The following is a 230,686-nucleotide window of genomic DNA, read 5'->3' as shown; positions in this document are numbered from 1 at the left end:
TGCCATGAGCACATTAGAGTATCGCATGAGCCTATCTCCTGTGCCGGAGCTGAGCCTGTTAGACCCTGCCCCACCCAAAAAAACCACTTATACCCCAGAAGAGCTAGAACGTCTATCAGAGCTTTTAGAGATTAAACTTCAAGAATTTAATATTAATGCCAAGGTGATGAGTGCGATTGTTGGACCTGTGGTAACTCGCTTTGAAGTGGAGTTGGCGGCAGGCATCAAGGCAAGTAGAGTTACCAAAGTCGCCCAAGACCTTGCCCGCTCCATGTCTATGACGTCCTTACGTGTGCTGCCTGTGATTGCAGGCAAGCCTTATATTGGCATTGAAGTACCCAACCGCCATCGTGAGATTGTTGGGCTGATTGAGCTTTTGCAGACAGATGACTACCAAGACCCCAACGCTGGCATCAGCATTGCCATCGGTCAAGACATCAGTGGCAGAGCTGTGATTGCCGACCTTGCCAAAGCACCACACATGCTTGTGGCAGGCACAACAGGCTCAGGTAAATCGGTGTTGGTCAATTCCTTTTTGCTGTCTATGCTCTTAAAATACACCCCTGATGAGCTAAAACTGGTTTTGATTGACCCCAAACAGCTAGAACTTGCCAACTATGCTGACATACCCCATCTGCTGACACCTGTCATTACTGATATGACAGAAGCCACCGCCGTCCTAAATTGGTGTGTTGATGAAATGGAACGCCGTTATCAGCTGATGAGTCTTTTACGAGTGCGTAAATTATCTGAGTTTAATAAAAAAGTCAGCTTTGCTAAACAGTCGGGTGAACCATTGTTTGACCCCTTGTGGAATCCCAATGACAGTGTTAGCACCTCATCTGCCCCCAAACTCAAACCTTTGCCACAAATTGTGGTGGTGGCTGATGAGTTTGCCGATATGATTATGCAGCTTGGCAAAACTGCCGAAGAGCCGATTGTGCGTCTTGCCCAAAAATCACGAGCCGCAGGCATTCATTTGATTTTGGCAACCCAACGCCCTGTCGCCAGTGTGGTTACTGGTTTGATTAAATCAAACATTCCTTCACGAGCTGCTTTGCGAGTAAACTCTGCTGTTGATAGCCGTATCATCATTGATGAAGCTGGGGCAGAAAATATGCTTGGTCATGGGGATATGATGTTTTTGGCACCGGGCAAAAACTTTACCGAGCGTGTGCATGGGGCTTATGTCAAAGACGATGAAGTCAATCGCATTACTGACGCTTGGCGAGAACGTGGTAAACCTGATTATATTGATTTGTCAAGCAATTACACCTTTGAAGGTGAAGGCTCAGGGGATACATCAGCACATTCAGATGATGAAGCATATTACAATCAAGCGTTGGCATTTTTTGTAGAAAGTAAAAAAGTCTCCATATCCAGCCTACAACGCAAATTATCCATTGGTTATAATAAAGCCGCTCGTTTGGTGGATTTGATGGAAGAGCGTGGCGTGGTCAGTGCGCCTGACAGCCGCAATAAACGCCAATTACTCATCTAGGAGATGGTATGAGCTTGGGTTTTTGGGTGGTGGTTGTGGTGATGGGATTTTTTATTGGCAGCATTATGGGTTTAAAACCCAAAATGTCTGATGTCAGATTGGGCAAATGTCGCCTGTTTGCTCGCACCATACAGCTACACCCCAAACTTATCCCCACACCTGCCTTTATCAACACACCCAAAAAAATGACAGCAAGTTATACGGTCATAGATGATACATGGCGACTGCCTTTTGCTGAACTTATCGCCAAAGATGGCACATGGCACAGCGATACGCCCCACCCTTTATCATCGGTAAAGATAGAGCATGAATTATCCAAATATTTTTTGGGTTTAACCATCAAAGCAAATAGTGTCAGTCTATTTTGGCAAGATGATACCTATGTGAAAAGCTATGCGGTGCGTGATGATAATGCTGACATACAGATACAACAAGATTTACAAACTTTAAAGGCCTATTTGATACAGATTGCCACAAGCCACAAAACATGACTTTTTCACGAATTTTTAACCAGTTAAAAAGCACACTTGTCTATGTGCTGATATTTTTGGTCATTTATTTTGCCATCAATGCTTACCGCTCGCCCATCGCCCCACCCCAGCTACAACTCAATGACAGCACAGACATCATCACCCAAAGCCATCACCGCCCTGTACTGGTGTATTTTTGGGGGTCATGGTGTGGCGTGTGTCGCACCATTTCCCCAAACATTCAAACACTACACGCCCAAAACTACCCTGTCATCAGCGTGGCAGTCTCATCGGGCAATCATAATGAAGTCGCACAATACATGAAACAACATGGCCATCAGTTTGATGTCATCAATGATGAAGATGGCTCATTGTTTCAAACTTGGGGCGGTCAAGTTGTACCATCTTTTGTGGTTATCCGTGATGGTCAAGTGGTACAAAGTTTTACAGGATTTGCCCCTTTGTGGTCGCTGAAACTGCGATTGTGGCTTGCTTCTTAGCCATAAAAAAGGAGCATTCGCCCCTTTTTTTCTACCAAATCCCTGATTTGACCTTATCTTTCATGACATCATGCTCATCTAGCCTAAACACTGGCTCTTGACTGCCTGCTTTGAGCTGTTTGGTGTAGTCCTGCACCAAAGCAAACACATATTTTGACAACAGCACAATCGCCATCAGGTTAATAATTGCCATCGTTCCCATGGTCAAATCGCCCATATCCCAAACAACTTCCACCTTGGTAACCGCCCCAAAATACACAAAGCCAAGCACCAAAAGACGAAACACAACAATAACCGCTGGGTGGTTTTTCAAAAACTGCATATTGGACTCAGCATAAGCATAATTACCAATGATGGTAGAAAATGCAAACATAAACAACATCACCGCCAAAAAGTGCTGACCCCAACCGCCCACGTGCATTTCAAGAGCTTTTTGAGTGATTTGCACGCCTGTCAAATCCGTAGCACTATCTGGCATTGCCAACAATATCACAAATGCCGTACACGAACAAACAATGATGGTATCTACAAACACCCCAAGCATTTGTATCACACCTTGCTCCACAGGGTGCTTAACACTGGCAGCGGCTGCCGCATTGGGGGCAGAACCTTGACCTGCTTCGTTGGAGTACAAACCCCGTTTAATACCCAACATCATCGCCTGCGAGATGAGCGAACCAAACAAGCCACCGCCTGCTGCTTCAAAGGTGAATGCCTTTTGAAAAATCAGCCCAATGACCGCAGGCACATTGGCAACATTGGTGATGATGATAAACGCCGCCACCAACAGATAAATGAACGCCATCACTGGCACAATAATCTCAGCAATTTTTGACACACGAGCAATCCCCCCAAAGATGATGGGAGCGGTCATAATGACCAACATTGCCCCAACCACGTGCTTGTAAATCTGCCAATCACCTTGACAAGCATCGCTTGCTCCTGTACAGCCAACGGCTGATTGCAGTGCTTGGGTGATGGTGTTAGACTGAATGGACTGGTAAACAAAACCAAAGCAGACAATGAGTGCCACAGCAAATACCACACCAAGCCATTTTTGCCCCAAGCCTTGCTCTATGTAGTAAGCAGGACCACCCCGAAATTTACCAGTTACAGGGTCTTTGATTTTAAATAACTGTGCCAAACTAGACTCAGCCAATGCCGAACACATACCAATCAGGGCAATCAGCCACATCCAAAACACCGCTCCTGCACCGCCCAAGCTAATCGCTATCGCCACGCCTGCAATATTTCCCACACCCACACGACTTGCCAATCCTGTGGCAAACGCCTGAAATGCGGTAATACCTTGCCCATCATGCCCCTGACGGCTACCCAACATCGTCTTGATACTTCGCCCAAACAGTCGCACTTGGGCAAATCCTGACCCTATTGTAAAAAACAGTCCAATCCCCACCAATAGCCACACCAACACGTCCCACAGGGGGCTATTTAAGGATTTGACCACGCAATGCAAGCCTTCTACAAAGCCTGCTTCTGCACCACATGAAAATGGATTGTCATACATTACAAACCGCTCCTAAACCAAAATAATCGCCACACAAAATAAAAGCAACACAATAACCGCTTGTGTTGCCTGTCGCCTGATGGCAATGGGTAAACCGCCATTATAAAATAATGCGGTTAATTATACACGATTTTTTACAGTTGAGTTACATTTACGCATATTAAGACATTCACTTTTTTAGACAAAATGGCATTTTATCGTTAAAATATTCCCATTTATCAGTCAGGAAAAATCATGACCGCCCCATCTTATCATCTAAGTTTTGACAAATATTATGACCATCTGGTGCGTGTTCACCTAGAATTTATCGCTCCTATCGACCATGTTCGCTTATGGTTGCCCACTTGGATAGCAGGCAGTTATTTGGTGCGTGAGTTTAGCAAGCACATCGCCCAAGTCAGCTATGTCATCAATAACACACACCATATCGCTCAAAAAACAAGCAAAAACACCTACGTCCTGCCCCACACCCACCAACATGATAAAGTTAGTGTGCATTATGATGTGTACTGTCATGACTTGTCTGTGCGTACTGCTTTTGTGGACAGCACACGTTTGTTTGGCAATTTTACTTCTTTGCTGATGATGGTGTCGTCATTAGAACAAAATTTGTGCAATATCACTTTATCCGTGCCTAAGGCTTTTTTACAAAAAAATCCCAACGCCACCCTTGCCATTGGATTGCCTTATGACACACACACTCATGATGATGGCGTGGATTTTATTTTAAATAACATCGCCGCTTTTGACAGCTATGATTATCCTTTTGAAATCAGTCAGCAGACGTATTTTGATTTTAATGTCAAAACAAACGCTCGCCCCGTTCATCACCGCTTTTTTATCACAGGTCGCCACAATACCAACATACACCGCCTAAGCGATGATGTCCAGATGATTTGCCAAAGTTATGTAGATTGGCTGGGTGATGTGCCATTTGATGATTATACCTTTATGACTGTGGCGACAGGGAGTGAATATGGCGGACTAGAACACATCAGCTCCACCGCACTTATCACCCCACGCACTGATTTGCCAAGTATCTTGGAACAAGACGAACCGTCAGCAGATTATCAGCGATTTTTGGGCTTGTGTAGCCATGAGTATTTTCATGCATGGTGGGTCAAATCAGTACGCCCTGATGTGATGATGGATAATGATTTGACTGCCGAAAGTTATACGCCACTTTTGTGGGTATTTGAAGGCTTTACAAGTTATATTGATGACTTGATGCTGCTGCGTGCTGGGGTCATCAGCAAAGACAGCTACCTAAAACTCATCACCGCTCAGCTCAACCGCTACGCCCAAACCGATGGTAAAGCACATCAAAGCGTGGCAGAGTCTAGTTTTGATGCTTGGATAAAACTGTATCGCCCTGACGAAAACACCACCAATCAAAGCATCAGTTATTATAACAAGGGGGCTTTGGTCGCTCTTATCTTGGATTTGATGTTGATAAAGCACGGTCATCGTTTGTTTGATGTCATCAAGCATTTTTATGACTTATCAAAACACACATCAAACAAACGCTATGGGCTGACCACCGATGAGCTGGGCAAAGTCATCAGCAAGATGATGGGGGCGGACAATTGGCAAGATTTTTATGACAATTACATCATTGGCACAAAAGATTTACCCATTCAAACACTATTAAGCCCCCACAACATCACCATCATCACCAAAGACCGTGCAAAACAATGGGGCATGACCTATAAAGATGACCCCCTTGGGCTAAAAATCAGTCATTTACAACGTGATAGTGTCGCCAGTCGTGCAGGACTGTCTGTTGGTGATGTCATCATCGCCATAGACAGCATTAAAGCCAGCAAAGACCAACTAAATCGCACCATTGCCCTGACTGGCGATGATATTTGCGTTCATGTTTTTCGCCGTGATGAACTGATGGTATTTGATGTCAAAGCAGGTAAGCTGTCAAGACATAGCGAATACTTCCTATCAGGTGATGGTGGTGCGTGGCTTGATTTTGGGTAAAGGTGGGTGGCTGATGAGCTTGTTGGGATTGACCGCCAAGCGAACAAACTGCCCCACACCCAGCTCCCCAAGTGTCCATATACCCACCTGATGGCGAATAAGGCGTAAGCATGGCAAACCCACATGAGCGGTCATTCGCCGAACTTGGCGGTTTTTACCTTCAAAAATGGTGATGGACAGCCACGCCGTTGGTATGGTTTGACGCTCTCTGATGGGCGGTTGTCTTTGCCACAGAGCAATAGGGAGCGTGTCTAGCACTTTGACAATGGCAGGTAAAGTCTTGCCATCTTTTAGGGTAACGCCTGCTCTTAAAGCATCAATTTGTGCTTGTGTGGGGATATTTTCCACTTGAACAAGATAAGTTTTGCCCCATCTTTTATCTGATTTTGGCGTGGTGATGGCATGGTTAAGCCGACCATCATCAGTCAAAACAAGCAAGCCTTCACTGTCTTTATCCAGTCGTCCTGCCACCCTTAATGTTTTATCATCAAAAAAGTCCGCCAATGTTGCCATATTTTCATGGTCTTTGCGAAACTGGCTATGCACACCATAAGGTTTGTTAAACAAAATCACACTTGCCATCATTTTTCTCATTTAAAACGCCATAAAAAATCCAAACGACTAATCATGACCGTTTGGATTTGCGCCACATGATTACTTGGCATCAGCTTGTTTGGCAGGTGCTTCGTCAGTTTTGGTGGCATCGCTGGCGTTGGCATTTGCATTAGCGACAGCTTGACTGTTGTCAGCATTGCCCACGGCAGTTATCGTGCCATCTTTTTCAATGAGCGTAAATTCAATACGGCGGTTTTGGAAACGCCCTTGCTCGGTGGCGTTAGATGCCACAGGCTCATCAGAGCTTGCCCCAAAAATCTCAATCTGTTCATTTGGCACGCCCTTAGACACCAAATACTCACGCACCGCATTGGCACGGCGTTCAGAAAGTTTTTGGTTATAAGCATGGTTGCCCTTGTTGTCAGTATGACCAGTGATTTTTAGGCGAGCTTTTGGCAAGCTGGTCAATTTGGCTGCTGCTGTATCCAAAATCACTTTGTTTTCATCAGGGACAGCATGAGACGCTGTGGCAAAGTTGATGATTTGTAGGTTAAGTGCTTCTACCACATCTTCGGCAGTTGCCGTCTCAGTTAAACTGTCTAGGGCAGTTTTGGCAGACTCTAAGCTGGTTGTTACCGCCGTTTGAGCGTCAATCTGTGGCTCAGCTTCCACCACAAAATCACTTGGCACAATGCCTTTTACGCCATCAATGAGTTTTTGCAAAGCCACAGGGTCGGTAGAATTTAGGCGAATGTTTTTGTCATTAACGGTCAAACTGGCATTTGGCACGCCTTTCATCAGCCCAAAAATCGCAGGCAAATGCTCACCAACTGGCAACATATCAGCATGCTCTTTTGAAAAATTTAGCTCACATTTGTCCGTTGCACCAAACACGCCTGCCAATGCAGTGCGAATGGACGCGAACACACCTTCACCACCTGCTTGACCTTGACAAGCATAAACTGCATTACCTGCTTCATCAGTAGATAGGCTAAATGTGGCAGGTTTTGCGTTTTCTGGGGCAACACTTGCAGGAGCTTCTTTGGTGGCAGGTGTGTCAGCAGGTTTTGCCACAGGTGCAGGCTTGTCTTGACAGCTACGTAACAGTAGCCAAATAAGACCTGCCAAAATAATAAGACCAATGATGGGCAATAAGCTCTTTAAAAAACCACCGCCTTTTTTGGCAGTTTCAGCCACTTCATGACTGACATTGGATGTTGCAGAGCTGACACCACTTGCCACAGAACTGACAGCACCTTTTGCCCCATCAGCAACATTGCTTGCCAAGTTACTTGCGCCCGTTGCCAAATCTGATACCGCATCTTTGGCGGTGCTTGCCACAGAACCTGCCACGCCTGCAATGCCAGCCAACAAACCCATTGGCAATAATGCTGTCGCCCAGCTTGGCAAAAGAGCCACAAAATCTTCTAATTTATCTTTTAGGTAGGCAGAGATAGAACCAGTACCTGCCAAACCTTTAAACTGTTCAAGCACCAAGGGTGTGGCAGTTGTGAGTGTGGCACTGGTGGTGCTTTCAGGCAAATGATACTCTTTGGCAAGCTCGCCTGTCAGTAGTGGCACTTGTGATTTGCCATGCTCATCTTGAAGCAATGTATCCAACAGTTTTTTGCCATCGTGTGATGCATCTGCATCATTTTTAATCAATGATTCTACACGCTCAACTGCTGACTCATCTGACAAACGAGCCCCCAAAATCCCATAGATGGAAGTCAAAAGCTGTCGCTTGCTCTCATCATCACCTGTATGATGTTTAACAAGCTCCAAAACTTTGGGGGTGATGAGCTGATGAAGTTGTTCAATAATGTTCATGACAAAATTCCCTAACTAAAACAGATGCCAAATACCACGCATCTTTATACGAAAAAATACCAAACACAAATCAGATGAATGATTAATCACACATCAAATACAGTTTGACAGTTAAGATGTATTGTCGTTAATTTGACCGCAGAAAAAAAGAGCTGGCAACAATAAATAACAAAAACTCACATAAAACACATAAAGCCCAAGCGTTATTTGCGAATCTCATAAGATGGTCCACGCATGACCCCATCAGAACCAATGGACGTCTCTGACAGCTCCAACAGCTCTTGGGGAATGTTGCTATTTGTATGTGCTGCATTGGGCGTGCTTGGTTCAGGCAATGTTTCTGATGATGCACTTGTTTCACCATCTACATCACCCATCTCATAAGCAGGTGGTGTGTGCTGTGGCACAGGGGCAGACTGAGCAGAACTCTGCACAGGCTCAGGCAACATGGCAGGGGGCATGCCATTAACAGGCATGGGGGCTACTGCATCGCTTGGCACATAAGGGGCAGATTCTACCATTTGCGGGCGTTCGTAAGGGGCAGGGGTGGTGGTAGCTATCTTATTGGTCTTATCAGATAACATGGTCATCATCGCTTCATCAAACACCAAAAACTCCACACGGCGGTTTTTAAATTGCCCAGTTGCAGTTACATTATCACTGATGGCAAAAGCATGACCCACGCCTTTGGCGACCAACTGAGATTCAGGCACACCCGATTGTACCAAAAAATCTTTGACCGCTTGGGCTTGGGCTTGGGAAAGTGCCACATTTGCCGTGCCATCAGGATTATTGGCATCTGTGTGGCTGGCAATGATAAGTTTGATGGTGGGATTTTGGATAAGTTTTTGAGCAAACAACCCAAGTGGGGCATGATACTGAGCGGGCAGTTCGGTCGTACCATAAAAATCCAAATGCTGTAAATTAATCGCTCGCACCAACTGATATGGTGTTGATGTGGCGGTTAGGGCGTTGATGGCGTCTGTTGCTTTGGCAATGCTGGCATTGATGGCACCTGCCCTATCCAAAGGCGGTACTGCTTGTACACTAAACTGTGGTGCAAGCAAACCAATGTCGCCCACCAGACGATTTAAAACGTCTGTTTTTGGGTGATTGACCATGATTTGCCCACCAACAATCTCAATGCTGGTAAAAGCTTCTGATTTTATCATTGCAATGATACTTTCTAAGCGTTCAAGTCCCACCAACGATGAGCCAAAAGCACTGTCTATGTCAATGATACAATCCACTTGACCGAAGTTTTTTTGCACAATCTGCATGAACTGTGCTTGTAAGGCATTATCCCCCACTTCCGCCAAACAGCCATACAATGTGCCATTTTCGCCTGTGGTTAAAAGCAGACGTGGTGGATTGAGCGTGCTGTTTGGTGCATTTTGTGTCGCCACAGGTGTTTCTTTGTTGGACTGATACACATACCAAGCACCCATTGACAGCCCCACCAGTGTTGCTAATGCCAACACACCCAACCCCCAAGCGATTGGGCTTGTTTTTTTGGGTTTATGGTGCGATGGTTTGATGTGTGCGGTCTGTTTACTAAGTACTGTCTCGTTCTCATCATGCTCATCTGACTGCTCATCATCACTCGCCCCGTCATCACTAACGTCATGAGAATAAACAAATTGACTGCTGATAAACTCGCCTGCCCATGCTGGCAAATACAAAGCACTGACACCCAAGCCTAACACATATTGCCAAGACTGACCTTCAAGCAGTCCTGACAACTCCGCCATCATCATGGGCGTGGCTTGGTTGAGTTGTGTGGATAGGTCATGGGGCGACACATGAAAACTGCGTGATAAACGCTTGATGAGAGCTTGTGTCTGCTCCCCCCAAAGACCCAAAATATCCGTCTGTTTAGACACATCAACGTCAGTCTGTGCCATGTGGCAGACACTTAGTGCATAATACTGCTTTAACAAATCAGCCTGAACATCTTCGCCTAAATTTGGCGACACCAAACCGTGCAAATATTGTACAATATCCATCAAACAACTCGCTATATTTTAGTTCTATTATAGCGTATTTTTAAGCAAAAAAGGCGTGGGCTGTCTTGCCTGATACGCCTTTTGTCGCCTTTATGCATCAACACTCATCAGTCGTCATTGGCGGATTTTTGTTTGATTTTGGATTGCCCATCAATCACCGTTCTTTGACCAAAACCACCAAAACCGCCTTGTCCAAAGGGGTTGCCTTGTCCAAAAGGATTGTTTGGATTGACATTTGCTCCCATGTTACCAAACATACCTGTGCCACCCATTTGTTTTGCCATCATTGCCATCATTTTTTCTTGATTATTCATGGCATAATTTTTGGCTTTATTGGTCAAAATCTTTTGAATGGCAGGCAGTAGGATTAATAATGCCCCCACATCGGTCAACAACCCCGGTAGCAAAAACAGCACTCCCGCCAAACCTGTGGCGATAGATTTGGTAATCACGTTTTCAGGGGGCTGATTGGCAGGATTTGGAATGGTGCCGTTTTTCATTTGCTGAGCCATTGGGTTTAGCGTGCCAACAGTTTTTTTAATCAAACCAATGCCAATCACAGCCGCCACAATAAACCAAATAAACACCAACCAACCGCTAATAAATTGAGCAATCAGATACCAAAGCAACATCTCAATGATGAACCAAACCAGTGCAATGCCAACGACCACGCCCATAATTTTTCCTTAACTTAATACAAATGATGAATTTTGACATAAAATAGGTTATAATTCAATGTTTGTTCAAATGCTAATTTTTCAAGGCTTTGAACGTAATTTATCTTTAATTTTTGGCAAAATCATGACTTTGATTATCGGCATAGACCCCGGCTCACGCATGACAGGTTACGGCGTTATTCGTGCCGTAGGCGACCATTTGACCTTTTTGGATGCAGGTACGATACGCACTGACAGCACCGAGATGCCCAAGCGGATTAGTCAGATTTTTGGGGGAATTGCTCGGATTGTACAGCACTACCAAAAATACCATGATGAGCCAATACATTCTGCCATTGAGCAAGTATTTATGGCAACCAATCCTGATTCTGCTTTAAAACTTGGTCAAGCTCGTGGGGCGGCGATTGCTTCTTTGACTGCACAAGGTTTGACCGTATCAGAATATACCGCTCGTCAGATAAAACAAGCCGTCTGTGGCTATGGGGCGGCAGATAAAGAGCAAGTTACTGCCATGGTATGTCGCATTTTGGCTTTGGAAGTGATTCCACAAGCGGACGCATCTGATGGTTTGGCGTGTGCGATTTGTCATGCTCATTCTAGCCACTCCATGCACAAACTGCTTGGCAACACCGCCTTAAAAGGACGCTCTGCCAGCAAAAAAAAGGGGCGATGGCGACTGTCTGAAAGTGATTTAATTATTCCCAAATCCTAAGCGATGATTGTTAGTTATCGCTTTTTTTGGGCTGATGATTTTTAGATTTATCATGATGGGATTTATGGATATTTATAATTTTCATTCACATCTTTGATTTAATAAAACACCACACAGTTATAGTAAAGCACAATAAAGGTAAAAATATGTCTTGGTTTCCCAAATTTTCTGCCTATCAGGGCAATATTGCCACCAATCCTGTCAAAACACACGAATATCTGCCACCCACCCAAACCATCATGCTTGGCATTCAGCACGTCCTTGCCATGTTTGGGGCGACCGTGCTTGCTCCGATACTGATGGGCTTTGATGCCAATCTTGCCATCATGATGAGCGGAATTTGTACGATTTTATTTTTTGTGATGACAGGTGGACGAGTACCAAGTTATTTGGGGTCTTCCTTTGCGTTTATTGGTGTGGTGGCAGCGGCAACCGCTCACGCCACAGGCTCTGGGGCAAACCCCAATCTTGGTGTGGCGTTGGGGGGCATTATTGCCTGCGGTGTGCTATACGCCATCATTGGCTTTGTGGTGATGGGCACAGGCACTCGGTGGATTGAGCGACTGATGCCCCCTGTGGTAACAGGTGCGGTGGTCATGATTATCGGTCTTAATCTTGCCCCTGTAACTGTATCAACGGTTGCAGGCAAACCATTTGAGCTTACCATGACTTTGGTAACTGTCTTATGTATGAGTGGTATTGCCGTCTTTGCCAAAGGTTTTATCAAACGGCTGTTGCTACTTTTAGGATTGGTGCTTGCTTATGTGATTTATGTGATTGTTACTAATGGTCTTGGCATGGGTTCGCCCATTGATTTTGCTGTGATTGGGCAAGCAAAATGGTTTGGCATACCAAATTTTTCATCCCCTGTTTTTGATGTCAATGCCATGCTGATTATCGCCCCTGTGGCATTTATTTTGGTGGCAGAAAATTTGGGGCACATCAAAGCCGTTGGTGCGATGACGGGCGAAAACCTCACCCCACAACTGGGGCGGGCATTTGTGGCAGATGGCGTGGCAACGGCGTTATCGGCTGGCGTGGGTGGCACAGGCATGACCACTTATGGTGAAAACATTGGCGTGATGGCAATCACTCGGGTTTATTCCACCTTGGTATTTGTGGTGGCAGGGGCGTTTGCCATTTTGCTTGGACTGTCGCCTAAATTTGGTGCATTAATCCAAACCATTCCCAGTCCTGTACTGACAGGAGCATCCATTGTGGTGTTTGGGCTTATCACCATTGCAGGGGCAAAAATCTGGATTGATAATAAGGTGGATTTTTCAGACAACAAAAACCTGATGGTCGCCGCCGTTACCATCATTCTTGGCACGGGCAATTTTGGTTTGATGATTGGTTCGTTTGATTTGGGTGGCATTGGCACAGCAACCTTTATGGCAATATTTTTAAATTGGGTGCTTGGTTTACAAAAACATGATAATCAAGCGACATAAATGACTTTTGTCAAACGCATCGTTCATCTACCTTTAAAGATAACACATGACGAAAATGATAAACTTTGTTATAATACGCCGGTTTTTGGTGTCTTAGGCAACAAAAACATTTTTATTATTTTATAGGAATTATTTTATGACAGTCATCGCACAAGATACCGTGGTAAAATTTCATTATACTTTGACCAATGATGCAGGTGAAGTGCTTGATAAATCAAAAGATGCACCCCTTGCCTATCTGCATGGTCATCACAACATTATCCCCGGTCTTGAACAACAACTGCTTGGCAAAAGTGCAGGCGACAAATTCACCGCCACCATCGCCCCTGCTGATGCTTATGGTGAGTACCTTGCCGAAGCAGTGCAGGAAGTCCCCCGTGCCAACTTTCAAGGCGTACAAAACATTGAAGCAGGCATGCAGTTTCAAACCCAAACTGATGATGGTCATGTCATGCTTGTTACTGTCAAAGATGTGTCTGATGATGTCGTTGTTGTAGATGGCAATCACCCCCTAGCAGGTGTTGCTTTGACCTTTGATGTGGAAGTGGTGGACGTGCGAGCTGCTACTGATGAAGAGATTGCTCATGGTCATGCTCACGGTGAAGGCGGTCATCACCACTGATTTGCCATGACAGCTTTTGACAAAAACCCAAACATCGCTTTGGGTTTTTTGCTTTTAATCACCAACCAACTTTTTTATCATTATCATTACCCGCATAAAGCCGTGGCTAAATCATAAAATTTAGATTATGTTTGCCATTTTATTTAAAAATAATACTTGACTTAGTTCTTAAAAAAAGTTAGGAAAATCATTAAAAATATGGCATAATAAGTCTTATTTTTGGTTAATTGTGAACATTTGTTTATTTTTATATTGTCAAACAAAGAAGCTCAACGCCATCAAAATAACCACGAACACCTATTGCAAAAGAATTTGCAACATTTCCACCATCTAAACTTGGAGTTTTTATGAGCAAATCTACCATTGTTTATACTTATACCGATGAAGCCCCAGCCCTTGCCACGCATTCGCTACTACCCATCATCAAAGCATTTACCAAAAGCTCAGGGATTGAGTTTGCTGTCAGCGACATTTCTTTGGCAAGCCGTATTTTATCGCAATTTCCAGAATTTTTAAAAGAAGACCAACAGCAAACAGATGCTCTTGCCGAGCTTGGCGAGCTGGTTACTCGCCCTGATGCCAACGTCATCAAACTGCCTAACATTTCAGCCAGTATGCCCCAGCTACTTGCCACCATCAAAGAGCTACAAGATGATGGTTATGGGATTCCTGATTATCCCACCAACGCCCAAACAGACGAAGAAAAAGACATTCAAGCTCGCTATGACCGTGTCAAAGGCTCAGCGGTAAACCCCGTGCTGCGTGAAGGCAACTCCGACCGCCGTGCTCCCAAAGCAGTCAAAAACTTTGCCAAAAAATTCCCCCACTCTATGGGTGCATGGTCAAAAAGCAGCAAAACGCACGTCGCCACCATGAGCGATAACGACTTTTTTCACAACGAAAAATCTGTTACTGTGCCTGATGCCACCACCGTGCGTATCGTCTTTACTGACAAAGATGGCAACAGCCACGACCTAAGAAAGCCCCTAGCCCTAAAAGCAGGTGAAATCCTAGATGCCACCTTTATGAGCAAAAAAGCGTTGGTTGAGTTTTTGGACGAACAAGTAACAGACGCCAAAGCCAAAGACGTGCTATACAGCCTACACATGAAAGCCACCATGATGAAAGTGTCTGACCCGATTATCTTTGGTCATGCGGTCAAATCATTCTTTAAACCTGTGTTTGATCAATATGGTAAAGAGCTAGAAGCAGTTGGCGTGAATGTCAATAACGGCTTTGGTAATTTACTTGCCAATTTGGACAAATTAGAGCCAAATGTCAAAGCTGACGTAGAAGCTCTGATTGCTGACACTTATGCCAACAACCCTGATGTGGCGATGGTGGATAGCGACAAAGGCATCACCAATCTACACGTCCCATCTGATGTCATCATTGATGCGTCTATTCCTGCGATGGTGCGTACGTCAGGTCAAATGTGGAACAAAGACGGCAAACAACAAGACACCAAAATTATCATTCCTGACAGCACCTACGCCCCCTTGTATCATGCGGTGGTAGAGTTTTGTAAAGAGCATGGTGCGTTTGACCCCACCACTATGGGCACAGTGCCAAACGTGGGCTTGATGGCTCAAAAAGCAGAAGAATACGGCAGTCATGACAAAACCTTTGAAATCACCGCTGATGGTAAGGTAGAAGTGATTGACGAACAAGGCAATGTTCTACTTAGCCACGATGTAGAAGCTGGCGACATTTGGCGTGCCTGTCAAACCAAAGACGCCCCCATCAAAGACTGGGTAGGTTTGGCAGTCAAACGAGCTCGCCTATCTGACACGCCTGCGGTGTTTTGGTTAGATGAAAAACGTGCTCACGATGCCCAGCTGATTAAAAAAGTCAAAGCCTATCTTGCCGAGCTCGATACTGATGGATTAGAAATTCACATTTTGCCACTGGTAGAAGCGACCAACTTTACCCTACAACGCCTAAAAGACGGCAAAGACACCATCGGTGTTACTGGTAATGTCATGCGTGATTATTTGACTGACCTGTTCCCCATCTTGGAGCTGGGTACTTCTGCCAAAATGCTCTCTATTGTGCCACTCATGAACGGTGGCGGTATGTTTGAGACAGGAGCAGGTGGCTCAGCACCCAAACACGTTCAGCAGTTTAATAGCGAAAACTATCTACGCTGGGACAGCTTGGGTGAGTTTTTGGCGTTGGCGGTGTCTTTGGAGCATTTGGCAGAACGTGAAGGCAACAACAAAGCCGCTGTACTGGCAAGCACCCTAGATAAGGCCACCGAAGAGCTACTACTCAACGACAAATCGCCACAACGTAAACTTGGCTCGCTAGATAACCGTGGCAGTCATTTTTATTTGGCTTTGTATTGGGCAAACGCACTAGCCAAGCAAACAGACGACAAAGCCTTAGCTGATGAGTTTGCTCCTATTGCCGCTGCTTTAAATGAAGCTGAAAACCAAATCGTCAGCGAGCTAAACGGCGTACAAGGTAGCCCTGTTGAGACCGAAGGCTACTACTTTGCCAATCGTGAGCTACTGGATAAAGCCATGCGTCCAAGTACCACCTTTAATGAGATTATCGCCAAACTTGGCTAACCCATCTCACAAATACCACCTAGCGATAGGTGGTATTTTTTATCAAAAATCAACATCACCAATTTAAAGTTATTTTGTTTGACTTACAAATCATCAATCAAGTAATATGTTTTAAATTTCACTCTTGACAGAAATATCAAAAATATATAAACTAAACTCATCTTTGTGCCAAGCACCAAACTCTTATGAAACTTAATCCCACCACCGAAAAATTTGTGCTACATTGGGGCGAAATGGGCAGCAAATGGGGTGTCAATCGCACCGTCGCCCAAATCCACGCCCTACTGTATCTAATTGGCAAGCCGATGAATGCCGAAGAGATTGTGGAAACACTTGGTGTGGCTCGCTCTAATGTTTCTAATAGCATTAAAGAGTTACAAAGCCTAAATTTGGTGCAGACCACCCACATTTTAGGCGACAGACGCGATTATTTTACCACCAATACTGATGTGTGGGCATTGGCTCGTGTCATCATGGAAGAGCGTTACAAACGTGAGCTTGCCCCAACGGTCGCCTTTTTAGATGAGCTGATACACTCACCAGAGTTTAGCCACGAAAACAAAGAAGTACAAGGGCGTATCAAAGACACTCATCTGTTTATGGAGAGCATTTCTACATGGCTTAATGAAATCATCAAGCTCTCCACGCCCACACTCGCCAAACTTTTAAAACTAGGCACAGCCGTACAAAAGTTTTTAAAATAACCCAAAAATCATACACAATGCGTCATTGCGTGTGGTTCTAGCAAATATTAAAAATTTTAATCATTTATTTCTGTATTTACAGAAATTTATAAATAAAAGGACAGTTAAATGGACACTAAGCTCCACCAAAACAACTCTGCTTTATTTATCATCATCGCTTATACCATATTGGGTGTGCTTGTGGGGACACTGCTTGTTTTTGGGGTTACGCTGATCATCAATATCATCAATGACAGACTGATTGATACCTTGCCAGACACCTTGGCTTTATTGCCTTTATTTTTGTTGTTTGGGGCAATACTTGGGGGCGTGCCTGCTTTATTGACAGGCATGGCGGTGGCATACAGCAAAAGACTCAACCATCACAACATACCTGCCATCATATTACAGCCAGCCGTTATCAGTTTTGTCATCAGCTTACTATGTGCGTTAGTAGTGTGTTTAAGCCATCTGCACGCATTAGAAGCACTCACAACAAGTTTGATGTTTGCCTGCGTGGGTGGATTTTCAGGATTTGTGGTGAGCAGATTTATCAAATAATCCCACATAAACAACCTTAACTACACTTATCAGGACACACCATGAAAAAAGAAACAAGACGTACGCACAAAAACAGTTTTTCTTATCCAATATATGTACCTTTGGCTTTTGTTTTGCTTGGTGGTTTTATTGGTGGGTGTATCATTGGTTTAATAAGCAGTATCATGGCAATATCTAATTTTAACAACATAGATATTTCCTATCTTTTTATGGTGGTTATCTTTGGTGTCTTTGGCATTGTTTTTGGTTTTATTCCTGCTTTATTGATGGGGGTTTATGTGGCTTATCGGCGGTTTATTATTGTTGATTGGCATGATTATGTGCATTTATATGTTGTTGGCACATTCATATCAGCGATTTATTTTTTGTGTTGGTCAAATATGGCATTAAATGAGCCATCTGATATGGCAAAACTTTGGGCAATGGGTTCTATTGGTGGCATATCTGCCATGCTGATTGGTAAATTATTTATTCCAAAAATCAATCCAAAAGATTTTAACACATCAAAGGAACATCATGAAACCGCCTAATTATTTATATCATTCTCTTGCCCTATTGTGGTTATATAGTGGTATGATTTCTTTGCATTATCAAGACATTGGTATTGATTTATTGGCACATATGGGGTTTCATCATCAATTTTCTTTATGGTTATTATATGGTGCGTCATGTTTGGACATATTATTTGCCATACTCATCATGACAAAGCTGCGTCAAACGCCTTTATTGTGGCTGATACAGCTCATCTGCGTGATTACTTATAATGTGTTGATATTTGTTTTTCTACCAAAAACATTATTGATAGAGCAACTCATACACCCTTTTGCCCCAATCATGAAAAATCTGCCCATCATGGCAATGTTATTGTATTTGTATCAATATCATCAAACGACATAAGGAACACAGATGGACAGTTTATTGCTTTATCAGTTTGTCAAAACTTTGCACATTTTATCTGCGGTCATCATCACTGGCACAGGGTTTGGCACGGCATTTTATTTGTTTGTGGTCAATCGCAGTGGCTCTGTTTCTGCTCAATCGGTGGTCAGCTACTGGGTGTGCAAGGCAGATTTTTGGTTTACCACGCCTTGTGTGATTTTTCAGCCCATCTCAGGGGTGTGGCTGATGTCAAAACTGGGTATCCCTTGGTCAGCGACATGGATTTGGGTGAGTATTGGGCTGTATTTATTTGTTGGTATGTTGTGGCTGCCTGTGGTATGGTGGCAACTACAAATGAAAAACATCGCCAAACACGCCTGCGACACAAGCAGTACACTACCCCAAAGCTACTGGCAATACGCCAAAAAATGGGAGCTGGCAGGCTATCCTGCGTTTTTGGCAGTCGTGGTGATATTCTTTTTAATGGTCATCAAACCAATGTAAGCATTTAAATTAACCATGATAAAAATAGGAGTAATGATGAAAATTTTAATCACAGGTGGCAGTGGGTTTTTGGGTCAGCGACTGAGCATGGCGTTGTTAAATTTAGGGCATCAAATCATTTGGGTAAGCCAAAATCCAAGTAGCATCACACCGCCCAAAAACATCAAAGTCATTGATTACCAAACGCTTAGGGGCTTTAAAAAGCCCGTAGATGTCATCATCAATCTGGCAGGAGCAGGCATCGCCGACAAACGATGGAGCAAAACCAGAAAATCCGAGCTACTAAACAGCAGAATTTTGCCCACGCAGGCGGTTTTGACATACATCAATCAGCTTGATACTAAGCCAAAACTGCTCATCAGCAGTTCAGGTCTTGGCTATTATGGCACGGCAAAGCACTCGGTCATCTTTGATGAGCACAGCAAGCCAAACACAGAAGATTTTGCTAGCAAGCTATGCCAAACATGGGAAACTTTGGCACTCACCGCCAACACGCAACACATCGCCATCATTCGCACAGGTGTGGTACTGGACAATCATGGCGGCATGTTAAAACAGCTTTTACCTGCGTTTAAGCTGGGCTTGGGCGGGCGACTTGGCACAGGCGAGCAGTCATTTAGCTGGATAAGCGTGCGTGATTGGGTTAATGCCATCATATTTATCATACAAAAAAATATCAATAGCACCCTACCTGCACATCAGTTTTATAATCTGACCAACCCAAATGCCATGACCAACCACAGCTTTACTTTGGCTCTTGGTCAATTATTAAAAAGACCCACCTTGTGTCATTTACCGTCTTGGCTTATCAAACTGCTTTTTGGTGAAATGGCAATATTGTTGATTGATGGACAACGTGTTTATCCCAAACAGCTATTAGAGCTTGGATTTACATTTTATGATAATGACCTAAATTTTTTAAAAACGTCTTAGGATATGGTATTTTTTCATGATAATCTATTAACACCGATGAATGTTTTATTATTTGGTCATACAGGGTTTATTGGCAGGCATATTTATCATGCCATCAAACCATTATTTAATGTCAAAACCCTATCCTCACGCTCATTGGATTTTAATGAGCCAACTATCATGCCTGATTTGTTTGCTGGCATTGACCTTGTCATCAATGCCATTGGGGTGATGAGCGATGATAAACGCATGGAAACCATCCATCACCATACCCCCAAACAGCTTGCCACCATCGCCAAACAGCAAGGGGTCAAACGCTGGATAAACCTATCTGCATTAGGTGCAGACAGTCAGCATCCCATTGGGTTTTTGGGCAGCAAAGGGCGTGGCGATAAAGCCATTCTTGATTTGACTGATGATGATTTTAAGGTCAGTATCATACGCCCATCACTGGTATTTGGCAAAGGCGGTGCCAGCACCAGATTGTTTGTAACCCTTGCCAAGTTGCCAATTTGGATACTGCCTAATGACGGTCGCTTTATGATACAGCCCATTCACATTCATGATGTTTGTTTGGGTGTTTTAAACATCATCACTCATCATAAAAATGGCGTGTATGATTTTGTTGGCAAGCCCATTTTATTAAAAGAGTATTTAAAAATTTTGGCAAATAATTTTTATCACAAACAGCCAACAATGATTTTACCCATCAATAGTTATCTTGCTCAATGTTTATTATCTATCATACATCCACTTTTAAATAATCCTTTATTCAATCCTGATAATCTTACCTTATTACAAAATAGTCAGCTCATCAATCATCAAATCATGACAAAGGTATTAGAGCGTGAGCTGACAGATATGGATAATTTTTACTTTGACTAAAATTTTAATGAACGTCATTCATCCTTGATTGAAAATATTTTTTTGTTTATCAGCCCTTTTTTAATAAAAATCATGTATAATTCACCCCCAAATATCTACATAAATGATAGATATTCTCGCCTTACGATTTTGGGCATTGCCTGTTCTGTCAAGCCTAGATTTGCCATTTTATCGTTTTATCTTTCATCAAGGCAAATGATGAAAAGCCACCAGAATGTCGTAAGTTTTTTAATTTAAATTGTGAAAATCCTATGAATTATCAACTATTTACCTCAGAGTCTGTCTCAGAAGGACACCCCGACAAGATGGCAGACCAAATCTCTGACGCTCTGCTTGATGAGATTTTAAGCCAAGACAAAGACGCTCGTGTGGCGTGCGAAACATTGGTAAAGACAGGCGCGGTGGTGCTGGCCGGCGAGATTAGCACGCACGCCAACATAGACGTAGAAGCCATCGTTCGCCGTACAGTCAATAAAATCGGCTATAACCACAGTGATTTGGGCTTTGATGGCAGCAGCTGTGCGGTGATTAACATGATTGGCAAACAGTCGCCTGAAATCGCCCAAGGCGTGGACAGACAACGCCCAGAAGACCAAGGTGCAGGCGACCAAGGCTTGATGTTTGGCTATGCCTGCAACGAAACCGATGTACTCATGCCTGCTCCCATTGAACTGGCTCACCGCCTAATGGAGCGTCAAGCCAAACTGCGTAAAGATGGCACACTGCCTTGGCTACGCCCTGACGCCAAAGCTCAGGTAAGTTTGCGTTATGATGACGCTCATCGCCCACTTGCCATTGATGCTTTGGTGCTCTCCACTCAGCACGCCCCAGAGATTAGCCAAAGCGACTTACACGAAGCGGTGATGGAAGAGATTATCAAACAAGTAATCCCTGCTGAGCTTTTGCACGCCGGCACCAAATATCACATCAATCCCACAGGCAAATTTGTCATCGGTGGACCTGTGGGCGACGCTGGCTTGACAGGGCGTAAAATCATCGTAGATACCTACGGCGGTATGGCTCGCCACGGTGGTGGGGCATTTAGTGGCAAAGACCCATCAAAGGTTGACCGTTCGGCAGCTTATGCGGGGCGTTATGTCTCCAAAAACATCGTGGCAGCAGGGCTTGCCGAGCGTATTGAAGTGCAAGTGTCCTACGCCATTGGTGTGGCTGAACCAACTTCCATCTCAGTCAATACCTTTAATACTGGCAAAGTCTCCAATGATGAAATCATTCGCCTGATTCGTACCCATTTTGACCTAAGCCCCTACGGCATTACTCGTATGCTAGATTTACTGCAGCCAATGTATGAAGTTACCGCCAGTTACGGGCATTTTGGTCGTCATGGCACAGACCACGCCTTTACGTGGGAAAAAACTGACAAGGCAGACATCTTAAAAGCGGATGCTAAGTGGTAGTTTGCCATCACATCAAATAAAAGCCAGTCTGTGATTGGCTTTTTTAATCATATCAAGCCAACCTATTTTTAAATTTTAGGAAATACCATGACAACCATCAACGAGCAAATCAGCGAAAACACCGCCCAACTTCCCACTGATGCCAACGCTTTTTTTGAGCGTGCGGACAGCATCATCACCCTTGCCAACAGTCAGCTATCACCAAACTCACACGCAGGTCAAGTGGCCGCCAGTCTCACCTATGCTGCTGCTCGTTTTGCGGTATCTGCTGCCAGTATTGGTTTTGTCAAAGGCGATGACTTTGCCAAAGAAAAAGCGGACATCATTGAGTTTTATACCAAGCAATACCAAAAAATGCTTGCCGACAATATCGATGACTATGCTCAAAATTTTAAGAAATATACAGGGATTACAAAGTGATTACCCAAACTTGGTTATCATCAATTGATTGGTTTTTGTATTTTACTTAGATTTATGGCGCTGATTTATGAATGTTTAATGATGCGTCATGATTTATCTTACTTTTAATAGGCATTATTTGATGAATGGATAGCTCATAAAACATATTAAGACTTGGCAGGGCTATTTTTTTGGGCTACAATCTTTTTAAATTTGCACCCAATGATGTCATGACTTTTATCAAAAAACGTAAACTCACCCAAAACCAAACACGCCAAATCCAAAAAAATCACCAAAGCATTGATGATGGCGTGCTTGCCACAGGGGTGGTCATCTCCCACTTTGGCAAACAGCTAGATGTGCAAACAACCATACCACCAAAAACCACAAACAGCACACAAACAGGTGATGTGTGGCGTTGTCATGCTCGCACCACGCTACCGCCCTTGACGGTTGGTGATGTTGTGGGTTTTACCACCGATACCACCACAAACACAGGCGTGATAGAGTCCGTGTTGCCACGCACCACGCTCATTGCTCGTCCTGACCGTTACCACAAAATTAAACCTGTTGCCAGCAATATTGCCATGCTTGTGGTGGTGTTTGCCCCTCTGCCCAAACCTGCTACCGAATTGATAGACCGCTATTTGCTGATTAGTCGCTTATCAAATGTAAATCCATTATTGGTATTAAATAAAGCAGACTTGCTTGCCGAGCACCCTACCAGTCTTAAAATTTTACAAGAATATCAATCACTTGGCAAAAAATATCACTTTGATGTCATCACCACATCTGCCAACGAACAAATAGGTCTTGATGAGCTACGCCAGCATATTGATGGTAAATTGGTCATTTTTGCAGGACAATCAGGGGTTGGAAAATCCAGTTTAATCAATCACTTATTACCCCACGCCATGCAAGCAACCAACATCATCTCACAAAACTCACAACTTGGTCAGCACACCACCACCACCAGCCGACTGTTTGCTTATGACCCTGCTAATCTTGATAAAGGGGGCATCATAGACAGCCCCGGCATTCGTGAATATGGCATTTGGCACCTACAAAGTAATGACATTTTAAAAGGTTTTGATGAGCTCAATGATTTGCATGGGCAGTGTCAATTTAGAGACTGTAATCACAGCCAAAGTGCTAAGGGCTGTGCCTTTTGGCAAGCGGTGGCAGATGGCAAAGTGCTATCACGGCGAGTGGAAAGTTTTAATACCTTGGTTGCCGAAGCAAACCATCACCCCAAAGCCAAACATTACTAACTATTTCATACTCAACGTAATTTTGAAAAACAACTGCCATTATGTTGCCAAATCATTACCTATTTGTAAAATGTGTTATCAACTCTCAACACACCCGATGATTTTAGGGTATAATAAATAGTTTGTACACAGCTTTGGAGTAAATGTGGAACGCTGGTTTGAATTTATGGGCAATCACCCCATATTATTTGGGATTTTATTTGTGCTTGCCATCATGTTTTTTACCTTAGAAAGCAAAAGAAGTGGCAAAAAAGTTGCTCCCAATGCCTTAGGTATGCTCATGAACAATGAAAACGCCCAAGTCATTGATATTCGCCCTGCCAAAAAATTTGCCACAGGACACATTGCAGGCTCTCGCAACATTCCTTTTACCGAGCTTAAAACCCATTTACCTGAGCTACAGACCATCACCACACCCATCATATTTGTGTGCGATATGGGCATGCAAGCGGGCATGGCAGTACAGCTTGTGGGCAAACCCAATGCCATGCGACTAGAAGGCGGTATCATCAACTACCAATCATCAGGACTGCCCTTAACCACACCAAAAACTGCCAAAAAATAGCACCTTTTTATTACTGATGTTTTAAGTTGAATTCATGATTTAGGGCAGTTATAATAACAGTTTGTGTATAGGAAACTTTTATGAAACCCGTAACCATCTACTCAAAAGCCACTTGCCCCTACTGCATTAGTGCCAAGCGACTGCTTGACCAAAAAGGCGTGGCTTATACAGAGATTGATGTTTTTGGCATGAGTCAAGCTGAAACAGACGAAGTGGCGGTTAAAACCAATCATTACCGCACCGTGCCAAAGATTTTTATCGGTGATACGTTCATCGGTGGTTTTAGCGACCTTGATGCCCTAAACCGCCAAGGCAAACTTGATGAACTGTTAGCCAACTAATTTTCCATTCACCATTAGGAGCAATCCATGTCAGATGAACAAAACGCCCCACAGCTTGGTCTTGAACGTATCTACGTTAAAGACATCTCGCTAGAAGTGCCTAGTGCCGAAGTATTCACCAAAGAATGGCAACCTGAGCTTGACATTGGTCTGACCACCGCAAGTTCTGACCTTGATGAAGACCACAAAGAAGTCGTCCTAACTGTCAATGTTACCGCCAAAAATGCTGGTAGTACCGCTTTTGTTGCCGAAGTTCAACAAGCAGGGATTTTTGTACTACGCAACATCCCAGAAGCTGATATGCCACATCTGCTCAATGCCTATTGCCCAAATGTGCTTTTCCCTTATGCTCGTGAAGTCATCAGCGACATTGTTGCTCGTGGCAGTTTCCCACAGCTGTTGCTTGCCCCTGTTAATTTTGAGCAAGCATTCTTGCAAAGCCAAAACGAAGGCAACGCTTAATACTTACCATACACAGCACCCAAAAATCATGTGGTTTTTGGGTGTTTTTGTATCAAACACACCAACCAATAACAACCAAAACCAGTTGATGTTTTAACTTTTATCACCCATTTATTAGCAAAACTTATGGATAGAAACATCAAAAATTTGATGTATTTTATCAATCTTTAAACAATCATCATCAATTAATCATCAGGGCAAATCATGAACAGCGTTCAAGTTAAAATTTTAAATCCAAAAATCGGTACAGACCCCAATTTTCCCCTGCCCACTCGTGCCACCGATGGCTCAGCAGGCATTGATTTGCGTGCGTGCATTGATGAGCCGATGGTCATCCGTGCAGGACAGACCTGTCTTGTTGGCACAGGGCTTGCTGTTTATATTGCCAACCCAAATTATGCAGGGATGATTTTGCCACGTTCAGGGCTTGGGCACAAACACGGCATTGTTTTAGGCAATCTGGTGGGTCTGATTGATGCGGATTATCAAGGTGAGCTAATGGTGTCGCTATGGAATAGAAGTGATACAGACTTTACGCTAAATCCTGCCGAACGTATGGCTCAATATGTGGTTGTGCCTGTGGCTCGCCCCAGCTTTGATGTAGTTGATGAATTTAGAGACAAAAGCGAGCGTGGTGCAGGTGGTTTTGGCAGCTCTGGAATAAAATAAAACGTATTTTGATAAATTTACCATCAACACTCCCATCCAATCAAAAATCTCATGAACAGGAAAAAATCATGCAACACAAAGCCCTAACCCTTGATGAAGCCAAACACACAGCAGAAGTCATCACCACCGCCCTGCCTTATATTCAGCGTTATAAAGACAAACTTATCGTCATCAAATATGGTGGCAATGCCATGACTGACCCTGTGCTTGAAAGCTCATTTGCTCGTGATATTGTGCTATTAAAAACCGTGGGCATTCACCCTGTGGTGGTGCATGGTGGTGGTCCGCAGGTGGATACTTTAATGGCACAGCTTGGGCGCGAATCTGACCGCATTGATGGCATGAGAGTTACTGATAAGGCAACCATGGACGTGGTGGAGATGGTGCTTGGTGGCTCGGTCAATAAATCCATCGTCAATCTCATCAACAAGCATGGCGGTCGTGCCATTGGTTTGACAGGTAAAGATGCCAATCTCATCAAAGCCACCAAACTTGCCATGAATGACAAAGACGGCAACCCCATTGATTTAGGGTTTGTTGGTGAAGTTGCCCACATTAACACAGACGTTATTGATATGCTGATTCATAGTGATTTTATTCCTGTGATTGCCCCATTAGGTGTGGATGCAACTGGTGAAACTTATAACATCAACGCCGACCTTGTGGCAAGTCGTGTGGCAGAATTTTTAAACGCCGAACGCTTGCTACTACTCACCAACATCAAAGGCGTACTGGATAAAAACGGCAACGTACTCACCAGTTTATCGCCCACAGATGTGGATAATCTTATCGCAGATGGCACCATTAGCGGTGGCATGATACCAAAAATCGCAGGTGCGTTAGACGCCGTTAAAGCAGGGCTAAGAAGTGCCACCATTGTAGATGGGCGAGTGCCACACGCTTGTTTGCTAGAAATTTTTACCGAAGAAGGGGTGGGAACACAGATTTTAAGAACTGCCTAAACTGACAAATAAAAAGCCAAGCATTTCACTTGGCTTTTTTGATACTTTATTGCTTGGTTGCCCCAAAAGCACCACCTGCTTCCAGACCTGTTTTAACATTTTTATGATAAAACACGCCCGCCATCTCTTGGGCATCATCTCCAAAAAACGCTCCTGAAATTTTAGTATCTTGATGATTGCCTGAAAAAGTACTTCCTTGAATCTCACCAGCAACCTGCAATGTTGTCCCCAAAGCCGACAGTAAACCTTTTAAAGATTTTTCACCAAAATTCACTTCAAATGATGATTTACCTGAGTGATACTCATTACGACAAACTAACTCATCATTACAACTAGCCACCAAACCGCCTTCATATTTTGCTACGCCTGACTTTGGCATATCAACCGTACGATTGCCTTGATAATAGGCATATTCCATGCGAGACCGAGCATAATCATCAATCAGACCATAGCTGACATGGTTTAAATTATAGGTATGTTTATCCACACCAGCATAATCTCCTACTGCACCCAAACTAAATTTATGTCCATTGATAATCAGTGTTTTTATATCTGATACATTAGGTATTTCTTTGAGCATATCCTCAGAAACACTTTGACCTTTTGGCTGAGCGATGACTTGACCGTATTTAGTGGTCTTTAACTTTGATGGCGGGGTAATATTTTCATTTAAATCATTAGTATTTGTGTTATTGTTCTCAGGAGAGCCATTCTCAGGAGAGCCATTCTCAGGAGAGCCATTCTCAGGAGAGCCATTCTCAGGAGAGCCATTCTCAGGAACGTTGTTGTTTGCTCCATTATTTGTTGTATTGTTATTCACCGTAGGCTTGCTATCCAACAACGCATCTCTAACAACACCACTACTGCCAGAGCCACCACCGCAAGCAGTCAACAATGAACCAACCGCCAATGTTAATACGCCAAGTGCATGTTTTTTCATAAAATCACTCCATACTAAGTTACATTTTTATATCATGATGATACATGAATACTTATTTGTGAACAAAAATTAACATAAAAATTTTAAAACACCAACATAAACACGATAAATGTTCACAAAAATCAGATAAAAGCATAAAATTTCATCACTAGCCCCATTCACCCTTATGCCAATATACGATTGATTTTAAAGTAAAAATTCGTTATATTATCCAAAAAACTTGGACATTGCCATGCATAAATCTGCCCTGCTCTTATGTATCCTATTTATCTTATCTGCTTGCTCAAAAGCTCCTGAACATGAATTTGCCGAGCAAGCTGTCGCTGAAAATACCACCGAACACGCTGCACTACAACAAGACAACAATTTGCTAAATAGCCAAAGCACCATTCAAGATGAACAAACTCATTTGGCTGATAAACGGTTTGTTGTTAATGTGAAGGTGCATTTTGGCACAACAGATGTGGTTAAAACAGTGAAAACCCTTGAAGATTTAACGCTAAATACGGGCGGATATTTACAAAAAGTGCAGATTTTTAATGAAATTACTGACAAACACAGCTATCCCATTGGTGATGGCAAAATTAAAACGCTGACACATTTCGTGCGTCAAAGCCAAATGACCGTACGCATTCCCAAAGAACGTGTGAACGAATTTTTAAACCACGTACAAGAACAAATGGTGTTTTTGCATGAACAAGAATACATCGCCAAAGATGTGGCACTAGACTTACAGCGTGAACTACTACACGCTCAGATAGAAGCCCAAAAACAGGCGGATCTGGAACGCCTTAATCCCGCCAAGACGGACGATTTGACAGACAAATCCGCCCATATAGACAGCATTGCCCAATCAAAATACCGTCAAGCCCTTGCCGAGCTAGACAGAAAAGCACTTGCTGAACAAGTGGCATTTAGCACCATCAGCCTAACTCTTTATCAAGAACCGCAAATTTTTGAGCAGATTATGCCCGATACAAATGCCCACATCGCCAAAGATAATCGTGCTAATTTTGGACATAAATTTATCCAAAGCCTATATGCAGGGTGGGGATATTTCTTGGCGTTCATCTTGTGGCTAAGCAGTCTTTGGGCATTCATACTTGGTATGATTGTGCTGGTTGTTCTTTGGCGAGTTAAAAAGTGGCGGTTTAGACCAGTATTACGCACCACTAAAAACAGCCAAAAAACACGCCAAGATGACACCAAAGATAACACACCATAATCAATTAAGTTTTTCACCCATAAAAAACCCCCAATATTGGGGGCTTTTGGTTAATGTTTGTTGGTTTTTTTGTTGGTGGATTTGGCAGGTTTTGATGTTGATTTTTTGGTTTGTGGCGTGGTCGCTTGGGCAGGCACATGCTTCTGCTGATTTGCCTGATAAATCGCCATATTTTCAGGCAATAACTTTTCCATCGCTTTGATGCGGTTGTCATTATTGGGGTGAGTGGACATGATGTTGCCAATGACTGTATTGCCACTTGAATCCTTGGCGTTCATTTTTTTCCAAACGTTGATGGCGTCTTGGGGGTTGTATCCAGCTTGTGCCATCAGTTTCATGCCAATGGCATCTGCTTCATACTCATGATTACGAGAATAAGGTTTGTCCAAACCATATTCATGCAATAAATCCGCCCCCAAATTCACCGCACCGGCACTATATCCTGTCTTAGACTGAATGGCTGCTGCTCCTATCTGCACCGCCAGTCCTGATAACACACTGGCTCCTGCTTGTTTTTTGGAATGTTCTTGTAAGGCATGACCCATCTCATGACCAACAATCGCAGCAATTTCACCTTCGGTCAAATTGAGATTTTCAGCAAGCCCTGTATAAAATGCCATCTTACCACCCGGCATCGCCCACGCATTCTCCGTATTTGAGCGAACAACGGTCATTTTCCAATCAAACTTAACGCCTGTCTTGTTCATCGCATCTGCATAAGGACGCAGTCGCATAAAAGCACGCTGTACTGTTTTGGCAGTGGCAGATGTGGTGTCTATTGATTCACCGCTTAAAATTTTTTGATAATCTGAGCTGGCTTGGGCATTTAAACTGGTGCTGGTATTACCTGTCAAATCCGCCACCGTAGCACAGCCAGAAAGCATTAAAGTGGCACTCACAACCGCCATAGAAAAACGTTTCATTGCATCTTCCTTTATCCTAAAAAACTCATACTATTTTAGCAAAAGTTTTTGACAAATGTTATCAATAAATACAAACAAGCCATCAGCACCGAAACATTCCGATAAAAGGCATAAAATTTAGGATAATAGGATAAACTGCCCACATGGTCAAACTGCTAAGCACATGACAAATCACCACACATCACGCCAACACTTGCTCCCACTCATCACCAAAACCAATCAATGCCACCTCTTTGCCTTGATATTCTCCCATCACCATTGGGCGTTTGAGTACGCTTTGATTGTCCTTAATAATCTCATAAATAGCAAAAGTGTCATCACTCATCAATACCGCCTTGGTGTCATCATCAAATTTGCGGTAGGTTGTGCCTTGTTTGTTGATGACTTTATCGCCAAATAATACGACAAACTTATCAAAATCCGCCTTTGGCAGCACTGACTTTTTATAATCAAAAAATTCATACGCCACGCCTTTATCATTTAAAAAATCAAAGGCTTTTTTCATGGTATTGCAATTTTTAATGCCATAAATGGTCAGCATGGCTCACTCCAAAATCTGTAAAAATATTGGCAAATTATAACAAAAATCAGCTATAATAGTCTGTTATTTTTTATGATGATTGCTTTGAGATACTATGCACCAAGATTATGATTTTAGCACCATAGAACACGCCCAGCAAGCCAAATGGCACGCCGACAATCGCTATCACACCGACAACGAAAACCACGGCAAACCTACCCGTTATATGCTCTCCATGTTTCCTTACCCAAGCGGAAAATTACACATGGGTCATGTGCGTAACTATGCCATCACTGATGTGCTAAGTCGCTATTATCGCCAAAAAGGTCATGATGTCATGCAACCGATGGGTTGGGACGCTTTTGGTTTGCCCGCTGAAAACGCCGCCATCGCCAATGCCGTTGCCCCCCATGCGTGGACGATGGCAAACATCAAGCACATGCGTGAACAACTAAAATCTTTGGGGCTGTCTATTGACTGGTCTCGTGAGTTTGCCACCTGCTCACCTGAATACTACAAATGGGAGCAATGGCTGTTTTTACAACTTTATAAAAAAGGCTTAGTATACAAAAAACTTGCCACCGTAAACTGGGACCCTGTAGACAACACCGTTCTTGCTAATGAACAAGTCATTGAAGGGCGTGGCTGGCGGTCTGGGGCAGTTGTTGAAAAACGCGACATTCCCATGTATTACTTTAAAATCACCGATTACGCCGACGAACTTTTAGAAGATTTAAAACTTCTAGAAGGCAAATGGCCAAAACAAGTGCTGACCATGCAACATAACTGGATTGGCAAAAGTCATGGCATGGAGCTTGATTTTACTTATGACATTGACGGACAAACAGACAAACTCACTGTATTTACCACCCGTCCTGATACCATCATGGGTGTCAGCTATTTGGCGGTTTCTGCCGAGCATCCCCTTGCCAAATATGCCGCTCACAAAAACCCAGCGATTGATGAGTTTTGCAAACTGTGCAAACAAGGCTCTGTCGCCGAAAGCGAGCTTGCCAAAGCCGAAAAACTTGGCATGGATACAGGACTGACTGCCAAACACCCCATCACAGGGGACGATGTGCCTGTGTGGGTCGCCAACTATGTGCTGATGAGCTATGGTTCAGGGGCGGTGATGGGCGTGCCTGCTCATGATGAGCGTGATTTTGAATTTGCTCACAAATATGGCTTACCCATAAAGCAAGTCATTGAATTTAAAGATAAAATTTACAATATCCAAAAATGGCAAGACTGGTATTCTGACAAAGATGGCGTGTGCATCAACTCAGGGGTGATTGATGGCTTAAATAAAGACGAAGCCACCGCCAAAATCGCCACCATCGTCAGCGAAAAAGGGCTGGGTAAAGCCACCACACAATATCGCCTGCGTGATTGGGGCGTATCTCGCCAACGCTATTGGGGCTGTCCAATTCCGATGATTAACTGCGAATACTGCGGTACAGTGCCTGTGCCTGAAAGTGATTTGCCTGTGGTGTTGCCCACCGATGTCATACCTGATGGTCGTGGTAACCCTTTAAAAAACATACCAGAATTCATCAATTGCACTTGCCCTAAATGCGGTCAGCCTGCCGAGCGTGAAACTGACACGTTTGACACTTTTGTGGAGAGCAGTTGGTACGCCCAAAGATTTACCACACCGCATGATGACACACAAATGGTGGGACGAGCTGGGGCAGACAAATGGCTGTCTGTCAATCAATATGTGGGCGGTATTGAACATGCCATTTTGCACCTATTATACGCCCGCTTTTTTCACAAAGTCATGCGTGATGAAGGGCTTGTGGGTGGCTCTGAACCCTTTGAATGTTTGCTTGCACAAGGCATGGTTTTGGCGGGGACGTATTATCGTGAAAATGATGACGGCTCAAAGACTTACTTTTTCCCCCACGAAGTACAAGTATCAGGCGATACAGCCACACTCATCGCCGATGGTCAGCCTGTGGTGATTGGCAAGATTGAAAAAATGTCAAAATCCAAAAATAATGGTGTGGACCCCGAAACCATCATGAAAGAATACGGTGCAGATACAGTGCGTTTGTACACCATGTTTACTGCCCCTGCCGACCAAACGCTTGAATGGTCAGACTCTGCCCTAAAAGGTCCACACAACTTTATCAAAAAAGTGTGGCGATTGTCGCACGAGCATTTAACTAGCATTCAAGATGTGGACAAATCCGCCCTTGATGTGGCAAAACACACTCTGTCCAAGCCTGCCAAAGATTTACGCCGTAAAACACATGAGACCATCGCCAAGATTGATGTTGCCTTAGGTGAACATCTGGCACTAAACACACCCGTGTCGTCTTTGATGGAGCTTGCCAATGAGATTGGTGCGTTTAAAGTCCATCATGATGGCGATTTGGCGGCACGTCATGAAGCGATTATCACCCTGCTGACTTTGCTTGCTTTATACGCACCACACGTTGGTGAATATGTGCTTGAAGCCTTTGGTTTTGATGGTCGCCTACTCACTTTCCCAGCACTGGACAAATCCGCTTTGGTCAGCGACAGTATTGTCATGGCGGTACAGGTCAATGGCAAAGTACGTGGTGAGATTGAAGTACCCACAGGCACAGACAACGAAACGATTAAACAGATGGCTCTTGGTTGTGATAATGTCGCCAAATTCATCACCAATGAGCCCAAAAAAGTCATCATCGTACCAAATAAACTGGTGAGCGTGGTTGTTTGATTGTTTTAAAGGCAAGTTGGGTGATGATTGCACCCAACTTAAAGCTTGCCATTTTTGATGTTTTACCATGCCAAAAACCAAACTGATTCACCTGCTTTCCAACATTGCCATTTTAAGTAATTTGGTGGTGGGGTTTTTACAAATTCATTGGGCGATAATTGTTGCCTTTATCATCATTCACACCCTATTGCGTTTGGCGTACGTCAAAGCTGACCGCCACAACACCACCCAAAACAACATCGCCCCACCTGCCATTACCACCATCGCCAGCGTGATTACTGCTGTCATTTTGGCATTGGTGATTTATGGGATTGGCTATGGTGTGGCATTTTTATAAAATAATTTTAAATTATTTTTACCCACAAAAACAGGGAAAATCATGCAAAAACTACTCTCCACCACTTTAATTTTCTTATCTTTAATTAGTCTGACAGGGTGCGGTTTTGCGTTGCGTGGCACAGATAAAGCGGTACAGCTTGCTCCTAAGCACCAAGCTGTACAAATATCCACCGATGACACGCCAGATGCTTTTGCCCTAAAACAGCCACTCATCAAGCATCTGCAAATGCGTGGTATTCACGCCACGTCCGCCACCAACAACATCACCATAAAAAACATACGCTTTCGCCGTTATGATTTGGTTGGCACACTCACCGAAGTTCGTCTTGTGCTGATGGCAGATGTGGCATATCACATCAATGAACAAATATACACATATCCTTTGCAAGTAGAACACAGCTATCAATACAATGAAGCCAGCGTTGCCACCACAGATGGGCAAGGAGACACAGCAAGAACATGGCTGTATGACAGTCTTGCTGAACGGATTGCTGAGCAGTACCGAGCGATTGCCCAAAAACACCAAAATACTCCATAGCTTACTGATATGCAAACACGCCTGTTGCCTTTGCTGTATGACTTAGAGAAAAACGCCACGTCTTGCTATGGGTTGTGGCTTGTACATACTGATGAGCCGTTGGTGGTGGATTGGTTGATTGATGGCTGTCGTTCCATTTGGTCAAATAACAATCAAATTATCAACCGCATGGAGCTGTCATCGCCCAAATCTTGGTACGATGTAGCAAATGAATTATCTAGCCTAAACCTATTTGGCGAACATACCGCCTTGATTGTTACAGGCAAACACAAACCTGACATCAAAGATAAAACTCTGATGACATCGCTGAATCAGTTTGCCAAAGATGTGGCAAATGGATACAGCCAAAACCATTTGGTTTGGTGCTTACCCAAACAAGACAAAAAATCCCTTGCCACCAAAGCGATACAGTTTTTTAACCAAGAAGGCTTGTTGATTGATGGCAATATTTATGATGAAAAACAGCGTGGCGAGTTTTTAAAATTTAAAGCTCAACAACTTGGGCTTAGGCTTGCTCCTAATGCTTGGCAAATGCTCCTACACGCCACCGAACAGCATTTACTTTCTGCCTATCAGACACTTTGGCGATTGTCTTTTTTGCCCCATGGCGACACAATAACAACAGATGAGTTGGAGCAAGCACTTGTGGCAGGCGCGGATTTTAATGTATTTGATTTGTCAGATGCACTCATCAGTAGCAACGCGCCCAAAGCACTTAATATCCTACACCATCTAAAACACACCGACACCGCCCCAAGCGTTGTCCTATGGGCTGTTGCCAAAGATGCTCGGCTCATCACCCAAATCCAAGCAGGTAAAGACCCTGCCACACTTGGCATTTGGTCAAATAAAATCCATCTATACACCCAAAGTGCCCACCGCACAAACGCAATAAGTGGTACATGGCTCACCGAAATTTATGCCCTTGACAAAATTATAAAAGGCGTATCAGCAGACAATGTGTGGTTTGGGTTAGAACGGTTGTGTCTAAAAATCTGTGGTATTACTGCCGTTTAGGTGCGATTGTTACAATTTTTCATATCTCCTTAACAAAAAACCATAAAGTCTTATAAAGTTTTATCTTTTTTAAAAAAAGTTTTGTTAAAATATTCACAATCCTAAATGGTTGGTTTATAAAGTTTATTTAAACATTTTTACCACACAGCCCATTTCTTAATCACCTTCCTTACGTTTGGAAAAATCATGTCTGTTGTCGCTAAAAAACCCAAATTTCCCATCAAATGGGTTGTTGTCATTGTGTTACTTATCTTGATTGGCTTTGCCCTTTACCATTTTTTAACACCCAAGCCCACCCCACCTGCCTACCTAACTGCCGAAGCTGTCATGGGCGACATTGAGACCACCATCATGGCATCAGGCAAAATCCAAGCCATTGATAGTGTCAATGTTGGGGCTCAGGTATCAGGTGAAATCATCAAATTGCACGTGGATGTTGGTGATGAAGTCAAAAAAGGCGACATCATTGCCCAAATCAGCGAAGTGGAACAAAAAAACACCGTCTCCAATGCCCAAGCCAATCTAAATCAAGCCCAAGCCAGCCTTGCTCAGGCACAGGCAAGTTTGGCAAACAGTCAAGGCATGATTGCCAGCCAACAAGCCACTTTGCAAGCACGTCTGAGTGAGCTTAAAAAGGCAGAACAAAACTTTGCTCGCATGGCACAGCTCATCAGCATTGACGCGGTCAGTCGCCAAGATTATGATGATGCCAAAATCGCCGTAGAAGTCGCCCAAACAAACGTGGCTGTTGCTCGCACCAACATTCAAAACGCCAAAAACGACGTTGCAAATGCCAAAGCCAACATCGCCAGCCAAAAAGCAAGCATTAACAAAGCTCAAAATGATTTATCTACTGCCAGCGAAAAGCTTGGACACACCACCATCATCGCCCCCATTGATGGCACGGTGGTTTCGGTCAGCCAAAAACAAGGAACGACCGTAAACGCCATGCAATCTGCTCCGACCATCGTTACGCTTGCCAATTTAGACAAATTGCGTATCAACGCCCAAATCTCCGAAGCTGATGTGATTCATGTCAAAGTTGGTATGCCCGCCCGCTTTAACATCATCGGCACACCCAACCAAAGCCAACAGGCAGTTTTATCAGGCATAGAACCAACCGCCAACACAGTCAGTTCATCAACATCTGGCACGTCAGCCATCTATTATGTGGGTCATTTGGACATTGATAACAGCGAACGCAAATATCGCATTGATATGACCACACAGGTAAATATCGTTGTTGATACGGTCAAAAATGTGCTGACCATTCCAGCATCTGCCCTAAAAAATAACAACGGCAAATACAGTGTCAATGTCATTGGTAGTGATGGTTTTGCCAAACCTGTGGACGTACAAATCGGTCTAAATAACCGTGTTAATGTTGAGATTAAATCAGGTCTAAGTGCAGGCGATAAAGTCATCATCAGCGAATCAAGCGACAAAGCCAACGACCGCAAAAACCGCCCACCAAGATTTTAATATTATGACAACACCCAAAACCCCCCTAATCTGTATCAATCAGCTAACACGAGATTTTCCCACAGGTGATGGCAGTATTCGCATTTTGCATGGCATTGATTTGACACTTTATCAAGGTGAGATGGTCGCCATCATCGGACAATCAGGCTCTGGCAAATCCACCTTGATGAACATTTTGGGCTGTTTAGATAAGGCAACATCAGGCAGTTATACCATCTTTGGCAAATCGGTTGATGAGATGGATAATGGTGAGCTTGCCAAACTTCGCCGTGAGCATTTTGGTTTTATTTTTCAACGTTATCATTTGCTTGGCGACATCAGTGCTTTGGATAATGTAACTGTACCTGCTGTGTATGCAGGGGCAGACACCACTTTGCGTAAAGAGCGAGCCACCAAACTACTTACCCAACTTGGCTTGGGAGAAAAAATCCACAACCGCCCCAATCAGCTTTCAGGCGGTCAGCAACAACGAGTGTCCATCGCTCGTGCTTTGATGAATGGCGGAGATGTTATCCTAGCAGATGAACCCACAGGAGCCTTAGACAGCCAATCAGGCAAGGAAGTCATGAACATCTTGCACGACCTAAAAAACCAAGGTCATACCATCATCATGGTAACACACGACCCCAGCCTTGCTGCCCAAGCCCAACGTGTCATTGAGCTAAAAGACGGACACATCATCAACGATTATTATACCAATAACAACCACTATCAAAAAACCACGCCACCCACCACTCACATCACAAACAACAAAAACGCCCTATTTGGCTTTTTTGACAGGCTCAAAGAAGCTTTTAAAATATCCATCTATGCCATGAAAGCCCACAAAATGCGTACTTTGCTCACCATGTTGGGGATTATTATTGGTATTGCATCTGTTGTTTCTATCGTAGGGCTCGGGCAAGGCTCACAAGCCAAAATCCTAGAAGACATCAACAAACTTGGCACCAACACCATCACCGTCATTGATGGCTATCCTTTTGGCGACCCACGTCGGCGTTTTGGTTATGACAATCTGACCGCCGAAGACGCCCAAGCGGTTGCCACTCAGCCTTATGCCAAATCTGTCAGCCCACAAGTGGATACCAATGTTACCATTCGTTATAAAGACGCAGAATCAACAGGCAGCATTAATGGCGTTGGCAAAGACTATTTATCTGTAACAGGTGAAACGCTTATGATGGGGCAAGGTTTTAATCAAGACAGCATTGACACACTCGCCCAAGACATCATCATTGACCAGAACGCTTATAAAACCTTTTTTCACGGGCAAGGCGACCCAATCGGTCAAGTACTGATGGTTGGCAGTGTACCCGGGCAGGTGATTGGCGTGCTGTCTGATAAAGATTCTAGCTTTGGCAGAACAACCAACACGCCACAGTTGTATATGCCTTATAGCACCGTCATGCACCGCATGCTTGGCACAAGCTACATTGACCGCTTTGTGGTGCTGATACATGATGACACACCATCAGACATCGCCGAAAATGCCATCAGCGACCTAATAACATCTCGTCATGGCACAGATGATTTTGACATCATTAACACTGACAGCATTAAAGAAACTGTTCAATCTACCACCAACATCATGACCATGCTTATCTCGTCCATTGCCATCATCTCGCTTATCGTCGGTGGCATTGGCGTGATGAACATCATGTTGGTGTCTGTTACTGAACGCACCAGCGAAATTGGCGTGCGTATGGCAGTTGGGGCACGACAATCTGACATCATGCAACAATTTTTGATAGAAGCGGTGTTGGTATGCGTACTTGGTGGGGCACTGGGGATTTTGCTGGCGTTTGGGGTTGGCTCTTTGATAAATAAATTTGGGGGTGAGAATGTGGGGGTAATTTACTCGCCCTTAGCCATTGTGGTTGCCTTTGTCTGCTCCACACTCATCGGTGTCATCTTTGGCTTTTTACCTGCTCGTAATGCATCACGACTTAACCCTGTGGACGCATTGGCACACCATTAAAAACAAAAAAGGGCGACCATCATCGCCCTAAGTTTACTCTAAAATTATAATGAATGACCATCTTTTTAATTACAAACATTTATAAAGATATGTCATTTTAGGTAAAAAATTTAATTAATTATATTATAATTTTGCACTTAGGCTGCCTATATTTTTTAAAAATATAAAAACTATTTATTATTTTTATATAAAAATTTATCAAATAAAAATGGGCAAATCCATTTCATTTGCCCATTACCACCAAGCCGACAAATTAAAACATCACGGCACTTGTAGCTTTAATAACACCGCCCAATTTTGCCGATTTAGGTTGCAGGCGTTTTCATTATTGTGATGGCAATCACCCTTAGTTACAGGCAGGGTCATCAAACCATCATCGCCCAAAGGAAGTTTTCTGAGCATGACCGTATTCATGACATTGCCACCAATCAGCCACACATCATCAGCATTCACATCAACCACAATATCACAGTGGGCGGTTAGCCAGTGGCTTTGGGTGTGCAGATACTCACTTAGCCCATCAAAGCCTGCCACGCCATTTTTTCCCCGCACATAACACAGCATATCGCCCACCTTGGGAGCGGTGCTCTTGGGATTGGTATAAGCATAGGGCGTGCCATGTTGCCATGCGTGTTTAATATAATCAAAATGTCTGGGAGAACCAATAAAATCTGCCACGCCTGCCTGAGTCATCACATAAGAGACAAACACCGCTGACCATGCACTGTCCATCACAAAAACTCGGCATTTATTGACATCAAGACCGCCAACCAAGCAGTTTTGACGTTCGGACAGCTCTGCCATACCGCCACTATCTCGCCAATATGCCATCACCCTTTGCCATGCAGGAGCACCATCGGTCAGCAAAAACCGTTCAGCTTCACTGATTTGATAACGACGAATCCCACCTTTTGCATCTATAAAAGAGCCATGCCATGCCTGATGCTCACGGTGAGCAATGGCTCGGATACGCTCGGCTGTTGTCATACCATCAGCAAAAACAGGCTTGGGTGATTGCCATAAAACAGGCGTGTTTTTGTTCATATTGGGCGACACACAAGCGGTCAATGTCAATAACAAGCCGCCCAGCACCCCATATTTTATACTCTTCGCCATGTCGTCCCTGCCCTACTGTCTTCTAGCTCAATACCTTGCTCTTTTAGTTCAGCTCGGATTTGGTCAGCAAGGGCATAATTTTTATCGGCTTTGGCTTGGTTGCGTGCATCAATCTTCGCCAAAATCTCCTCTTGGCTTAACCCATCATCGCTCAAACTTGCTTGCAAAAACTCACTGGGGTTTTGCTGAGCGATATTAAGTGGGTAAGCCAGCGTTTTTAGCATAGTGGCAAAATACAAAGCCTGCTTATCATCGCCTGCCTTAATGGCTTTATTGACCTCGCCTGCCAAACCAAACAGCACGCTCATCGCCTTGGCGGTATTAAAATCATCATTCATCGCCTGAGTAAAGGCTTGCCCATATTCGCTATCCCACACGCCATCATCAATCACCACCCTCTCAAAAGACTTTAAAGCGTGATATAGTCGTGATAAGGCGGTGTGAGCTTCTTTTAGAGCGGTGTCAGAGAAGTTAATCGGACTGCGATAATGGCTAGACAAAATAAAAAAGCGAATGGTTTCGGCATGAAAATCTGCCATCACTTCACGAATGGTAAAAAAGTTATTCAGCGATTTGCTCATCTTTTCACCATCCACATTGACAAAGCCGACGTGTAGCCAGTTGTTGGCATAGGTTTTGCCAGTCGCTCCTTCGCTTTGAGCGATTTCGTTTTCATGGTGGGGAAACTGCAAATCATGTCCGCCACCGTGAATGTCAAAACTCTCGCCTAGACAGCAAGTGCTCATCGCCGAGCATTCAATGTGCCAACCAGGGCGACCCACTCCCCACGGACTGTCCCAATGCGGCTCGGACGGTTTGGCAGATTTCCATAAGACAAAATCAAAGGGATTGTGTTTATCATCACTTTCGCCCACACGCTCGCTTGCTCCTGCTTGCATATCGGCAAGTTTTCGTTTGGAGAGTTTGCCATAACTTGGGAATTTATCCACTGCATAATAAACATCACCACCTTGACCTTGATAAGCCAAGTCTTTGTTTTGTAAGGTAGTTATCATCTCTAACATCTGTGAAATATGCTCAGTGGCACGTGGCTCGCTATCTGGTCGCACACAGCCTAGGGCATCGGCATCTTGGTGCATAGCCTTGATAAACCGCTCGGTCAAATCCCCAATGCTTTCACCATTTTCATTGGCTCGTTTGATGATTTTGTCATCAATATCTGTGATGTTACGCACATAATTGACCTCATAACCAATCTGTCTTAGCCAACGCACAATCACATCAAAACCCACCATCACCCGAGCATGTCCAATATGACAATAATCATACACCGTCATACCACACACATAAATCCCCACTTTGCCTTCATGAATGGGTGTAAAGGGGCGTTTTTGAGCGGTTAGGGTATCATATAAATGCAAAGTCATGATGTGCCTTTTAAATTTTTGAGTAAATCGTTTATCATATCAAAATTTACTAAAAAGTGCTACAATCCAAAAAATCTTACAATTGATATCTTTAATACACTCACATTTAAGGAAAATCATGGGCAACCGACTTTCAAAAATCTACACTCGTACTGGTGATAATGGCACATCGGCACTATCTGATGGCAGCCGCCTACCCAAAGATGATGCGGTGTTTGTGGCAATGGGTGATGTTGATGAGCTTAATAGCCATCTTGGCATGATATTAGCACTACTACCAACTGCCAATTTATCCCAAAAGATAGACAAAAACACACTTTGCCATGAGCTGACAGTCATTCAACATTTGCTGTTTAATCTAGGTGGTGAGCTTGCCATGCCACATTTTATTGGCATTGAATCAAAGCATATCCATTGGCTTGAACAAAAAATTGACCGCATGAATGCCACTTTGTCGCCATTAAAAGACTTTATTTTACCCAAAGGCTCGCTCATTGTTTGTCAAACTCATCTGGCAAGAAGTGTGTGTCGGCGAGCTGAACGTGCCACCACCACCTTAAAACAGCAAGAGCCTAAACGCCTAGGTCATGATGGCTTAATATTTTTAAATCGCTTATCTGACTATTTATTTGTTCTTGGGCGATATTTGACTGATGATAGGCACATCAGCGAAACTTTATGGCAAAAGGAGATTCTGGCAGATTTATAACGTCTGCTGATTTAATCCCCTTTTTTGCTCAATCAGTAAGTTTCATTGCTCTCAACAATGGTAATCTCAGAGCTGGTGTCTTGAACAGTCGGCTTAGGTTCAGATTTAGGCTCTGTCTTGGGTTCTGCTTTTGGCTGTGGTTTTGGTTCAGGCTTGGGCTCTGCTTTTGGTTGTGGCTTGGGCTGAGATTGGGCTTGAATTTGACTTCGCTCTTGGTCAGTAATCGGCGGTTCGCCACTTGGGGTAGGTGCTGGCTGAGTTTCACGACTTGGCACATCTTCTGGGCGAAGTACAGCGGTCTCAGGCGTTGGGGTGCGACGTTGCACCTGTGGCTCAACAGGACGTGGAACTGGTGCAGGACGAACCGCAACAGTAGGTGGTGGCGTAATATTTGGGGCTTGGTAAGAACTGCCCGAATCACGACGTGCGGTTGCTTGATTTTGCTGATAAGTGGCGATGGTTGCCTGAGCCAAGCCCTTTGACGCCACCAAAATGGCAGGATTTGATGTGTTGATGGCCACAGCATTACCATCTACTTGATACACAAAATTTGCCACCAAACGATTATCACCAAGCAAACTCACCCCATTTTCCAAAGCACGCTCATCCAAACTTGCCACACGAGCGGTTTTAAATGCTTTATTGGCAGCCGCCACATCTTGGGGGTCTAGGCTAATATGCAACTCGCCATGACACTCGCCATTTTCATAGCGGATGTTTTGGACGTCCACCTGAGTTTGAGCAAGGCGAGATTTTAGATGTTGCTCTAAGGCAGACAGATTTTTAGGATTGCCAAGTGCTTCAATGGATGCCACCAAAAGCTCATCTTGAACCAAACCAACCACACGATTTTTAGTAGCAATATCATCACACACCACCGAAGGACGTTCTGTAACAACAGGCTGAGCTGTCTCTTGTGATTTGGGTGCTTCTTCGGTTTTTTCTTTTTTGCCACACCCTGCCAATGCCAGTGCCACCAAAGACACACCAAAAATAAATTTTATGTGCTGTTTCATAGGATACTCTTTTTGCGTTTTGTGCCATCACCCAAGCAATTATCTTAAAAATAAGTTACAATAGGCAAATTTTTGGCATTATAACACAGGCGTTTGTTGTTGCTATACCGCTCATACTATTTTTTTACATCAATTACAAAACTTATCATTTTATCTTAAATTTATGACCGTTCATCTACACAATTTGACAAATAATGACCGCAATTTTGATGATATTGCTGACCATTTTAGCAAAAAAGTCTATGGCAGTCTCAAAGGTCAAATCCGCCTTGCCATCCTAAAACGAGACTTGGCAGAGCATTTGCCCAGCCAACGTTTAAAGGTGTTGGATGTGGGAGCGGGACTTGCTCAGATAAGCCTATCGCTTGCCACTCATCACGATGTCATCATCAGCGACATCTCACAAAACATGATAAACAAAGCCAAATTATCCGCCAATGAGCTGAATGTAACACCCCAATTTATCGTATCGCCCTATCAAAAGCTCCATCAACATTTACACAAACAAAAGTTTGATGTCATACTGTGCCATGCTGTGCTAGAATGGCTGTCCGACCCCAAGCAAATCATGGCATTTTTTGATGAGTATTTGGCAGATGATGGCGTGTTATCGCTGTGTTTTTACAACCCTGCCAGCTTGGTATATCGCAATTTGGTGATGGGAAATTTTTATCAATTAGACAAACCAAAACCTGCCGACAACAAAAGTCTCACGCCAAACAATCCTGTGGCATATCAAGACGTACAACATTGGCTGTCCAAACAAGGCTACGTCATACTGTGCCAATCTGGCATACGGGTATTTTCTGATTACGCCCCCTTAAAGCGTGGCGGACTTAACAATCCTGATGATGTGGTGGCGATGGAATTAAAATACTCACAAACACACCCTTTTTGGCAAATGGGGCGGTATTTACATATTTTGGCAAAAAAGCAAAGAAAATAAAAAAGACCAATTGAGCATTTGGTTTGACAATCATTGAATGTTTTGCTGATTTATCATAATTGCCCGAGTTTCATCAAATGCATTTAAGGTATTTATCATCATCACTTTTTGATATTGCCAAATGTCATCTTTTTTAATGGTGGCTAATTGTATTTTTTTATTATCCAGCAAATACGCTCTTTGTGTACCTTTCAATAATGGTGTATCTGGCGTGTACCAAATATTATCTTTTAAAAATATCAGATTACCAATAGAACAATCGGTAACAAAGCCATTTTTGATAATGATAATTTCATCGCATTTATTCTTTTGTGATAACAAATGATTTAATACATTTCTATCATCATATTTATACTCATAGGCTATCTTATCACATTCTATCAGTTTAAAAGAGCAAATATTTTTTGGTATATAATCAAAATATGCCACTTTAACATCATCTTTATCATAAGTAACACGGCAACGAATCAGTTTTTTGATACCAATGTCTTTGGGTAGTGTGATTAATTTTGCTATATCATCAATAACATTTTGACGATTTAAAAAAACTTGCCCTTGTCTAAATCGCTGATTATGATAATGTAAATTTAAGATATTCCCATGTTGCATTGCCAAAGTTTCAAATAGTGTCATTATTTTTAACCACGTTATTTATCTTGCACCCAACCAATCTCTTTGGCGGTTAATTCACCTATCATTGTTTGGTTTAACGCTCGTGCCATGACAAATTTAGTTTCACTGGTGGGAATATGCACCGCCATCAGCTCTGCATATTTTTGTGGATAAAGCGGATTTTGAGCAGGATTGGCATAGCCATCTGGGTAATTAGGAATGCCATTTGCCAAATTATATTTATCCGTTGCCCCAAAGCCATGTAAGCTTTCATGAGCAATCACCACGTTGTTATTTGTGGTTTTATCGCCACTGGCAAATAAATTGACCACGCCAATGCGACCGTTTTGCAGGGCAGTAGAAGTCTCAGTCAAAATACGCTTATCCGTGTGATGGTACTGCAAAAATAGCCGTAAATTGGTCGGTACACCCACATCTGTGGCGTTTTTATGGGCATAATAGCGAAATTTTAAACTCCACATCATCGCACTTATCACACCACTATTTTTGGGAACAACAGGGGGCAAGGCTTTGACTTCATCACCCAAACGATAATAAAAATGGACATTTTGACCGTATTTTTTGCTTTGGGTGTTTAGATAGCCTTCTATCTCTTTAAAATCTTTATCAGACAAAGCATGGATATAGCTGGCAACTTCAGGTGAGCCATCCACATTGACAGGATAAAGTGCCACGTACACTGGCTGTGTCCAGTTGTGATGATGGTCTTGATAGGCATTAACCGCCACCACCAACAAGACACCTAGCAAGATGACGACGCGTAGTGTTTTGAACATGGATTATTTACGCTTCTTATCTCGCTTTTTAAACTCGGCAATGCGTTTTTTGTCTCGCATTTTTTTGGCTTTGTTTTTGATGACGGGATTTTTTTTGCCTTCATAAGGGTTGGCATTTTGTTTAAACTCAATATGCAAAGGTGTGCCTTCTAATTTAAATACGTCCCGATAAATATTTTCAAGATACCGCTGGTAGCTTTTTGGTAAGGCAGATGTTTGATTGCCATGAATGACAATCACAGGGGGATTATGCCCGCCAAGATGAGCATAGCGAAGCTTAATCCGACGACCACCGACCATGGGGGGCTGATGGTTTTCTATGGCATCCTGTAAGATTTGCGTCAGGCGACTTGTGGACACCTTAAACATAGATGCGTCATAGGCTTTGTGAATAGATGGATACAGATTGCCCACGCCGTTGCCATACAGTGCTGAAATCAAATGAATTTTTATCCAAGGCACAAAATGAAACCGCCGCTCCATCTCCATCTTGACAATTTTCTTTTGCTCATCAGACAGGTTGTCCCATTTGTTAATGGCAATGACAATCGCTCGCCCAGCGTCTAGGGCATAACCAAGCATATGCAAATCTTGGTCAACAATGCCTTCATGAGCGTCCACCACCAGTACCACAACATTGGCATCTTTGATGGCTTGTAAGGTTTTGATAACGCTAAACTTTTCTACTTTTTCATCAATACGACCACGCCGTCTCACCCCTGCGGTGTCAATCAGCGTATAATTTCGTCCTTCTCGCTCAAAAGGGATATAAATGCTGTCTCGTGTCGTCCCCGGCATATCAAAAACCACCACTCGCTCTTCACCAAGCAAGCGATTGACCAGCGTGGATTTGCCGACATTGGGGCGACCAATAATCGCCATTTTTAAGCCGTCTATCTCTTGAACCGCTTGGTCATCTTCTGGCATATCTGCTGTTAAGGCTTCCAACAAATTGGTAACGCCCTTACCATGGCTGGCAGCTGTGGGAAAAGGTTCGCCAAAGCCTAAAGCAAAAAACTCACCGATTGCCGCTTCATGCACGCCATCAGTTTTGTTTGCCACCAAAAACACACGTTTACCCAACGTATGCAAAAATTGGGTAATCTCCTCATCGCTAGGTGTCAGTCCTGCTCGTGCGTCCACCACAAACACCACCATGTCTGCCTCATGAATGGCGGTATAAGACTGGCTTGCCATATAGTCATCAATATTGCCACTGCCGTCATCCGCCTCGCCGATACCACCTGTATCAATGACAATAAATGATTTGTTTTCAAAATGCACATCGCCATATTGACGGTCTCGGGTCAAGCCTGCTAAATCTGCCACAAGTGCTTGGCGAGATTTGGTGAGCTGGTTAAATAGCGTGGATTTGCCGACATTGGGGCGACCAATCAGGGCGATGACGGGTTTTAAACTCATATAATACTCGTTATAAAATCTTTGATAAAACTGATTATTTTAGCATAAATGGGGCATTTGCTAAACTATTTATCCAAATATGATGATAGATGTTTAACATAGTATTGATGACAGACATACGCCACCTGACTCACAACACAACTTAAAGCCATCAATTATCATACATGAAAGATACCACATGGATTTGACAAACCCATCTTTTGTATGGCTTAATAGTTCATAAAACAAGGAGCTAGTGGTTTATGACTGATACTTTATTAAATATGAAACCCAGCCAAGCGGTTGTCTTGGCAATATTGATTGTCGCTGTGCTTGGCATCACCATGATTGCATGGGGCTGGGTGCCACATCTGTCGCTGATTTTGGTGATTGTGGGCTTGCTGATGTTTGGGCTTATCAAAAAAGTCAAATTTGACGACATGCAAACACACATGGCAAACGGCGTGATGACTGGCATTGGGGCGATTTATCTGTTTTCATTTATTGGGCTTTTGGTTTCGGCTTTGATGATGGCAGGCACCATCCCAACGCTGATTTATTATGGCTTTAATGTGCTTTCACCCAGTACCTTTTATTTGTCCGCCTTTGTCTTGGCTTCGGTCATTGGGGTGGCTTTGGGTAGCGGTTTTACCACGTGTGCCACGGTGGGCGTGGCGTTTTTGGGTATGGCAAGTGTCTTTGACGCCAATCCTGCCATTGTTGCTGGTGCGGTGGTTTCTGGAGCGTTATTTGGCGATAAAATGTCGCCATTATCAGACACCACCAGCATTGCTGCATCCATCGTAGGGATTGATTTGTTTGAGCATATCAAAAACATGATGTATACCACCGTGCCTGCATGGGTGCTAAGTGCCATCATTTTTTGGATGCTATCAGGGCAAAGCAGCGGTAGCGATTTATCAGACATTGCCACCTTGCAACAGCAGCTCATTGATAGCGGGCTTGTGCATGGATATTCGCTCATTGCTTTTGTGGTGCTTGTGGCACTGGCGGTAATGCGAGTCAATGCCATCTATACCATCACCGCTACCATTGCTGTGGCTGTTGTGCTGACTTATCTTCATAGCACGCCTAGCCTTGCCGATTTGGGTGGTTGGTTTTTTGCAGGCTATGCACCCGCCCAAGAGTTGGATTTGGGAGCGGTGGGCAAACTGGTTTCTCGTGGTGGTCTACAAAACATGTTTTTTAGCCAAATCTTGGTGATTTTGGCGTTGAGCCTTGGTGGGCTGTTGCATGCTTTGGGTATTTTGCCAGCACTGCTAGATGGTGCTAGACACTTACTCACCAAAGCCAGCCGTGGCGTGATGGCAGCTGCCTTTACTTCATTTGGCATCAATGTGCTTGTTGGCGAACAGTATTTAAGCCTATTGTTATCTGGCAACACGTTTTTACCAGAGTTTAAGCGTCTAGGTTTGCACCCAAAAAATTTGGCTCGCACCATTGAAGATGCTGGCACCGTCATCAACCCCTTGGTGCCTTGGGGCGTGTATGGGGTGTTTTTGGCAGGCACATTTGGCATGCCTGTGGTGGATTATCTGCCTTATGCTTTCTTTTGCTATCTAAGTCTGGCACTGACGCTTATTTTTGGCATGACAGGATTTACCATCAGTCGCATCGAGCCACAGCACTCATAAACCAAACCAAAAAAGGGATTGCAAAATCTCTTTGCTTATTATCTGTTTATGCTTAATGATAAATTTAAAAGACAAACTCAGCCATCAAAACGCCTTGTTTTAATCACGCCAACAGTCATGATTGACACTACTTTAAATACTCATTTTCAAAAACATCTGCCTTTGTGTCATAAAGCTCATCACCTTTGGCACTTTGCAAATCACGGATGTTTTTTTGAATGGTAATCACCGCAAACAGCGACAACGTAAACGCCATGAAATAATAACCCTTTTCACTTGGCATGAGCGTTGCGTTCCACAGACCCACAGTAATCAGCACCAATGCCAAAGCCAATGCCAACCAACTAATGCCATAATAAATGCCTGACACAGGGATGTTTTCTGCTTTATCACGAATGGTTTTTTGTAAACTGATTGCCGCATATAGCCCCAACGCAAGCACCGCAACATAATAACCCTTTTCATTTAACTGCATTTGAGCATTATAAAGCCCAATCAAAAACCCCAACACTCCCACACCAAGTACCGCCCAAGACGCCCCAATATAAGCAGAAGTTGGTTTGTTTATGGTAATCATGGCATTTCCTTAATAAACGGTTGTACTAATTTCATAATTTAGCAAAATTTATCATACTTGACAAGCAAAAACACCCCCACCCCTTGCAATTTAGCACACCCACCACCATAACAGGCTGACATTATAAGAATTTGGAGTTTATCATGTCTGATAACCAAACCCTGCCTTTGCTTGCTGTGCGTGATGTCGTGGTTTATCCGCACATGCAAATCGCCCTATTTGTGGGTCGCAAAAAGTCCATTCGTGCCATTGAGATTGCCCAAGAACAACATGACGGCATGATTTTGGTCGTCTCCCAAAAAGACTCACTCACCGAAGAGATTGAACTTAACAACCTACACCCTTATGGCACGCTGTGCAAAATCGTCAGCATCATGCCCCATGATGGCGATGACAAAACTTTAAAAGTACTGATTGAGGGCTTATCTCGTACCAAAGTCCAAGACATTACCGATGATGAGATTTTTGTTGCCACATTTAACAAAGAACAAGTCATTAACACGCTTAATGACAGCGACCAAGATGCCCAAAAATCGCTACTTTTGGGGCGGTTTAATGATTATGCCGAAGCCAATTTGCGTAATGCTCGTGAGTTGACTCGTGTGGCAGGTCGCATTGATGATTTGCTTGAACTGATTTATTTTGTTGCCACTCGCACCGCCATGCCCCTAGATGACAAACAAAAAATCCTAACTGGCAATGATGTGCATGAGTATTTAGACATTTTAAATGACTATTTTATCAAAAACCAAACCGAACAATCCATTGAAAACGAGCTACAAGAGTCTGTTCGCAAACAGATGGAAAACAATCATCGTGAGTACTTTTTAAATGAAAAAATGAAAGCGATTAAATCGGAGCTGTCTGATTTAAATAATGGCGAAGATGACGAAGATGGCGAGCTTGAAAAACGCCTAAACGATGCCGATTTGCCTGATGATGTCCGCAAAAAAGCCCAAACAGAATTTAAAAAATTAAAACAAATGCCTTCTAATTCATCAGAAGCATCAGTGGTGCGTGGCTATATAGAGTGGATTTTGGACACGCCTTGGAAAAAGACCAGCAAAACATCTGCCGACATCAAAAAAGCCAAACAAATCCTAGATAAGGACCATTATGGGCTTGATGATGTCAAAGACCGCATTGTGGAGTATTTGGCGGTGCAATCTCGTGTCAAAAAAATGCGTGGTCCTATTTTGTGCCTTGTTGGTCCGCCGGGGGTGGGCAAAACATCGCTTGGTGAAAGCATTGCTCGTGCCACAGGGCGTAAATTTGTGCGTATGGCATTGGGCGGGGTGCGTGATGAAGCTGAGATTCGTGGTCATAGACGCACTTATATTGGGTCTATGCCCGGCAAAATCGTGCAATCTTTGGCAAAAGTTGAAGTTAAAAATCCGCTATTTTTGCTAGATGAGATTGACAAAATGGCACAAGACTACCGTGGCGACCCAGCGTCTGCCTTGCTTGAAGTTTTGGACCCATCACAAAACAACAGCTTTAACGACCATTATTTAGACCTTGATTTGGATTTGTCGGAAGTGATGTTTATTTGTACTGCCAACAGTATGAACATTCCGCCTGCCCTGCTTGACCGCATGGAAGTGATTCGCTTACCCGGCTATACCGAAGATGAAAAACTCAATATCGCCAAAAATTACCTAACCCCCAAAGCCTTGGAGCAAAATGGACTGGGTGAAAACGAACTTGACATCACAGATGAAGCGGTCATCAGCATTATCCGCCACTACACCCGAGAGTCAGGTGTGCGTAATTTGGAGCGTGAGATTAACAAAATCAGCCGTAAAGCCGTACGTTCACAAGTAGAAACCTACGGTGTTAAACCCAAAAAAGGCACAACCATCCAGTCCATCAGTATCAATGATGACAACATTGCCGATTACCTTGGCGTCAAGCCGTTTGATTTTGGCTTGGCAGAAAAAGAGCCAGAAGTTGGGCGTATTACAGGGTTGGCATGGACATCAGTGGGCGGAGAGCTTTTAACCATTGAAACTGCGACCATGCAAGGCAAAGGCGAGCTCACCTTTACAGGTTCATTGGGCGATGTCATGAAAGAGTCAATCCGTGCCGCCATGAGTGTGGTGCGTGCAGGGGGAGACAGATTTGGTATCAGTTATGATAAATTTAAAGAAACTGACATTCATGTGCATATGCCAGAAGGTGCCACACCCAAAGATGGACCATCAGCAGGCATCGCTTTGACGACCGCCATTGTTTCTGCATTTACAGACATACCAATCCGAGCTGACATTGCCATGACAGGTGAAGTAACACTGCGTGGCAAAGTCTTACGCATTGGCGGACTTAAAGAGAAACTCTTAGCGGCTCATCGTGGCGGTATTAAACATGTGCTAATCCCCAAATCCAACGAGCGAGATTTGGCGGACATTCCTGATAATGTCAAAGACGGCCTGACCATTCAGACCGTTGAGAGCATTGATGAAGTGTTTAGCACCGCCCTAACATCACCGCTCATACCCCTAAAGCCAAGCGTGATGGTTAAAACTGACGAGCAAACACTAAGAAACTGATGTAACTGCCAACAAACCCAGCCTTGTGCTGGGTTTTTGCTGTGTAATACACCAAAGATATTATTTAAAATTCTGTAATAAAATCAAAAATTTGGCAAGAATTTTCTACCAAACACTCCCACACAGTTAGAAAATTTTATCTATACTACACTAATGGCAATCACACCCAGTTATTTGGAGACCTTATGAAAATTCTCACACCCATTGCAACTTTGCTTGCTTTGAGCTTAACTGCTCCTGCCTTTGCTGATGGCACTTATCACCACCCACACCACAAAAACCACGCCACACCCCAATCACAAGTACAAACCAATGTTACCAAAACGCCTGATGCACAATTTGACATCAGCCAACAAACACACCATCACTCACAAGCCCAACACAAACGACATGGCAAAGCACACCCACACCACCCAAAACACGCTCATCACAGATAATGCCAAACCGCTCATTTGGGCGGTTTTTAATCATTTTTAAAAAACCCAAACAAAAAGCTGATTTTTCCTACAAAACCATGTAAAATATGGCGTTTAAATCACAAGATAACCCCATGAAATCCTTACTTGATTTTTTGCCACTCATCATCTTTTATGTTTTATATAAAAACACGGACAAAGCAGATGCAAATCACCCCTTATTAAGCCTTTTTGGGCTGTCTGGTGGCGTGAATAATAATCATGTTTTGGTGGGAACGCTTGGGCTGGTACTGGCAACCGTGCTGGTTTATGGCTATTTATTTATCAGCCAAAAATTTCGCCTAGAAAAACAGCAGTGGCTTGTGCTTATCATGACGGTAGGTTTTGGCGGTCTCACCTTAGCACTCAGTGATGATTATTATATCCGCCTAAAAGCGGTGCTAATTAACCTTGCATTTGCCCTAGGGATTGTCATCTCGCCTGTATTTATCAAAAATAAAGAGCCTGTCGTCAAAAAATTATTTGGACCGGTTTTGGCACTTTCACCACAAGGCTGGATACGATTAAACTGGGCTTGGGCGGGCTTATTTGCACTGATGGCGACACTACATGCCTTTTTTGCCTTTGTGTTTATGGGGGGTGAATATTGGGGAGAATTTACCGCTTTTGGCGACATCATTGTGATGATGACGTTTATGATAATCATGTTTGTGGTATTACGCAAACATTTTAAATTAAATGAACACGCCTAAAAATAATTTTAAATCAATAGCAAATCACATCACAGATTAAATTTAATCAGTTTATTAGGAATAACCATGCCATTATTTGCCATCATCGGTCATGACGTTGCCGACAGTAGTGCCAAACGCACCGAAATTCGCCCTGCTCACTTAGCACGAATCCAAGCCCTACACGCCCAAAATCGCCTTGTTGTCGCAGGTCCAACACCTATCGCACACGGCGAACCTGCCATGAGCGGCAGCCTGATTGTGGCTCATTTTGATGATTTGGAACAAGCTCGTACATGGGTCAATGATGAGCCTTATTTGCATGGCGGTGTGTACAGTCATGTGGACATTAAACCCTTTATCCAAGCCCTACCCAAGGCAGATGACCATGAATAAGACATTGATAATACTGCTTTTTTTATCAATATCCATCGGTGCCACAGCACAATCTACACCGCCATCAACAGCGACAGCCACAGCAGAGCCTGTTGCCAATAAAACCACCCCCATCCCCCAAGAAAACACCACACCACCTGTCAACACCCCACCTGATACTGATACTGCCGCACCCACAGAAACACCCACCAATGGTGAAGGCGAGACGACAGGCACGCCACCGCCAACAAGCCCACATGACCCCAACGCTCCCACACTTGCCCAACTACAATCCCCCAAAGAAAGTGAGCTATCGGCTGCCAACACCGAACTGCTTGCCAAAAACGCCGAGCTTGAAGGACGCATTGCTGAGCTGACCACGCAGGTTAATGTACTGGTCAATGAAAGAAGTGGGCAGCTTTATTTATACGGGGCTTTGACAGTCATCGTCTCCTTGTTGATGGGCGTACTAGGAACATGGTTCATTCTTAACAAGAAAAAATCGGATTGGTAATGAACCACCAAAGCACCCTAAAAAACGCCACCATCACTTGGCAAACCGACCATACAGGCAATACCACGCCCATCTCCACCGCTTTTGATGATGTCTATTTTTCAAAAGCAGGTGGGCTAGATGAGACTCATTACGTCTTTTTGCAAGGCAATGGGCTGCCAACACGCTTTGGTAATCTGACCGACCATCAAAGTTTTGTCATCATGGAGACAGGCTTTGGCACAGGGCTTAACTTTTTGGCAACTTGTCTGTTGTGGTCAAAAACTGCCCCACCCACCGCTCGCCTATACTTTGTCAGCACCGAAAAGCACCCACTGTCTGCCAGTGATTTACAAAAAGCCCTACACATCTGGCAAGACCATGCAGAGCTAAAAGAGCAGATTGACAAGCTACTCACCCAATACCCAATGGCACTGTCAGGCTGTCATCGCTTGCATTTTGGGGCGATTACGCTGGATTTGTGGTTGGGGGACGCTTATGAAAGTTTTTGTCAAATGCATACAAAGACAGGCTTGGCGGACGCTTGGTTTTTAGATGGCTTTGCCCCCAGCAAAAACAGCGAGCTGTGGTCGCCACAGATTTTTGAGCAGATTGCTCGGCTATCCAAACCAAATGCCACCCTTGCCACCTTTACCAGTGCTGGCTTTGTCAAACGAGCCTTGCAGTCCATTGGCATGACGGTGGTCAAAACCAAAGGCTTTGGGCGTAAGCGAGAGATGATTACCGCCCATTTTAATCAGCCCGCCACACACACGCCCGCACCACGCACCGCCGCCGTCATTGGAGCAGGCATTTCGGGGCTGTTTAGTGCCTACGCATTGGCACGCCGTGGCGTATCAGTAACGCTCATTGACAAAACCGCTCCCATCGCAGGGGCGTCAGGCAACCCAAAAGCCCTATTCGCCCCCAAACTAAGCCTACCAGATGGCGTGGCTCATCATCTGCCTACGGTTGGTTTTTTGTACGCTCATCGCATTTATAAAGCACTTAATGAGTGGTCAAATACAACGATTTTTGAACAAACAGGGGTGGTGGATTTTTTATTGCCCACCCAAAAATCGTACGACAAACTTGCCAAACTGGTCAATAGTTATCCTGATGAACTGATTTATCAGTTTAATCATGAGCTAAATTCAGATAATGACGATTTTAATCAACACACCATCAACACCTTTATTCAAAAAGCGGGGTTAATAGATACCCAAAATTTAGCAGATGTTGTGTTATCGCACCCTTTGATTGATTTTAAAAAATTTAATGTCATTTCCATTGACACTTATCATCAAAAAACCATCATCAAAGACGAACAACAAACGCTCACATCAGACATTGCTGTGATTTGTGCAGGCTTTGAAAGTCATTTATTAAACGGTCAATTATTTAATCCACGCAAAATCCGTGGTCAAGTCTCTTTTTTATCTATCGCAAACAAAGACGATACAGCAAAGACGGCATTAGCCACCCCCATCAAGTACGATGGTTATTGTGCCAGTTTCAATGACACCTTGCTGATGGGAGCAAGTTTTGTGCGTAACTGCACCGACACAGAAGTCAAAGCTGACGAACACGCCTTTAACTTACACAAATTTAGCCAAGCCTTACCCACACTTGCTCAAAAACTTAACATCAACCCTGCTGATTTGCAGGGACGTGCTAGCATACGAGCCCAAACGCCTGACTATCACCCCCTTGTTGGCAAGGTGGAAGGACAGATTTACACCATCTATGGCATGGGCTCAAAGGGATTTAGCTTTACCCCTTTATGTGGTGAAATTTTGGCAGACATGGTGTGTCATACGCCCATCTGTGTCAGCCAAGCTCTACTAGACAAGCTCTTGCCTGCACGCCCACGACTACAAAACCCCATTGACCAAACTTGCTAACAACACTCATGAAAGCCCACACCGCAAACACCCACATCTATGATTGTACGATTTTTAGTCATAAAAATTATGAGCCAACCAACACACGCCCCATCACCATAGGCATTGATGAAGTGGGGCGTGGCTCACTGTTTGGTCAAATGACGGTGGCTGCGGTGATTTTGAGCGATGAGCTAACGGGCGAATTTGGGCAGATTGATTTGACAAACACGCCACTTACCGCCATCAACGACAGCAAACAGCTCTCAGAAAAAAAGCGAGATAAGCTTTTTGAGCCCATCAAAACCACCTGCCAAAGTTATACCATCATTGACATACCTGCTTTTGTGATTGATAAAATTGACATCTATCAAGCGACACTTTTGGGCATGAGACTAGCAATTGAGCAGCTGCTCACTGTCAATGAGCTTTACCCCCATGATGATATCCGTATTTTGATAGATGGCAATGCCACGCCAACACTGTCGCCAGACTTTGCCGACTTTCAGCACACCATCAACACCCTAATAAAAGGCGATACCAAACACAGCAGTATCGCTTGTGCCAGTATTTTAGCAAAGGTACACCGTGATACTGCCATGTGTGAATTTGCCAAACGCTACCCACAGTATCATCTTGATAAACACAAAGGCTACGCCAGCAAAGCCCACACCACCGCCATCTATAAGCATGGGATATTACCAGAACACCGCAAAAGTTTTAATCCCATGCGAACCATATTACAAAATCAGCTTTTTAATCACCCATCAGATTTTTAATCAAAAAACCTGTCATCAATAATTTTGCCAATCGCATTTTACTGACAATCACTAATAGGACTTTTTTAAAAATAACTTCATCAGTTTGCGGTCTTTTTTGTGGCGTGTTTTGGGATTATCTTTGTCATGGACACCACCCTTTTTTAATAACGGACTTAGGGCGGATAAATTGCGTGCTTTGGGCATATTTACCCCACCCATATAAGATTTTTCGTTTTTTAATTGCTGTTTTAAACTCATGTTTTCACCCATTTTTAGTCATCAATTAACCTTTGATGCACATCACTTGTTTTAAGGTATGCACCACTTCCACCAAATCACGCTGATTGTCCATCACCACATCAATGTCTTTGTACGCTTGTGGGATTTCATCCAACACGCCTTTGTCTTTGCGACATTCCACGCCTGATGTTTGTGCTTTTAAATCATCCACGTTAAACTGACGCATTGCCTTGCCACGACTCATCGCTCGCCCTGCCCCATGCGAGCACGAACAAAAGCTCTCACGATTGCCCTTGCCACGCACGATATAAGATTTTGCTCCCATGCTACCGGGGATAATGCCCAGCTCACCATCATAGGCACTAATCGCCCCTTTGCGAGTAACATAGACATCTTGCCCAAAATGCGTCTCTTGGCTGACGTAGTTGTGATGGCAGTTAATCGCTTCTTTGGTGATGGTAAAGTGTGGAAAATGAGCGTCTTTGGATTGTAACGCCTTGATAATCAATCGCATCATCTCTTTACGGTTTTCCATCGCATAATCCTGAGCCCAGCCCACCGCTTCTATATAATCATCAAAATACGCCGACCCTTCGGCAAAATAGGACAAATCACGGTCAGGAATGTAGCCTAAGCGTGTTTCGTTTTCTTTTTTGGCAAGGGTGATAAAATACTCACCAATACAGCTGCCAATGCCACGACTGCCCGAGTGGAGCATAATCCAAACGTCTTGATTTTCGTCCACACACAGCTCAATAAAATGGTTGCCACCGCCGAGCGTGCCCAGCTGTTTTGCCCATGTTCGCTCAAAGTTATTTAGCATTTTTAGTAAGCCCTTATGCTTATCGGTAATGCGTTTTAGGCGGATTGCCAAGGGGTCAAGCGTACTCATCTTTGCCATGATTTGTTTGTGCTTGGCAAAGCCCACAGGCACATGTTTTTCAATGGCAAGACGGGCTGTTTTTAAGTTATCAGGCAGCTGACACGCTTTGATAGACAATCGCAGGGCATTCATGCCACAACCAATGTCCACGCCCACCGCCGCAGGGATAATCGCCGATTTGGTTGGTATCACACTGCCCACCGTCGCCCCTTTGCCTGCATGCACATCAGGCATCACCGCAATGTGCGAGTGAATAAACTGTAACTGACTTAACGCATACAGCTGATTGAGTGCTGACTGCTCCACATCGGTGGTATAAATCTTGACAGGCACGCCGTTTTTGGCATGTTCATTTAAAATAAGTTGAATACTCATATTGATATTTCTCTAACAAATTGACTTGGTAGGTCTATTAAAAAAAAGACAATAAACCCCCTTACCAAAAATTAACCATTTTTAGCAATTCATCAATTAAAAAGACAATAATTCCCCCATCACTTTTTAAATAAAAAAGCGACAAGATTGATTTATAAAAAAAGAAAAAACCGAATAAGACGTTTAAATTAAACCATGGTATTTGACTACCAATAGTTTAATAAAATTTGGGCAATAAAAAACGGTGTCAGCCTTGATATAACAGGCTTTAACACCGTAAGATGAATGGGGTTATTTTATGAAAGTTAAATAAAATAAACCTTGCCCAAACAATCAATACGGCTTGTCTTATGTGTTGTAAAATTAAGAACAGACATTGTTTTACTCCTATTGCTGTTTGGGTGAATGACAAATTATCCATAAAAGATAATCAACGATACGCATATAATAAGACTTTAAAATAAAAAGTCAAGATATTTTTAAAACATTTAAATAAAATCCCCATAAAAAAGGGCAGAATATCCGCCCTTTTCTTTAATGCCACTTAGTCCACTTGTGCCAACTGCACCACCAAAAAATCGGCATCCACATCAGGCAAAATGCTGTCTGCGGTCGCTCCTGTCAGCCACGCTGACAACCCTGTGCGTTTGTGGCGACCGATGATAACTAAGTCAATGGCGTGGCTTTTGCAGTAATCTATGATGCCTTTACGTCCTGAAATGGCGGTTTTGATTTTGGCATCGTGGGCTTGCAGATTGTTTCTTGCCAAAACTTCCGCCAAACGAGTGCGAGCCATACGACAACGCTCATCGTCAATCTCTTCATGTAAAGCAGTCGCAGGGATAAGCTCGTAACCAAAGCCCAACATGGTCTCCTCTACCACGTGAAGCACAGAAAGCTGTGTGGCAGGCGATGATTCCAAAATCCATTTGGCTTTTTGGGCAACCAAATCGGTATCATCGTTTAAATCAGTAACCATTAAAGCGTGTTGATACATGAAAAACTCCTTAATGTAATTAGGGTCTTTTTAGTATAAGCAAAAATCAACAAAATAACAAGCAAAATCACAAAATAAAACTTGACGTATACTTAATGCTAACTGTTTGATTTTAAACAATTTATAAAATACACGCCAAATTTCGCCTGATGATGATTTTTAAGTGATTTATGATGCTCAACTGCGTTTTACAGACCATCTTGTAAATTTGACCGCATTTAACAAGATGATGTCCAATCTTAATCATCAATCAGAATACAGGTAGGTAAATACCAAGGTGTCTTTGGTGATCTTTCCTGTGGCACGGCAACCTTTTGCGTATTTTTCACGCGTGCCGATTAGGGTGATTTTGGTTTGGTTTGGGGAAACATTGCCCGAAACGCCATAGGTCAAAGGCTCTTGGCAGTATTGTGAAAACACTCGTGCCGTACCATGATAGTGATTGCCCTGCTTAGTACCATCAAACAAAAGCTCACCTGCATAAACGCCCGCTTTTTGCATTTTGTCCGAAGGCTGATGATAGTAAAAATAACGCTGATTGCCCTCAGCCACCAATCTCATGACCGAGCCATTATGATTCCAATAGCTGTCCGCTAGGGCGGTTTGAGCCAAACAAAGCAGACCAACACCTACCAACATTCTAAGCATAAACACGCTCCCATTTTGATGGATTCATATTGATGTCTTATTCTATCATGCCCAAAAATCACGTACAAGGATTTGTACTTAATGTTTGTCATGGGGGAAAATAGATTATTTATTGTTATTTATCGTGATGTAAGCATTGATGATTGAATGATTGATAGACGAGACGTCAAAAACGGTTCATGAACCACCATGAACCGTTTTATTTAATATGGGGTGAGTAATGGGACTTGAACCCACGACAACCGGAATCACAATCCGGGGCTCTACCAACTGAGCTATACCCACCATAATGATTTGTTTTGTAACAGGCAAATGGCACGCCTGGCAGGATTCGAACCTGCGACCACCCGCTTAGAAGGCGGATGCTCTATCCAACTGAGCTACAGGCGCTCGGTATTTACTAACAAAAAAAGCCTAACTAGGCTTAAATGGTCGGGGCGGAGGGATTTGAACCCCCGACCCTCTGCTCCCAAAGCAGATGCGCTACCAAGCTGCGCTACGCCCCGATTTACTTAGCAACATGAAGTTGTTGTTAGTGGTGCGTATTATAGCCGAAATTTAATAAGTGTCAATGAGTTATTTTAAAAATTTGATAAAAAATTTATAAGCCATTGATTTTAAATTTATTTTTCTTTTATCAGCTCCCAACCTAATGCAGCCGCCCCACGAGTGCCACCTGTCAGATGAACATAGGTGCGAGTGGGGTCAAGGCTTTCTAGCAGCTCACAAGCTCGCCCTGCTTTTGTGCCACCACCACACAACACATAAATGTCGCCACAAGTTTGTGCCAGCGTTGTTTCATTGATACACTCAATCGGCATATTGACCGCATAAGCGATATGCCCTTCTTGATATTTATCCGTATCTCTGACGTCCCAAATCGCCAAATCAACCGTTGGCTTAAACTCATCAATAGGCTGAGTTTTAATCATATCACTCCCCGAAATATCCATAAAAATAAGTGCAAGTTTAACAAATTTGCGGTATGATGACAATTTAAAAATTATTAAAGCAAAAACCATGACCCATATTCAGCGTTGCCCGTGGTGTTTATCTGACCGTATGTATATGAATTATCATGACACACAATGGGGCAAAGTGGTAACTGATGATAAGGTATTATTTGCCTGTTTGTGTTTGGAGAGCATGCAATCAGGATTGAGTTGGATGATTATTTTAAAAAAGCGTGATGATTTATATCAAGCCTTTGATGGATTTAATCCCGATAAAATTGCTGATTATGATGATGATAAAATCAATGAGCTGATGAATAATAAAGACATTATTCGTCATAAAGCCAAAATACAAGCCATCATTCATAATGCCAAAATATATTTATCCATCACAAAACATTGCTCTTTTTATGATTATTTATATCAAATCATTAATCAATATGACAGTTTTCCCAAGGACAATCAGCCCATAAATGTCGCTGACATTCCCACCAAAACAGATGTCAGTTTGGCATTATCCAAACAATTAAAAAAGGACGGATTTAAATTTATAGGAGCAACAACATGCTATGCGTTTATGCAAGCGGTTGGCATGGTCAATGACCATCTATTAACCTGTCAATTTAGATAACTATCACAAGGCGTGTTATGGCAATATTATTCGGCATATTATATTTGATGGTGGCATTATGGGCGTGTTTGGCATTGTGGGTGCATCTGCCTTTGGGGAATGCCACCTATCTCATCATATTTTTCACATTTATTTTGGCAATATTATCAATACATCAAATTAAAAGTATTTATCAATTATCATGGATAACACCGACCAACATTCGTATATTATTTTGGCTGATGATTGCAATGGTGTTTGTTTGGTTTATGATGATGACACCAAGCAACAACAGAGCGTGGCAAGATGAGTTTCGTCATCAATTCACCCATCACAAACAAGGGGATATGATTAGCATTCATCATGTGCGTAATTTTCATTGGCATGATGATGGTTATACTGAGCAATGGGAAACTCGCAACTATGATATGCGACAGCTTAAATATTTGGATATGATTAGCACAACTTGGGGGAGCGATGACATTGCTCATATCATGCTGTCATTTGGCTTTGAAAATGACAATGGCAATATAGACAGATTGGTGTTGTCGGTAGAAGCTCGTAAAGAGACTCACGAAGATTTTTCTACCATTGGTGGGTTTTTTCGCTTATATGATTTATCCATCATTGCTGGGGATGAGATGGATTTGATTTATACTCGCACCAATATCCGCAATGAACAAGTGTCCATTTATCCAATCAACTATCCCCAAGATAAAATCAAGCAATTATTTTTAACTTATTTAAATTATGGGCAAACATTATATGACACGCCAAAATTTTATCATTCTTTAATCAGTAACTGCACCACGGTGATTTATGACATGATTAAAGGGTTTGATAAAATACCCATGGATTATCGCATTGTGGTTTCAGGGCGATTGTCATCTTATTTGTATGAGCATGGAGCGATTGATAACACCCATCCGCTAGATGTTTGGCGAACACACGCTCATGCTAATCCCAAAGTGGCTCATTTGGGCAAAAACAGCCACGTCTCATCATCAGAGTTTTCGCAGCTTATCCGTCAGGGGCTGCCCACATCTAATAAACCTGATGTGGGGGCAACTTTTTGACCTTGGGGGTTAATGTGATGTAGCAGACCTTCACTCATCACCATCGCCACGCCATCCACAAAAGCACTGGCAGTATCGTAATTGATGGGCAACACCACATCGCCCTGAGCATTGATATAGCCAAATTTGGGGGCGTGGCTGTTTATTTTATTTAGTCCCACGACCGCCATATTTTCACTAAATCCATCAGCGACATCATAAATAAATGGGATTTTGGTTTTGCCTTGTTTATCAATAAACCCCCATTTATTGCCTTTTTTGGCAGGAATGAGCCCATTTTCAAACCAAATCCCCATGTCATCATAGACAGGCTTGATGGCAAATTTACCTGTTTTATCTATAAAACCATGTTTGCCCTGCTGTATCACTTTGGCTTGACCGTCTAAAAATCCCCATGCGTCATCATAAATGGGCTTGATGGTAAATTTGCCTGTGGCATTAATGTAGCCATATTTACCGCCTGCTTTTACCAATGCCAACCCTTCATCAAAGCCGTACGCCATCTCAAAACGTGGGGCTATTTTAATGTCGCCTTGGGCATTGGCATAGCCATAAAGCTCGCCTGCTTTGATGGGCGTGAGATTTTGGTCGTACTGACAATCTGGGGTAAATTCGCTAAATGTGTAGCCTTGTGGCAATGTGATGGTGTTTTCGCAGGCGTTTTTTTCGTCCACTTCATAAAAGTTGGCAGACGCCACCGTTGCCCAAACAGCACCAACAAGAAAAATAAATCGCTTCATGATTATGATGGTTAAATGCGTATTATTTTAAAAGATTTAGCCCAAAACCGCAACCAAACCCATCTTTAATTCATCAAGCCTGTCATCACTTAGGGTTTTGCCATGCTCATCGCTGATATAAAACACATCTTCGGCACGTTCACCCATGGTCGTAATCCTTGCTTTATGTACTTTAATGTCGTGTTGGCGAAATACTTGACCCACTTTGGCAAGCAAAGCAGGACGGTCTTTGGCAACAAGATTTAAAACGTGATGACCAATATGAGCATGGCTTTTGGCAGGGCTGATGTCTATCTTAGTTGGCACAGTAAAATGCCGAAGCGTGTGATTTTCTAGGCTGGTGCTAACTTGGCAATCATGACCATCAAAGGCTTGACATAAAGCAAGTTTTAGCTCGTCCTGACGGCAGCGGTCGCTTAAAAAATCACTCATAAGAGCACCTTTATCATCACGTTTGGCAAAGCGGTCAATGACAATGTAGCTGTCCAAGGCACACTCAAAGCCAGCAATATGTGCGGTCAAAATATTAGCATCTAGTACCGATAATCCCAATTTATCCAGCACACAAACGATGGTGGCAAACAAATCATCTTGGTCAGGCACACAGATAAATAATAAAATCGCATCTAACGCCAAATCGCTGTGGGGCTTTAAGCTGATGATGGGAGCGGTGGATAATGTGTGTGCATGGCGTAAAATCTCGGTGGTTTGCCAAGCGATGTCGGTGGATTTTTGGGTCAAAAAGTATTCATCACCAAAACCCTGCCACAGCTCATCAAGCACAGTTTTTGGGGTCTGCGTGATGGCTTGGGTATTGACTTTACGGCGATGAATGATGGTTTGTGGGTCGCCCATCTCGCCCATGAGTGCCTTGTGCGTGCTAAGATAAAGCTGTTTTAACAAACTGGCTCGCCACGTATTCCAAAGCTGGCTGTTGGTGGCATTCATATCAGCGACCGTCAGCACATACAGATGGTTTAGACGAGTAATGCTCCCCACCAAACGAGCAAAATGACCAATCACATCAGGGTCATAAATGTCCTTTTTTTGAGCAGTCAGCGACATGGTCAGATGATGACGAACCAACCACGACGCAAATTCGCTGTCATCTTGACTCATGCCATGACTCATACAAAACTCATAGACATCTACCGCCCCAAGCTGGCTATGGTCGCCATCTCGCCCTTTGGCAATGTCATGAAATATGGCACAGATATTTAAAATGTCCTTGCGGTGAATGTGCTGGTAAATCTGACTGACCAAACCAAATTTTTGTTGATATTCATCATTATCAAGGTCGCCAAAACGGTGCAAAATACGCACCAAATACAACGTATGAGCGTCCACCGTATAACAATGAAACAAATCATACTGACTAAGCCCCATAATATCCCTAAACGCAGGCAGATACGCCCCCAACACCCCAAAGCGTTTCATCAGGCGTAGGCGATGAAACAGGTAGTTATTTTCTTGCAAATTTGCCAAAAATAACGCCTTATGGGTAGGGTTGGCTCGATAATCATCATCTATCAAATGTACGGCAAGTGATAAGTGTGTTAGTGTGTTGGCTTGGATTTTTTTAATGCCAAATTGACCCATCGCCAAAAAAATCCTAAGCATGGCAGATGGCTTTTTGATGAACAAATCCCCATCTTGTATGGCAATTTGTACGTCATCTTTGACAGTAAGCTGATAAAAATCGTCATCTAGCACAAGCGTTTTGCATGGTAAGCCCAAATATTTCTCAGCAAAATCATCACACATCAACTCTGATAAACTTGCTGTTGTCATTGCATGATGATAATACTGTCGCATGAGTGCTTCGGCATGGGCGTTGGGGCTTGGATTGTCTTTTAGGATACCTAAACGCATGGCAATTTTGGGTTGTTTGTCAAAATGTATCACTTCATTAGGGCGAGCAGATAAGGCGTGCAGATGATGACGCACCACCCAAAAAAAGCGTCTGGCATTATCCAATGTTAAAGCATGATGAGTGATATTTAGATTGGGGCGTGGCTTGTGGCACAAAGCATAAAAACGGTTTAGCCAATGAATGATGTGAAGGTCTCTAAGTCCGCCCACGCCGTTTTTGATATTGGGTTCTAGGTGATACTCAGTACCGTAGTGCGACAGATGGCGAGCTTTGGCTTCGTGGATTTTGGCATGATAAAACTGCTGTATCGTCCAAAGTTTGCTCAGCGTATTTGTTGGTGTGTCTGCCAAACTGGTGTTGCCTACGATAAAACGCGTATCAAGCACCGCCGTGGCAAAGCTTGGCTCATTCATGCCATCTGCCAGCGTATCTGTGCTGTGTACAGAGATGGCAGGCGTGATACCAATATCCCAAAGCGTTGCCACAAAGCGTTCGATGGCAGCTTGGTGTTTTTGTATGTCTTTGCCCAGTATCAACATATCCACATCAGAATAAGGAAAAAGCTCCCCACGCCCATAGCCACCTATGGCAAACAAAGCAAGTTCATCTGATAAAACCTGAGCAAATACCTGAGCGAGCATGTCGTCCATTGTTTGTGTGCGAAGCTGTATAAACTGGTCAATGTTTTCTACTGCTTGCAATCCCAACAAAGTGATTTGGTGGTCTATGCTCTCATTAAGTGTGTGCAGATGGTTTTTGTAGTCTGCGGTGCTAAATGGTGGTAAAGAAGGTAAAAAATGAGATGAAATCATACTATTTTTAAGTAAAAATTAAAAAGTGTTATCAAATATGGGTAATTAACAATAAATTTATCTAAAACTATCCAAAAACTAAATTAATAAAATTATGCTCATATAAAGCACCGTGTTCATCAAGGCATATTTTGCTAACAAACAAATAATCAATCCAATCAGTATTTGGTAATAGCTTGTTTAGCTCATTAACAATATCCATCTCTGATTTGTATTGAAAGTTTCTTTGTAATAAATTATTCACCAAAGAAATGACATATTGGTCTCTTTTATATTCATCAGACAGTTGATATTGCTCAATTTTATCAAAAAATACATGACTAACAAAGCCATCATTTGAATCAAAACAATCATTGCTCCAAAAGATATAATCGCTCCATTTAGGGTCAATGATGAGTTTATCAAGCTTAGTATAAATCCTATTTATTTCTTCTTCTGAATAATCGCCTTTTATCAGCTCATTGATTAAATGGGTGATTGTTTCTTTTTGAGCGTTATCCATGTTGTCTTATTATCCTTTTTTAATCAAATTTAATATAAAAAATAAAATGCTCAATCTTCACAGATAATTTAATCATGACGATTTATTAAAGCAAAAACATTAAAAAGGACAAGACTGACTTGCCCTTTATTTGCTTAGCTTTTCACCCAACTTAAATCTTCATCAGGTCTGCCTGTGGTGATGATACAGCCATTGTCAGTAACAATGAGCGTATGCTCCCATTGGGCGGAGAGCTTGCGGTCTTTGGTAATAGCAGTCCAGCCGTCTTTCATGATTTTGGTTTGCCAAACCCCTTGGTTAATCATCGGCTCAATGGTCAAAGCCATGCCTGTTTTTAGGATGGTGCCTGTGCCAGCTTTGCCATAATGTAAGACTTGGGGCTCACAGTGAAATGACTTACCAATACCATGCCCACAAAACTCACGCACGATACTAAACCGCTCAGGCTCAACCACTTTTTGAATGGCAGCCCCAATATCACCAAGGCGTGCACCATTTTTGACCACGCTAATGCCTGCATAAAGAGCGTCTTGGGCGGTTTTACACAAGCGTTTTGCCATGATGGAGCCTTCACCAATAATCCACATCGCTGATGTGTCGCCATAGTAGCCATCTTTGATGACAGTAACGTCAATGTTGATGATGTCGCCATCTTTTAACACACGCTCATGGTCTGGCATACCGTGGCACACCACATGATTGATGGACGTGCATAGGGTATAAGGATAGCCTTTGTAGTTTAGGCAAGCAGGTATGGCGTTTTGTACTTCGGTGATGTGTTTGTATGCCAAGTCATCCAAAAATCCTGTGCTAACACCTGCTTTGACGTGGAGGTCTAGGATTTGTAGTACTTCGGCGGCAAGTTGTCCTGCCACTTTCATTTTTTCTATGTCATCTGCATTTAGCAAAGGAATGTTTTGATTAATCATAAAATTTCTCAATAATTTTTTACAATCAGCCGTCATTAAAAATCATTTGGGTCATCACTGATGACAGGCTCTGTATGCTCTGTTTTTGGCAAATCACTGGGCTGCTGTTGGGGCAAATACAACGCCCCTTTTTGTCCGCAAGCGACCAAACTTGTGGCAATGATGGCAAAAATAATGGCTTTCATGGTATGGTTTAAGGTGGTTAATTTGGCGTATATTGTAGCACAAATCAGCCCACAAACGAAATCTTGACCCAGCGACAAAATTTACCACGAAACCCCAAAAAAAGACTAAAAAAACCCAACAACTAGTGTTATAATGCCTTTGCTCTGATGATTTTGGAGCAAATTGGCTCATCATTTTATCTGTCGGTGAGCTTAGCTAAACCAGCCCAGACCGCTTAAAAAAGGAAATTTTATGACTTTAACCAACCCAACCTTAGTACTAAATTGTGGCTCGTCATCCATCAAATACGCACTCATCAGTGAAGATGGTAATACACGCATTGAAGGCTTGGCAGAAGCCCTAGGGAACAATGATGCACGCATTAAACACACACATCTTGATGGCACCAAAGAAGAGATTAGCCTACCTGGGGCTACCCATCAGCTTGCCCTACAAAAAATCCTAGCACTCATTGAGCAATATCACCCCGTAGCGGTTGGTCATCGTGTGGTACATGGCGGTCGTGAGTTTTCATCGGCAGTTAAAGTTGATGACCATGTATTAAGCGAAATCAAACGCCTATCTATCCTTGCTCCATTGCACAACCCTGCTAACGCTGCTGGCATTGAAGCGGTGCTTGCCATCTATCCTGATTTGCCACAAGTGGCGGTATTTGATACAGCATTTCACCAAAGCATGCCCGATGTCGCTTATCGCTATGCCATTCCCAAAGAGCTTTATGAAAAAGACCGCATTCGCCGTTATGGCTTTCATGGCTCATCACACGCCTATGTCTCAAATCGTGCCAGCGAATTGACCAACCAAGAAGGCACGCACGGCTGGTTGGTGGCTCATTTGGGTAACGGCTGCTCAGCCACCGCCGTTTATAATGGTGAAAGTTTAGACACTTCTATGGGTCTGACGCCACTTGAAGGCTTGATGATGGGCACTCGCTCAGGTGATGTGGACCCAAGTTTGCACATTCATCTGCATCGCACACTTGGTTTATCCATTGAAGAGATTGATACCTTGCTCAACAAAAAAAGTGGGCTTTTGGGTGTCTCTGGTCTTTCTAATGACATGAGAACCGTAGAACAAGCCGCCAAAGAAGGCAATCAAGATGCCGCTCTTGCCTTAGAACTGTTCGCTTATCGGGTGGCAAAATACTTGGCAGGTCTAAGCTGTGCCCTACCAAGTCTCACAGGCATTGCGTTTACAGGTGGCGTGGGCGAAAACGCCGTTGGTATGCGTACCAAAATTTTAAGCCATTTGCGTCATTTTGGCATTGTGCTTGATGAAGCCAAAAACGCTGAGCTGTCTCGTGGAGCAGAAGGCAGTTTCCATGCCGATGATTCAGCCGTTGAGCTGTGGGTTATCCCAACGGACGAAGAATACCAAATCATGAGTGAAACTCGTGCGGTGCTAGGTCTATAAACCAAAAAGTTGGATGATTATCTGACTTTTAGCTGATATATTTTTAATACATAAAGGACATTTTATGAAAACATTACTTTTAGTGCCTACTACTGGTAATATCAACATGGACACACTTGCTCAAAATGTCGCCAAACTGGTGGACGCTGAGCTACTTGCCACCCCAAGCCATGATGAGCTCAGTGCTGCCATTGGTGATAACAACCTAGATGATTTGCTAGAACAAGTGGTGGCTCGTCAAAGTGCTCCTGTCAGTGTGATGGTGGGTGTGCTGGTGGATGAAAACACCCCTTTTGCCAACAGAGTAAACCGTGAGCTTGCCACAGGTTTTGATGCTGATGTCATCATGGTGGGTGATGATTTTGCTCGTTTGCCTGTGTTTGCTTCTTTGTTTGGTGGGCTAAAAGGCAAACGCATTTGGGGTGTGATTGGCACCGAAGAGTTGTCAGGTAAAGTGCAAGTACTGGCACGTACTGACAAAGGTGGTAACCTATCTGAGATTGATACAGGGGCTTTTGATGCCTACAAAACCGCTGACCGCACCCAAAAACTCTCACCCTATGCGTTTCGCAACCAAGTGGTTCGCCTTGCCCAAAACGCCAAAAAACGCATTGTTTTGCCAGAAGGTGATGAGCCACGTACCATTGAAGCGGCGGCAATTTGCCAAAGCCGTGGTATTGCCCAATGTGTGTTATTAGGCGACCCTGCCAAAATTCGTGCCGTTGCCGAAGAACGTGATGTTACGCTACCTGATGGCATTGAGATTATTGAGCCTAGCACAGTGATTGAAAAATATGTCGCCCCCATGGTGGAACGTCGCAAGGGTAAGCTAGATGAAGAAGGTGCAAGAGCTGCTCTACAAGACACCGTCTATCTTGGCACCATGATGTTACAAGTGAGCGATGTTGATGGTTTGGTCTCTGGTGCGGTACACACCACGGCTGACACCATTCGTCCAGCCTTTCAGCTCATTAAAACTGCCCCAGAGTATAGCTTGGTATCTAGTGTGTTCTTTATGCTATTGCCTGAGCAAGTGGTGGTGTATGGCGACTGTGCAGTCAATCCAAACCCCACTGCCGAACAGCTTGCTGAGATTGCCATTCAATCTGCCCAGTCCGCCCAAGCCTTTGGCATTGACCCCAAAGTGGCACTGATTAGCTACTCCACCATGAACTCAGGCTCTGGCGAAGATGTGGAAACTGTCAAATCCGCCCTACAAATCGTCCGTGAAAAAGCTCCTGAGCTAAAAGTTGATGGCCCGCTACAATTTGATGCTGCCAGCGTGCCAAGCGTGGGCAAACAAAAAGCCCCCAACTCGCCTGTGGCAGGTGAAGCCAATGTGTTTATTTTCCCTGATTTGAACACGGGTAACACCACTTATAAAGCCGTACAACGTACCGCAGGTGTCATCAGCGTAGGTCCTATGCTACAAGGCTTAAACAAGCCTGTCAATGACCTATCTCGTGGCTGTTTGGTGGATGACATTGTTTACACCATTGCTTTGACTGCCATTCAAGCGGTTGGTGATAACGCATAACACGCCCACAAAAAAAGCAGACTTAATTGAGTCTGCTTTTTTATCACATCATCAAATGTGTTTGGTATATCTTGGCGGTGATGGAGAGATTCGAACTCTCGATACGCTATTAACGTATACACACTTTCCAGGCGTGCGCTTTCAACCACTCAGCCACATCACCAATCGGGCGTATTATAATCCATCTTAGCCAAATTTGCAAAAACTTTTGGTATTTTTTTAAAATCTAAAAAATTCAAATTGTCATCGCCTAAAACTTACAGTAAAATGACTGATTGTTACTAGTTTTTAGGATTTATCATGACTGCTCATAAGTTATCCGCCCTAGCTTTTTGTACTGCCTTGCTTTTTGGCTGTACTCAAAACACCCCACAAAACGAACAAGCTCAAACCCCACAAAACGAGCAAAAACCTGCCAAAACCGTTGCCATCAGTGCCATTGTAGAACACCCATCATTAGACGACATTCGCCGTGGCGTGATACATGGTTTGGGCGAGCTGGGCTACAAAGAAGGTCAAAATCTTACCATCAATTTTCAATCCGCCCAAGGCAACATGGCAACCGCAGGGCAAATCGCCAAGCAATTTGTTGCTGATAATCCTGATGCCATTGTCGCCATCTCCACACCCACCGCCCAAACGCTTGCCTCTGCCACCCAAAGCATTCCGCTAGTTTATACAGCCGTCTCTGACCCTGTTGCCGCCAAACTCATTGATGATAAAGGGGTTGCCACCCAAGCCAATATCACAGGATTATCCAGCGAGTTACCACTTGCACCACAAATCGCCCTATTTACCAAAGTCAAACCTGATGCCAAACGTATTGGCTTTGTATATAGCTCAGGTGAGATGAACTCAGTATCACTCAAAGAGCAGTTAGCAGTAGAGCTACCTAAGCATGGCATGACATTGGTGGACATACCTGCCAACCGCTCCGCCGATGTTGCCTCTGCCACTCGTGCCTTAGATGGGCGAGCGGATTTGATTTATACTTCTTTGGATAATAACGTGGCATCTGCCATGGAAGCGATGGTTGCTGTTGCCAATGAGTTAAAAATTCCTGTCATCGCCTCTGATGAGTTTTCAGTCAGACGTGGGGCGACCGCCGCCTTGGGAGTCAATGACTTTGATTTTGGCATCACCACCGCCAAACTGGTCGCCACCGCCTTAGATGGCACACCACCTGCCCAAATCAAACCACAAGTGATGAACACACTCACCCTATACATCAGCCCAAAACATGCCCAAAATCAAGGAGTTACCCTTGATGAGACTCTATTAAAAGACGGCATCAATGTGGACACCACGCCTGCCAAAGCAGACCAAAAATAACACCAAAGCCAACCAATCCCCATCAATATGGGGATTTTTTTGTGAATGATAACAATTTATTTCTTTTAAATTACCCAAAAATCTGTTAAGGTATGCTCTTTTTAAATATGGAGCAACCATGAAAACCAAACTTGTTGTCGCCCTATCTTTGATGATAAGCCTATCCGCCTTTGCCAACCCTACGGACAAATCGCTAGAAGAGCTATCAAAGCACACCCCTTATGAAGCATTTTTTTATGAAATGGTAACAGAATCCATCATTGTTGACCGTGAAAATCTCATGTACGCCCTAGCTCAAAATACCAAGCTGACAGACAATGAACGCAATCAAGCCCTACAAATCTATGACAATTATGCCAAAGGTTTTTTAGACAGTTTAAACACACCTGCGGTTCAGGCTGAACTTAAAAAATCCTATCTGGCATCCGCCAAAAGCGTATTTAACCAAAACGAAGTCAATGCCCAACTGGCATTTTATGGCAGTACAGACGGTCAAAATGCTCTAAAAAAACGATCTGCCATGGTATCTACCTACCTAAATAATGCTAGCAACGCCACCAAAAATATCGCCGACAGCTACAAAAACAAGCACGCCAAAAAACTCCAAAGCGATTTGGACGTATTTTTACAAAAAAAATGACATCAAAACACCAACTGTCCGCCTTTTTGGGCGGATTTTTTAAGATGATTGATTGACCTTTTAAAATCACATTTTTACCCCATATTTAACAAAACACTTAATAAAACACGCCATGACCAACCCCACACGTCATCACCAACAACTGTCGCAACTTGCCAAACAGGACCAAAAACCCTTTCATCTTGTCAGCGACTATGCCCCCGCAGGCGACCAACCTGTTGCCATCAACAAGCTGGTCAATGGCGTGCTTGATGGCAAAAAAGAACAACTGCTTTTAGGGGTTACAGGTTCGGGCAAAACTTACACCATGGCAAAGGTCATTGCTCAGCTTGGGCGACCTGCCATCATCATGGCTCACAATAAAACCTTGGCCGCCCAGCTATACGGTGAATTTAAGGCGTTTTTTCCACATAATGCTGTGGAGTATTTTGTCAGCTATTATGATTATTATCAGCCAGAAGCCTATGTGCCTGCCAGCGACACTTTTATAGAAAAAGACAGTGCCATCAATGACCACATTGACCAAATGCGACTGTCTGCCACACGAGCATTGTTGGAGCGTCAAGATGCCATCATTGTCGCAAGTGTCTCTGCCATTTATGGTCTGGGCGACCCTGAAAGTTACCTAAAAATGCTTTTGCACATTGTGGTGGGTGATAGGATTGACCGCACCGCACTCATCAAACGTCTGGTAGAACTACAATACGAACGCAATGAGCTGGATTTTGGGCGTGGCACTTACCGCATTCGGGGCGAAACTTTGGACATTTATCCTGCCGAAAGCGAAAGTTTGGCTGTGCGTGTGCAAATGTTTGATGATGAAGTAGAAAGAATCATCTGGTTTGACCCTTTGACTGGCAAACATATCCGCACCATACCACGCATTACCATCTATCCCAAATCACATTATGTTACCCCAAAAGATAAGCTAGAACAGGCAAGCCAAAGTATCAAAGAAGAACTTGCCCAGCGTTTGGTATATTTTCATGATAATGACAAACTCATAGAAGCCCAACGTATCAAAGAGCGTACCCAATATGACCTTGAAATGATACAGCAGCTTGGCTACTGTAACGGCATTGAAAACTACTCACGCCACTTATCAGGGCGACCTGCGGGTGTCGCACCACCGACATTGTTTGACTATGTGCCATCTGATGCTTTGCTATTTATAGATGAAAGCCACGTTACTGTACCACAGATTGGGGCGATGTACAAAGGCGATAAAAGTCGCAAAGAGACACTGGTAAGTTATGGATTTCGCCTGCCATCTGCCGTGGATAATCGCCCCATGACTTTTGAAGAGTGGGAGCGAATAAAGCCACACACCATCTATGTGTCTGCCACACCTGCCGCCTATGAACTTGAACACGCTGAGCAAATTGTAGAGCAAGTGGTGCGTCCAACTGGTTTGATTGACCCTGTGTTAGAGATTCGCCCCGTGCTGACCCAAGTTGATGATGTGCTTGGTGAGATTAACATCAGAAAACCCCTAAACGAACGGGTACTGATTACCACTTTGACCAAACGTATGGCAGAAGATTTGACCAGTTATTTAAAAGAATATGGCATCAAAGTCGCCTATCTACATTCAGACATTGATACTGTGGAGCGTATGAAAATTATCCACGAATTACGCACAGGTGTACATGATGTGCTGGTGGGGATTAACCTGTTGCGTGAAGGGCTTGATATGCCAGAAGTGAGTTTGGTGGCGATTTTTGATGCGGATAAAGAAGGCTTTTTACGCTCAGAGCGGTCGCTCATTCAGACCATTGGGCGAGCAGCACGACACATTAACGGCAAAGCGATTTTGTATGCAGACAGCATCACCCCCAGTATGCAAAAAGCCATAGATGAGACCGAGCGCAGACGAGCCAAACAAATCGCCTTTAATCAAGAACACGGCATCACACCAAAATCCGCCAGCCGTGCAACCACCGATAAGATTGACACAGGAGAAGTTGCTGGCATTGAAGCCCCTGTGATGGAGCTACCACTATCCAACCTTGATGTGGAGATAGAGATTTTACAAAACCCCAAACTTCTTGCCAAAGAGATAGACCGCCTTGAAAAGCAAATGAAAGCCTTATCAAGTGAGCTTAAATTTGAAGAAGCGATGAAAGTGCGAGATAAAATGCTCTCATTAAAAACACAATTTAACAAAATATAAAAACAAAATCATGTCATCTGTTGAGTACCACCCCTTAGCTCCCTTTGTCATGCCCCATGCCAAAGTGCTGATATTAGGCAGTTTTCCCCCGCCACCTGCTCGTTGGGCGATGAGATTTTATTATCCTAACATCAATAATGATTTTTGGCGGATTATGGGCGTGGTGTTTTACCAAGATAAGGGGTATTTTATTGATGGTAAAACCTTTAAAGAACATCTCATCAAAGACTTTTTGTACCGACAAGGCATTGCCATCTATGACACCGCCAAAGCCGTCATTCGCCAGCAAGATAACGCATCTGATAAATTTTTGACCATTGTTGAAACAACAGACATCAAAGGGTTATTAAAGACTTTGCCAGATTGCACGCACATCATCACCACAGGCGAAAAGGCAACCAAAATTTTGCTTGGTGAATTTGGTCATACCCCAGCCCCAAAAATAGGACAGTCATCACCCCTATCCATCAATGGTAAAACCATCCGTTTGCACCGCTTGCCATCATCATCACGAGCATATCCTTTGGCATTAGAGCAAAAAGCACGTCATTATCAAGCGGTGTTTGCTCAAATCAACTTACCCCAAGCCCCCGCTCAATCTGCTGTGCCAAAGTGATGATGGCTTGACCGATGGTGTCTTTATGCTCATGGTACTCACTGTCAGATAATGACACCGCAATCCCAAGACGCACACCATCTTGACCCCTGATATATGTTCCCATGCACGTCATGCCAAGCCTAAGCTGACCATTATCAAGTGATAGACGAGTTTGTTTGATGTCATCAAATTCTGCTTTTAAACCATCAAAATCTGCCACACCCCGCTCTGTCAAAGGGGTGGGAAATTTGCCGTACATTGCCACCACTTTATCAAAAGGATACTGACTTAAAATTGCTTTGCCTGTCGCTGAAAACACTGCAGGCACACGCACGCCACGCCGAAAGACAAAATCTATCGCACTAGACCCTGCATGACTGCTCAAAAACACCGTCTCCCCATGCTCAAAATCCAAAGTGGATAAGGTGATGGTATAAGGCGTTAAAACATCAAAGCCCACCGCCATTTCATGAAACAGTGCCACCACGCCCTTTTCTACTTCAAATCGCCCTGCCCAGTACAACAGATACGAACCCAAACTAAATAAATGGTTGCCGTCTTTGTGCAACACACCTTTATTTGTCAGAACCTGCAAGATGTTGTGCGTGGTGGAGCGAGCCAAGGACAGCTCCTTAGCGATGGTGGCAGACGAGACAGGCGTGGGGCTTTTTGTAATAAAGTCCAAAATCTCAAAGGCTTTTTCTAAGGCAGGTACGCTGGTGGATTTAGGTTTGTCGCTCATACGGTTTCCAAATTGTTAAACTTAGGATAAAATCACTTGTATAAAATGATGAATGGTGCTAATATTGTACTGTATATTGAACATATATTCAATATATAGAACAAATTTTCAAAACTAATATCCCAAGGACGCACCATGAGCCTATCTTTAAAAAATCCTGACCTTTTTCAACAAAACGCCTTTGTGGCAGGTGTCTGGCAGTCCGCTCACTCTGGCGACACCTTAGATGTTAAAAACCCTTTTACAGGTGAGCGTATCGGCTGTGTGCCAAGTCTAAGTGCTGATGAAGCTAGCGAAGCTGTTCGTTTAGCTACGGTGGCTTTGGCAGCGTGGTCAGCCAAAAGCGTTCATGAGCGTGCAAAGATTTTACATCGCTGGGCGGATTTGATAGATGAAAATCTTGACGATTTGGCAATCATCATGACAAATGAGCAAGGCAAGCCCCTAAAAGAAGCAAGGGGCGAGGTAAGCTATGCCAACAGCTTTATCAGATGGTTTGCTGATGAGGCCAAACGTGTCTATGGTGATGTCATCGCCAGTCCAAACACCCGCCTTCGCTATGTGGTATTAAAACAGCCCATTGGCGTGTGTGCCGCCATCACCCCTTGGAATTTTCCAGCAGCGATGATTACCAGAAAAGTCGCTCCTGCCCTAGCAGCAGGTTGCACAATGATAGTCCGACCTGCCAGTGAAACGCCGTTTTCTGCCTTAGCCTTGGCTTATCTTGCCAAACAAGCAGGCATACCTGATGGCGTATTATCCGTCATCACAGGCAAATCTGGCAACATTGGCAAAGTGCTGACCGAAGATGACCGCATCAAAAAACTCTCCTTTACAGGCTCTACTGAAGTGGGGCGGATATTGATGGCACAATGTGCCAGCACCATCAAAAAACTGTCGCTAGAATTGGGGGGTAATGCACCCTTTATCGTCTTTGATGATGCCGACATTGATAAAGCCGTAGATGGAGCAATTACTTCCAAATACCGCAACGCAGGGCAAACGTGCGTGTGTGCCAACCGCATTTATGTTCATCGTACCATCAAAGATGAATTTATCAGCAAATTTAAAGCCCAAGTAGAAAGCCTAACCGTAGGCAATGGGCTTATTGATGGTGTGGACATTGGCTGTCTTATCAACCAAGACGCCCTACACAAAACCCAAACACTACTCAAAGATGCCACCGACAAAGGAGCAACCATCGTCACAGGTGGCACACCCCACCCCACGCACGCCACGTGTTTTTTACCAACCATCATCACCGACATCACCGATGAGATGCGTATTGCTCATGAAGAGATTTTTGCCCCCATCGCTCCTGTTTTTGTGTTTGATGATGAACAAGAAGTCATCAATCAAGCCAATGACACCATCTATGGATTGGCGGCTTATTTTTATACCAAAGACTTGGCACGGGCTTGGCGAGTGTCTGAAAGCCTAGAATATGGCATGGTCGCCCAAAACACAGGGCTACTGTCCACCGAAGTCGCCCCATTTGGCGGTGTCAAACAGTCAGGCTTTGGCCGTGAAGGCTCAAAATACGGCATAGATGAATACATCAGCACCAAATACTGGTGTTTGGACATCAGCTAATACCCAACCCTTGATAAGAAGTATTTATCAAGGGTTTTTTATTGGCAAAAACTTTTAAAATTTACAAAAAATTGATTGCCAAGACAGCAAAAATATGGTTTTATATGGATATATTCTATATATAGAACATTTGTTTATTATACAGAACAAAACCACCACAGGGAGTAATTCATGACCAATCAATCTTTGTTAGAACGCCGTAAAAAAGTTTTGCCCACAGGACTGGGTGTTGCTTTTGACATTTTTGCTGATAGTGCCAAAAATAGCGAAATCATTGATGTAGAAGGCAACCGCTATATTGATTTTGTGGGTGGCATCTCCGTACTGAACACAGGGCATAGCCATCCGCAAATCGTCAATGCCGTAAAAGCTCAGCTTGACCGTTTTTCACACACTTCTGCTCAAATCGTGGGTTATGAAAGCTACGTGGAGCTGTGCGAAAAGCTGTGTGAACTTGCCCCCATCACAGGCGACAAAAAAGCGTTTTTGCTCACCACAGGGGCAGAAGCCGTAGAAAACGCCATCAAAGTCGCTCGTGCCAAAACAGGTCGGGCTGGGGTGATTGCATTTAGTGGTGGCTGGCACGGTCGCACCTTGCTGGCAATGGGGCTGACAGGCAAGGTTGTGCCCTACAAAAAGAATTTTGGTCCTATGCCACCGTCCATCTATCACGCACCTTTTCCTTGTGTGGAAAACAACATCACAGAAGATGACGCACTGCGTGGACTTGATATGATTTTTAAATGCGACATTGACCCATCAGAAGTGGCAGCGATGATTATTGAGCCTGTACAAGGCGAAGGGGGCTTTCATCAGCTTACCCCATCATTTGCCAAAGCACTCCGTGATGTGTGTGATAAACATGGCATCGTGTTGATTTTTGATGAAGTGCAATGCGGATTTGGGCGGACAGGCACGCTCTTTGCCAGTGAACAGCTTGGCGTGGAGCCTGATGTCATGACCTGTGCCAAATCTATGGCAGGTGGCTTTCCCATCTCGGCACTGATTGGGCGTGCTGACATCATGGACGCTCCGCAGGTCGGTGGCTTAGGTGGCACTTATGCAGGCTCACCACTTGGCACGGTCGCTGCCTTAGAAGTCATCAAAATCATCAAAAACGAAAACCTACTTCAAAAATCCCAAGACATTGGTCATAAAATGGCAACATTTTTAAATGCCCTAAACTCGCCTGCCATCAGTCATGTCCGCCATAAAGGCGCCATGCTTGCCTTTGACTTGGTAGATAAAGATGGTAATCCTGATGTAGATGCCACCAATGCCCTAAAAAAGCACGCCTTTGAACATGGCTTACTGCTTGCTTCTTGTGGCACACACTTTAATACCATCAGAGTCATGATGCCTTTAACCATACCAGATGATGTGTTTGATGAAGCCTTGCAGATTATCAAAACGTTTTTTAAGGATTGATGATTTAAAAGTTTTGAGCAACACATTGGTCTGATTAAAAGGAGTTTATCATGACGGATAATTTTAAAAAATCTCTTAGTACCGTGGACATCATTGCCCTAGCTTTTGGGGCAATGGTTGGTTGGGGGTGGGTTGTTTTGGCAGGTGGCTGGGTAGCATCAGCAGGTCTTTGGGGTGCTGTCTTGGCGTTTTTGCTTGGCGGATTTGCAGTGATACTCATCGGCTTTGCCTATGCTGAGCTTGCAGCTTGTATGCCCATCACAGGTGGGGAACACACCTACACACACCGAGCCTTTGGGGTACACATCTCGTTTTTGTGTTCATGGAGCATTTTGTTTGGTTATTTATCAGTGGTCGCCTTTGAAGCGGTGGCACTACCTACGGTGATTGAATACCTTATCCCCAACTACAACCAAGGCTATATGTACAATATTGCAGGTTGGGACGTGTACGCCACTTGGGTGCTTGTGGGTATGGTAGGCTCTATTTTGGTTACCTACCTAAATGTTCGTGGCATGGAAGTAGCGGCATGGTTTCAAAAATTGGCGGTCGTTGGCATCTTACTTGTGGGTATTGGGCTATTTGTTGGGGCATTATTATTTAACCCAAACGCCAACCTATCTAATCTTGCCATACCAAACTTCATCAATGGCACCGCAGGGATTATGACCGTCATCATCATGGTGCCATTTATGTTTGTTGGTTTTGATGTCATACCCCAAGCTGCCGAAGAGATAGACCTGACTCGCCCCCAAATCGGTCTGTTTCTTATCGTCTCGCTCATCATGGCAGTCATGTGGTACATGGGTATCGCTTGGAGTGTTGGACATACCCTAAATTTAGAGCAAGCCCAAAACTCATCGCTTGCCACCGCCGATGCCATGAGTAATGCTTGGAATTCCACTTGGGCGGGCAGATTGCTTGTTGTTGGTGGTGTGCTGGGCATCATGTCAAGCTGGAACGCGTTTTTAATCGGTGGCAGTCGCTTAATGTTTGCCATGGCAAAAGCTCACATGCTTCCCAACGCCCTTGCCAAACTACACCCAAAATACAACACCCCTGCCAATGCCATCATCTTAATTGGCGGTCTTGCCACCCTTGCTCCGCTTTTTGGGCGTAAATCGTTGGTGTGGATTGTGGACGCAGGTGGCATAGGCATTGTCATCGCTTACACTTGTGTGGCGGCAGCGTTTTTATATTTGCGTTACAAAGAACCAAATATGGTCAGACCGTTTAAAGTGCCTTTTGGTAAAGCCGTTGGCATTTTGACACTCATCATCAGTATCGCCATGTTTGCTTTGTATCTGCCTGTTTCACCATCCGGGCTAGGAAAAGTGGAATGGGGCATCTTTGGGGTATGGTTTGTGCTTGGGATTGTGTTATATGCTCATGCTACCACCAAAAATCCCGGCAAAAGCAAAGCCTTTATGGACGATGAGATTCGTGCCATTAAAGAAGCCAATCAAATTTGGCTCAAAGAAAACAGTGTTGGCAGTTTCGCCCTAAACAATCAATCTAAAAAGTCCATTTAATACCACACATCACCTGATGACTGTCAGCACGGTCATCAGGCATTGCTCAAAACATCCAAGACACCACACCCCCACCAATGGCGATTTTTATCAAAATTTGCTATCATAGGCTTTTTATGTTGGGAATATTATGATATTAACATGGTGGGATTGTTTGTTATTGTTGTTTGTGCTGATGCCAGTGGTGGCAACACTTTTACCACTTATCAAGCATGACCATTGGGTATTTCGCATTTTTGATTTTCCCCGATTACAAATCGCCATCGTCAGTCTGATTAGTCTGCCTGTTAGCTTATGGCTTGCCCTATCACATCATCATTTGTTTTGGTTTTTGGTGATGGTTGGCACCGTTTGTCTGGTATATCAACTCATCCAAATCATCGCCTACACACCCCTAGTGCGTCCAGAAGTTGCCGTTTATCGTGGCAAAGAAGATTTACGCACCTTGTCATTATTAACGTCTAATGTCCTGACTGACAACCACAATGCCCATCTGTTGATTGAGCAAATACACCAAAAACAGCCTGACATTGTGCTTACCTTAGAAAGCGATGACTGGTGGCAAGAACAACTGTCCATACTTGAACATCACGGATATACTTATACCGTCCAAATCCCCCTTGACAATCTGTATGGCATGCACCTATACAGTCGCCTTGAACTAAAAGACAGTGAAATACGCCATTGGGTTACCGAAGACATACCATCCATCAAATCCAAACTCAAACTTCGCTCAGGAGAATGGATTTATATCTACTGCCTACACCCCATGCCCCCAAGCCCCACCGAATCCGCCACCGCCACCGACCGAGATGCTGAACTGCTACTTGTGGGGCGTGAGATTGAACACATGGACGAGCCTGTGTTGGTGTTTGGTGATTTAAATGACGTGGCTTGGTCATCAACTTCAAAACTGTTTCAAAAAATCAGTGGACTGCTTGACCCGCGCAAAGGTCGTGGACTGTTTAACACCTTCCACGCCAAATACCCCCCTTTACGTTGGCCACTTGACCACATTTTTCACAGTCATGATTTTTTGATGATTGACATACAAGTGTTGCCTGATGTTGGCTCTGACCATTTTCCTGTTTATGGTAAATTTCAATACCACCCAAAAGCCACGCTTATCCAACAAGAACCCGAAGCGGACAAACAAGACATCAACGAAGCCATAGAAAAAATCGCCAAAAGCGACCCCATCAAAGACGTGGTGAGAAAAAAATATTAAGGCATTTTCACCATCATCGCCTGATGTGGTGTGGCTTGCTAATGTTGGTCAAAATATCCCAAAATCATCTGACAAAACCCCTTTACAAATCATCAAATATCTGTTTAAATAAGCTCATGTTTTTTATATAGAACCATTGTTCATTATATTGAACAAATCTCACCGACAAAATCTTTAATACAGGAGTATCTCATGAGCTTTGTGCCTTTTGACTGGCAAGATGCCTTAAATCTCAACAGCCTTTTAAGCGATGATGAACGCATGGTGTATGACACCGCCAAGGACTTTTGTCAAAAAGAGCTGATGCCAAACATCATCAACGCCAACCGACATGAGCATTTTGACCCCACCATCATGCGTCAGATGGGCGAGCTTGGACTGCTTGGCATGACAATAGATGGCTACGGCTGTGCTGGCATGAGCCATGTGGCATATGGCTTGGTCGCTCGGGCGGTAGAAAGCGTGGATTCAGGATATCGCTCGGCGATGAGCGTACAATCAAGCCTTGTCATGCACCCCATTTATACTTATGGCACAGACGAACAAAAACAAAAATACCTACCCAAACTTGCCACTGGTGAGTACATTGGCTGTTTTGGTTTGACCGAACCTGATGCAGGCTCTGACCCTGCGGGTATGAAAACACGTGCCAAAAAAGTCCAAGGTGGCTATGAGCTGACAGGCACTAAAATGTGGATAACCAATTCACCCATCGCTGATGTGTTTGTGGTTTGGGCAAAAGATGATGATGGTGAGATTCGTGGTTTTATCCTAGATAAAGGCACAAAAGGTCTATCCGCCCCTAAAATAGACGGTAAATTTTCATTAAGAGCGTCCATTACTGGCGAGATAGTCATGGATAAGGTCTTTGTGCCAGAAGAAAACGCCTTTCCTGAGATTCGTGGGCTAAAAGGTCCGTTTGGCTGCCTAAATAAAGCTCGTTATGGCATTGCGTGGGGGGCGATGGGGTCAGCAGAGTTTTGTTTTAACGCCGCTCGCACCTACACACTAGAACGCAAACAGTTCAGTCGCCCCTTAGCAAACACCCAACTGGTTCAGCTTAAACTTGCTGACATGATGACTGAGATTAACTTAGGACTGCACGCCGCTTTACAAGTCGGTCGTTTGATGGACGATGACAAAGTTGCTCCACCAATGATTTCACTCATCAAACGCAACAACTGTGGTAAAGCCCTAGCCATCGCTCGCACGGCTCGTGATATGCACGGTGGTAATGGCATTCATGATGAGTTTCATGTCATCCGCCACGTCATGAACCTAGAAGCGGTCAATACCTATGAAGGCACACATGACATTCATGCTTTGATACTTGGAAGAGCCATCACTGGCTTGCAGGCATTTTCTTAATCCAAAACCAATCAAGGACATCTTATGACCCCAAACTCCCCAATCTCACCTAAGGCACTAGATGGCATTAAAGTTGTTGATTTATCTCGTGTGCTGGCAGCCCCTTCTGCCACGCAGATTTTGGCGGATTTTGGGGCGGACGTGATAAAAATAGAACGCCCTGATGTCGGCGATGAAACCCGCCATTGGAATCCGCCCAATTTTATAGATACAGATGGCACAGCCACCAGTGCTTATTTTGCCACCATCAACCGCAACAAACGCTCTCTCACCCTTGACATCACCAGCGACTACGGACAATCGGTCATCAAAGAGCTTATCAAAGATGCTGATGTGTTTGTGGAAAATTTTAAAGTGGGTAATCTTGCCAAATATGGGTTAGACTACGACAGCCTAAGTGCCATTAATCCCCGCCTTATTTATGCGTCTTTGACAGGTTTTGGGCAAACTGGCACAGATGCCCACAAAGCAGGCTATGACTATATCATACAAGGTCTGTCAGGTTTGATGAGTATCACAGGCGAGACAGATGGGCAGCCACAAAAAGTTGGGGTTGCGGTGGTGGATTTGTTTTCAGGCTTACAACTGACCGTGGGGATTTTAACCGCCTTATATGCTCGCACACACACAGGGGTCGGTCAGCACGTGGACGTAGCATTGTTTGACAGCTCGCTTGCCATGCTTGCCAATGTTGGCATGAATCATCTGGCAACAGGCACAAGACCACCCAGATTGGGCAACGCCCATGCCAGTATCGTGCCCTATCAAGTCTTTGGGGCAAGTGATGGTCATTTTATCATCGCGTGTGGGAATGACGGTCAGTTTGTCAAGCTCTGTCAAGCACTTGGGCAAGATTGGCATACTGATGAACGCTTTGCCACCAACCCTGACCGTGTCGCCCACCGAGATACGCTCATTCCCATCATGCAAGCGGTGTTTGATGCCCACCCCCGAGCTTATTGGCTTGATTTATTAGAAAAATCAGGCGTGCCATGTGGCTCTATCAACAGCATTGATGAAGCCCTAAATCTACCCCAAACCCATGACCGTCAAATGGTGGTTTCTTTTAAAAACAGCCCCATCAAAACCTTAGGTAATCCCATTAAACTCTCTGCCACACCTGCCACCTATCGCCGTCCACCACCTACACTTGGGCAGGATAATGATGAGATTTTCTCCAAAATCACCAAATAAATTACTCAAAACACCCAATGTACTTAACATACTTAATTTTTTGTGATGACTGTGCTATCATACAGTTATATTAATTTACTGTCTTAGGGTCAAACAATGAAACACATCATTGGTGTATGTTTAGTGGCGTTGATGGTCATTATCATGGGGGCTCATGCCAGCGATTACGCCAGTAAAAAAGGCTTAAAAGGCTATCACATTAATAGTCTGATTAGTCATTGGGGCAGTCCTTATTCTGTCAAAGGCAATAAATACACATGGAAAGATTGTACTTATACAGGCTATGTCATCACCAACTGCCAATATGGTAACTGTCGTAGCCACAAAGAAACCACTTGTTGCTATCAGATACTCACCACCGATAAAGACGGTGTTATTACCAATTATAGCGAACGTGGTCAAGGTTACTGCTTTAACCCTGTAAACTACGACACCCTAGCCCAAAACAAACGCTATGCTGATAAAATGTATGGCACTTTGGGGCTTTTTGAAGGTGCAGACGGTTTTGTCCGCTATACTTACACCATCGAAACCAGCAAAACTGTCGCAGACAACTATGTAAATAACAATTGTCAAGGCAAATGTGCCAAGACCATCAGTTTTGATAATGCCTGCATTGCTTTGATTGTACCAAAAAATACCACACAGGGTCAAAGAAAAATCAGCGATTTGTTTTATGATGTTAATAAAGATGGCAACAAATCCCTACAAAAAGCTCTAAAAAACTGCGAAAAACAACATGGTCAAGCTCAATGCCAAGCTCTGACTGCTTGGGGAGATAATAGCACGCATATTTGCACATCAACTTTTCGTTAATAACTCACCTAAAACAAAAGATGGACATGGATGGTCCATCATTTTTGGTTTGTAACGTCCTGCTTATGAGCAGTCATTACCCACTCAAAACATCTTGTAACAAAAAATTAAATACCCAAAACCCTACCTGCACCCAAAAAAACAGGTATAATATTAGGTTTATCAAAAATCACTAAGAGAACATTTTGACCGCACCACCAAAGCCAACTTTGCCTGTGTTGTTTTGCTCGCTTGCCTTGGATAAATGTAGCGATGACGAACGAGCATTGATTGCCAAGATTGATGACATACTGCCCCAAACCCAATGTGGTTTGTGTGGTCATCATGACGGCTGTTTGCCTTATGCCTATGGCATTGTGGTTGTTGGTGAAGCTCACAATTTGTGCGTACCGGGCGGTCAAGCGGTAACCGATGAGATTTTTAAGCAGTTAGCCCCACACCGCCCCACACCTGTATTATCTGCCACCCCAAGCAAATGGCAAACCAACCCTGCCACCAATCGCCCCCAAGAAGTACGAGCAGTTATTGATGAAAGCGAGTGTATCGGTTGTACCAAATGTCTGCCTGCGTGTCCTGTGGATGCTATCATTGGCACCGCCAAGCACATGCACACCATCATCACCGACCTGTGCACGGGCTGTGAGCTGTGTTTGCCCCCTTGCCCTGTGGACTGCATCAGTCTTGTACCACATCATCGCACACTGACAGACACTGCACGCCAGCAAGAGCAAACCCACCTAAAAAAACGCTACCATCAACACCTAAATCGTGTTGCAAAAACCATGACAGACGGCACAAAACCTGTTGTCAATGCCATAGAATCCGCCATCAGCAGTGCCATCAGCACGCCCACCCAAATAGATAAAACCATTGCCAAAAACACCATTGAACTTGCCAAAATTCGCACCCAAATAAAAAAACTCACCAAACAGCTTGCTGTGCGTGATAATCCTGCCACTCGCCAACAGCTCAACGAACTCAACGCCAAACTGACCGCTTTGTCCCATGACTAATCACAACCCCAAACTTAGCCCCCACACCCACAAACACCTAGAACTGGTCAGACGACTAGAAAACGGCTCTCACCTATTTGCCACCAGCCCAAAATCCGCCACTGCCACTGCCAAACAAACAGATGGTACACCGATGGAAAAACTGGTCAAACGTGCCACACTCATAGACAGCGATGGCAAACTCAAATCCGCCCTACACAAAGGCAAATTTTTGGTGAGTATCACCACCCAAGTATATAGCACGTCTTATTTTTTATTGGGTTTTTTGGGGGTGCTTGGGCTGCTTAGTACGCATTTTATCAGCTTTTTTTATGTATTGGTGGGACTGCTTGGTTATCACACATTAACCTTGCTGGTGTGGCTTATTGGTCTTAGAAAAACACACAACTACGCCATCATCTATCTGCTTTTGGACAAATTAAAACCCAAAAAACCCGTAGAGCGAAGTGCGTTTGAGATTTACGTAGAAGAGTTTGAAAAAAACGACCGTTTTCGGGTGGGTGCAATCGTTCATCGGGCGTGGTTGTTTGGTCTGATGGGAAGTTTGCTTGCCCTACTTTTGTTGTTTTCCTTTAAAAGCTATGCCTTTGTTTGGGAATCCACCTTACTCAACGACAGCCATTTTGCCACCGTTTTGGCATTTCTTGGATTTTTGCCAAAAATATTTGGTTTTGATGTGCCAAATTTTAGCGAACTTATCCACAAAACTGCCACACCTGCCAGCCTTGCCATACTGATGATGGCAAGCGTGGTGTTTTATGGCATCATTCCTAGATTTTGTGCCTATCTTTATTGCTTATTCAATGCCCGTCAGTCCTTTAAAATTGACCAAAATTTATACTATTATCAACAACTGCTCCACCAATTCAACCAAGACATCATCGACAAAGATGACTACACGCCCCACGCCCCACAAATTGCCAAACCCATCATACATACAGCCACCAAAGTGGTAGCAACCTTAGAACGCCCTGCCCCAAACAACTGGTATCACATACAAAACGCCCAAGACATCAAAGAGATTGGCGTGCTAGACAACAAAGACGAGCTGACACACGCCATCAACACCGCCAACGAATTACAAGCACAGCTTCATTTGGGGATTGACCTAAAATCCCTACCTGATAGGGGTATGTTACGCAAACTTGATGGCTTATTACAAAATTGCCAGTTTGGGGTAATGGTGGAATTTTTTGGTGAAGGCGAGCATTTATCAGCTTGGCAAGATGCCCTAAATGCCCGAGCCGTACCCATCATTGAAGTGGGTTAATAATGCTAAATGCCATTAAAAAAACCCAATTTTTCAAAATTGGGTCTGGGTACTTAACAAAATAGCAATCCTAGCCGTTGTTATGAGTTCATTATAACGGTTTTACCCACCCAAATCATCAGCCAAAAACGTCATGATTTGTCAGTTTTTGCTGACAATGTATAAAAAATGACAAAAAAGACTTGATTTTTTCGTCATAAAAGGGCATATTTATGAGTTTTACAAACATTTTTAAGGGGTTTTTATGTCTGACAAATTAACCGTTGGTCTGGTTGGCTGGCGTGGTATGGTTGGCTCGGTACTCATGAATCGCATGATTGAAGAAGGTGATTTTGAACATTTTACGCCTGTGTTTTTTTCAACCAGTAACGCAGGTGGACAAGCCCCTGATTTTGGCGGCGTGATTGCCAATGCTGGCACGCTAAAAGATGCCAATGACATCAGCGAGCTTGCCAAATGCGATGTCATCATCACTTGCCAAGGTGGCGACTATACCAAAGCGGTGCACCCTGCATTGCGTGATGGTGGCTGGGCAGGCTATTGGATTGATGCAGCCAGCTCACTTCGCATGGAAGATGACGCCATCATCATCTTAGACCCCATCAATCGTGATGTCATTGATGCTGCCTTAGCCAATGGCAAAAAAGACTTTATTGGTGGCAACTGCACCGTATCACTCATGTTGATGGCAATCGGCGAGCTGTTCCGCCGTGATTGGGTGGAGTGGGTATCTGCCATGACTTATCAAGCAGCAAGTGGTGCTGGTGCTGCCAATATGCGTGAGCTGATTGCTGGCATGGGCGTACTACATGACAGCGTGGCAGACAAACTGGCTGACCCTGCCAGTGCAATTTTACAGATTGACCACATCATTGCCAACACGCAGCGTAGCGACAGTTTTCCAAAACAGCAGTTTGGGGCAGTCTTGGCAGGCAGTTTAATTCCTTATATTGACAGTCAGCTTGATAATGGGCAATCTCGTGAAGAATGGAAGGGGCAAGCTGAAACCAACAAAATCCTTGGCAAAGCTGATGACGATATCATCAATATTGATGGGATTTGTGTGCGTATCGGGGCGATGCGTTGCCACTCTCAGGCTTTGACCATCAAACTTAAAAAAGACATTCCGTTGGCCGATATTGAACAAGCTTTGATTGACAGCAAAAACCCATGGCTTGATGTCGTACCAAACAACAAACCCGACAGCATGGAGCGTCTGACCCCTGTGGCAGTAACTGGCACTTTAAATGTTGCGGTTGGCCGTTTGCGTAAGATGAACATGGGTGGCGAGTATTTGACTGCATTTACTGTGGGCGACCAGCTTTTGTGGGGAGCGGCCGAACCACTTCGCCGTATGCTTGCCATCCTTCAAAAACGCATTTAATGGCTTGTATATTGATTAATTTTTAATTCATTATTAACAAAAACCTACTTTATTATAGAGTGGGTTTTTGTATGTTTATATGATAACAATCTATATTTACACTTAGTATCTCTTTGTAAAAAATAATATGAAGAAAAATTAAACAAATACGATTAAAATATGAGTAAAATATTTAACCAAATTAACAAAATAAACTGCTTAAAATTAACAATAAATCTTTATAAATTCAAAGAGATGGTTATGATGTATTAATAAGTAATTTTAAAATAATTCACCATTTTTATGAGCTGGCATAGTAATTGCAAATAAAATCATAAGTTAAAGTTTTTCGTTTTAAGTGCAGTTTAACACCATACTTTTGCAAATCATCAAAATGCACTGGTATTTCATGGCAGATTTTGTTATAAAGAATATATAACTAAGAGCCGTCATGGCGGTGTCATTCACTTACTAATACTCAAAAGGATAATTATGTCTTGGCACAAACCGTATCGTACCACCCTAATTCGTCAAGCAGTACTCGTTTCTTTGCTTGGTACGACCAGTCTGCACGCTAATGCCATCAGTCTAGGTCAAGCCAACATCACATCAGCACAGCATGAGCCTTTGTCTGCAACCATTGATGTGTCAGACATTGATGCCAAAAATTTTAACGCAAGTTTGGCGACTGCTGACATTTACCAACAAATGGGGCTATCTGCTGACACCAAGATTCACGTTAAGTTTACCCCCACATCGGACACATCAGGTAAAATCACGCTCACTTCAAGCACGCCAATTGCCACCCCTTTTGCTGATGTGGTACTCAACCTAAACAACAACGGTCAGCAGCTCATTGAGCCACAAACACTACTGATGCCACTGCCATCAGGTAGCACATTTAGCCTGCCTGAAAAACAGCCACAAATGACCGCATCAGATACCACCAGCAACCTGCCCACAGTCAGCCCCATGGCAGATGACCCTGTATCCACTCCTGTTGTTTCTGCCAACACCAACGCACCACAGGTGGCAAAGGTTACGCCTTCAAAAGCCAATGTCCAACAGGACATCGTCAGTGAAGAAATCTCTCGCCATGCCTACCCACAAGGGCAAGCACCTACCACGCCCAAATCAGAGCTAAGCACTCAAAATACCACCGCAGAAGCTGTCAGCAAACCTGACACCAAGCAAGCCCAAAGCAAAGCGACCTATGTTGTACAAAGTGGCGACAGCCTATGGAGCATTGCCAACGAGATTGCCAAAGCAAATAACCTAAAAGTCGGTCAGGTCATGAAAGCCATTCATGAAGCCAATCCAAGTGCGTTTAGTCATGGCAAAATGAATCAGCTTAAAGCCAAGGCAAGCCTAAATTTGCCTGAATATGACGTGGTTTTATCGCAAAAAGCCATTGAAGATGCCATTGCAAGTAAACGTCAGCACAATGACAGCGAGCGTGTTGCTAAGGCAAAAACCAAAAAAAGTGCCAAACCCACCACAACTGCTAAGAAAAACACCACTCGCCGTGATAGTCAAATCACCGCTCGTCCCGCCAAAAAAGCCCTGCCCAAAGCTCAGGTTACCCTAGTAACACCAAGTCAGCAAGGCAAAGCAACAGGCACAAATACCAAAGCCACCCAAACAGCAGTAACTGGTGGTAATGAGAATTTGGTTGGCACACTTAAAAACACTCGCAACAAAACTGCCACCAGTGCCAGACACATCAGCAGTCTAAACCAAGAGCTGTCTGCTGCCACTCAAAAACTGCAATTACAAAACCAAAAATTGGCTGAACTGGAAGCTCGCCTAAGAACCCTAAAAAGCCAACAATAAGCACACAGGGTCTGGTTTAACTTGGCAGGTGGTTTAAATATGATAAAATTCCATCATATTGACCACTTGCCATTATCAAGTGTTCTGCTTGATTATCGGAGATTTTATGAATAACACTTTACTTTTTATTGTCGTCGCCATCATTATTATTGCCATTGTTGCTTTATTTTTCTTACAAAAGCTACAAAAAAAACAAGGCAAACTGCCCAGACCCGCAAGCATTGATAAACAACCCACCATCAAGATGGCCGACCCACGTCTGCTGTCTGATAAAGACATTGCTAACGCTTTATCTGCTCAGCAAACTCCCAAAACAGCACCACAAGTTACACCACAAAACGAGCTCGCCACAGTAGATATTTACATCCAAAACCAAGACTACCAAACTGCCATCAATGAGCTTAAACGCCTATTGATGACCAACCCACGCCATACAGATGCGATGTTAAAACTTTTGCAGGTGTATGGATTGACCAAGCAATACGTCTCTTTTAATCAGCTTCACCAAAAAATCTGCGAAATCGCTGACGCAAAAACCGTGCAAGATGCAAACTTCTTTAAGTCCTTGATTGATGAAGAAATTGCCAGCACACAGCCTGCAACTCCTGTGGCGACCCCCGTGCAAATTGACACGTTAGAATTTGATGCGCCAGCCCCCACACCACAAAATACCAAACCCGCTCCTGCTCCACAGTCCCAAGCGGCTGATGATGAGATACTTGAACTGGACTTTGGTGCTGATGAGCTTACCAACAAACAGGTAGCTTCGCCAGCCACGCCCAACACTATCCAAACAGATGATTTAACAGATTTGGGTGATTTTGAGTTTAGTTTTGACACACCAAATACCAAAAACGCCACCACAAAAACCACCACACCAGCCGACATTACCAGCTTTGATGATTTAGCTAGTGCTGATGATGACTTGGGCAAAACGACAAATAACCAAAACATACTGCCATCTGACAATCAAAATATTGCCCAAAAAGAAGTCATAGACCTTGATTTTAACTTTGGCAATGACGGTTTTGCTCCCCAAAAAGAATCATCAGCCAGTAACGAATCTTTAACATTGACGCTTGATGAAAAAACTCCCAGCAATCAGGTAACTCATGCTCCAAGTGCAGATAATACCAGCGGTGCAGATATTGAACTGGATTTTGATAACAACCAACCTGCCATCAAGCACGAGCCATCCATCAGTACTGATGATTTGACTTTTACCTTTGATGACTTTGATGATAAGACACAACAAAAAGACAATCACACCACCCAACCTGCTGATATGCTAGATTTTGCAGAGCTGTCGTTTGATGATAAATCTCAAACCAACACTACCGCAAATGTTCTCAGCACAGATGAGGCCAAAGATTTTGATTTTGGCGGCATGCTAAACGACACCCAAACTAGCATCTCAGCAGATGATAACACGCTTGATTTGTCAGCAGACTTTAAAGAAGTTTCTTTTGATGTTGATGACAACACCAATAAAGCAGACGACTTTATTTTTGATTTTGATAAAGATACCACCAAGCCAGACATAGCCCATCAACCCACCGCACCCAACTTGGTGGCAGAAGATGATTTCGGCTTTGATTTTTCATCAAAAACCACCCAAGATTTAAAATTAGAGCTAGACGATGACTTGTTGTCCAAAAATGACTTAGAACTTGATAACAGCTTAGGATTTGATACGCCAAGTTTTGACAAAGCCAATGTCAATAATGACATTAACGATGATTTTATCAGCATTGATTTTGACACAAATGCTGCCACACAAGCAGATACACAAGCAGAAGCAACAAATGTGCCTGTTACCACCGTGCAAGAGATTCCCGTGGTTATCACACCCACTCCTGCCACTTCTTTGGAAGACAGTCTAAGCATGCCAACAGATGATGGCATTCAAATCACCTTAGAGCTTGCCAAGCAGTATGCAGAGCTTGGTGAGTATGACAGTGCCAAACGTCTGCTTCAAGAAGTTGTCCAAGATGGTCTGCCCCCACAAAAACAAGAAGCACACGCCCTAATGGTAACGCTTTCTTAATATGTCCCCAACCAACAGACGCATACAAATGCGTCTTTTTTTATGTGCGATACGGTGCTATAATGGCTCGCATGAATTTTCACATACCAACTTAATCAAATCTAAAAACTTACTACCAAAATAATCACTTTAAAAATCATGATGTCAATCTTATGAATACCATTTATTTTATCTATGCTGGCGGTACATTTGGCAGTCATGGCACGCCTTTAACACCCTTACCTGCTGATGAGTTTTTGCCCGCTTTTAGCTCACTAATTCATCAACATGACCACACCATTTTACCAAATCACATCATCAAAGACAGCAGCACGCTCACCCCTGCTGATTTTGTACATTTTTATGAGCTCATTACCAAAGCTTACCACACAGGGGCTAGGCATTTTATCCTAATTACTGGTACGGACAGTTTGAGCTTTTTGGGGGCGTTTTTGTCTTATGCCTTAGCACCTTTGTGCGACATAAGTGTGTTTGTGATGGGTAGCATGCACCCATTATTTATCGCCAAACATCTGCCTTATGCCATAGATAAAACAGGAGACGCTTGGCAAAATTTATCAATCTGCCTAAAAAACATACATAAAAAGGGTGTATTTGTGGTGGTGGGTGATATTTTTTTGGCACACAATACCCAAAAAATCCACAGTCAAGCCAATGATGCTTTTGTTGCCATCACTGCACCCACGCCAACACAAATCACCCCTTCATCTGTGGAGATACTCCATCAAAAAGCCACACACGCCCCCATCAAAACCATCTACCTAACCCCCAATAGCCCAACAGTTTTAGCCCATGAGTTGCAACACGCCACAAACGCCATCGCTGTCATCATCATCGCTTTTGGGGCAGGCAACGTGCCATCATCGCCAGATGTCATACAAGCACTTGAAAAACTAAACAGCTTAAACATACCCGTCATCTGTACCAGCATGTGTGCTTTTGGTGGGGTGAATGACCACTATGGTGCAGGGGCTTGGCAATACCAACACGGTGTATGGTCGGGGGGTAATTTAACAATAGCGGGGATTTATGGCAAACTTTTGTGGCTTTATTTGACAGGCAACCTAACGCTTGGGGCATGGCAATCATGAATGCACCCACCACTTATGCCATTGGCATTGAATTTATTGGCACAAACTATAAAGGCTGGCAACGCCAACAAGAAGTCGCAAGTATCCAAGCACACCTAGAACACGCCCTATCCAAAGTTGCTAACCATCCCATAGAAGTCATCGCAGCAGGACGCACAGATGCAGGTGTGCACGCAAGCAACATGGTGGCTCATTTTAATACAACCGCCACTCGCACCGCCCATCAATGGCTTCGGGGCGTAAATACCCTACTGCCAAATGACATTGCTCTGCGGTGGCTTGTGCCTATGCCCGATGATTTTCATGCACGTTTTGCTGCCACTGCTCGGCGTTATCGCTACATCACACTCAATCAGCCCTACCGCCCCGCCATCTTGCACCGCCAAGTTACCCATTTTTATGAGCCACTTGATGTAGATAGCATGATGGCTGCCACCCTTCATTTTTGTGGCACACATGATTTTAGTAGCTTTCGCTCATCACTTTGCCAGTCCAAAAAGCCTGTGCGTGATATTCACCACATCAAGTTGTTTCAACACGGAGCATATTTTGTGCTAGACATCCAAGCAGATGGTTTTTTACACCACATGGTGCGTAACATCATGGGGACATTATTTGCCGTAGGCACAAACAAACTGCTTGCTGATGACATTCCCCATCTGATTAAACTCAAAGACCGCTCACAGCTTCCGCCAACCGCAGACGCTGATGGTTTGTACTTTATCAATGCCTATTATCCTGATAAATTTCAAACACACATACCAAATTTACCACTCACACCGCTTTGGTTAAACTTGCCTGTATGAAAGTTCTGCGTATCATCTTTGTCTAATGAACTGGATTTTTATCAAATTCTATGTTATCATTGACGTTTTATTCTATCTTTATAAAACTATGGCAAAAAAAGACGACATTATTGAGTTTGAAGGTGAAGTGATTGACACCCTGCCAAACACCCTATTTAAAGTCCGCCTTGACAATGGGCATGAGATTATCGCTCACATTTCAGGCAAAATGCGTAAACACTACATTCGTATCTTAACTGGCGACCGTGTCAAAGTTGAGATGACGCCCTACGACCTATCAAAAGGTCGCATTACCTATCGTGGCAAATAAACCGTCTTTGTTCCAAAAATGACAGACAAGCCTTTTGCACTACTAATACATGGTTTGCATATGAATGGGGTTTATATGTACCCCTTAGCAAAAAGGTTGTCTAATGCAGGTTTTGCCACGCACGCCCCAAGTTATCACAGTCTTACCAAATCCATAGACGCACACAGTCAGCTTTTGCATGATTGGCTTTGCCAACATCATCAGCCTGATACCCCCATCAATCTTGTTGGGCACAGTTTAGGTGGTTTGGTCATACGTCATTTTTTGGCAAATTTTGGTCAAGCATGGCAAATTGGTCGCTGTGTTACCCTTGGTACACCCCACCAAGGCAGTGTCTGTGCCAACTATGCCAACAAACTATTGCCACCACTGGTTCGCCGTGCCTATCCCAATGCCCTAGATGGTCAATGCGTGGCTCTACCTGACAACATAGAGCTGGGTGTCATCGCAGGCAGTCGCCCCCTTGGGCTTGGTTTGCCAATTTTAACTTATCACAACAAACGCCATCAGCTGATGGGTGATGACTGCACCAGTGATGGCACGGTGTATCTGTCAGAGACCTACCTACCCCAAGCCAAAGACCATATCGTTTTGCCTGTCTCACACACAGGGCTTTTGACAGACAAGACAACCGCCAAACAAGTGATTTATTTTTTGGAGCATGGGCGGTTTCTACACCAATAATATCAGCTTTACATAACCAATTTGGCGTTATGATTTGTCTTTATGTTTTAATGATAAATTTAAATGCTGTGCAACACTCTCACCCACTACCCTACCAGTAGCAAAGCACGCCGTTAAAAGATAGCCGCCTGTTGGTGCGTCAAAATCCAACATCTCCCCACAACAAAAGACATTAGGATTGGATTTTAATTGTAGCCCATCTGTCAGTGCTGACCGCTTGACCCCGCCACCTGTACTTATCGCTTCATCGATGGGGCGAAAGTCTGTAAAAATAACAGGTAACTGCTTGATATATTTTGCCATCATCTGATGATTTGTCCAATCCACCTTGTCTGTGCATTCTCGCAGTAGGGCGATTTTAACTTTGTCCAGCCCTGCTTTTTGTAGCAAGGTGTTGAGCGATTTCTTTTTTTGGGATAAAATTTGCTCAATATCACGCTCATGTTTATCAGGCAATAAATCCACCATCATACAAATACGCCCACAGCGAGCCAAATCATCTCGCATTTGGCGGTTGTATTTATAAATCAGTCCGCTTTCCATGCCATAATGACTGATGATGATATCACCTTGGCTTTTTTGCTCAGGGCTGTCCACCCACACAGCAATACGTTTTAGTGCCTTGCCAAAATACGCATTCATAAAAGGCGACCACGCTTTGACCACACCAACATTGCTGGCGTACAATGGGCTTAGCTCATCATTGGCAAACCACGCCTGCCATGTACCTGTGCTACCCAGCTTGGCATAAGAGCCACCGCCACACGCCAAAACGATGGCATCAAAAGTTTTATCAAAAGTGGTGTTTTGACCGTGTTTGTCAGTAGCGGTCAGCCTAAGCGTATTGTTATCAATCGCCACACAGCGATGCCGATAAAAAAAGCGGACATGATGAGCAAGCAAGCGTTTTAGCCACGCCCTTAAAAACGGTGATGCTTTCATTTCAACAGGAAACACCCTGCCTGATGAACCAGTGTAAGTTTGCACGCCCAAAGCAGACAGCCACGCCACCAGCCACGCATTGTCATAACGATACAAAAACGCATCTAGCCAATCATCAGGCACATAACGCCCCACAAAATCCGCCATTGGCTCGCTGTGCGTGATGTTAAGCCCTGTTTTGCCTGCCCACAATATCTTGCGTCCTGCACTGGGCATTTGCTCATAGACACATACATCAACTTCATAATCGCTTAAATAATCCGCCACCATCAGACCACTCGCCCCTGCCCCAATGATGACAACAACAGGCTTCATGTCCGCTCCAAAGACAGTGGCAAAAGCGTATCAAAACGGGTGCTATACTGTGCAGGCTTAGTGATGATAAGCTCTTGGCAAGTCTCACCACGAGCCAGATATTTGATTTCAAAATGAGTGCGAGCAGATGAGCTGGGTATGTACCTTTTGGTATAGGGCAGTCGCCAAACGCTGTCCAACAACTGCTGTGCTTCGCTGACATACTCAGCAATATTGCTTGCCAAAACAATCTGCCCATCATCTGCCATTTTTGATAACAGCAACTCAAAAAATGGCATGTTTAAAAATCGTTGGTTTTTGTTTTTTGACTCTGGATTGGGATATAAAATAAAGCAGGTTTGTATTTGCTTGGGATATACAGCAAACGCCGTCCAAGCAATCGCATCAGCATGAATGGCGTGCAGATTTGGCAAACTTTTTTGTGTGGCAAGTTTGATAAAGGCTTGGTATTTTTCTTGGGTACGCTCTATGGCATACAGCGTGGTATCAGGGTGATTTTCGGCAAAAATCAGAGCGTGCTTGCCTTTGCCTGCCCCAATTTCAAGACACATGGGCGTATCATCAATCGCCACAAAATCTCTTGGGGCATACAAAGCGTGAACGTTTAACAAACGCTCAAAATGGTGGCTTGGTTGCATAATCGTCTCTTAAAAGGCATTATTATAACAAAATTATGCCATCAGGTCGCTTGATTTGCCAAGCCAACAGATTAAAACAACGTCTGTTTTTTACGACTGAGTGTAAAGCCATGTCCTTGGCTGTTTTTGCAAGTTAGCCCTGTTTTTTGACTGGTGCATTGCCAGCCTTTGCCTTTGATGGTTTTGCCATATGCCAGTTTTTTGGTGTCTGCCAAATCCAAAGCATCACCATGACAAACCAGCTCTGCTCTGCCACGGGGAGCTTCTAGATAAAACAGATTGCCCCAGTCCAAATCGCAGTCATTAGGTCTTGATACAATGGCGGTATTGGTCTTATCCATAATATAGCAAGTTACACCATCATTAGCACCTTGACAGTAGATATTACCTGATGGCGTATGAAAATATTCATCAGCAAAAGCATTCACACTCATCACAGATACTGCAATTAACACGGCTTTTAACATCTTGGCTCCTTAAAAAAATAAGGCGATACAACATCGCCTTATCATCATAACACATTTGACAAGCCAAATCTATTTGTCTGCCAAGAACAGCCAAGTATCTAGCACCGTATCAGGGTTTAGTGATACTGAGCTGATGCCTTGCTCCATGAGCCATTTGGCAAGGTCTGGGTGGTCTGATGGTCCTTGACCGCAAATACCCACATATTTGCCTTGTTTGCGACACGCTTCAATCGCCATACCTAAGAGTTTTTTGACGGCAGGGTCTCGCTCATCAAACAGGTGTGATACGATACCGCTATCACGGTCAAGCCCTAGCGTTAATTGCGTCAAATCATTTGAACCGATAGAAAAACCATCAAAATACGCCAAAAACTCATCAGCAAGTAAGGCGTTGGTTGGTAGCTCACACATCATGATGATTTGTAGGTCGTTTTCACCACGTTTTAGCCCATTTTTTTCAAGCAATTCAATCACTTGGGCAGCTTCACCTGTGGTACGCACAAAAGGAATCATAATCTTGATATTGGTCAGACCCATTTCATCACGCACATATTTTAAGGCACGGCATTCTAGCTCAAAGCAGTCAATGAAGTTTTCTGACACATAACGGCTTGCCCCCCTAAATCCAAGCATGGGGTTTTCTTCGGACGGCTCATACAGCTTACCACCGATAAGGTTGGCGTATTCATTGGATTTAAAATCACTCATACGCACAATGACTGGCTTATCACGAAACGCCACAGCAAGTGTTGAAATGCCTTCAATCAGCTTGTTGATATAAAAATCCACAGGCGATGGATAACCTGCGATACGCTCATTGATGGCAAGCACCGTTTCTTGGGGTAAGCTGTCTATATTAAGCAGAGCTTTGGGGTGCACACCAATCATGCGATTGATGATAAATTCTAAGCGAGCCAAACCCACGCCTTTATTAGGAATGCCTGCAAAATCAAAGGCACGGTCAGGGTTGCCCACGTTCATCATCACATCAAAAGCAAGCTGTGGCATGGCGTTGATGGAATTTTTTTGCACTTCAAAGGACAAAGCCCCTTCATAAATAAAGCCTGTGTCCCCTTCGGCACAAGATACGGTTACATCTTGACCGTCAGTAAGTGCTTCGGTGGCATTACCACAGCCAACAATGGCAGGCACGCCTAGCTCACGAGCGATAATCGCCGCATGACAAGTACGCCCCCCACGGTTGGTAACGATGGCAGACGCTCGCTTCATCACAGGCTCCCAATCTGGGTCGGTCATGTCTGACACCAACACATCGCCATCTTCTACTTTGCTCATCTCAGCTAAGTTATGCACGATACGCACTTTACCTGCACCGATACGCTGACCAATGGAGCGACCTTCACACAGGATTTTTTCTCCTTTTGAGTTGATGACATAACGCTCCATCACGCCTTTGTCTTGGCGAGATTTGACCGTTTCTGGGCGGGCTTGGACGATAAAAATCTCTCCTGTATCGCCGTCTTTTGCCCACTCAATGTCCATTGGCTGTCCATAGTGTTTCTCAATAATCATGGCTTGTTTGCCTAGGTTAATCAGCTCATCACTGTTTAGGGCAAATTGATTACGCTCATTTTTTTCCACATCAACAATCTTGGTGGACTTGGTGGTACTACCTTCATCCCCATAAATCATTTTTTTGTGTTTTGAACCTAAATTACGGCGAATGACCGCAGGGCGACCTTGTTCAAGCAACACTTTGGACAGGTAAAATTCATCAGGGTTCACCGCCCCTTGTACCACCATCTCTCCTAAGCCATAACTGGCAGTAACAAACACCACTTCGTCAAAACCACTTTCGGTGTCAATACTAAACATCACTCCAGATGTGCCTGTCTCAGAGCGTACCATACGCTGCACGCCTGCTGACAGTGCCACGCCCGCATGTTCAAAGCCTTTGTGGACACGATAAGCAATGGCACGGTCATTGTAAAGACTGGCAAACACTTCTTTGATGGCAACAAGCACATTATCAATGCCACGAATGTTTAAAAAGGTCTCTTGCTGACCAGCAAAAGACGCATCGGGCAAATCTTCTGCTGTGGCAGACGAACGCACCGCCACCGCAACATCTTGACCGCCTGTAAGCGTCTCATAAGCAGCACGAATCTCGTTTTCTAAATCTTGGGGCAAGGTCTGCTCAATCACCCAGCCACGCACTTTTTTGCCTGTTTGTGCCAAGGCTTCCACATCATCAACATCCAATGTGGCAAGCTCGCTGTTGATTTTATCCAACAAACCTGTTTCATTTAAAAAGCGATTAAACGCTTCGGCAGTGGTGGCAAAGCCGTTAGGAACACTAACGCCAAGCTCACCTAAATGACTAATCATCTCACCGAGTGAGGCGTTTTTACCGCCGACGATTTCTACATCATGTTTGCCAAGTTTGTCAAAAGGGATAACCTGTGCCATACAAAATACCTTTTCATCATTAGAAGAATTTATCAAATTATAACGGTAAATTAACCAATTCTCAATCATATTTCTTATAAAAATGGATATATTTCATAAATAAATATTAAGCACTTATCCGCTCATCAACCAAAATGACACAATCAGTATTGTGTGATATAATTTGCCAAATGCTTAAAAGGAATAAAAATGTACATACACAACCCTAATCAATCACAAACACCACCTGCTCCCAGCATACGCAGTGCTTTTATTATCTCAGATGGCACAGCCATTACTGCTGAGACTTTGGGACGCTCTTTACTGAGTCAGTTTGGGGCGGTGCAGTTTGACATCAAAATCATTCCTTATGTCAATACCCCAGAACTTGCCCAAGATGCCGTGGCTCGCATCAATGAATCATACCGTTTATCAGGGTTAAAACCACTGGTTTTTGACACCATCGTCAGCGATGACATCAGAAACATCATCAATGAAGCCGATGCTTGTAATTTAGATATTTATGAAGGGCTTATCACACGCATTGCTGATGAAATCGGTGCAACGCCTGACCCCTTAGCTGGCATGGCTCATGGCAGAGTAGATAGTGCCGACTATAAAGCTCGAATTGATGCGGTGCATTTTGCCTTGGATAATGATGATGGGGCAAGAACCACCCATTATGATGGGGCAGATATTATCCTTGTGGGGCTATCTCGTTCGGGTAAAACACCAACATCGCTATATTTGGCTCTACAATTTGGCATTCGTGCCGCCAACTATCCTTTGACCGAAGATGACCTAGATACCAACCAACTGCCCAAATCATTGCAGCCTTATCGCCACAAATTATTTGGTTTGACCATTGATACTGAGCGATTGGTGCGTATCCGCCAAGAGCGAAAAGCAGGCAGTCGCTATGCGTCTTTGGCTCAATGCCAAGAAGAACAACGTGCCATTCAAGCCATTTACACCACCCAAAAAATACCCAATCTCAACGTCTCAGAGATGAGCGTGGAAGAGATTGCCACACGCATCCTACAAATCACAGGACTGACTCGGCGAATTGGCTAACAATACTTTATAAGGAACACCCATGTCAAAACACAAAACCCCCAACACACAGCACGCCCCCCAGCCTGATAGCCTTGACCATCAGCCCATCTTAGATACAGATGACAAAAACGACAAACCCACCACCGACACCATCAAAGCTAGTGAAGCCCAAAAATCCACCATCTTACCTGATGATTTAGACAGCATTCACCAGCTTATCAGCCCCCTAGATGGTCAGCGTATCGCCTTATCTGCCACCAAACAAAAATCCAAACACGGCTTTGAGTATGATGTGGTGGTACTTGGTGCAGGTCCTGCGGGTGAAGCGGCCGCCATGAAACTTGCCAAATCAGGCAAAAAAGTTGCCGTCATTGACCCCAGAGACCAAGTGGGTGGTAACTGTGCTCATGTTGGCACCATTCCCAGTAAAGCACTACGCCAATCAGTATTTAACATCATTGGCATGAGACGAGACCCGTTATTTAGTTCAGTTACTGATAATTTTCAAATCCCCCTAAACAAGGTGCTTAGCAAGGCTCGCAAAGTTATTTTAAGCCAAGTCAATACTCACAAAATTTTTTATCAGCGTAATCGTGTGGACATCATTCAAGGCTGGGGCAAATTTGTGGATAAACACACCCTAGAAGTTGAACAAACAGGACATCATGACGAAGGCGTTAAGACGGTTACTTTTGAAAAAGCCATCATTGCTGTCGGCTCTCGCCCTTATCGTCCTGACTTTTTGGATTTTGACCACCCCCGTGTGTTTGATTCAGACAAGATTTTACAAATGGATTATGTGGCTCGCAAAATCATCATCTATGGGGCAGGCGTCATTGGCTGTGAATATGCGTCCATCTTTACAGGGCTTGGCTATGTGGTTGATTTGATTAATAATAAAGACCAGCTTTTAAGCTATCTTGATAATGAAATCTCAGACGCACTTAGCCACGATTTTCGTCAGTTTGGGGTGCGTATTCGTAACAACGAAGAGATTGACCACTTAGAAACATTTGATGACTGCGTGATACTACACCTAAAAAGTGGTAAAAAAATCAAATCAGATGCCCTACTGTGGTGTAATGGTCGCACAGGCAACACCGAAGGCTTGGGGCTAGAAGCGGTAGGTTTGTCCGCCAATAAACGTGGTCAGCTAGAAGTAGATAAAACCTATCGCACCGCCACACCGCACATTTATGCCGTTGGTGATGTGATTGGCTGGCCATCTTTGGCGTCAGCCGCTTATGACCAAGGACGTAATGCAGCTGGCTTTATGGTGGGCGATAAAGACGCTGAATTTGTGGACAGTGTGCCTACTGGCATTTATACCATTCCAGAGATTTCCAGCATTGGCAAAACCGAAGAAGACTTGACGGCCGAAAAAATCCCCTATGAAGTGGGGCAGGCGTTCTTTAAGCACTTGGCAAGAGCTCAAATCATTGGTGAGCGTTCTGGTGTCTTAAAAATCCTATTTCATCGTGAAACTTTGGAGATTTTGGGCATTCATTGTTATGGCAATCATTCATCCGAGATTATCCACATCGGGCAAGCCGTCATGAAATGTGGTCATACCCTAGAATATTTTATCAATACCACCTTTAACTACCCCACCATGGCAGAAGCCTACCGAGTGGCGGCATTAAATGGTCTTAATCGCATTTTTTAATATGAAAATTTATTTAGCAAGAAATAATGTCCAAGCTGGTCCTTATGGCTTGGACGAGTTAAATACCATGTTGTCCACAGGTGAAGTGTTGCTTGATGATTTGATGTGGCACACAGGCATGAGTGAGTGGAAAAAAGTTGGTATGATGACTCATGGACAACGCAGTTATCAACCGCACACCACCACCCCTATGCCACCACGGGGTTTTGGGGATAATGTGGATTTTCGTCCGCCAACACAAACCCCACAGCGAACCAGCGTTGCAGAACTTTATGGTCGCAAACCCAGTCAAAGCACACACCCTGCTCAAACAATCAGTTTATCCAAATCCGAGCCTACCTTAGAATATGCCAGTATCAGCTCACGTTTTGTGGCGTTTTTGATTAATGTGGGTTTGTATTTGTTGGCACTCATGCCCTTGCTTGTTGCTCTTTTTCAACATATAGACATCAATGAATTTGCCAAAGCTGGTGACTACGCTGGGGCTTATGCCTACTCTCAGGCACTTGCCGAAAAAATCCCCGCCACTACAGTCGCCATCAGTAACATCATGCTTCTTGCTTTGATAGGCATTCAGTTACTGCTCATCATCATGCGTGGACAGTCCTTTGGTAAGATGGTTATGGGCGTGCGTGTCGTGGATGAAAAAACACACAGATTGCCAAAACTTGCCACATTACTGTTTATGAGAACCGCTTTTTTGGTGGTGGTATACTTTGTTGGCATCAACATCATGTCAGGTTTGCCTGCACTTGTCATGCTTACCATCAATTATCTGATGGCAAGCAAAAGCCCCACCCATCAAGGCTGGCATGACCGCCTAACCAAAACCGCAGTAGTCAAAGCCCAGCCCATTCAACTAGATAAGACCAAACCATGAATCACACCGCCGAGCAACAAGCCATTTTAGATAAAGTTCAGCTTCCAGATGACTGGAAAAACGCCTTGTCAGCCGAACTGTTGTCTGACAACATGTCAAAACTGCGTGAGTTTTTACAGCAGGAGTACGCCCAAGGCAAGACCATTTATCCGCCCAAGGCAAATATTTTTAATGCTTTAAACACCACGCCATTATCTGATGTCAAAGTGGTGATTTTGGGACAAGACCCCTATCATGGTGCAGGGCAAGCGATGGGCTTGTCATTTTCTGTGCCAGTGATTATCCCCAAGCCACCTAGCCTACAAAACATCTTGCGTGAGTTGGCAAGTGATTTAAATATTCCTGTGAGCAATCATGGTGATTTGACTCATTGGGCAAATCAAGGTGTACTACTACTAAACGCTGTTTTAACCGTACAAGCAGGTCAAGCAGGCAGTCATGCAAATCGTGGCTGGGAGCAGTTTACCGACAGCGTGATTGATGTCATCAACCAACACACTGAGCATACCGTATTTATCCTTTGGGGGAGCTACGCTAAGAAAAAGGGGCGGTTTATTGACACTTCTCGCCATTTGGTGCTGACCGCCAACCACCCATCACCACTGTCTGCCAATCGCGGGGGATTTTTTGGCTCTCGTCCGTTTTCACAAACCAACGCTTATTTAGAGCAACATGGCAAAACACCCATTGATTGGGCATTGCCCCAGTAGTGCTGATATGGTGGGCGTGTGGCATCACCAAAGCAAAATAGTTGATTTTAGCACATTGAGCTTTTGGTCGCTGTTTGATGTTGTGATGATGAATCATACCTTAGCTCTTGCCAAATATGGGGCAACATGTGGTGAGATTCCTGTGGGTGCGGTGGTGGTGCATGATGGTAAAATCTTGGGGGAAGGCTACAACTGCCCCATCAGTACCCAAGACCCTACCGCTCATGCTGAAATTATTGCCATTCGTCAGGCGTGTCAGCACCTGCAAAACTACCGCCTACCACCAAATAGCACCCTATATGTCAGCTTGGAGCCTTGTACCATGTGCTTTGGCAGTCTGATTCATGCTCGTGTGGACAGGGTGGTATTTGGGGCGTATGAGCCAAAAGCAGGAGCGGTGGTCAGTCAGCTGCACTTACCCCAACATGAGTTTTATAATCATACCATTGCCATACAAGGCGGCTTGTTGGCACATCAAAGCGGTGCGATGTTAAGCAAATTTTTTAAACAAAGACGAGCACAAAAACGCTTAGACAAACACACATCAAAGCGTGCTTGATAAACTTCGTTATCTTTTAAACAAACAGTAAATTTATCAAACCCACATTGTATTGACCATAAAAATGACACATTCTACAGCCACAAACCCCATCATCATCACCATAGACGGCCCAAGCGGAGCAGGCAAAGGCACACTCGCCTATCGTTTGGCAGAGCATTTTGGCTTTGAGCTATTAGATAGCGGAGCGTTGTATCGCATTGTTGGACTGCTTGCTCACAAACAAGATTTATTGACCGATGATATTGATGAAGACAAACTTGCCAAGCTCACCACATCTTTACGGCTGTCTTTTCTTCCCAACACCACCAATCGCACCGTAGAGATTTTGGTAGATGGCAAAGCCTTGACTGATGACATTCGCACCGAAACGGTCGGCAGTTTTGCATCACAGGTGGCAGTTTTTGTCAAGGTGCGGACAGCATTGTTTGATTTGCAGCGTAACATCGCCACTGGTAAAAAAGGTTTGGTGGCGGATGGGCGAGATATGGGTACGGTGATTTTTCCTGATGCTCATGCTAAGATTTTTTTGACCGCCAGTGCCAAAGCAAGGGCAGACAGACGCGTTTTACAGCTAAAACAAGCTGGCAAAGTGGCAGATTATGATAAGATTTTGGCTGACATCATCGCCCGTGATGAGCGAGACGAAAAGCGGTGTGTTGCCCCAAGTCGCCCCGCTCACGATGCCTTGGTGATAGACAGCTCAGATAAATCGGTTGATGAAGTCTTTGAGGAGATTTTAGATTTTATCAATCAAAAATCACCCATACCCACATAACCAGCAAAGAGACCCATGACTCATTTTGAAATAACCACCACCACAATCATTCAAGAATTATTTGCCAATCACGGCATTGATGCGGTGCGGCAAGACAATACGCTTGAATTTACCAATCAAAATATTAGATTGGAAGTTCGTTTATTTGTCCATCATGCCGATAATCCTGCCCAAAAATCCATACAAATGGATGTTGTGCTATTTTATGGACTGTTACCCATCATTGAGTCATTTAGTGGCTTTGGTCAAGATGATGAACAAATGATAAATGATGCGGTTTATCATTTTACCGTCAGCTCTTTTCATGTGTTATTATCTGCGTTTTTTACTGATAAATTTGATGAGCAAGTAAAAAAAGAAACTTGGCAAATCAATCAACAAGCATTTACAGCGATATTAGGCAATGTCATCAGTCGTGGCAATGTTCCTGACGATTTGGGTTTTAGCTGGCATGATGAATACGTTCACGAAATTAAAAAATTGCCTTTAACACAAGGCACACACTGGCTACGTTTATATTATGGTCAATCTAATTCACAAGTGATTGCGTATGAAGCCTTATTCAACAATAAGCATTGTCAAACAATCATGCCACTTGTGGAAAATTTTTCTTGGAAAAAATCCGATAATTTTTATTCCATACGACAATTTTTGATTTTAAAAAGTGGCATAGACATCAATAGGATTGCTTATCTGATTTCTCAGTATGACAACCAATACGATGCCATTGAACCAATACAAGCACTGGGATTGACTCAATTAGATGCCCAAAAATGTGCCGCATTTATCCCAGAAGCCTTTGGCATGGTGTTTATAAAAGCACTTGGCGTACAAGGAGAATTTCCAAAAACTGCTTATGCCAATAATGATGATAACGACACCATTTTGATTGATTTGACACAAGAGATGCTTTTTTGCCAATCATTAGAGCTTGCACAACAATTATTAGATGATGGCTACCACCATCAAAAACAATTTTTACAATTAGCCATGATGAGTGCTGCTTTTAATTTATTAAATACTTTTTTAGCAGATGACGATAACCAAGCGACACAGTTGGATTTTGCCAACATACAAACTTTATTTCATATCGGCTCACTCACGTTGCCCACGCAAGAAACTCCCAAAACACAAAAACCCAAACCGTTTTGGAAATTTTGGTAACGCCTTAGTAGCACGCATTTTATTGTAAAATTCATATCACATAACATAAAACATGTGTGTTTTTAGCAAAAATCGTGTTATAATATCAAAGATTTTTTTGTGGCTTGTCAAGCCAAAACTAGCATTTCTTGACAACCCCACCCAACTAACACCGTACTGGCTAGACAGGCTACGGTTATTTTTAAGGTAACATAATGAGTTTATCATTTGCTGAGCTGTTTGCACAAAGCAACGCCAACGAAATCAAAGTAGAAATCGGCACTGTCATCTCTGGCAAAATCGTTGCTATTGATGACAAGCTAATCACTGTGGATACTGGTCTAAAATCCGAAGGCGTGATTGACCGTGGTGAATTTTTGGACGAAAATGGCGAGCTTGAAGTAGCTGTTGGCGATAGCGTTGATGTGGTTGTTGAGAAAGTGGACAACGGCATGGGTCAAACTGTCCTATCTCGTGAAAAAGCCAAACGTGAAGAAAGCTGGCGTGCTTTGGAACAGTTGCATGAAAATGACGAAATTGTAACTGGTTTGATTTCATCTAAGGTTAAAGGTGGCTTTACCGTTGAGATTGGCTCTGTACGTGCGTTCCTACCAGGCTCTTTGGTAGATGTGCGTCCTGTGCGTGAGACCACTCACCTAGAAGGCAAAGAGCTTGAATTTAAAGTCATCAAGATTGACAAACTACGCAACAACATCGTGGTTTCTCGCCGTGCCGTCATGGAAGCTGAAAACTCTGCTGAGCGTGATGAGCTACTTGCCAAACTAGAAGAAGGCATGGAAGTACAAGGCATCGTGAAAAACCTAACTGACTATGGTGCGTTCGTTGATTTGGGTGGCATTGATGGCTTACTACACATCACTGATATGGCATGGAAACGCATTAAGCACCCATCAGAAGCAGTGGAAGTTGGTCAAGATTTGACCGTTAAAGTGCTTAAATTTGACCGTGAGCGTAATCGTGTGAGCCTAGGTCTAAAACAGCTTGGTGCTGACCCATGGACAGAAGTTGAGCAAACTTATCCTGTTGGTACCATCACCAAAGCTCGTGTTACCAACTTAACTGACTACGGTTGCTTTGCAGAGATTGCTGAGGGCGTAGAAGGATTAGTGCACGTTTCAGAGATGGACCACACCAACAAAAACATCCACCCATCAAAAGTGGTACAAGTGGGTGATGAAGTTAATGTGATGGTGCTAGAAATTGATGGCGAGCGTCGTCGTATCAGTCTTGGTATCAAACAAACCATGGCAAATCCGTGGGAAGAGTTTGATAAAAAATACACCAAAGGCGATAAAATCACTGGCACCATCAAATCAATCACCGATTTTGGTCTGTTTATCGGCTTAGAAGGCGGTATTGATGGTTTGGTGCATTTGTCAGACATTTCTTGGACCGAAAACGGCGAAGAAGCCATCCGTAGCTACACCAAAGGCGACACCGTAGAAGCTCAGGTACTACAAGTAGACGCAGAAGCTAACCGTATCAGCCTAGGTATCAAACAACTCAGCTCTGATTCATTTAGCGAATACCTAGCTCAAAACGAACGCGGTGCTGTGGTTAAAGGCACAGTCAAAGAAGTAGATGCCAAAGGTGCTGTTATTGCTTTGGCTGATGACGTAGAAGGTTATCTGTCTGTGGCCGACATCGCTCGTGAGCGCACCGAAGATGCCAGCAAAGTACTTAGCGTTGGCGACGAAGTAGAAGCTAAGATTGTTCGTGCTGACCGCAAATCACGCAACATCACTTTGTCTATCAAAGCCAAAGATGAAGCAGATGAGCGTGCTGCCATCAAAGAACTATCAAATGCCAGCATTGATAATCAACCTAAAACCCTAGGCGACATCTTTGCTGACCAACTAAAAGGTCAATAATTGTACCTAATAAAAAGTGGTGGATTTTCCGCCACTTTTTTTATTGGTCAAACCCAGCCCAGCACCCTTAGCCACGCCATACCCACCGCCATGCCTATCATGCCAAACACGGTGGTAAATGCCAAAATATTGGCAGCCAACGTATCATTACCACCCATCGCCTTTGCCATGACATAACTGGCAGCGGCGGCAGGGCTGCTAACCATGATAAACAGCACGCCAAACTGTACCGCTGACAAATCAAACGCTACTCCCATCAGCACCGCAAACAGTGGCGCAACCACAATCCGCCCAAGACTTGCCTGCATGGACACACCAGACAGCCCCAACATAGACTTAACATCAAGTGTCGCTCCTGCACAAATCAGTGCCAGTGGCAATGCAATGGCAGACAACAGCTCACCTGTTTTGGTGATGGGCTGTGGCGGCAAAGGTAACCCTATTGCTTTATAAACAAACGCTGATACTAGGGCGATAATGAGCGGATTTTTAAAAATCTTGATGATGACATCACGACTTTGGGCGGATAAGTTTTTGCGTTGTTGGGTGCGTGATAAGGTGATGACCGACAAGACATTGTACAAAATGGTCAAAAGCCCCATGTACACCGCCCCAATACTCGCCCCAAGCTCACCATAGGCGTTGGTTGCCACAGACAAAGAAATAATCGCCATGTTGGAGCGAAACACGCCTTGCACAAACACGCCTTTGTCAGGCAGGTTTGGCACAAAAAACTTAGCATAAAGCTCCGCCCCAAAAAACAGCCCAAATGTGGTCGCCACACCTGCCATCAGCAATATCAGCTGCTCTTGATAATTAACATCACTTTTAATGACGCTCAAAAACAGCAAACACGGCAAAGCAAAATTAAACACCAGCTTAGATGCCACATCAATAAAACTGGTGTCAAGCCAAGATTTTTTACGCATCAAAAAACCTAGCCCCATCAAGGCTAGGTTTGGAAACACAATGGCGAAGGCAAATGCTAGGGCTTGCACCAAGGCACTTTGAGTCATCACGCACCCACAAACTGTTGACGAAAACTTTGTAAAGTGCGTTTGTCTTTGCTATGGTCATAAATGGCAAACGCCACCTGCTCAAAACTTGCCACAAAGGCAGGGTGAGTGAGCCACTGATAAAAGGCATGAGCGACAAATGCTGGGTCATTTTTAAACACGCCACAGCCCCAAGCTCCTAATATGAGCCGTTTGTAGCCCAGATGTTTGATAAGAGCAAGCAGCAGTCCAACACGCCGAACAAAAGCACGCTCCACCAGCTCTTTGCCATCTGTGTGTTTGGCAAGATACGCCCCCATATTTGGGGCAGGAGCAGTAATCACCGATGACAAAAATATCTCATCAAGCAGCGATTGATTATCCACCCGAAAAAACGGCACACGGGGCGAATATATCATATAATCGGTATAAATGGCTGATTTTTCAGCTTTATTTTGTTGGTAATAGTCTGGGCAAGTACTTTGGCACAAATATAAACCTGACGCTCGGCATAGGTCTTCTTCTTGGGCTTTTGCCCCGCCCAAAAATCCGCCACCAATATTTTTGGCAGATGCAAAATTCAGTAGCACCACATCGCCCTGCTTGCTCATCTTAAACGCCGCTTCTTGGGTGCTACACGCCCAAACGTCTATCTGGCATGGCACACCCTGCTTAGGATTTGCCAAACACTCATCAAGCAGGTTTTGCAAAGTATCAGGGGCAAATAACACGCTGTTGTCTTGGGCAAATGTTTGCTCACTTAAAAAATCCACCACGCCGTTTTTGGTGGGCAGTTTGCCTGTTTGGCTGATATGTAGCGTCTGCTGTGCCAAAGCCTTTAAATCATTCATTAGTAAATACCTTACGCTTTTTAACCGTCATCGCCAAAAGGCTGATTGCCGCAGGCGTAACCCCACTGATACGACTGGCTTGCCCGAGCGTGGCTGGGCGTATGTGCGTCAGTTTTTGCACGATTTCATTGGATAGCCCCGACACAGACGCATAATCAAAATCTAGTGGCAAAGCGGTGTTTTCTAGGCGTTTCATCTGCTGTATTTCGTCATTTTGGCGGTCTATATAACCTGCGTATTTGACACCAATCTCAATCTGCTCGCCCACGTCATCAGCGACCGTGCTGTCAGAGACTTTGGCGATGTCGGCAAAGGTGATGTTGGGGCGTTTTAAAAGGTCAAGCAGACGATTTTCTTTGGTCAAAACCTCGCCTGTGTTTGCCATAAAGGCTTTACCAAGCTCATTGTTGGGAGTTGCCCAAATGTCTTTTAGGCGAGCGGTTTCACGCTCTATCGCTTCTTGTTTTTGGCTAAATTTTGACCATCTTTCATCGTCCACCAAGCCCAATTTTCGCCCAATGGTGGTCAGCCTTTCATCGGCATTATCCTCACGCAACAGCAAGCGATGTTCGGCACGACTGGTAAACATGCGATATGGCTCTTTGGTGCCGTGCGTAATCAGGTCGTCCACCAGTACGCCTAGATACGCCTCGTGTCTTTGTGGTGTCCACGACTCTTTATTTTGTACTTGTAAAGCGGCGTTTAACCCAGCTAATAAGCCTTGGGCTGCCGCTTCTTCGTAGCCTGTGGTGCCGTTGATTTGTCCTGCAAAGTACAAATTATCAATAGATTTGGTTTCTAGGGTGGGTTTTAGGTTTTGTGGGTCAAAATAATCATACTCAATGGCATAGCCAGGGCGAGTGATGTGAGCGTTTTCTAGCCCACGCATTGAGTGAATAAAATCCACCTGCACCTCAAAAGGCAAACTGGTAGAGATGCCATTAGGATACAGCTCATGCGTGGTCAAGCCCTCTGGCTCTATAAAAATCTGATGGCTGTCTTTGTCAGCAAAGCGATAAATCTTATCCTCAATGGACGGACAATATCTAGGACCAACCCCTTCAATCTTACCGCTAAACATGGGGCTTTGGTCAAGATTGGCTCGGATGATGTCATGGGTGCGTTCGTTGGTGTGCGTGATGTAGCAAGGGATTTGGCGTGGGTGCATAGACACATCGCCCATGTAGCTCATCACAGGCAGCGGTGTATCACCATGCTGTACTTGCATGACGCTAAAATCCACACTGCGAGCATCAATGCGTGCTGGCGTGCCTGTTTTTAGCCGACCCACAGGCAAGTTTAACTCACGCAAACGGTCAGCCAAGCGGATAGATGGCATGTCCCCTGCCCGCCCGCCACTTTGGTGTTTTAGCCCCACATGAATCACCCCACCCAAAAACGTCCCAGATGTCAGCACCACTGCACGAGCATTAAAACGCACCCCTGTGGCAGTCATCACCGCAACCGCTCGCCCGTTTTCTACCAAAATGTCATCCACCCCTTGGGCAAAAATATGTAAATTGGGCTCATTTTCTAGCACCCCACGAATGGCGGCTTTGTATAAAATGCGGTCAGCCTGAGCCCGAGTGGCACGCACCGCTGCCCCTTTACGGCTATTTAACACCCGAAACTGAATGCCAGCTTTGTCGGTTGCCAACGCCATCGCCCCACCCAGTGCGTCCACTTCACGCACCAAATGCGATTTACCAATACCGCCAATGGCAGGGTTACAGCTCATCTGCCCAAGTGTCTCAATGTTGTGGGTGATGAGCAAAGTTGGCACGCCCATACGAGCAGATGCAAGGGCAGCTTCTGTGCCAGCGTGTCCGCCACCGATGACAATCACGCCGTAGTTTGTGGTAAAGTTCATAATGTTCTCAAAATATACTGTCGCAAATGTGTTATTTTAACACGAAGCGTCTTATCTTAAATAGTCATGTCTTAAATAGCCACGATTGACCAACGTTGCCATCAAACTTTGTCTGACAGCGACACATGTTGGCTTATGGCTGATTTACAAGTGGCACAAGGGTTATTTGAGCATAAAATCATAAGGCTTGACCACAGGATTTGCCACGTCCTTAAAATCCACATAATAATTATGGGATTTGTCCGCCAAGGTGATTTTACCATCGCCGTTGCTGTCTGATTTGGTGATAAAATAATACCGCTCTTTGTCTGCTATCCAGCGGGTTTCTAGCACATACTCACCATCAGGGTGCAACTTTTTTAGCCCATCGCCCTTATCATCACTGATGTACAGTGATAAGTTGTCTGCTTTGTTGGCTTGGCTTAGGTTTTCTTGGACTTGATAAATAAAGTGGTGATAGTATTTGACATCAGGCTCTGGTTTGCCATCTTCGGTTTGTGGGGGATACATCAGATAATGTGCCTGATAAATGAGCTGATTGTTGGTGGCAAATAGCGGCTTGGTGCGTCCTGTCTGCAGCTCTTCAAACACCACATTAAACATCTGCCCTAACAAAGTATCACGCCCTACCTCAACATATGATGACAGTTTATCGCCAGAAAACGACTTGTCCACATATTTGTCCAACGATGACACCACCACAGGGTGTAGCAAACTTGGCACACCTTTTAAATAAATTGGCAAATCCACCTTGATGTTGATGTTTTGGGTGCCATTTTGGTTGGCATTAGTGGCAGCTTCGTCAGAGCTGACCGTTGGGGTGATGGTGGTTGGCTGACTGCACGCCGTCAAAAGACTGGCAGTGATTAGCCCAACATACGTCCATAGTTTCATCACACACTCCTTATGTTGGCAACGCTTGGGCTTCTTCCGCCATGATTTGACGTGCCACATGAATGATAAGCTGACGTAGCCATTTGTGAGCGGGGTGGTGTTGCAACAGGGGCGACCATGCCATCGTCAGCTCAAATTCTGGAATAAAAAATGGCGGTTCTTTGACCACGATTTTTGAGTCATTACTGGCTTGCAGCTTGGCAACTCGTGTTGGCAAGGTGGCAATCAAATCTTTGTTGGCGGCAAGCATAGCAGGCATTTGATAATGACGAGTAAACACGCTGATTTGACGTTTTTGCCCCAATCTTTGTAAGGCTTGGTCAATAGAGCCAAGACCACCTGAGCGTTCAGGATTGACCCCAAAACCCACGCCCATACCTGTTTTGGACACCCAAACATGCTGGGCTTTTAGATAGTTTTTTAGGTTAAAACGGTGCAAATAGGGGCTTTGAGCGGACAACAAACAGCTAAATGTATCACGCCACACCAACACCTGATGAAAACTTTGGGGAATTTCATTAAAGCGGTTAATCGCCAAATCCACACGTCCCTGCTCCATATCACGATACGACACATCAGATGGTGTTAAAAAATCTAGCACGACATTTGGGGCTTCGCTACGCAACGCCTTGACCAGTCGTGGCACAAGGGTGGCTTCGGCATAGTCGCTGGTCATGATACGAAACACCCGTGAAGTGCTATAAGGGCGAAATTCGGTGCGTGGCTCTAACAGTGTACCAACATCTGAGAGTATCTCACGAATGCGTGGTTGTAATTCGGTGGCTCGCTCGGTGGGTGTCATGCCTTCTGATGAACGCACCAATAGTGGGTCATTAAATAACGCCCGCAACCGACGCAAAATATTGCTCATGGCAGGCTGGGTAATGTCTAACTGCTCGGCGGCACGCGTAACGTTTTTTTCACGCAATAATACATCTAAATACACCAACAAATTTAAATCTACTTTTTGTAAATTCATAACTCACTCAGTATGTAATTGCATGATTTCATTAGGATTAACCTGTAAAACACCTTCAATCTGCTGATAAAAATTGATGGCATCATCAATAGCGTCTTGGGTGGTGATTGCCACTGCATGCAAATTTTTATAATCATAAGCCATTTTATCTGAGCGTTTGGCAATGGCATTCATCAATAAAGGTTTTTTATCTTTTTCAAAATAAATAATCAACACAGACGATTGTGCCTGTGCCAACGTCCGAGCTTTATCATCAGGCTTGGCGACATTAGGCGTGGCTTGACATGCCACCAAACTTAGCACGCCAACTGCTGCCATGACATATTTATATGTTTTTATCATCAAATAATCTCTACACTTGTTCCGATATCCACTTGCTCGTACAGCCACACCACATCTTCGTTACGCATACGCACACAGCCATGCGACAATGGCACGCCCATCGGCTCACTGTCAGGCGTGCCATGAATATAAATATAACGTGCGTAAGTATCACAGCTTTTGCCATCTGCGGTCTTACAAAGATTATGCCCATATTCTGTGCCTTTAAGCCACAAGATTCTACTTAAAATCCAATCTCTGTCAGGATGGCTTTGCCCCAATGCCACATCATAAATCTCACCTGTAAACTGACGCCCTACAAACACCGCATTGATGGGATATGCCCCACCGATTTTTTGGGCGATGATGTGCTTGCCAAGTGGTGTACATCCTGTATCAGCCAGTTGTCCTGTGCCATTTTTGGCGGTGGAAATGCTAAAATTAGCAATGATGGTGTCATTATCTAACACACAAAGTGTCTGCGTGGTCGTATCTACAATAAGACGAATACTCATAAGGTATCACATTTAAAAATGTTCACTATTTTAAATTTTACTAGTTTAGCAAATTTTTTGGGGTTTTTCGCCTATTTTTTATAAATTTTATCAAAATCACAATTTTTTGTGCCTAAATTTACCCAAAAATGCTATAATTTGATAAATTTTTAACGATTGGAAACACCATGTCTAGCACCATTTTACAGTCTTTGCCAGTTGGTCAAAAAGTCGGTATCGCCTTTTCTGGCGGTTTGGATACCTCTGCGGCGATTTTGTGGATTAAGCAAAAGGGGGCAGCTCCTTATGCCTATACCGCCAATTTGGGTCAGCCTGATGAGTCTGATTATGATGCCATTCCCGCCAAAGCCATGCAATATGGGGCAGAAAAAGCCCGTTTGGTGGATTGCCGTAGCCAACTTGCCAACGAAGGCATCGCTGCCATTCAGTGTGGGGCGTTTCATATCACCACAGGCGGTATGCCCTATTTTAACACCACACCGCTTGGGCGTGCGGTAACAGGCACCATGCTGGTCAGTGCCATGCAAGCGGACGGCGTGGACATTTGGGGTGATGGCTCAACCTACAAAGGCAACGACATTGAACGCTTTTATCGCTATGGACTTTTGACCAATCCTGAACTTAAAATCTACAAGCCTTGGCTGGACGAGACCTTTATTGATGAGCTTGGTGGACGTGCAGAGATGAGTCAGTTTTTGATTGACAATGGCTTTGATTACAAAATGAGCAAAGAAAAGGCGTACTCAACAGACAGCAATATGCTTGGGGCGACACACGAAGCCAAGGATTTGGAGTTTTTAAACGCCAGTCATAAGATTGTTGAGCCGATTATGGGTGTGGCATTTTGGGACGAAACCATCAAAATTGAGCCTGAAACGGTTACTGTTGAGTTTGTAGAAGGCGTGCCAGTTGCCATCAATGGTGAAGCGTTTGACAGTGCGGTAGACTTAATCTTAAAGGCAAACGAAATCGGCGGTCGTCATGGACTGGGTATGACCGACCAAATTGAAAACCGCATCATTGAAGCCAAATCTCGTGGCATCTATGAAGCCCCCGGCATGGCACTACTGCACATCTGCTATGAGCGACTGGTTACAGGCATTCACAACGAAGACACCATTGAGCAGTATCGTATCAATGGTCTGCGTTTGGGTCGCTTGCTTTATCAAGGTCGCTGGTTTGACAGCCAAGCACTCATGCTACGAGAAACCGCTCAGCGTTGGGTTGCCAAAGCCATCACAGGCACCGTTACCTTAGAGCTTCGCCGTGGTAATGATTATAGCATTTTGGATACCGTCTCACCCAATCTGACTTATGAACCAGAACGCCTATCTATGGAAAAAGTAGAAGACGCCAGCTTTACCGCTACCGACCGTATTGGACAGCTGACCATGCGTAATCTTGACATTGCCGATACCCGTGCCAAACTTGGCATTTATACTGGGGCAGGGCTGCTTGGGGTCAGTGGTAGCAGTGCTGTGCCACAGCTTGAAAATAAATAAACCAACAAAAAGAGCGATGTTTTTCGCTCTTTTTTATTCATAAAACTTCACCACACCACCAAAATACCCACCCAAAATCAGCCTTAGATGGAAGGGGTTTTCATGCCAACAAATCCTAGCAACACCCCCAAAATCATGCTAAAATAACATCGCTTTAATTCTCTTTTTCATGATTACTGGAAAAAATATGACTCAACAAAACACCCCCACACAAGATAAAACCCAAGACATTACTTGTGTGTCAGACAGTGATGCACAACGACTACAATTTGAACAAAACGCCCTACACTACCACGAACACCCCCGCCCCGGCAAAATCTCCGTTACCCCCACCAAACAAATCGCCAACCAACGTGATTTAGCACTGGCTTACTCCCCCGGTGTGGCAGTTCCCTGTTTAGAGATTGAAAAAAACCCACAACTTGCCGCCAAATACACCGCTCGCTCCAACCTTGTGGGCGTGATTACCAATGGTACAGCCGTTTTGGGTTTGGGTCATATTGGAGCTTTGGCATCCAAACCTGTAATGGAAGGTAAAGGCGTGCTTTTTAAAAAGTTTGCTGGCATTGACGTGTTTGATATTGAGATTAATGAGCTTGACCCTGATAAATTCATTGATACCGTGGCAAGTTTGGAGCCAACCTTTGGTGGGATTAACCTAGAAGACATCAAAGCCCCTGAATGTTTTTATATTGAGCGTGAACTGCGTAAACGCATGAACATTCCTGTGTTTCATGATGACCAACATGGCACGGCGATTATCTCGGCTGCGGCACTACTTAATGCCTTACAGCTAAACGGCAAAAACATCAGCGACATCACCTTAGTTTGCTCTGGGGCTGGGGCGGCGGCTATTAGCTGTCTTGATTTGGCGGTCGCACTTGGCGTACGCAAAGAAAATATCTATGTGCTTGATTCAAAAGGTGTAATTACCACTAGCCGTGATAATCTGGACGAAACCAAAGCTCGCTTTGCTCGTGATACTGATAAAACTACCTTGGCAGAAGTGATGGTGGGTGCGGACGTATTTTTGGGCCTGTCAGGTCCAGATGTGGTCAGTCAAGACATGGTACGCTCCATGGCAAAAGACCCCATCATCTTTGCCCTAGCCAACCCCACCCCTGAGATTATGCCTGAGCTTGCTCATGCAGTGCGTTCTGATGTGATTATGGCGACAGGCCGCTCAGATTACCCCAACCAAGTCAATAACGCTTTGTGCTTCCCTTACATTTTCCGTGGTGCATTAGACGTGGGGGCGACCGTTGTTAATGAAGAGATGAAACTTGCCTGCGTCCACGCCATCGCCGCCATGGCACACCACGAATCTAGCGAAATTGGTCCTGATGGCAAATCCGCCAAATCCTTTGGGCGTGAATATCTTATCCCTGGTCCCTTAGAGCCAAATCTTATCCTAGAAATCGCCCCTGCCGTTGCCAAGGCAGCGATGGATACAGGCGTGGCAACACTGCCCATTGCAGACTTTGGGGCATATCGCCAGAAACTTTCTGAGTTTATCTACAACACCGCCCTAGCGATGAAACCTGTCTTTAATAAGGCAAAACTCAACCCCAAACGTGTGGTTTATGCCGAAGGTGAAGACCTAAATGTCTTGCGTGCTGTACAAGTGGTGGTGGACGAAAAAATCGCCAAGCCGATTTTGGTGGGTCGCCCCAACATCATCAATCAAGAAATCCAAAACCTAGGGTTACGCTTAACTGATGGCGAAAACATCACCATCATTGACCCTAACAACAACCCCCACTACGAACGTTACTGCGAGCATTATTACAAAGAAAATCAAAGAAATGGGGTCAGCCCTGAATTGGCCCGCCGTGATGTTCGCCGCAAAACCACGCTCATTGCATCTTTGATGGTGGAACTTGGCGACGCTGATGGCTTAATCTGCGGTACATTTGGTTTTTATCATCTGCATTTAAAATACCTAAATCAGGTCATTGGCAAAAAAGACAACACCAACAATTTCTATGCCATGAGTGCAGTACTCATGCAAAACCGCAACTTATTTATCGCTGATACCTACATCAACGAAGACCCAAGTGCCGAAGAGCTTGCTGAGCTGACCATTTTGGCTGCCCAAACCGTTCGCCGTTTTGGCATCACACCAAAAGTTGCTCTGCTCTCACATTCCAACTTTGGCACATCAGACCGTGCATCTGCGGTCAAAATGCGTCAAGTTCATGACATCTTAACTGACATGAAAGTGGATTTTGAGTTTGATGGTGAAATGCATGGCGACATTGCCCTAGATGAGCGTTTGCGTGGACAAAACTACTCATTTAGCACCCTAAAAGGCTCAGCAAACTTGCTGATTTTACCAACGCTTGATGCTGCCAACATCGCCTTTAACCTACTCAAAACCGCCACAGGTTCAGCAGCCTTAGGACCTATCTTACTAGGTGCGGACAAACCTGCTCATATTTTGACATCATCGGCAACCGCTCGGCGTATTGTCAATATGACCGCCCTGACCGTATCAGATGCTCAGGACATGGCAAAATAAGCATTACCAACAAAAGGCACTCTCATTGGGTGCTTTTTTTATTACCAAATTTAGGCTACAATGCCAAAAAAAATCAAACGGAAAAAACGCCATGAATGTTTATTTGGTGGGCGGAGCGGTGCGAGATGGCTTATTAAAAAAACCCATCTATGACAAAGATTTTGTGGTGGTTGGAGCAAGTGCTTTTGACTTACTAAGTCAAGGATTTAGCCAAGTAGGTGCTGACTTTCCTGTGTTTTTACACCCAAACACACATCACGAATACGCTCTAGCACGCACCGAACGCAAAAGCGGACAGGGCTACAAAGGCTTTGCCATCAGCACCGACAATGTCAGCTTAGAAGACGACTTAGCACGGCGAGATTTGACCATCAATGCCATGGCAATCCAAGTGGCAGGACTTTTTGATGACACCCCCATCACAGGCGAAGTGATTGACCCTTATGGCGGACAACACGACCTAGACAACAAACTGTTACGCCACGTTTCTGATGCCTTTGCCGAAGACCCTTTGCGTGTGCTTCGGGTGGCTCGTTTTTATGCTCGGCTGTTTGAGCTTGGGTTTAAGGTACACGATGATACCAAAACACTGATGAAACACATCGCCACATCTGGTGAGCTGTCCTGCCTAAGCCGTGAACGCATTTGGGCTGAAAGTGTCAAAGCCCTTGATTATCCGCAAGGCTTTGCCTATTTTGAGCTGTTATTTGAGCTTGATATTTTAAAACAAATATTGCCATCCTTAAACGACGCTTGGCAAGACCACGCTCTAAGACAACACACATTTTTAAGCCTCAGACAGTCTTATCAGCACAGTCTGTCGGTCAAATTTGCCTTATTGACACAAGCCTTTATTCACAAGCCCAATGCCCAAGAGCGATTATCTGACACCTGCCAGCAGTTATTGACCCCAAAAGCCATCACACAGTTTGCCAGTTTATTTATCAGTCATTATGATGATTTGGTGCATTTAGATAACATCTGTGCCAAAAACCTGCTGACTCTCATTGAGCATACCAAAGCCCACAAAGACGCTAAAACGCTGTTTGAGCTGATAAAAGCCGTACAAATCGCAACTGGCAAACCCATCAACACAAACTTTCTCCAAAATGCCATCAAAAGCTACCAATCTGTTGGTATGGACATGATTGATAAAACCTTAATAGGCAAACACATTGGTGATGAATTAACACGGCTTAGGCTAGATAATTTAAGCGACTTACTTAGCGAGACCTTTCATGCATAACAACATTTTGGCACGCAAAGTCGCCCTGATTACAGGTGGGGCAAAGCGTATCGGACGGGCAATCACCGAAACTTTCCACACCCAAGGCTTCGATGTGATTATCCATTATCATCACAGCCAAACAGACGCTCATCATCTGGCACAAACCTTAAATGCCATTCGCCCAAATTCCGCCAAAACCCTACACGCGAGCTTAGCGGTGGTCAATGACAAACAAAGCCTTAAAGCATTTAAAGACACTGCCCTAAGCCTATTTGGGCGGATTGACACACTCATACACAATGCGTCCAGTTTTTATCCCACGGATTTGGGACAAGATTTTGATGACCTGCAAAAAGCATGGGATGATTTGTTTTTGACCAATGCCAAAGCTCCACTATTTTTAAGTCAAGCCTTTTATGATGAACTTGCCAAAAGACATGGGGCGATTGTGAGCCTGCTTGACATTCACGCTCGTGATAAGCCGTTTTTGGGCTATCCAATTTATAACATGGCAAAGTCGGCACATCTGGCAATGGTGCAGTCTTTGGCGTTGGAGTTTGCCCCAAGCATTCGTGTCAATGGCGTCTCTCCGGGGGTAAATATTTTTCCTGATGACAACCAAAACAGCCAGCTTAACGACAGCACCAAAGCCCACCTGATGGCATCTGTGCCGCTTGCCAAAATTGGCACACCCCAAGACATCGCCGAAACGGTGCTGTTTTTGGCAAATGCTCCTTACATCACAGGGCAAGTTTTGGCAGTAGATGGTGGGCGTAGCTTGACCTTAAAAGGCGGATAAAAATAAACCATTTGCACATATCATCGACTTTGATGGCAAATGATTTGTGTGTATTTTAAACAACTTTACAAAATTGTTACTGAACGTGAAAAGTTTTTGTCTGAAAGTGGCTGACAAGTGATAAATTTTGGGGTAAAATTCGCATTTTTTCAAGCATAAAAATCCACGGAGTTGATAGCTTAATCAAATCTCAAACACGCCCGCTAACAGATTTTTAGCACGCATGCTAATTGCAATCTGCCAAAAGTACGTTTGATAACAGTATTAGCACCCCAACGCCTTTGTCTTTAATTTGCGTTTACGCACGCTTTTGGAGAACTCACGTTGAGTACACCTGTTACTAATGTTGCCAAATTGCAACGTAATCTTGGTTTGTGGCACGTCATCATTATTGGCTTGGCTTATATTCAGCCGATGACGCTTCTTGATACCTTTGGCATGGTATCGCGTGATAGTGGCGGTCATGTGCCCATGTCATATGTTTTTGCCTTGGTTGCCATTTTGCTGACTTCTATCAGCTACGGACATATGATTAGAGCTTATCCCTCATCAGGCTCTGCTTATACCTACACCCAAAAATCCATCAACCCTTCTATGGGCTTTATGGTTGGCTGGTCAAGTTGGCTTGACTATCTACTCTCACCAATGGTTAATATCATCTTAGCAGTGATTTATTTAGAAGCCTTATTCCCAAGCGTACATCACTGGGTCTGGGTGATTGGCTTGACCGCTTTGATGACCATCATCAACCTATTTGGCTCAAAAGTGGTGGCGTATTTTAACAGTTGGATTGTCTTTATTCAGCTTGCCATCATTGGCGTGTTTACCTACATGATTTTTGACGCCTTACAAGCTGGCTCGTATGCCGCTGGCACTTTGGCGGCTGACACTTATGAGCTGTGGAGTTTAGAGCCGTTTTGGAATAGCATGACTTCAGTGGGGGCACTCATCACAGGGGCGACCATTTTGTGTTTTTCATTTACTGGTTTTGACTCATTATCCAGTCTTGCCGAAGAGACCAAAGACGTCAAAAACACCCTACCCAAGGCAATGATTTTGACCACATTGATTGCAGGGGCGGTATTTATCATCAGCACCTACTTTATGCAAACTTATTTGCCTTCTGACCCCAGCATTTATTTTGAAGCGGTGGACGAAACTCAGCCAGAAATCTTAATGCTCGTTGGTGGTGCTATCTTTAAGGCGTGGGTACTTGGCTTTGCCATTGTTACGGTCATGGCGTCAGGGATTTCAGCTCATGCAGGCGTGTCTCGTTTGATGTATGTGATGGGTCGTGATGGCGTGATTAGCAACAAAATCTTTGGACAAATCCACCCCAAACTGTTCACCCCTGTCAACAACATCTTAATCGCTGGTGGCGTGGCTTTAACCGCAGGCTTTATCAGCCTTGAACGTGTGGTAGATTTGATTAGTTTTGGGGCATTGACGGCGTTTAGTTTTGTCAATATCTCGGTGGTGTTTCACTATGCTTTACGCAACAAACTGGTCAAAAACGGCAAAGATGTCTTTAACTACATCATCGTGCCAATCGCTGGCTTTATCAGTGTGTTTTTGATGTGGCTAGAAGTTGATGGCGTTACCTTAAAAGTAGGCTTGTTCTGGGCAGCACTTGGCTTTATTTGGCTCGGGATTAAGACCGCAGGCTTTAAAAAACCTGTTCCCCAGTACAAAGAAGAAGATGTTTAATGACAAAAACCCGCAAATTAGCGGGTTTTTTATTTATACCACAGGGGGCATGAGTGGCTTGATGAGTTTAGGTGGTGCATTTGGGTCAATCTTGGGTAAGTGTGGCTCATCTTGCTTGGGCTCATCTGCCATATAAAGTTTGGGCAATGTCAATGCCTGCTCAATCAAATGCCATTTTAGCTCTTCACGTTTACCCACAAAACGCTGATAAAAACTAGAATTTAACAACATCGCCCCACCATGTACCATTGCCCATACTGCCGACAAATAATCAACCGCAGACAACGTGCTGTCTTGCTCGCTCAAATACTGATGGGCAGTGGATAACAAGTTGTCAGCACAGGCATGACGCACTTGATACAACTCATCAAATAGGCGGTTTAGCCCCACCACTGTGGCACTAAGTCGCTCTTCTAGCCGAGTCATCATCACTGCCTGTTGGGGGTGATTTAGCTGAAACAACATCATTCTGACCATGCTTGATGATGCCCCATCATCAATACAACTGACAGACAAAGATTGTTTTTGATATTCAATCAAAACAGACAGTAACAATTCGTCCTTACTAGAAAAATGTTTATACAACGTCCCTTTTGCCAAATCTAGCTGGCTTGCCAAAACATCTAAGGTCAAATCATGAGTAACAGAATCTAATAGCAACTGCTCGGCAACCCTTAAAATCTCCTGATGTCGCCTGTCAAATTGTTCCTTACGCTTTTGAGACATGGTGTTAATCATTTTATCAATTTGTATCGGATTATAACAAACATCATTTAATAATACAGTAACCACTTCAAAAAACTGCAACGATTTGTTACATAAATAATACAAAAAAGTTCTCTTTGTCAATGTTTTATCGTGAATAAATGTTCACTTTTAGGCAGTTTTAGGGTAAAATAAGAAACATTTTTAATTGGTATTAACAGGAATATCATGACTGTTTCCCACGACCCCAAAGACTTTGAAAACCCACCCATTAACTGGGTGCCTGCCATTGTATTACTCTCCACACCCATTCTAGCCATTGTGCTGGTGCCTTGGTATCTGTGGACACATGGCGTCAATCCTGCCGTTTGGACAGCCTTTGCCTTTTTTATGGCATGGACAGGGCTATCCATCACCGCAGGCTATCACCGCTTATGGGCTCACAAATCCTATGAAGCCCACCCGATTGTCAAATATTTTTTACTGCTTGGGGCAACCTTAGCAGTACAAAGCTCTGCCTTTGACTGGTGCTCGGGACACCGAGTACACCATCGCCATGTGGATGATGAATATGATGACCCCTACTCTGCCAAACGTGGTTTTTGGTTTAGCCACATGGATTGGATGTTACACAAATATCCCAGCGGTCAATACGACTACAAAAATATCCCTGATCTAAAAAAAGACAAACTCTTGACCTTACAACATAAATATTATGGTTTTTGGGTGGTTTTGACCAACTTTGTGGTCGTTGGTGGTGTTGGTCTGCTGATTGGTGATGTATTAGGCACATTTTTGATTGCAGGCTTGTTGCGTATGGTGCTGACCCATCACTTTACCTTTTTTATTAACTCGCTGTGTCATATGTTTGGCACACGCCCTTATACAGACGAAAACACCGCTCGTGATAACCCAATTTTGGCGATTTTTACTTGGGGTGAAGGCTATCACAACTACCACCATTATTTTCAATACGACTATCGCAATGGCGTTAAGTGGTGGCAATATGACCCAACCAAATGGCTGATTTTGACCCTATCCAAAATCGGACTTGCCAAAGACCTAAAAAAAGTGGACGATTTAACCATCAAACACGCCGAAGTGGTCATGCAGTTTAAACGTGCCAATGCTCGTATTGAAAAACTTCAAAAAGGTGGCGAGCTGTCCTTAGATGAAAAAGTAACCGCATTTAAAGACCGTATCAGTAGCGAGTATGATGAATTTACCAAAACCGTTGAAGAGTGGCACGCCCTAAAAGCCAAATCCATTGAGCTAAAACGCACTGAGTTTGCCAATCGCCTACACGAAGCAGACGAAAAAATGAAAGAGCAGTTTGCCCAAATAGAACAAAAAATCCTAGACCACAGTGTTAGGATTGAAAATGCCTTTTTGCAACTAAAAGGCAAACAAAAAACCGCTTAATTGCTTTTCTCCCACTCCTTTTGTTCAAAGTAGCAAAAGGAGTTTTTTTATCAAAAATCTAGGACAACTGACACTCGCCCACCCGCTCTGCTTTGATACTGACTGTCGCTCCTGTTAAAGCAAACAGACCTTGAACTTGCTCTTTGGCATTGTTGGTCGCCAAAGTCATGATATCGCCTTGGCAGGCTTTGCGTAACACTTCGGTTTTGGCGGATGTTTGGGCTTGGTTTAAAATTTGTGGGTCATTTGCCACCACGCCAAACAGTCCTGTTTGCCAATCATAAACTTGTATGTCATCCAAAAATACTTCAAAGACTTGTGAAGCTGGCAAATTGATGGTGATGTTGGCATGGGGGGCGATTTTGGGGTCGGTCTGGGGGTCAAAGCTCACTTGCACATCATCGGCAGTAATTTTCGCCAAATCCACACCTGCCAAAACACGTCCACGAGCCACAAACAGCCCCTTTTGCTCATCTTGCCAAAGTTTATACCACGTGCCTTCTTTTTGACTGGTGATGACAGTATCCACCCCAAAAGCGACCGTGTTTAGTCGTGCCATTTTTTGAATTTCAGTAACCACACCTTCTCGGCTGATGGCAGATACGGCAGGCTCTGCTTTGTTTTGCAGTATCCAAAACAAAGCCAAGCACACCAACACCGCCAAAACACCCAAGATGGCAACTATGATGGGTTTGTTAAATTTGTCAGATTGAGCAGTCATGAGCTTCCTTTAAAAAATATTTTATAAAACATTAGCATAAATTTTTAGGTTTATATGGGGCTGATTTTAAAAATTTTTATAAAAATCACTTGCACAGTTACTAAATTTTACTTTAATATAGTGTATTTTTAACAAACTTGAAACCTTATGAAAGCCAGTAATTTTACCTTTGCCACCTTACGCCAAACCCCAAGCGATACTGATGTCATCTCCGCCCAACTCATGCTAAAAGCAGGGCTGATTCGTAAACTTGCCTCAGGACTGTATGTGTGGATGCCCACAGGTCTTAGAGTGCTAAAACGTGTGGAAAAAATCGTTCGTGAAGAGATGGAACGTATCAACGCCCAAGAGCTACTCATGCCTGTGGTACAGCCTGCCGAGCTGTGGCAAGAAAGCGGTCGCTGGGAAGATTATGGGGCGGAGCTTTTGCGTTTTAAAGACCGCCACAGCCGTGATTTTGTGCTAGGCCCTACCCACGAAGAAGTCATCACCGACATCGCCAGAAATGAGTTAAACAGCTACAAACAACTGCCTGTATGCTACTATCAAATCCAAACCAAATTTCGTGATGAGATTCGCCCCCGCTTTGGCATCATGCGTGCTCGTGAGTTTACCATGAAAGACGCTTACTCTTTTCATATGGACAAAGACAGTCTTGGTGATACTTATCGTGATATGTATGAAGCATACAGTCGCATTTTTAGTCGCCTTGGGCTAAATTTTCGTGCCGTTCATGCCGACACAGGCTCTATTGGCGGCTTTGCCAGTCATGAGTTTCATGTGCTTGCTGACAGTGGCGAAGATGACATCGCATTTAGCGACAGCTCTGATTATGCTGCCAACATTGAACTTGCCGAAGCCATTTGTACAGACACTCGCCCTGCTCCCACACAAACTCGCACTGATGTGGACACGCCCAACATGCCAACCTGTGAAGAAGTTGCTAAGCATTTGGGCATAGCACTTTCACAAACGGTTAAAACCTTGATTGTCAAAGGCTCTTATAGCAAAGAGACGCCTGATATGCCAAAACTGGTCGCATTGGTACTGCGTGGCGACCATACCTTAAACGAGCTAAAAGCCGAAAAACTCCCCCAAGTCAAAGCCCCTTTTGAGCTTGCCAGCGAAGAACAAATCGCACAAGCAGGACTCATCAAAGGCTATATCAGCGTGGATTTGGCACAGTACAATATCCCCGTGATTGCCGACAGAAGTGCTGCGGTGATGGCAAATTTTGTGTCAGGAGCTAACATCGCCGACAAACACACCACAGGCATGAACTGGGAGCGAGACGCTGTTTATGCTCACGTTGCTGACATTCGCAATGTAGTAGACGGCGACCCATCACCAGACGGCAAAGGCACACTGCACATCAAACGTGGCATTGAAGTGGGGCATATTTTCCAGCTTGGTGATAAATACTCCAAAGCCCTAGGTTGCACCGTGCTTGGCAAAGAAGGTAAACCTGTGGTGCTGATGATGGGCTGTTATGGCATTGGCGTCAGTCGTATCATCGCGGCTGCCATTGAGCAAAACCACGATGACAAAGGCATTTTGTGGGCGGACACCCCAAATCCTGCCGACAACATCGCCCCATTTACTGTTGCCATCGTGCCAATGAAATCCAAAGATGGCTCTGCCGAAGCCAAAGCGGACGAGCTGTATCAAACCCTAAAAGACAAAGGCATCAATGTTTTGTTAGATGACCGAGATGAGCGAGCCGGCGTGAAATTTGCTGACCTAGAACTCATTGGCATACCCCACCGCATTGTGGTGTCCGAGCGTAATTTAGCTAATGATAAATACGAATACGCCAAACGTGGCAGTGATGACAAAGTGCTGTTGAGTCTTGATGAGTTGCTTGCTAAATTCCACTAATCCACACCACACCAAAGAGATAAATCCTTAGCATTTATCTCTTTTTTATTTACAAATGTTTACAAAAAAGTCCACCCCCCTCCCCGCTTTTTTTGCCTATAATAAAATCCTTATGATTATCAAGGAGTTTTTATGAAATATACAACATTAGCGTTAGTGCTTGGGTTGGGGGCGTTTAGTCCTGCTTTTTCGGCAGATTGGACAGGTCTTTTACAGGGCATGCAAAACGACTGTGAAACACAAACAATCGTACAAAAACTCCACAAGAAAACCAGCATTCCCAAAGCCTTGCGTGGCGACATCGTTAAATATACCGCCAAAGAAGGCAACTATTCTCTAACATCACATGTGGACATCAGATTAAAAAATGCCACCGCCTTTGGCAAATCCATCACTCGTATTTATAATGATGAAAGTCAATGGGGCAGTCATTCTTTGAATGTTTATTTTACTGATGGTAATTTTGCCAACATCAAATCCAAATTCACCGTTACCGTCAATGGTCAAAAACACGCCGTGGGTAAAAATAAATCATGGCTCATACCTTACGATGAAAACGAAGAACCCCAAAAAGCCGTTAGTATCCCTTATAAAGGCGTGGACTATAAAAAATACCAACATCTTGATGACTATAATTCGCCTCACATCATCAACACTCATGGCAATGGTTGGTGGGACGACAACATGAGTGGTGAGAGTATGGGGAGATATATAAGATTGGATTTTGACAGTAAAAAGAAAATGGTCAGCTGTTCTAGTGCTTTTGGTTAATATGTGATAATCCTAAATCTTTGCTAAGTTTATGCTGTCTTTTGTTTGTTATCATAAGCACATCAACACGGCAAATGCCAGTTCATTCACCAAAAGAGAGTATCTGATGAAAATCGCAAAAATCCTACTGACCAGCCTTGCACTAACTACTGCCGCCGCCAGCACCGTTGCCATGGCGGACTATGACTATGACGACCGCATTGAAGCCCAAGTCTACCAAGACAAAAACTTTCAAGCCAATGCTGATAAAGTGGTAAAAATCCTAGAAAAAAAGGGTTACACCGTCAAAAAAGTTGAAGCGGATACCTACAAAAAAACCCCATTTTCAAAATCACAGCCTGTCATCAAGGCAGAAGCCTACAAAGGCTATGTAGAATATGAGATTAAATTTAGCTATCCTGACCTAAACATCGTTCAAGAAAGAGCGGACGACTAAGCATACTTAAACCACAAAAAAGGATACTTGTAATAGTATCCTTTTTTATGTCTTTTATATCTTTTAAATCATAAGCGTACCGCAATGCCTTGACTTGCCATAAACTCTTTGGCTTGACGTATCGTATAATCACCAAAATGAAAAATGCTGGCTGCCAACACCGCATCTGCCCCACCTTGTAGCACGCCATCGGCTAAGTGCTGTAAACTGCCCACACCGCCTGATGCAATCACAGGAATATTGACCAAATCACTGATGGTACGAGTTAATAACAAATCATAGCCTGCTCGCGTGCCATCACCATCCATGCTAGTTACCAAAAGCTCGCCTGCCCCACGCTCGGTCATTTGTACCGCCCACGCTATTGCATCAATGCCTGTGGCTTTGCGACCACCGTGAGTAAAAATCTCAAAACCAATCTTGCCATCTGCTTTTGTTACTCGTTTGGCATCAATAGACACCACAATGCACTGACTGCCAAAACGAGCCGCGGCATCACTGACCAACTCAGGATTGGTGATGGCAGCTGAGTTAATTCCCACTTTATCCGCCCCAGCGTTCAGTAAGTTACGAATGTCATCAATCTTACGCACGCCACCACCAACAGTTAGCGGAATAAAGATATTTTTGGCGATTTGCTCCACCATATGATAGGTGGTATCTCGTCCGTCTGATGTGGCGGTGATGTCCAAAAAGGTAATCTCATCTGCCCCATCATCATTATAACGGGTGGCAACAGACACAGGGTCGCCCGCGTCTTTGATGTCTACAAAATTAACACCTTTGACCACACGACCATTTTCTACATCAAGACAAGGAATTAAACGTTTGGCTAGCATGATTTGTCTCTTTATGAGTTAAAAATTCCCATCTTAACAAATCCGCCCCATCATTGGCAACGATTTTAGGTATGTTTGTTTTTATCAAATGTTTTTTATTTTAAATTTTAAAAATAAAAATATTGCGTTTGTATGACAGTTTTTGTATTATAAGTCAAAGCAAGCTCATTGATTTTTGGAGCATTCAACGCTTGCTGATGGGTTTTATTACAGGAGAGTAACACATGAAACCACTTTTTCAATTATCTGCCTTAGCATTGTCATCTGTCCTATTGGTGGCGTGCGGTGGCGATAAAGCAGCACAGGACACCGCAAAAACGGACACACCCACCACCAACGCCCAAGGAACACTGGATAAAATCAAACAATCAGGTACGATTGTTTTGGCTCATCGTGATTCGTCCATTCCCTTTTCCTACATCGCGGACAACCCCAACCAACCTGTCGGCTATGCACATGATTTACAGCTTAAAGTGGTAGAAGCTCTAAAAAAAGAGCTAAATATGCCTGACCTAAAAGTTCGCTACAATCTAGTTACGTCCCAAACTCGTATCCCCCTTGTCCAAAATGGTACGGTGGACTTAGAATGTGGCTCAACCACCAATAATCCTGAGCGTCAGCAACAAGTGGATTTTTCGGTGGGCTTTTTTGAAATTGGCACTCGTCTTTTGACCGCCAAAGATTCAGGGATTAATGGCTTTGATGATTTAAAAGGCAAAACCTTAGTAACCACCGCAGGCACAACATCAGAACGCTACATCAAACAATATAACGATGAGAAAAAAGCAGGCATTAACATCGTTTCTGCCAAAGACCACGGCGAAGGCTTTCTCATGCTAGAAAGCGGACGAGCCGCCGCCTTTATGATGGACGATGTGCTGCTGGCAGGCGAACGTGCCAAAGCCAAAGACCCTAACAAATGGCATATCGTGGGTGAACCGCAATCCTTTGAGATTTATGGTTGTATGGTACGCAAAGGCGATGTTGCCTTTAAGAAAATCGTAGATGATACCCTAAAAGCCGTCTATGCGTCAGGTGAAATTAACAGCATTTATGACAAATGGTTTACTCAGCCCATTCCACCAAAAAATGTCAATATGGAATTTGCCATGTCTGACAACCTAAAAGCCCTGCTTGCCAATCCGCACGACCAAGCAGAGCCACAAAAAGCACCATAAGCCTTTTGATGTTTGGCAAAAACCACTCATGTTTTTTGAGTGGTTTTTTAAAACTTGCCAACAAAAGCAAATATAGGAAATTTATATGAATTATAACTGGAATTGGGGCGTGCTATTACAACCAACTGGGGTAGGCAGTGAGCTGTATTGGCATTGGCTATTAAAAGGGTTGGGCTGGCTACTTATCATCGGTTCGGTGGCGTGGGTCATCGCTTTGGTGCTGGGTAGTATCTTGGGAGTGATGAAAACATTGCCAAACAAAACTGCTCGCACCATTGCAACCATGTGGGTGGGATTTTTTAGAAACATACCATTGTTGGTGCAGTTGTTCTTTTGGTTTTATGTCGCACCCACATTATTAACCGAAAGTCTAAGAGATTGGTGGTTTACGTCCTTGTCATTTAACACTTCGGCGGTCATCTCTGCCACCATCGGTCTTGGGTTGTTTACTTCTGCTCGTATTGTAGAACAGGTGCGTACTGGCATTGAATCGCTACCAAAAGGACAAACCAGTGCCGCCTATGCCTTAGGGTTTAGTACCGCTCAGGTGTATCGCCATGTGCTACTACCCCAAGCCTTTCGGGTCATCTTACCGCCCATGTCATCAGAGCTGACCAACTGTTTTAAAAATGCGTCCGTGGCATCACTCGTTGGCGTGGCAGAGCTGATTAGCCAGACCAAAACCATCAGCGAATACACACAAAATAATTTTGAAGTCTATACCTTTGCGACCATCATTTATCTTATTTTTAACATGACGCTCATCTTTGGCATGACGTATTTAGAAAAAAAGGTGCGTATTAAAGGACAAATTGGGAGTACGGTATGAACGAATTACAGCTTGCCATGCCTGCTCTGATGGCAGGATTTTGGATAACATTAAAAGTCTTGGTATTAGCCATCATCGGTGGTCTTGCCATCGGAACACTGTTGGCACTCATGCGACTGTCTGGCAAAAAATGGCTGTCAGTGCCAGCGACTTTATACGTCAATTATTTTCGCTCAGTGCCACTGCTTTTGGTATTGCTTTGGTTTTATTTTGCTGTACCAATGGTTTATAACTGGATAACAGGCAAATATTTTACCCTAGACACCGCCTTTACGTCCTGCGTGGTGGCGTTTATGGTATTTGAAGCGGCGTATTTTTCCGAGATTGTGCGAGCAGGCATTCAGTCCATTGGACGGGGGCAAGTCTCCGCCGCTTATGCTCTTGGCATGACTTATAAACAAACCATGCAACTGATTATCCTACCCCAAACTTTTCGCAAAATGCTTCCTTTGGTTTTGCAACAATGTATCATCTTATTTCAGGATACGACCTTGGTATTTGCCATTGGCTTGGTGGACTTTTTCCGTGCGTCCTATGTGCGTGGCGACTTGATGGGTTATCTGACACCGTATATTTTAGGGGCGGGATTTGTATATTTTATCATCAGTTTAACCGCATCCACAGGGGTGAATGCCCTAAAAAAACGGCTTAGATTTTAATACATACTTAATAAGGAAAAAATATGGCAATCGTACAACAAATCAATGAAACCACATGGATTAACGAATTTGGTGGCTTGGTATCCAACGAAGGACACGCCACCGATGAAATGATGATAAAAATCCGCAATGTCTCAAAATGGTATGGCAACTTTCAGGTGCTGACCGATTGTACCGCTCATGTGCATAAAGGTGATGTGGTGGTGGTTTGTGGTCCATCAGGCTCAGGCAAATCCACACTCATCAAAACAGTCAATGGCTTAGAACCTTTTCAAGAAGGCGCGATTATGGTTGGCAACACTTCTGTGGGCGATAAAAACACCGACCTTGCCAAATTACGTAGTCGTGTGGGCATGGTGTTTCAACACTTTGAGCTGTTTCCCCACTTATCCATCAAAGAAAATCTCACCATTGCCCAAATCAAGGTACTTGGTCGCACAGAAGATGAAGCCACCAAAAAAGGACTGGGCTATCTTGACCGTGTTGGGCTTTCTGCTCACGCCAACAAATACCCCGCTGAGCTTTCTGGCGGACAACAGCAACGTGTTGCCATCGCTCGTGCCTTATCTATGGACCCTGTGGCAATGCTGTTTGATGAGCCTACATCCGCCTTAGACCCTGAGATGATTCAAGAGGTGTTGGACGTCATGATTAGTCTGGCAAAAGAAGGCATGACCATGATGTGTGTAACACATGAAATGGGTTTTGCTCGGCAAGTGGCAAACCGCATCATCTTTATGGACGGCGGTCATGTGGTGGAAAATTGTAGTCGTGATGAGTTTTTTGGTGGGGCAAGAAGTGAACGTGCCAAATCTTTTTTATCAAAAATTCTCAATCATTAATCACAAACAAAAACCGTCAATTCTGGCGGTTTTTTATGGCAAAATTTACAAAAAAGGCTTAAAATACACGTTTAATTCACACCATAAAGAGCGTGCCATGTCTGTCTATACCCACCTATCTGATGATGAATTTTTTGCCTTTTGTGGCTTGTATGGGGTCAAATTTAAAAAAGCCATTCCCATTGTCCAAGGGGTCAAAAATTCCAATTGGTTTATTCAGACAGACACCGACCAAGGCGATGAATTTAGCTACGTTTTTACCCTATATGAAGAGCGTGTGCCCGATGACATCATCAAAATGGCAACTGTCATGCACGCCCTAAAAGACCGCCTGCCCATCGCCCCACCACTGATTAAGCTAACCGCCAAAGGTGATGACATTGGCACAGATTGTGTCATGCGATACGAAAACAAAGCGATTTTAATCGTACCAAAGCTATCAGGCTCACACCCCACCGCCACCGATACCGCCATGTGTCATGAGATGGGGGTAGCCTTGGCAACCTTACATGAGACTTTGCAAACACTAACTCCTACCGAAAATTACGGCGTGCCACTGTATGACTGGGCAAGAGTCAAAGCACGTGAAACCGCCTACATGCCCACCGATGAAGCCAAATTGATGAATGACATTTGGACAGCTTATGCCAACTTACCCACTGATTTACCCAAGGGCTTGTGTCATTTGGACATGTTTACGGACAATACCTTGTGGGAGTTTGGTGGCGAGTGTGCCAAACTGACAGGACTGCTGGATTTTACCGAAGTGTCGGTGGAGCATTATTTGATGGACATTGCCATTACCATCAATGATTTTTGTACCACTTGGGGCAATGCCACTGATGGCGAACGTGTGCAGTTTGATAGCGATAAAATGCGTGCTTTTGTGGCAGGCTATGACAGCGTGCGAGCCTTGACTGATGATGAAAAAACCGCCCTACCTGTGATGCTTGCCTACTCTGCCACGATTTTTTGGCTCTTGCGTCTTAACGTCATCTATTATAACCGCGAACAAGGACGCACAGGCGATGATATCATGGTTAAAAACCCTGATTTAATGAAGCGGCTGGCAAGTTATCATTGGGGGCATGTGTGAGTTTTAATGAGCTTAAACCGTGGCTAGCACCCCAACAACAGCTTGACCTACTAAAAAGCCGCGGCTTGATTGTTAATGATGATAAGCGAGCCTTGCATTATTTGCAGGTACTAGGCTATTATCGACTTAGTGGCTATTTTTATCCTTTTCGTGAATTGATACAAAATCAAAGGCAAAATACTTTTATTAAAGATACCACATTTAACAATGTACTAAACCTATATCTATTTGATAAAAATTTACGCCTTTTGGCTTTTGATGCTTTGGAGCGTATCGAGATGGCAATTCGTACCGATATTGCGCATACACTTGGTGCAAGAAACCCTAATGCTCACGAAATGGCAGAATGCTTAGATGGTAGGTTTTGCCAACGTTTTTATTCAAATGGCAAAAAATACAGTCAAAAATCCGACCATCAAAAATGGCTAGATAAATACGACAGTCTTGTTAATCGTAGCAAAAAACAAGAATTTATTGCTCATCATCTAGACAAATATGGGCGATTGCCAATTTGGGTAGCTTGTGAGATTTTGGATTTTGGGGCATTATCTCATTTATACCAAGGCATGAAATACACAGACCGTGAAACAGTCGCCAAAAAACACAATGTCAATTCAACCATCTTGGCTGATTGGCTAAAAAGTCTGAACTTCATCCGCAATGTGGTTGCTCACCACAGCAGATTATGGAATGTTAATGTGGTTAATCGCAGTAATTTTACCAAACCATTTAAGGGTAAACCTGCTGAAAAATTAGATAATCATCGAGCTTTTGGTTACTTTTATATCATGGTAGAATTACTTAACATCATCAGTCCCAACTCAATTTTCAAAGAACGTTTGGCCCACCACATTCATAATAACTTCCCAAAAATCACCAACTCTGCCATCAGTCTAAAAGATTTTGGTTATTGTGCTGATTGTGTCACTCCTTGGCTGACAACATCGCCCAGCGAAAATAATGAATTATCCACTTACCATAATTCTAGCAACTAACACCAATAGAAAGCCCCTGATTACCATTGTCCAAAATAATGGGACGAGGCAGGGTCAGGGGGCGTATTAGTTCTATTATAATATAATTTGCTAATTTGTCAACTTGTTATTTTGCTAACATACATTAAACGTATTCAATTTTTTTAATTTAAGAAATAAATCATGTGCCAACTACTCGGAATGAACTGCAACACCCCCACCGACATCGGTTTTAGCTTTACAGGTTTTCGTCAGCGTGGTGGAGCAACCGACCATCACGAAGATGGTTTTGGGATTGCCTTTTTTGAAAAAAACAGCAACGGCAAAATTGGCTTACGACTGTTTCATGATGACAAACCTTGCCATCTGTCGCCTGTGGCAGATTTGGTCAATAGCTACCCCATCAAAGCCATGAACGTCATCGCCCACATCAGAAAAGCCACCACAGGCGAGCATAGCCTTGCCAATACTCACCCTTTTGTGCGTGAAGTGTGGGGCGAGCAGTGGGTATTTGCTCACAACGGACAGATGACGGACAGCTTTATTCGCCAATCACTACGCCTACACGCCAACGGCAACGCTGAGCATTACACACCTGTGGGCGACACCGACAGCGAGCTGGCGTTTTGTTATCTATTAAACCGCCTAAAAACCACCTTTAAATCACGCCCATCCGATGAAGCCTTATTTGCTTTTTTAACCGCTCAATGTCGCTATCTATCCGCCAATGGCTTATTTAACTGTCTGATTTCTAATGGAAAATGGCAACTGGCTTATGCAGGCAGTTTGCTGTTTTATCTGACACGCAAAGCCCCTTTTGGTGAAGCTAAGCTCTCTGATGGTGAGATGAGCGTGAATTTTAGTGATGTTACCACCAACAAAGACAAAGTTACCATCTTGGTAACCATACCCCTGACCAACAATGAAACATGGCAACAGCTTGCGGTGGACGAATGTTTGGTTTTTGCTGATGGTGATGTGGTCTTTAAGGACACGCCCAGCAAAAAAACCTATCTATCCATAGAAGATGGTATCGCCCTTGCTCGCTCTGTGGGGGCGAGTGTCTAAACCCAAACACCATGCCTAATCAGCATGGTTTTTTTATTAAAAATACAAACAACCAGTTCACAAAAAACCATCAATTCGCCGTATTTACTTGGCTGTATTTTGCCCATACAATATACAATTTGAATTTTTATTAACCAACATCCACCAAGGAATACCATGAAAGCCAAACTCATCGCCCTACAAAACCAACTTGCCCACGGTCTTATCAACCGCCAAGACGCCATTAAATCCGCCTTATTAACACTCATCGCTGGCGAAAATATTGTGCTGGTCGGTCCACCCGGCACAGGCAAAAGCATGATTGCTCGGCGTATGTCTCAGGCACTTGCTCCAAGTGATAACCATGATTATTTTGAGTACTTATTAACCAAATTTTCCACCCCAGAAGAGATTTTTGGTCCTTTATCCATCAGTGAGCTTAAACAAGACCGCTTTGTGCGTAACACAGATGGTTATCTACCCACCAGTAATGTGGTGTTTTTAGATGAGATTTTTAAGGCAAGCTCATCTATCCTAAACGCTCTTTTGACCGTACTAAACGAACGCAAATACCACAATGGCACGCACACCCAAGACATTCCCTTACAAACACTCGTGGCAGCGTCCAACGAACTGCCCAACAACCAAGCCGAACTGTCTGCATTATATGACCGCTTTTTGGTGCGTCAGTTGGTGGATTATATTGATGATGATGCCATTGGGCAGTTATTTGATTTACCCAGTCCCCAAAGCGTAGATAACACCCACCGATTAAGCAAAGACGAGCTAGACAACATTCGCCAAAAAGCCCATGACGTAACTTTCCCTGATGATGTCCAAACAGCGATAAAAAACATTTGGCACAAGCACAAACAAGCTTTTACAGACAACAGCGATGAGTGGCTCTCCGACCGCAAGCTGGTCAAAGTATTACATCTGATGCGTATCTCTGCAATCACCAATGGGCGTGATACGGTGGATTTGTCAGATGTGATGTTATTAAAAGATTGCCTGTGGAACAATCCTGATAATATCGCCACAGTCAGAAACATCATCGTTCAAGAGCTAGGTGTTTCTGGTCAATCTACCCCCAATCGCACCAATACCGCCAAGCCCACACCAGCGAGCAATGCCAGCTATCAAGGCAGTGGCACAAAAGATGACCCCATCATTATCAGTAACTTAAATGAGCTTATGGGACTAAAAAATCCTGATATCGGACAACAAGGCTATTATTTTAAACAAACGGCAGATATTGACTGCCCCACTGTTACTAAATGGAAAAACATGGATTTTAAAGGTCATTATGACGGTCAAGGATTTAGCATCATCAATTATAATACAAAATATCGCTATCTGTTTAATGTAGTCAGCGATAGCACCATTCAGCGTATCAATGCCGTTAATTTTGGGATTGCCAAAGAGCTAAATAACAGCACCATCAGTAACTGCAAAAACACTTTACAAGATACCAACATGGGTGGCGATTTTGCTGGTTTTGCCTTCAAGGCTTCTGATTCAACCATCGAGCAATGTTTTATCTCTGGGTCAATCACAGAAGTTTATTCAGAATCTACGATTGAATTTTCGGGGTTTATTTATAATGGTAGTACTAGCACAGTTACAAGGTGTGCACTGGGTAATATTAAAGCAACTAATGTAGAACATTATGACTATTATCCAATCAAAGAAATGAAAAATAGCATTTCTATTTCAACAAACGAACTTTATGTACGTGATGATTCTCCCTGGCGTTCTGGCTATTATTTAGAAGAGGTTGAACCCAACCGATTTAATTTATATTGTTTTGAGGATAACTTAGGTTGGAATTTTGATGATATTTGGGACTGGGACGACAGTAAAAACGAACCTGTTTTACAAAAAACTACTCAATCTATCCAATCTCATACACCCAATCAAGTAGCTACCATGCCAAACCCAAAGCAAAACACTCCTTTACAACAGCAGTTAAATAATAACATTTGGCTATAAGGACAGTTATGTTTGGTGCATTGGCAAACTTAGGAGCGATGGCTAAATCGGCATTTAGCCCCATTGGCATGGCGATTGGCAAAGTGGTGGATTTGGGATTTAAACCCATTCGCTATTTTATAGACAGTCGGTTTCGTGATGGTGCCACCCCTGTGGCAGGCAGCGTGGTGTACTCGGATTTGTATCTTTTGGCGGAGCATTCAGGCATTTATGTTGGTGATGATAAAATCGCCAACATCGTGGTAGATAGCCTTGCCACCGCCGACAGCACGGTACGACTGAGCGACCCAAGCGACTTTACCCAAAAAGCCAAATGGGGCAAAAAAATCTATGTCTCTTGCCGTGATAAAACAGCGGTTGGCAGTTTTGATGTGGGCGATACTGCCTTGGGACGAGTGGGTGAAAAGAGCTTTTATGGTTTGGTGTTTAGTAACTGCCATGCGTTTAGTGTGGATTGTCTGTCGCAGGATTTTTCGGCACAAGTTACGCCCAGTTTTGATATTTTCTTTGTCAAAAGTACCGCTAAGCGTGTGCTAGGGGCAAACAAATGGCGACTGTGGGACTGGGACAACACCGCCAAAGACACCCCAGAACCCAACTGGCAAGACATCAATAATGAGCTAAAACGGCATTTATTAACCCCACAATACCGCCAACAGCTCAAAGACGAAATCGCCAAAGTACAAGCCTACGAGCAAGAAATCCAAGACGAAAACTTGCCTGATGAAATATTAAACAAACTTAACTCCTTTTGTTTGACTTTACAAAAAGTGGCAGATAAATATGATGAAATGGCAGAGTTTTTGGCGGTGTGCGGTCATGGGTTTAGTTATGAACAGTTGGAAGCTCTAAGCGACAACACCGACTTTACCGCCCTTGCCAAAGAGATGAAAAATAACACCGCCATCAAAGAGCTGGTCAAAAAAATGGGGCGTAATTATATCGCCGAAGACAAAAAACGCACCATCAAAGTCCCAAAAAGCAGTCGCAGTGAAATTCATGGCACGCACCACAGCGATGACCTGATGAGAATGCTACCAAGCGAGCTTGTCAATATTGATGATGACGATTTGCAAATGCTGTTTTATGCTCGCCTGCTTGAAAAGAATCTCACCACTTATCAGCTGTCAGGCGTTACCCACATTGACGAAAACGAAAGCTACCAAGAGCATAAAAAAGCAGGGGCAATCGTGGCGTGTCTGGACACATCAAGCAGTATGTCAGGTCAGCCAATGTTAAAAGCCAAAGCCACTTTATTTGCCATCGCCAATATCCTAAAAAGCGAACAACGCTCGTTATCGGTGCTGCTGTTTGGGGCAAGCGGTCAGATTAAGCGGTTTGATATGACAGGGTCAGAAAATTTGGCAGGATTATTGGCATTTTTACAACAAGGTTTTAACGGTGGCACAGATTTTGATACGCCACTACAAACCGCCCTAGACATCATCAAGACAGGGCAAGACTACCAAAAAGCAGACATTTTAATGCTCTCAGATGGCGACTGTCAGCTGTCAGAAACATTTAGCCAAAAATTTCATACCCAAAAACACCAAGCGCGCTGTATGGTGTACTCGGTGCTGTGTAATGGTAGCAGGCAGGCAGATAATTTTAGTGATGAGACGATTGTTTTGTGATTAGCTTTGGTTTTTTGCCACACAAAAAATTGCATGATAAGTCAAAGGATATTGCCACCTGTCATCATCTTTGATGGCAAACTGTTGGTATTGTTGATAAAACTGTTGCAAACGGCTTTTATTCCAGCGAAAATTTGTCCCTGCCCCTGACACGCCTGTGTTTTGAATGTGTTTTAGCACCGCATGGGGGTGGTCAAAATGTAGCGTGTATTGTCGCTCCCAAAGCTGCTCCAATGACAGATTTGCCCTTTGTATCATCCGCCCAATCTGTGCCAATGTGTGATAATCTAGCCCCTGCCCTGTCAGCCGTTTTATCTGATAAAAATTATCCACCCCAAAGCTAGAAAAGGCAAACACCCCATCAGGCACTAAGGCGTGTTGCACTTTTTGGCAAACGCAGGATAAATCTTTTACCCATTGCAAACATGAGCCAGACACCACCAAATCCAGCTCATCAGGCAAAGCCATCGTTTCAATATCGGCAACAAGATAGTGTACATTGGCAGTAGTCGGCGGCTGATTTTGGGTGATTTTATCATACAAATCATTAAGATACAGCGTATTGATGGCGTGGTTTTGGCACAGTTTGTCAGTTAAATTACCCACACCACAGCCAATCTCCAACACCCGATTTAAGGCAGTTGGCACATAATCACAGACCATCTGCACCAGTTTGCTACTGATGATGTTTTGTACGGTGGCATTATCTGCATAAGTGGCGTGTGAGCTGGCAAAATGATGAGCGATATGCTTGGTGCTGATGTTGGTATTTATTGGCATGACAGCTCCATCAGTCCATCACAAAACGCATCAATCTGCCCCACCGTCATGTCTGATGTCAAACATATCCGAATGCGAGCAGTACCCACAGGCACAGTGGGTGGGCGAATTGGCAAAACATAAAAGCCCTTATCCTGCAAAGCACCTGCCAGTTTGATGGCTTTTTTATTATCACCAATGATGATAGGTATGATGTGGCTGTTTGATGGACATTTATAGCCCAGTGATTTGATTTTATTGATAAAATATCTGGCGTTATCCAGCAGTATTTGGCGTTTGTTGTACAAATTGAGTGATTTATCAAAAATAAACTTTGACCACAGGGCATTGACAGGGGGCATATTGGTACTAAAAATAAGCGGTCGCATGGTATTGATGAGTAGCTTTTTAATCAGCTCATCACAGACGATAAAACCACCCATACTCGCCCACGCCTTACCAAACGTCCCCACCAAAAAATCAATGTCATCCATCACACCCATCTGCTCACTCACGCCAAGTCCACGCCTGCCAAACACGCCCACGCCATGAGCTTCGTCCACATATAGCGACACATTGGGGTATTGGTGTTTTAATGCCACTAATGCTGACAAATCCGTAACATCACCATCCATACTAAACACACTTTCGGTCATGATGATGATGTGGTGATAATGAGCATGATGTTTATCAAGTAGCTGATTTAATTGGGCTAGATTTTGATGGGCATAGCGATAAAACTTTGCCCCACGCTCTTTGGCAAGTAAAATCCCATCAATCATGCTGGCGTGTACCCATTTGTCCGCCAAAATCAGCGTTTTATCGTCTGCCAATGCTGGCAAAATACCAACATTCATGTGGTAGCCACTATTAAATATCAGCACCGAACGCCCATAGACTTTTTGTAGGGTGTCTTCTAACTCATCATGAGCGGTAAAATTGCCCGTCAATAACCGTGATGACGACGAACCAAAATAAAAATCAGGGTGGTTTTGATAAGTGGCGATAAACTCATGTTGCAGATTGGCACAAGCCAAACCCAAATAGTCATTACCAGACAAATTTAATAACGCCGTCTGCTGACGAAAAGTGCGAACATTGCCAGCATCATGCAAAGCAGTCAGTCGCTTGTGATAGGGGGCAAATTTATCCATTGCTTTTTTGTCCTTAAAAGGGGCTATGTTAGGGCAAATATCGCCAAAAGACAAGAGCATTTATCATAAAATGGGGGCGATTTTTATAATAATAATTCTTAATAAAAAATCATTATTATTTACATGATTGCTGTTTTTATTTTATAATTGTAACTCTTTTATCGTTTAGGGTAAATCATGTCTGTATTTCAACCAAAACTTCTGCCCCTATGTGTACTAAGCGTACTTAGCATGAATGCTGTTGCTGACAGCCAAACACCCCATGTTGTGTTAGACCCCTTATTTGCCACCGCCGAACGACAAGTCAAACAGTCGCTTGGCGTATCTACCATTAATGAGACTGACTTAGAGCGTACGCCCATTAAAAACGACATTTCAGAAATCGTGCGTAAAATGCCGGGGGTCAATCTGACAGGCAACTCCGCCACAGGTCAGCGTGGCAATAACCGCCAAATTGACATTCGTGGCATGGGACCTGAAAACACGCTCATACTGGTGGATGGCAAACCCATCACTTCACGCAATTCAGTAAGATATGGCTGGCGTGGTGAGCGTGATACTCGTGGCGACTTGCAATGGATACCTGCCAACGCCATTGAAAAAATAGAAGTCATGAGAGGTCCGTCCGCCGCTCGTTATGGCAACGGAGCAATGGGTGGCGTGGTAAACATCATCACCAAAAAAGTCAGCAATGAGCTGACAGGCTCAGCAGAGATTTACACCAACCAACCTGAAAATAGCAAAGAAGGCGACAGTCATCGCATCAGTGCCAACATCAGTGGGGCGATTATCCCTGACACATTAGGTTTTAGGCTTTATGGCAGTTTCAATAAAACTGACATGGACGCTACTGACATCAATCCCTTGGTACCTTATTATAATGCCAATGGCACCACCCATTTGGCTCGTGCAGCAGGGCGTGAAGGTGTTGAAAATAAAGATGTGGGGGTCAGGCTTGCTTATCAAATCAACCCACATCACAGCCTAACCTTTGATAGTAGCTATGGTCGCCAAGGTAATAAATACTCAGGCGACACACAACACTCCAACCGTGATGCCACATCCAACTCCACCAATTCATCAGCAGGGATTTTAAATAGCAACGCCCTACTTAACCGCCTAATCGGCACAGAAACCAACATCATGCACAGAAACAGCCATTCACTCACCCATGAAGGCACTTACGCATGGGGCGAAAGCCGATTGACCGCTCAATATGACCAAACCAAAAACACTCGCCTAGATGAAGGATTGGCAGGAGGTCCTGAGGGCGTGATTAGAAACGCTGATTTTGAGACCAGCAAACTTAACACCCTAAGACTGCATGGCGAGAGCATTCTACCGATGACACTTGGCGTTCCCCAAAAACTCACCCTTGGGGCAGAATACGTCAAAGACACACTGCATGAAAACGCCAACATGGACGAAGGCACATCCACAGGTACTGACCCTAATGCCTTGTATGCACCCGCTTTTGTAACAGGCGACAGAAGCAAAATGACTTCACAAATCACGTCTGTCTATGCCGAAGATAACCTACAACTGACCAACAATACCCATCTTGTGCTTGCCCTTCGCTATGACCATCACAATAAATCAGGCTCAAACATCAGCCCTGCCATCAACCTAAGCCACCATCTAAACGAACACTGGACACTCAAAGCAGGCATAGCAAAAGCGTACAAAGCCCCCAATCTCTATCAAAGCTCACCTGGTTATTTGCTTGGCACTCGCGGTAATGGTTGCCCCATTGGGCTTGTGCCAGCAGGTCAATGGTGTGTATTACAAGGCAATGACCATCTTAAACCTGAAACCGCCATTAACAGTGAGTTGGGTTTTCAGTTTAAAAAAGACAATATCAACGCCAGTTTGACGTATTTTCATAGCGATTATAAAGATAAAATCAATGCTGGCACAACTTTACAAGGCGGTCGTACGCTCCCTTATACTGGGGCTAATGGCAAAACCACCAACATGACCTACAACTTGCTAAAATGGGAAAACATCCCCAAAGCCGTGGTGGAAGGCATGGAAGGCAATCTGACTTGGACACATGGTGGCATTCGCTTGACCAACAATCTAACCTACATGATAAAATCCGTAGATAAACGTACCAACAATCCTTTATCACTCATTCCCACCTACACATGGAATGCCACGTTTGGCTACGATGTCAGCGACCTTTGGGACATCAACGCCACTTATACCCAATACGGTCGCCAAAAAAGTCGTCAGTTTGCTGAAAACAACATTGAAAACCACACCAAAGATGGGTTGTTACACAACAAAGACATTCCAAGCTATGGAATATTTTCGGTCAATACTGGCTATCGCTTTAATGACCATATTAGCGGACGTATCGGCATCAACAATGTGTTTGACAAACAAAAACTGCGTGATAGTCGCATCAGCCAAACCTATAATGAAGCAGGACGGTCTTATTTTGCCAGCTTAAAATATGAATTTTAAGCACTATCAAGGGCGGATTATTCCGCTCTTTTTCATTTTTAACTTGACAGACACCACATGATGAAAAAACTACTTAGCACCAGCTTGATTTTTCTTGCCTTACAAGGTTGTGCCACAATGGACACACCAGCAAATTGGCAACCTGCCACTTTATTAAACAGCCACGAACAAATCATTCATTCTGCATGGACAAACAAAGATTATCTTGTTCAAGTGGCAACCATCGGCAAAAAGCCCAAAAATGGCTATCCTGTGGTGTATGTGTTAGATGGCAATGCTTTTTTTGCTCCTTCGTCATCCATCGCTCAAATGCTACACGGCAGACCCAACCAAGCCCACCCAAAATCTTTTTTAGTCGTGGGAATTGGCTACACCACCAAGCGACTATTTGACATACCAAACCGCACTCATGACTACACGCCACCATCACATACCTATCCTGCTCCCAAGGGCGAACAGACAATGTTTGGGGGAGCAGAGCATTTTTATCAATTCATCACACATGAGCTGACACCACGCTTGGACAAAGACTTTGGCATTAATGCTCATCATCGCACGCTTTGGGGACATTCTTATGGGGGGCTGTTTGGGTTATATGCTTTGTTTAATCACCCAAAGAGTTTTGATAACTATGTCATCGCCAGCCCGTCTATTTGGTGGAATCACAAAAGTATTTATCAACATCAAGATAATTTTAGCCCCACACCCAACATCAACCGCATACTCATCACCCTAGGTGAGCAGGAACTGACTGCACACCACAGAAATCCTGATGCACCAACAAGCACGCTGACCGATGCTGACGCTTATGTTCTGTACCAATTTTTACACAATAAACTGCCAAATGCCCATGTAAACTTTGCCCTAAATCAAGCCCACAGCCACGGTCTTAATGCCTACCCATCACTCATACAAGGACTAACCCTAGCCTACACCATCTGTCAAGCAGACCGATTGTGCTAACTTGGCATGATGTTTAAAAAGGTATAAAATAGCTGATTTGGACACACGCCATGTCATTTTTATCAGATTTTCGCAGCATTGATTTATCCGCCCCTTGGCTTTTTCATCTTCAAAACATTCATACAAGCTTTGCTGATGGTGGCAAGTTGCCTTTATATCATTGGCTCAATAAGTATTTTGATGGTCGTCGCATTATGCTTGTCAATCACCAAAATCGGCCATTATCATTCACCCACCAAAACGACCTAGAACACGGCACCGCCTATGAAGCTCATATCGGTCAATACCAAAAAATCCCCACAAGGGACAATCTGCATGATTGGTTTGGGGCGTGTATCTGGCAAGCCTTTCCCAAAACCAAAGCCTTACTAAACGCCAAACATCTGGCACACATCAATGATGACACCACCGCCAATAAACGCAACCGAGTACGAGACACCATCACTGTCTTTGATGAAAACGGGGCGATATTGGTGGTCAGTGATGATGACATTGGCGATGAGATTGGCAGAGCATTGACCCAGTTTGATTGGCAAACCTGCTTAATTAACCATCGTTCCCATTGGTACAACCATCATGACAGCACCCATCACAAAAAAGCCAAAGTATTTATTTTTGGTCATGCACTCTTAGAACAGCTCATCAATCCTTATAAATCTTTATGTAGCCACACAATGATAATAAAAATGGACACACCATTTTTTGGTTTACCAATTGATAAACAACTTGCCCTATTAGACAACAAATTGTCCATTGAAATGGACAAACTTTTGATAGATACTGTTACACCAAGGCAATTAAATCCTTTGCCGATTTTGGGCGTGCCATATTTTTGGGATAATCACAATCCACAATTTTATGATGACCCGTTTGTATTTAGAAAAGGACGTAAAAAATAACATTCAGACAATTAGTACATTTTGTTAATTGCAAGCCAAAGAGAATTAGCCATGCATCAAATTGCTTTGATATTACATTTATTTGGGGCAAGTATTTGGGTGGGTGGACATTTATATTTGCTCATTCGCCTTATGCCGACTTTTATCCGCCAAAACGACATAGATGGCTTTTTAAAATTTGAAAAAAGCTATGAACCGCTTGGCATGGCCGCTCTTGGCGTGCAGGTTTTGACAGGCATTTATATGATGAATGATATTATGCCGATAACCATGTGGGGTGAACCAATGGGGTTTTTGACCGCACTCATTCATGGCAAACTCACTTGGCTAGCTTTGACCGTACTGACCGCTTTACACGCACGTTTTCGTATCATCAAATATCTGCACGCGGGCATTTATACAGACAGCACCTTAAAAATGATGGGACTTCATGTGGGACTGATTTGTCTATGGAGCGTGGCATTTGTGATAAATGGGGTGTTATTTCGCTGATGTGTGGTTTGTCAGTTTAGTTTTTGGCATAATTTGTGCATGATTTTAGTCAAATTCACCAACCGCGAGATACCAATGAAACACCTTGCTCTATTTACCGTGATGACTGTCGCTTTGACAGGTTGCAACACCATGACCACCGCAGCCGATAAAATCATGAACAAACAAAGCAGTTTTTCCACACAGCCCAACACCATTTATCCCACCGAAGATGGTACTAAGGACGGTGAACCTGCCCAGTTTGCCAAAGATGTCGTTTCCGCCCAATAACCAAAACGCCCTGATGGGCGTTGTTATTTTTTGATACCAAACACACGCAGTCCAAAAACGTGTGCCATCAGCCCTGCCATCACCATCACAATCCCCACCCAATGCCATGTGCCAAGTCTTTCACCAAGCATGACATAACCTGTCAAAAGAGCCACCACAGGCACCAACAATGCCAAAGGCGTAACTTGACTGGCAGGATAGCGAGCCAGCAAATCTCCCCAACCTGCATAACCAAGCAAACTTGCCACATACGCCAAATACAGCACACTTAGCCAGCCCAATGGTTGCAAACCAACCACCTGAGCAAGCATGCCATCTGCACCATACAAACCAAAAGCAAGCAAACCAAACGCCACCCAAGTGGAAACATTGCCCCACACCACCAGCGAGACGGGATTGATGATGGTTTGAGTGGTGCTGATTTTTTTGATGACCAAATTACCCACCGCCCACGACAGCGACCCTGCCATCACCACAAACAGCCCCGTCAAACCCATGCCCCCTTGGTACTGCCCCACCCCAATCAAAAACAGCCCCACGCCTGCAATCAGCATACCTGCCAAATGATTGGCACGGATACGCTCGCCAAACACCGCCACCACCAACATCACCGTAAAAAACACCTGACTTTGATGTACCAGTGCAGACAATCCTGTTGGCACACCCATAGACAACGCCAAAAACATAAAACCAAACTGCCCAAAGCTCATGGTCAATCCATATAAAATCAACCATCGCCACGCCACAGGAGGCTTTTTTAATAAAAATAAAGCAGGTAACAACAAAAAGGTAAATCTTAGCCAACCAAGCACCGCAGGGCTGATGTCATCTAAGGCAAACTTCATAAACATAAAGTTAATGCCCCATGCAAACACGACGCCCAAAGCAATGAGTTTATCGGTGTTGTTCATGATATGTCCTTATGTTTTTTTTACCTACCTTGGCATAAAAAAGCGTGGAAAACCACGCTTAGTAATCATTTGGTTAAACCATCTTGGGGTGAACCGTTCTGGGCATTACGCTCATCTATCTCCGCCATCGTTGTGGCAGGGACAAATTGACCATTATTAACGTCCGTACCCCGCTCGGCGTGTTCATTTTTTAAGGATTTGGCAACTTCTGGGGGCATATAGTTTTCATCATGCTTAGCCAGCACTTCACTTGCGACAAATGTGCCGTTTTGAAGTTTACCCGTTGCCACAATGCCTGAATTTTCGGCAAACAAATCAGGTAGCACTCCCCGATACACCACAGGCACGCTCGCTTTGTAGTCAGTGATGGTGAATTGAACATTTAAAGGGTCATTTGGGTCTCTTTTGACAGAACCACCCACCACCATGCCCCCTGCTCGGATACGTTTGTCTTGTGGGGCGTTGCCTTGACTGATGGCAGTTGGGTCAAAATAATAATCCGTCTGTTGTCTCATGGCATAAAGTATCAGCCCTACAGCAATGGCAGTGCCAATCAGCATAAAAATGACCCACATGAGTTTTTTTTGGCGTGCGTTATTCATAATATCACGATGGCGAATTTAGGATTTGTTTGCGTTGTTTGTTGGTCAGTTTGGCGCTTTGTTTTTGGCGCGTCAGTTTGGCAATGGCGGATTTACGTTCATTTTTTGCATGAATGATGAGCAAAAAAAGACAGCCAAACACCAACCCATAACACACCCAGACATAGCTTCCATAGCCATTCATGTGGACAAATTCAGACAATGTAGAATAATAAGGACTCATCGCTTGCTACCTTTTAGCTGGCTTGGTTGTCGGACAGCCATTTGGCCACCCAAGATTTATTATGTTCACGCAATAAAATCAAAGAGTTGGTACGATAAATGGCAAGAGCTGCCACAAAAAAATACATACCCAAAATCATGATAAGCAATGGCACCCACATCACCGCAGGCATTTTTGGGGCGTTGGTTACGGTAAATGTCGCCCCTTGATGTAGTGTATTCCACCACTCCACTGAGTATTTAATGATTGGTAAATTTACCGCCCCAACAATAGACAATATCGCCGCTGCTTTGCCACGGTTTTGGCTGTGCTCAAAAGCACTAAACAACGCCATAACCCCAGCGTACAAAAACGCCAAAATCAGCATACTGGTCAGGCGAGCATCCCACACCCAGTATGTTCCCCAGGTTGGCTTAGCCCAAATAGAGCCTGTCAAAAGACTCAGCACGCACGCCACAAAACCAATCGGAGCAATGGCTTGGGCGACAATATTGGCAGTTTTGATTTTCCACACCAAAAATATCACGCCCAAAACCGCCATCGCCAAATAAATACTCATGGCAAGACTGGCGGTTGGCACATGAACAAAAATAATGCGATAACTGTCTTTTTGTAGATAATCAGGTGGTGCAAATGCCAAGCCCCATACTGCCCCCACAGTCAAAAGCACCCCTGCAATGGCAAATAACCACTTGACCCACGGCGAAAACATCTTAAAAAATCGCTCTGTCCCCACACTCGTCAAAAACCCCTGCCACAATCGCCCAAAAAACCCAATGTCAGTATTTTTTGGGGCGGAGCTTGGTGGAGATTGAAGTGTATTTGACATGGCAACACCGACGAAAATTTTTATAAAAATTTCTTAATTATACCATAAGTTAGGTGATTTTTCATATTTTTGGCGACCAATGGCGTTGATGAATTTTTTAAAATCATCAAAAAACTAGTTGCCTTTTTGGGGTGTTTTAGGTTTTAATATAGGTTTATACATTTTTTAAGTAACTATGACCACACAGACCACCACCGACCGCCCCATTGTGCTTGATTTGCAAGACATTCATAAAAATTTTGGCTCATTAGAAGTTCTAAAAGGCGTGTCTTTGACCGCTCATGATGGCGATGTGATTAGCATTTTAGGGTCATCAGGCTCAGGCAAATCCACCTTTTTACGGTGCATTAACCTACTAGAAAAACCCAGCCAAGGCAGAATCTTTGTGGGAGATGACGAGCTTTTACTCACACCAAAAAAAGGTGAATTGGTTGCCAAAAATCCCAAACAGTTAGAAAAATTACGCTCAAAAATTGGCTTTGTGTTCCAAAATTTTAACCTATGGCCACACAAAACCATACTACAAAACATCATAGAAGCCCCTACCCAAGTTCTCAAAATCCCCAAAGCCGAAGTGATTGCCCAAGCTGAACGCCTACTTGCCAAAGTTGGCTTGTCTGACAAAAAAGATGCCTATCCTGACAACCTATCAGGCGGTCAGCGTCAGCGTGTTGCCATCGCTCGGGCTTTGGCGATGAATCCACAGGTGATTTTGTTTGATGAGCCAACATCTGCCTTAGACCCTGAACTGGTCAATGAAGTGCTGGCTGTCATCAAAGAGCTGGCAGACGAAGGGCGTACCATGCTGATTGTTACGCACGACATGAGATTTGCCAAAGAAGTCTCAAACACGGTGGTATTTTTACATCAAGGACGCATAGAAGAGATGGGGTCGCCAAGCGAAGTGTTTGACAACCCCAAATCTGAGCGTGTGCGTGAATTTATGGCGTCTCATCGCTGATTTTTAAAATTTTATTTTCACTAGGTAAGGAATGATTATGTCATCTTTTCATAAACTTGGACTATGTCTGGGTATTGCAACCGTAGTTTTGGCAGGCTGTGGCAACGATACTGCCCAAAAAGACACGCCCACCAAAGACGGTGAACGCACGCTGGTCATCGCCACCGAAGCCAACTACCCACCGTTTAACAACACCACATCAGATGGCAAAATTGTTGGTTTTGATGTGGACGTCATCAATGCCGTTTGTGAAGAAATCAAAGCCAAATGCACCATTGTTGCCCAAGAATGGGATGGGTTGTTACCGGGGCTTTTGACTCAAAAATATGATGCGGTCATCGCAGGCATGTCCATCACCCCAGAGCGTTTGCAACAGGTGGATTTTAGTGAACCCTATTTTAGTAACACCATCGTTTGGCTTGCCAAAAATGACGGCTCATTTGACCCAAACAACATCAAAAACTTAGTGCTTGGCAGTCAGCGTGCCACCACAGGAGCAGACTACATCAGCCAAAAATATGATGGCAAAGATGGCAACCGTGTTCAGCTTTATGACACCTACACCAACGCTTATCTTGACCTAAAAGCAGGTCGCAATCATGCAGTCATGGCAGAAAAAGTATCCGCTAGCGATTGGCTTGCCCAAAATAATGATGGCTTTGGCTTGGTGGGCGATGAGATTGACAACAACGACAACCTAGGCATCGCCGTACGCAAAGGCGACCCATTAAAAGGTGAATTTGACCAAGCACTTGCCACCTTAAAAGCCAATGGCAAACTTGGTGAGCTAGAAAAAGCAAGTTTTGGCAATCAAGATGCCCCAACTGCTGACAGTCAGCCCACCGATAGCCAACCTAAAACCAACTCATAAGGAGATGTCATGAAAGCCAAACTATGTGCCATAGGTCTATGTGCCATGCTAATGAGTGCCTGTGGCGGTGAAAAAACAGAAACCACCACCCCACAAGACAACCAAAAAACCATCATCATCGCCACTGAAACAAGTTTTAAGCCATTTAGTTATTTGGATAACACAGGTCAAGCAGTGGGCTTTGAGATTGACCTTGCCAATGCTTTATGTGCAGAATTAAAAGCCAAATGCGACATTCAAGCCCAAGAGTGGGATAGCCTCATCCCAAGTCTAAATGCCAACAAATCAGATGCCATCATGGCAGGCATGTCTGTTACGCCCGAACGACTAGAAGTGGTGGACTTTTCGGACGCTTATTTTGATAATAAACTAGTCATTGTGGGCAAAAAAGGCGAAACAGTAACCCTTGATGGCTTGGCGGGCAAAACTGTCGGCGTACAACAATCTACTTTATCAGGCGAGTATCTTGCCAAACATCAGCCAAAAGCCACCATCAAACCCTATGACAAACAAGACAACGTTTATCTAGATTTGAGTGCAGGGCGGATTGATTATATGATGTCTGATTTTGTGCCTGTGTCCGACTGGCTAAAAACAGAAGCAGGGGCAAACTTTGAAATCAAAGGCGAACCGATTGACATCAACGACCAAGTTGCTATCGCTGTGCGTAAGGGCGACCCACTCAAAGGCGAATTTAACACCGCCTTGGCAAGCCTAAAAAGCAATGGCAAATACGATGAAATTGTTAGCAAATATTTTGGTAACAAATAATCTTTTGTCATAAAATGGGGCAAATCACTTGCCCCATTTGCCATTTATTGATTGATGATAAGGACGACACAATGAAATATCCCCTATTAACTTTGGCATTGTTTGGTGTGTTGGGTTTAACCGCTTGTAACGACAAAGAAAGCACAACCACCAACACAGATACTCAAACCCTACAAATCGCCACCGAAGGAGCTTATGCTCCCTTTAACTACACCACCAATGATGGCAAGTTGGCAGGCTTTGATGTGGATTTAGCAAACGCCTTATGTGCCAAAATGAACACCACTTGTACCATCACCGCCCAAGAATGGGACGGCATTATCCCTGCCCTAAAAACAGGCAAATATGACGCCATCGTCTCCGCCATGTCAGTTACGCCTGAACGCTCTAAGCAGGTGGCATTTAGTGAGCCGTATTTTGCCAACACCTTGGTGTTTTTAGGGCATAAAGATAAAGCCTTTGACCACACCAACGCCGAACAGCTCAATAACGCCAAAATCGCTGCCCAAGGCTCAACCATCGCCAGTCAGTGGCTCGCTCAAACCCACCCTGCCATCAAGCCACAGTTGTATCCGACACTTGATGGGGCGTTTTTGGATTTGGGGGCGTCTCGCAGTGATGTTGTGGTGAGCGATAAACTGCCTGCCCTATCATGGCTAAAAAGCGATTTAGGTAAAGACTTTGAGCTTAAAGGTGATGAGATTGACATCAACGATAAATTTGCCATCGCTGTCAATCCTGATGATACCGAGCTACTTGCCAAATTTAATCAAGCCTTAGCTGACGTTAAAGCAGATGGCACTTATGATAAGCTGATTGTCAAGCATTTTGGTGAAGAGATGTTGTCAAAATCTGGCAACTAAACGCCTGCTTGGTTTATCTTTTTGCACGATTAAAACCCCACAACCGAAGTTATGGGGTTTTGTTTGGATGGTGTATTTGGGTTATTTTTTCGCCCCAAATGCACCTGCAAATTTTTCATTTTTATCCATATAGATGCCGCTGAGCTCTTCGGCGTTATTGCCAAAGAATGCCCCATCTACCTGAATACCCGTTTTACTGCCATCATTCACAAAGGTGTTGCCTTTAATGTCAGCAATAAAATTAAGGGCAGCATTGGTTTCACTAGTGCCAATCATGGTTTTCTCAGTAAAATTAGCCTTAAATTCAACCCTTCCTTTCCGTGTTGTCAGGGCATCGCCATAAATATAATGACCCAAGTAGTTTACTACACCTTGATTGGGCATGTTTGCCACAGGCGTTCTCTCGCCTTGATAAAAACTGTATTCAATGCCAGATGATTTACCTAAATATCCATATCTAGCATAATTTAGATGACCAATCTGCCCATAATAATCATCATCAGAATAATAACTAAAACCATCCTTGGACATACCACCTGACAACTGAAAAACTTTACCATCAATATTCAGATGATTAATGTCATTTGCATTTAAATTAGTTAATCTTGCCTCATTAGTCCCATTCTTGAAAATTATGGCTTGACCCATGATATTTTGATTAATTATTGGATTGGTTGGATTGGTTGGATTGGTTGGATTGGTTGGATTGGTTGGATTGGTTGGATTGGTTGGATTGGTTGGATTAACCATAGGCGTTGTTGGCTTATGTCCGTGCCCATCTGAATTACTACTACATGCACCAAGCACAACTGCTGATGACACAGCCAGAATAGAAAGAGAAAGGTTTTTCATAAACAGTCCTTATAAAATATGAAAAAAGCGAACAAATGTTCCAAATTGGGACAATTTTCACTTTACAACAAAAAATCCACTTTGGCAATAAGGTTTGAAAAATAAACCTAAAATAATACCCACAAATGACAGCTAAGGTTTTAGCTCAATAATCTCCACCCAATAACCATCAGGGTCTTTGATAAAAGCAATGTCTTTCATTGTGCCATCTTCTGGGCGTTTTTGAAACACAACGTGATTTTGGTCAAACCATTTAACCGCTTCATCAAGATTGGGTACAGCAAAACAAATATGCCCAAAGCCACGTGGGTCGCTGTTGCCGTTGTGATAAGCAAAATTGACATCGTGTTCTGTGCCATAATTATGTGTCAGCTCCAAAATCCCACGCTGGCGAGACACATAAGCCGTCAAATCATCAACGTTTGGCAAATTTTCACGCTCATCTTTGGTAAGTTTCGCCAAAAAATACAAATCAAATTTTGCGTCAGGATACTGGCTGTGGCGAAGTAAGGTCATGCCAAGCACGCCTGTATAAAATTCAAGCGATTTAACAGGGTCTTTAATGCGTAGCATGGTGTGGTTAAAGGTAAAGCCTTCTGACACACGGGCAATGTCTTTAACACCATCAACCACCAAGGCATTGGCAGGCTGTGAGATACTCATCATTTCTATTCAAACTCCAAATTAGCTTTTTAAAAAATTAACCTTACCTGTGGCAACATCATATTCTGCCCCAACTATCATCAGTGTGCCATCGCTGACCAAATCTTCTAAAATGCGTGAGCCGTGTTTTAACTGACTGACTGACATACGCACATTTGCTCTGATGGCACGGTCAATAAACTCGTCCATGTCCACATCACCATCATTGGCCGTCAAAATCTCATGCAAATTATAAACGCTGGGGCGAATTCTATCCACAATGGATTGTAGGTTTGGTGAATAATACTGCTCAGGATTAACAAGCGTCTCCACACAAGCACTCACCGCACCACAGTTGCTATGACCTAGCACCACCACAAGTCGTGTGCCAAATTTTTCAGCCGCAAACTCTATGGAGCCGATTTGGCTTGGGGCAACCACATTGCCTGCCACACGTATGACAAATAACTCTCCCAAAGGTTGATCAAAAATCATCTCCACTGGCACACGAGCATCGGAACAACCCAAAATGATGGCTTTGGGGCTTTGCTCTCTAACCAGCTCAGGGGGTGGCACTTTGATGGGCTGACGGCTGGCAAGATTGGCAATGTAGCGTTCATTGCCTTGTTTTAGCTGGTCTAGTACCGTTTGGGCATCTAAATTGGCTGGTGTCATATTTATCCTTTACCATCAATCTTCGGACGAACCGGGGACGCTGGGTGTTTCTGTCATCGGTTTTGCCACTTCTTTTTCTGCTTTGGGTGCAGGTTCAGCAGGTTTTGGGCTGTCTTCTTTTTCTTTTACTGCTCTTTTTGGTGGCTCTTCGGTGCGTTCCTGCTTGCGTTCACGCTCTTTGGGTGCTTGGGTTGGTGCTTTTTTAGGGGCTTCTTTGGCAGGCTCTGCATTGTCCGATTTTGGCTTAGTTTGGGGCTTTTCAGCAGGCTTTTGTGTGTTGGTGGCTTGTTTTTGAGAAGCTTGTTTTGGGGCATCTTCTTTTTTTCTAACTTCTTTTTCTTTGGGGGCAACAGCAGGAATTTCATTGCGTGTTGCTTGCAATTTAATTTTGCGTGGGGCATTTGGTGCAGAATCTACAATCTCTTCGGTGCGTTCATAATTGTCAATCATCTGCAAATAACGGCTCATCTGTTCAGTAACAGGGGTTACACTTTGGGGTAAGCCAAAATCCACCGTTTTAATCGCTCCTAAGGCTTCTTGGCGACTGCCCATGATGCCATAAGTTAGGATATAACGCTGTTCATTGCCAGTGCTATAACGAAAATAAGCAAACTTATCACGGTCTTGTCGCCCTTTTAGATAACCTGTGATGATGTCGTTTTGAGCCACATTCATCACTTGTACCGTCCAGCGATTTTGATGTTTGTCAAAAAATTTTTTATCTTTAAATTCAGCAGGATAGTTACGCATATCACGCACAACTGTACTAGAAATATCCACCACAGGCACTTCTTTGGCAAACTGCTCAAATTTATCAATACTGGTTGGTAATGGCAAATCTTGACTGGTGATGTCAGCAGATTTGGTGGTTTGCATGGATTTTGGCGTATCACTCATCAGCCAAACAATCACCCACACCAACGCAAAAATTACCGCAAGAGCAAACCATCTTAGGGTGCGACTGCGAGTTTCGGCACGAATCTGTGAGACACTAGATGACATGATTTACTCCTGATTGTCCAGATGGTCATTGATTCCTGTTAGCACTTGATATAAGGTATCCATCTTAAAATCTGCCGTTACAAAGGCCTGTCCCAAAGATTTAAGAAGCACCAAGCGAATTTTTCCTTGGGCGACTTTTTTGTCATGCCCCATCAGATTAAGTGCCACATCAGGTGAGATTTGTGGTGGATAAATTGGCAAATCAAACGCCGTCAAAAGTTTTGCCACACGCAAAACGTCCGCTTTTTCAAGCAATCCAATCTGATAGGACATCACCATTGCCTGCATCATGCCTGCTGACACCGCTTCTCCATGTAGCCAGTTGCCATAACCCATGTGCGTCTCAATGACGTGTCCGAAGGTATGTCCAAAGTTTAATAAGGCTCTTGCTCCCGATTCTCGCTCATCATCAGCGACGATTTTAGCTTTATAATCACAACAGCGATGAACCATTTCGCTCAATATTTGACCGTCTTTTTGCATGATTTTTTGTTGGTGTTGTTCTAGCCATGTCAAAAAATCCTTATCAAAAATTAAAGCGTACTTGACCACTTCTGCCATGCCTGCACTAAATTCACGCATGGGTAGTGTATCAAAAGCGCTCATGTTTGCCACAACGCATTTAGGTTGCCAAAACGCCCCTATCATATTTTTACCCAAAGGGTGATTAATGCCTGTCTTACCACCTACCGATGAATCCACCTGAGCCAGCAAAGTGGTTGGCACTTGGATAAAATCCACCCCACGCATAAAGCTTGCTGCTGCAAAACCCACCATATCACCAATCACACCACCACCTAAGGCGATGAGCGTGCAATCTCTGGCAAAATGATGTTCCATCAAAGCATCGTAAATGGCGTTGATGTGTTCTTGATTTTTGTATTGCTCGCCATCAGGTAACACGCATTCTGCCACAATCAGCGACTGGTCTTGTAGGGCATTTTTAAGATTTTGCAAATACAAAGGGGCGATTGTGTCATTACTGACAATCATGACCTGTTTGCCACGAATAAAAGGCAATAATGGCTCGGTAAACTCCACCCCATCATCACTACCGCCAATAAAAATGGGATAATCATGACTTTGGGTGTGAACGGTTAAAGTCTTAAAAATATTCATCTTAATCGGGTTCTGTTTGTTATTTATGTGCGTTGGCATACTGGCTTAATATCTGCAAAATATCATGCACCATCTGTTTTGGATAAGTCTTGCCTGTTGGTATGATGATGTCAGCAACTTCTTGATATAGCGGACTTCTCTTTTCGTACAATGCTTGTAAGATGGCCTTGGGATTGTCATTTTGGAGCAAGGGGCGATTTTTGTCTTTTTTGGTGCGAGCAAGCTGAGTATCCACACTGGCATCAAGATAAATCACCAAACCTTGCTTAATGAGCTGTCTGTTTTCTGGGCGACCAACCGCTCCGCCACCTGTTGCCATGACAATATTTGACATGACCGATAATTCAGATAAAGCCTTGGTTTCTCGCTCCCTAAAACCCATCTCGCCTTCTTTTTCAAAAATCCACGGAATGTCCGCCCCTGTCTGCTCGGCAATATACCAATCACAATCTATAAAAGTACGCCCCAAATGCTTGGCAAGCAGCTTGCCTATCGTGGTTTTACCTGCTCCCATCGGTCCTACCAAAAATATGGATGGTAGTTTTTGGGATAAAGCAGTTTTGGGTTTTTCTACCACAACGTCTTCTATGATGGCAGAATTCTCATCAAAAGGCATATATGTTATCACTGATTTAAAATGGCTTATGATACAATCTTTGAGCGTATCTTTCTAGTATATTTTTGCAATCAGCCCACGAAAACACAAAAAAAAGCGAGCATTTGCCCGCTTTTTGTAGTTGCCTTAGTTGATACGACTGATGCCGTCATTAACAAGTCGTGGCGTGATAAAGATGAGCAGTTCGGATTTATCCACTGTTTTGCCATCGTATTTAAACAAACGTCCCACCCCCGGAATGTCTCCCAAAAATGGCACTTTACGGTCATTATTTTCTAGTCTATCACGGAACACGCCACCTAACACCACGGTTTGACCATCTTCTAAAACAACATTGGTACTGATTCTGTCTTCTCGGATGACAGGCACACCTGCATAAACTTCACCTGTGGTGTCGCCATTACGCACATCTAGCTGAATGGAGATTTTGCCATCAGGGGTGATGTTTGGTGTTGCTTCCAAAGTCAAAGCGGCTTCTTTAAAGCTAACCGAGGTTGCCCCACTGGCAGACGCTTCTTGATAAGCAATTTGTCTGCCTGATGAAATGCGGGCTTTTTGTTTGTCGGCAGTTAAAACTTTTGGTGCTGAGATAATCTCACCACGACCTTCGGTTTTTAGGGCGGACAAACTCAAATCAAGCAACATATCGCTGATGCTTAATAGCCCTACTGTCAAGCCACCACCTATACCCTTAGATGTGCCTAAATCCACAGATAAATTAGTTGGGCTACCACTTTTTAGAGAAAATGGATTGGTTGATGAGCCTTTATTAGCACCCCAACGTACGCCAATCTCACGAGCGAACGTTTCGGATGCTGTAACGATACGAGCCTCAATCATCACTTGCTTCACAGGAATGTCAATTTTCTCAATCAACGCACGCATGCTGTTAATGCCTTCGCTGGTATCTTTGACAATCAACGTATTGGTACGAGCATCAACCGTAATCACCCCTTTGCTGGATGCCAACAAAGACGCATTACCCACATCATTGCTACGAGAACCTGACGAGCGAGCATCTTCAATCAGTTTTAACACATCGTCTGCTTTGGCATAGTTTAGACGGATGTATTCTGTACGCAAAGGTGCCAAACTCTTTTCTTCTTCTAAGGCTTTTAAGGTGGCAAGCTCAGCGTCTTTTAACTCTTTGGCAGGAGCAACCAATATCACGTTGCCATTTTTGCGTTTATCCAAATCTTTACTTTTTAAAATGATGTCCAAAGCTTGGTCCCAAGGCACATTGATAAGACGCAGGGTGATGTTGCCTTGAACATTATCACTTGCCACAATGTTGGTATCAGTAAACTGACCAAGCACATCTAACACCGTCCGCACTGATACGTCCTGAAACGCCATTGACAAAGGTTCGCCTGTATAAGTACGCTCTTCTAAGGTGGGTGCTTTAACAGGCTTAGGTGGCATCACAGAAATGTGTAAGCTTGACCCTGATTGATAGGCTTGGTATTCATAATCCCCAGACATATTAATGGTGATGATGCCACTTTGTCCTTGGTTTACCGCATTCACGCCTGTTACCAGTCCACCTGCTGAAATTTGACGAAGCAGATGGCGGGGAATGGTCGCCCCTTGTGTGCGAATGACGATTTTATTGCCTTGACGTTGCACATCTACTGGCACAGCTTCATTGGTCAAAGCAACTGTAATATTGCCGCCATTTTTGCCATTACCTGAGTAATTGATGGCAGAAACCCCATCATAAAAACTACTGCCAATTGAACCTGCTTGCGGTGCCAACAAAGGATTAACACGCACGTTCATCGGCTCGCCAGCAGCGGGAATTACAGGCGTGGAAGGCACCACAGGAGTTGCTTGTACCATGCTGGCAGGAGCAGGCATGACAGGTGTTGCCATGGCAGATGGTGGATTTTGACCCACCACATTAATGAGCAAATTATCGCCATCAACAGAGCTTGAATAGTTTGCCGTACCATTTAACCCCACCATCAAGCGGGTTACATTTTTGCTGTTTAAAGCGGTTACATTATTAACCACGCCACGGTTAATCGGCATATTGCGGGGCAAGCCACTGCTGGTTACTTGGTTAAAATCCAAAATAAGCTGATTTGAACCTGCTTGCTGGTAAGCGGTTGGGGAGACAGGTGTGCCATCAAACTTAATACGCAGTTGTGTGGTGTCTGCTGAAACTTGGGTGGCGGACAAACCTTGAATCACCGCAGCATGGGCTTGTGCCATCATGACGGTAGCAACTGCTAGGGCGGAATAAGCAAAAGCGGATTTGTGTTTGAAAAAAGTCATTATTGTATCCTCAGGATTAATTAGTTAGGGGAGATAAGATTGGCTGATTTTTCAACATAACCCAAACGAGTATCTTCAACAATTTCAATCATGTTGATTTGGGTTTGGGTAATCTCCACGATACGACCATGATTTTTACCCATATAATTACCAATCTGCACATCTCTGACTAAGCCATCAGGAGCCAACACCAGACCGTACTCTTGACCATTGGGAGCGACAACTTTACCTTTATAAACAAGCTCGGTCAGCTCATAAGATTCAAGCTCTTCTTTGGCACGATTTTCATCAGGTTTGATGGTTGGTGCGTCTGCCACTTTTGCTTGAAGTTCCAACAGACTTTGTGGAAAAAATGGGTCTCTGATGTTGCTGGCAGCATAAGCAAAATCCTCAATCGGCTGTGGTTGTGGTGGCTGCTGAATTGGTTGTGGTGGCTGCTGACGGATTTTTTGCATTTCATCTTCTGCCAAGCTAACCCTGTCAGCACACCCCACTATGGCAGTCATCATAGCGACCAACAAGGCGATTTTTGCATTTTTAAAACGATGCATTATTTATTCTCCGTTGGTTGATTGTTTGCAGGTGCATTTAAATCCACTTCTTTGGCACGATAAGTTTTTGTGCTAAGCACCAGTTGTAGCTCAGGCATTCTATCCAAAGATGGCTGTTGATTTTTAACTTCAAAATTATGCATGGTGATAATTCTAGGTAAAGCAGCAATGCCACTGACAAAAGAACCAAATTGATGATAGTTGCCCAATCCAATGATTTGTATAGGTTGTTCAATAAAGAACTCTTGCTCTACCTCAGGTTGTACTGAAATGTCTTGGAATTTGATGCCACTACCACTTCCCACCATATTAATGCCATCCACAAGCTCTGGTACTCGGGTGTCTTTGGGAAGCTGATTGAGCAACTCTGAAAAATCCGCTTTCATTTGATTAACTTGACGGTTGTATTCGTCTAAATGACGGGCTTTGGATTCTTTTTGTTGATATTCAGCCAAAAGTGTTGTTTGCTGAGCTTCGGCAGCTTTAATCTCATCTAGCTTTGGTCTTAATAGTGCAAGCCATGCCACCAATAAAATGACAGAAAACAGTACGCTTAACAAAAAAATCTTAACCGCCAGGGGGGCAGAGCCATAGTTTTGAGCATTTAGCGAGTTTACCTCTGCCCAAAACTTTTTAAAATTAAAAGACTCTTTTTTCTTTTTGGGGGCAAGTTTTTTGCTTTTGGTTCTGCCTTTTTTAGCAGGACTGGTGCGAGTTTTTGCTTTGTCGCCCTTTGACTTTGAAAACATTCCTGCCAATGACGGCTTTGGATTGGATGCACCTGTGGTCTCTTCGCTTTGTTGTATGTCTTCTTGGGTCTTTTTGGGTTTTTTTAGACTAAATTTCATTACTATACTCCCGCTGGTGCATTGCTTGTTTCAGGGGCAACTTGATTTGGGTCTGCTTGCTGTGGGGCAGGTGTTGGTTCAGTCATTTGTGGTTGCGACTGTGGTTGTGTTTGTGGCTGTGGCGACTCTGTACCAACAGGCTCTACATTGACAGGCTGTGTCAAAGACTGGTCAAACTGAGTAGGGTCTGTCATGGTCGTCTCTGGCATCACAACTGCTTGCTCGCCTGCTTGACCTTCTTCTTGGGCTTTTGGCTCTTGAACTTTGGTGGTTACCACAAACTCCACATAGCTGTCCTCAGGATACACAGGACGGGCAGGTTCATTTGAACCAGATGCCAGTTGCGTGGGTGCATTGTCTTGATAAGCCTGAATTTTACTTTTAATACTCACCACTGCCGAACCATCTAGCCATTGACTGGCATTTAAATTACGCACCAAACCTGCCACCACGTTGGCGTTACTGGCTTGACCGGTGATGGTAATCAAATCATCTTCACGCTTAATGCTGACCAAATACATAGCACTTGGCACAGCACGAGCCAAATCGTCCCATACCCGCACAGGAATAGAACGGCGACCTTGCAAATCCTGAATCACTTTCATCTGTGAGAGCATTTGCTCGCGTTGGGCTTCCAGCTCTTCAATGGATTTTAGTGCCACATCAAGCTGTGCATTGGCGTCTTTAATGCGTTGATTGGCATTATTTTGACTATTTAATGCCCCATTCAACACAGAATAAGCAATAAAACCACAAATCGCCGCCAACACGAGTGTGCCTGCGATGAGTGCGTTAAATTCTTTGTTTTTACGTTCACGCTCTTCTTTTCGCCAGGGTAATAAGTTAATACGTGCCATCAGTCAAAACTCCTTAAAGCCAATCCACAAGCTGCCATCAAACTTGGTGCGTCTTTTTGTAAGGCAGTTGCATTCACACGACTGTTGATATTCATGCCTTCAAAAGGATTGGCAACCGACACCAAACCACCCATACGCTCTTGCACCATCTCCACCAGCCCCGGCAAACCTGCTGTGCCACCACATAAGACAATGTGATCAACGTTGTTATATTCGCTAGATGAAAAATAAAACTGCAATGAACGGCTGATTTGCTGAACAGCATTTTCAATAAAAGGTATCAGCACCGTCTCACGATAATCGGCAGGCAACGTGTATTCATGCTTGCCAATCATCGCATCATGATAAGGAATGCTATAACGGCTTTGGATGGCTTCGGTCAGTTGTTCGCCACCAAAACCTTGTTCACGGCTATAAATAAACTCACCATCTTTGGCAATATAAAGCGTGGTTTGTTTATGACCAATATCAATCAATGCCACTATTTTTGGTTCATGTGGCAGGGTATCTACCATCAAACTAAATGCTCGCTCAATGGCATAAGACTCCACGTCCATCACTTTGGTATTTAAGCCACCAATGGCAAGTGTCTCAACACGCTGGTCCACATTTTCAGAGCGAGAAGCTGCCAACAATACTCTAACCAAGCTCTCAACATTTGCATTGCCCAGCACTTCAAAATCTAGGTTGACCTCTGACAAAGGATAAGGGATATATTGCTCAGCATCTAAACGAATCTGTGCTTCACGGTCAGAATCAGACAAATCCGCTTCCATTTCAATGACTTTGGTGATGACCGCAGAGCCTGATACTGCTGTGGCAGCTTCTTTTGAGCCCACACCTGTTCTGCGTACCAAACGTGCAATCGCCTCGCCAACTTCTTCGCTATTGACGATATTTTTATCAACGACCCAGCCTGGCTCTAATGGCTCAATGCCATAAGATTTAAGCAAAAGCCCACCTTGTTGTTTTTGAAGTTCAACAAGTTTTACTGACGTGGTACTGACATCTAGCCCTATGAGATGCCGACCTTTGGGAGTAAATAGTCTCACAGACTTTATTCCTTATATTTGCAGTTTGACGAAAAAAATTGTATATTTTAAAAGTTATCGTGATAAAGATACACAGCGTTACACTTAGCAGATACCTAGAAGTAATTTTTTGTATCTTTTTGCATAAATCTACATTTTTTGTAACGCAATCTTTACATAAAGAGTATAATACACCATTTAAACTTATTTTTAACTACCCCAATCTGCTATGTCTCAAACAAATACTGCCGTTCGTCTGATTTCTGCATTTTTGAAGCTTATTTTGGCACTTTTTGCCTTGATTTTGATTCTTATTTTAGCATTTCCCATCGGATTTTATGGTATGGCAATGTACCTAGAACCCACTTTACCAAATGTCAAAGAACTCAAAACCATGCAGTTGCAAATGCCACTCCAAATTTACACTGCTGATAATAAATTAATCGGTCAATATGGCAATAAATACTCTTTACCTGTTGCGTATGAAGAGTTACCTGAGCATTTGATTCAGGCATTTTTGGCAGCAGAAGACGACACCTTTTATGAGCATACGGGCATTAGTATCAAGGGTTTGGGGCGTGCTTTAACCGAAGTTGCCACCAGTGATGACACACAGACAGGTGGCTCAACCATCACCATGCAGGTGGCAAAAAATTATTTTTTAAGCTCAGAGCGAACCATAGAAAGAAAATTAACAGAACTGTTTATTGCACGAAAAATTGAAAATGAACTGACAAAAAATGAAATTCTGACACTTTATGTCAATAAAATTTATCTTGGTGAAGGGGCGTATGGCATTCGTGCTGCTGCCAAAAAATATTTTAGTAAATCACTAGAAAATCTCACCATCGCTGAAATGGCAATGCTCGCTGGTCTGCCTAAAGCCCCATCTGCCTTTAACCCTGTCAATAACCCCACGCGCGCCCTAGAAAGACGAAACTGGATTATTGGGCGTATGCTCTCACAAGGTTTTATCACCCAAGCTCAGCATGATGAAGCCATTAAAGCAGACATTGGTTTGCACCTATATAAAGAAAAACTTGACCTAAATATGCCCTACATTGCCGAAATGGCACGCTCAGCACTGGTGGAAAAATACGGCGAGCAGGTGATGGACAGTGGTTGGCGAGTGCAACTGACAGTAAACAGTGATGACCAAATACAAGCAGAAAAAGCCGTCATCGCAGGCTTAAAAGGCTATGACCACGGCGGTTATCGTGGTGTTGAAGCCCTAGAAGGCGACTTAAAAAATTTTCGCCCTTTTGATAACATGCTTCCTGCCAAAGTAACACGCGTGCTAGGTAGTACCTATGAAGTACAGCTACAATCAGGCGAAAAAATCAAAGTTGCAGGACCGGGGCTACCTTGGGCAACCAAACATCTTGGCAAAAACCGCATAGACGGCGACCCAAAAAAAGACACCCCAAAACGCATTCAAGTTGGCAACATCGTGCGCGTCATCAACACAGGCAGTCATTGGAAAATCACTCAACCCACACGTGTACAAGGGGCATTAGTCTCGCTCAATCCCCAAAATGGGGCGTTGATTGCTTTGGTGGGCGGTTTTAACTTTTATCATAGCAAATTTAACCGTGCCACCCAAGGCTATCGCCAACCGGGTTCTATCATCAAACCACTCATTTATGCTGCTGCCTTAGAAACCAAAAAATACACCCCCGATAGCGTCATCTCAAATGCCCCACTGCGTATCGGCAGTTGGCGACCTAAAAACGCTGGGGGCGGATTTGGTGGGGCGGTCAGTATGCGTAACGCATTGGCGTTTTCTCGTAACTTACCGTCCATTCGCATCATGCAGGGCGTTGGCATGGAACGCACCCACGAAATGCTGTCGCAATTTGGCTTAGAAAAAGAGCGTCTGCCAGCTTCTTATACGTTGGCACTTGGGGCAACAGATGCCACCCCCCTACAAATGGCGACTTCTTATGCCACCTTTGTTAATGGCGGTCATCGCATACAGCCTTATTTTATTGAACGTATTTATAACTTTGATAGCAACACCATTTATCAAGCAAACCCTGCCCAAGCCTGTGCCATCTGTTTTAACAAAACATTAAGCCAAACCAACGCCAAACTGCTTGATAATTTTGGTAAAGAACCACTTCCAACCGAAACCGCCGAAGATAACAAACCAGACAAAGAAGACAAACAAACCAAACAAAACAAAAAATCAGCCAAAACCGATAAAACCAATAAAACCGACCCGCAAGATGTCGCTGAGTTTATGCCCAATACAGACATCATCAAGGCACAAAACTTAGCTCGCCAGCAGCACCCAGAGCTAGATGCTCAGCCGATTTTTGACCGTCTAAGACCCAAACAAGCCATTCAATACACCGTCGCTGAACAAGCTCCCCGTATCCTATCTGCCAAATCCGCCTATCAGATGGCAGGTATGCTCCGCAGTGTGGTCATGGGGGGGACTGCCACCAAAGCTCGTGCCTTGGGTCGCTCGGACATTGGTGGTAAAACAGGAACAACCAACCGAGCCAAAGACGTTTGGTTTGCAGGAGTACACCCCACCAATGTGGCGGTTGTGTGGATGGGTTATGATGACCCTGCATCGTTAGGGGCAAGAGCCTTTGGTGGCACACTTGCTTTGCCTGTATGGGTTCGTTTTATGAGCGGTCAGCTAAAAGGCAAGCCCACCCAATGGGTTTCAGAAGCCAACGTCGCAAAAAGCGAAAAAGCCACCCAAAAAGTCATCAACATCACCGATGATAATGAAAGCGAAATCGCCCAAGCCATAGAAGAGAGTAACCAAAACGCCCCATCTGCCACAGACAGCTTGCAAAACGACATGGTCAGCTTGCCTGCTGGTGCGGTGATTGCCGAAGGGGATGGCGAAGACGTTCCTGCTGAATAACAGTGATTAACAAACCAAGGATATGACTGATGAATGATTTTAGTTTACCTGACAGCATTTACCCCATTGATGGCGTAGAGATAGGTGTCGCCAAAGCACACGTTCGCTACCCAAACCGTGATGATTTGACTGTCTTTAAATTTGCTGACACCGCCAGCACAGCCCTAGTGAGCACTCAAAATGCGTTTTGTGCCGCTCCTGTCATCATTGCCAAAGAACACATCACTCAGGCTTGCCCCAAATTTTTACTCATCAACACAGGCAACGCCAACGCTGGCACAGGTCAAGATGGTATCACCAAAGCCACCAACACCTGCCAAGCCTTATCAAAGCTGGGTGAATGCACCCCCCAAGAGATTTTGCCTTTTTCCACAGGGGTCATCGGTGAGAGCCTGCCTGATGAACGCATCATCAACGCCCTACCTGATGCCCTTGCCAATCTTAGCCCCAATAACTGGGAGCAGGCGTCTTATGCCATCATGACCACTGACACTCGCCCAAAAGTGGCAAGCCGTCAAATCACCATTGATGACACCACATACCACATCACAGGCATCAGCAAAGGGGCAGGCATGATACGCCCAAATATGGCAACCATGCTTGGTTTTGTGGCGACAGACGCACACATCACCCCCAAACTATTACAGCGTATGCTTGCTTGTCTGACCGAGCAAAGTTTTAACCGCATTAGCATTGATGGTGATACTTCCACCAACGATTGCTGTACATTAACCGCTACCGCCAAAGCCCTTCACGCACCGCTCATTGATGATGAAAGCCACCCCCATTATCAAGCTTTATTTGATGCTTTAGCAGACGTATTTATTGACCTTGCCACAAAAATCGTCAAAGATGGCGAAGGAGCAACCAAATTTATCACCATCACGGTTACTGGCGGGCAGACAAGCGATGACTGTACCAAAGTTGCCTATGCGGTGGCTCACTCCCCCCTTGTTAAGACAGCGTTTTTTGCCTCTGACCCCAACTGGGGGCGTATTGTGGCAAGTATTGGTAATGCTGGGGTAAAAATAGACCCATCACAGGTAAATATCCATCTGGATGATGTGATGATTTGTCAAGCAGGGGGATTAAACCCAGCTTATACCGAAGAACAAGGGCAAGCGGTCATGAGTCGCCCACAAATCACCATCACCATTGATTTAGGTCAAGGCAATGCCACCGATACGGTTTATACTTGTGATTTGTCTTATGATTATGTCAAAATTAACGCCGACTATCGCAGCTAAATTTTAATCACAAAAAAGGCGACAACAATGTTCGCCTTTTATTTTGATAACTCAATAGTAAGTAAACAGTAAATAAGCTCAAATTTTAATACAATCAACCATTTAACAGTTACTTATCATCATGCCAGTCATCGTCCCAATCGTCTTTGTCATCGTCCCATTTGGCATAAGTTTTTGATGGGTCAATGCCTTTTGATTTTAAATAAGCCACTTGCTCCTCTAAGGTGCGTTTTTTTTCGGCTTGGTGCATGGTGTCTGTTAGTTCATCTAATCCATCTAATAACTTATCATGATTGGTCATGGCTACTCTCCTTTTTAAGGGGGCTAATGGCGTTTTTGGCACTTGGGCTGATTTCCCACAACGTGCTTGCACCATTAGGGTCTATGGGTACGATATGTCCTGCCAACTGCAATTCATCTTGAATCCACAAAGCTTCTGATTTTACCACTTGATGACGACTGACGGCATGGACTTTGGGATATGTCTGTACTATCATATCATGAGCCTGCTGTTTGTCAATACGTTCGTTAAGACATCGAGTCAGCCCCTGCGATGAAAAAGGCACACCCATCTGCATCAATGCACCAATAACCTCTCGCCACGTCAATCTAAAACTAAACGCCACGTCAATCAGTGTCCCACCTTGAAACGCATGAGCCGTACAACCCACATCAAACTCATTATCCAATAGCAGTGCAGGTCTTAAGCCATAACCAATGTGCTTTTTGGCACGCATTTCATTAATTTGGGGGGTTTTTAACTCATGAATGGTCGGCATTAGCTTGGGCAACACAGGAATCTCAGTAATCAGTGCCTGTTTGTTACGCTCCTGCTCCAAAAGCAGTTTACCGACCGTTGCCTCTAAAATAGAGATTAGATTTTTGCTTTCATCAAAATAACTTACCGACTCACTCACTTGGGTCTCAATCAGCTTGACAAAATCAGCCAAATTGCGGTCTGCGGTCTGCGATGCTGAGCGATGAATGAGTATTACCATGGGTTTTTTGGTGGTGCGAGCATTACTATAACTTAAATGCAGCTGACTGACCCCAGATGGGTTGGTACTGCCATAACTTTCACCAACCATCATCACCACCACATCGCAATCATTGATACACCGCCAACTATAATTAGCAGAGCGAGCACGACTGGCAAACAGGTCTCTGGTCAAAAAAGCCCGCCCTTCGGCAAATATCGCCAAATCATCTTGGGCATTTCTTAATGCCAAGTCCTCAGCAACGCAAGCAAGATGAATATGATGACGGGGTAATGACACACAAACCTCTCAAAACAATAATCACACCAATGATAAAAAACCAAACATTGTATTGTCTAATAATTAACCACGATATTTTTAAATTAGGAGTTACGATAATGACAATATATTTAAATCCCTAAATCAAAGCACTCATCAATCCTAAAACCCATAAAAATATATGATATATTTTTAAAAAATAAATTAGATGTACAATAAAAAATTGATTATATGATAAATGATAAGTGAGAGCGTTATTATAGTTATTTTTTAAAAAAAATAAAGGGCAAAATAATTGCCCTTGTAATGTTTTGACTCATCAAAGCCTTTTAAAAAACCAATCAGAGCATCATCGCTGTTAGATAATAAACATAAATAATACAAAAATTTACCAAATATCATGAATTATCATACCAATCAATTACTTTGATAGGTTCTTGATAAATTAATGTTTGCACCATGTGAATTACCTTATCATCTAAATGCGTGGCATATAATTGTAAGGACTCAATATTTTTATGGGTATTGGTACTGCTGATTTGATACATGGCTAATAGATATTTAACCCGCTCAGCAATGGCACGTCCTGAATCAATCAAACGAATATTTAGCCCCTTGGTATCTATATAATCTTGCAAAAACCCCTTAAAAAATGGGTAATGCGTACAACCTAACACCACCACGTCCACACCGTCATCTGCCCATTGTTTGACCTGCTTTATCAGTAGCGTTGCCACTTGGCTATCAGCCGACATGCCACTTTCCACCCAAGGCACAAGAGCTGGCTCAAAGTGTTTATGCACCACAACTCCAAGTGGCGTGGCAACGTCATTAATGACTTGATTTAACAGTTCGCCATTTAAAGTTGCCCGAGTGGCAAGCACCGCAATTTGGCAAGTCTTTGTCAGATGGCACGCAGGTTTTACCGCAGGGACAAGCCCAACAATCGGAACAGCACATCGCTCCCTGACCACATTTAGGGCATGGGCAGACGCAGAGTTACACGCCATGACGATAAGTTTACAGCCATATTTACACAGCGTCGCCACCGCCTGCAAGGTCAAAAGCAGTATCTCATCGCCTGATTTATCACCATATGGCACATTGGCAGTATCCGCATAATAAATGAAATGCTCATTTGGCATGACTTCTTTTAGGTGCAAATACACCGACAATCCCCCCACCCCAGAATCAAACACACCAATAGGAGCGGTTAGGTCATCTTGAAAATCAGGGTGCTGAACAATCATCTTTAACTCGCCAAGTCATCAGGGTAATACACACGGTGTGTCTTACCGCCACTTTGCAAAAGCAAAACTGTTTGCTGATTTTCACAAACCAACTCGCCCAGTGCCACCAAATGATAAAAGGCGTTGCGGTTAATACGAGCAGTTAAGTTAAAACGTGTGTCTATGTAGGGGCGATATTCACTCAAGCCATCTTTGGTAAATTCCTTAAAATACAAAGACTTATCATCTAATATGATGTCATCGCCATTGGTCGTTTGAAACACTATCCATTCATCATTCTGCACAACCACCTTATCCACACCACTGATAAATAAGGGCGTATCTACCACACAAATCTCATAGTTGTCTGTTGGTGTTTTTAAAAAATGGCGTTTTTGCCCATCGCTCACCTGTGCCCATAACACACTGGCAAACAAATCCACCAACGACTGACGGGTCATTTTTATACCATCATGATACCAATCGCCATTATCTTGTATGACAACATCAAAAGGCGTGATGTTACTTGGCGACCATTTGTCCAGTGGGGGTATTTTACGCTCACGACCAAGCGACGATAAAAATTTGCTTAACTGGTTGTTTTTTTGGACATTATCCGTCATTATTTCATTGCCTTTTATCATTTTTATGGTTAATTTTGCCTAAAATCCATCAAAAAAGCAACTTTTATATTTTTTAATAACATCTCTTGATGGGATAGTAAATCATCCTAAGTGCCATGATTTTTAAAAACTTATCATAATTAACTTGCCTAATCTGTTAAGATTGGTAAAATATATGCTTTAACGCTTGTGGTCGTTTGTTGGTTTTGTTGAATGATTGTATTTTTAAAAGAGCCAATTTGGATAAAACATTGATTGTTTTTTATTCATGTCTTTTAATAAATCCCCCATCAACGATGATTTTCATCTTTAACCATGTAAATGCTTGGGTTTATTCATCAATCAAACCCTGTTTTCTATCAGCCAAATAGCCAATAGGATAATTTTATGCAACATATACAACGTGAGTCAATGGAATTTGACGTGGTCGTGGTCGGTGGTGGTGTATCAGGTCTGTCTTGTGCCATTCGCTTAAAACAGCTTGCCATAGAAGCAGGGCTTGATGAGTTTATGGTCTGCGTTGTAGAAAAAGGCTCAGAGTTTGGGGCTCATATCCTATCTGGGGCAGTCATAGAAACACGAGCCTTGGACGAGTTGTTTCCCGATTGGCAAAACATGAATGCCCCCATCACGGTAAAAGCCAAAGAAGACCGTGTGTATATGCTCCCCAATGCCAAAAAAGCCATCAAATTACCAAGTTCGGTCGTGCCTGCCAGCATGCACAATGACGGCAATTATATCGTGTCTTTGGGCAATGTGGTCAGATGGCTCGCTGAACAGGCCGAAGCCATGGACATCATGCTGTTTCCCAACTTTACCGCCAGCGAAATCCTATACAATAGCAACGGCTCGGTGCGTGGCATACAAACAGGCGATATGGGCGTTAATGCCAAAGGCGAACCAAAACCCAGCTTTGAAGCAGGCTATGAACTGCTTGCCAAATACACCGTTTTTGCCGAAGGTTGTCGTGGACATCTGGGCAAACGCCTTATCAGTCGCTTTCATTTAGACAAAGGCAAAGACCCACAACATTATGGCATTGGACTAAAAGAGCTTTGGGAGATTGACCCCGATAAGCATGAAGAAGGGGTGATTTTGCATGGTTCTGGCTACCCACTCAATGACACAGGTGCCAATGGCGGTTGGTGGCTATATTTTGCCGAAAACAACCAAGTCAGCTTTGGTTTGGTGGTGGATTTATCTTATTCAAATCCTTATCTGTCACCTTTTGATGAGCTACAACGCTTAAAACTTCATCCACTTATCCGTCCTATCTTAGAAGGTGGCAAACGCCTATCCTATGGGGCAAGAGCCTTGGTTAAAGGCGGTCTAAACAGCTTACCAAAGCTAAGCTTTGCAGGGGGCGTACTGGTGGGTGATGATGCAGGCTTTTTAAACCCTGCCAAAATCAAAGGCACACACACCGCCATGAAGTCAGGCATGCTTGCTGGCGAAAGTATTTTTAAAGCAATTCAAAACGGCAGACAGCATGATGATGTGGCAGAATACCAACAAGCCTGTGAAAGCTCATGGCTGTTTGAAGATGCCAACAAAGCTCGCAATTTCTCGCCTGCCATGCACCGTATGGGTTCGTGGCTTGGTGGGGCATTTATCTTTGTGGAGCAAAACCTACTAAGCGGTAAAATGCCACTGATTATCCATGACAACAGCCATGATTTTGCACAGCTTGATAAGGCTGACCACTCTTATAAGCCTGATTATCCCAAACCTGATGGCAAACTCACTTTTGACAAGCTGTCTAGTGTCTTTATCTCAAACACCAACCACGCCGAAGACCAGCCTTGTCATCTTAAACTGACTGACCCAAGCGTACCTATTGGCAAAAACTTGCCCCTATATGCCGAACCTGCTCGTTTATACTGTCCTGCTGGCGTTTATGAAGTGGTGGCAGATGATACTGCTGAACATGGGGCAAGATTTGTGATAAACAGCCAAAACTGCGTGCACTGCAAGACCTGCGACATCAAAGACCCCGCTCAAAACATCACTTGGGTAACGCCCGAAGGCGGTGGCGGTCCAAACTATCCTAATATGTAATTGATACCAATAAACACCCCATCAAATAAAAACTGACTTCGGTTGGTTTTTATTGATAAAAAATAATACAAATTATATTTGCAAATGGTTTATCTCTCCCCAATATTTTGGTAGAATAAAATTACATCAAATCAATGGGGGTAAAAATGAGAATATTGCTGACAATTTGTATGACAGGGCTTTTATTACAAGGATGTGCTATCACCACATTAGAAAGTGGCGACAGAATACTACATTTGAGTGATGATTTTAAAAAATCCGTGTTTGGCATAGAAACCCAAAACAGCAATAAAATCACCAAATCAACACAACAAACCCAAACCGCCACACAACATACACCTAGATTAGTGGACTGGACACCTTACATCAAAAGCATAACAGAAAACTGTAACAGTCGTGATATTTATCGCCTTTTTCCTCATTACGATTATGACTATGGCCGAGCAATGCCTGCACAAATTCCCCAAATCTTACATCCCAGCATTGTTCAACATGGCACATCAGAAGAAGATGGTACAGAATTTATTTTGTTAAAAAATGCTACATTTTTTGGACAACCTTTGGTTAAAATTGAAGTAGCAGAGGAAGGTGATGGCGATGGTCTTACATTAACCTTTGCCAATGAAGGCTTTATGACGCTCATACCCCAATTTGCAGTTAATGACGGCAAACGCATAGTAGCTTTGGGCACACCAAAATATTGGATCAATGAGTTTTCAACTAATGAAGAAAATAAAAACAAACGCATTCTTGCCACACATGATGTACCTTTGTACCATAAAGATGCTGATGAAGACCTAATGCAAAGATATAGTGCCGTTTTACTTAATTACAAACCACACAACAAAGCAAGCAAACAATTTACACAACATCAACAGCCTATTTTAAATAAATTGGTAAAAAACCATAAAAAACTTATCAAAGAAGACAGTTACGAACTTCATCGTCATGAAGTAGAAAGTTATAAAATACATCAAACTGGCTATCAAAAAATATTTGTAGGTAGTGGTGGTAATTATTCTAAAAACCTATTTTTTGATAAAAAATCAAAAACGATTTCTTGTTTGGGAGCTTATGGCTTTGGTATGTAATGATGAGAAAGTTAAAACAAAAAACGGCTTTATGCCGTTTTTTTTAACATTACACAACCCTTTTTAATCAATCTTGTGTTTTACTTAATATTGGTTATTTTTTATACAATAATTAATGACAATGATTGGGTAAATATGTCTGGCTAAATAACTGCCATTGTTACAAGTTTAAAATTTGATACCCACACCAACAACCAGATAAATTTAAAAACAACACAACACCGTTTTTATGATTTTTAGTGGGCTTATGATTTGTTTTGGGAGTTGTTAAACGAAGCTTGGTGCTCGTCATTACAAAAAAAGTGTTCGCCCTGCTCATCTGCCTGCAAAATCCCCCGATAAGTTGCCAAGCTATGCCCGCAATAATCACAGGTGCGAATGCTGGTGTCATCGCCTTCTTGGGGCAAAAAGCTCTTAGGCGGCTTAGGGTACATCCATTTAAAAAAAATTTTCATCACAATTAAAATGATGATGACGTTTAAAATAAAAGCAAACATCGCATACTCAAAAATTTTAATGACAGCACAATACTATACCACAAATCAAGACAGACTGTGATATACTATTTTGGTGGTTTTGTGTTTTTATATGGACAACACCAAGACCGCCATTTTTACAACAAATGATTAGGAATGACTATGTCAGACGCTCAACAAGAAACAACACTACACCAAATCACCACACCAGATGGAATACTTCGCATTGCCCTGATGCAGACCAATTTTTGGGTAGGCGACATCGCAGGCAACGTACGCAAAATGCGTGCTTTAACTCATGATGCCAAGGTGCGTGGTGCAGATATTGTTATTTTTCCAGAATTATCACTCATCGGCTCTCCCCCAGAAGATTTACTCCTACGCCCCACCCTATCAGAACGCATCAAAGAAGCGCTGCACGATTTGGCACAGGTTGAAGACATTGTCATCATCTTAGGTTATCCGCACGTAGACAATCACGGCACATTTAACTCCATCGCCATCTTGCAAAATGGCACACAAAAAGGCTTTTATCATAAACAATGTCTTGCCAATTATGGTGTGTTTGATGAAAGGCGGTATTTTAAAGAAGGTCGCAACCAAGTATTATTTGACCTAAAAGGCACCACCATTGGACTGCTTATCGGCGAAGATTTACGACAAGATGCACCCATTAAAGCCCTAAAAGAAAAAGGTGCCGAGCTGATTATCAGTTTGCACGCATCACCTTTTGAGATTGGCAAACAAACCGTTCGCAGAAATCTGCTTAAAAAACAAGCCCAAAAATACGCCCTACCCATCATTTATATCAACACCGCAGGGGCTCAGGACGACATTGTATTTGATGGTGGCTCACTCATCATGCAGGCAAATGGTAGCATTGCCCATGAAGGCTCTCGCTTTGTCAATCAGCTTATCATGGCAGATTTTGACGTGGCAAAAGGTCAATTTGACAGCCAGACCAAAGCCCCACTTGACCTGTCCGAAGAATCAGAGATTTATCAAGCATTGGTGGTGGGTCTGCGTGATTATGTCAATCGCTCAGGTTTTAAAGGTGTGATTTTAGGTTTGTCAGGGGGGATTGACAGTGCATTAAGCCTATGTATCGCTGTGGACGCACTTGGTGCTGATAGGGTATATGCGGTGATGATGCCTTATGAATACACCTCCGCCATGAGCTTGGAAGATGCCGCCGCTCAGGCTGCCCGACTGAATGTTTCCTACACCATTTGCCCCATTCATGATGCGGTGGCAGGTCTGTCATCTGCACTTGCTCCTTTATTGGTAGGTAGTACACCTGACACCACCGAAGAAAACCTACAAGCCCGCTCTCGTGGCGTGATATTGATGGCGTTATCCAACAAGTTTGGGCACATGGTCATCTCCACAGGCAACAAATCCGAAAACGCCGTGGGTTACTCCACCCTTTATGGCGATATGGTGGGTGGTTTTAATGTCCTAAAAGATGTCTATAAAACTGATGTCTATCGCCTAGCCCAATACCGCAATCGCCTAGAAGACACACCCGTCATTCCTGAGCGTGTCATCAGCCGTCCACCATCTGCCGAACTAAAAGCCAATCAAACCGACCAAGATAGCCTGCCTGATTATGACCTATTAGACGCCATTTTGCGTTTGTATATTGATGAAGATGTGGGCTACAAGGGCATTTGTGAAGCAGGGTTTGACCCTGATGTGGTACAAAAAGTGCTGTCCATGACTGATAAAGCCGAGCATAAACGCCGTCAAGGAGCCATTGGCACCAAAATCACCCAAAAATCTTTTGGGCGAGACCGCCGTTATCCGCTTGTAAATGGTTGGGCAATCCAAGGCTATAAATTGTGATTTACCATCACACAACCACTCCCTAAGTGCTCTTAGGGAGTTTTTTATGGTAACTATGAAAAAGACATTTATGTGTAATCAAACAAACCATCGTATAAGTCATTGATTTTTATTATTTAAAAAAACACACTTAACTTTTAACACAACAGGCTAAAAATTAAGTGTGATAATACAATGACTTGCTTATAACTTTGCTGTCAGCTCTGGCAATGCTTCAAACAAATCAGCTTCCAAAAAGTAATCTGCCACAGACGCAATCGGTGAGTCAGGGTCAGTATTAATGGCAACGATGGTTTTTGAGTCTTTCATACCCGCCAAATGCTGAATCGCTCCTGAAATGCCCGCAGCAATATACAGATTTGGTGCAACAATTTTACCTGTTTGTCCCACTTGCAAATCATTTGGCACAAAACCTGCGTCCACCGCAGCACGGCTGGCTCCCACGGCAGCACCCAATTTATCCGCCAATGGCTCAATGTATTTGGTAAAGTTTTCACCACTTGCCAAGGCACGGCCACCTGAAACAATCACAGACGCCGATGTCAGCTCTGGGCGAGCCGATTTTGCCAGCTCTTCTTTGACAAATACCGATTTACCACTATCAGCACCCACGCTCACACTTTCAATGCTAGCATTTCCCCCTGTGGCAACCGCCAAATCAAAAGCCGTAGCACGCACAGTGGCGATGATTTTATTTTCATTATCCTGCACAGTGGCAATGGCGTTACCTGCATAGATGGGGCGAAGGAAAGTGTTTTTATCAATCACTTTGATGATATCAGACACCATGTTTACATCAAGCAGAGCACTCACACGGGGCAAAAAGTTTTTACCTGTGGTGGTGGCAGGGGCTAAAATATGGCTATAATTTGCAGATAGTTCCGCCACTAAAGGAGCGACATTCTCAGCAAGCTGATTGGCAAAAGCAGCATTGTCAGCCAACAACACTTTACTCACCCCTGCAATTTGCGAAGCACTGTCAGCAATCGCCCGAGCTTGATGTCCTGCCACCAGCACATGAACATCACCATCAATTTGTAAACCTGCATTCACCACAGCAAGCGTGGCAGGCTTTAATTCCACATTATCGTGTTCGGCATAAACTAATACAGTCATGATTTTATCCTTATTAATTTAGTATGATTGATGTCAAATGATGATTAAATGGCTTTGGCTTCATTTTTTAGCTTGTCAATCAACTCATCAACACTTGCAACTTTTACACCCGCGCCACGCTCAGCAGGTGCTTGCACTTTTAAAGTGGTGATGTTTGATGACATTGTTACACCAAAATCGCTTGGGGTTTTGGTCTCCAAGGGTTTTTTCTTTGCCGCCATGATGTTGGGCAATTTTGGAAAACGTGGCTCATTTAAACGCAAATCGGTAGTAATCACCGCAGGCAAAGCCAGCTCAACAGTTTGCAAACCACCATCAATCTCACGAGTTACCACCACTTTATCACCATTGACGACCACCTCAGAAGCAAATGTGCCTTGTGATGTCCCCAATAATGCCGATAACATTTGTCCTGTTTGATTGTTGTCATCATCAATGGCTTGTTTGCCAAGCAAAATCAAATCAGCACTCTCGCTCTCTACCACGCCTTTTAGGATTTTGGCGACCTGCAACGGATAGGCTTTTTCATCTGTTTCCACCAAAATGGCACGGTCTGCTCCCAGTGCTAGGGCTGAGCGAAGTTGTTCTGCTGATTGACTACCCCCAACGGTTACAGCCACCACTTCACTGGCAATGCCTTTTTCTTTTAGACGAACCGCCTCCTCAATGGCAATCTCACAAAATGGGTTTACGCTCATCTTGGCATTTGCCGTCTCAACGCCAGACTCATCCGCCTTCACACGCACTTTGACATTGTGGTCAATCACACGTTTAACAGCCACCAATACTTTCATAAAATCTCCATGTTTTGTTGAAAAATGATACTTTTATAACATTTATCGCATGATTTGTAAATATCTATTTTAAGCACATCATCGTTCGTTTTTAGCTTGTTCAACCCAAAAAACACAATAAAAAACACCACGCCAAAACGTGATGTTTTTGTTAAAACGCATCTGCTTAGATGGCTTCAATCTCATCAGCTTGTGGTCCTTTTTGACCTTCGCTTAGGATAAAAGCAACTTTTTGACCTTCTTTTAAGGTTTTAAAACCAGTACCAACAATAGCACTGTAATGAGCAAATACGTCTTGACCGCCGTTATCTTGGGCAATAAAACCAAAACCCTTAGAATCGTTAAACCACTTAACAGTGCCTTGAACTTTGTTTGACATGAAAAAATTCCTGTGTGAATTGAAAAAATGGCAAAAGCCGCTGCATATTTATGTTGTCAAACATGCAAAATAGCATGACAAGCGTTCACTTCCCAATACAATAAACCATGTTCAAAGATTGTTCTAACGCACCCTAAGGTGTTTAACGCAACTAACGTGTTTTTGCAAAACTGACTGCAAATACATAAATACTTGTGTACTAAGTATAGCAAAGTTTTGGCAAAAAGGGAATTTATTTTATCAAATAAGTGATTTTAAATACGGTTGCACTAAAAATAACCCACAAAGCCCTGCAAATACCAAAGCAAAAGACTGCGTGTAAGTTAGGTATTTTGCAGGCAACACGATGTCTGTGGGGTCATCAGGCAAATCATGACTCATCAGCTTTGCCCCTTTAATCCAGCTCATCACCGAATACACACCATAAACCACTGGCACGCTGATTGTTACACCATCAAAATCCAAAAAATACAACACCGCACCTGACACAATAAACCAAGATGATGTTATCAGGCTGATGATGGCAAAAAAAGTGGAAGATTGTGGCAGTTTACCATGATTTTTGGCAACCAAGGCGGATTCTATCCAAATAAGCACCGCCACGACAAAACTTGCCAAAATATACAAATATTCATAGCTGCCAAACAAAATATCAAACACAGGCACACTAAAAAAGCTGTTTAAATCCATAAAAATGGCATGAGATAACAAAATGACATCATTGTACATCAAAAGCTGGTAAAAATCACCAAAAACCGCTTTTTCTTATGGGTTAATATTGGTTTTACTAAATGAAAATGGATTTACGCTTGATAAAATAAATTAAAACGCCATTATAAGGTCATGATTTATTTAGGAGTTTTTTATGAACAGCAAAACCATCAAACGCATTTACGCCGCCCCTGCCAAACATTGGGTAGGCGATGGCTTTCATGTGGCAGGTATGTTTCATTATGGTGAAACCTTTAAAAACATTGATCCCTTTTTACTGATGGATTATGCCAGCCCAGAGTATTTTAAGCCCAATCCAAACGCAAACGCACCACATGGCGTAGGCGAACATCCGCACCGTGGCTTTGAGACAGTTACCATCGCTTATCAAGGACAAGTCGCTCATAAAGATGCATCAGGTGGTGAAGGCGTGATTGCCACAGGCGATGTGCAGTGGATGACGGCAGGCTCAGGGGTCATGCACGAAGAGTTTCACGCACCAGAATTTTCAAAAACAGGCGGTATATTTGAAATGGTGCAGTTGTGGGTAAACTTACCTGCCAAAGACAAGATGACTGCTCCACGCTACCAAGCCATTGTAAATAAAGACATTCCTGTTGTGGCATTTGATGGTGGACAGGTGCGTGTGATTGCTGGTGAGTTTGATAAAACCACGGGAGCAGCCAGCACATTTAGCCCCATCAATCTGTGGGATGTGGCACTAAATGCCGGTAGTGAGCATGAGTTTAGCACGCCTGACACGCACAATCTGCTTATCCTTGTGCGAAATGGTCAAATCACCATCAATGGTAATACCACCAAAGATGGCGAGCTGATTACTTTTGAAAAAGGTGGCAGTCAGTTTCGCATTCATGCCACAACCAACAGCGAGCTTTTGGTGTTGTCAGGTGAGCCACTTAACGAACCTATCGCAGGGCATGGTCCTTTTGTGATGAATACTCGTGAAGAGATTATGCAAGCTTTTATGGATTTGCAACATGGCAACTTTGTGCGTATCGCTCGTGATTAAACCATAATTTGATGCCTTCGCCTTAAAAAAATAACCGCCCAAATGAGCGGTTATTTTTGAGTGATGGATAAATCAGTTCTTTTCTTTATCAATGATTTTGTTACCACCAATCCAAGGCATCATCGCACGTAGCTTCGCCCCAGTTTTCTCAATCTCATGCTCAGCAGTATTACGGCGGCGAGCGGTCATTGATGGGTAGTTGGTCATGCCTTCGGCGATAAACATCTTGGCATATTCGCCTGATTGAATGCGTTTTAGGGCATTTCTCATGGCTTCACGTGATGTATCATTGATGACTTCCACGCCCGTTACATACTCACCAAACTCAGCATTGTTACTGATGGAGTAGTTCATGTCAGCAATACCGCCTTCATACATCAAATCAATGATAAGTTTTAATTCGTGCAAGCACTCAAAGTACGCCATTTCAGGAGCGTAGCCTGCTTCCACTAGCGTTTCAAAGCCCATCTTGACTAGCTCAACTGCACCACCACAAAGTACGGCTTGCTCACCAAAAAGGTCAGTTTCGGTTTCGTCTTTGAAAGTGGTCTCAATAATACCAGAGCGACCGCCACCCACGCCTGCTGCATAAGACAGGGCAAGCTGTTTGGCGGTGCCTGACGCATCACGCCATACCGCGATTAAATCAGGAATACCGCCGCCTTTAACAAACTCGCTACGCACCGTATGTCCGGGGGCTTTTGGGGCAACCATAATCACATCAAGGTCGGCTCGTGGCTCAACTTGGTTGTAGTGAATGGCAAAACCATGAGCAAAAGCAAGGGTCGCACCTTGTTTGATATTTGGCTCAATGGTTTCTTTGTAAAGCTGACGCTGAAACTCATCAGGGGTTAAAATCATCACCACGTCAGCACCTGCCACCGCTTCACCAGTTTCAGCCACCTTTAAGCCAGCATTTTCTGCCTTTTTCCAAGAAGCAGAACCAGTACGCAAGCCCACGGTTACATCAACGCCACTATCTTGCAAGTTTAGGGCGTGAGCATGACCTTGCGAGCCATAGCCGATGATGGCAACTTTTTTGCCTTGAATGATAGACAAATCACAATCTTTGTCATAATAGATGTTTAAACTCATAAAGTTTTCCTTAAAAATTGCCACTAAATGGATTTTTAGGGGCGGTTACTATTAAAAATCAAATTTACACTTAAATACCAATCACACCGACAGCGTCCGCTCACCCCGAGCAATGCCAATCACCCCAGAACGTACCACTTCTAGGATTTTATCACGCCCAATGACATCAATAAAACCATCTAGTTTACCTGCATCACCTGTGATTAAAATGGTGTACAAATTTGCAGATACGTCCACGATTTGAGCCCGAAAAATATCCGCCGTGCGATACACTTCTTCACGATACGCCCCTGTGGCACGCACTTTGATGAGCATGAGCTCACGCTCAATTTGAGAGCCGTTTGAGACTTCTGATAGATTTTGGACTTTAACCACTTCAATGAGCTTATGTAGCTGCTTGGTGATTTGCTCAATCTTGTCGGCGGTGGTAATCGTGGTTAGGGTCAGTCGTGAAAGCGTAGGGTCTTCGGTGGCAGCAACGTTGAGTGTATCAATGTTATAGCCACGCTGACTAAACAGCCCCACCACACGAGAGAGCGACCCCGCTTCGTTTTCCATCAAAACTGAAATCAGGTGTTTTTCTAACTGTGCCATTAGGTACGCTCCCCTTTTGATAACCACATATCACGCATTGATTGTCCTGCCACTTGCATAGGATAAACGTGTTCTGCCTTGTCCACATAGACATCAATAAACACCAGCCCTTCCATCTCTAAGGCGGCTTTTAGCTCTGCTTCCATGGTGGCAGGATTGGTGATTTTAACGCCTTTGTGCCCATAACTTTCGGCAAGTTTGACAAAATCAGGCAAAGACTGCATATAAGATTGGGCATGGCGACCTTCATAAAGCATGTCCTGCCACTGTTTGACCATACCAAGCTGGGCGTTGTTTAAATTTAAAATCTTCACAGGTAAATTGTACTGCAAACAGGTGGACAGCTCTTGGATATTCATCTGAATTGAGCCTTCACCAGTGATACACACCACCATACGCTCAGGATGAGCCAATTTGGCAGCCATCGCATAAGGCAAACCCACGCCCATCGTACCTAGACCGCCAGAATTTAGCCACTGTCTAGGTTCATCATATTTATAATAAAGGGCAGCGAACATCTGATGCTGACCGACATCACTGGTGATAATCGCTTTGCCGTCGGTGAGCTTATAAAGGGTTTCTACCACTCGCTGTGGCATGATGGCATGAATGGGTGCGTCTGTGTCATCACGATAACGCAAACCATGACGTTTACGCCATTCGTTAATTTGAGCCCACCAGTCATTTAGGGCGTGTTCGTCTAAGCGTTTATCGCTTGATTTGATGATGTTTACCATCTCAGTCAATACAGGCTTGACATCACCCACAATCGGCACATGAGCATTGATGGTTTTTGAGATACTTGTGGGGTCTATGTCAATATGAATGATGGTTGCATTGGGGCAAAACTTTTTGACATTATTGGTAACACGGTCATCAAACCTTGCCCCCACCGCTAAAATCACATCGGCGTGATGCATGGTCATGTTGGCTTCATAAGTGCCGTGCATACCGAGCATACCAACAAACTGCGAACTGGTTGCAGGATACACCCCAAGACCCATCAATGTGTTAGTAACAGGCAAGTTTAACAAATTAGCCAGTTCACGAAGCTCATCAGATGCGTTACCCTGCACCACACCACCACCAGAATAAAGCACAGGGCGTTTGGCAGACAATAGCACATCTAAGGCTTTTTTGATTTGACCGCCGTGCCCTTTTGATGTTGGTTGATAAGAACGAATATGAATTTCGCTTGGCATATCATAGTCAAATTTATCGGCAGGGTTGGTCATGTCCTTGGGAATGTCCACCACCACAGGACCTGGGCGACCGCTACTGGCAATAAAAAAGGCTTTTTTGATGATGGTAGGAATGTCAGCAGGGTTTCTTACCTGAAAACTGTGTTTAACCACGGGGCGAGAGATACCCACCATGTCGCACTCTTGGAAAGCATCATCGCCAATTAGCGTGCTTGGCACTTGTCCTGCCAGCACCACCATTGGAATGCTGTCCATAAAAGCGGTGGCAATAGCGGTTACAGTATTGGTTACACCCGGTCCTGATGTTGCCAGTACCACACCTGTTTTGCCTGTAACACGGCTATAAGCATCCGCCATATGCCCTGCGGCTTGCTCGTGGCGAACAAGAATGTGTTCTATTTTGTCTTGTTTAAATAACGCATCATAGATGTGTAGCACCGCCCCACCCGGATAGCCAAAGATGTGCGTTACTCCTTCATCAACAAGGGCTTGTACCAAAAGCTCACCACCACTCATGGCAACGGTTTCGCCACGGGCAAGTTTTGCTTGGTTTTCGTGGAATGTTTTGTACGTCATGGTTAATCCTTTTTACCCAACATCTTGGCGGGCAAACCTTTAACAAACAACGTAGCAGAAGATGGTCAAAAATACAGCTTGCTTAAATATGACCAATAGAAGTGCAATAACAGAACTGACAATCTCAGGCTTGACAGGATTTTGTCTTGCAGACCGATAAGTCCAAAGCAATGCCAAACAACCCACACACAAACGGTAATCTATGTACTGTCATTTGGCAAACGTAACTTTTGATAAATTGCTACGCTGACCAACCAGCTAGGCTGGCTAAACAATGTCCGCTATCTTAACCCAAAATTACCATTTTGCCAAGCATTTTTGACAAAAACTTTAAAAACACCCCCCATTTCAAAATCAAAAGCGACAAATACCATTTTTTATGTGGCTAATCGGTCTTGTACTTTTGAACATTTTGGGTCATCATAATCATATATTTTGGGCTTTTGCCTGATACATGGGAATTTTTATGAAACATCTTAGTCTTATTATAGCAACCATCACCACATTTGCCTTAACCGCTCATGCCAATACGACCACCGTTTATAAAAGTGTTGGCAAACATGGCGAAACGCTGTACTCACAGTTTATGCCCAAAGGCACCACCAACTACGAAACCTTACAAATGCGTAGTGATGGGCGTACCGCCAGTGCAGGTCAAATGGCAAATCTGCCCGACCCTGCCACCGCCCCCACAAATAACGACACCCAACGCATTGCTGAGCAACAAAAACAAATTGATGAGCTAAAAGCCCAAGAAGAAGCCCGTCGCTGTCAAACCATGCGTGCCAACCTTGCCAACCTAAGCACAGGTGGACGCATTTACGAAACCAATGCCAATGGTGAACGTGTGTATCTGAATGACCAAGAAATCAGTGCCAAAAAACAACGCACCGCTGACGCCATCAAGCAGTACTGTGGCAATTAAGATTTACAAATGTGTGCTGTCATGAAATAATAGCCATTTTGACAGCGTATTTATGCCAACACAAAACTCTCGTGATGCCATCAAAGCATGGATAAAATCCCAAGCCTTAAAGCTTGGTTTTGCTGATTGTGGTTTTTTGTCGGTAAATCATGAATTGTTTGCTCAGCAGACCGAGCGTTTACGCACCTGGCTGTCTTGGGATTTGCATGGCTCTTTGGTGTTTTTAAAAGAAAATCATCACCTAAGAGCCAACCCCAGCCTACTTGTGGCAGGAGCAAAAACCATTATTAGTGTCCGCATGGACTATCTGCAAACTTCCCCCAAGCTCCGCACCATAGAAGACAACAGCCGCCCCAATCACGCCATCATCGCTCGCTATGCTCGGGGGCGGGACTATCACAAAACCATGCGTCAAAAGCTCAAAGCCCTTGCCAAAATCATAGAAAACGAACTGCCCAACTGGCATGGACTGGGCGTAGGAGCAGAAAATGCCTTTGTTTTTCGTCCGTTTAGTGATTCTGCTCCCATCTTTGAGCGAGCCATTGGTGAAGCTGTTGGACTTGGCTGGACAGGCAAACACACCTTACTCATCAACCGTCATGGTGGGTCTTTTTTTAATTTGGGTGAGCTGTTTGTCAGCCTGACACTCTGTGATGACAATGTCAGTATTCCTGTTAAAAATCTGTGTGGCTCATGCTCAGCTTGCATAAATATTTGCCCCACAAACGCCATCATCGCCCCACACACCCTAGATGCAGGGGCGTGCATTTCTTACCTGACCATTGAACATAAAGGCGTGATAGACATCAAATACCGCAAAGCCATTGGTAATCGCATTTTTGGTTGTGATGACTGTCAGTTGATTTGTCCTTGGAATAAATTTGCCAAACTTGCCAGTGTCCCTGATTACCAAGCAAGGCATGGCTTAGATGACATCAGTTTGCTAGATATTTGGGGGTGGAGCGAAGATGAATTTTTGGCAAAAACCGAAGGTTCACCCTTACGGCGAACAGGTTATATGGGACTGATGCGAAATGTTGCCATCGCCTTGGGTAACTCACAGCCTACTGACAGACAAGCTGTTTTATCAGTCCTACAAGACAAACTTGGGCTAAACCACCTATTAGATGAGCATATTTTATGGGCAATGGGGGAATTAACCAGATAAAAAGCATGAAAAAATTTATTGATTTAACAGCTTTGTTAATAGCTCAATTTGTTTGTCTTTTTCAGCAATGATAGTATCTTTACACACAATAATTTCTTTTAAATGGTTAATTTCATCTATAAGATTTTCATTATTGCCATAATACCTGTTATAAATTGAATTTCCGTTAGTATGAACATGATTATAAAAAGTATCACCGCCATTTTCAGACACCAACAAATCAAAAATATTAATCTCAAAAATTTGGGCAATCTGCTGTATTTTATCTAAATATAGTTTAGTCTCACCACGCTCAATCTTAGCATATCCACTAGGCGACATACACATACGCTCCGCCATCTCTTCTTGTGTCCAGTGATTAAATTCTCTTAAATGTTTGATTTTTTCGTGGATTTTCATAAAAACTCAATTTAGACAGAAAAATACTCTAAAAGTGTTGGATTGCGAATTTCAGTAAGTTTATTATAAAGCACAAGCAAATGAATTACCATTTCTTTATCACCCAACTACGGAGAACTCTTATGAAAAAATCTCTCAGTAAATTGGCAATTCTTGCCACACTCGCTGTGCTTTCAAGCAATGCGATGGCTTATAAAATTTATGAACGCAAAACGGAGAGTGCTTTTATTGGCAGTCAAAAATATGAATATGTTAATGGTGTATGCAATCATGGCAACAGCTTCGCTGGGTCTTATTCTTCATCTAAGCAATGGGAAGTTGTTGTTAATTCTCCTTTTAAAATGGGTTTTAGCTCCTCAATGCATGAAGCTATCCGCCAAGCTTGTGGTGAATAATTTTACCCTACCATTTTACTTTTTTAACAGCCGTTCTTTTTAGAGCGGTTTGTTTTTTTAATACACCACAATCACCACACAATGCGATAAATATTATATAAAAAAACAGGCTGAGTTTCCCCAACCTGCCTTATTATCTGTCGCTCAATCTGTTACCAATTTCACATATCAAACACGCTTTTCATCATCAAACTCATACAGCTCCACATCGTCCAAATCCACATCGGCTGTATCACTCATCTCAACATGGCGACCACGATGTTTGACGCCTTGACGCTCCAAGCGTGTTTTGTGTTTGCGGACTTGACGGGTCAGCATATCCGCCATATCGCCAATGGCATGGTAAATGTCATCAGCAGATGATTTGACAAACATCTCTTGACCTGCCACTCTTAAAATTGCTTCTGCCTTATAGGCATCTTTACGCTGGCTGTCGCTACCGTCCTTAGATAAGGTTACATGAATGCTTTGAATTTGGTCAAAATGACGTGTACACTTGTCAAGTTTGTCGTGTACTTCTTGGTTCATTTTGTCCGTAATGTCAAGATGATGGCTTTTGATAAAAATATTCATGCAAACTCCTTAACTTACCTATCAAACCAAACTATATGTTAAGCTCAGTTTCTCACAAATCACATCAAATCGTCAGTCAAAATTTTGTTATTTTTTGTAAGACCGCCATCACTCATCAAGCACATCAACAGACAATCAAAGCTTTTGCTTGCGTAAGGTTGATGATGGAATGCCCATCATTTCTCGGTATTTAGTAACTGTACGCCGTGAAATGCTAACACCTTCATTTTCTAAGTGCTTGGTAATCGTGGCATCAGATAAAGGTTTTTTGGGATTTTCTGCTTGTATCATCTCACGGATTTTGGCACTGATGGCAGTAGATGACACGTCGCCATCTTCACTGCCTACGCTGGATGAAAAGAAATATTTCAGTGAAAACAAACCTTTGGGGGTCAGCATGGTCTTGTTGGTGGTCAATCTTGAAACAGTAGATTCATGCAGTCCCACTTCAATGGCAATGTCCTTTAAGGTCATCGGCGTCATCGCTTGCTCACCTTCTTCAAAAAATCCTTGCTGACGGCGAACAATGCTACTGGCGACTTTTAGCAAGTTTTGGTTGCGTTCTTCTATGCTACGGATAAATAGCCGTGCATCTGTCAAATGCTCTTTTAGATAGACATTGTCAGGGCTTTCATCACCTTTTTTGATAAGGCTGGCGTATTCTTGGTTGATTTTAAGATTTGGCAAAACGTCAGGGTTGAGCATGACACGCCACGCACTTGTATCGCTGGTATCTGCCAGTGATTTTTTGGTATAAACACCCCCTTGTTGGTCAAGGGCAATCACCAACACATCAGGTATCTCTACCACTTCATTATGGGTATTATTTTCACGGTAAAACGTGGAAGCAGGTTCTGGGTCTAACTGCCTAATCAATGCCATCGCTCCTTTAATCTCTTCAACATTTAGCTCAGTGGCTTGCATGAGTGCTTTAATGTTGTTATTTTCAAGGTGGCTTGTGGCACTTAACACCATGTAGGCCTCACCAGCAAAGGGCAAATCAGGATTATCTTTGATAAGCTCGTTGAGCTGTAATCTAAGACATTCGGCAAGATTTCTGGCGCCAACGCCTGTTGGTGAGCATTCTTGAATGCTTTGAAGCACCGTCATGATATGAGCATGACTAATCTCGTGTTGCTCTTGCCATTGATAAAATGATGCCATCAAACTTAAATTTCGGTGCAACTCTTCAATATCAAGGCGGATATAACCCATCTCGTCCATCGCATCAATCAAATAATCAGCAATGAGCTTTTCTGACTGCGATAAATGCTTAAAATTCATCTGCCAACGTACATGGTCTTGCACCGTGGATTCGGTTGCCCCCAAAAAGTCTTGATGATTGTCGTCATCTGATTTGGCATGTACCGAAAAATCACCGTCATAATCCACATCAGGGGCATAGACATTATCCCAATTACTATCAGTCGCATCAGCATCCATCTCGCTTTGAGAAAGTTTTTCAAAGCTGTCGCCATAACTTTCATCACCAAAACCATCATCGCTTGATGTGGTCGTTTTGGTTTGCCAGTTATTTTGTGTCCAGTCGTCCAAACTTAGGCTCTCAGGCGTGTCATGCTCATCGTAGTCGTCATCTAGGTCTGTCCTTTCAAGCAAAGGGTTGCTGTCTAGCTTTAACTGCACCTCTTGTTCAAGCTCCAAATTTGACAAAGCAAGCAAACGAATCGCCTGCTGCATTTGCGGCGTGAGCTTTTGCGATGCACTAAGATTGACACCTAAACCAAATGACACACTCATAAATGAGACCATTAACCATTTAAATTGAAAATAACAACCCAAATAAAATGCACAAAATCATCAAAGATTGCACACAACTTTTGGAGACAAAAAAGATTATTCGGCCAGACTTAACAAGCCATAAGAATGTTTTTATTTTAACATATTATTAGCAACATACGCTAAAATCCTGCAAAATATCCAGTTTTGCCCCAAATTAAGGGTAATAATTAATTATTTTGGCATAAATTTTGCATATTTTCAAAAAAATCCGCTAAACTGTCGTTTTTTACTGCTAAACGTCAATATTGCCTTGATTTGATAAATTAAATTTAATCAATTTAAATTCATCATCAAACTTTTTGGCATATTTTACCCAAAATTCCCTAAAAGCCCAAAAATTTCACATAATATTACCAAATTTCATCATAAAATAACCCAAAGCACGCTTAATAGCATATAATCTACCGTTAATCCTTCTTATTTAGACATTTACCATGCCAACCATCGCCAACATTCAGTTAAACAGCCAAGATAATATTGATAACAACCTAGCCATCATCAAAAAAGCTGTCCAAACCGCCGCCACGCAAGGGGCAGATTTGGTGGTATTGCCTGAAAATGCTTGCTTGATGGGCTATCAGCGACCACTTGCACAGCGTTTTGATGAGATTTGTGCTTGGTATGGCGAACTTGCCAGCACCCACAATGTCCACATAATTATAGGGACACTGCCTTGCCCCACTCGCCTTGATGGCAGTGTGATTGCTGATGGTAGATTTTGCCAAAGTAGCTTGCTGTTTGATAACACGGGTCAAAAAATTGCTTGTTACGATAAAATCCACCTGTTTCGTGCCAATGTTGCTGATGGCGTGGGGTCGTACGATGAAGGTCGTACCTTTGAAGCTGGGAGCGTGCCTGTGGTGGCAACGTGTGTGCTTGATGGTGTGGCTGTTAATATTGGTTTGGCGGTGTGTTTTGATGTCAGATTTCCTTTGTTATTTCAAAAACTTAGGGAGATGGGGGCAGACATGATTAGCGTACCATCTGCTTTTACTTATACCACAGGGCAAGCTCATTGGCAAAGTTTGCTGACCGCTCGCTCACTAGATAGCCAATGTATGATTATCGGCTCGGCACAAGGTGGCACGCACCAATTTAGCCACAAAGGCAAAGTTTACACCCGCCAAACATGGGGGCATGGCATGATAATAAATGCTGATGGTCAAATTTTAGCAAACACCAAACAAACCGATTGTGGTGAACTTGCGGTGATTTATGCTGATTTTAACAAAGAAACACAAGATAAAATCCGCCAAAATATGCCCATTTTTAAGTGTCGTGCGGGTTTTTAGATATGATTATTTTTTAATCATTACTTTGTCATCTGGCTTTCATTTGGTGCGGAAAAAGGCTCACCATCAATATGTGTTAATGCTGGCTCTATGACCGCTCTGGGGTGGGCTTTGTCATACAACTTTGTCAATGAACCAAAATCCACATGCGTATAAATCTGTGTGGTGGCAACGCTACTATGCCCCAACATTTCTTGAATGGCACGCAAATCACCACTGGCAGAAAGCAGGTGCGATGCAAAACAATGACGCAATATGTGTGGGTGTAAGTTTTGGGCAATGCCTGCTCGGACGGCTGATACTTTTAAACGCAGCTGTACACTTCTTTGAGTAATGCGAGTGCCACGCCGTTCACTGACAAATAAGGCATTGGTGTTTTTTTGCCAGTGATGACGATAAGGCAGATAGTCTTTGATGGCAGATGCCGCTTTTTTGCCCACAGGAACAATTCGCATTTTATGACCTTTACCCACCACTCGCACTGTCCGAGCCGACAAATCCACATCACCCACATCTAGCCCCACCAACTCCGACAAACGCAAACCACTACCATACATCAGCTCAAACATCGCCCTATCACGCACCCACAAACGGGCTTCTTTTGGGTCATCAGGGCTAGGTTGGTCAAGCAGCTGAGCCATCAAGGCTTCATCACTGATGGTTGGTAAAGGGCGGGGCGGATTTTTTAGGCGGTAGCCTTTGGCGGGGTTGCTGTGGGTCAGCCCTTGGGCAATGGCATAAGCATAAAAATGACTGATGGCAGAAACTTCTTGTTTGACACTTGCCACCTTTAACTCTCCCATCTCCAAACGACCGCTCAAATAGTAGCTTAGGCGTTTTTTATCGCAGGCTTGCCAGTTGCCTTGCAAAAGCTTATCTTTGGATAAAAATAACGCAAATCTCGTGAGTGCCGACTGATACGCCATGATGGTGTGGGTAGAGTAATTTTGGCGATGTAAAGCGGACAGCCACTCATCAATGACGACAAGAAATTCAGGTGAGATGTCTGTTGGTTCTTTCTGATTAGAATTTTTGGTGGAGGTTAGGTGGGAGAGTCTCATAAAGGTTTATTTTAAAACCACCATTGTAGCCTTAAAGCACTGCAAAAGCCACCAAAATTTATCATCTTTTACATCAATACTTCCTATAAAAACTGCGGGTGGCTTGGTATTGGCTAGTGATACTGACATCTTGTAGATAAGTGTCGCTGGTATTGGTAAAATGATTGGCATTTTGATGACGAGCAGCGTTATATATACCACCACCTTTAATACCCAACTCAAATTTATCACTTACCCCATAACGCAAACCTAGCCCTGCGATGAGACTGTTGGTATTGCTATGACTATCGCCTACTGATGGGATATAAATGATGCGTCCATTACCCACGTCTATGCCATCAAAACCCTGCGTGGCGGTCGCTGTCTTATGATAGTTATAGTAGCTTAGACTGGTATCTAGCTTAAAGCGGTTTTTATCCGCTAATAAATCCTCTACCGTTAGGGGTAGATCGGCATGGGTGGTTAAAGAAATAAGAACCATAACTAATAGAAAAGTAATTTTATTTATATTTTTGTCTGATGCAAATAATTATCTTTTAATCTTGGAAATTCTATTTCAAGATTAAAAAATTTACTTATAAAAATGCTCTGTTTATCATAAAAACGAAATATCCGATAATACATCCATACTAGCACCCTGCTTCAATCCTTGTATCAATACATCAAGCTGGCTAAGCTGATATTTACTATACTTCCCATCTTTTTTCCTAATATCTTCATCAGAAATCAAATGATATAGATTATAATAAATGCCCCGAAAATCAATGGGAGCACTATCCCAAACAAGAAGTGGTTGCTCTCCTGATATACTGCCCACACTATAATCTTCAAGACTTCTAATTAACTTGTTTATGTCAGTCATTCAACAAAACCTCTAATTTAGTATTTTTTCCAAGGGGCATTCCATGGTCTATGTGCTTTCATATTGGGGGCAATATGAATGTGTAATTTTTTCGGCAATGGATTAGGATGATAATCCACCCTAAAAACTGGTTTCAGGGGTGATGTCTGGGGTGGATAGCACGGACAAGCTCTGGTTGAACGACTGGGGCTGCTTTGCTATAATAACTGGTCTCTGCAAAAGCAGGGACAGACGCTACGGTAGCACTCATGGTTGGTGCTAGGATTGAGAACTTTTTCATAAAGTTTGTTGTTTTTAGTTTATGGAAAGCCATCAGCCCAAAGACCGATAGCAATAACCACCGCTAGGGCATTCGTAGGTGAGATGATGATTGCCTTGGTGATGGTTGTCTGTGATTATAATCAAAACAGTTGTCTCATCAAGCAAAATACAACAAAATACCCATGAATAAAAGTTTTATTTTGTATGATTTTTATTCATATTTTGATTTGTAGCATAGGGATTTTGCACCAGTCATCAAAATTTTGTTAAAATACGCCATTTTAACTTTACTCCAACACCATGCTCCTTGACATCAACCGCTATTCCTTTACCACCTACAAAAAAGAACTGTCCGCTCTTGCCACGCTTGCCCTACCCATGCTCTTATCACAAATCGCCCAAGTGGGTACAGGTTTTGTGGATACGGTGATGGCAGGCAGTGTCAGCATTGATGACTTGTCGGCGGTGGGACTGGGCAACAGCCTATTTATCACCATCTATATCACCCTAATGGGCGTAATGACTGCTCTAAACCCAATGGTTGCCCAAGCCTATGGCTCATCAAAAAAAGGCGACACTCCTGCCCATGCCATCGGTGAGCTTGGGAGACAAGGCGTGTGGTACGGCGTGGTGATGGGCTTGATTGGCATGGCATTGATGTGGCTGGCGATTTTACCATTTGAGATGTATTTTAGCCATCTTAGCCCACGCACGCTTGCCACCACCGCAGATTATCTGTGGTTTATTGGCTTTGCCATGCCTGCTGCAATGATACACCGAGCTTTACACGCCTATGCATCTAGCCTGAATAAACCCAAGGTCATCATGATCGTCAGTTGGCTGTGTTTTTTTATTAATATCGCCCTAAATTATGTCTTTGTCTATGGCAAATTTGGTATGCCTGCCTTGGGGGGTGCAGGGTGCGGACTGGCAACTGCCATTGTATTTTGGCTTAATGCCATGATTTTGGGCGTTTATATTGCCAAAGACAAATACTTTTATGAATTTGGCTTAACTGATAAATTTAGCCTGCCCAACATCAAGCTGTTTGGTGACATCACACGTCTGGGCGTACCTATTGGGCTGTCTTTTTTTATTGAAGTGAGCTTATTTAGCGTCATCATTTTTTTGGTGGCGCAGCTTGGTGGTGATGGCACGCACAGCACCGAAAATTTTATCTCTGCCCAACAAATCGTCATCAGTATCACCAGTCTTATCTTTATGATACCCCAAAGCATGGGGATTGCCAGCACCGTACGAGTTGGCATGGCACTTGGACAAAGACAACCCGCCAAAGCTCGCTACATCTCAGGGGTGGCGATATTTACGGCGGTGGGTGTGTCATTTTTGACAGCGTTATTTTTGGTGGTGGGTCGGCATGCTTTGGCAGGTATGTACACCGATGATTTGGCGGTCATTGCCATCTCAGGCAGTTTGATTTTATTTGCCGCTGCCTTTCAACTGGTGGACGCGGTGCAATGTGTGGCAAGCTATGCACTGCGTGGCTACAAAGTAACAACCATCCCCATGCTTATCCACGCCATCGCCTTTTGGGGGTGCGGACTGTTACCGGGCTATGTGTTGGCGTTTTATGTGGGCATGGGGATTTATGGCTTTTGGACGGCGTTGGTGGTGTCGCTGGCGGTGGCAGGGGCATTACTTTTATGGTATCTAGAAAGACATAGCAAAGACAAAATATTAGCCATGCGATAAATCAAAGCCCCCCAACCACAAAAACCATGTCAGTTTTAAAACATTTGCTTGTGTGTTTTATTTGTTAAGCAGTAAAGCTCCAAACCATCAAATTTGGGGTATCTTGTCAATACTGCCCTACCTAACTGGTGTTTTTAGCTTTCTATGTATTGCTGGGCTTGTTGCAGATTGACCGTAACCAAACTTGAAATCCCTGCTGTTGGCATGGTAATGCCTTTGAGCTCATGAGCAGTTTGCATGGCAAGTTTGTTATGGCTGATAAAAATAAACTGCACGCTTTGAGCAAGCTCATCAATCAGACTGGTAAACCGCCCCACATTGGCATCATCTAACGGAGCGTCCACTTCATCTAGCACACAAAATGGGGCGGGGTGCTGTTTAAAAATCGCAAAAATCAAACTTAACGCCGTCAAGGTTTTTTCGCCACCTGACAATACCGCCAGACGGCTGTTTTTCTTGCCCTTAGGCTGTGCCATCAACACCAAACCTGCTCGCCATTTATCCACCTTTGACAAGCCATCATCATTTATCAGACTCAAACTTGCCTGACCGCCCCCAAACACTTTGACAAACAAGGCATTTAGCTCAGCATTAACCGCATTTAGCATGTCCAAAAACAAGGTTTTGGTTTTATCATCTATGGTGCTGATGGCGTCTTTGAGCTTATTGATACTGTCGGTGATGTCTTGGATTTGCTCATTTAAAGGAGACACACGGCTTTCTAGCTCAGCAAGCTCCGCCACTGCTGTTAGATTGACCGCACCAATATCATCCAGTTGTTTTTTAATTTTGGCAAGCTGTGTGCTGTGGTCAGTAAATATGGGCGGTTTGGTGGCAAAATCAGCAAGCACAACCGACAGCTCAAAGCCATCATCATAAGAGCTCATCTGCTCTGACAAATCTGCCAAACGGCTTTGGGCAACCGCCACGTCCGCTCCTAGTTGCGTGGCACAAGCTTGGGTGGCACTTAGGCTGTTTTGTAGGGTTGTCAAATTATCTTTTGCTGCGTCATAAGCAAGCTGTAAAGCATGAATAAACGCTGTTTGCTCATCGCTCATGGCTTTAAGTTTGATGGTGTTGGCTTTGGTTTGGTCAAACTGCTGTTTGAATATGGGCAACTGCTCACTTAATGTCTGATGGTGTTTTTTTGCTTGTTGCATCTTGTCATCGGCTTGATTTAAAGCTGTTTTGGCAAGCCCAAACAGTTTGTTTTGATGTTCTTGGCTTTGTAATAACGACTGCTGTTGTAAATACAAAGTTTGTATTTTATCCGTATGCTCCATGATAAATCGCTGACACTCATCAGTTTGTCTGCCTAGTGTCTCAAATTTGCTTTTGGCAGCCTGCAAAAGTGGCAACAATCTTGCTAGCTCATCATCACTGTGGGTCAGTTGTGCATGAAATTTAGCCAGTTCGCTGTCATGTTCCGCCTTTTCATCAGCCAGCTGGGCTTGGGCTTTGGTGTTCATCTGCACCTTTAATGTGTGGTTTTTTTTGGCAGATTCTAGACGGATAAACTGTTGTTCGGCTTGGTACTTGTCATGAATCAGTACGCCACGCTGTGCTGTCTTTTCATCTAATGCCCTACGCAATTCAAATTTTTGGGCATTTAGCTGTTTTAATGCCTGTCGTTTATCATCAATGACACCTTCAAGCTCAGCAAGCTTGTGTTTTAGGTCATTAAGTCGTTGCAAATGCTCGGTTTTTTGAGTTAAAAAATCACTTTTTGCCCCAAATTTACTCGCCTGCACCACCCCAAATTGCCCGACTATCCACCCTGTTTGGGTCAAAACCACCCGACCAGCAGGCACATCAGGCACGCCCTGACCTGTGTAAAGATAAATGTCATCAAACAGCTTTAATTTGGGTTTATCTAGCAGATGATTCAGTGGAATAAATTTGTCGTCTGCTTGTGAGTGTGTTTGACTTGGATAAAAAATGGCGGTGGGTGTGGCAGCTTTTGTGCTGACAATATCCACACAAGACTCATCACCAATCTTTGCATCCAACCAAAACCCCAAAAACTCATCAAGCACCCGACCATATGCCTGACCTGCTTGGCTTAGGCTAATTTCATCTTTGAGCGTGGCTAAGGCAGTATGGCGGTGGGTGGTTGTGTGTTTTGCTTGGGTGGTTTTGGGTGGGTATGCCAATTTATACAGCGTGTCATACTCGCCCATCAAGCCAGCATGACGTTTTTCAAGAGCGGTTAGCTCACTTTTTGACGCCCCAACCTGAGCCGTTGTTTTGTCCAGTACACGCTTATCATCATCAAGATTTATCTTATCTATGGCGTTTTGCAATGTACTAATTTGTGTGTGCAACTTTGTCAGCTGACCGTCATCTATACAAATCTGTGTCAGCTCTTGGCTTTCTTTGAGCAGCTCGTTGTGGCGTGTTTGCCATTTTTGCTGGGCGACATTTAGGCGATTTTGTCCTGCTAGGGCAAGCTGTTTTTGACTCTCTAACTGCTGATGAGTCGCCGTGAGTTCTTTCATCTGTATGCCAGCCTGCTGATAGGCGGTTTGATGGGCGGTGAGCTGATTTTGATGTGTGGCAAGTTCATCTTGTAGTTTTGCTAGATTTGGGCTGATGTTCGCCAAAGATACTTGAATTTGCGATAAGCTGTTCTGAGCATGACTTATATCATCTTTGGCTTGTTGTTTGGTGGTGGTGAGCTGTTCAATACGGTCATCATGCTGTTTAAGCTCTTGATTTATCTTATAAAAATTATGCTCTGCCGTCTGCTCTGCCATACGTGCATTGTGATAATTTTCCTTAAACTCATCTTTATGGCGTTGTGCTTGGGCAAGCTCTTGGCTTTTTTGGTCAAGCTCATGTTTGGCTTTGGCGATGTGCTGCTCCGACAGTGCCATCTGATTGGTACATTTGCTGTACTCATCTTTTTTTGTTTGCACCATCTGCCATGCATCAAAAATCCGCTTTAACAGCCCATCTTTTTGAATCTGGGTCATTTCATCATGTAATGCTTGATAGCGTTTGGCAGATTGTGCTTGGGCAATGAGTGTGTTTTGCTGTTTTTTTAGCTCAGATTGTAAGTCGCTCAGACGTGCTAGGTTGTCTTTGGCATCATCAAGCTGTTTTTGAGTCTCAGCACGGCGTGCCTGATAGCGTGATACCCCAGCCGCCTCTTCAATAAACGCTCTTAGCTCCAACGGACTGCTCTCTACAATCCGCCCAATCATGCCCTGCTCAATCACCGCATAACTTCTTGCCCCAAGCCCTGTCCCCAAAAACACGTCCACCACATCTCGTCGGCGTACTCGCTGTCCGTTGATAAAATAGTCCGATTTGCCTTCTTTGGTTACTTGCCTGCGTAAGGTCAGCTCTTGGTAAAGATTTAGGGCATGGCGAATGCCTGTACGCTCATCTTGGGTGTGCTCAAAGGTCATCTCCACACTTGCCAGACTTTTGCCTGCTCGCCCTTCCACCCCTGCAAAAATCACATCACTCATCGCCCCACCACGAAGCTGTTTGGCACTGGTTTCGCCCAGCACCCAGCGAATGGCATCAATCACATTGGATTTGCCGCAGCCGTTTGGTCCTACGATGGCGGTAATGTCATGTTTAAAGGTAAAGGTGGTGGGATTGGCAAAGGATTTAAAGCCAGCAAGTTTTAAGGATTTTAGACGCATGGTGTGTTTTGATGGGATAAATGGGGTATTTTAGCAAAAATTTGGTCAATCATATAGGTTTGATGATGAGCATCAATCGAGACATTGTGAGATTTCATCTCATGTATTTATTAGTATTTAAGTTTTTGAATATGACCATATTACAATCCAAACTTTGAATACTTTAACAAGATATATTAAGAATACCTACTTTAAAACCAATTATACCAAAAACTTCACCAAACACCTTAGCAGAAATACATCACCTCACATTTTGTTTTTAAACTTTCTATTATATCTTGGCAACGAAAAATAAGAGAATAAAATACACATACCATTAAAAAATATCACCACAATAATATTGATAATATTATTGGTTCTAATCTCATCTAACCAATGATTATAACTGCGGATTTGTTTGCCATCTTTTTCTAAAATGACGATTTGCAATTTGTCATTTGAATACATTAAAAAATCTGGCTGTTGATACCAACCAACTTTTACCTGTTTGTTTTCATATTCTTTTGGAAAACGACAGTCACCATTACTACCTCTACTTACCGCAGTATAATCACAACTAAAATCTAGGTATTTTTTTGCATTTGAGTCATAAATTTGATAATAATAAGTACTAGAGCCTTTTCCCATTGCTTCTTTCTGCAATCTTTTTCTTAAAATACCTTCAGTATATTTTAATTCATTCTCTTGTGGTATGTATCTATGATATCCAAGAATACCATAATCAACGGTCATTAATATAGCAAACGAAAGAAACAGTAAAAGTATAAATATATCACCAATATCTAACTTATTACCGTTATTTAATATCTTTAAAAAGTTCATGTCAATTAACCATCATGGACACAAAAAATTGTGGCATTATTTTTTGATTAAAGAATAATCAATGTTTATTGTTTTAGATGATAGTCATTATATCTTATAAAAATAAGTTTACAATTATTTTTCATCAGTCTAAAAAGTAAGGATTTAAATGATTTTAGGCTAAAATTAAGATATAAATCATCAATAAACTACCCAAAAACCCCAACCCACACCAGCTGACAACCCACCACCAAAAGCAAACAGCCAAACGCTCGCTTTAAGGTTTGAGCAGGCAAAACATGAGCCAGTTTTGCCCCCACTTTTGCCATCACAAAACTTGCCATGCTAATCGCCACAAACGCCCCAATATGCACAAAACCCACCGTGCCAGACACCTCAAACGCACCCACTGTTTGCCTTCCAAACCACATAAAGCCCACCGCCCCAGCAATGGCAATAGGCAAGCCACAAGCAGATGAAGTTCCCACCGCCTGCTTCATTGGTACGCCATTATGCGACAAATACGGCACGGTCAAACTCCCCCCGCCAATCCCAAAAATCGCCGACAGCCCACCAATCACCACACCTGCTGCACTTTGGGCATAGTCTTTGGGCAAGGGCTTGTTAAGATTTTCTTTGTTGGGAAAAAAGAGCATTTTGATTGCCATCAGCACCGCCCCACCACCGATAATCGCTTGTAGTGCCTTGCCATCTATCATCGTGGCTATCCATGCTCCCACCAAAGAACCTAGCACCAGCCCCTTTGCCATATTTTTAAAAATATCCCAACGCACGCCCCCACGTTTGTGGTGTGCCGACATGGAGCTGATGGACGTCAAAATAATGGTCGCCAGTGCCGTCCCCACCGCAATATGTGGCACCACGTCATTTGGCAAACCATACGCCGATAAAATCCACACCAAAGCAGGCACAATAATCAAGCCCCCACCGACACCAAACAGCCCAGCACACACCCCTGCTATCGTCCCTGCCACCACAAACCACAGATACATCATTGTCAAAACCTTAAACCATACAAAAATTTATGCTATTATAACCAAATTTTGCTTTGACCAACACCATGAGCCAATTGTTAATCTCTGTCATTCATCGCCATTTTGATACCACTGATAGCACCAACACCCAGCTTATCCACGCCATCACTGGTGGCACACACAACCACACCACCCATCATCTTTATACCGCAAGCCATCAAACAGCAGGACGTGGACAGCACGGACGCACTTGGGTAAGCGGCGTGGATAATGTACTTTTAAGCCTATATGTGCCAATGGGTACAGATAATTTTCAGCTACACGCCTTGTCAGGCTTAATATCGCTTGTGGTGGGCTACAAGCTTGCCAACTTGCCCCCAATCCAAACTATCAACAGCCACCGCCAAAAAGAGAGACTCCCTTTAATCGGCGTTAAATGGGCAAATGATGTGGGCTTTTATGATGAAAATATGGGCGTGTTTAACAAACTGGCTGGCATTTTGATTGAGCCTGTGTTTAAAAAAATCCATGACAAAAACACCTTGGTGGGTGTGGTGGTTGGTGTGGGACTCAATGTCAATCACGCACCCATCATCAAAGATGGTCTCTATCAAGCCACTTGTTTAAGGCAGTTTGACATCCACCTAACCGCCCAAGATTTATACACGCCAATCACCAATGCCATACTGCAAGCGGTACAAATTTGCAATGATTGTAAAGAGATGATTTATTTACAAAGTTTTGTGGATCAATTTAACCAAAGCCATCTTTTAACAAACCAATATGTTCAAATCTTTATGCAAAATAATGTGGCTGATAGTTATGCGCAAGGCAAATGTATTGGTATTGGTCAGCAAGGTGAATTATTATTACAACACCATGACAGCATCACGCCCATTTTTGCAGGCATGGCACAGATTTATAAGGACAACCCATGAGCGATTTACCCCACCAATTTACCAAAAAACTGTGGCTAGATTTGGGCAATACTCGCCTAAAATACTGGATTGTAGAAAATGACACCATCATCGCCCACGATGCTCGTGAGCATTTAAAAGCCCCCAATGAGCTGCTACTGGGGCTACTTGGTACGTTGGCAAGTTTTTGTCCAGAGTTTGTGGGCATTTCAAGCGTGCTTGGCGACAAAATCAATACTGCCATCATGCAAACGCTAGATACGCTTGGTGTGCCCTATGAATTTGCCAAAGTCAATGCCAATCATGACAAGCTAAAAAGCCACTACAATCCCAAGGAGCTGGGTGTGGACAGATGGCTACAAATGCTTGGGGCGGTGGATAAACACAAACGTCAATGTGTGGTGGGCTGTGGTACGGCACTGACCATTGATTTGATTAACAAAGGCGTGCATTTGGGGGGCTATATCCTACCTAATGTCTATATGCAACGCCATGCTTTGTATGCTGGCACGCAGCAGATTGCTGTTAAAGGAGGCAAGTTTGACAGCATAGAGCTTGGCAAAACCACCTTTGATGCGGTCAATCATGGCGTACTGTTTGGTGTGGTGGGAGCGGTGCGTGCAATCATGACAGATTATCCTGATTTTGAGCTGATACTGACTGGGGGCGGAGCGGATATGATTAATGCTCAATTTCATCAAGAGCTAAAAACAGAAAAAGAGCTGTTATTAATAGGGTTAAAGCGATATTTTGCTTAGGTTGCAGTCATCAATTTATAGTGGTGGAAATTTTAAAGGTCGTTAGACCCACACCTCCAATGACGTTATCATGAAATCTACAAATAGTAGAAATTTTAAAGGTCGTTAGACATAAGATAACTGCTTTGAATGATTTGGCAATCTACAAATAGTAGAAATTTTAAAGGTCGTTAGACGTCATCTTGGTTGTTGAGCTTCTGCACATCTACAAATAGTAGAAATTTTAAAGGTCGTTAGACTTTGTTGATGATGTCTAGCTTTAATTGATCTACAAATAGTAGAAATTTTAAAGGTCGTTAGACGCAGTTAAGGTTGTGGCTAGATGCCTGATAAATCTACAAATAGTAGAAATTTTAAAGGTCGTTAGACGCATTTTTTGTTTGTGTGTGCGTCTAAATCTACAAATAGTAGAAATTTTAAAGGTCGTTAGACTGGGTAGATGGTAAGTGCGTGTAGATGGATCTACAAATAGTAGAAATTTTAAAGGTCGTTAGACGCGTCTGTTTGGGAGCGGTAAGCTACATCTACAAATAGTAGAAATTTTAAAGGTCGTTAGACCTGATACAGTGGACAAAATCCGCTCTATCTACAAATAGTAGAAATTTTAAAGGTCGTTAGACTTCAGGAACTCATCGAGCGAGGATATGAAATCTACAAATAGTAGAAATTTTAAAGGTCGTTAGACACTTTATCATCTCGCCCACTTTGTCTGGGATATGAAATCTACAAATAGTAGAAATTTTAAAGGTCGTTAGACAACCATGCAGTAAAGAGATAATCCATGATCTACAAATAGTAGAAATTTTAAAGGTCGTTAGACTTTGACAGAAAAGCGAAGTTCATTGATGAATCTACAAATAGTAGAAATTTTAAAGGTCGTTAGACAATGGCTTGAAGTCTTGCGATTTTAGGAGATCTACAAATAGTAGAAATTTTAAAGGTCGTTAGACCTTAGCAGACAGTAAAGTGCCAATCACAATCTACAAATAGTAGAAATTTTAAAGGTCGTTAGACTAGCTGATGAGCTGTTTTTGATACAAACATCTACAAATAGTAGAAATTTTAAAGGTCGTTAGACCAGAGACCTTGCCAAAGCAGGTAACATATCTACAAATAGTAGAAATTTTAAAGGTCGTTAGACAACCGCTCTTAATCTTATCACACAGCACATCTACAAATAGTAGAAATTTTAAAGGTCGTTAGACCAAAATGATAAAGCTGAACCATGATGGATCTACAAATAGTAGAAATTTTAAAGGTCGTTAGACCGTGTTCTTGCATAATCATCACCAAAAAAATCTACAAATAGTAGAAATTTTAAAGGTCGTTAGACCGCAATTCAACGAGCTGACCACCCTGACATATCTACAAATAGTAGAAATTTTAAAGGTCGTTAGACGCCCATGTATTTCCCACTTGTTCTGCGATCTACAAATAGTAGAAATTTTAAAGGTCGTTAGACACGAAATCTCCGAGCCGATTGTCAAGGAATCTACAAATAGTAGAAATTTTAAAGGTCGTTAGACAGTTCAGCAAGTTTAGCGACTTCCTGATCTACAAATAGTAGAAATTTTAAAGGTCGTTAGACTGAGCCACCACACAACCTATCCATGATAATCTACAAATAGTAGAAATTTTAAAGGTCGTTAGACCCGAGACATCAGCAGGGCATTGCTTGCATCTACAAATAGTAGAAATTTTAAAGGTCGTTAGACGTAGCCCCATCTGGTCAGGGTAAGAGCATCTACAAATAGTAGAAATTTTAAAGGTCGTTAGACTATCTTATTAGCAATAAAAAACGCTGAGATCTACAAATAGTAGAAATTTTAAAGATCGTTAGACACAAGGACGGTCGCCCTAAGCTTGTCGCATCTACAAATAGTAGAAATTTTAAAGGTCGTTAGACATATCAGCGATTTTTGCACGGCAAACCATCTACAAATAGTAGAAATTTTAAAGGTCGTTAGACAATAAACTATATTATTTTTGCTCCTTTTATCTACAAATAGTAGAAATTTTAAAGGTCGTTAGACCATGGGTGTTACCATTGACGAGCTGACATCTACAAATAGTAGAAATTTTAAAGGTCGTTAGACTTGATAGGGGTAAATACAATACCTGCAAAGATCTACAAATAGTAGAAATTTTAAAGGTCGTTAGACATGATGAAACGCCAGACTGTGATAAGTAATCTACAAATAGTAGAAATTTTAAAGGTCGTTAGACATACTGACCATACCGCCGACTATCGCAATCTACAAATAGTAGAAATTTTAAAGGTCGTTAGACGCCCCGATGCTATTTATGGGGCATCGTATCTACAAATAGTAGAAATTTTAAAGGTCGTTAGACACCAACCACAAACCTGTTTGGGAATCCATCTACAAATAGTAGAAATTTTAAAGGTCGTTAGACCTATCCCCCAAGCCAAACATAAATCAAAATCTACAAATAGTAGAAATTTTAAAGGTCGTTAGACGGACAGCGAATTCAAACAAGGTAAATGGATCTACAAATAGTAGAAATTTTAAAGGTCGTTAGACAAAAACATTGTTATTAAAACAAATGTTTATCTACAAATAGTAGAAATTTTAAAGGTCGTTAGACAGCAGAAAAGCAAAGAGCAAGCGAAAAAATATCTACAAATAGTAGAAATTTTAAAGGTCGTTAGACATTGGTCGATGTCCAAACTGGTGAATAATCTACAAATAGTAGAAATTTTAAAGGTCGTTAGACCAAACGAGCGTGATAGATGCGAAAAATATCTACAAATAGTAGAAATTTTAAAGGTCGTTAGACTTTGAACAGTTTGGAGCTTATTGCCATGATCTACAAATAGTAGAAATTTTAAAGGTCGTTAGACACGAATGATATGCACGCCATCAGACTATCTACAAATAGTAGAAATTTTAAAGGTCGTTAGACTGCGTCAATAGTTTTTTATATTTTTTTAATCTACAAATAGTAGAAATTTTAAAGGTCGTTAGACTTACCATAGCCTGAACAAGTGTACGGATATCTACAAATAGTAGAAATTTTAAAGGTCGTTAGACGAATAGTTTCCATCTCTACCGACATTAAATCTACAAATAGTAGAAATTTTAAAGGTCGTTAGACGTACGCCACCGCCAACAGTTAGAATGGATCTACAAATAGTAGAAATTTTAAAGGTCGTTAGACTCAAGACCATCACCGCAAAGAATGGGATCTACAAATAGTAGAAATTTTAAAGGTCGTTAGACGCTGACAGCATGGCGATACCCAACGAGTTATCTACAAATAGTAGAAATTTTAAAGGTCGTTAGACTTATCCCAGTACTCGAAAGTCATGGTTCATCTACAAATAGTAGAAATTTTAAAGGTCGTTAGACTATATGTCAAATTTTGAACTGTTAGAAATCTACAAATAGTAGAAATTTTAAAGGTCGTTAGACGATTAGTTTTTGCAATAAAAAACCTGATCTACAAATAGTAGAAATTTTAAAGGTCGTTAGACTTATCAAGTTGGCGAAAAACCCAGCTCTATCTACAAATAGTAGAAATTTTAAAGGTCGTTAGACCCATGTCCCCATTGCCACAGATGGCAAGATCTACAAATAGTAGAAATTTTAAAGGTCGTTAGACACGATGGATTCAATCGCCGCTGCCACAATCTACAAATAGTAGAAATTTTAAAGGTCGTTAGACAAAAATCAGCCAATTTTTTCCAAAAAATCTACAAATAGTAGAAATTTTAAAGGTCGTTAGACAAACCACTCATTGCCCACGTCAATAATCATCTACAAATAGTAGAAATTTTAAAGGTCGTTAGACAAATATCATGGATGACCCCCACTTGGCGATCTACAAATAGTAGAAATTTTAAAGGTCGTTAGACCACATTATCCGACCAAATCGCCAAATTTGGATCTACAAATAGTAGAAATTTTAAAGGTCGTTAGACTAAAAATGGCATGGTCTCATCGGTAATGCATCTACAAATAGTAGAAATTTTAAAGGTCGTTAGACATGTCTCATAAATGTCGGTGCGGTGTGAATCTACAAATAGTAGAAATTTTAAAGGTCGTTAGACCCGTTTTGGGCAAAAATTATTACTTTTTAAACATTTTTTGTCTATATAGCAAACAAAATTTGTCATATTCACTCCCAAAACAATCAAATTTTCATAGGAAGACTTAGGTTTGCAATTTTATCCTTAGTCCATTTTTATTATGAAAACTTGTTTATTATAACACATATTTATAACACCAACAAGCTCTCTTTTTTATGCAAAGCATTGCCAAATCTTAACACTTCTCTTTGATTAAAACGAAAGACCATCACACTATCTGCATTGGTAAAAAGCGGCTCAAACTCCACTTTTATTTTTTCAGTAATCATATTTAGCACTCTATCGCTATTTTGAATCTCATAAACCGAATATTGCAATCGGTCGCCATATTCTAATAAAAATTTAGAAAATTTACTTCGTACTTTATCATTACTAATATCATAACTTACAATAATCATAAATCACTCCTGATGTTTTATATTGATATCAAACAAAGGTAATGGCACATCAATATTATTTTCTGACATTTTCATAATGGCTCGATAAAAATCACGAACATAAATAAATATCTCCATTTTATATTCAATAATTGATTTCATCAAAATCGCATGATACTCTTTGCTGTGTTTGTTTTTTAGCTGATATTGCATTTTGACTTGACTAAAATGCTCCGACCTAAACTGACCAAGATTAAAAGCAATAAGCACTTGTCTGTCAATAATACAGCGAAATGGCTCTACAAAATCACAAACCAAAGATTTACGCTTAAACCACAATTGGTGCAACATTCCTTTATACACATCAAAGCCAAACAATCGCAAATTTGCTTCCATATAATTAAACAGTAACGTATAACCCATATCCAAAACTACATTGATGGGGTCTATTTTCAGTCTTGGTTTTCTACTTTGCCATGTATGGTGTTTTAATTGACCAAAATAGCATTTAAAATACATTCTAGCAGCATTTCCTTCAATACCCATCAAACCATCTAATTGCTCCATACCATAACATTTATCTTGATAATCACTCAAATCAATGATGGATTTTTTGATAATATCATCTTTTTGACGAATGTTCTTAATAAGTTGTATGTGATTATATATTTTATTATAAACCAGATGATTGGCAATCTTTTGGTGAATGATTTTTGTTGATAGATATTGCTTTTGACGCAATAAAAAATTTGCTTCACCACTTAGACTGGCAAATAATATTGGTCTTAATCTGCTATTAAGCAACACTAAGGCAATACCATACTTTTGACAATAATCAATCATCACACTAGTAATACTGCAATTACCAATCACCATCACTGCAAAGGCTTGTTGTTTAGAAATGCGGGTTAATATCTCATCATTATTTTTAATCACCAAATTGCCTTGTATGATACACAAGTGATATTTATTTTCCAATGTGTTTAATAACACCACTTGACGATGATATATATCTGCTGTTGTTAGCATAATCACTCCTTTTATTAAATTAACAAAGTTGTTTTATCGCATAATGGACAATAAATACAATGCTGGCATTTATTCTCATTGATATGAACATGGGTATCTAATGGCTGATACTGACGAATGTGATTAAGATGTGTTTCAAACCAATGGATTGTTTTATCATCAGGTATCGCTAATGGATAGCTTTTATTATCCACCATAGAATAAAACCCAAGTTTATCTATCACAAATCCCATTTCTATCATGCAAAAATACTGTGCATAAAGTTGTAATTTATAACCATCATAGATTGTTTTAATGCTACGTTTTCTCTCCACCAACTTTTTATCATCAAAAAAATATTGGTCAATCCGCCCAACCAAACCATAATACTCTGAATACACCATCATACCTGTTATCACAGATTTTTTGGTACTGTATGTGCCATCATCGACTGTTTGGTGAGCATATTTACCTTTAATTTGTGGTAAATCATAATAATTGTCATCATCAAGGGTTTGATATACCGTATGCAGATAAATAGAATAAGGACAAAAGACAAAATCATTTAATTGACTGATATTTAAAGTATGGTATTCCATATATTTTACCCAATAAAAACCACCAACCCACTAATGGATTGGTGGTCAAAAAAAGATTAGCGGCTTTGTGTAAAGTGTAGCCACTGCTCATTAGAGATGCTCAAATCAATCTTATCCATATTATCGGCAGATTGGATTTGATTGAGCACCCATAATCCCTTTAAAGCAATATGATAAGCACCATTTGCATCAGCATTATTTGGCAACACATCATCAGCAAATCTACTGTCAAAAAACACACCATCTTTATTCATCACAGGGGATAAAATAAAATCTTCATTTTTTTGAGCATGACTATATCTTAATGCCAACAAAACTTTTAATAAATACATCACGCCACTTAATAATGACTTGTCGTGAGAATTTGCCAGCTCATCTACCAAATTATGACCATTTTGATAACTTAAATCATGCTTATCCAACAATGATTTTAACTCTTTGGTAATATTAACGGTCTTTGTTTCTTTAGTTTTATGGTCATAATAATAACGCACATCACCATAAGTGCATAAAGTCCAAATACGTTTTTTATCTATCGTTTTTTGATAAAAATCGGCATAATCAAACTCAAATTCAAAATAATCAAGCTGATGATTATAAGCAATCTTTTTAAACCTGCTGATAAAACTTTGAGCCTGTGCCATATTTTCATAACGGGGTTTTAACAAATCCACAAAACCTGTGGTTGGGTCTATTTTACTGGTATTCCATGCTGGCACATAAAAAATAAACCCTGTTTGTTTGCCAATACTTTTTATGTCGGTAAAATTATTGGTTAATTGCAAAGCCTTACGCACAGAACCTAGCTGGTGATTATCAGCGTTTTTTAATACCAAATAATTTAATTTTTTAATCAATGCATTTTCAAAATTTTGATAAACTTGCTTTTCCACCTTAAAGCGACCATGTTTAAAACCAAAATTTAAATCTTCCAAAACAATCATGGCATTATATTTTAACATCATCTGCACCACTTCATGCACCACATGACTTAAATACCCTGCCTTTAATTCTTTGATATTTTTAATATCCCCCCAATCGGTGCGAGCCGCCAAACGCTCTTTTTCTCTGTTATCCAATATCTGATGATACGGCGTACTCATGCTCATGCCATTATTAGAAATGGATACAATATCATTTAACGTTCGCTGCTCCACAATACGACCATCGCCATCAATCACGCTGACATACAACAAATGTCTTTCTCCACGGTCAATACCGATGATATGCACATCTTTTTTATCAGCGTTTTTTAAAGTGGTATTGACTTGATGATTAAATGCTTTAAATCCTGTATTTTCTATACCAAAGTTCATGGTAATCGGTATGTGCAGAAAAAACTTATCTGTTGTATAGCGTTTATTTTTAATCACATCATAACTTAATGTGCGATTATGGGTATTATTGGGATTTTTGGGTGTTAATATTTCTCCTGCTTGATGAATGGTCGTATCAGACACACTCAATGAAGCACGGCGATAAAATATCTCAGCTTCGCCATTGAGTTTATAAATCGGATTTTTGAGATTATCATCACTAAACAATGACTTAAAATATAAGGTGTGCAGATTTGGTTTACCATAAGATTGCTTTGAAAAATCTTTATTGTATAATTGAAACAGATATAATTGACCTTTTTCAACCAAATCATCAATATAATCAGCATCAATATCAATAAACTTAACTTTATAAGATTGCGGCTCTATCTCTTTATAAAAATCACTTAAATCCTGATAAGTGTGAGTGTCAGAAAATCTAAAACCAAACTCTTTCCACTCTGGATGCTTGGCAATGCTGGATTTAAAAAAATCAATCAAATGATGACAGTCTGTTAAACTAAAATTACTGCCTTTTTTGTGTGTGCCTTTTTCATAGTTTTCTAATAATTGTGCCGATGGCTGATAATAACCAATATTACTTTTTGCAAAAAACACTTTGGGCAGCATTTTATTAGGTCCTGGCAGTAGCTTATATACCATCTTTTGATATGTGTGGCTACTGGTTGCTTTTGGTGCATTATCAAAGACTTTTTTGTGGGATTTATCTAAAATCGCCAAATAATACAAACCCTCTTTGCATAATATCACCCCAAAATTATCTTTTTCTTTATTGACATCCCAACCATTTAATAAAGTTGAATTGCCAAAGTTGAGTTTGATTTTTTCATCATTATAGGGTTTTTGACTAATATAATCACGCACTTTATTATACAGCAGCGTAAACATTACCAATTTATCATACAAAGGCATAAACTCCCCATAAAAATGCTCTTCTTTTTCTAGGGTATCATCTGATTTTAATGCCAAAGGTTTGATAAAATGAATCAGTCGCAAAACACCATCTAAAAATAATTTTAAATTTTTAACGTCATTGCTGTTTTTTTGTTTGGGCAGATAACTCTCGCCTTGGTTATTATCCTTTTCCAAAAAACCTTTGATTGTACTAAAATGATGATGAATGCCATCAATCATATTACGAATGTTTGTCGCTGAAAAATAATCACTAATGACTTTAACTTCTGTGTCTTCATGATGACTGGCATAGTGGTTGATTGCCTTTTGCAATTCATTGATGCTATGATTTGATTTGGTGTATCGCTCTTTTTCTTTTAATAATTTTTCTTTGGCATTTTGGCTTTTGGCGTTGTTGATTTTATTATTAAAATCACCATCAATTATCTGACAATAATAAAAGTCCAACGCACGTGATAATAACCTAAAATCAGCAAATAACTCATGCGATAGTTGATTGAGCTGTTGATGGTTGATATATATGTTGTCTTTGTCATAATCATAAAATTTTTGAAATAAAACCACCAGCTCATCAAAAATAGCCACATATTCACGATAAAAATGATTGACAGTTTGGCACAATTCATAATCATTATCAAACTTTTTGGGCAAAAATGAGACGCTTTGTCCATCACTTAATATTTGTTTGTGCAAAGGCTTTAATTTTGCAATCTTAATTTTATGTTTTTGACCATATAGATTTATTAACTCATTGATGCCTTGCAACTTTTTACCACCTTCTAATACTTTACCGCCCAAAAGCGTATTATAAGCGGTGATGCCTGATTGGATAAGCAGATGATGATAAAAATCCATCTGTAACATATCATCAAACTTAAAATCAGCAAAATCAATCGTGCGACTGTCCAAATGATTCAATTCGTGATATAAATCAGGATAATCCGATTTGATTTTGGATAAAACTTGTATATTATCAACAAAGCGTGGCAAATTTTCATGGATTAAACGATAAGCAATGGCAGTATGTTTGACTTCATCACTGTACATATTTTTGCGATTTTCATAAAATCCTTGAAAATAGGTGGTAAAATTTTCAAATTGATGAATCCATGAGATTTTTTCTGCCTTATTTGGCTCACTGTCATGATTTATCAGCCATTTTTCCAAATCTCCTTTATCCTTACCAGCTTTAAACAGCTCCTTAGTAAACAAACGCTTATAGCGTTCTTTAAGCTGTGGTGTTTTTTCAAAATTTTTGGTGATTTGTTTGCGTAAATTGTCTTGGGTTTTGGTGAGCTTATCTTTTAGATGACTGTTTTTACTGTCTTGTTTGAGTGCTTGATAATCTGCATAAAAATCATCCAAGCCCACAAGCTGAGCATCGCCCAGCGTATCTGCAATAAACGCCCGATGATACTCATCAAGCAGTTCTTTGATTTTTTTGTAAATTTTTGCCAGCTCTTCATCTTTGTGTAAAAAACCTTTTTGCTGAATGTGCCCCAATGTCGCACCCATTGGTTTTAATTCAAAACGCAAGGTTTTGGTAACTGGATATTGGCGAGTGAATGATGAAAATAAACTTGTATTCATACGAATTTTCCTGATGTTAAGACATTAAACAGTACACTTGTTGCAATAAATAAGCCAATCTGACACCACTCATCTGAAAATAAGAAACCCCAAAACCATCAAGGTTTTGGGGTTTGGCGATTTGGGGCGTATTAGTCCCCTTGATAGCCTTTGAGTTTTAAGCGAGCCTTATGCAGTAGTGGCTCGGTGTAGCCTGATGGCTGGGTTGCCCCTTTAAAAATCAGGTCGGCGGCAGCATGAAAAGCGATATTGTTGTCAAAATCCGCTGCCATTGGGCGATAATCAGGGTCAGACGCATTTTGCTCGTCCACCACTTTTGCCATGCGTTTGAGCACTTCCCATACCTGTTCTTCGGTTACAATGCCATGAGCCAACCAGTTGGCGACGTGCTGACTAGAAATACGCAAAGTGGCACGGTCTTCCATCAGCCCCACGTTATTGATGTCAGGCACTTTGGAGCAGCCCACACCCAAATCCACCCAACGCACCACATAGCCTAGGATGCCTTGGCAGTTGTTTTCAAGCTCACGCACTTTTTCTTCTTCGCTCCAATTGGTATCGCTTGCCAGTGGCAAAGTCAATAGCTCATCAAGCGTGGGCGGTGCGATGTTTAGTAGCTCTTCTTGACGATTCATGACGTTGCATTTGTGATAGTGCATGGCGTGAATGGTTGCCCCACTTGGACTAGGCACCCAAGCACAGCTTGCTCCTGCTTGTGGGTGTTCAATCTTGGTGCGATACATATCCGCCAGCTCATCAGGTTTTGGCCACATGCCTTTGCCGATTTGAGCTTTGCCACGCAAACCAGCTTGCAGACCAAGTGCCACGTTGCGAGCTTCATAAGCATTAAACCATGTTTGTGCTTTGATGTCGCCTTTTTTGACAAACGCCCCTGAATGCATGGCGGTGTGAATCTCATCACCTGTTCTGTCCATAAAGCCTGTGTTGATAAAGATGGTGCGGTCTTTGGCTTTGGCAATGCAATTTTTTAGGTTAGCACTGGTGCGGCGTTCTTCGTCCATGATGCCCACTTTTAGGCATTTATCAGGCAGCCCTAGAGCTTGTTCGGCACGCTCAAACAGCTCCACAGCAAACGCCACTTCTTCTGAGCCGTGCATTTTTGGCTTAACGATGTACATAGAGCCTGTGCGAGAGTTACGCAGGCTGTTTTCGCCACGAATGTCCACAGCCGTCAGCATGGGCGTGATGAGTGCGTCCATGATGCCTTCAAAAATCTCTTCGCCGTTTACCAAAATGGCAGGGTTGGTCATCAAATGCCCCACATTACGCAAAAGCATGACCGAGCGACCATGCAGGGCTTGGGTGTTGCCGTCTAAATCGGTAAAAGTACGGTCAGCGTTTAGGGTGCGAGTGATGGTTTTGCCATTTTTTTCTAAGGTTTCAGACAAATCACCTTTCATCAGCCCAAGCCAGTTGCGATAGCCTTCTACTTTTTCTTCGGCGTCCACGGCAGCCACTGAGTCTTCTAAGTCTTGAATGGTGGTAACGGCAGCTTCTAGCACGATGTCTTTTACACCAGCTTTATCGGATTTGCCAATCAAATGCTCACGGTCAATCTGGATAATAACGTGCAAGCCATTGTTTTTTAGGATAATCTCTGTTAGATTATCGGCAGAGCCATTTAAACCAACCAATTTGTTGTCTTTTAAAGTGGTCTCGCCATCGCCCACTTTTGCCACCAATTTACCGTCTTTGATGGCATAGGAAGTAACGTCAGCATGAGAGCCAGTTTCTAGAGGGAAAGTTTCATCAAGGAAGTTTTTGGCAAACTCAATTACCTTGGCTCCACGCACAGGGTTGTAGCCCTTGCCTTTTTCGGCTCCGTCTGCTTCGCCAATCACATCAAAGCCATACAAAGCGTCATACAGACTGCCCCAGCGAGCGTTGGCGGCGTTTAGGCAGTAGCGAGCGTTACGCACAGGCACGACAAGCTGAGCCCCTGCGATGGTGGCAATCTCATCGTCCACGTTTTGTGTGGTGATGGTAAAATCATCCACCACAGGTTCAAGATACCCAATGTCAGTCAAAAACGCCTTGTAGCTTTGAAGTTCATAAGCGTTGTTTTTATGCCAATCATCAATTTTGGCTTGCAATTCATCACGGCGAGCAAGTAAGGCTTTGTTTTTTGGGGTCAAGTCCAACACCACTTGCTCAAAATTTTTCCAATAAGTATCGCTGTCAATCTTGGCTAGGGGCAAGGCTTCATTTTCAATAAAATCAAACAAAATCTTATCAATCGCCAAAGACCCTTTGTTGATACGCACAGTTGCCATAGTTTTATCCTTAAATACAATCACAATTAAACAAAAACGGTGCTTTGCTTTGCTCACAAAACACCGTTTGGGATTTTCCAATCAACCGTTCAATCAGGCATTAACCGCCAAATTGGTTCATGGTGTTCTTGCTGGCGTCGCCTGCTTTTAGGGCATTTTCGCCAGAGAAAATCTCTTTGTGGTCATCACCGATGTCAGAACCTGCCATCGCTTGGTGCTTGACGCAAGCAATGCCACCACGGATTTCTTTACGCTGTACGCCAGCCACATAAGCAAGCATGCCTTCATCACCAAAGTAGCCTTTGGCAAGTTCGTGGGTAGAAAGTGCGGCAGTGTGGTAAGTGGGCAGTGTGATTAGATGGTGGAACACACCCGCTTCACGAGCTGCGTCTGCTTGGAAAGTACGGATTTTTTCGTCAGCGTCATTGGCAAGCTCAGAACCATCATATTTGGCATCCATCAGTTTATCACGCTCATAGCCTGACACGTCTTTACCTTCGGCAACCCAACGGTCATAGGCTTGCTGACGGAAGTTGATGGTCCAGTTAAATGATGGTGAGTTGTTGTACACAAGTTTGGCATCTGGTACTTGTTTTTTGATGTCATTAACAAAACTTGCAATGGCTGCCACGTCTGGGGTTGGGGTCTCAATCCAAATCATGTCGGCACCGTTTTGTAGGCTAGTTACGCAGTCAAGTACCACGCGGTCATGCTGAGTGCCTTCACGGAACTGATACAAGCCTGATGGCAAGCGAGTTGGGCGGTGTAGTTTGCCATCACGCTTGATTAAGATTTCATCTTCTTTGGCTTCACTGATGTCAATTTCAGTGGTGTCTAGGTAGCTGATGTATTTGCTTGCCAAATCACCTGGCTCACGGCTTACAGGGATTTTTTGAGTTAGGTCAGCACCTTCTGAGTCAGTACGAGCCACGATAACGCCTTCGTCCACGCCAAGCTCCAAGAACGCATAACGTACTGCGTTGATTTTGGCTAGGAAGTCTTCGTGTGGAACGGTTACTTTACCTGCTTGGTGTCCGCATTGCTTAGCGTCAGAAACTTGGTTTTCAATCTGAATGGCACAAGCACCCGCTTCAATCATTTGTTTGGTCAATAGGTAAGTGGCTTCTTCATTACCAAAACCTGCGTCAATGTCAGCGATGATTGGCACAACGTGGGTTTGGAAGTTGTCAATTTGAGCTTCGATTTCTTTAACTTTTGCAGCATCGCCTTCGCTTTCTGCTTTTTGTAAGGCACGGAACAAATCATTAAGCTCTTTGGCATCAGCTTGACGAAGGAAGGTGTAAATCTCTTCGATGAGTTTTGGCACCGAAGTTTTTTCGTGCATAGACTGGTCAGGTAGTGGACCAAACTCAGAGCGTAGGGCAGCGACCATCCAACCTGATAGGTAGATGTAGCGTTTGTCAGTTGTGCCAAAGTATTTTTTGTTGGCAATCATTTTTTGTTGGGCGATAAAACCATGCCAGCAACCAAGAGATTGGGTGTATTTGCTGTGGTCGGCATCATACTCAGCCATGTCTTTACGCATGATAGAAGCGGTGTATTTGGCAATGTCAAGACCTGTTTTAAAACGGTTTTGCACAATCATACGAGCGGCATCTTCTGGACGAATGGCGTCCCAAGTACCACCGAGTTTTTCTTTCACATTGCGAACGTGTTCTAACGCTGATTGATAAGTCATGATGATTTCCTTAAAGTTCATGGCGGTCTTGCGACCAATTAACAACTGCCTATGAAAACTGCTTGGCGTTTCGCTCGTTGTTTTCATGCTCCCTAGCATACCAAAAGTTTGAGATTTATCCAATATCCTATTTAAATCCTGACTATTTTTTTAATAAATGGTATTGCCCATTTCATTATCAAAATTGATGATAATTGTCCGTTATCATATAACATCTTATTGAAATTAATACATATTTTTTAAAAATACCCAGATAAATTTGCTTGATGATGATTTGATAAACACCCATAAAAATCACTGAATATTTTTTTAAAGTGTAACATTTTATGTCGTTAAATATGCCATAAATCGCCAAAATTCCTATGCTCGTAAAGATGTGGTAAAATTAACAAATTTATTTAGCTCACCCAACCCATGACCCCACCTGACACATTAGTGCCTTTTTTGACCGCCAAAGGCTCGCTCACCGCCCTACTAGAACAAAAAGCAGGACAGCCTTTGCGTGTTCAAATCATTTATGAAGGTCATCAGCCCATTGATTTTTATCATAAAAAATTGTTAAATCTCCCCTTACACCGCCCTGCTCTTGCATGGGTGCGTGAAGTGTTGTTATTTGGTAATGAAACAAAGGCTTGGGTGCGTGCCAAAAGCATCTTTCCGATTGACAGCCTGTCAGGTAACGCCAAACGCCTACGCCATCTTAAAAATACGCCGATTGGTTATGTGATGTTTAAAAAAAATCGCCAACTGCCCCACAAACGCACGATATTTTTTGATGAATATTGGGGGCGAAATACAGTGTATGACTGGCACAGACGGCAGATTTTAGTGCAAGAGATTTTTTTGGCAATGTAACAAATCTGCCATCTGTATTTATGCCATCATTTTTTGACAGGTCGTTGCCAACCATCAATCGTGGTTTGCTTACTTCTTGCCAAAGTCAGCTTGTCATCAGGCGTATCTTTGGTAATCACCGAGCCTGCCCCAATGGTGGCATTTGCCCCAATGGTTACAGGAGCAACCAAGCTACAATTTGACCCAACAAACGCATTATCACCAATGGTGGTGGTAAATTTATTGACCCCATCATAATTACAAGTAATCACACCCGCCCCCACATTGACCGCTCTGCCCACGACCGCATCACCAATATAGCTAAGATGGCTCACTTTTGCCCCTGTGGCTAGGGTGGATTTTTTGGTTTCTACAAAATTGCCGATTTTGACCTCATCGCCAATCACTGATTTTGGGCGAATGTGAGCAAAAGGTCCAATGGCGACATCTTTACCAATCGTACTTTCGCTTAATACACAGTTTGGTTTAATGTGGCTGTTATCGCCAATGGTGCAATCTGTGATGACATTACCGCTGTCAATCTGCACGCCACTACCTAGCACCACATCACCCACAAAGATGGTGTTGACATCAATAAATACATCTTGTCCACAGCGTAGCGTGCCACGAATGTCCACACGGCTTGGGTCGGCAAACTGCACGCCATTTAATTGTAATTGGTTAATCAAATGGGCTTGATATGTCCGCTCCAAATTGGCAAGCTGAATGCGGTCATTGACCCCTTCAATCTCAAAGCCAAGCTCTGGTAAAGTGGTGGCGATATCCACGCCATCTGCTACTGCCATTTTGATGATATCAGTCAGATAATACTCACCTTGGGCGTTGTCATTGGTCAAGGCAGGCAAGTATTTGTGTAACAAGGCATTTTCCACACAATAAATGCCACTGTTAATCTCATTGATGGCTTTTTGAGCATCGGTGGCATCTTTTTCTTCGACAATGGCGATGACTTTGCCATCAGTACGAATAATCCGCCCCAGTCCAAAAGGATTGTCCACACGCATGGTCAGCATACTAATCCCATTGGTGCTTGCATCAATGAGCTTTTGCAGGGTGCTCGCTTGGGTCAGTGGCACATCACCGTATAAAATCAGGCTTTTGCCATCTTTGGGCAAATGGGGCAATGCCATCTGTACGGCGTGTCCCGTGCCAAGCTGCTCAGCTTGCTGTGCCCAAATCAAATCGGTGTCTGTGATTTCATCTTTGACCATTTGACCATTGTAGCCGTAAATCAAAATGGTGTTATCTGCACCCAGCGTTTTACAAGTGTCCAAAACATGACGTAGCAAAGGCTTACCCGCCAAAGTTTGTAGTACTTTGGGCTTGACTGATTTCATGCGAGTGCCTTTACCACCTGCCAAAATGATGATGTTGAGCATAAAAATTCCTTAGTGTGCTTAGAATAACTATTTTTTTAAATCAATATGTTTTGATTGTATCATAAAGTTGGCAAAAAAACTTTAATCCCCATATTACCCATAACAATTTGACACAGTCAAACACAAATCATCATCCAAATTTAAAGAGAATCAACATGAGCTGGGTATATTTAATCATCGCAGGTCTGTTAGAAATCGGTTGGCCGCTTGGGCTAAAACTTGCTCAACAAGACGGCTATCGCTGGCATGGCATTGTCATGGCGATTATTTTTATGAGTGCCAGTGGTTTTTGTCTGTTTTTGGCTCAAAAAACCATTCCCATGGGCACAGCTTATGCGGTGTGGACAGGCATTGGGGCGGCAGGGGCGTTTTTGGTGGGCGTGGTGTTTTTTAACGACCCTGCCACCATTGGTCGCTGGTTGGGGGCGTTTTTGATTATCTCTGGGGTGGTAGTGATGAAACTTAGCAGTCCTAATTAAACACAGCCATCATAACAACAAACACCGCCGCCGACATTATCCCTGCCAACACATCATCAATCAATATCCCAAAACCACCAGAGACATTACTGTCCACCCATTTGATTGGAAAGGGCTTGATAATATCAAAAAAACGAAACAACACAAAGGGAATGACAAACAAAAGAGCCAAACTTGGGTGCAAATATGCCAAACCTGCCTTGTCATCAGGTACAAAACCAAACATCAACCACACGCTTGGTAGCAGAGCAATCCACATACCCACCCATTCATCAAACACAATGTGTGGGTCATCATGCACGCCCATCAGCTCACTGGTTTTGCCACAAATATAGCTGCCTACCAGACAACCAATCACCGTGATTATCAAAAACCCCCAAAAACCAAGCAGCAGCATGGGTAATGCCACCATAAGACCACCCACCGTCCCCCAAGTGCCGGGGGCTTTTTTGGGTAGCCCCGAACCCAACCCAACCCCCAGCCAATACACACATTTTTCAAAGATACTGGCAGATGATGGGCAAGGTGGACAAGGATTGCTTTTTTTGATGTCAGGTTTGTGTTGCATATGGTTTAGTCAATGCCTATCAAGGCTTTATCAGCATTTTGAAGGTCAATATTTTCAATATCGTCAATATCCGACAGCTTAATCAACGGCTGTTTGGCAAAGTCTCGCCAAATGGTCTTAAATCGGGGTGTATCACTATTCCAGTCGGTCTCTTGGTTTTTTTGGTATCTGATTTTATGGGTTAAAAAATTGATACTAACCGTGCTTTCTACATAAGGACCACGATTGTATGAACTGTCATAGCCAATCAAATAAAAATCCTTTTTACCATTGACTGTGCGATAATCAAAGGTATAATACCAATACCCATAACGCCCATGACTATAACGAAAAATAAGTTTGCTTTTCTTATTTTCTATGGATAATTCTGGGGCATAATAGACACCACCATATTCATTATCAGAAGCAAACAACGCACGGTTTTCCAATATCTTTTGATAGCCTGTGTTGGTTTTTAGCAAAATAATCAAACCACGGCGGTTTCTATCCACCATTTGTTCAGGATTTTTTTCGTCTTCTTCCCACCCAGACGGCTTTGTGTCTTTAATCATTATCCAACAGTCTTTTTTGCCATCAGTATTAAAATCTGAATCACAATAATGTCCATCCAAATTAAATCCTTGTGGCACAAACTGTTTGAGTACTGTCTCATCGCCTGCCAACGCATCAATATTATCATCCGCCCACACACTTTGACCTGCCAATAAAGCAACTGACAAAGTGCTGAATATGAATTGACGCATAATACTCACTCCTTTTGCTAATGATGTCATCAACGTATCATAAATCAAGATATTTATCAATGAGACTTGGGTAACCCATCAAAAATGTTGCCAGCCTTGGATATTCATCATCACCTGTTCATCTTGATAGCACAAAGTTAGGGTATCACCTGCAACAATTCGCCCAATCGGGTAAATGGGCAAATTTGGGTGCTTGTTTTGAAAATGGGTCAGATTATCAGGTGAAATGGTAAATAATAATTGATAATCATCACCACCATTGATGATGTGTTGATATTTTTGCTCAAAGGACAGTTGATTAAGCTCATCATGGGTGGGGATTTTGTCCAGCTCAATCACCGCACCCACTTGGCTTGCCGTCAAAATATGCCCCAAATCCTGCCCCAAACCGTCCGAGATGTCTATCATGCTACTGGCAAAGCCACGTAGTGCCTGCCCTAACGCCACTTGTGGCTGCGGTAAATCTAAGGCGGATTGTAGGGGCGTGTTTTTGCCTTGCAATACCGCTTGCAAAGCAACACTTGCCAAGCCAATATCACCACTGACACACACCACATCATCAATGTTTGCCCCCGCTCGTTTGATGGCTTGCCCTTTTGGCACAAACCCAAGTGCTGTAACTGACAGGGTCAAAACCGATGAGCCTGTGGTATCCCCACCAATCAGCTCCACGCCAAACTGCTCACAAACATCACCCACACCACGCACAAGCTCTGCCAAAAAATCATCATTTGCCAGCTCACTGGGTAAAGAGATGCCTAATAAAATGGCATAAGGGGTCGCTCCCATACTGGCAAGGTCGGATAAATTGACCGCCACCGCTTTAAATCCAATGGCATAAGCACTTGTGCCAATAGGAAAATGTCGTCCCATCACCAGCGTATCCACACAGCTCACCAGCTCGCTATCTGCTGGCACACCGCTGACAGCACAGTCATCACCAATACCAAGTGTGGTGTTGGTGTGTTTTTTGGTGGCGTGTTGAAAATGCTGATAAATTAGGGAAAATTCGGACATGATTTATCCATAACTGACACAATTAAGATTTTGATTAACAACACCTTAATGTCATTAAAACGCCTGCGGTGATTTGACATGGTGTTTTACCTTGAATAGAAAAGGCGAAAATTTTTCCGCCTTATCTTGTTTATTGTTCGCTGTTTTTTGTTTTTTTGGCTTTGTTGGCGTTGTATTCCAATTCACGCACTTTTTTGGCATATTTATCCAAAATAGCATTGATAAACTTATGTGCATCTGTCGCCCCAAAGTGGGTGTTGAGCTGTATGGCTTCATCAATCACCACTTTATAGGGAATGTGCAGGCTGTGTTTTAGTTCATACGTCCCAATCAATAGCACCGCCCGCTCAATCACATCCAAACGATTAAAATTACGGTCCAAAAGCGTTGAAATCTCCACAATCAGCTCGCCTGCCTGCTCTGGAATGTTACGCATCAGCTCATGATAATAACCCAAATGCACCGTATGCATGGCGTTGTCAGCTCGGGTGCGAGCGGTGATGGTATGTGGCTCGTTGCCACCTTTTAAATCTTTGTTTTCAGAGTCAAAACGAAAATCCGTCATCAACCACTCATAAAGCCCTTGCAGGGCAAAACGGCGAGCTTTACGCACGGCTGTATGGGTGGTTTTGTAACCAGTTTGACTGATATCAAACGTGTTGGGAGCGTTGTCAGGGTTTGGGGTATTCATGATTGACCTTGAAAATAGATTAACCTATCAAATGGCAAAACAGTAACTTGACTGCTTTTTTGCCAGCGATACTCGTTGATATAGATTGTTAAATAATCAAACAGACAGCACTGTCTGCCATAATTGTTTCATCAGCCATTAAATTGCTTTTAAGGTGCTGACCATCTCAATGGCAGTCATGGCAGCTTCATAGCCTTTGTTGCCTGCCTTAGTGCCAGCACGCTCAATGGTTTGCTCAATGTTTTCGGTGGTCAAAATACCATTAATCACAGGAATGTCCAAATGTAGTGCCACATGGCTTAGCCCCTTGGCAGACTCACTTGCCACAATATCAAAATGCGGTGTCGCCCCACGGATAATCGCACCAAGCACCACAATGGCATCATAATTGCCACTTTTTGCCATACGTTTGGCAGTCAAAGGCAGCTCAAACGCTCCCGGCACACGCACCACGGTGATATTAGCCCCTTGCACGCCATGACGAAGCAGTGCATCCAACGCCCCTTCCACCAAACTTTCTACCAAAAAGCCATTAAAGCGACCTACCGCAATGCCAATACGCAAATTTTGGTTGTCATATAGCGCCCCTTCAATGTGGGTAACGGCGTTTTTTTGGTCAGTAAATGTGGTCATGGTGTCTCACTTAATTTTTACAAAAATAATCTATTATTATAACAAAATCCACCCTGCCAAAAAAGCGTTTTTTCTGCTATCATAGCCGACCGATATATAGTTTGGGGGATAGTATGGACAAACTCAGCGAATGGATACTTGTCATGATGCAAGAGCTTGGGTTGGTAGGTGTGGCACTGATGATGTTTTTGGAAAATGTCTTTCCACCCATTCCTAGTGAGCTGATTATGCCTGCGGCTGGTTTTGCAGCAGCACTGGGCAAAATGAACATCATCGCTGTGATTATTGCTGGCACCTTAGGCTCGGTGCTTGGGGCATTGCCATTGTATTATCTGGGGACAATGTTTGATGAACAGCGTTTGTATCAGCTCACCAAAAAATACGGCAAATACTTACTGATTGACACAAATGACATCACCAACACACAAACGTGGTTTAATAAATACGGCAAAGCAGTCATCTTTTTTGGGCGGATGATACCTGCCATTCGCTCGCTGATTTCCATTCCTGCGGGCATGAATCGTATGCCATTATTGCCATTTTTGGTATTGACCGCCATCGGCTCAGCGATTTGGACAACGCTACTGGCTTATGCCGGCTATGTGCTTGGAGCAAATTATGAACAAGTTGCCACGTTTATTGCTCCCATCAGCAAAATGGTGGTATTAACGACCGTGATGGTTTTGGGTGTGGTGATATTTTTTAGAATAAAAAAGCATTTTTTCACACAGGATAAATGACTTTTACAAACGACAAATGTCCTGCCAAGTGATTCCAAATTTCCCCAAATATTTTCTTAGCCTATCACTATCATTACTGGTGGTCTTGCCCTTTCGTGAGACATCAAACAACGCTCGCCCTGCACTTGCCAGACTGTCATGTGCTTGACAAAACTTGATGACATTTATCAGCTGCATTTTGTCAAATTCATCAATGTGCAAATGCTCTATTTTTTGCTGCAACTGATGACTTAACAAAACCGCTTGTTGATGACACAAAGGCTCATCATCTACCCACAAATCTAGCAGTCTCCTGATTTCATCATCTACCAAGCCTTCATCAATCCGCCCACCTGTGGCAAGCGTGGCAAGCCTTAATAAACTGGCGGACAAATCCCGAAAATTGCCCGTCCACACCGCCTGCTCGCTCATGGCAAACACCAAATACCGCTCATACGCCGCTTTATCAAATCGCACCGTGCGACCAAGCTCTTGGTTTGCCACCGCAAGCTGGTAGTTAATGTTGGGAGCGATGTCTTCTCGCCTATGAGCAAGGGCAGGTAGCACATACTGCCATATATTGATGCGAGCGTACAAATCTTCACGAAACGTCCCTGCCTTGACACACGCTTTTAAGTCTTTGTTGGTGCCTGCAATCAGCCAAAAATCACTATGTACAGGTGTATCTGAACCCATCGGATAAAAAGATTTATCTTCTAGGGCGGTCAAAAGCATGGCTTGTTCATCGGCTCCCAACTCCCCAATTTCATCCAAAAACAGCACGCCCTTATGAGCGGTCAAAAGATAACCATCTCGGGCAGTCATCGCCCCAGTAAACGCCCCTTTTTTATGACCAAATAATGCCGAATACGCCATATCACCACGAAGCGTGGCACAATTCACGTCCACAAACCGCCCACTGACCAAATGCCGAGCTTTTTTGAGTTCATAAATGCGTTTGGCAAGCCGAGATTTGCCCGCCCCTGTTGCCCCCATGATAAGCATGGGAGAATTTGAGCCCATCGCCACCTGCTCAATTTGTCCAATCAAGCGGTTAAAGGCAGCGTTTTTGGTCTCAATGCCTGTCTTTAAAAACTTCATCGCGTCGTTTTTGACCGTATCTAGGCGACTGGCAAGCACATCATAGCGTGCCAAATCAAGGTCAATCAGCTCAGTTTTGCACAAAGCATCATCGCCTTTGGGGGGTGCAGTTTGTAGTAGCACGCTAGGGATTTGCCGACTCTCTACCAGCAAAAACAAACAAATCTGTGCCACGTGCGTGCCTGTGGTGATGTGCGTCAGATAGTTTTCTTTTTCAATATCAAACTCATAGCTATCCGCCCAGCTTGCCAACTTTTCATAAACTTCGCCAAAATCCCAAGGATTATCAAGGGGCATATTGACAAAATTGATGTGCATGTCAGGGCGAATACTATAAATGTCATCTGCCACCTGCAAGGCAAGTCGCTCATACTGCGGAGCGATAAATAGCTCCACACGGTCAATGTCTAGCACATGATGCACATTGACATTAGGTCGCCATTTTTTGTGGCGTTTTTGGCTAAATCCATCGTCCAGCACTGTGCCCAAAAAACCAATCATGACTGTTTTTTTCATCTGTTTACCCAATCAATCCATCCCCAAAATATGATACCATCATAGCATATTTTCTATTTTTTATGATAATCATAGAAAATTTTCTATCATTTCTGCCAACGCCATTTATCACACCCACACCACAATGATTTAATTATACTTTTAAAATCAATTAGTTATATAAAAATTATCTGCCATTTTGAAACTTGGCACAACAATTGAATTATCACCATCATGGGCATGTTGGCATACAAAGGGACGCCACCGCCAAAAACGTTGGTTCTTGGGCGGGCTGGGTAATACCAGATGAGATGGGCGAGCAGGTGTTTTGGCACGGTTGCGGATTGCAGGTGCTGGCTATGGTAAATGGTCAACCACTGGCGCACGTTTTCCAACAAAATTTCTTGGCTGTACGACTAAAAACGGCAGTCATCTCATTGCTGCGGGTTCGAATCCCGTCATGTCCACCAAATGACAATAAGGAAACCATCATGCAAAAATTTATCTTGATTCGTGGTCATCAAGGCTCAGGCAAATCCACCTTTGCCCAAACCAAAATTGATGAGTTTAAACAGGCCCATCCTGATGGCGAGATTGTGCATATTGAAAATGACAAATTGCTGTATGACGAACAAGGTCGATACCATTGGACGCCTGAGCGTATTGACAAAGCGGTACGCACAGGTCAAACCATGATGAAACACGCCTTTGATAAATGCCGTCAAAACCGCAATTTGGCGATGCTGGTGATTAACTCAAATACCAACCAAAAATCATCAAACTGCATTCATCTATTACGCTCGGCTCGCAAACATGGGCTGACCACCGAGATTTATCGGCTACATAATTTTTTTGATAATACGCATCATGTTAAATTACATGACGTCTTATCCGCTTATATCAAATTAAATAATAATCGCTTGCGTGATGAAATTCATATCACACCCATAAAACCGATGAGTGATGACATCAAATCAGAGATTGATAAATTAACTCAGTTTGACAATCAAACCATCGCCTTTGATAAAAATCGTCAAAGTCATATTACTGACGATTATTTAAACTATGGCAAACGCAATTTTACCAGCAAACGCTCAAACTTATATCCACAGTTGTCTGTTTTAAAATATAAAAGACAGGTATTTTTTGATAACCGTTTTGATGACGCTCTCATAGAGATGCGTGGTACAATCATTGATGAACATCATCATATCATCGTACGCCCCTTTAAAAAAACCTTTAATTATAGTGAGCGTATCGCCAAAAACAGCAAATACCCCATTAGCATTGATGATACACAGCGTGTTGATGCGGTGGTCAAAGTCAATGGTTTTTTGGGCGTGTGTACTTATGTGGCATTAGATAAAACCCACCCCAGTTATCATGCCAGTTTTAATCATCAGGTGTTATATTCCACCACAGGGTCATTAGACAGCGATTTTGCCAAAATGAATAAAGCTCATTGTCAAAAATATGAAGCTCTTTTTAAAGCATATCCCAATCATACCTTTTTGTTTGAGATTACTGACGAAAAAGACGTTCATATCATCAAAGAAGACTTTGGCGAAACTTTGATTGGCGTGATTGATGTGGCGACAGGCAGACAGTTTGATGAAGACAGATTGGATGACATTGCCAAAAATTTTTATGAACAAAGTGGCATTTTATTAAAACGCCCACAGCAAATCAAAAATATCCCTTTTGGTGATTTAAAACAGCGATTAAAAGAAGTCAAACACGAAGGCTTTATGGTTTTTGACAGCCAAAGCAAAGAGTTATTATTTAAATTAAAATCTCCCTTTTATTTGATTTCTAAATTTTTGGGGCGTAGCAATGATAAAAATATTACCAAAAAACTGGATAAACGTCATGTTGATGAAGAATATTATCCTTTGATTGAGCATATCAAAGCCAATCAAGATACATTTAATCAACTGTCAGAGCTTGATAAAATCCAGTTTATTCAAGTGTTTTTAAGCACCTTATAAATTGATTTAAGGCACCATCAAATATGAGCAAGCTATTTTTTACCTCGGATTTGCATTTTAGTCATAAAAACATCATCAAATTTTGTCCGACATTTCGCCCAAAGACCGATGATATTGATGAACATGATAAATATCTTATTCAGCTTTGGAATAATACTATCAGCCCTGATGATATTGTCTATAATTTGGGTGATGTGTCATTTAGTCATAATCTTAAACACATAGAAAAACTATTGAGCCAATTAAATGGGCAGCATCATTTAATACTGGGCAATCATGATAGTTTAATCGCCACACATAAAGAAAAGTTCTTAAATAAACTTAAAAACGATGGCAATCCCATATTATCATCGGTACAAGATTATTTAAAATTAAAACTGCCTGAGCATAAACAAACATTGATTTTATTTCATTATCCCATTCATGAATGGGACGGCCGCCACAAAGGCTATTATCATCTGCATGGGCATATCCATGACCGAGTGGCACAGGTTCAAGGGCGTATTTTAAATGTGGGCTTTGATTTGCATGGGCGGTTTTTGACGATGGATGACATTAATGGCTTTTTAAAAAATTTGCCTAATGTCTCTCATTTTGATAATGGTGATGAGACTCAATTATATGCAGACATTAATACCAATGCTGTCATCATTAATAATCAACTTTTAAAAATAAACCATTTAATTTAATTAAATGGTTTATCAAAGTATTTAAAAATTGATGAAATAATGCTATGATAATGCCATTATTTAAAATTTTACCTAAGGAATAGTAATGATTTATCAAGAATTAACAACCAAACTTTTAACCAAAAATCCTTATTTTAATGTGTCAGGTTTGACATCATCACAAGCAAATTATATTTGCGAACGCATCAAAGAGACATTAAAACCCATTCAAGACGAAATAGCCAGTCTTGAAACTCACACATCCAGCTTAGATGGTGAAGCTCTTGATAATTTTAAAAAAGTGCATGATATTGATGTCAAATTAGAAAAAATTGGTAAATTATATGCCATTTCTGCATTTTTTCGCACCGCCATTAAAGAAAAAGATAAAAGACTTGCCATCATCAATGATAAAATCAGCCAAATCAGATATGAGCAAGACTTGATTTTACCAAATATTGATATGGAATATTTGGCACAAATAAAAGACGTTAGTATTGATGATTTTTTATTAACATTACCTTTGTCTGATGTCATTAGCTATAAAACTGCCGAAGCTCGTGCTTCACACATTGGTAAATTTATTCATAATTTTGATAAAATTCGCACCAGTCTAACCAAAAAAGAAAAAATCAGCTTTAAACAGGTGGGTGAGCAGGTATTTAAAATCCATCACACGCCACTATATGAATTAGATGAATTACAATCTTTACAAAGCTATTTGCTGGCTGAGCATAGAGAACATGAAAATACTGTTAATCTATACAAGGCGAAGTTTCGTGAATTTGAAAACCAAGCCAAAGTGCGTTATGAAGATGAATTTAACCGCCTACAAAATGAGCGAAATGCTCTTTTAAATGAAAAAGTAAAAGCCCAAACTGAGCATTTGGTATCCATCAAAAATGACATCGCCAATTTTAAAATCATTGTGCCAAATGAATTTAAAGAAATCATTCAAGAATTATTAGCCACGCACACATTGCCAAGTGGTGAATAAATTTGTTAAAATCATTATGGGCATAAGATGATTGACCTATAATCATCTGATGACCCAACCCAAAGTAGCACAAAGCGTTAATTAGATAGTGTATCGCACACATGCATAACCGAATTGAACATTCGCTTGCTCTTGTTATTCGCCCTATTTTTATACTTAATTTTTACCAATTTTAAAAAAATTGGTGCGATTAAGACATGATTTTTGACTTTGACTTAGTAAAAATAGGGGGCTTTGTTTTTTGACATGGTCTTTTTCTGCGTGCTTTGTGCTACTTTACCTTTGATGGTGGATATTTTGTTTTTTGTTTGATGACATCAAAAATATGCTATAATGACCCATTTTATCACACAAATATCACCATGAAATTCATCAAAATCGCTCTATCTATTGCCACATTATCCGCTTTGCTTGGCTGTCAGCAAAACGAAAACACCCCCCAAACTGACAAAACCAAGAGTACCACAACACAAAGCACGCTTTCTAATACACCCGCCCAAAACAGCGACCCCAATCATCAGCCCGACATCGCCAAAGCCTTGCAAGACAACCTAAACAAATCAGGCATTGATGTTCATGTTACGTCTGTTGTTCCTACCCAAATGCCACAAATGTACTGGGCAACAATTGATGGTGCGTCTCCTGTTTTTGTGGACAAAACTGGCAGTTATATTATTGATGGCACAATTGTAGAGTTAGGTGGTGAGCGTCCTGTGGACATTGCCGTAAAAATCCGCTCCACCGCCGCCAAAACCGCCCTAACCAACGTAGATGACTCACAAATGATAATTTTTCCTGCCAAAGGCGAAACCAAAGCTGTCATCTATGCCTTTACTGACCCCACTTGTGGCTACTGTCAAAAACTGCATGAAGAAATCAGCGACATCAATGCAGGCGGCATAGAAGTTCGTTATCTGGCGTGGCCTCGTGGCGACAAACCCCTGCCACTGGCAGAAGCCATCTGGTGTAGCCCTGACCGCAAAGATGCCTTAACTCGTGCCAAAAAAGGCGAGAGCATTAATGCTCCTGCTTGCGATAACCCTGTCAAAACTCATGTTGCCTTAGGGTATAGCTTGGGTGTTACAGGCACGCCTGCCATTTTTGCTGAAAACGGCGTGCAACTTGGCGGATATTTGCCATCAAATGAGCTTATCAAATCTGCCATTGCCAATAAAAACTAAGGCTTTTATGCATGACAATCATATCCCTATAATTTTTAGGGATATTTTTACAAAAAAATTTAAAAGACCACTAGCGAAAGATGGTGGTTTGTGGTAAGTTAGACAACCCATTTTTTTAAATTTAGTCGCTTTTATCATCAGAATATCATCATGAAAACTATCAATCTTGCTGTTCTTGGGCTAGGCACTGTTGGCACAGGCGTGGTTCATCTTTTAAAAGACAACGTCCAAGAACTCACCCGCCGCACAGGCTATCATCTCAATATCACCCATGTTGGCACACGTCGCCATCGCACCGACATTGATCCTACCATCAAACAAAGCGATGACCTGCTTGCCATTGCGTCTGCTCCTGATGTGGATATTGTCATTGAAGTCATTGGTGGCACAGACACCGCCAAAGATGTCATCACTCACGCCATCAAACACGGCAAACACGTGGTTACCGCCAACAAAGCTCTGCTTGCCAAACATGGTAATGAGATTTTTGCCCTAGCTGAACAGCACGGCGTACAGGTGCGTTATGAAGCGGCGGTGGCAGGTGGCATTCCCATCATCAAAATCATTCGTGAAGCTCTTGCTGCCAACAAAATTGACTGGGTGGCAGGCATCATCAATGGTACGGGCAATTTTATTTTGTCAGAAATGCAGTCAAAAAATCGCAAATTTAGCGATGTGCTTGCCGAAGCCCAAGAGCTAGGTTATGCCGAAGCTGACCCAACCTTTGACGTGGAAGGCATTGACGCTGCTCACAAACTGTCTTTGCTTGCGTCCATCGCCTTTGGCATTCCTTTACAGTTTGATAAAGTGTATTGTGAAGGCATCACCAAAATTAGCTTACAAGATGTGGTCTATGCCAAAGAGCTTGGCTACACCATCAAGCACTTAGGTTTTGCGTTTCGCCGTGAACATGGCTTTGAGCTGCGTGTCCACCCCACGCTCATTCCCAACAGCACCCTACTTGCCAACGTCAATGGCGTAAAAAACGCCGTCATGGTAGATGCTCACCCCCTTGGTCAATCACTCTACTACGGCGATGGTGCAGGGGCAGGTGCGACAGCATCGGCAGTGATGGCGGACGTGATGGACTTGATTTATGTCATTGAAGCCACGCCTGATGACGATGACAGCGACACCCTAGCAGATGTGCCACATTTGGCGTTTATCCCAGAGCAACTGTCTGATACTCGCGTACTGTCCAGCGATGAGATGACTTGTGGCTACTATTTGCGTTTGACAGTCAAAGATGAGCTTGGCGTATTGGCAGACACCACTCGCATTCTTAGTGATAACGGCATTAACATTGATGCCATCATGCAGCGAGACGCCCACAAATCAGGGTTGGTGCCTGTGATTATCCTAACTTTGCCTGTGCTAGAACAGCAGATGAATCAAGCCATCAAAGAGATAGAAGCCCTATCTGCGGTGGTAGAACCTGTGGTTCGCATTCGCCTAGAAAGTCTGGACGAATGACAAAAACACAACAAAAATCGGGCAAGTGTCCGATTTTTGGTTTTTATCACCCCACCAAAGAGCCAATGATGTGCCATGAAGTCCAATTAAGCACCGATTATCCTGATGATTTATCTGTCTTTAACACGCTTAGGATATATTTTGAAAAGACAGCAAATAATACTCATTTAAAATACACGCAACATTATCGCATTGCCACTGATGCACCCCAAAATTGCAGTTGTCATTGACGTATTTTTGATGAGCAATCCTTAACGCAGGATTTATCCATCAACCCCAATGCTTTGGTTGATGATTATGATGAACACTCAAAAGACGAAACTGTATTAAACACCAAATTTGTCTTTCAAATCATCAAAAATATCATCAATCAAGTCTACCATTTGGACAGTTATGTCAATGATTGGAGCATCATTCATGATTTGCCTGAAACATATAGAGACATTGACGTTAATGGCATCAATAAAGACGATTTTTTATTTTATGATGGACAATATATGAATTTTATCACCATATGATTAAATAGGAAGACCCATGACTCCCACCCTATCTTTATCCATAGACCTACTCAAACAACCATCAATCACGCCAAATGACCATGATTGTCAAAATATTTTGGCAGATTTTTTGGGCAAATTGGGTTTTGACTGCGAATTTATGTATTTTGGCGACCCTAATGATGACGGCAAAAATGCCCAAGTCAAAAACCTATATGCCAAAAAAAGGGGGACAGACCCCAACGCTCCCCATTTGTGTTTTCTTGGGCATACCGATGTTGTGCCTGTGGGTGATGAAAAACTTTGGCGTTATCCCCCTTTTGGGGCGACTGTGGCAGATGGCTATCTGTGGGGGCGTGGTGCATCCGACATGAAAACTGCCATTGCTTCGTTTGCTGTGGCGTGTCAAACATTTATCGCCAAACACCCCAATCATCGTGGCGACATTTCTCTGCTTATCACCGCA

214 protein-coding genes, 4 tRNA genes, 2 pseudogenes and 1 CRISPR repeat array (2 of these 221 only partly in view) are annotated in these 230,686 nt (G+C 43.2%); of the genes and pseudogenes, 124 read left to right on the top strand and 96 right to left on the bottom strand.

Features of this window, described 5'->3' with window-relative positions; all coding sequences use genetic code 11:
• The 3 genes and pseudogenes from CEW93_RS01380 to CEW93_RS01370 all read left to right on the top strand — a co-directional run.
• A pseudogene (locus CEW93_RS01380) lies at positions 1–1,501 on the top strand (DNA translocase FtsK 4TM domain-containing protein) (its annotated part extends 1,163 nt beyond the left edge of the window); the annotation flags it as partial.
• 8 nt (positions 1,502–1,509) lie between these two features.
• Entirely contained in the window at positions 1,510–1,992 is a 483-nt protein-coding gene (locus CEW93_RS01375; protein WP_089539402.1) for a hypothetical protein, read from the top strand.
• Complete coding sequence (locus tag CEW93_RS01370; protein ID WP_089539401.1) at positions 1,989–2,471, top strand: protein disulfide oxidoreductase; 483 nt, start codon at positions 1,989–1,991, stop codon at positions 2,469–2,471. The genes CEW93_RS01375 and CEW93_RS01370 overlap by 4 nt, the downstream gene beginning before the upstream one ends.
• A gap of 31 nt (positions 2,472–2,502) precedes the next feature.
• Here the strand turns inward: CEW93_RS01370 and CEW93_RS01365 are convergent, their stop codons facing one another.
• Positions 2,503–3,999, bottom strand: coding sequence for a sodium:alanine symporter family protein (locus CEW93_RS01365; RefSeq protein ID WP_089539400.1), 1,497 nt, complete (start codon positions 3,997–3,999; stop codon positions 2,503–2,505).
• Positions 4,000–4,233: 234 nt separating this feature from the next.
• Between CEW93_RS01365 and CEW93_RS01360 the strand changes: the two genes are divergently transcribed.
• Positions 4,234–5,988 carry a M61 family metallopeptidase gene (locus tag CEW93_RS01360; protein ID WP_089539399.1) on the top strand — a complete coding sequence of 585 codons (1,755 nt, stop codon included), beginning with the start codon at positions 4,234–4,236 and terminating at the stop codon, positions 5,986–5,988.
• On the opposite strand, the gene CEW93_RS01355 is transcribed toward CEW93_RS01360, so the two are convergent.
• From CEW93_RS01355 to CEW93_RS01340, 4 genes are all read right to left on the bottom strand, one after another.
• Positions 5,953–6,582, bottom strand: a complete 630-nt coding sequence (locus tag CEW93_RS01355; protein ID WP_255503882.1) for a pseudouridine synthase — start codon at positions 6,580–6,582, stop codon at positions 5,953–5,955. The two genes, CEW93_RS01360 and CEW93_RS01355, sit on opposite strands and share 36 nt — an antisense overlap.
• Positions 6,583–6,642: 60 nt before the next feature.
• The gene (locus tag CEW93_RS01350) at positions 6,643–8,373 is read right to left on the bottom strand and encodes an OmpA family protein (RefSeq protein WP_089539398.1); all 1,731 of its coding nucleotides are present in this window, start codon (positions 8,371–8,373) and stop codon (positions 6,643–6,645) included.
• A 203-nt stretch (positions 8,374–8,576) separates the two neighbouring features.
• Entirely contained in the window at positions 8,577–10,379 is a 1,803-nt protein-coding gene (locus tag CEW93_RS01345) for an OmpA family protein (RefSeq protein ID WP_089539397.1), read from the bottom strand.
• 107 nt (positions 10,380–10,486) lie between these two features.
• A complete protein-coding gene (locus CEW93_RS01340) occupies positions 10,487–11,056 on the bottom strand; it encodes an FxsA family protein (protein WP_089539396.1) in 570 nt (189 codons plus the stop codon).
• Positions 11,057–11,180: 124 nt separating this feature from the next.
• On the opposite strand from CEW93_RS01340, the gene ruvC reads away from it, so the two are divergent.
• From ruvC to argB, 19 genes are all read left to right on the top strand, one after another.
• Complete coding sequence (ruvC, locus tag CEW93_RS01335; protein ID WP_089539405.1) at positions 11,181–11,768, top strand: crossover junction endodeoxyribonuclease RuvC; 588 nt, start codon at positions 11,181–11,183, stop codon at positions 11,766–11,768.
• Positions 11,769–11,914: 146 nt separating this feature from the next.
• Positions 11,915–13,219, top strand: coding sequence for a solute carrier family 23 protein (locus tag CEW93_RS01330; protein WP_089539395.1), 1,305 nt, complete (start codon positions 11,915–11,917; stop codon positions 13,217–13,219).
• Between the two features lie 136 nt (positions 13,220–13,355).
• The gene (locus tag CEW93_RS01325) at positions 13,356–13,841 is read left to right on the top strand and encodes a peptidylprolyl isomerase (RefSeq protein WP_089539394.1); all 486 of its coding nucleotides are present in this window, start codon (positions 13,356–13,358) and stop codon (positions 13,839–13,841) included.
• 347 nt (positions 13,842–14,188) lie between these two features.
• Entirely contained in the window at positions 14,189–16,414 is a 2,226-nt protein-coding gene (locus tag CEW93_RS01320; RefSeq protein ID WP_089539393.1) for an NADP-dependent isocitrate dehydrogenase, read from the top strand.
• A 185-nt stretch (positions 16,415–16,599) separates the two neighbouring features.
• Positions 16,600–17,118: a GbsR/MarR family transcriptional regulator gene (locus CEW93_RS01315; RefSeq protein ID WP_089539392.1), complete on the top strand. Its 519-nt coding sequence runs from the start codon at positions 16,600–16,602 to the stop codon at positions 17,116–17,118.
• Between the two features lie 108 nt (positions 17,119–17,226).
• Positions 17,227–17,658, top strand: a complete 432-nt coding sequence (locus tag CEW93_RS01310) for a hypothetical protein (RefSeq protein WP_089539391.1) — start codon at positions 17,227–17,229, stop codon at positions 17,656–17,658.
• Positions 17,659–17,699: 41 nt separating this feature from the next.
• Positions 17,700–18,188 (top strand): hypothetical protein, encoded by a 489-nt coding sequence (locus CEW93_RS01305; RefSeq protein ID WP_089539390.1) that lies wholly within the window; start codon positions 17,700–17,702, stop codon positions 18,186–18,188.
• Positions 18,175–18,555 carry a DoxX-like family protein gene (locus CEW93_RS01300; RefSeq protein WP_089539389.1) on the top strand — a complete coding sequence of 127 codons (381 nt, stop codon included), beginning with the start codon at positions 18,175–18,177 and terminating at the stop codon, positions 18,553–18,555. The genes CEW93_RS01305 and CEW93_RS01300 overlap by 14 nt, the downstream gene beginning before the upstream one ends.
• Before the next feature lie 9 nt (positions 18,556–18,564).
• Entirely contained in the window at positions 18,565–19,041 is a 477-nt protein-coding gene (locus CEW93_RS01295) for a DUF2269 domain-containing protein (protein WP_089539388.1), read from the top strand.
• A 36-nt stretch (positions 19,042–19,077) separates the two neighbouring features.
• Complete coding sequence (locus CEW93_RS01290; protein ID WP_089539387.1) at positions 19,078–19,974, top strand: TIGR01777 family oxidoreductase; 897 nt, start codon at positions 19,078–19,080, stop codon at positions 19,972–19,974.
• Positions 19,975–20,010: 36 nt separating this feature from the next.
• Entirely contained in the window at positions 20,011–20,838 is an 828-nt protein-coding gene (locus CEW93_RS01285) for an NAD-dependent epimerase/dehydratase family protein (protein ID WP_089539386.1), read from the top strand.
• A 251-nt stretch (positions 20,839–21,089) separates the two neighbouring features.
• Positions 21,090–22,256, top strand: coding sequence for a methionine adenosyltransferase (gene metK / locus CEW93_RS01280; protein ID WP_089539385.1), 1,167 nt, complete (start codon positions 21,090–21,092; stop codon positions 22,254–22,256).
• An 87-nt stretch (positions 22,257–22,343) separates the two neighbouring features.
• Positions 22,344–22,676 carry a DUF3144 domain-containing protein gene (locus CEW93_RS01275; protein WP_089539384.1) on the top strand — a complete coding sequence of 111 codons (333 nt, stop codon included), beginning with the start codon at positions 22,344–22,346 and terminating at the stop codon, positions 22,674–22,676.
• A 209-nt stretch (positions 22,677–22,885) separates the two neighbouring features.
• On the top strand, positions 22,886–23,926 hold the full coding sequence (gene rsgA / locus CEW93_RS01270) for a ribosome small subunit-dependent GTPase A (protein ID WP_089539404.1): 1,041 nt from the start codon (positions 22,886–22,888) through the stop codon (positions 23,924–23,926).
• A gap of 145 nt (positions 23,927–24,071) precedes the next feature.
• Entirely contained in the window at positions 24,072–24,491 is a 420-nt protein-coding gene (locus CEW93_RS01265; RefSeq protein WP_089539382.1) for a rhodanese-like domain-containing protein, read from the top strand.
• An 80-nt stretch (positions 24,492–24,571) separates the two neighbouring features.
• Positions 24,572–24,832, top strand: a complete 261-nt coding sequence (grxC, locus tag CEW93_RS01260; protein WP_089539380.1) for a glutaredoxin 3 — start codon at positions 24,572–24,574, stop codon at positions 24,830–24,832.
• A 27-nt stretch (positions 24,833–24,859) separates the two neighbouring features.
• Entirely contained in the window at positions 24,860–25,294 is a 435-nt protein-coding gene (gene secB, locus CEW93_RS01255; RefSeq protein ID WP_089539379.1) for a protein-export chaperone SecB, read from the top strand.
• 204 nt (positions 25,295–25,498) lie between these two features.
• Positions 25,499–25,963 carry a dUTP diphosphatase gene (dut, locus tag CEW93_RS01250; protein ID WP_089539377.1) on the top strand — a complete coding sequence of 155 codons (465 nt, stop codon included), beginning with the start codon at positions 25,499–25,501 and terminating at the stop codon, positions 25,961–25,963.
• A gap of 68 nt (positions 25,964–26,031) precedes the next feature.
• Positions 26,032–26,925, top strand: coding sequence for an acetylglutamate kinase (argB, locus tag CEW93_RS01245; RefSeq protein ID WP_089539376.1), 894 nt, complete (start codon positions 26,032–26,034; stop codon positions 26,923–26,925).
• A gap of 46 nt (positions 26,926–26,971) precedes the next feature.
• Here argB and CEW93_RS11060 read toward each other — a convergent pair whose 3' ends face one another.
• A complete protein-coding gene (locus CEW93_RS11060) occupies positions 26,972–27,343 on the bottom strand; it encodes a Slam-dependent surface lipoprotein (RefSeq protein ID WP_370511928.1) in 372 nt (123 codons plus the stop codon).
• 255 nt (positions 27,344–27,598) lie between these two features.
• Between CEW93_RS11060 and CEW93_RS11055 the strand changes: the two genes are divergently transcribed.
• Together CEW93_RS11055 and CEW93_RS01235 are read left to right on the top strand one after the other, a co-directional pair.
• Positions 27,599–27,823 (top strand): pentapeptide repeat-containing protein, encoded by a 225-nt coding sequence (locus tag CEW93_RS11055; RefSeq protein ID WP_370511927.1) that lies wholly within the window; start codon positions 27,599–27,601, stop codon positions 27,821–27,823.
• Between the two features lie 274 nt (positions 27,824–28,097).
• A complete protein-coding gene (locus CEW93_RS01235; RefSeq protein WP_089539623.1) occupies positions 28,098–29,090 on the top strand; it encodes a DUF4349 domain-containing protein in 993 nt (330 codons plus the stop codon).
• 50 nt (positions 29,091–29,140) lie between these two features.
• Here the strand turns inward: CEW93_RS01235 and CEW93_RS01230 are convergent, their stop codons facing one another.
• Together CEW93_RS01230 and CEW93_RS01225 are read right to left on the bottom strand one after the other, a co-directional pair.
• Entirely contained in the window at positions 29,141–30,013 is an 873-nt protein-coding gene (locus tag CEW93_RS01230) for a M48 family metallopeptidase (protein WP_089539622.1), read from the bottom strand.
• Positions 30,014–30,194: 181 nt separating this feature from the next.
• Positions 30,195–30,554 (bottom strand): ArsC/Spx/MgsR family protein, encoded by a 360-nt coding sequence (locus tag CEW93_RS01225; protein WP_089539621.1) that lies wholly within the window; start codon positions 30,552–30,554, stop codon positions 30,195–30,197.
• Positions 30,555–30,648: 94 nt separating this feature from the next.
• On the opposite strand from CEW93_RS01225, the gene leuS reads away from it, so the two are divergent.
• The 6 genes from leuS to CEW93_RS01195 all read left to right on the top strand — a co-directional run bounded on the left by leuS (position 30,649) and on the right by CEW93_RS01195 (position 38,597).
• Positions 30,649–33,243, top strand: a complete 2,595-nt coding sequence (gene leuS, locus CEW93_RS01220; RefSeq protein WP_089539620.1) for a leucine--tRNA ligase — start codon at positions 30,649–30,651, stop codon at positions 33,241–33,243.
• A gap of 67 nt (positions 33,244–33,310) precedes the next feature.
• Entirely contained in the window at positions 33,311–33,580 is a 270-nt protein-coding gene (locus CEW93_RS01215; protein WP_089539619.1) for a hypothetical protein, read from the top strand.
• A gap of 42 nt (positions 33,581–33,622) precedes the next feature.
• Positions 33,623–34,120 (top strand): hypothetical protein, encoded by a 498-nt coding sequence (locus CEW93_RS01210; protein WP_089539618.1) that lies wholly within the window; start codon positions 33,623–33,625, stop codon positions 34,118–34,120.
• 9 nt (positions 34,121–34,129) lie between these two features.
• On the top strand, positions 34,130–35,137 hold the full coding sequence (gene holA / locus CEW93_RS01205) for a DNA polymerase III subunit delta (protein ID WP_089539617.1): 1,008 nt from the start codon (positions 34,130–34,132) through the stop codon (positions 35,135–35,137).
• A 186-nt stretch (positions 35,138–35,323) separates the two neighbouring features.
• Complete coding sequence (locus tag CEW93_RS01200; RefSeq protein ID WP_089539616.1) at positions 35,324–36,619, top strand: efflux RND transporter periplasmic adaptor subunit; 1,296 nt, start codon at positions 35,324–35,326, stop codon at positions 36,617–36,619.
• Between the two features lie 4 nt (positions 36,620–36,623).
• The gene (locus CEW93_RS01195) at positions 36,624–38,597 is read left to right on the top strand and encodes a MacB family efflux pump subunit (RefSeq protein ID WP_089539615.1); all 1,974 of its coding nucleotides are present in this window, start codon (positions 36,624–36,626) and stop codon (positions 38,595–38,597) included.
• A gap of 261 nt (positions 38,598–38,858) precedes the next feature.
• On the opposite strand, the gene CEW93_RS01190 is transcribed toward CEW93_RS01195, so the two are convergent.
• Together CEW93_RS01190 and cysS are read right to left on the bottom strand one after the other, a co-directional pair.
• Positions 38,859–39,713: a DUF2272 domain-containing protein gene (locus CEW93_RS01190; RefSeq protein ID WP_089539614.1), complete on the bottom strand. Its 855-nt coding sequence runs from the start codon at positions 39,711–39,713 to the stop codon at positions 38,859–38,861.
• Entirely contained in the window at positions 39,698–41,101 is a 1,404-nt protein-coding gene (gene cysS, locus CEW93_RS01185; RefSeq protein WP_089539613.1) for a cysteine--tRNA ligase, read from the bottom strand. Before cysS ends, CEW93_RS01190 begins: the two co-directional genes overlap by 16 nt.
• Before the next feature lie 118 nt (positions 41,102–41,219).
• Here cysS and CEW93_RS01180 point away from each other — a divergent pair, with 118 nt between their 5' ends.
• Positions 41,220–41,810: a cob(I)yrinic acid a,c-diamide adenosyltransferase gene (locus tag CEW93_RS01180; protein ID WP_089539612.1), complete on the top strand. Its 591-nt coding sequence runs from the start codon at positions 41,220–41,222 to the stop codon at positions 41,808–41,810.
• 32 nt (positions 41,811–41,842) lie between these two features.
• Here the strand turns inward: CEW93_RS01180 and CEW93_RS10945 are convergent, their stop codons facing one another.
• The gene (locus tag CEW93_RS10945) at positions 41,843–42,826 is read right to left on the bottom strand and encodes a hypothetical protein (protein WP_089539611.1); all 984 of its coding nucleotides are present in this window, start codon (positions 42,824–42,826) and stop codon (positions 41,843–41,845) included.
• 163 nt (positions 42,827–42,989) lie between these two features.
• Here CEW93_RS10945 and CEW93_RS01170 point away from each other — a divergent pair, with 163 nt between their 5' ends.
• Positions 42,990–43,772: a methyltransferase domain-containing protein gene (locus CEW93_RS01170; RefSeq protein WP_089539610.1), complete on the top strand. Its 783-nt coding sequence runs from the start codon at positions 42,990–42,992 to the stop codon at positions 43,770–43,772.
• A 30-nt stretch (positions 43,773–43,802) separates the two neighbouring features.
• On the opposite strand, the gene CEW93_RS01165 is transcribed toward CEW93_RS01170, so the two are convergent.
• The 3 genes from CEW93_RS01165 to der are packed head-to-tail and all read right to left on the bottom strand — an operon-like array spanning position 43,803 to position 46,603.
• Positions 43,803–44,405, bottom strand: coding sequence for an aminotransferase class IV (locus CEW93_RS01165; RefSeq protein WP_089539609.1), 603 nt, complete (start codon positions 44,403–44,405; stop codon positions 43,803–43,805).
• Between the two features lie 14 nt (positions 44,406–44,419).
• Entirely contained in the window at positions 44,420–45,181 is a 762-nt protein-coding gene (locus tag CEW93_RS01160; RefSeq protein WP_089539608.1) for a hypothetical protein, read from the bottom strand.
• 3 nt (positions 45,182–45,184) lie between these two features.
• A complete protein-coding gene (gene der / locus CEW93_RS01155; protein ID WP_146416622.1) occupies positions 45,185–46,603 on the bottom strand; it encodes a ribosome biogenesis GTPase Der in 1,419 nt (472 codons plus the stop codon).
• Between the two features lie 242 nt (positions 46,604–46,845).
• Here der and CEW93_RS01150 point away from each other — a divergent pair, with 242 nt between their 5' ends.
• Positions 46,846–48,237, top strand: coding sequence for a Na+/H+ antiporter NhaC family protein (locus tag CEW93_RS01150; RefSeq protein WP_089538553.1), 1,392 nt, complete (start codon positions 46,846–46,848; stop codon positions 48,235–48,237).
• 127 nt (positions 48,238–48,364) lie between these two features.
• On the opposite strand, the gene yiaA is transcribed toward CEW93_RS01150, so the two are convergent.
• Positions 48,365–48,814 (bottom strand): inner membrane protein YiaA, encoded by a 450-nt coding sequence (gene yiaA, locus CEW93_RS01145; protein ID WP_089538554.1) that lies wholly within the window; start codon positions 48,812–48,814, stop codon positions 48,365–48,367.
• A 143-nt stretch (positions 48,815–48,957) separates the two neighbouring features.
• On the opposite strand from yiaA, the gene lon reads away from it, so the two are divergent.
• From lon to CEW93_RS01110, 7 genes are all read left to right on the top strand, one after another.
• The gene (lon, locus tag CEW93_RS01140; RefSeq protein ID WP_089538555.1) at positions 48,958–51,363 is read left to right on the top strand and encodes an endopeptidase La; all 2,406 of its coding nucleotides are present in this window, start codon (positions 48,958–48,960) and stop codon (positions 51,361–51,363) included.
• Positions 51,364–51,548: 185 nt separating this feature from the next.
• A complete protein-coding gene (locus CEW93_RS01135) occupies positions 51,549–51,800 on the top strand; it encodes a hypothetical protein (protein ID WP_089538556.1) in 252 nt (83 codons plus the stop codon).
• A 113-nt stretch (positions 51,801–51,913) separates the two neighbouring features.
• Positions 51,914–52,531, top strand: a complete 618-nt coding sequence (locus tag CEW93_RS01130) for a septation protein IspZ (RefSeq protein WP_089538642.1) — start codon at positions 51,914–51,916, stop codon at positions 52,529–52,531.
• Between the two features lie 66 nt (positions 52,532–52,597).
• A complete protein-coding gene (locus tag CEW93_RS01125; RefSeq protein ID WP_089538557.1) occupies positions 52,598–52,906 on the top strand; it encodes a YciI family protein in 309 nt (102 codons plus the stop codon).
• A complete protein-coding gene (locus tag CEW93_RS01120) occupies positions 52,899–53,399 on the top strand; it encodes a hypothetical protein (protein WP_089538558.1) in 501 nt (166 codons plus the stop codon). Before CEW93_RS01125 ends, CEW93_RS01120 begins: the two co-directional genes overlap by 8 nt.
• Positions 53,399–55,282 (top strand): FAD-dependent 5-carboxymethylaminomethyl-2-thiouridine(34) oxidoreductase MnmC, encoded by a 1,884-nt coding sequence (gene mnmC, locus CEW93_RS01115; protein ID WP_089538559.1) that lies wholly within the window; start codon positions 53,399–53,401, stop codon positions 55,280–55,282. The genes CEW93_RS01120 and mnmC overlap by 1 nt, the downstream gene beginning before the upstream one ends.
• Positions 55,283–55,290: 8 nt before the next feature.
• Positions 55,291–56,040, top strand: a complete 750-nt coding sequence (locus tag CEW93_RS01110; protein WP_255503876.1) for a ribonuclease HII — start codon at positions 55,291–55,293, stop codon at positions 56,038–56,040.
• Between the two features lie 51 nt (positions 56,041–56,091).
• Here CEW93_RS01110 and CEW93_RS01105 read toward each other — a convergent pair whose 3' ends face one another.
• From CEW93_RS01105 to CEW93_RS01070, 8 genes are all read right to left on the bottom strand, one after another.
• Positions 56,092–56,280 carry a hypothetical protein gene (locus CEW93_RS01105; protein ID WP_143822736.1) on the bottom strand — a complete coding sequence of 63 codons (189 nt, stop codon included), beginning with the start codon at positions 56,278–56,280 and terminating at the stop codon, positions 56,092–56,094.
• 25 nt (positions 56,281–56,305) lie between these two features.
• Positions 56,306–57,520, bottom strand: a complete 1,215-nt coding sequence (locus tag CEW93_RS01100) for an RtcB family protein (protein WP_089538561.1) — start codon at positions 57,518–57,520, stop codon at positions 56,306–56,308.
• Positions 57,521–58,064: 544 nt separating this feature from the next.
• Positions 58,065–58,517, bottom strand: a complete 453-nt coding sequence (locus tag CEW93_RS01095; RefSeq protein WP_089538562.1) for a universal stress protein — start codon at positions 58,515–58,517, stop codon at positions 58,065–58,067.
• A gap of 246 nt (positions 58,518–58,763) precedes the next feature.
• Positions 58,764–59,165, bottom strand: coding sequence for a hypothetical protein (locus CEW93_RS01090; RefSeq protein WP_089538563.1), 402 nt, complete (start codon positions 59,163–59,165; stop codon positions 58,764–58,766).
• Between the two features lie 209 nt (positions 59,166–59,374).
• A tRNA-His gene (locus tag CEW93_RS01085) sits at positions 59,375–59,450 on the bottom strand.
• Between the two features lie 28 nt (positions 59,451–59,478).
• Positions 59,479–59,555: transfer RNA gene (locus tag CEW93_RS01080), tRNA-Arg, on the bottom strand.
• A gap of 39 nt (positions 59,556–59,594) precedes the next feature.
• Positions 59,595–59,671 (bottom strand) — tRNA-Pro (locus CEW93_RS01075).
• Between the two features lie 117 nt (positions 59,672–59,788).
• A complete protein-coding gene (locus CEW93_RS01070; protein ID WP_089538644.1) occupies positions 59,789–60,097 on the bottom strand; it encodes a rhodanese-like domain-containing protein in 309 nt (102 codons plus the stop codon).
• Between the two features lie 88 nt (positions 60,098–60,185).
• On the opposite strand from CEW93_RS01070, the gene CEW93_RS01065 reads away from it, so the two are divergent.
• Positions 60,186–60,749, top strand: coding sequence for a DNA-3-methyladenine glycosylase I (locus CEW93_RS01065; protein WP_089538564.1), 564 nt, complete (start codon positions 60,186–60,188; stop codon positions 60,747–60,749).
• A 17-nt stretch (positions 60,750–60,766) separates the two neighbouring features.
• The gene (locus CEW93_RS01060; RefSeq protein WP_089538565.1) at positions 60,767–61,804 is read left to right on the top strand and encodes a DUF4105 domain-containing protein; all 1,038 of its coding nucleotides are present in this window, start codon (positions 60,767–60,769) and stop codon (positions 61,802–61,804) included.
• Here the strand turns inward: CEW93_RS01060 and CEW93_RS01055 are convergent.
• The 5 genes from CEW93_RS01055 to CEW93_RS01035 all read right to left on the bottom strand — a co-directional run bounded on the left by CEW93_RS01055 (position 61,756) and on the right by CEW93_RS01035 (position 66,845).
• Positions 61,756–62,544 carry a WG repeat-containing protein gene (locus CEW93_RS01055; protein ID WP_089538566.1) on the bottom strand — a complete coding sequence of 263 codons (789 nt, stop codon included), beginning with the start codon at positions 62,542–62,544 and terminating at the stop codon, positions 61,756–61,758. The genes CEW93_RS01060 and CEW93_RS01055 overlap by 49 nt on opposite strands.
• 36 nt (positions 62,545–62,580) lie before the next feature.
• Positions 62,581–65,229, bottom strand: coding sequence for a [protein-PII] uridylyltransferase (gene glnD / locus CEW93_RS01050; protein ID WP_089538567.1), 2,649 nt, complete (start codon positions 65,227–65,229; stop codon positions 62,581–62,583).
• Positions 65,230–65,296: 67 nt separating this feature from the next.
• A complete protein-coding gene (locus CEW93_RS01045) occupies positions 65,297–65,731 on the bottom strand; it encodes a hypothetical protein (protein WP_089538568.1) in 435 nt (144 codons plus the stop codon).
• 134 nt (positions 65,732–65,865) lie between these two features.
• Entirely contained in the window at positions 65,866–66,660 is a 795-nt protein-coding gene (gene map / locus CEW93_RS01040; protein WP_186727860.1) for a type I methionyl aminopeptidase, read from the bottom strand.
• 35 nt (positions 66,661–66,695) lie between these two features.
• Positions 66,696–66,845, bottom strand: a complete 150-nt coding sequence (locus CEW93_RS01035; protein ID WP_089538569.1) for a lipoprotein — start codon at positions 66,843–66,845, stop codon at positions 66,696–66,698.
• Positions 66,846–67,077: 232 nt separating this feature from the next.
• Here CEW93_RS01035 and CEW93_RS01030 point away from each other — a divergent pair, with 232 nt between their 5' ends.
• A complete protein-coding gene (locus CEW93_RS01030) occupies positions 67,078–68,259 on the top strand; it encodes an acetate/propionate family kinase (RefSeq protein ID WP_089538570.1) in 1,182 nt (393 codons plus the stop codon).
• Between the two features lie 493 nt (positions 68,260–68,752).
• Positions 68,753–69,796: pseudogene (gene pta / locus CEW93_RS01025) on the top strand (phosphate acetyltransferase); the annotation flags it as partial.
• A 72-nt stretch (positions 69,797–69,868) separates the two neighbouring features.
• Here the strand turns inward: pta and CEW93_RS01020 are convergent.
• Positions 69,869–69,959: transfer RNA gene (locus CEW93_RS01020), tRNA-Ser, on the bottom strand.
• Positions 69,960–70,096: 137 nt separating this feature from the next.
• On the opposite strand from CEW93_RS01020, the gene CEW93_RS01015 reads away from it, so the two are divergent.
• From CEW93_RS01015 to CEW93_RS01000, 4 genes are all read left to right on the top strand, one after another.
• Entirely contained in the window at positions 70,097–71,128 is a 1,032-nt protein-coding gene (locus CEW93_RS01015; protein WP_089538572.1) for an ABC transporter substrate-binding protein, read from the top strand.
• A 118-nt stretch (positions 71,129–71,246) separates the two neighbouring features.
• Complete coding sequence (locus CEW93_RS01010) at positions 71,247–71,768, top strand: hypothetical protein (protein WP_089538573.1); 522 nt, start codon at positions 71,247–71,249, stop codon at positions 71,766–71,768.
• 112 nt (positions 71,769–71,880) lie between these two features.
• Entirely contained in the window at positions 71,881–73,941 is a 2,061-nt protein-coding gene (gene uvrB, locus CEW93_RS01005; RefSeq protein ID WP_089538574.1) for an excinuclease ABC subunit UvrB, read from the top strand.
• Positions 73,942–73,951: 10 nt separating this feature from the next.
• Positions 73,952–74,557 carry a uracil-DNA glycosylase family protein gene (locus tag CEW93_RS01000; RefSeq protein WP_089538575.1) on the top strand — a complete coding sequence of 202 codons (606 nt, stop codon included), beginning with the start codon at positions 73,952–73,954 and terminating at the stop codon, positions 74,555–74,557.
• Here CEW93_RS01000 and CEW93_RS00995 read toward each other — a convergent pair.
• Positions 74,514–75,281: an IclR family transcriptional regulator gene (locus CEW93_RS00995; protein ID WP_089538576.1), complete on the bottom strand. Its 768-nt coding sequence runs from the start codon at positions 75,279–75,281 to the stop codon at positions 74,514–74,516. The two genes, CEW93_RS01000 and CEW93_RS00995, sit on opposite strands and share 44 nt — an antisense overlap.
• Positions 75,282–75,416: 135 nt before the next feature.
• Between CEW93_RS00995 and CEW93_RS00990 the strand changes: the two genes are divergently transcribed.
• From CEW93_RS00990 to CEW93_RS00915, 16 genes are all read left to right on the top strand, one after another.
• Positions 75,417–76,874, top strand: coding sequence for an NAD-dependent succinate-semialdehyde dehydrogenase (locus tag CEW93_RS00990; protein ID WP_089538577.1), 1,458 nt, complete (start codon positions 75,417–75,419; stop codon positions 76,872–76,874).
• Between the two features lie 171 nt (positions 76,875–77,045).
• On the top strand, positions 77,046–78,302 hold the full coding sequence (gene gabT / locus CEW93_RS00985; protein WP_089538578.1) for a 4-aminobutyrate--2-oxoglutarate transaminase: 1,257 nt from the start codon (positions 77,046–77,048) through the stop codon (positions 78,300–78,302).
• A 50-nt stretch (positions 78,303–78,352) separates the two neighbouring features.
• Positions 78,353–79,834, top strand: coding sequence for an APC family permease (locus tag CEW93_RS00980; protein WP_089538579.1), 1,482 nt, complete (start codon positions 78,353–78,355; stop codon positions 79,832–79,834).
• Positions 79,835–79,964: 130 nt separating this feature from the next.
• Positions 79,965–81,062, top strand: a complete 1,098-nt coding sequence (locus CEW93_RS00975) for an endonuclease/exonuclease/phosphatase family protein (RefSeq protein ID WP_089538580.1) — start codon at positions 79,965–79,967, stop codon at positions 81,060–81,062.
• 192 nt (positions 81,063–81,254) lie between these two features.
• The gene (locus CEW93_RS00970) at positions 81,255–82,430 is read left to right on the top strand and encodes an acyl-CoA dehydrogenase (protein WP_089538581.1); all 1,176 of its coding nucleotides are present in this window, start codon (positions 81,255–81,257) and stop codon (positions 82,428–82,430) included.
• 24 nt (positions 82,431–82,454) lie between these two features.
• Positions 82,455–83,624, top strand: coding sequence for a CaiB/BaiF CoA-transferase family protein (locus CEW93_RS00965; protein ID WP_089538582.1), 1,170 nt, complete (start codon positions 82,455–82,457; stop codon positions 83,622–83,624).
• 96 nt (positions 83,625–83,720) lie between these two features.
• Entirely contained in the window at positions 83,721–84,440 is a 720-nt protein-coding gene (locus CEW93_RS00960; protein WP_089538583.1) for a DUF4189 domain-containing protein, read from the top strand.
• A gap of 185 nt (positions 84,441–84,625) precedes the next feature.
• Positions 84,626–85,453, top strand: coding sequence for an RnfABCDGE type electron transport complex subunit B (locus CEW93_RS00955; protein WP_186727859.1), 828 nt, complete (start codon positions 84,626–84,628; stop codon positions 85,451–85,453).
• Complete coding sequence (locus CEW93_RS00950) at positions 85,446–86,723, top strand: DUF2868 domain-containing protein (protein WP_089538585.1); 1,278 nt, start codon at positions 85,446–85,448, stop codon at positions 86,721–86,723. Before CEW93_RS00955 ends, CEW93_RS00950 begins: the two co-directional genes overlap by 8 nt.
• 244 nt (positions 86,724–86,967) lie before the next feature.
• Positions 86,968–88,107 carry an aspartate-semialdehyde dehydrogenase gene (gene asd, locus CEW93_RS00945; RefSeq protein WP_089538586.1) on the top strand — a complete coding sequence of 380 codons (1,140 nt, stop codon included), beginning with the start codon at positions 86,968–86,970 and terminating at the stop codon, positions 88,105–88,107.
• A gap of 471 nt (positions 88,108–88,578) precedes the next feature.
• The gene (locus CEW93_RS00940; RefSeq protein ID WP_089538587.1) at positions 88,579–89,919 is read left to right on the top strand and encodes a FimV family protein; all 1,341 of its coding nucleotides are present in this window, start codon (positions 88,579–88,581) and stop codon (positions 89,917–89,919) included.
• A gap of 106 nt (positions 89,920–90,025) precedes the next feature.
• Complete coding sequence (locus CEW93_RS00935) at positions 90,026–91,966, top strand: FimV/HubP family polar landmark protein (RefSeq protein WP_089538588.1); 1,941 nt, start codon at positions 90,026–90,028, stop codon at positions 91,964–91,966.
• Positions 91,967–92,118: 152 nt separating this feature from the next.
• Positions 92,119–93,057 (top strand): asparaginase domain-containing protein, encoded by a 939-nt coding sequence (locus tag CEW93_RS00930; RefSeq protein WP_089538589.1) that lies wholly within the window; start codon positions 92,119–92,121, stop codon positions 93,055–93,057.
• Positions 93,054–93,863 (top strand): tRNA pseudouridine(38-40) synthase TruA, encoded by an 810-nt coding sequence (truA, locus tag CEW93_RS00925; protein ID WP_089538590.1) that lies wholly within the window; start codon positions 93,054–93,056, stop codon positions 93,861–93,863. Before CEW93_RS00930 ends, truA begins: the two co-directional genes overlap by 4 nt.
• Before the next feature lie 88 nt (positions 93,864–93,951).
• On the top strand, positions 93,952–94,173 hold the full coding sequence (gene infA, locus CEW93_RS00920; protein ID WP_066804404.1) for a translation initiation factor IF-1: 222 nt from the start codon (positions 93,952–93,954) through the stop codon (positions 94,171–94,173).
• An 18-nt stretch (positions 94,174–94,191) separates the two neighbouring features.
• Positions 94,192–94,857, top strand: a complete 666-nt coding sequence (locus CEW93_RS00915; RefSeq protein ID WP_089538591.1) for an alpha/beta fold hydrolase — start codon at positions 94,192–94,194, stop codon at positions 94,855–94,857.
• A gap of 27 nt (positions 94,858–94,884) precedes the next feature.
• Here the strand turns inward: CEW93_RS00915 and CEW93_RS00910 are convergent, their stop codons facing one another.
• The 4 genes from CEW93_RS00910 to ppsA all read right to left on the bottom strand — a co-directional run bounded on the left by CEW93_RS00910 (position 94,885) and on the right by ppsA (position 99,649).
• Positions 94,885–96,114, bottom strand: a complete 1,230-nt coding sequence (locus tag CEW93_RS00910; protein ID WP_146416621.1) for a TIGR03862 family flavoprotein — start codon at positions 96,112–96,114, stop codon at positions 94,885–94,887.
• Entirely contained in the window at positions 96,111–96,752 is a 642-nt protein-coding gene (locus CEW93_RS00905; RefSeq protein WP_089538594.1) for a DUF938 domain-containing protein, read from the bottom strand. Before CEW93_RS00905 ends, CEW93_RS00910 begins: the two co-directional genes overlap by 4 nt.
• Positions 96,753–96,823: 71 nt before the next feature.
• A complete protein-coding gene (locus CEW93_RS00900; protein ID WP_089538595.1) occupies positions 96,824–97,219 on the bottom strand; it encodes a DUF6636 domain-containing protein in 396 nt (131 codons plus the stop codon).
• A 69-nt stretch (positions 97,220–97,288) separates the two neighbouring features.
• Positions 97,289–99,649: a phosphoenolpyruvate synthase gene (gene ppsA / locus CEW93_RS00895; protein WP_089538596.1), complete on the bottom strand. Its 2,361-nt coding sequence runs from the start codon at positions 99,647–99,649 to the stop codon at positions 97,289–97,291.
• A gap of 189 nt (positions 99,650–99,838) precedes the next feature.
• Between ppsA and CEW93_RS00890 the strand changes: the two genes are divergently transcribed.
• From CEW93_RS00890 to rpsA, 8 genes are all read left to right on the top strand, one after another.
• Positions 99,839–100,702, top strand: coding sequence for a pyruvate, water dikinase regulatory protein (locus tag CEW93_RS00890; protein WP_089538597.1), 864 nt, complete (start codon positions 99,839–99,841; stop codon positions 100,700–100,702).
• A 22-nt stretch (positions 100,703–100,724) separates the two neighbouring features.
• Positions 100,725–102,350 (top strand): Si-specific NAD(P)(+) transhydrogenase, encoded by a 1,626-nt coding sequence (gene sthA, locus CEW93_RS00885; RefSeq protein WP_089538598.1) that lies wholly within the window; start codon positions 100,725–100,727, stop codon positions 102,348–102,350.
• A 1-nt stretch (position 102,351) separates the two neighbouring features.
• Entirely contained in the window at positions 102,352–103,230 is an 879-nt protein-coding gene (locus CEW93_RS00880; RefSeq protein ID WP_089538646.1) for an RDD family protein, read from the top strand.
• Positions 103,227–103,940 carry a uracil-DNA glycosylase gene (ung, locus tag CEW93_RS00875; protein ID WP_089538599.1) on the top strand — a complete coding sequence of 238 codons (714 nt, stop codon included), beginning with the start codon at positions 103,227–103,229 and terminating at the stop codon, positions 103,938–103,940. Before CEW93_RS00880 ends, ung begins: the two co-directional genes overlap by 4 nt.
• 85 nt (positions 103,941–104,025) lie before the next feature.
• Entirely contained in the window at positions 104,026–104,499 is a 474-nt protein-coding gene (gene tadA, locus CEW93_RS00870) for a tRNA adenosine(34) deaminase TadA (protein ID WP_255503904.1), read from the top strand.
• 64 nt (positions 104,500–104,563) lie between these two features.
• Positions 104,564–105,277, top strand: a complete 714-nt coding sequence (gene cmk / locus CEW93_RS00865) for a (d)CMP kinase (RefSeq protein ID WP_089538600.1) — start codon at positions 104,564–104,566, stop codon at positions 105,275–105,277.
• 15 nt (positions 105,278–105,292) lie between these two features.
• The gene (locus CEW93_RS00860) at positions 105,293–106,441 is read left to right on the top strand and encodes a DUF6348 family protein (RefSeq protein ID WP_089538601.1); all 1,149 of its coding nucleotides are present in this window, start codon (positions 105,293–105,295) and stop codon (positions 106,439–106,441) included.
• A 194-nt stretch (positions 106,442–106,635) separates the two neighbouring features.
• On the top strand, positions 106,636–108,312 hold the full coding sequence (gene rpsA, locus CEW93_RS00855; protein ID WP_089538602.1) for a 30S ribosomal protein S1: 1,677 nt from the start codon (positions 106,636–106,638) through the stop codon (positions 108,310–108,312).
• Between the two features lie 47 nt (positions 108,313–108,359).
• Here the strand turns inward: rpsA and CEW93_RS00850 are convergent, their stop codons facing one another.
• The 7 genes from CEW93_RS00850 to CEW93_RS00820 all read right to left on the bottom strand — a co-directional run bounded on the left by CEW93_RS00850 (position 108,360) and on the right by CEW93_RS00820 (position 114,737).
• The gene (locus CEW93_RS00850; protein WP_089538648.1) at positions 108,360–109,313 is read right to left on the bottom strand and encodes an AEC family transporter; all 954 of its coding nucleotides are present in this window, start codon (positions 109,311–109,313) and stop codon (positions 108,360–108,362) included.
• 14 nt (positions 109,314–109,327) lie between these two features.
• Positions 109,328–110,158 (bottom strand): TIGR02452 family protein, encoded by an 831-nt coding sequence (locus tag CEW93_RS00845; protein WP_089538603.1) that lies wholly within the window; start codon positions 110,156–110,158, stop codon positions 109,328–109,330.
• Positions 110,151–112,028: a tRNA uridine-5-carboxymethylaminomethyl(34) synthesis enzyme MnmG gene (mnmG, locus tag CEW93_RS00840; protein WP_089538604.1), complete on the bottom strand. Its 1,878-nt coding sequence runs from the start codon at positions 112,026–112,028 to the stop codon at positions 110,151–110,153. The genes CEW93_RS00845 and mnmG overlap by 8 nt, the downstream gene beginning before the upstream one ends.
• Positions 112,029–112,190: 162 nt before the next feature.
• A complete protein-coding gene (locus CEW93_RS00835) occupies positions 112,191–112,922 on the bottom strand; it encodes a hypothetical protein (RefSeq protein ID WP_089538605.1) in 732 nt (243 codons plus the stop codon).
• Positions 112,923–112,932: 10 nt separating this feature from the next.
• The gene (locus tag CEW93_RS00830) at positions 112,933–113,901 is read right to left on the bottom strand and encodes a LysR family transcriptional regulator (protein WP_089538606.1); all 969 of its coding nucleotides are present in this window, start codon (positions 113,899–113,901) and stop codon (positions 112,933–112,935) included.
• 3 nt (positions 113,902–113,904) lie between these two features.
• Positions 113,905–114,243: a hypothetical protein gene (locus CEW93_RS00825; RefSeq protein ID WP_089538607.1), complete on the bottom strand. Its 339-nt coding sequence runs from the start codon at positions 114,241–114,243 to the stop codon at positions 113,905–113,907.
• Entirely contained in the window at positions 114,243–114,737 is a 495-nt protein-coding gene (locus tag CEW93_RS00820) for a L,D-transpeptidase (protein WP_089538608.1), read from the bottom strand. Before CEW93_RS00820 ends, CEW93_RS00825 begins: the two co-directional genes overlap by 1 nt.
• Before the next feature lie 167 nt (positions 114,738–114,904).
• Between CEW93_RS00820 and argG the strand changes: the two genes are divergently transcribed.
• From argG to CEW93_RS00795, 5 genes are all read left to right on the top strand, one after another.
• Positions 114,905–116,239, top strand: coding sequence for an argininosuccinate synthase (gene argG / locus CEW93_RS00815; RefSeq protein ID WP_089538609.1), 1,335 nt, complete (start codon positions 114,905–114,907; stop codon positions 116,237–116,239).
• A 187-nt stretch (positions 116,240–116,426) separates the two neighbouring features.
• The gene (locus CEW93_RS00810; protein ID WP_089538610.1) at positions 116,427–118,760 is read left to right on the top strand and encodes an NADP-dependent malic enzyme; all 2,334 of its coding nucleotides are present in this window, start codon (positions 116,427–116,429) and stop codon (positions 118,758–118,760) included.
• Positions 118,761–118,851: 91 nt separating this feature from the next.
• A complete protein-coding gene (locus CEW93_RS00805) occupies positions 118,852–120,006 on the top strand; it encodes a hypothetical protein (RefSeq protein ID WP_089538649.1) in 1,155 nt (384 codons plus the stop codon).
• Positions 119,999–120,787 carry a pteridine reductase gene (locus CEW93_RS00800; RefSeq protein WP_089538611.1) on the top strand — a complete coding sequence of 263 codons (789 nt, stop codon included), beginning with the start codon at positions 119,999–120,001 and terminating at the stop codon, positions 120,785–120,787. The genes CEW93_RS00805 and CEW93_RS00800 overlap by 8 nt, the downstream gene beginning before the upstream one ends.
• A 324-nt stretch (positions 120,788–121,111) precedes the next feature.
• Positions 121,112–122,494 carry an APC family permease gene (locus CEW93_RS00795; RefSeq protein WP_089538612.1) on the top strand — a complete coding sequence of 461 codons (1,383 nt, stop codon included), beginning with the start codon at positions 121,112–121,114 and terminating at the stop codon, positions 122,492–122,494.
• Between the two features lie 33 nt (positions 122,495–122,527).
• Here the strand turns inward: CEW93_RS00795 and CEW93_RS00790 are convergent, their stop codons facing one another.
• Entirely contained in the window at positions 122,528–123,220 is a 693-nt protein-coding gene (locus CEW93_RS00790) for a TetR/AcrR family transcriptional regulator (protein ID WP_186727858.1), read from the bottom strand.
• 207 nt (positions 123,221–123,427) lie between these two features.
• Between CEW93_RS00790 and CEW93_RS00785 the strand changes: the two genes are divergently transcribed.
• Positions 123,428–124,621: a fatty acid desaturase gene (locus tag CEW93_RS00785; RefSeq protein ID WP_089538614.1), complete on the top strand. Its 1,194-nt coding sequence runs from the start codon at positions 123,428–123,430 to the stop codon at positions 124,619–124,621.
• Positions 124,622–124,679: 58 nt separating this feature from the next.
• On the opposite strand, the gene CEW93_RS00780 is transcribed toward CEW93_RS00785, so the two are convergent.
• On the bottom strand, positions 124,680–125,342 hold the full coding sequence (locus tag CEW93_RS00780; protein ID WP_089538615.1) for a DUF4230 domain-containing protein: 663 nt from the start codon (positions 125,340–125,342) through the stop codon (positions 124,680–124,682).
• Positions 125,343–125,489: 147 nt separating this feature from the next.
• Between CEW93_RS00780 and CEW93_RS00775 the strand changes: the two genes are divergently transcribed.
• From CEW93_RS00775 to CEW93_RS00765, 3 genes are all read left to right on the top strand, one after another.
• Entirely contained in the window at positions 125,490–127,220 is a 1,731-nt protein-coding gene (locus tag CEW93_RS00775; protein WP_089538616.1) for a proline--tRNA ligase, read from the top strand.
• A gap of 132 nt (positions 127,221–127,352) precedes the next feature.
• Positions 127,353–127,991: a hypothetical protein gene (locus tag CEW93_RS00770; RefSeq protein ID WP_089538617.1), complete on the top strand. Its 639-nt coding sequence runs from the start codon at positions 127,353–127,355 to the stop codon at positions 127,989–127,991.
• A gap of 31 nt (positions 127,992–128,022) precedes the next feature.
• Positions 128,023–128,427, top strand: a complete 405-nt coding sequence (locus tag CEW93_RS00765) for a PepSY domain-containing protein (protein WP_222432704.1) — start codon at positions 128,023–128,025, stop codon at positions 128,425–128,427.
• A gap of 68 nt (positions 128,428–128,495) precedes the next feature.
• Here CEW93_RS00765 and hisF read toward each other — a convergent pair whose 3' ends face one another.
• Entirely contained in the window at positions 128,496–129,269 is a 774-nt protein-coding gene (hisF, locus tag CEW93_RS00760; RefSeq protein ID WP_304608901.1) for an imidazole glycerol phosphate synthase subunit HisF, read from the bottom strand.
• A 221-nt stretch (positions 129,270–129,490) separates the two neighbouring features.
• Here hisF and CEW93_RS00755 point away from each other — a divergent pair, with 221 nt between their 5' ends.
• The 9 genes from CEW93_RS00755 (at position 129,491) to CEW93_RS00715 (ending at position 139,517) form a co-directional block, all read left to right on the top strand.
• Positions 129,491–130,444 carry a glutamate/aspartate ABC transporter substrate-binding protein gene (locus tag CEW93_RS00755; RefSeq protein WP_089538619.1) on the top strand — a complete coding sequence of 318 codons (954 nt, stop codon included), beginning with the start codon at positions 129,491–129,493 and terminating at the stop codon, positions 130,442–130,444.
• A gap of 85 nt (positions 130,445–130,529) precedes the next feature.
• Positions 130,530–131,273: an amino acid ABC transporter permease gene (locus CEW93_RS00750; RefSeq protein ID WP_089538620.1), complete on the top strand. Its 744-nt coding sequence runs from the start codon at positions 130,530–130,532 to the stop codon at positions 131,271–131,273.
• Positions 131,270–131,932, top strand: coding sequence for an ABC transporter permease subunit (locus tag CEW93_RS00745; protein ID WP_089538621.1), 663 nt, complete (start codon positions 131,270–131,272; stop codon positions 131,930–131,932). Before CEW93_RS00750 ends, CEW93_RS00745 begins: the two co-directional genes overlap by 4 nt.
• A 113-nt stretch (positions 131,933–132,045) precedes the next feature.
• A complete protein-coding gene (locus CEW93_RS00740) occupies positions 132,046–132,774 on the top strand; it encodes an amino acid ABC transporter ATP-binding protein (RefSeq protein WP_143822738.1) in 729 nt (242 codons plus the stop codon).
• A gap of 97 nt (positions 132,775–132,871) precedes the next feature.
• On the top strand, positions 132,872–133,870 hold the full coding sequence (locus CEW93_RS00735; protein ID WP_089538651.1) for a homoserine kinase: 999 nt from the start codon (positions 132,872–132,874) through the stop codon (positions 133,868–133,870).
• Complete coding sequence (locus CEW93_RS00730) at positions 133,867–134,865, top strand: Abi family protein (RefSeq protein WP_222432703.1); 999 nt, start codon at positions 133,867–133,869, stop codon at positions 134,863–134,865. The genes CEW93_RS00735 and CEW93_RS00730 overlap by 4 nt, the downstream gene beginning before the upstream one ends.
• Before the next feature lie 162 nt (positions 134,866–135,027).
• The gene (locus CEW93_RS00725) at positions 135,028–135,912 is read left to right on the top strand and encodes a class II glutamine amidotransferase (RefSeq protein ID WP_089538623.1); all 885 of its coding nucleotides are present in this window, start codon (positions 135,028–135,030) and stop codon (positions 135,910–135,912) included.
• 156 nt (positions 135,913–136,068) lie between these two features.
• The gene (locus CEW93_RS00720) at positions 136,069–137,883 is read left to right on the top strand and encodes an AAA family ATPase (protein ID WP_089538624.1); all 1,815 of its coding nucleotides are present in this window, start codon (positions 136,069–136,071) and stop codon (positions 137,881–137,883) included.
• Positions 137,884–137,891: 8 nt separating this feature from the next.
• Positions 137,892–139,517, top strand: coding sequence for a VWA domain-containing protein (locus CEW93_RS00715; protein WP_089538625.1), 1,626 nt, complete (start codon positions 137,892–137,894; stop codon positions 139,515–139,517).
• Here the strand turns inward: CEW93_RS00715 and CEW93_RS00710 are convergent, their stop codons facing one another.
• Both CEW93_RS00710 and CEW93_RS00705 read right to left on the bottom strand, forming a co-directional pair.
• A complete protein-coding gene (locus tag CEW93_RS00710; protein ID WP_089538626.1) occupies positions 139,518–140,297 on the bottom strand; it encodes a methyltransferase domain-containing protein in 780 nt (259 codons plus the stop codon).
• Positions 140,288–141,430 carry an 8-amino-7-oxononanoate synthase gene (locus CEW93_RS00705; RefSeq protein WP_089538627.1) on the bottom strand — a complete coding sequence of 381 codons (1,143 nt, stop codon included), beginning with the start codon at positions 141,428–141,430 and terminating at the stop codon, positions 140,288–140,290. The genes CEW93_RS00710 and CEW93_RS00705 overlap by 10 nt, the downstream gene beginning before the upstream one ends.
• A gap of 231 nt (positions 141,431–141,661) precedes the next feature.
• On the opposite strand from CEW93_RS00705, the gene CEW93_RS00700 reads away from it, so the two are divergent.
• The 5 genes from CEW93_RS00700 to CEW93_RS00680 all read left to right on the top strand — a co-directional run bounded on the left by CEW93_RS00700 (position 141,662) and on the right by CEW93_RS00680 (position 146,523).
• Entirely contained in the window at positions 141,662–143,899 is a 2,238-nt protein-coding gene (locus tag CEW93_RS00700; protein ID WP_370511926.1) for a FepA family TonB-dependent siderophore receptor, read from the top strand.
• Between the two features lie 57 nt (positions 143,900–143,956).
• Positions 143,957–144,862, top strand: coding sequence for an alpha/beta hydrolase (locus CEW93_RS00695; RefSeq protein WP_089538629.1), 906 nt, complete (start codon positions 143,957–143,959; stop codon positions 144,860–144,862).
• 50 nt (positions 144,863–144,912) lie between these two features.
• Positions 144,913–145,761 carry a DUF3025 domain-containing protein gene (locus CEW93_RS00690; protein WP_089538630.1) on the top strand — a complete coding sequence of 283 codons (849 nt, stop codon included), beginning with the start codon at positions 144,913–144,915 and terminating at the stop codon, positions 145,759–145,761.
• Positions 145,762–145,812: 51 nt separating this feature from the next.
• Positions 145,813–146,253, top strand: coding sequence for a hypothetical protein (locus CEW93_RS00685; RefSeq protein ID WP_089538631.1), 441 nt, complete (start codon positions 145,813–145,815; stop codon positions 146,251–146,253).
• A 75-nt stretch (positions 146,254–146,328) separates the two neighbouring features.
• Positions 146,329–146,523, top strand: coding sequence for a hypothetical protein (locus tag CEW93_RS00680; protein WP_143822737.1), 195 nt, complete (start codon positions 146,329–146,331; stop codon positions 146,521–146,523).
• 23 nt (positions 146,524–146,546) lie between these two features.
• Here the strand turns inward: CEW93_RS00680 and CEW93_RS00675 are convergent, their stop codons facing one another.
• The 4 genes from CEW93_RS00675 to CEW93_RS00660 all read right to left on the bottom strand — a co-directional run bounded on the left by CEW93_RS00675 (position 146,547) and on the right by CEW93_RS00660 (position 149,088).
• Positions 146,547–147,434 (bottom strand): EamA family transporter, encoded by an 888-nt coding sequence (locus CEW93_RS00675; RefSeq protein ID WP_089538633.1) that lies wholly within the window; start codon positions 147,432–147,434, stop codon positions 146,547–146,549.
• Between the two features lie 65 nt (positions 147,435–147,499).
• Positions 147,500–148,036: a cytochrome c maturation protein CcmE gene (gene ccmE, locus CEW93_RS00670; RefSeq protein WP_089538634.1), complete on the bottom strand. Its 537-nt coding sequence runs from the start codon at positions 148,034–148,036 to the stop codon at positions 147,500–147,502.
• Positions 148,037–148,040: 4 nt separating this feature from the next.
• Entirely contained in the window at positions 148,041–148,259 is a 219-nt protein-coding gene (gene ccmD, locus CEW93_RS00665; RefSeq protein WP_089538635.1) for a heme exporter protein CcmD, read from the bottom strand.
• A 13-nt stretch (positions 148,260–148,272) separates the two neighbouring features.
• Positions 148,273–149,088 carry a heme ABC transporter permease gene (locus CEW93_RS00660; protein ID WP_089538636.1) on the bottom strand — a complete coding sequence of 272 codons (816 nt, stop codon included), beginning with the start codon at positions 149,086–149,088 and terminating at the stop codon, positions 148,273–148,275.
• Between the two features lie 175 nt (positions 149,089–149,263).
• On the opposite strand from CEW93_RS00660, the gene CEW93_RS00655 reads away from it, so the two are divergent.
• The 4 genes from CEW93_RS00655 (at position 149,264) to CEW93_RS00640 (ending at position 152,554) form a co-directional block, all read left to right on the top strand.
• Complete coding sequence (locus tag CEW93_RS00655) at positions 149,264–150,049, top strand: ABC transporter ATP-binding protein (protein ID WP_089538637.1); 786 nt, start codon at positions 149,264–149,266, stop codon at positions 150,047–150,049.
• A 37-nt stretch (positions 150,050–150,086) separates the two neighbouring features.
• Positions 150,087–150,920, top strand: a complete 834-nt coding sequence (locus tag CEW93_RS00650) for a transporter substrate-binding domain-containing protein (RefSeq protein WP_089538638.1) — start codon at positions 150,087–150,089, stop codon at positions 150,918–150,920.
• 9 nt (positions 150,921–150,929) lie between these two features.
• Complete coding sequence (locus CEW93_RS00645) at positions 150,930–151,691, top strand: transporter substrate-binding domain-containing protein (RefSeq protein ID WP_089538639.1); 762 nt, start codon at positions 150,930–150,932, stop codon at positions 151,689–151,691.
• A gap of 71 nt (positions 151,692–151,762) precedes the next feature.
• Positions 151,763–152,554: a transporter substrate-binding domain-containing protein gene (locus tag CEW93_RS00640; protein ID WP_089538640.1), complete on the top strand. Its 792-nt coding sequence runs from the start codon at positions 151,763–151,765 to the stop codon at positions 152,552–152,554.
• Between the two features lie 81 nt (positions 152,555–152,635).
• On the opposite strand, the gene CEW93_RS00635 is transcribed toward CEW93_RS00640, so the two are convergent.
• From CEW93_RS00635 to CEW93_RS00585, 11 genes are all read right to left on the bottom strand, one after another.
• Positions 152,636–153,406 carry a transferrin-binding protein-like solute binding protein gene (locus CEW93_RS00635; RefSeq protein ID WP_146416620.1) on the bottom strand — a complete coding sequence of 257 codons (771 nt, stop codon included), beginning with the start codon at positions 153,404–153,406 and terminating at the stop codon, positions 152,636–152,638.
• 132 nt (positions 153,407–153,538) lie between these two features.
• A complete protein-coding gene (gloA, locus tag CEW93_RS00630) occupies positions 153,539–154,069 on the bottom strand; it encodes a lactoylglutathione lyase (protein ID WP_089541084.1) in 531 nt (176 codons plus the stop codon).
• A 21-nt stretch (positions 154,070–154,090) separates the two neighbouring features.
• On the bottom strand, positions 154,091–154,723 hold the full coding sequence (locus CEW93_RS00625) for a carbonic anhydrase (RefSeq protein WP_089541083.1): 633 nt from the start codon (positions 154,721–154,723) through the stop codon (positions 154,091–154,093).
• A gap of 15 nt (positions 154,724–154,738) precedes the next feature.
• Positions 154,739–155,725 carry a hypothetical protein gene (locus tag CEW93_RS00620; protein ID WP_089541082.1) on the bottom strand — a complete coding sequence of 329 codons (987 nt, stop codon included), beginning with the start codon at positions 155,723–155,725 and terminating at the stop codon, positions 154,739–154,741.
• Positions 155,726–155,728: 3 nt separating this feature from the next.
• Positions 155,729–156,844, bottom strand: coding sequence for a 3-dehydroquinate synthase (gene aroB, locus CEW93_RS00615; protein WP_089541081.1), 1,116 nt, complete (start codon positions 156,842–156,844; stop codon positions 155,729–155,731).
• A gap of 19 nt (positions 156,845–156,863) precedes the next feature.
• Positions 156,864–157,460 carry a shikimate kinase gene (locus CEW93_RS00610; protein ID WP_089541080.1) on the bottom strand — a complete coding sequence of 199 codons (597 nt, stop codon included), beginning with the start codon at positions 157,458–157,460 and terminating at the stop codon, positions 156,864–156,866.
• Positions 157,461–157,586: 126 nt separating this feature from the next.
• Positions 157,587–159,737 (bottom strand): type IV pilus secretin PilQ, encoded by a 2,151-nt coding sequence (locus tag CEW93_RS00605; protein WP_089541079.1) that lies wholly within the window; start codon positions 159,735–159,737, stop codon positions 157,587–157,589.
• A gap of 20 nt (positions 159,738–159,757) precedes the next feature.
• On the bottom strand, positions 159,758–160,288 hold the full coding sequence (locus CEW93_RS00600) for a pilus assembly protein PilP (protein WP_089541078.1): 531 nt from the start codon (positions 160,286–160,288) through the stop codon (positions 159,758–159,760).
• Positions 160,288–161,136, bottom strand: a complete 849-nt coding sequence (locus tag CEW93_RS00595; RefSeq protein WP_255503868.1) for a type 4a pilus biogenesis protein PilO — start codon at positions 161,134–161,136, stop codon at positions 160,288–160,290. Before CEW93_RS00595 ends, CEW93_RS00600 begins: the two co-directional genes overlap by 1 nt.
• Positions 161,137–161,138: 2 nt before the next feature.
• Complete coding sequence (locus CEW93_RS00590; protein ID WP_089541077.1) at positions 161,139–161,993, bottom strand: PilN domain-containing protein; 855 nt, start codon at positions 161,991–161,993, stop codon at positions 161,139–161,141.
• The gene (locus CEW93_RS00585; protein ID WP_089541076.1) at positions 161,993–163,045 is read right to left on the bottom strand and encodes a pilus assembly protein PilM; all 1,053 of its coding nucleotides are present in this window, start codon (positions 163,043–163,045) and stop codon (positions 161,993–161,995) included. Before CEW93_RS00585 ends, CEW93_RS00590 begins: the two co-directional genes overlap by 1 nt.
• 322 nt (positions 163,046–163,367) lie before the next feature.
• Here CEW93_RS00585 and CEW93_RS00580 point away from each other — a divergent pair, with 322 nt between their 5' ends.
• Together CEW93_RS00580 and argJ are read left to right on the top strand one after the other, a co-directional pair.
• The gene (locus CEW93_RS00580; RefSeq protein WP_255503867.1) at positions 163,368–165,908 is read left to right on the top strand and encodes a penicillin-binding protein 1A; all 2,541 of its coding nucleotides are present in this window, start codon (positions 163,368–163,370) and stop codon (positions 165,906–165,908) included.
• Between the two features lie 29 nt (positions 165,909–165,937).
• Complete coding sequence (gene argJ, locus CEW93_RS00575) at positions 165,938–167,155, top strand: bifunctional glutamate N-acetyltransferase/amino-acid acetyltransferase ArgJ (protein WP_089541074.1); 1,218 nt, start codon at positions 165,938–165,940, stop codon at positions 167,153–167,155.
• Positions 167,156–167,264: 109 nt separating this feature from the next.
• Here argJ and CEW93_RS00570 read toward each other — a convergent pair whose 3' ends face one another.
• From CEW93_RS00570 to CEW93_RS00555, 4 genes are all read right to left on the bottom strand, one after another.
• Complete coding sequence (locus CEW93_RS00570) at positions 167,265–167,456, bottom strand: hypothetical protein (protein WP_089541073.1); 192 nt, start codon at positions 167,454–167,456, stop codon at positions 167,265–167,267.
• Positions 167,443–168,432 (bottom strand): DUF4062 domain-containing protein, encoded by a 990-nt coding sequence (locus tag CEW93_RS00565; RefSeq protein ID WP_089541072.1) that lies wholly within the window; start codon positions 168,430–168,432, stop codon positions 167,443–167,445. The genes CEW93_RS00570 and CEW93_RS00565 overlap by 14 nt, the downstream gene beginning before the upstream one ends.
• A gap of 377 nt (positions 168,433–168,809) precedes the next feature.
• Positions 168,810–169,661, bottom strand: a complete 852-nt coding sequence (gene murI, locus CEW93_RS00560; protein WP_089541071.1) for a glutamate racemase — start codon at positions 169,659–169,661, stop codon at positions 168,810–168,812.
• A gap of 2 nt (positions 169,662–169,663) precedes the next feature.
• A complete protein-coding gene (locus CEW93_RS00555; protein WP_255503866.1) occupies positions 169,664–170,263 on the bottom strand; it encodes a DUF1285 domain-containing protein in 600 nt (199 codons plus the stop codon).
• Between the two features lie 387 nt (positions 170,264–170,650).
• On the opposite strand from CEW93_RS00555, the gene CEW93_RS00550 reads away from it, so the two are divergent.
• Both CEW93_RS00550 and CEW93_RS00545 read left to right on the top strand, forming a co-directional pair.
• Positions 170,651–172,321 carry an electron transfer flavoprotein-ubiquinone oxidoreductase gene (locus CEW93_RS00550; protein WP_089539202.1) on the top strand — a complete coding sequence of 557 codons (1,671 nt, stop codon included), beginning with the start codon at positions 170,651–170,653 and terminating at the stop codon, positions 172,319–172,321.
• Positions 172,322–172,455: 134 nt separating this feature from the next.
• Positions 172,456–173,412 carry a hypothetical protein gene (locus CEW93_RS00545; protein WP_146416618.1) on the top strand — a complete coding sequence of 319 codons (957 nt, stop codon included), beginning with the start codon at positions 172,456–172,458 and terminating at the stop codon, positions 173,410–173,412.
• Positions 173,413–173,657: 245 nt separating this feature from the next.
• On the opposite strand, the gene CEW93_RS00540 is transcribed toward CEW93_RS00545, so the two are convergent.
• On the bottom strand, positions 173,658–173,909 hold the full coding sequence (locus CEW93_RS00540) for a hypothetical protein (protein ID WP_089539204.1): 252 nt from the start codon (positions 173,907–173,909) through the stop codon (positions 173,658–173,660).
• A 141-nt stretch (positions 173,910–174,050) separates the two neighbouring features.
• On the opposite strand from CEW93_RS00540, the gene CEW93_RS00535 reads away from it, so the two are divergent.
• On the top strand, positions 174,051–175,733 hold the full coding sequence (locus tag CEW93_RS00535; RefSeq protein ID WP_255503865.1) for an NAD+ synthase: 1,683 nt from the start codon (positions 174,051–174,053) through the stop codon (positions 175,731–175,733).
• A 183-nt stretch (positions 175,734–175,916) separates the two neighbouring features.
• Here the strand turns inward: CEW93_RS00535 and CEW93_RS00530 are convergent, their stop codons facing one another.
• The 4 genes from CEW93_RS00530 to CEW93_RS00515 all read right to left on the bottom strand — a co-directional run bounded on the left by CEW93_RS00530 (position 175,917) and on the right by CEW93_RS00515 (position 178,751).
• Positions 175,917–176,849 carry an electron transfer flavoprotein subunit alpha/FixB family protein gene (locus CEW93_RS00530; protein WP_089539206.1) on the bottom strand — a complete coding sequence of 311 codons (933 nt, stop codon included), beginning with the start codon at positions 176,847–176,849 and terminating at the stop codon, positions 175,917–175,919.
• 44 nt (positions 176,850–176,893) lie between these two features.
• Positions 176,894–177,643, bottom strand: coding sequence for an electron transfer flavoprotein subunit beta/FixA family protein (locus CEW93_RS00525; protein ID WP_089539207.1), 750 nt, complete (start codon positions 177,641–177,643; stop codon positions 176,894–176,896).
• A gap of 166 nt (positions 177,644–177,809) precedes the next feature.
• A complete protein-coding gene (locus CEW93_RS00520) occupies positions 177,810–178,022 on the bottom strand; it encodes a cold-shock protein (RefSeq protein ID WP_089539208.1) in 213 nt (70 codons plus the stop codon).
• Between the two features lie 240 nt (positions 178,023–178,262).
• Positions 178,263–178,751, bottom strand: a complete 489-nt coding sequence (locus tag CEW93_RS00515; protein WP_089539209.1) for a hypothetical protein — start codon at positions 178,749–178,751, stop codon at positions 178,263–178,265.
• A 136-nt stretch (positions 178,752–178,887) separates the two neighbouring features.
• On the opposite strand from CEW93_RS00515, the gene CEW93_RS00510 reads away from it, so the two are divergent.
• Positions 178,888–179,763, top strand: a complete 876-nt coding sequence (locus CEW93_RS00510; RefSeq protein WP_089539210.1) for a pirin family protein — start codon at positions 178,888–178,890, stop codon at positions 179,761–179,763.
• Between the two features lie 72 nt (positions 179,764–179,835).
• Here CEW93_RS00510 and ilvC read toward each other — a convergent pair whose 3' ends face one another.
• From ilvC to CEW93_RS00495, 3 genes are all read right to left on the bottom strand, one after another.
• Positions 179,836–180,858 (bottom strand): ketol-acid reductoisomerase, encoded by a 1,023-nt coding sequence (ilvC, locus tag CEW93_RS00505; protein ID WP_089539211.1) that lies wholly within the window; start codon positions 180,856–180,858, stop codon positions 179,836–179,838.
• Between the two features lie 81 nt (positions 180,859–180,939).
• The gene (gene ilvN / locus CEW93_RS00500) at positions 180,940–181,452 is read right to left on the bottom strand and encodes an acetolactate synthase small subunit (RefSeq protein ID WP_089539212.1); all 513 of its coding nucleotides are present in this window, start codon (positions 181,450–181,452) and stop codon (positions 180,940–180,942) included.
• Entirely contained in the window at positions 181,452–183,170 is a 1,719-nt protein-coding gene (locus tag CEW93_RS00495; protein ID WP_222432708.1) for an acetolactate synthase 3 large subunit, read from the bottom strand. The genes ilvN and CEW93_RS00495 overlap by 1 nt, the downstream gene beginning before the upstream one ends.
• Before the next feature lie 526 nt (positions 183,171–183,696).
• Between CEW93_RS00495 and CEW93_RS00490 the strand changes: the two genes are divergently transcribed.
• Complete coding sequence (locus CEW93_RS00490) at positions 183,697–184,155, top strand: hypothetical protein (protein ID WP_089539214.1); 459 nt, start codon at positions 183,697–183,699, stop codon at positions 184,153–184,155.
• 52 nt (positions 184,156–184,207) lie between these two features.
• A complete protein-coding gene (gene queG, locus CEW93_RS00485) occupies positions 184,208–185,323 on the top strand; it encodes a tRNA epoxyqueuosine(34) reductase QueG (RefSeq protein WP_089539215.1) in 1,116 nt (371 codons plus the stop codon).
• A gap of 15 nt (positions 185,324–185,338) precedes the next feature.
• Here the strand turns inward: queG and CEW93_RS00480 are convergent, their stop codons facing one another.
• A complete protein-coding gene (locus tag CEW93_RS00480; protein WP_089539216.1) occupies positions 185,339–185,722 on the bottom strand; it encodes a helix-turn-helix domain-containing protein in 384 nt (127 codons plus the stop codon).
• Positions 185,723–185,844: 122 nt separating this feature from the next.
• Here CEW93_RS00480 and CEW93_RS00475 point away from each other — a divergent pair, with 122 nt between their 5' ends.
• Positions 185,845–186,117 carry a hypothetical protein gene (locus CEW93_RS00475; protein ID WP_089539217.1) on the top strand — a complete coding sequence of 91 codons (273 nt, stop codon included), beginning with the start codon at positions 185,845–185,847 and terminating at the stop codon, positions 186,115–186,117.
• Between the two features lie 168 nt (positions 186,118–186,285).
• Here the strand turns inward: CEW93_RS00475 and hpf are convergent, their stop codons facing one another.
• Together hpf and rpoN are read right to left on the bottom strand one after the other, a co-directional pair.
• Positions 186,286–186,690 carry a ribosome hibernation-promoting factor, HPF/YfiA family gene (gene hpf, locus CEW93_RS00470; RefSeq protein ID WP_089539218.1) on the bottom strand — a complete coding sequence of 135 codons (405 nt, stop codon included), beginning with the start codon at positions 186,688–186,690 and terminating at the stop codon, positions 186,286–186,288.
• Positions 186,691–186,825: 135 nt separating this feature from the next.
• Complete coding sequence (gene rpoN, locus CEW93_RS00465) at positions 186,826–188,448, bottom strand: RNA polymerase factor sigma-54 (protein ID WP_089539219.1); 1,623 nt, start codon at positions 188,446–188,448, stop codon at positions 186,826–186,828.
• A gap of 476 nt (positions 188,449–188,924) precedes the next feature.
• Between rpoN and CEW93_RS00460 the strand changes: the two genes are divergently transcribed.
• Positions 188,925–189,782 carry a nitrilase-related carbon-nitrogen hydrolase gene (locus CEW93_RS00460; RefSeq protein WP_089539220.1) on the top strand — a complete coding sequence of 286 codons (858 nt, stop codon included), beginning with the start codon at positions 188,925–188,927 and terminating at the stop codon, positions 189,780–189,782.
• A gap of 20 nt (positions 189,783–189,802) precedes the next feature.
• Here CEW93_RS00460 and CEW93_RS00455 read toward each other — a convergent pair whose 3' ends face one another.
• The 4 genes from CEW93_RS00455 to CEW93_RS10765 all read right to left on the bottom strand — a co-directional run bounded on the left by CEW93_RS00455 (position 189,803) and on the right by CEW93_RS10765 (position 191,985).
• A complete protein-coding gene (locus tag CEW93_RS00455; RefSeq protein ID WP_089539221.1) occupies positions 189,803–190,843 on the bottom strand; it encodes a tyrosine recombinase XerC in 1,041 nt (346 codons plus the stop codon).
• A gap of 73 nt (positions 190,844–190,916) precedes the next feature.
• Positions 190,917–191,324 carry a hypothetical protein gene (locus tag CEW93_RS00450; RefSeq protein ID WP_089539222.1) on the bottom strand — a complete coding sequence of 136 codons (408 nt, stop codon included), beginning with the start codon at positions 191,322–191,324 and terminating at the stop codon, positions 190,917–190,919.
• A gap of 114 nt (positions 191,325–191,438) precedes the next feature.
• The gene (locus CEW93_RS00445) at positions 191,439–191,705 is read right to left on the bottom strand and encodes a hypothetical protein (protein ID WP_089539223.1); all 267 of its coding nucleotides are present in this window, start codon (positions 191,703–191,705) and stop codon (positions 191,439–191,441) included.
• A gap of 133 nt (positions 191,706–191,838) precedes the next feature.
• Positions 191,839–191,985 (bottom strand): hypothetical protein, encoded by a 147-nt coding sequence (locus CEW93_RS10765; RefSeq protein WP_186727857.1) that lies wholly within the window; start codon positions 191,983–191,985, stop codon positions 191,839–191,841.
• A gap of 281 nt (positions 191,986–192,266) precedes the next feature.
• Between CEW93_RS10765 and CEW93_RS00440 the strand changes: the two genes are divergently transcribed.
• Entirely contained in the window at positions 192,267–193,679 is a 1,413-nt protein-coding gene (locus CEW93_RS00440) for an MATE family efflux transporter (protein WP_089539224.1), read from the top strand.
• 134 nt (positions 193,680–193,813) lie between these two features.
• On the opposite strand, the gene CEW93_RS00435 is transcribed toward CEW93_RS00440, so the two are convergent.
• The 3 genes from CEW93_RS00435 to CEW93_RS00425 form a co-directional block, all read right to left on the bottom strand.
• A complete protein-coding gene (locus CEW93_RS00435) occupies positions 193,814–197,335 on the bottom strand; it encodes an AAA family ATPase (protein ID WP_146416617.1) in 3,522 nt (1,173 codons plus the stop codon).
• Positions 197,336–197,581: 246 nt separating this feature from the next.
• Positions 197,582–198,157 carry a hypothetical protein gene (locus CEW93_RS00430; RefSeq protein ID WP_089540697.1) on the bottom strand — a complete coding sequence of 192 codons (576 nt, stop codon included), beginning with the start codon at positions 198,155–198,157 and terminating at the stop codon, positions 197,582–197,584.
• Between the two features lie 188 nt (positions 198,158–198,345).
• Positions 198,346–199,152, bottom strand: coding sequence for a sulfite exporter TauE/SafE family protein (locus CEW93_RS00425; RefSeq protein ID WP_089540700.1), 807 nt, complete (start codon positions 199,150–199,152; stop codon positions 198,346–198,348).
• A gap of 65 nt (positions 199,153–199,217) precedes the next feature.
• Here CEW93_RS00425 and CEW93_RS00420 point away from each other — a divergent pair, with 65 nt between their 5' ends.
• On the top strand, positions 199,218–200,069 hold the full coding sequence (locus CEW93_RS00420) for a biotin--[acetyl-CoA-carboxylase] ligase (protein ID WP_089540702.1): 852 nt from the start codon (positions 199,218–199,220) through the stop codon (positions 200,067–200,069).
• Positions 200,066–200,806 (top strand): type III pantothenate kinase, encoded by a 741-nt coding sequence (locus CEW93_RS00415; protein WP_089540704.1) that lies wholly within the window; start codon positions 200,066–200,068, stop codon positions 200,804–200,806. The genes CEW93_RS00420 and CEW93_RS00415 overlap by 4 nt, the downstream gene beginning before the upstream one ends.
• Positions 200,807–200,818: 12 nt before the next feature.
• Positions 200,819–204,878: a CRISPR direct-repeat array (repeat unit 36 nt; unit sequence ATCTACAAATAGTAGAAATTTTAAAGGTCGTTAGAC).
• Positions 204,879–205,045: 167 nt separating this feature from the next.
• Here the strand turns inward: CEW93_RS00415 and cas2 are convergent.
• The 6 genes from cas2 to CEW93_RS00385 form a co-directional block, all read right to left on the bottom strand.
• Positions 205,046–205,315, bottom strand: coding sequence for a CRISPR-associated endonuclease Cas2 (gene cas2, locus CEW93_RS00410; protein ID WP_089541087.1), 270 nt, complete (start codon positions 205,313–205,315; stop codon positions 205,046–205,048).
• A gap of 3 nt (positions 205,316–205,318) precedes the next feature.
• Entirely contained in the window at positions 205,319–206,323 is a 1,005-nt protein-coding gene (gene cas1, locus CEW93_RS00405) for a type V CRISPR-associated endonuclease Cas1 (protein WP_089541088.1), read from the bottom strand.
• Between the two features lie 14 nt (positions 206,324–206,337).
• Entirely contained in the window at positions 206,338–206,901 is a 564-nt protein-coding gene (gene cas4 / locus CEW93_RS00400) for a type V CRISPR-associated protein Cas4 (RefSeq protein WP_089541089.1), read from the bottom strand.
• A gap of 56 nt (positions 206,902–206,957) precedes the next feature.
• Complete coding sequence (gene cas12a, locus CEW93_RS00395; protein ID WP_089541090.1) at positions 206,958–210,743, bottom strand: type V CRISPR-associated protein Cas12a/Cpf1; 3,786 nt, start codon at positions 210,741–210,743, stop codon at positions 206,958–206,960.
• 131 nt (positions 210,744–210,874) lie between these two features.
• Positions 210,875–213,037 (bottom strand): malate synthase G, encoded by a 2,163-nt coding sequence (locus tag CEW93_RS00390; RefSeq protein ID WP_089541091.1) that lies wholly within the window; start codon positions 213,035–213,037, stop codon positions 210,875–210,877.
• Positions 213,038–213,137: 100 nt separating this feature from the next.
• Positions 213,138–214,739: an isocitrate lyase gene (locus CEW93_RS00385; protein ID WP_089541102.1), complete on the bottom strand. Its 1,602-nt coding sequence runs from the start codon at positions 214,737–214,739 to the stop codon at positions 213,138–213,140.
• A gap of 411 nt (positions 214,740–215,150) precedes the next feature.
• Here CEW93_RS00385 and CEW93_RS00380 point away from each other — a divergent pair, with 411 nt between their 5' ends.
• Positions 215,151–215,591 (top strand): chorismate lyase, encoded by a 441-nt coding sequence (locus CEW93_RS00380; protein WP_089541092.1) that lies wholly within the window; start codon positions 215,151–215,153, stop codon positions 215,589–215,591.
• A gap of 26 nt (positions 215,592–215,617) precedes the next feature.
• Here the strand turns inward: CEW93_RS00380 and glmU are convergent, their stop codons facing one another.
• A complete protein-coding gene (gene glmU / locus CEW93_RS00375; protein WP_089541093.1) occupies positions 215,618–216,970 on the bottom strand; it encodes a bifunctional UDP-N-acetylglucosamine diphosphorylase/glucosamine-1-phosphate N-acetyltransferase GlmU in 1,353 nt (450 codons plus the stop codon).
• Between the two features lie 155 nt (positions 216,971–217,125).
• On the opposite strand from glmU, the gene CEW93_RS00370 reads away from it, so the two are divergent.
• On the top strand, positions 217,126–217,449 hold the full coding sequence (locus tag CEW93_RS00370; RefSeq protein ID WP_089541094.1) for a multidrug efflux SMR transporter: 324 nt from the start codon (positions 217,126–217,128) through the stop codon (positions 217,447–217,449).
• Here the strand turns inward: CEW93_RS00370 and CEW93_RS00365 are convergent.
• The 5 genes from CEW93_RS00365 to ribE form a co-directional block, all read right to left on the bottom strand.
• Positions 217,442–218,017: a phosphatidylglycerophosphatase A gene (locus CEW93_RS00365; RefSeq protein WP_089541095.1), complete on the bottom strand. Its 576-nt coding sequence runs from the start codon at positions 218,015–218,017 to the stop codon at positions 217,442–217,444. The genes CEW93_RS00370 and CEW93_RS00365 overlap by 8 nt on opposite strands.
• Positions 218,018–218,022: 5 nt before the next feature.
• A complete protein-coding gene (locus CEW93_RS00360) occupies positions 218,023–218,760 on the bottom strand; it encodes a hypothetical protein (protein WP_089541096.1) in 738 nt (245 codons plus the stop codon).
• A 78-nt stretch (positions 218,761–218,838) separates the two neighbouring features.
• Positions 218,839–219,777 (bottom strand): thiamine-phosphate kinase, encoded by a 939-nt coding sequence (gene thiL, locus CEW93_RS00355; protein WP_089541097.1) that lies wholly within the window; start codon positions 219,775–219,777, stop codon positions 218,839–218,841.
• A gap of 130 nt (positions 219,778–219,907) precedes the next feature.
• Positions 219,908–220,468 carry a transcription antitermination factor NusB gene (nusB, locus tag CEW93_RS00350; protein WP_089541098.1) on the bottom strand — a complete coding sequence of 187 codons (561 nt, stop codon included), beginning with the start codon at positions 220,466–220,468 and terminating at the stop codon, positions 219,908–219,910.
• Positions 220,469–220,606: 138 nt separating this feature from the next.
• Complete coding sequence (gene ribE / locus CEW93_RS00345; RefSeq protein ID WP_089541099.1) at positions 220,607–221,101, bottom strand: 6,7-dimethyl-8-ribityllumazine synthase; 495 nt, start codon at positions 221,099–221,101, stop codon at positions 220,607–220,609.
• Between the two features lie 113 nt (positions 221,102–221,214).
• On the opposite strand from ribE, the gene CEW93_RS00340 reads away from it, so the two are divergent.
• Positions 221,215–221,841, top strand: coding sequence for a DedA family protein (locus tag CEW93_RS00340; protein ID WP_089541100.1), 627 nt, complete (start codon positions 221,215–221,217; stop codon positions 221,839–221,841).
• Positions 221,842–221,844: 3 nt separating this feature from the next.
• On the opposite strand, the gene rtcR is transcribed toward CEW93_RS00340, so the two are convergent.
• Positions 221,845–223,437: an RNA repair transcriptional activator RtcR gene (gene rtcR, locus CEW93_RS00335; RefSeq protein WP_089541101.1), complete on the bottom strand. Its 1,593-nt coding sequence runs from the start codon at positions 223,435–223,437 to the stop codon at positions 221,845–221,847.
• Positions 223,438–223,634: 197 nt separating this feature from the next.
• On the opposite strand from rtcR, the gene CEW93_RS00330 reads away from it, so the two are divergent.
• The 8 genes from CEW93_RS00330 to dapE all read left to right on the top strand — a co-directional run.
• Positions 223,635–225,404, top strand: coding sequence for an RNA ligase (locus CEW93_RS00330; protein WP_255503858.1), 1,770 nt, complete (start codon positions 223,635–223,637; stop codon positions 225,402–225,404).
• A gap of 23 nt (positions 225,405–225,427) precedes the next feature.
• On the top strand, positions 225,428–226,093 hold the full coding sequence (locus tag CEW93_RS00325) for a phosphoesterase (protein ID WP_089541151.1): 666 nt from the start codon (positions 225,428–225,430) through the stop codon (positions 226,091–226,093).
• 85 nt (positions 226,094–226,178) lie between these two features.
• Positions 226,179–227,069, top strand: coding sequence for a hypothetical protein (locus CEW93_RS00320; RefSeq protein WP_089541150.1), 891 nt, complete (start codon positions 226,179–226,181; stop codon positions 227,067–227,069).
• A gap of 362 nt (positions 227,070–227,431) precedes the next feature.
• Positions 227,432–228,250, top strand: coding sequence for a DsbC family protein (locus tag CEW93_RS00315; RefSeq protein WP_089541158.1), 819 nt, complete (start codon positions 227,432–227,434; stop codon positions 228,248–228,250).
• A gap of 147 nt (positions 228,251–228,397) precedes the next feature.
• The gene (locus CEW93_RS00310) at positions 228,398–229,723 is read left to right on the top strand and encodes a homoserine dehydrogenase (RefSeq protein WP_089541149.1); all 1,326 of its coding nucleotides are present in this window, start codon (positions 228,398–228,400) and stop codon (positions 229,721–229,723) included.
• A complete protein-coding gene (locus CEW93_RS00305; RefSeq protein ID WP_089541148.1) occupies positions 229,720–229,953 on the top strand; it encodes a hypothetical protein in 234 nt (77 codons plus the stop codon). Before CEW93_RS00310 ends, CEW93_RS00305 begins: the two co-directional genes overlap by 4 nt.
• A 54-nt stretch (positions 229,954–230,007) precedes the next feature.
• The gene (locus CEW93_RS00300; RefSeq protein WP_089541147.1) at positions 230,008–230,241 is read left to right on the top strand and encodes a hypothetical protein; all 234 of its coding nucleotides are present in this window, start codon (positions 230,008–230,010) and stop codon (positions 230,239–230,241) included.
• A gap of 16 nt (positions 230,242–230,257) precedes the next feature.
• Positions 230,258–230,686, top strand: partial view of a succinyl-diaminopimelate desuccinylase gene (gene dapE, locus CEW93_RS00295; protein ID WP_089541146.1) — the 5' end (the start) only. 750 nt of this gene lie beyond the right edge of the window; only the first 429 of its 1,179 coding nucleotides appear in the window; its start codon is at positions 230,258–230,260; the stop codon falls past the right edge of the window.

Source organism: Moraxella sp. VT-16-12 (genome assembly GCF_002224245.2).
Taxonomy (GTDB): domain Bacteria; phylum Pseudomonadota; class Gammaproteobacteria; order Pseudomonadales; family Moraxellaceae; genus Moraxella.
The sequence above is the reverse complement of the archived record's forward strand: the minus strand, read 5'-3'. Positions and strand labels throughout refer to the sequence as shown.

Bases quoted from the DNA above. Each gene is read 5' to 3' on its own strand.
- CEW93_RS00640 (WP_089538640.1), top strand. From the start codon at position 151,763: ATGAAATATCCCCTATTAACTTTGGCATTGTTTGGTGTGTTGGGTTTA.
- CEW93_RS00645 (WP_089538639.1), top strand. From the start codon at position 150,930: ATGAAAGCCAAACTATGTGCCATAGGTCTATGTGCCATGCTAATGAGT.
- CEW93_RS00915 (WP_089538591.1), top strand. From the start codon at position 94,192: ATGACAGACAAGCCTTTTGCACTACTAATACATGGTTTGCATATGAAT.
- yiaA (WP_089538554.1), bottom strand. From the start codon at position 48,814: ATGATTACCATAAACAAACCAACTTCTGCTTATATTGGGGCGTCTTGG.
- CEW93_RS01170 (WP_089539610.1), top strand. From the start codon at position 42,990: ATGACCGTTCATCTACACAATTTGACAAATAATGACCGCAATTTTGAT.
- CEW93_RS00935 (WP_089538588.1), top strand. From the start codon at position 90,026: ATGAATAACACTTTACTTTTTATTGTCGTCGCCATCATTATTATTGCC.
- CEW93_RS00580 (WP_255503867.1), top strand. From the start codon at position 163,368: ATGGCAATGTACCTAGAACCCACTTTACCAAATGTCAAAGAACTCAAA.
- CEW93_RS10945 (WP_089539611.1), bottom strand. From the start codon at position 42,826: ATGAAACAGCACATAAAATTTATTTTTGGTGTGTCTTTGGTGGCACTG.
- CEW93_RS00365 (WP_089541095.1), bottom strand. From the start codon at position 218,017: ATGCAACACAAACCTGACATCAAAAAAAGCAATCCTTGTCCACCTTGC.
- CEW93_RS01285 (WP_089539386.1), top strand. From the start codon at position 20,011: ATGAATGTTTTATTATTTGGTCATACAGGGTTTATTGGCAGGCATATT.
- CEW93_RS00430 (WP_089540697.1), bottom strand. From the start codon at position 198,157: ATGAACTTTTTAAAGATATTAAATAACGGTAATAAGTTAGATATTGGT.
- CEW93_RS00995 (WP_089538576.1), bottom strand. From the start codon at position 75,281: ATGAGCGACAAACCTAAATCCACCAGCGTACCTGCCTTAGAAAAAGCC.
- CEW93_RS00540 (WP_089539204.1), bottom strand. From the start codon at position 173,909: ATGTTTGCTTTTATTTTAAACGTCATCATCATTTTAATTGTGATGAAA.
- CEW93_RS00595 (WP_255503868.1), bottom strand. From the start codon at position 161,136: ATGAAATTTAGTCTAAAAAAACCCAAAAAGACCCAAGAAGACATACAA.
- argJ (WP_089541074.1), top strand. From the start codon at position 165,938: ATGAATGATTTTAGTTTACCTGACAGCATTTACCCCATTGATGGCGTA.
- CEW93_RS00980 (WP_089538579.1), top strand. From the start codon at position 78,353: ATGACGGATAATTTTAAAAAATCTCTTAGTACCGTGGACATCATTGCC.
- der (WP_146416622.1), bottom strand. From the start codon at position 46,603: ATGAGTTTAAAACCCGTCATCGCCCTGATTGGTCGCCCCAATGTCGGC.
- argB (WP_089539376.1), top strand. From the start codon at position 26,032: ATGCAACACAAAGCCCTAACCCTTGATGAAGCCAAACACACAGCAGAA.
- CEW93_RS00480 (WP_089539216.1), bottom strand. From the start codon at position 185,722: ATGAAAATCCACGAAAAAATCAAACATTTAAGAGAATTTAATCACTGG.
- CEW93_RS10765 (WP_186727857.1), bottom strand. From the start codon at position 191,985: ATGAAAAAGTTCTCAATCCTAGCACCAACCATGAGTGCTACCGTAGCG.
- glmU (WP_089541093.1), bottom strand. From the start codon at position 216,970: ATGCTCAACATCATCATTTTGGCAGGTGGTAAAGGCACTCGCATGAAA.
- CEW93_RS01055 (WP_089538566.1), bottom strand. From the start codon at position 62,544: ATGAAGCGATTTATTTTTCTTGTTGGTGCTGTTTGGGCAACGGTGGCG.
- asd (WP_089538586.1), top strand. From the start codon at position 86,968: ATGTCTGACAAATTAACCGTTGGTCTGGTTGGCTGGCGTGGTATGGTT.
- CEW93_RS01180 (WP_089539612.1), top strand. From the start codon at position 41,220: ATGGGCAACCGACTTTCAAAAATCTACACTCGTACTGGTGATAATGGC.
- CEW93_RS00380 (WP_089541092.1), top strand. From the start codon at position 215,151: ATGACCCCACCTGACACATTAGTGCCTTTTTTGACCGCCAAAGGCTCG.
- mnmC (WP_089538559.1), top strand. From the start codon at position 53,399: ATGAACCACCAAAGCACCCTAAAAAACGCCACCATCACTTGGCAAACC.
- CEW93_RS00655 (WP_089538637.1), top strand. From the start codon at position 149,264: ATGACCACACAGACCACCACCGACCGCCCCATTGTGCTTGATTTGCAA.
- CEW93_RS01355 (WP_255503882.1), bottom strand. From the start codon at position 6,582: ATGAGAAAAATGATGGCAAGTGTGATTTTGTTTAACAAACCTTATGGT.
- cas1 (WP_089541088.1), bottom strand. From the start codon at position 206,323: ATGCTAACAACAGCAGATATATATCATCGTCAAGTGGTGTTATTAAAC.
- CEW93_RS01060 (WP_089538565.1), top strand. From the start codon at position 60,767: ATGGCAATATTATTCGGCATATTATATTTGATGGTGGCATTATGGGCG.
- CEW93_RS00415 (WP_089540704.1), top strand. From the start codon at position 200,066: ATGAGCGATTTACCCCACCAATTTACCAAAAAACTGTGGCTAGATTTG.
- CEW93_RS01195 (WP_089539615.1), top strand. From the start codon at position 36,624: ATGACAACACCCAAAACCCCCCTAATCTGTATCAATCAGCTAACACGA.
- CEW93_RS00660 (WP_089538636.1), bottom strand. From the start codon at position 149,088: ATGTCAAATACACTTCAATCTCCACCAAGCTCCGCCCCAAAAAATACT.
- CEW93_RS01105 (WP_143822736.1), bottom strand. From the start codon at position 56,280: ATGAGTTTAAAACAGCAATTAAAAAACGAAAAATCTTATATGGGTGGG.
- CEW93_RS00975 (WP_089538580.1), top strand. From the start codon at position 79,965: ATGATATTAACATGGTGGGATTGTTTGTTATTGTTGTTTGTGCTGATG.
- CEW93_RS00780 (WP_089538615.1), bottom strand. From the start codon at position 125,342: ATGACTGCTCAATCTGACAAATTTAACAAACCCATCATAGTTGCCATC.
- mnmG (WP_089538604.1), bottom strand. From the start codon at position 112,028: ATGAACTTTACCACAAACTACGGCGTGATTGTCATCGGTGGCGGACAC.
- CEW93_RS01065 (WP_089538564.1), top strand. From the start codon at position 60,186: ATGACCCATATTCAGCGTTGCCCGTGGTGTTTATCTGACCGTATGTAT.
- ribE (WP_089541099.1), bottom strand. From the start codon at position 221,101: ATGACCACATTTACTGACCAAAAAAACGCCGTTACCCACATTGAAGGG.
- cas12a (WP_089541090.1), bottom strand. From the start codon at position 210,743: ATGAATACAAGTTTATTTTCATCATTCACTCGCCAATATCCAGTTACC.
- rpoN (WP_089539219.1), bottom strand. From the start codon at position 188,448: ATGAGTGTGTCATTTGGTTTAGGTGTCAATCTTAGTGCATCGCAAAAG.
- gabT (WP_089538578.1), top strand. From the start codon at position 77,046: ATGACCAATCAATCTTTGTTAGAACGCCGTAAAAAAGTTTTGCCCACA.
- CEW93_RS00830 (WP_089538606.1), bottom strand. From the start codon at position 113,901: ATGAATTTACAAAAAGTAGATTTAAATTTGTTGGTGTATTTAGATGTA.
- CEW93_RS01360 (WP_089539399.1), top strand. From the start codon at position 4,234: ATGACCGCCCCATCTTATCATCTAAGTTTTGACAAATATTATGACCAT.
- CEW93_RS00960 (WP_089538583.1), top strand. From the start codon at position 83,721: ATGAAACACATCATTGGTGTATGTTTAGTGGCGTTGATGGTCATTATC.
- CEW93_RS00905 (WP_089538594.1), bottom strand. From the start codon at position 96,752: ATGCAACCAAGCCACCATTTTGAGCGTTTGTTAAACGTTCACGCTTTG.
- queG (WP_089539215.1), top strand. From the start codon at position 184,208: ATGCCAACACAAAACTCTCGTGATGCCATCAAAGCATGGATAAAATCC.
- glnD (WP_089538567.1), bottom strand. From the start codon at position 65,229: ATGATTTCATCTCATTTTTTACCTTCTTTACCACCATTTAGCACCGCA.
- uvrB (WP_089538574.1), top strand. From the start codon at position 71,881: ATGACCAACCCCACACGTCATCACCAACAACTGTCGCAACTTGCCAAA.
- cas4 (WP_089541089.1), bottom strand. From the start codon at position 206,901: ATGGAATACCATACTTTAAATATCAGTCAATTAAATGATTTTGTCTTT.
- CEW93_RS01030 (WP_089538570.1), top strand. From the start codon at position 67,078: ATGACTTTAACCAACCCAACCTTAGTACTAAATTGTGGCTCGTCATCC.
- CEW93_RS00510 (WP_089539210.1), top strand. From the start codon at position 178,888: ATGAACAGCAAAACCATCAAACGCATTTACGCCGCCCCTGCCAAACAT.
- CEW93_RS01015 (WP_089538572.1), top strand. From the start codon at position 70,097: ATGACTGCTCATAAGTTATCCGCCCTAGCTTTTTGTACTGCCTTGCTT.
- CEW93_RS00750 (WP_089538620.1), top strand. From the start codon at position 130,530: ATGAATTATAACTGGAATTGGGGCGTGCTATTACAACCAACTGGGGTA.
- CEW93_RS00705 (WP_089538627.1), bottom strand. From the start codon at position 141,430: ATGGATAAATTTGCCCCCTATCACAAGCGACTGACTGCTTTGCATGAT.
- CEW93_RS11060 (WP_370511928.1), bottom strand. From the start codon at position 27,343: ATGGAATATGCCTATTATCAAGGCAATCGTACGGTTGATATGCCAAAG.
- grxC (WP_089539380.1), top strand. From the start codon at position 24,572: ATGAAACCCGTAACCATCTACTCAAAAGCCACTTGCCCCTACTGCATT.
- ilvC (WP_089539211.1), bottom strand. From the start codon at position 180,858: ATGAGTTTAAACATCTATTATGACAAAGATTGTGATTTGTCTATCATT.
- CEW93_RS00715 (WP_089538625.1), top strand. From the start codon at position 137,892: ATGTTTGGTGCATTGGCAAACTTAGGAGCGATGGCTAAATCGGCATTT.
- CEW93_RS01340 (WP_089539396.1), bottom strand. From the start codon at position 11,056: ATGGGCGTGGTCGTTGGCATTGCACTGGTTTGGTTCATCATTGAGATG.
- CEW93_RS00590 (WP_089541077.1), bottom strand. From the start codon at position 161,993: ATGGCACGTATTAACTTATTACCCTGGCGAAAAGAAGAGCGTGAACGT.
- CEW93_RS00810 (WP_089538610.1), top strand. From the start codon at position 116,427: ATGACTCAACAAAACACCCCCACACAAGATAAAACCCAAGACATTACT.
- CEW93_RS01125 (WP_089538557.1), top strand. From the start codon at position 52,598: ATGCCATTATTTGCCATCATCGGTCATGACGTTGCCGACAGTAGTGCC.
- CEW93_RS00370 (WP_089541094.1), top strand. From the start codon at position 217,126: ATGAGCTGGGTATATTTAATCATCGCAGGTCTGTTAGAAATCGGTTGG.
- CEW93_RS01275 (WP_089539384.1), top strand. From the start codon at position 22,344: ATGACAACCATCAACGAGCAAATCAGCGAAAACACCGCCCAACTTCCC.
- CEW93_RS00435 (WP_146416617.1), bottom strand. From the start codon at position 197,335: ATGCGTCTAAAATCCTTAAAACTTGCTGGCTTTAAATCCTTTGCCAAT.
- CEW93_RS00820 (WP_089538608.1), bottom strand. From the start codon at position 114,737: ATGAGTATTCGTCTTATTGTAGATACGACCACGCAGACACTTTGTGTG.
- ccmD (WP_089538635.1), bottom strand. From the start codon at position 148,259: ATGAGTCCTTATTATTCTACATTGTCTGAATTTGTCCACATGAATGGC.
- CEW93_RS00635 (WP_146416620.1), bottom strand. From the start codon at position 153,406: ATGAAAAACCTTTCTCTTTCTATTCTGGCTGTGTCATCAGCAGTTGTG.
- CEW93_RS00530 (WP_089539206.1), bottom strand. From the start codon at position 176,849: ATGACTGTATTAGTTTATGCCGAACACGATAATGTGGAATTAAAGCCT.
- CEW93_RS00825 (WP_089538607.1), bottom strand. From the start codon at position 114,243: ATGATAAAAACATATAAATATGTCATGGCAGCAGTTGGCGTGCTAAGT.
- CEW93_RS00440 (WP_089539224.1), top strand. From the start codon at position 192,267: ATGCTCCTTGACATCAACCGCTATTCCTTTACCACCTACAAAAAAGAA.
- CEW93_RS00390 (WP_089541091.1), bottom strand. From the start codon at position 213,037: ATGGCAACTGTGCGTATCAACAAAGGGTCTTTGGCGATTGATAAGATT.
- CEW93_RS00425 (WP_089540700.1), bottom strand. From the start codon at position 199,152: ATGATGTATCTGTGGTTTGTGGTGGCAGGGACGATAGCAGGGGTGTGT.
- CEW93_RS00535 (WP_255503865.1), top strand. From the start codon at position 174,051: ATGTCAGACGCTCAACAAGAAACAACACTACACCAAATCACCACACCA.
- CEW93_RS01300 (WP_089539389.1), top strand. From the start codon at position 18,175: ATGAAACCGCCTAATTATTTATATCATTCTCTTGCCCTATTGTGGTTA.
- CEW93_RS00700 (WP_370511926.1), top strand. From the start codon at position 141,662: ATGAATGCTGTTGCTGACAGCCAAACACCCCATGTTGTGTTAGACCCC.
- CEW93_RS00785 (WP_089538614.1), top strand. From the start codon at position 123,428: ATGACTGTTTCCCACGACCCCAAAGACTTTGAAAACCCACCCATTAAC.
- CEW93_RS00450 (WP_089539222.1), bottom strand. From the start codon at position 191,324: ATGGTTCTTATTTCTTTAACCACCCATGCCGATCTACCCCTAACGGTA.
- CEW93_RS00860 (WP_089538601.1), top strand. From the start codon at position 105,293: ATGACTCATTTTGAAATAACCACCACCACAATCATTCAAGAATTATTT.
- CEW93_RS01290 (WP_089539387.1), top strand. From the start codon at position 19,078: ATGAAAATTTTAATCACAGGTGGCAGTGGGTTTTTGGGTCAGCGACTG.
- CEW93_RS00740 (WP_143822738.1), top strand. From the start codon at position 132,046: ATGATAAAAATCCGCAATGTCTCAAAATGGTATGGCAACTTTCAGGTG.
- CEW93_RS00475 (WP_089539217.1), top strand. From the start codon at position 185,845: ATGAAAAAATCTCTCAGTAAATTGGCAATTCTTGCCACACTCGCTGTG.
- CEW93_RS01365 (WP_089539400.1), bottom strand. From the start codon at position 3,999: ATGTATGACAATCCATTTTCATGTGGTGCAGAAGCAGGCTTTGTAGAA.
- CEW93_RS01160 (WP_089539608.1), bottom strand. From the start codon at position 45,181: ATGTTCAAAACACTACGCGTCGTCATCTTGCTAGGTGTCTTGTTGGTG.
- CEW93_RS00775 (WP_089538616.1), top strand. From the start codon at position 125,490: ATGAAAGCCAGTAATTTTACCTTTGCCACCTTACGCCAAACCCCAAGC.
- CEW93_RS00570 (WP_089541073.1), bottom strand. From the start codon at position 167,456: ATGACCAATCATGATAAGTTATTAGATGGATTAGATGAACTAACAGAC.
- dut (WP_089539377.1), top strand. From the start codon at position 25,499: ATGAACAGCGTTCAAGTTAAAATTTTAAATCCAAAAATCGGTACAGAC.
- CEW93_RS01295 (WP_089539388.1), top strand. From the start codon at position 18,565: ATGGACAGTTTATTGCTTTATCAGTTTGTCAAAACTTTGCACATTTTA.
- CEW93_RS01230 (WP_089539622.1), bottom strand. From the start codon at position 30,013: ATGAAACGTTTTTCTATGGCGGTTGTGAGTGCCACTTTAATGCTTTCT.
- CEW93_RS00520 (WP_089539208.1), bottom strand. From the start codon at position 178,022: ATGTCAAACAAAGTTCAAGGCACTGTTAAGTGGTTTAACGATTCTAAG.
- CEW93_RS01150 (WP_089538553.1), top strand. From the start codon at position 46,846: ATGACTGATACTTTATTAAATATGAAACCCAGCCAAGCGGTTGTCTTG.
- ccmE (WP_089538634.1), bottom strand. From the start codon at position 148,036: ATGAATAACGCACGCCAAAAAAAACTCATGTGGGTCATTTTTATGCTG.
- CEW93_RS00790 (WP_186727858.1), bottom strand. From the start codon at position 123,220: ATGTCTCAAAAGCGTAAGGAACAATTTGACAGGCGACATCAGGAGATT.
- CEW93_RS01235 (WP_089539623.1), top strand. From the start codon at position 28,098: ATGCATAAATCTGCCCTGCTCTTATGTATCCTATTTATCTTATCTGCT.
- CEW93_RS01100 (WP_089538561.1), bottom strand. From the start codon at position 57,520: ATGAGTATTCAACTTATTTTAAATGAACATGCCAAAAACGGCGTGCCT.
- CEW93_RS01120 (WP_089538558.1), top strand. From the start codon at position 52,899: ATGAATAAGACATTGATAATACTGCTTTTTTTATCAATATCCATCGGT.
- CEW93_RS00420 (WP_089540702.1), top strand. From the start codon at position 199,218: ATGAGCCAATTGTTAATCTCTGTCATTCATCGCCATTTTGATACCACT.
- CEW93_RS01000 (WP_089538575.1), top strand. From the start codon at position 73,952: ATGTCATCTGTTGAGTACCACCCCTTAGCTCCCTTTGTCATGCCCCAT.
- CEW93_RS01165 (WP_089539609.1), bottom strand. From the start codon at position 44,405: ATGACACTATTTGAAACTTTGGCAATGCAACATGGGAATATCTTAAAT.
- map (WP_186727860.1), bottom strand. From the start codon at position 66,660: ATGATTAATCAAAACATTCCTTTGCTAAATGCAGATGACATAGAAAAA.
- CEW93_RS00940 (WP_089538587.1), top strand. From the start codon at position 88,579: ATGTCTTGGCACAAACCGTATCGTACCACCCTAATTCGTCAAGCAGTA.
- metK (WP_089539385.1), top strand. From the start codon at position 21,090: ATGAATTATCAACTATTTACCTCAGAGTCTGTCTCAGAAGGACACCCC.
- CEW93_RS00880 (WP_089538646.1), top strand. From the start codon at position 102,352: ATGAAAATTTATTTAGCAAGAAATAATGTCCAAGCTGGTCCTTATGGC.
- CEW93_RS00890 (WP_089538597.1), top strand. From the start codon at position 99,839: ATGTACATACACAACCCTAATCAATCACAAACACCACCTGCTCCCAGC.
- CEW93_RS01315 (WP_089539392.1), top strand. From the start codon at position 16,600: ATGAAACTTAATCCCACCACCGAAAAATTTGTGCTACATTGGGGCGAA.
- CEW93_RS00340 (WP_089541100.1), top strand. From the start codon at position 221,215: ATGGACAAACTCAGCGAATGGATACTTGTCATGATGCAAGAGCTTGGG.
- gloA (WP_089541084.1), bottom strand. From the start codon at position 154,069: ATGAGTATCTCACAGCCTGCCAATGCCTTGGTGGTTGATGGTGTTAAA.
- CEW93_RS00305 (WP_089541148.1), top strand. From the start codon at position 229,720: ATGACAAAAACACAACAAAAATCGGGCAAGTGTCCGATTTTTGGTTTT.
- CEW93_RS01200 (WP_089539616.1), top strand. From the start codon at position 35,324: ATGTCTGTTGTCGCTAAAAAACCCAAATTTCCCATCAAATGGGTTGTT.
- CEW93_RS01370 (WP_089539401.1), top strand. From the start codon at position 1,989: ATGACTTTTTCACGAATTTTTAACCAGTTAAAAAGCACACTTGTCTAT.
- rpsA (WP_089538602.1), top strand. From the start codon at position 106,636: ATGAGTTTATCATTTGCTGAGCTGTTTGCACAAAGCAACGCCAACGAA.
- CEW93_RS00360 (WP_089541096.1), bottom strand. From the start codon at position 218,760: ATGCGTCAATTCATATTCAGCACTTTGTCAGTTGCTTTATTGGCAGGT.
- CEW93_RS00755 (WP_089538619.1), top strand. From the start codon at position 129,491: ATGAAACCACTTTTTCAATTATCTGCCTTAGCATTGTCATCTGTCCTA.
- cysS (WP_089539613.1), bottom strand. From the start codon at position 41,101: ATGACTTTGCATTTATATGATACCCTAACCGCTCAAAAACGCCCCTTT.
- CEW93_RS00675 (WP_089538633.1), bottom strand. From the start codon at position 147,434: ATGAACAACACCGATAAACTCATTGCTTTGGGCGTCGTGTTTGCATGG.
- CEW93_RS00460 (WP_089539220.1), top strand. From the start codon at position 188,925: ATGCCAACCATCGCCAACATTCAGTTAAACAGCCAAGATAATATTGAT.
- argG (WP_089538609.1), top strand. From the start codon at position 114,905: ATGTCTAGCACCATTTTACAGTCTTTGCCAGTTGGTCAAAAAGTCGGT.
- CEW93_RS01070 (WP_089538644.1), bottom strand. From the start codon at position 60,097: ATGATTAAAACTCAGCCTATTGATGAGTTTAAGCCAACGGTTGATTTG.
- CEW93_RS00495 (WP_222432708.1), bottom strand. From the start codon at position 183,170: ATGAGTGGTGGTGAGCTTTTGGTACAAGCCCTTGTTGATGAAGGAGTA.
- nusB (WP_089541098.1), bottom strand. From the start codon at position 220,468: ATGAATACCCCAAACCCTGACAACGCTCCCAACACGTTTGATATCAGT.
- CEW93_RS00990 (WP_089538577.1), top strand. From the start codon at position 75,417: ATGAGCCTATCTTTAAAAAATCCTGACCTTTTTCAACAAAACGCCTTT.
- CEW93_RS01035 (WP_089538569.1), bottom strand. From the start codon at position 66,845: ATGAAAGCCATTATTTTTGCCATCATTGCCACAAGTTTGGTCGCTTGC.
- CEW93_RS00805 (WP_089538649.1), top strand. From the start codon at position 118,852: ATGAATGTTTATTTGGTGGGCGGAGCGGTGCGAGATGGCTTATTAAAA.
- CEW93_RS00515 (WP_089539209.1), bottom strand. From the start codon at position 178,751: ATGTACAATGATGTCATTTTGTTATCTCATGCCATTTTTATGGATTTA.
- hpf (WP_089539218.1), bottom strand. From the start codon at position 186,690: ATGAATATTTTTATCAAAAGCCATCATCTTGACATTACGGACAAAATG.
- CEW93_RS01305 (WP_089539390.1), top strand. From the start codon at position 17,700: ATGAAAAAAGAAACAAGACGTACGCACAAAAACAGTTTTTCTTATCCA.
- CEW93_RS01375 (WP_089539402.1), top strand. From the start codon at position 1,510: ATGAGCTTGGGTTTTTGGGTGGTGGTTGTGGTGATGGGATTTTTTATT.
- cmk (WP_089538600.1), top strand. From the start codon at position 104,564: ATGACACATTCTACAGCCACAAACCCCATCATCATCACCATAGACGGC.
- CEW93_RS00710 (WP_089538626.1), bottom strand. From the start codon at position 140,297: ATGCCAATAAATACCAACATCAGCACCAAGCATATCGCTCATCATTTT.
- CEW93_RS00445 (WP_089539223.1), bottom strand. From the start codon at position 191,705: ATGACTGACATAAACAAGTTAATTAGAAGTCTTGAAGATTATAGTGTG.
- sthA (WP_089538598.1), top strand. From the start codon at position 100,725: ATGTCAAAACACAAAACCCCCAACACACAGCACGCCCCCCAGCCTGAT.
- murI (WP_089541071.1), bottom strand. From the start codon at position 169,661: ATGATTGTTCAGCACCCTGATTTTCAAGATGACCTAACCGCTCCTATT.
- CEW93_RS00745 (WP_089538621.1), top strand. From the start codon at position 131,270: ATGAACGAATTACAGCTTGCCATGCCTGCTCTGATGGCAGGATTTTGG.
- infA (WP_066804404.1), top strand. From the start codon at position 93,952: ATGGCAAAAAAAGACGACATTATTGAGTTTGAAGGTGAAGTGATTGAC.
- CEW93_RS00720 (WP_089538624.1), top strand. From the start codon at position 136,069: ATGAAAGCCAAACTCATCGCCCTACAAAACCAACTTGCCCACGGTCTT.
- CEW93_RS00735 (WP_089538651.1), top strand. From the start codon at position 132,872: ATGTCTGTCTATACCCACCTATCTGATGATGAATTTTTTGCCTTTTGT.
- CEW93_RS00600 (WP_089541078.1), bottom strand. From the start codon at position 160,288: ATGCATCGTTTTAAAAATGCAAAAATCGCCTTGTTGGTCGCTATGATG.
- holA (WP_089539617.1), top strand. From the start codon at position 34,130: ATGCAAACACGCCTGTTGCCTTTGCTGTATGACTTAGAGAAAAACGCC.
- CEW93_RS01095 (WP_089538562.1), bottom strand. From the start codon at position 58,517: ATGTATCAACACGCTTTAATGGTTACTGATTTAAACGATGATACCGAT.
- CEW93_RS00625 (WP_089541083.1), bottom strand. From the start codon at position 154,723: ATGACACCAGCCAATTTAGATGCCCAAACGGTACTAGACCAGCTAAAA.
- CEW93_RS01345 (WP_089539397.1), bottom strand. From the start codon at position 10,379: ATGGATATTGTACAATATTTGCACGGTTTGGTGTCGCCAAATTTAGGC.
- CEW93_RS00490 (WP_089539214.1), top strand. From the start codon at position 183,697: ATGAAACATCTTAGTCTTATTATAGCAACCATCACCACATTTGCCTTA.
- CEW93_RS00555 (WP_255503866.1), bottom strand. From the start codon at position 170,263: ATGACGGATAATGTCCAAAAAAACAACCAGTTAAGCAAATTTTTATCG.
- CEW93_RS01225 (WP_089539621.1), bottom strand. From the start codon at position 30,554: ATGCTGACCATTTATGGCATTAAAAATTGCAATACCATGAAAAAAGCC.
- CEW93_RS00315 (WP_089541158.1), top strand. From the start codon at position 227,432: ATGAAATTCATCAAAATCGCTCTATCTATTGCCACATTATCCGCTTTG.
- CEW93_RS01350 (WP_089539398.1), bottom strand. From the start codon at position 8,373: ATGAACATTATTGAACAACTTCATCAGCTCATCACCCCCAAAGTTTTG.
- CEW93_RS01110 (WP_255503876.1), top strand. From the start codon at position 55,291: ATGAAAGCCCACACCGCAAACACCCACATCTATGATTGTACGATTTTT.
- CEW93_RS00950 (WP_089538585.1), top strand. From the start codon at position 85,446: ATGACTAATCACAACCCCAAACTTAGCCCCCACACCCACAAACACCTA.
- CEW93_RS00910 (WP_146416621.1), bottom strand. From the start codon at position 96,114: ATGAAGCCTGTTGTTGTCATCATTGGGGCAGGGGCGAGTGGTCTGATG.
- CEW93_RS01130 (WP_089538642.1), top strand. From the start codon at position 51,914: ATGAAATCCTTACTTGATTTTTTGCCACTCATCATCTTTTATGTTTTA.
- CEW93_RS00525 (WP_089539207.1), bottom strand. From the start codon at position 177,643: ATGAAAGTATTGGTGGCTGTTAAACGTGTGATTGACCACAATGTCAAA.
- CEW93_RS01330 (WP_089539395.1), top strand. From the start codon at position 11,915: ATGTCTTGGTTTCCCAAATTTTCTGCCTATCAGGGCAATATTGCCACC.
- CEW93_RS00695 (WP_089538629.1), top strand. From the start codon at position 143,957: ATGATGAAAAAACTACTTAGCACCAGCTTGATTTTTCTTGCCTTACAA.
- cas2 (WP_089541087.1), bottom strand. From the start codon at position 205,315: ATGATTATTGTAAGTTATGATATTAGTAATGATAAAGTACGAAGTAAA.
- ilvN (WP_089539212.1), bottom strand. From the start codon at position 181,452: ATGGCACAGTTAGAAAAACACCTGATTTCAGTTTTGATGGAAAACGAA.
- CEW93_RS00970 (WP_089538581.1), top strand. From the start codon at position 81,255: ATGAGCTTTGTGCCTTTTGACTGGCAAGATGCCTTAAATCTCAACAGC.
- CEW93_RS00930 (WP_089538589.1), top strand. From the start codon at position 92,119: ATGAATACCATTTATTTTATCTATGCTGGCGGTACATTTGGCAGTCAT.
- CEW93_RS00545 (WP_146416618.1), top strand. From the start codon at position 172,456: ATGGGGGTAAAAATGAGAATATTGCTGACAATTTGTATGACAGGGCTT.
- CEW93_RS00680 (WP_143822737.1), top strand. From the start codon at position 146,329: ATGAAACACCTTGCTCTATTTACCGTGATGACTGTCGCTTTGACAGGT.
- CEW93_RS00325 (WP_089541151.1), top strand. From the start codon at position 225,428: ATGAGCAAGCTATTTTTTACCTCGGATTTGCATTTTAGTCATAAAAAC.
- leuS (WP_089539620.1), top strand. From the start codon at position 30,649: ATGCACCAAGATTATGATTTTAGCACCATAGAACACGCCCAGCAAGCC.
- CEW93_RS00650 (WP_089538638.1), top strand. From the start codon at position 150,087: ATGTCATCTTTTCATAAACTTGGACTATGTCTGGGTATTGCAACCGTA.
- ruvC (WP_089539405.1), top strand. From the start codon at position 11,181: ATGACTTTGATTATCGGCATAGACCCCGGCTCACGCATGACAGGTTAC.
- secB (WP_089539379.1), top strand. From the start codon at position 24,860: ATGTCAGATGAACAAAACGCCCCACAGCTTGGTCTTGAACGTATCTAC.
- CEW93_RS01310 (WP_089539391.1), top strand. From the start codon at position 17,227: ATGGACACTAAGCTCCACCAAAACAACTCTGCTTTATTTATCATCATC.
- CEW93_RS00845 (WP_089538603.1), bottom strand. From the start codon at position 110,158: ATGAATGATTTAAAGGCTTTGGCACAGCAGACGCTACATATCAGCCAA.
- CEW93_RS01010 (WP_089538573.1), top strand. From the start codon at position 71,247: ATGAAAACCAAACTTGTTGTCGCCCTATCTTTGATGATAAGCCTATCC.
- CEW93_RS00455 (WP_089539221.1), bottom strand. From the start codon at position 190,843: ATGAGACTCTCCCACCTAACCTCCACCAAAAATTCTAATCAGAAAGAA.
- truA (WP_089538590.1), top strand. From the start codon at position 93,054: ATGAATGCACCCACCACTTATGCCATTGGCATTGAATTTATTGGCACA.
- CEW93_RS01045 (WP_089538568.1), bottom strand. From the start codon at position 65,731: ATGGATAACGCTCAAAAAGAAACAATCACCCATTTAATCAATGAGCTG.
- CEW93_RS00610 (WP_089541080.1), bottom strand. From the start codon at position 157,460: ATGCCTTTTGATGAGAATTCTGCCATCATAGAAGACGTTGTGGTAGAA.
- CEW93_RS00765 (WP_222432704.1), top strand. From the start codon at position 128,023: ATGCTGTCTTTTGTTTGTTATCATAAGCACATCAACACGGCAAATGCC.
- CEW93_RS01320 (WP_089539393.1), top strand. From the start codon at position 14,189: ATGAGCAAATCTACCATTGTTTATACTTATACCGATGAAGCCCCAGCC.
- aroB (WP_089541081.1), bottom strand. From the start codon at position 156,844: ATGAATATTTTTAAGACTTTAACCGTTCACACCCAAAGTCATGATTAT.
- ung (WP_089538599.1), top strand. From the start codon at position 103,227: ATGAATCACACCGCCGAGCAACAAGCCATTTTAGATAAAGTTCAGCTT.
- CEW93_RS01210 (WP_089539618.1), top strand. From the start codon at position 33,623: ATGCAAAAACTACTCTCCACCACTTTAATTTTCTTATCTTTAATTAGT.
- CEW93_RS00605 (WP_089541079.1), bottom strand. From the start codon at position 159,737: ATGACTTTTTTCAAACACAAATCCGCTTTTGCTTATTCCGCCCTAGCA.
- CEW93_RS00320 (WP_089541150.1), top strand. From the start codon at position 226,179: ATGATTTATCAAGAATTAACAACCAAACTTTTAACCAAAAATCCTTAT.
- CEW93_RS00685 (WP_089538631.1), top strand. From the start codon at position 145,813: ATGCATCAAATTGCTTTGATATTACATTTATTTGGGGCAAGTATTTGG.
- CEW93_RS01135 (WP_089538556.1), top strand. From the start codon at position 51,549: ATGAAAATTCTCACACCCATTGCAACTTTGCTTGCTTTGAGCTTAACT.
- tadA (WP_255503904.1), top strand. From the start codon at position 104,026: ATGATGAATCATACCTTAGCTCTTGCCAAATATGGGGCAACATGTGGT.
- CEW93_RS00690 (WP_089538630.1), top strand. From the start codon at position 144,913: ATGTCATTTTTATCAGATTTTCGCAGCATTGATTTATCCGCCCCTTGG.
- lon (WP_089538555.1), top strand. From the start codon at position 48,958: ATGTCTGATAACCAAACCCTGCCTTTGCTTGCTGTGCGTGATGTCGTG.
- rsgA (WP_089539404.1), top strand. From the start codon at position 22,886: ATGACTTTTATCAAAAAACGTAAACTCACCCAAAACCAAACACGCCAA.
- rtcR (WP_089541101.1), bottom strand. From the start codon at position 223,437: ATGAAAAAAACAGTCATGATTGGTTTTTTGGGCACAGTGCTGGACGAT.
- CEW93_RS00725 (WP_089538623.1), top strand. From the start codon at position 135,028: ATGTGCCAACTACTCGGAATGAACTGCAACACCCCCACCGACATCGGT.
- CEW93_RS01215 (WP_089539619.1), top strand. From the start codon at position 33,311: ATGCCAAAAACCAAACTGATTCACCTGCTTTCCAACATTGCCATTTTA.
- CEW93_RS01090 (WP_089538563.1), bottom strand. From the start codon at position 59,165: ATGCTTAGAATGTTGGTAGGTGTTGGTCTGCTTTGTTTGGCTCAAACC.
- CEW93_RS00800 (WP_089538611.1), top strand. From the start codon at position 119,999: ATGCATAACAACATTTTGGCACGCAAAGTCGCCCTGATTACAGGTGGG.
- CEW93_RS00900 (WP_089538595.1), bottom strand. From the start codon at position 97,219: ATGTTAAAAGCCGTGTTAATTGCAGTATCTGTGATGAGTGTGAATGCT.
- CEW93_RS00620 (WP_089541082.1), bottom strand. From the start codon at position 155,725: ATGTCATCTAGTGTCTCACAGATTCGTGCCGAAACTCGCAGTCGCACC.
- CEW93_RS00770 (WP_089538617.1), top strand. From the start codon at position 127,353: ATGAAATATACAACATTAGCGTTAGTGCTTGGGTTGGGGGCGTTTAGT.
- CEW93_RS00835 (WP_089538605.1), bottom strand. From the start codon at position 112,922: ATGAAACTATGGACGTATGTTGGGCTAATCACTGCCAGTCTTTTGACG.
- thiL (WP_089541097.1), bottom strand. From the start codon at position 219,777: ATGTCCGAATTTTCCCTAATTTATCAGCATTTTCAACACGCCACCAAA.
- CEW93_RS01325 (WP_089539394.1), top strand. From the start codon at position 13,356: ATGACAGTCATCGCACAAGATACCGTGGTAAAATTTCATTATACTTTG.
- CEW93_RS00965 (WP_089538582.1), top strand. From the start codon at position 82,455: ATGACCCCAAACTCCCCAATCTCACCTAAGGCACTAGATGGCATTAAA.
- ppsA (WP_089538596.1), bottom strand. From the start codon at position 99,649: ATGGCACAGGTTATCCCTTTTGACAAACTTGGCAAACATGATGTAGAA.
- CEW93_RS00550 (WP_089539202.1), top strand. From the start codon at position 170,651: ATGCAACATATACAACGTGAGTCAATGGAATTTGACGTGGTCGTGGTC.
- CEW93_RS01190 (WP_089539614.1), bottom strand. From the start codon at position 39,713: ATGGCGAAGAGTATAAAATATGGGGTGCTGGGCGGCTTGTTATTGACA.